Origin of the sequence: Perlucidibaca aquatica, from assembly GCF_001676655.1 — a bacterium.
Taxonomy (GTDB): domain Bacteria; phylum Pseudomonadota; class Gammaproteobacteria; order Pseudomonadales; family Moraxellaceae; genus Perlucidibaca; species Perlucidibaca aquatica.
Genome location: NZ_LZDB01000001.1, coordinates 57334 through 282523, shown reverse-complemented (window position 1 = coordinate 282523; position 225190 = coordinate 57334). Strand labels below are relative to the sequence as shown.

Annotated in this window: 222 protein-coding genes, 3 tRNA genes, 2 other RNA genes and 2 pseudogenes (2 of these 229 running past the window's edge); 132 read left to right on the top strand and 97 right to left on the bottom strand. The window is 56.7% G+C overall.

Annotated features, from left to right (window positions below; all coding sequences use genetic code 11):
- The 3 genes in view from A8710_RS01405 to A8710_RS01395 are tightly spaced (at most 26 nt apart) and all read right to left on the bottom strand, a layout consistent with a single transcriptional unit that may run on beyond the window.
- Positions 1–374: the 5' portion of an SDR family oxidoreductase gene (locus A8710_RS01405; protein WP_068857646.1), read on the bottom strand. 469 nt of this gene lie to the left of the window's left edge; the window shows 374 of its 843 coding nt (coding positions 1–374); it begins with the start codon at positions 372–374; the stop codon falls past the left edge of the window.
- A gap of 26 nt (positions 375–400) precedes the next feature.
- Positions 401–1750: a cytochrome P450 gene (locus A8710_RS01400; RefSeq protein WP_068857645.1), complete on the bottom strand. Its 1350-nt coding sequence runs from the start codon at positions 1748–1750 to the stop codon at positions 401–403.
- A complete protein-coding gene (locus A8710_RS01395) occupies positions 1747–2982 on the bottom strand; it encodes an oxygenase MpaB family protein (protein WP_068857644.1) in 1236 nt (411 codons plus the stop codon). The genes A8710_RS01400 and A8710_RS01395 overlap by 4 nt, the downstream gene beginning before the upstream one ends.
- 87 nt (positions 2983–3069) lie before the next feature.
- Here A8710_RS01395 and A8710_RS01390 point away from each other — a divergent pair, with 87 nt between their 5' ends.
- From A8710_RS01390 to rep, 3 genes are all read left to right on the top strand, one after another.
- Positions 3070–3681, top strand: a complete 612-nt coding sequence (locus A8710_RS01390; RefSeq protein WP_068857643.1) for a TetR/AcrR family transcriptional regulator — start codon at positions 3070–3072, stop codon at positions 3679–3681.
- Between the two features lie 72 nt (positions 3682–3753).
- The gene (locus A8710_RS01385; protein ID WP_068857642.1) at positions 3754–4584 is read left to right on the top strand and encodes a metal-dependent hydrolase; all 831 of its coding nucleotides are present in this window, start codon (positions 3754–3756) and stop codon (positions 4582–4584) included.
- 93 nt (positions 4585–4677) lie between these two features.
- Positions 4678–6687 (top strand): DNA helicase Rep, encoded by a 2010-nt coding sequence (gene rep, locus A8710_RS01380; RefSeq protein WP_082968581.1) that lies wholly within the window; start codon positions 4678–4680, stop codon positions 6685–6687.
- 155 nt (positions 6688–6842) lie between these two features.
- Here rep and A8710_RS01375 read toward each other — a convergent pair whose 3' ends face one another.
- Positions 6843–7304: a c-type cytochrome gene (locus tag A8710_RS01375; protein WP_198341585.1), complete on the bottom strand. Its 462-nt coding sequence runs from the start codon at positions 7302–7304 to the stop codon at positions 6843–6845.
- Positions 7305–7558: 254 nt separating this feature from the next.
- On the opposite strand from A8710_RS01375, the gene A8710_RS12160 reads away from it, so the two are divergent.
- The 5 genes from A8710_RS12160 (at position 7559) to A8710_RS01355 (ending at position 11157) form a co-directional block, all read left to right on the top strand.
- Positions 7559–7732 (top strand): hypothetical protein, encoded by a 174-nt coding sequence (locus A8710_RS12160; protein WP_157686235.1) that lies wholly within the window; start codon positions 7559–7561, stop codon positions 7730–7732.
- 81 nt (positions 7733–7813) lie between these two features.
- Positions 7814–8632, top strand: coding sequence for a phosphate ABC transporter substrate-binding protein (locus tag A8710_RS01370; RefSeq protein WP_068857639.1), 819 nt, complete (start codon positions 7814–7816; stop codon positions 8630–8632).
- Entirely contained in the window at positions 8613–9458 is an 846-nt protein-coding gene (gene pstC, locus A8710_RS01365) for a phosphate ABC transporter permease subunit PstC (protein WP_068857638.1), read from the top strand. Before A8710_RS01370 ends, pstC begins: the two co-directional genes overlap by 20 nt.
- Entirely contained in the window at positions 9455–10321 is an 867-nt protein-coding gene (gene pstA, locus A8710_RS01360; RefSeq protein ID WP_068857637.1) for a phosphate ABC transporter permease PstA, read from the top strand. The genes pstC and pstA overlap by 4 nt, the downstream gene beginning before the upstream one ends.
- A complete protein-coding gene (locus tag A8710_RS01355) occupies positions 10318–11157 on the top strand; it encodes a phosphate ABC transporter ATP-binding protein (protein ID WP_082968579.1) in 840 nt (279 codons plus the stop codon). The genes pstA and A8710_RS01355 overlap by 4 nt, the downstream gene beginning before the upstream one ends.
- Before the next feature lie 36 nt (positions 11158–11193).
- Here the strand turns inward: A8710_RS01355 and A8710_RS01350 are convergent, their stop codons facing one another.
- Positions 11194–11835 (bottom strand): peroxiredoxin, encoded by a 642-nt coding sequence (locus A8710_RS01350; protein ID WP_068857636.1) that lies wholly within the window; start codon positions 11833–11835, stop codon positions 11194–11196.
- A 103-nt stretch (positions 11836–11938) separates the two neighbouring features.
- Positions 11939–12475 (bottom strand): peptide-methionine (S)-S-oxide reductase MsrA, encoded by a 537-nt coding sequence (msrA, locus tag A8710_RS01345; protein WP_068857635.1) that lies wholly within the window; start codon positions 12473–12475, stop codon positions 11939–11941.
- 86 nt (positions 12476–12561) lie between these two features.
- Between msrA and A8710_RS01340 the strand changes: the two genes are divergently transcribed.
- Positions 12562–13293, top strand: a complete 732-nt coding sequence (locus tag A8710_RS01340; protein ID WP_068857634.1) for a lipase family alpha/beta hydrolase — start codon at positions 12562–12564, stop codon at positions 13291–13293.
- Here A8710_RS01340 and A8710_RS01335 read toward each other — a convergent pair.
- From A8710_RS01335 to argH, 3 genes are read right to left on the bottom strand one after another with little or no spacing between them, the layout of a single operon-like run.
- A complete protein-coding gene (locus A8710_RS01335; protein WP_068857633.1) occupies positions 13290–15716 on the bottom strand; it encodes a YgiQ family radical SAM protein in 2427 nt (808 codons plus the stop codon). The two genes, A8710_RS01340 and A8710_RS01335, sit on opposite strands and share 4 nt — an antisense overlap.
- A gap of 24 nt (positions 15717–15740) precedes the next feature.
- Entirely contained in the window at positions 15741–16259 is a 519-nt protein-coding gene (locus A8710_RS01330) for a hypothetical protein (RefSeq protein WP_068857632.1), read from the bottom strand.
- Between the two features lie 14 nt (positions 16260–16273).
- Positions 16274–17659, bottom strand: a complete 1386-nt coding sequence (gene argH, locus A8710_RS01325; protein ID WP_068858119.1) for an argininosuccinate lyase — start codon at positions 17657–17659, stop codon at positions 16274–16276.
- 114 nt (positions 17660–17773) lie between these two features.
- Between argH and A8710_RS01320 the strand changes: the two genes are divergently transcribed.
- The 8 genes from A8710_RS01320 to A8710_RS01285 all read left to right on the top strand — a co-directional run bounded on the left by A8710_RS01320 (position 17774) and on the right by A8710_RS01285 (position 24121).
- Positions 17774–18883, top strand: coding sequence for a sensor histidine kinase (locus tag A8710_RS01320; RefSeq protein ID WP_068857631.1), 1110 nt, complete (start codon positions 17774–17776; stop codon positions 18881–18883).
- A 41-nt stretch (positions 18884–18924) separates the two neighbouring features.
- Positions 18925–19677, top strand: coding sequence for a LytR/AlgR family response regulator transcription factor (locus A8710_RS01315; RefSeq protein WP_068857630.1), 753 nt, complete (start codon positions 18925–18927; stop codon positions 19675–19677).
- 69 nt (positions 19678–19746) lie between these two features.
- Positions 19747–20718, top strand: coding sequence for a hydroxymethylbilane synthase (hemC, locus tag A8710_RS01310; protein WP_068857629.1), 972 nt, complete (start codon positions 19747–19749; stop codon positions 20716–20718).
- Entirely contained in the window at positions 20705–21499 is a 795-nt protein-coding gene (locus A8710_RS01305; RefSeq protein ID WP_068857628.1) for a uroporphyrinogen-III synthase, read from the top strand. The genes hemC and A8710_RS01305 overlap by 14 nt, the downstream gene beginning before the upstream one ends.
- 30 nt (positions 21500–21529) lie before the next feature.
- Complete coding sequence (locus tag A8710_RS01300; RefSeq protein WP_157686233.1) at positions 21530–22519, top strand: uroporphyrinogen-III C-methyltransferase; 990 nt, start codon at positions 21530–21532, stop codon at positions 22517–22519.
- Positions 22516–22815, top strand: coding sequence for a hypothetical protein (locus A8710_RS01295; protein ID WP_068857626.1), 300 nt, complete (start codon positions 22516–22518; stop codon positions 22813–22815). Before A8710_RS01300 ends, A8710_RS01295 begins: the two co-directional genes overlap by 4 nt.
- A gap of 38 nt (positions 22816–22853) precedes the next feature.
- Positions 22854–22929, top strand: a tRNA-Phe gene (locus A8710_RS01290).
- 133 nt (positions 22930–23062) lie between these two features.
- Positions 23063–24121 (top strand): AraC family transcriptional regulator, encoded by a 1059-nt coding sequence (locus A8710_RS01285; RefSeq protein WP_068857625.1) that lies wholly within the window; start codon positions 23063–23065, stop codon positions 24119–24121.
- On the opposite strand, the gene A8710_RS01280 is transcribed toward A8710_RS01285, so the two are convergent.
- Positions 24046–25332 (bottom strand): MFS transporter, encoded by a 1287-nt coding sequence (locus A8710_RS01280; protein ID WP_068857624.1) that lies wholly within the window; start codon positions 25330–25332, stop codon positions 24046–24048. The genes A8710_RS01285 and A8710_RS01280 overlap by 76 nt on opposite strands.
- Positions 25333–25383: 51 nt before the next feature.
- Here A8710_RS01280 and A8710_RS01275 point away from each other — a divergent pair, with 51 nt between their 5' ends.
- Entirely contained in the window at positions 25384–26301 is a 918-nt protein-coding gene (locus A8710_RS01275) for a DMT family transporter (protein WP_082968629.1), read from the top strand.
- Positions 26302–26361: 60 nt separating this feature from the next.
- Here the strand turns inward: A8710_RS01275 and efp are convergent, their stop codons facing one another.
- From efp to lgt, 5 genes are read right to left on the bottom strand one after another with little or no spacing between them, the layout of a single operon-like run.
- Positions 26362–26928, bottom strand: a complete 567-nt coding sequence (efp, locus tag A8710_RS01270; RefSeq protein ID WP_068857623.1) for an elongation factor P — start codon at positions 26926–26928, stop codon at positions 26362–26364.
- Positions 26929–26959: 31 nt separating this feature from the next.
- On the bottom strand, positions 26960–28105 hold the full coding sequence (gene earP, locus A8710_RS01265) for an elongation factor P maturation arginine rhamnosyltransferase EarP (protein ID WP_068857622.1): 1146 nt from the start codon (positions 28103–28105) through the stop codon (positions 26960–26962).
- Between the two features lie 33 nt (positions 28106–28138).
- Positions 28139–28714 (bottom strand): dihydrofolate reductase, encoded by a 576-nt coding sequence (locus tag A8710_RS01260; RefSeq protein WP_198341584.1) that lies wholly within the window; start codon positions 28712–28714, stop codon positions 28139–28141.
- Positions 28711–29526: a thymidylate synthase gene (locus A8710_RS01255; RefSeq protein WP_068857621.1), complete on the bottom strand. Its 816-nt coding sequence runs from the start codon at positions 29524–29526 to the stop codon at positions 28711–28713. The genes A8710_RS01260 and A8710_RS01255 overlap by 4 nt, the downstream gene beginning before the upstream one ends.
- Position 29527: 1 nt before the next feature.
- Entirely contained in the window at positions 29528–30322 is a 795-nt protein-coding gene (gene lgt / locus A8710_RS01250; protein WP_068857620.1) for a prolipoprotein diacylglyceryl transferase, read from the bottom strand.
- A gap of 94 nt (positions 30323–30416) precedes the next feature.
- Between lgt and A8710_RS01245 the strand changes: the two genes are divergently transcribed.
- A complete protein-coding gene (locus A8710_RS01245; protein ID WP_068857619.1) occupies positions 30417–31166 on the top strand; it encodes an NRDE family protein in 750 nt (249 codons plus the stop codon).
- Here A8710_RS01245 and ptsP read toward each other — a convergent pair.
- Entirely contained in the window at positions 31159–33441 is a 2283-nt protein-coding gene (ptsP, locus tag A8710_RS01240) for a phosphoenolpyruvate--protein phosphotransferase (protein WP_068857618.1), read from the bottom strand. The genes A8710_RS01245 and ptsP overlap by 8 nt on opposite strands.
- A 28-nt stretch (positions 33442–33469) precedes the next feature.
- Positions 33470–33967 carry an RNA pyrophosphohydrolase gene (gene rppH / locus A8710_RS01235; protein WP_068857617.1) on the bottom strand — a complete coding sequence of 166 codons (498 nt, stop codon included), beginning with the start codon at positions 33965–33967 and terminating at the stop codon, positions 33470–33472.
- A 137-nt stretch (positions 33968–34104) separates the two neighbouring features.
- Between rppH and A8710_RS01230 the strand changes: the two genes are divergently transcribed.
- Entirely contained in the window at positions 34105–34764 is a 660-nt protein-coding gene (locus A8710_RS01230; protein ID WP_068857616.1) for a histidinol-phosphatase, read from the top strand.
- Here the strand turns inward: A8710_RS01230 and A8710_RS01225 are convergent.
- The 8 genes from A8710_RS01225 to A8710_RS01190 all read right to left on the bottom strand — a co-directional run bounded on the left by A8710_RS01225 (position 34748) and on the right by A8710_RS01190 (position 41279).
- On the bottom strand, positions 34748–35554 hold the full coding sequence (locus tag A8710_RS01225) for an SDR family NAD(P)-dependent oxidoreductase (RefSeq protein ID WP_068857615.1): 807 nt from the start codon (positions 35552–35554) through the stop codon (positions 34748–34750). The genes A8710_RS01230 and A8710_RS01225 overlap by 17 nt on opposite strands.
- 15 nt (positions 35555–35569) lie before the next feature.
- Positions 35570–37846, bottom strand: a complete 2277-nt coding sequence (locus A8710_RS01220; protein WP_068857614.1) for a DUF3604 domain-containing protein — start codon at positions 37844–37846, stop codon at positions 35570–35572.
- The gene (locus A8710_RS01215) at positions 37843–38883 is read right to left on the bottom strand and encodes a HupE/UreJ family protein (protein ID WP_082968577.1); all 1041 of its coding nucleotides are present in this window, start codon (positions 38881–38883) and stop codon (positions 37843–37845) included. Before A8710_RS01215 ends, A8710_RS01220 begins: the two co-directional genes overlap by 4 nt.
- Entirely contained in the window at positions 38880–39734 is an 855-nt protein-coding gene (locus A8710_RS01210) for a peptidyl-prolyl cis-trans isomerase (RefSeq protein WP_068857612.1), read from the bottom strand. The genes A8710_RS01215 and A8710_RS01210 overlap by 4 nt, the downstream gene beginning before the upstream one ends.
- Before the next feature lie 126 nt (positions 39735–39860).
- Positions 39861–40466 (bottom strand): 5-formyltetrahydrofolate cyclo-ligase, encoded by a 606-nt coding sequence (locus A8710_RS01205; protein WP_068857611.1) that lies wholly within the window; start codon positions 40464–40466, stop codon positions 39861–39863.
- Between the two features lie 6 nt (positions 40467–40472).
- Positions 40473–40655, bottom strand: a non-coding RNA gene (ssrS, locus tag A8710_RS01200) — 6S RNA.
- A 62-nt stretch (positions 40656–40717) separates the two neighbouring features.
- Positions 40718–41032 (bottom strand): cell division protein ZapA, encoded by a 315-nt coding sequence (locus tag A8710_RS01195; protein WP_068857610.1) that lies wholly within the window; start codon positions 41030–41032, stop codon positions 40718–40720.
- A 37-nt stretch (positions 41033–41069) separates the two neighbouring features.
- The gene (locus tag A8710_RS01190; RefSeq protein WP_068857609.1) at positions 41070–41279 is read right to left on the bottom strand and encodes a TIGR02449 family protein; all 210 of its coding nucleotides are present in this window, start codon (positions 41277–41279) and stop codon (positions 41070–41072) included.
- A gap of 72 nt (positions 41280–41351) precedes the next feature.
- On the opposite strand from A8710_RS01190, the gene A8710_RS01185 reads away from it, so the two are divergent.
- From A8710_RS01185 to A8710_RS01090, 20 genes are all read left to right on the top strand, one after another.
- Entirely contained in the window at positions 41352–41939 is a 588-nt protein-coding gene (locus A8710_RS01185) for a UPF0149 family protein (RefSeq protein WP_068857608.1), read from the top strand.
- A gap of 3 nt (positions 41940–41942) precedes the next feature.
- Entirely contained in the window at positions 41943–43277 is a 1335-nt protein-coding gene (pepP, locus tag A8710_RS01180; RefSeq protein ID WP_068857607.1) for a Xaa-Pro aminopeptidase, read from the top strand.
- Positions 43274–44524 (top strand): 2-octaprenyl-6-methoxyphenyl hydroxylase, encoded by a 1251-nt coding sequence (gene ubiH / locus A8710_RS01175; RefSeq protein ID WP_068857606.1) that lies wholly within the window; start codon positions 43274–43276, stop codon positions 44522–44524. The genes pepP and ubiH overlap by 4 nt, the downstream gene beginning before the upstream one ends.
- Complete coding sequence (locus tag A8710_RS01170; RefSeq protein WP_068857605.1) at positions 44517–45713, top strand: FAD-dependent monooxygenase; 1197 nt, start codon at positions 44517–44519, stop codon at positions 45711–45713. Before ubiH ends, A8710_RS01170 begins: the two co-directional genes overlap by 8 nt.
- Positions 45714–45737: 24 nt before the next feature.
- Positions 45738–47132, top strand: coding sequence for a WS/DGAT/MGAT family O-acyltransferase (locus A8710_RS01165; protein WP_068857604.1), 1395 nt, complete (start codon positions 45738–45740; stop codon positions 47130–47132).
- Between the two features lie 131 nt (positions 47133–47263).
- The gene (gene ndhC / locus A8710_RS01160) at positions 47264–47692 is read left to right on the top strand and encodes an NADH-quinone oxidoreductase subunit A (protein ID WP_068857603.1); all 429 of its coding nucleotides are present in this window, start codon (positions 47264–47266) and stop codon (positions 47690–47692) included.
- An 11-nt stretch (positions 47693–47703) separates the two neighbouring features.
- Positions 47704–48381, top strand: coding sequence for a NuoB/complex I 20 kDa subunit family protein (locus A8710_RS01155; RefSeq protein ID WP_068857602.1), 678 nt, complete (start codon positions 47704–47706; stop codon positions 48379–48381).
- 63 nt (positions 48382–48444) lie between these two features.
- Positions 48445–50223 (top strand): NADH-quinone oxidoreductase subunit C/D, encoded by a 1779-nt coding sequence (nuoC, locus tag A8710_RS01150; protein WP_068857601.1) that lies wholly within the window; start codon positions 48445–48447, stop codon positions 50221–50223.
- The gene (nuoE, locus tag A8710_RS01145) at positions 50210–50743 is read left to right on the top strand and encodes an NADH-quinone oxidoreductase subunit NuoE (protein ID WP_227512975.1); all 534 of its coding nucleotides are present in this window, start codon (positions 50210–50212) and stop codon (positions 50741–50743) included. Before nuoC ends, nuoE begins: the two co-directional genes overlap by 14 nt.
- On the top strand, positions 50740–52071 hold the full coding sequence (nuoF, locus tag A8710_RS01140; RefSeq protein WP_068857600.1) for an NADH-quinone oxidoreductase subunit NuoF: 1332 nt from the start codon (positions 50740–50742) through the stop codon (positions 52069–52071). Before nuoE ends, nuoF begins: the two co-directional genes overlap by 4 nt.
- Before the next feature lie 35 nt (positions 52072–52106).
- A complete protein-coding gene (gene nuoG / locus A8710_RS01135) occupies positions 52107–54830 on the top strand; it encodes an NADH-quinone oxidoreductase subunit NuoG (protein WP_068857599.1) in 2724 nt (907 codons plus the stop codon).
- 8 nt (positions 54831–54838) lie between these two features.
- Positions 54839–55840, top strand: a complete 1002-nt coding sequence (nuoH, locus tag A8710_RS01130; protein ID WP_068858115.1) for an NADH-quinone oxidoreductase subunit NuoH — start codon at positions 54839–54841, stop codon at positions 55838–55840.
- 10 nt (positions 55841–55850) lie between these two features.
- The gene (gene nuoI, locus A8710_RS01125) at positions 55851–56393 is read left to right on the top strand and encodes an NADH-quinone oxidoreductase subunit NuoI (RefSeq protein WP_068857598.1); all 543 of its coding nucleotides are present in this window, start codon (positions 55851–55853) and stop codon (positions 56391–56393) included.
- Positions 56394–56429: 36 nt separating this feature from the next.
- Positions 56430–56945, top strand: a complete 516-nt coding sequence (nuoJ, locus tag A8710_RS01120; protein WP_406609577.1) for an NADH-quinone oxidoreductase subunit J — start codon at positions 56430–56432, stop codon at positions 56943–56945.
- 36 nt (positions 56946–56981) lie between these two features.
- Positions 56982–57290 carry an NADH-quinone oxidoreductase subunit NuoK gene (gene nuoK / locus A8710_RS01115; RefSeq protein ID WP_068857597.1) on the top strand — a complete coding sequence of 103 codons (309 nt, stop codon included), beginning with the start codon at positions 56982–56984 and terminating at the stop codon, positions 57288–57290.
- Positions 57287–59137 (top strand): NADH-quinone oxidoreductase subunit L, encoded by a 1851-nt coding sequence (gene nuoL, locus A8710_RS01110; RefSeq protein WP_068857596.1) that lies wholly within the window; start codon positions 57287–57289, stop codon positions 59135–59137. Before nuoK ends, nuoL begins: the two co-directional genes overlap by 4 nt.
- A gap of 3 nt (positions 59138–59140) precedes the next feature.
- Positions 59141–60697, top strand: a complete 1557-nt coding sequence (gene nuoM, locus A8710_RS01105; protein ID WP_068857595.1) for an NADH-quinone oxidoreductase subunit M — start codon at positions 59141–59143, stop codon at positions 60695–60697.
- Positions 60698–60703: 6 nt separating this feature from the next.
- Entirely contained in the window at positions 60704–62161 is a 1458-nt protein-coding gene (gene nuoN, locus A8710_RS01100) for an NADH-quinone oxidoreductase subunit NuoN (protein WP_068857594.1), read from the top strand.
- A 169-nt stretch (positions 62162–62330) separates the two neighbouring features.
- Positions 62331–63716 carry an OmpP1/FadL family transporter gene (locus A8710_RS01095; protein WP_068857593.1) on the top strand — a complete coding sequence of 462 codons (1386 nt, stop codon included), beginning with the start codon at positions 62331–62333 and terminating at the stop codon, positions 63714–63716.
- A gap of 11 nt (positions 63717–63727) precedes the next feature.
- Positions 63728–67216, top strand: a complete 3489-nt coding sequence (locus A8710_RS01090) for an Ig-like domain-containing protein (RefSeq protein WP_068857592.1) — start codon at positions 63728–63730, stop codon at positions 67214–67216.
- A 72-nt stretch (positions 67217–67288) separates the two neighbouring features.
- Here A8710_RS01090 and A8710_RS01085 read toward each other — a convergent pair whose 3' ends face one another.
- The gene (locus tag A8710_RS01085) at positions 67289–69124 is read right to left on the bottom strand and encodes a phosphoenolpyruvate carboxykinase (GTP) (protein WP_068857591.1); all 1836 of its coding nucleotides are present in this window, start codon (positions 69122–69124) and stop codon (positions 67289–67291) included.
- 217 nt (positions 69125–69341) lie between these two features.
- Between A8710_RS01085 and gcvT the strand changes: the two genes are divergently transcribed.
- From gcvT to A8710_RS01040, 9 genes are all read left to right on the top strand, one after another.
- The gene (gene gcvT / locus A8710_RS01080; protein ID WP_068858113.1) at positions 69342–70427 is read left to right on the top strand and encodes a glycine cleavage system aminomethyltransferase GcvT; all 1086 of its coding nucleotides are present in this window, start codon (positions 69342–69344) and stop codon (positions 70425–70427) included.
- 41 nt (positions 70428–70468) lie between these two features.
- A complete protein-coding gene (gene gcvH, locus A8710_RS01075) occupies positions 70469–70849 on the top strand; it encodes a glycine cleavage system protein GcvH (protein ID WP_068857590.1) in 381 nt (126 codons plus the stop codon).
- 61 nt (positions 70850–70910) lie between these two features.
- Complete coding sequence (gene gcvPA, locus A8710_RS12295; protein WP_068857589.1) at positions 70911–72287, top strand: aminomethyl-transferring glycine dehydrogenase subunit GcvPA; 1377 nt, start codon at positions 70911–70913, stop codon at positions 72285–72287.
- A 3-nt stretch (positions 72288–72290) separates the two neighbouring features.
- Positions 72291–73748 (top strand): aminomethyl-transferring glycine dehydrogenase subunit GcvPB, encoded by a 1458-nt coding sequence (gene gcvPB / locus A8710_RS12290; protein ID WP_068857588.1) that lies wholly within the window; start codon positions 72291–72293, stop codon positions 73746–73748.
- 80 nt (positions 73749–73828) lie between these two features.
- Positions 73829–74089: a DUF4160 domain-containing protein gene (locus A8710_RS01060; protein WP_068857587.1), complete on the top strand. Its 261-nt coding sequence runs from the start codon at positions 73829–73831 to the stop codon at positions 74087–74089.
- A 15-nt stretch (positions 74090–74104) separates the two neighbouring features.
- Positions 74105–74398 (top strand): DUF2442 domain-containing protein, encoded by a 294-nt coding sequence (locus A8710_RS01055; protein WP_068857586.1) that lies wholly within the window; start codon positions 74105–74107, stop codon positions 74396–74398.
- Positions 74399–74484: 86 nt separating this feature from the next.
- Positions 74485–75681, top strand: a complete 1197-nt coding sequence (locus A8710_RS01050; RefSeq protein ID WP_068858112.1) for a class I SAM-dependent rRNA methyltransferase — start codon at positions 74485–74487, stop codon at positions 75679–75681.
- A gap of 66 nt (positions 75682–75747) precedes the next feature.
- Positions 75748–77040, top strand: coding sequence for a sensor histidine kinase (locus tag A8710_RS12505; protein ID WP_068857585.1), 1293 nt, complete (start codon positions 75748–75750; stop codon positions 77038–77040).
- Positions 77037–78221, top strand: a complete 1185-nt coding sequence (locus A8710_RS01040) for a response regulator (protein WP_068857584.1) — start codon at positions 77037–77039, stop codon at positions 78219–78221. The genes A8710_RS12505 and A8710_RS01040 overlap by 4 nt, the downstream gene beginning before the upstream one ends.
- Before the next feature lie 15 nt (positions 78222–78236).
- Here the strand turns inward: A8710_RS01040 and A8710_RS01035 are convergent, their stop codons facing one another.
- On the bottom strand, positions 78237–79244 hold the full coding sequence (locus A8710_RS01035; protein WP_068857583.1) for a hypothetical protein: 1008 nt from the start codon (positions 79242–79244) through the stop codon (positions 78237–78239).
- Positions 79245–79253: 9 nt separating this feature from the next.
- The gene (gene ilvA, locus A8710_RS01030; protein WP_068857582.1) at positions 79254–80780 is read right to left on the bottom strand and encodes a threonine ammonia-lyase, biosynthetic; all 1527 of its coding nucleotides are present in this window, start codon (positions 80778–80780) and stop codon (positions 79254–79256) included.
- Between the two features lie 105 nt (positions 80781–80885).
- On the opposite strand from ilvA, the gene rpiA reads away from it, so the two are divergent.
- Positions 80886–81557: a ribose-5-phosphate isomerase RpiA gene (gene rpiA, locus A8710_RS01025; RefSeq protein ID WP_068857581.1), complete on the top strand. Its 672-nt coding sequence runs from the start codon at positions 80886–80888 to the stop codon at positions 81555–81557.
- Between the two features lie 12 nt (positions 81558–81569).
- Here rpiA and A8710_RS01020 read toward each other — a convergent pair whose 3' ends face one another.
- Both A8710_RS01020 and A8710_RS01015 read right to left on the bottom strand, forming a co-directional pair.
- Positions 81570–82079 (bottom strand): acyl-CoA thioesterase, encoded by a 510-nt coding sequence (locus A8710_RS01020; RefSeq protein ID WP_068857580.1) that lies wholly within the window; start codon positions 82077–82079, stop codon positions 81570–81572.
- Positions 82080–82082: 3 nt separating this feature from the next.
- Positions 82083–82352: a metal-sensitive transcriptional regulator gene (locus A8710_RS01015; protein ID WP_068857579.1), complete on the bottom strand. Its 270-nt coding sequence runs from the start codon at positions 82350–82352 to the stop codon at positions 82083–82085.
- A gap of 112 nt (positions 82353–82464) precedes the next feature.
- Here A8710_RS01015 and A8710_RS01010 point away from each other — a divergent pair, with 112 nt between their 5' ends.
- The 5 genes from A8710_RS01010 to A8710_RS00990 are packed head-to-tail and all read left to right on the top strand — an operon-like array spanning position 82465 to position 85274.
- Positions 82465–82893 (top strand): YeeE/YedE family protein, encoded by a 429-nt coding sequence (locus A8710_RS01010; protein WP_068857578.1) that lies wholly within the window; start codon positions 82465–82467, stop codon positions 82891–82893.
- A gap of 1 nt (position 82894) precedes the next feature.
- A complete protein-coding gene (locus tag A8710_RS01005; RefSeq protein WP_068857577.1) occupies positions 82895–83308 on the top strand; it encodes a DUF6691 family protein in 414 nt (137 codons plus the stop codon).
- Between the two features lie 15 nt (positions 83309–83323).
- Entirely contained in the window at positions 83324–84019 is a 696-nt protein-coding gene (locus A8710_RS01000) for an MBL fold metallo-hydrolase (RefSeq protein WP_068857576.1), read from the top strand.
- A gap of 3 nt (positions 84020–84022) precedes the next feature.
- Complete coding sequence (locus A8710_RS00995) at positions 84023–84811, top strand: sulfite exporter TauE/SafE family protein (protein ID WP_068857575.1); 789 nt, start codon at positions 84023–84025, stop codon at positions 84809–84811.
- A 28-nt stretch (positions 84812–84839) separates the two neighbouring features.
- On the top strand, positions 84840–85274 hold the full coding sequence (locus A8710_RS00990; protein ID WP_157686231.1) for a beta-lactamase hydrolase domain-containing protein: 435 nt from the start codon (positions 84840–84842) through the stop codon (positions 85272–85274).
- On the opposite strand, the gene A8710_RS00985 is transcribed toward A8710_RS00990, so the two are convergent.
- The 5 genes from A8710_RS00985 to trxA all read right to left on the bottom strand — a co-directional run bounded on the left by A8710_RS00985 (position 85263) and on the right by trxA (position 90568).
- The gene (locus A8710_RS00985) at positions 85263–86168 is read right to left on the bottom strand and encodes a hypothetical protein (RefSeq protein ID WP_068857573.1); all 906 of its coding nucleotides are present in this window, start codon (positions 86166–86168) and stop codon (positions 85263–85265) included. The genes A8710_RS00990 and A8710_RS00985 overlap by 12 nt on opposite strands.
- Positions 86168–88480, bottom strand: coding sequence for a galactose oxidase early set domain-containing protein (locus A8710_RS00980; RefSeq protein WP_157686229.1), 2313 nt, complete (start codon positions 88478–88480; stop codon positions 86168–86170). Before A8710_RS00980 ends, A8710_RS00985 begins: the two co-directional genes overlap by 1 nt.
- Before the next feature lie 129 nt (positions 88481–88609).
- Positions 88610–88686, bottom strand: a tRNA-Arg gene (locus tag A8710_RS00975).
- A gap of 100 nt (positions 88687–88786) precedes the next feature.
- On the bottom strand, positions 88787–90046 hold the full coding sequence (gene rho, locus A8710_RS00970) for a transcription termination factor Rho (protein WP_068857571.1): 1260 nt from the start codon (positions 90044–90046) through the stop codon (positions 88787–88789).
- Between the two features lie 192 nt (positions 90047–90238).
- Positions 90239–90568: a thioredoxin TrxA gene (gene trxA / locus A8710_RS00965; protein WP_068857570.1), complete on the bottom strand. Its 330-nt coding sequence runs from the start codon at positions 90566–90568 to the stop codon at positions 90239–90241.
- 144 nt (positions 90569–90712) lie between these two features.
- On the opposite strand from trxA, the gene ppx reads away from it, so the two are divergent.
- Complete coding sequence (ppx, locus tag A8710_RS00960; RefSeq protein ID WP_068857569.1) at positions 90713–92218, top strand: exopolyphosphatase; 1506 nt, start codon at positions 90713–90715, stop codon at positions 92216–92218.
- A gap of 32 nt (positions 92219–92250) precedes the next feature.
- On the opposite strand, the gene ppk1 is transcribed toward ppx, so the two are convergent.
- Together ppk1 and hemB are read right to left on the bottom strand one after the other, a co-directional pair.
- On the bottom strand, positions 92251–94341 hold the full coding sequence (gene ppk1 / locus A8710_RS00955; RefSeq protein WP_406609576.1) for a polyphosphate kinase 1: 2091 nt from the start codon (positions 94339–94341) through the stop codon (positions 92251–92253).
- A 41-nt stretch (positions 94342–94382) separates the two neighbouring features.
- On the bottom strand, positions 94383–95405 hold the full coding sequence (gene hemB, locus A8710_RS00950; RefSeq protein WP_198341609.1) for a porphobilinogen synthase: 1023 nt from the start codon (positions 95403–95405) through the stop codon (positions 94383–94385).
- 131 nt (positions 95406–95536) lie between these two features.
- Here hemB and A8710_RS00945 point away from each other — a divergent pair, with 131 nt between their 5' ends.
- Positions 95537–96031: a thioesterase family protein gene (locus A8710_RS00945; RefSeq protein ID WP_068857567.1), complete on the top strand. Its 495-nt coding sequence runs from the start codon at positions 95537–95539 to the stop codon at positions 96029–96031.
- A 3-nt stretch (positions 96032–96034) separates the two neighbouring features.
- On the opposite strand, the gene A8710_RS00940 is transcribed toward A8710_RS00945, so the two are convergent.
- Positions 96035–97960 (bottom strand): ATP-binding cassette domain-containing protein, encoded by a 1926-nt coding sequence (locus A8710_RS00940; RefSeq protein ID WP_068857566.1) that lies wholly within the window; start codon positions 97958–97960, stop codon positions 96035–96037.
- Between the two features lie 84 nt (positions 97961–98044).
- Positions 98045–98932 carry a PT domain-containing protein gene (locus A8710_RS12150; RefSeq protein ID WP_068857565.1) on the bottom strand — a complete coding sequence of 296 codons (888 nt, stop codon included), beginning with the start codon at positions 98930–98932 and terminating at the stop codon, positions 98045–98047.
- 179 nt (positions 98933–99111) lie between these two features.
- Here A8710_RS12150 and A8710_RS00930 point away from each other — a divergent pair, with 179 nt between their 5' ends.
- Entirely contained in the window at positions 99112–99885 is a 774-nt protein-coding gene (locus A8710_RS00930; RefSeq protein ID WP_082968572.1) for an FKBP-type peptidyl-prolyl cis-trans isomerase, read from the top strand.
- A 58-nt stretch (positions 99886–99943) separates the two neighbouring features.
- Here A8710_RS00930 and A8710_RS00925 read toward each other — a convergent pair whose 3' ends face one another.
- Positions 99944–100204, bottom strand: coding sequence for an accessory factor UbiK family protein (locus A8710_RS00925; RefSeq protein WP_068857564.1), 261 nt, complete (start codon positions 100202–100204; stop codon positions 99944–99946).
- 398 nt (positions 100205–100602) lie between these two features.
- Here A8710_RS00925 and A8710_RS00920 point away from each other — a divergent pair, with 398 nt between their 5' ends.
- The 5 genes from A8710_RS00920 to A8710_RS00900 all read left to right on the top strand — a co-directional run bounded on the left by A8710_RS00920 (position 100603) and on the right by A8710_RS00900 (position 104605).
- Positions 100603–101334, top strand: coding sequence for a TorF family putative porin (locus A8710_RS00920; protein ID WP_068857563.1), 732 nt, complete (start codon positions 100603–100605; stop codon positions 101332–101334).
- A gap of 66 nt (positions 101335–101400) precedes the next feature.
- Complete coding sequence (glnK, locus tag A8710_RS00915; RefSeq protein WP_068857562.1) at positions 101401–101739, top strand: P-II family nitrogen regulator; 339 nt, start codon at positions 101401–101403, stop codon at positions 101737–101739.
- Positions 101740–101988: 249 nt separating this feature from the next.
- The gene (locus tag A8710_RS00910) at positions 101989–103263 is read left to right on the top strand and encodes an ammonium transporter (RefSeq protein WP_406609584.1); all 1275 of its coding nucleotides are present in this window, start codon (positions 101989–101991) and stop codon (positions 103261–103263) included.
- A 183-nt stretch (positions 103264–103446) separates the two neighbouring features.
- Positions 103447–103704: a hypothetical protein gene (locus A8710_RS00905; RefSeq protein ID WP_068857561.1), complete on the top strand. Its 258-nt coding sequence runs from the start codon at positions 103447–103449 to the stop codon at positions 103702–103704.
- 40 nt (positions 103705–103744) lie between these two features.
- Entirely contained in the window at positions 103745–104605 is an 861-nt protein-coding gene (locus A8710_RS00900) for a cation diffusion facilitator family transporter (protein WP_082968626.1), read from the top strand.
- On the opposite strand, the gene A8710_RS00895 is transcribed toward A8710_RS00900, so the two are convergent.
- The 6 genes from A8710_RS00895 to lptM form a co-directional block, all read right to left on the bottom strand.
- Complete coding sequence (locus tag A8710_RS00895; RefSeq protein ID WP_068857560.1) at positions 104596–105345, bottom strand: HAD family hydrolase; 750 nt, start codon at positions 105343–105345, stop codon at positions 104596–104598. The genes A8710_RS00900 and A8710_RS00895 overlap by 10 nt on opposite strands.
- On the bottom strand, positions 105342–106268 hold the full coding sequence (locus A8710_RS00890) for a tyrosine recombinase XerC (protein WP_068857559.1): 927 nt from the start codon (positions 106266–106268) through the stop codon (positions 105342–105344). The genes A8710_RS00895 and A8710_RS00890 overlap by 4 nt, the downstream gene beginning before the upstream one ends.
- Positions 106265–106954 (bottom strand): DUF484 family protein, encoded by a 690-nt coding sequence (locus A8710_RS00885; RefSeq protein WP_157686227.1) that lies wholly within the window; start codon positions 106952–106954, stop codon positions 106265–106267. Before A8710_RS00885 ends, A8710_RS00890 begins: the two co-directional genes overlap by 4 nt.
- Complete coding sequence (dapF, locus tag A8710_RS00880) at positions 106947–107795, bottom strand: diaminopimelate epimerase (protein ID WP_068857557.1); 849 nt, start codon at positions 107793–107795, stop codon at positions 106947–106949. The genes A8710_RS00885 and dapF overlap by 8 nt, the downstream gene beginning before the upstream one ends.
- A 77-nt stretch (positions 107796–107872) precedes the next feature.
- Positions 107873–109123 carry a diaminopimelate decarboxylase gene (lysA, locus tag A8710_RS00875; RefSeq protein ID WP_068857556.1) on the bottom strand — a complete coding sequence of 417 codons (1251 nt, stop codon included), beginning with the start codon at positions 109121–109123 and terminating at the stop codon, positions 107873–107875.
- Between the two features lie 44 nt (positions 109124–109167).
- A complete protein-coding gene (gene lptM / locus A8710_RS12550) occupies positions 109168–109308 on the bottom strand; it encodes an LPS translocon maturation chaperone LptM (RefSeq protein WP_227512974.1) in 141 nt (46 codons plus the stop codon).
- A gap of 66 nt (positions 109309–109374) precedes the next feature.
- Between lptM and cyaY the strand changes: the two genes are divergently transcribed.
- A complete protein-coding gene (cyaY, locus tag A8710_RS00870; RefSeq protein WP_068857555.1) occupies positions 109375–109689 on the top strand; it encodes an iron donor protein CyaY in 315 nt (104 codons plus the stop codon).
- Here cyaY and A8710_RS00865 read toward each other — a convergent pair.
- Positions 109673–110575: a LysR family transcriptional regulator gene (locus A8710_RS00865; protein ID WP_068857554.1), complete on the bottom strand. Its 903-nt coding sequence runs from the start codon at positions 110573–110575 to the stop codon at positions 109673–109675. The two genes, cyaY and A8710_RS00865, sit on opposite strands and share 17 nt — an antisense overlap.
- Positions 110576–110667: 92 nt before the next feature.
- Here A8710_RS00865 and A8710_RS00860 point away from each other — a divergent pair, with 92 nt between their 5' ends.
- Positions 110668–111633, top strand: a complete 966-nt coding sequence (locus tag A8710_RS00860) for a sodium-dependent bicarbonate transport family permease (RefSeq protein ID WP_068857553.1) — start codon at positions 110668–110670, stop codon at positions 111631–111633.
- A gap of 14 nt (positions 111634–111647) precedes the next feature.
- Positions 111648–112553, top strand: a complete 906-nt coding sequence (gene cysD, locus A8710_RS00855) for a sulfate adenylyltransferase subunit CysD (protein ID WP_406609583.1) — start codon at positions 111648–111650, stop codon at positions 112551–112553.
- A gap of 78 nt (positions 112554–112631) precedes the next feature.
- Here the strand turns inward: cysD and rimO are convergent, their stop codons facing one another.
- Entirely contained in the window at positions 112632–113972 is a 1341-nt protein-coding gene (gene rimO / locus A8710_RS00850; RefSeq protein WP_068858107.1) for a 30S ribosomal protein S12 methylthiotransferase RimO, read from the bottom strand.
- Between the two features lie 259 nt (positions 113973–114231).
- Between rimO and glnL the strand changes: the two genes are divergently transcribed.
- On the top strand, positions 114232–115308 hold the full coding sequence (gene glnL / locus A8710_RS00845) for a nitrogen regulation protein NR(II) (RefSeq protein WP_068858106.1): 1077 nt from the start codon (positions 114232–114234) through the stop codon (positions 115306–115308).
- Positions 115305–116741: a nitrogen regulation protein NR(I) gene (gene glnG / locus A8710_RS00840; RefSeq protein ID WP_068857551.1), complete on the top strand. Its 1437-nt coding sequence runs from the start codon at positions 115305–115307 to the stop codon at positions 116739–116741. The genes glnL and glnG overlap by 4 nt, the downstream gene beginning before the upstream one ends.
- Before the next feature lie 37 nt (positions 116742–116778).
- Here the strand turns inward: glnG and A8710_RS00835 are convergent, their stop codons facing one another.
- The 3 genes from A8710_RS00835 to A8710_RS00825 are packed head-to-tail and all read right to left on the bottom strand — an operon-like array spanning position 116779 to position 118035.
- A complete protein-coding gene (locus tag A8710_RS00835) occupies positions 116779–117144 on the bottom strand; it encodes a DUF3106 domain-containing protein (RefSeq protein WP_068857550.1) in 366 nt (121 codons plus the stop codon).
- Positions 117131–117469, bottom strand: coding sequence for a hypothetical protein (locus A8710_RS00830; RefSeq protein ID WP_068857549.1), 339 nt, complete (start codon positions 117467–117469; stop codon positions 117131–117133). The genes A8710_RS00835 and A8710_RS00830 overlap by 14 nt, the downstream gene beginning before the upstream one ends.
- The gene (locus tag A8710_RS00825; protein ID WP_068858105.1) at positions 117466–118035 is read right to left on the bottom strand and encodes an RNA polymerase sigma factor; all 570 of its coding nucleotides are present in this window, start codon (positions 118033–118035) and stop codon (positions 117466–117468) included. Before A8710_RS00825 ends, A8710_RS00830 begins: the two co-directional genes overlap by 4 nt.
- A 169-nt stretch (positions 118036–118204) precedes the next feature.
- Between A8710_RS00825 and trmL the strand changes: the two genes are divergently transcribed.
- Positions 118205–118669: a tRNA (uridine(34)/cytosine(34)/5-carboxymethylaminomethyluridine(34)-2'-O)-methyltransferase TrmL gene (trmL, locus tag A8710_RS00820; RefSeq protein WP_068857548.1), complete on the top strand. Its 465-nt coding sequence runs from the start codon at positions 118205–118207 to the stop codon at positions 118667–118669.
- Between the two features lie 18 nt (positions 118670–118687).
- On the opposite strand, the gene secB is transcribed toward trmL, so the two are convergent.
- From secB to rsgA, 4 genes are read right to left on the bottom strand one after another with little or no spacing between them, the layout of a single operon-like run.
- On the bottom strand, positions 118688–119149 hold the full coding sequence (gene secB / locus A8710_RS00815; protein WP_068857547.1) for a protein-export chaperone SecB: 462 nt from the start codon (positions 119147–119149) through the stop codon (positions 118688–118690).
- 25 nt (positions 119150–119174) lie between these two features.
- Positions 119175–119429: a glutaredoxin 3 gene (gene grxC / locus A8710_RS00810; RefSeq protein ID WP_068857546.1), complete on the bottom strand. Its 255-nt coding sequence runs from the start codon at positions 119427–119429 to the stop codon at positions 119175–119177.
- Between the two features lie 25 nt (positions 119430–119454).
- Entirely contained in the window at positions 119455–119865 is a 411-nt protein-coding gene (locus A8710_RS00805; protein ID WP_068857545.1) for a rhodanese-like domain-containing protein, read from the bottom strand.
- A gap of 48 nt (positions 119866–119913) precedes the next feature.
- On the bottom strand, positions 119914–120936 hold the full coding sequence (gene rsgA / locus A8710_RS00800) for a small ribosomal subunit biogenesis GTPase RsgA (RefSeq protein WP_068857544.1): 1023 nt from the start codon (positions 120934–120936) through the stop codon (positions 119914–119916).
- Between the two features lie 81 nt (positions 120937–121017).
- On the opposite strand from rsgA, the gene orn reads away from it, so the two are divergent.
- The gene (gene orn, locus A8710_RS00795) at positions 121018–121584 is read left to right on the top strand and encodes an oligoribonuclease (RefSeq protein WP_068857543.1); all 567 of its coding nucleotides are present in this window, start codon (positions 121018–121020) and stop codon (positions 121582–121584) included.
- Here orn and queG read toward each other — a convergent pair.
- Complete coding sequence (gene queG / locus A8710_RS00790) at positions 121571–122674, bottom strand: tRNA epoxyqueuosine(34) reductase QueG (protein ID WP_068858104.1); 1104 nt, start codon at positions 122672–122674, stop codon at positions 121571–121573. The two genes, orn and queG, sit on opposite strands and share 14 nt — an antisense overlap.
- A 26-nt stretch (positions 122675–122700) precedes the next feature.
- On the opposite strand from queG, the gene A8710_RS00785 reads away from it, so the two are divergent.
- From A8710_RS00785 to A8710_RS00725, 13 genes are all read left to right on the top strand, one after another.
- A complete protein-coding gene (locus A8710_RS00785) occupies positions 122701–123552 on the top strand; it encodes an NAD(P)H-hydrate dehydratase (protein ID WP_068857542.1) in 852 nt (283 codons plus the stop codon).
- Between the two features lie 13 nt (positions 123553–123565).
- Positions 123566–124033: a tRNA (adenosine(37)-N6)-threonylcarbamoyltransferase complex ATPase subunit type 1 TsaE gene (gene tsaE, locus A8710_RS00780; RefSeq protein ID WP_068857541.1), complete on the top strand. Its 468-nt coding sequence runs from the start codon at positions 123566–123568 to the stop codon at positions 124031–124033.
- Positions 124030–125280: an N-acetylmuramoyl-L-alanine amidase gene (locus tag A8710_RS00775; protein WP_068857540.1), complete on the top strand. Its 1251-nt coding sequence runs from the start codon at positions 124030–124032 to the stop codon at positions 125278–125280. The genes tsaE and A8710_RS00775 overlap by 4 nt, the downstream gene beginning before the upstream one ends.
- 9 nt (positions 125281–125289) lie before the next feature.
- Entirely contained in the window at positions 125290–127101 is a 1812-nt protein-coding gene (mutL, locus tag A8710_RS00770) for a DNA mismatch repair endonuclease MutL (protein WP_068857539.1), read from the top strand.
- A complete protein-coding gene (gene miaA / locus A8710_RS00765) occupies positions 127101–128057 on the top strand; it encodes a tRNA (adenosine(37)-N6)-dimethylallyltransferase MiaA (RefSeq protein WP_068857538.1) in 957 nt (318 codons plus the stop codon). The genes mutL and miaA overlap by 1 nt, the downstream gene beginning before the upstream one ends.
- A 134-nt stretch (positions 128058–128191) precedes the next feature.
- Complete coding sequence (gene hfq / locus A8710_RS00760; RefSeq protein WP_264753517.1) at positions 128192–128509, top strand: RNA chaperone Hfq; 318 nt, start codon at positions 128192–128194, stop codon at positions 128507–128509.
- A gap of 8 nt (positions 128510–128517) precedes the next feature.
- Positions 128518–129825 carry a ribosome rescue GTPase HflX gene (hflX, locus tag A8710_RS00755; RefSeq protein WP_068857537.1) on the top strand — a complete coding sequence of 436 codons (1308 nt, stop codon included), beginning with the start codon at positions 128518–128520 and terminating at the stop codon, positions 129823–129825.
- Positions 129826–129838: 13 nt separating this feature from the next.
- The gene (gene hflK / locus A8710_RS00750; RefSeq protein WP_068857536.1) at positions 129839–130966 is read left to right on the top strand and encodes an FtsH protease activity modulator HflK; all 1128 of its coding nucleotides are present in this window, start codon (positions 129839–129841) and stop codon (positions 130964–130966) included.
- Positions 130966–131838, top strand: a complete 873-nt coding sequence (gene hflC / locus A8710_RS00745) for a protease modulator HflC (protein ID WP_068857535.1) — start codon at positions 130966–130968, stop codon at positions 131836–131838. The genes hflK and hflC overlap by 1 nt, the downstream gene beginning before the upstream one ends.
- A gap of 195 nt (positions 131839–132033) precedes the next feature.
- Positions 132034–133221, top strand: a complete 1188-nt coding sequence (locus A8710_RS00740; protein WP_068858103.1) for an ATP phosphoribosyltransferase regulatory subunit — start codon at positions 132034–132036, stop codon at positions 133219–133221.
- Between the two features lie 24 nt (positions 133222–133245).
- Positions 133246–134541 carry an adenylosuccinate synthase gene (locus A8710_RS00735; RefSeq protein ID WP_068857534.1) on the top strand — a complete coding sequence of 432 codons (1296 nt, stop codon included), beginning with the start codon at positions 133246–133248 and terminating at the stop codon, positions 134539–134541.
- A 27-nt stretch (positions 134542–134568) separates the two neighbouring features.
- Positions 134569–135069 (top strand): DUF2505 domain-containing protein, encoded by a 501-nt coding sequence (locus A8710_RS00730; protein ID WP_068857533.1) that lies wholly within the window; start codon positions 134569–134571, stop codon positions 135067–135069.
- Positions 135070–135176: 107 nt separating this feature from the next.
- On the top strand, positions 135177–136400 hold the full coding sequence (locus A8710_RS00725; protein WP_068857532.1) for a DUF445 domain-containing protein: 1224 nt from the start codon (positions 135177–135179) through the stop codon (positions 136398–136400).
- Between the two features lie 56 nt (positions 136401–136456).
- On the opposite strand, the gene A8710_RS00720 is transcribed toward A8710_RS00725, so the two are convergent.
- Positions 136457–136543, bottom strand: a tRNA-Leu gene (locus tag A8710_RS00720).
- Between the two features lie 85 nt (positions 136544–136628).
- Between A8710_RS00720 and rnr the strand changes: the two genes are divergently transcribed.
- The 9 genes from rnr to radA all read left to right on the top strand — a co-directional run bounded on the left by rnr (position 136629) and on the right by radA (position 145773).
- Positions 136629–139052: a ribonuclease R gene (gene rnr / locus A8710_RS00715; RefSeq protein WP_068857531.1), complete on the top strand. Its 2424-nt coding sequence runs from the start codon at positions 136629–136631 to the stop codon at positions 139050–139052.
- A 19-nt stretch (positions 139053–139071) separates the two neighbouring features.
- Positions 139072–139818 carry a 23S rRNA (guanosine(2251)-2'-O)-methyltransferase RlmB gene (gene rlmB, locus A8710_RS00710; RefSeq protein WP_068857530.1) on the top strand — a complete coding sequence of 249 codons (747 nt, stop codon included), beginning with the start codon at positions 139072–139074 and terminating at the stop codon, positions 139816–139818.
- 511 nt (positions 139819–140329) lie between these two features.
- Entirely contained in the window at positions 140330–140716 is a 387-nt protein-coding gene (gene rpsF / locus A8710_RS00705) for a 30S ribosomal protein S6 (RefSeq protein WP_068857529.1), read from the top strand.
- Between the two features lie 14 nt (positions 140717–140730).
- Positions 140731–141033 carry a primosomal replication protein N gene (gene priB / locus A8710_RS00700; protein ID WP_068857528.1) on the top strand — a complete coding sequence of 101 codons (303 nt, stop codon included), beginning with the start codon at positions 140731–140733 and terminating at the stop codon, positions 141031–141033.
- A gap of 12 nt (positions 141034–141045) precedes the next feature.
- Positions 141046–141273, top strand: coding sequence for a 30S ribosomal protein S18 (gene rpsR, locus A8710_RS00695; RefSeq protein WP_068857527.1), 228 nt, complete (start codon positions 141046–141048; stop codon positions 141271–141273).
- 14 nt (positions 141274–141287) lie between these two features.
- Positions 141288–141734: a 50S ribosomal protein L9 gene (rplI, locus tag A8710_RS00690; RefSeq protein WP_068857526.1), complete on the top strand. Its 447-nt coding sequence runs from the start codon at positions 141288–141290 to the stop codon at positions 141732–141734.
- A gap of 118 nt (positions 141735–141852) precedes the next feature.
- Entirely contained in the window at positions 141853–143247 is a 1395-nt protein-coding gene (gene dnaB, locus A8710_RS00685) for a replicative DNA helicase (protein ID WP_068857525.1), read from the top strand.
- A 53-nt stretch (positions 143248–143300) separates the two neighbouring features.
- Positions 143301–144413, top strand: a complete 1113-nt coding sequence (alr, locus tag A8710_RS00680; protein WP_068857524.1) for an alanine racemase — start codon at positions 143301–143303, stop codon at positions 144411–144413.
- Positions 144406–145773 (top strand): DNA repair protein RadA, encoded by a 1368-nt coding sequence (gene radA / locus A8710_RS00675; protein ID WP_068857523.1) that lies wholly within the window; start codon positions 144406–144408, stop codon positions 145771–145773. The genes alr and radA overlap by 8 nt, the downstream gene beginning before the upstream one ends.
- A gap of 23 nt (positions 145774–145796) precedes the next feature.
- On the opposite strand, the gene A8710_RS00670 is transcribed toward radA, so the two are convergent.
- Both A8710_RS00670 and A8710_RS00665 read right to left on the bottom strand, forming a co-directional pair.
- Complete coding sequence (locus A8710_RS00670) at positions 145797–146570, bottom strand: hydroxypyruvate isomerase family protein (protein ID WP_068857522.1); 774 nt, start codon at positions 146568–146570, stop codon at positions 145797–145799.
- 5 nt (positions 146571–146575) lie between these two features.
- Positions 146576–147463, bottom strand: coding sequence for an NAD(P)-dependent oxidoreductase (locus A8710_RS00665; protein ID WP_068857521.1), 888 nt, complete (start codon positions 147461–147463; stop codon positions 146576–146578).
- A 134-nt stretch (positions 147464–147597) separates the two neighbouring features.
- On the opposite strand from A8710_RS00665, the gene A8710_RS00660 reads away from it, so the two are divergent.
- From A8710_RS00660 to minE, 4 genes are all read left to right on the top strand, one after another.
- On the top strand, positions 147598–147852 hold the full coding sequence (locus A8710_RS00660; RefSeq protein WP_068857520.1) for an acyl-CoA-binding protein: 255 nt from the start codon (positions 147598–147600) through the stop codon (positions 147850–147852).
- Between the two features lie 79 nt (positions 147853–147931).
- Complete coding sequence (gene minC / locus A8710_RS00655; RefSeq protein WP_227512973.1) at positions 147932–148669, top strand: septum site-determining protein MinC; 738 nt, start codon at positions 147932–147934, stop codon at positions 148667–148669.
- Positions 148670–148751: 82 nt separating this feature from the next.
- Positions 148752–149561 (top strand): septum site-determining protein MinD, encoded by an 810-nt coding sequence (gene minD, locus A8710_RS00650; protein WP_068857518.1) that lies wholly within the window; start codon positions 148752–148754, stop codon positions 149559–149561.
- A gap of 3 nt (positions 149562–149564) precedes the next feature.
- Entirely contained in the window at positions 149565–149819 is a 255-nt protein-coding gene (minE, locus tag A8710_RS00645) for a cell division topological specificity factor MinE (protein WP_068857517.1), read from the top strand.
- 83 nt (positions 149820–149902) lie between these two features.
- Here minE and A8710_RS00640 read toward each other — a convergent pair whose 3' ends face one another.
- Both A8710_RS00640 and ettA read right to left on the bottom strand, forming a co-directional pair.
- Entirely contained in the window at positions 149903–150463 is a 561-nt protein-coding gene (locus tag A8710_RS00640; RefSeq protein ID WP_068857516.1) for an outer membrane lipoprotein, read from the bottom strand.
- Positions 150464–150539: 76 nt separating this feature from the next.
- The gene (ettA, locus tag A8710_RS00635; protein ID WP_068857515.1) at positions 150540–152198 is read right to left on the bottom strand and encodes an energy-dependent translational throttle protein EttA; all 1659 of its coding nucleotides are present in this window, start codon (positions 152196–152198) and stop codon (positions 150540–150542) included.
- Positions 152199–152292: 94 nt separating this feature from the next.
- Here ettA and nhaA point away from each other — a divergent pair, with 94 nt between their 5' ends.
- Entirely contained in the window at positions 152293–153444 is a 1152-nt protein-coding gene (gene nhaA, locus A8710_RS00630; RefSeq protein WP_068857514.1) for a Na+/H+ antiporter NhaA, read from the top strand.
- A 1-nt stretch (position 153445) separates the two neighbouring features.
- On the opposite strand, the gene A8710_RS00625 is transcribed toward nhaA, so the two are convergent.
- The gene (locus tag A8710_RS00625) at positions 153446–154384 is read right to left on the bottom strand and encodes a metal-dependent hydrolase (protein WP_068857513.1); all 939 of its coding nucleotides are present in this window, start codon (positions 154382–154384) and stop codon (positions 153446–153448) included.
- A gap of 50 nt (positions 154385–154434) precedes the next feature.
- Entirely contained in the window at positions 154435–155379 is a 945-nt protein-coding gene (locus A8710_RS00620) for an alpha/beta fold hydrolase (RefSeq protein WP_068857512.1), read from the bottom strand.
- Positions 155380–155590: 211 nt separating this feature from the next.
- Between A8710_RS00620 and glyA the strand changes: the two genes are divergently transcribed.
- The 11 genes from glyA (at position 155591) to A8710_RS00565 (ending at position 163754) form a co-directional block, all read left to right on the top strand.
- On the top strand, positions 155591–156862 hold the full coding sequence (gene glyA / locus A8710_RS00615) for a serine hydroxymethyltransferase (RefSeq protein ID WP_068857511.1): 1272 nt from the start codon (positions 155591–155593) through the stop codon (positions 156860–156862).
- Between the two features lie 167 nt (positions 156863–157029).
- Positions 157030–157500 (top strand): transcriptional regulator NrdR, encoded by a 471-nt coding sequence (gene nrdR, locus A8710_RS00610; RefSeq protein ID WP_068857510.1) that lies wholly within the window; start codon positions 157030–157032, stop codon positions 157498–157500.
- Entirely contained in the window at positions 157500–158639 is a 1140-nt protein-coding gene (gene ribD, locus A8710_RS00605) for a bifunctional diaminohydroxyphosphoribosylaminopyrimidine deaminase/5-amino-6-(5-phosphoribosylamino)uracil reductase RibD (protein WP_082968566.1), read from the top strand. Before nrdR ends, ribD begins: the two co-directional genes overlap by 1 nt.
- 3 nt (positions 158640–158642) lie before the next feature.
- Positions 158643–159314, top strand: coding sequence for a riboflavin synthase (locus tag A8710_RS00600; protein WP_068857509.1), 672 nt, complete (start codon positions 158643–158645; stop codon positions 159312–159314).
- A complete protein-coding gene (locus A8710_RS00595) occupies positions 159307–159660 on the top strand; it encodes a hypothetical protein (protein WP_198341583.1) in 354 nt (117 codons plus the stop codon). The genes A8710_RS00600 and A8710_RS00595 overlap by 8 nt, the downstream gene beginning before the upstream one ends.
- A gap of 36 nt (positions 159661–159696) precedes the next feature.
- Complete coding sequence (gene ribBA, locus A8710_RS00590) at positions 159697–160800, top strand: bifunctional 3,4-dihydroxy-2-butanone-4-phosphate synthase/GTP cyclohydrolase II (protein WP_068857507.1); 1104 nt, start codon at positions 159697–159699, stop codon at positions 160798–160800.
- A gap of 30 nt (positions 160801–160830) precedes the next feature.
- Complete coding sequence (gene ribH, locus A8710_RS00585; protein ID WP_068857506.1) at positions 160831–161304, top strand: 6,7-dimethyl-8-ribityllumazine synthase; 474 nt, start codon at positions 160831–160833, stop codon at positions 161302–161304.
- Positions 161305–161307: 3 nt separating this feature from the next.
- Positions 161308–161748 (top strand): transcription antitermination factor NusB, encoded by a 441-nt coding sequence (nusB, locus tag A8710_RS00580; RefSeq protein WP_068857505.1) that lies wholly within the window; start codon positions 161308–161310, stop codon positions 161746–161748.
- Between the two features lie 36 nt (positions 161749–161784).
- Positions 161785–162789 (top strand): thiamine-phosphate kinase, encoded by a 1005-nt coding sequence (thiL, locus tag A8710_RS00575; RefSeq protein ID WP_068857504.1) that lies wholly within the window; start codon positions 161785–161787, stop codon positions 162787–162789.
- A gap of 334 nt (positions 162790–163123) precedes the next feature.
- Positions 163124–163297: a type II toxin-antitoxin system HicA family toxin gene (locus A8710_RS00570; protein WP_068857503.1), complete on the top strand. Its 174-nt coding sequence runs from the start codon at positions 163124–163126 to the stop codon at positions 163295–163297.
- Positions 163298–163340: 43 nt separating this feature from the next.
- Positions 163341–163754, top strand: a complete 414-nt coding sequence (locus A8710_RS00565; protein ID WP_068857502.1) for a type II toxin-antitoxin system HicB family antitoxin — start codon at positions 163341–163343, stop codon at positions 163752–163754.
- Positions 163755–163771: 17 nt separating this feature from the next.
- On the opposite strand, the gene A8710_RS00560 is transcribed toward A8710_RS00565, so the two are convergent.
- From A8710_RS00560 to A8710_RS00540, 5 genes are read right to left on the bottom strand one after another with little or no spacing between them, the layout of a single operon-like run.
- Positions 163772–164821 carry a putative solute-binding protein gene (locus A8710_RS00560; RefSeq protein WP_264753516.1) on the bottom strand — a complete coding sequence of 350 codons (1050 nt, stop codon included), beginning with the start codon at positions 164819–164821 and terminating at the stop codon, positions 163772–163774.
- Between the two features lie 20 nt (positions 164822–164841).
- Positions 164842–165549, bottom strand: coding sequence for a hypothetical protein (locus A8710_RS00555; RefSeq protein ID WP_068857501.1), 708 nt, complete (start codon positions 165547–165549; stop codon positions 164842–164844).
- Positions 165549–167063 carry a flavin-containing monooxygenase gene (locus A8710_RS00550; protein ID WP_082968565.1) on the bottom strand — a complete coding sequence of 505 codons (1515 nt, stop codon included), beginning with the start codon at positions 167061–167063 and terminating at the stop codon, positions 165549–165551. Before A8710_RS00550 ends, A8710_RS00555 begins: the two co-directional genes overlap by 1 nt.
- Positions 167064–167089: 26 nt before the next feature.
- Positions 167090–168016, bottom strand: coding sequence for a reductase (locus A8710_RS00545; protein WP_068857500.1), 927 nt, complete (start codon positions 168014–168016; stop codon positions 167090–167092).
- An 18-nt stretch (positions 168017–168034) separates the two neighbouring features.
- Positions 168035–168862, bottom strand: coding sequence for an SDR family NAD(P)-dependent oxidoreductase (locus A8710_RS00540; RefSeq protein ID WP_068857499.1), 828 nt, complete (start codon positions 168860–168862; stop codon positions 168035–168037).
- 75 nt (positions 168863–168937) lie between these two features.
- On the opposite strand from A8710_RS00540, the gene A8710_RS00535 reads away from it, so the two are divergent.
- From A8710_RS00535 to ribA, 3 genes are all read left to right on the top strand, one after another.
- On the top strand, positions 168938–169996 hold the full coding sequence (locus tag A8710_RS00535; RefSeq protein ID WP_068857498.1) for a helix-turn-helix transcriptional regulator: 1059 nt from the start codon (positions 168938–168940) through the stop codon (positions 169994–169996).
- Between the two features lie 46 nt (positions 169997–170042).
- The gene (locus tag A8710_RS00530; protein ID WP_068857497.1) at positions 170043–170549 is read left to right on the top strand and encodes a phosphatidylglycerophosphatase A family protein; all 507 of its coding nucleotides are present in this window, start codon (positions 170043–170045) and stop codon (positions 170547–170549) included.
- Between the two features lie 81 nt (positions 170550–170630).
- Positions 170631–171230, top strand: a complete 600-nt coding sequence (gene ribA / locus A8710_RS00525; protein WP_068858099.1) for a GTP cyclohydrolase II — start codon at positions 170631–170633, stop codon at positions 171228–171230.
- Positions 171231–171240: 10 nt separating this feature from the next.
- On the opposite strand, the gene A8710_RS00520 is transcribed toward ribA, so the two are convergent.
- The 5 genes from A8710_RS00520 to A8710_RS00500 form a co-directional block, all read right to left on the bottom strand.
- Complete coding sequence (locus tag A8710_RS00520) at positions 171241–171654, bottom strand: CBS domain-containing protein (RefSeq protein WP_068857496.1); 414 nt, start codon at positions 171652–171654, stop codon at positions 171241–171243.
- Between the two features lie 124 nt (positions 171655–171778).
- A complete protein-coding gene (dxs, locus tag A8710_RS00515) occupies positions 171779–173692 on the bottom strand; it encodes a 1-deoxy-D-xylulose-5-phosphate synthase (protein ID WP_068857495.1) in 1914 nt (637 codons plus the stop codon).
- Between the two features lie 44 nt (positions 173693–173736).
- Positions 173737–174606 (bottom strand): polyprenyl synthetase family protein, encoded by an 870-nt coding sequence (locus A8710_RS00510; protein ID WP_082968625.1) that lies wholly within the window; start codon positions 174604–174606, stop codon positions 173737–173739.
- Between the two features lie 28 nt (positions 174607–174634).
- Complete coding sequence (locus A8710_RS00505) at positions 174635–174886, bottom strand: exodeoxyribonuclease VII small subunit (RefSeq protein WP_068857493.1); 252 nt, start codon at positions 174884–174886, stop codon at positions 174635–174637.
- 87 nt (positions 174887–174973) lie between these two features.
- Complete coding sequence (locus A8710_RS00500; protein WP_068857492.1) at positions 174974–176989, bottom strand: TonB-dependent receptor; 2016 nt, start codon at positions 176987–176989, stop codon at positions 174974–174976.
- Positions 176990–177109: 120 nt separating this feature from the next.
- Here A8710_RS00500 and A8710_RS00495 point away from each other — a divergent pair, with 120 nt between their 5' ends.
- Entirely contained in the window at positions 177110–177595 is a 486-nt protein-coding gene (locus A8710_RS00495; RefSeq protein ID WP_227512972.1) for a hypothetical protein, read from the top strand.
- A gap of 36 nt (positions 177596–177631) precedes the next feature.
- Positions 177632–178330, top strand: a complete 699-nt coding sequence (locus A8710_RS00490; protein ID WP_082968564.1) for a TetR/AcrR family transcriptional regulator — start codon at positions 177632–177634, stop codon at positions 178328–178330.
- Here A8710_RS00490 and mtgA read toward each other — a convergent pair.
- Positions 178290–178979, bottom strand: a complete 690-nt coding sequence (gene mtgA / locus A8710_RS00485) for a monofunctional biosynthetic peptidoglycan transglycosylase (RefSeq protein WP_068857490.1) — start codon at positions 178977–178979, stop codon at positions 178290–178292. The two genes, A8710_RS00490 and mtgA, sit on opposite strands and share 41 nt — an antisense overlap.
- Positions 178980–178986: 7 nt before the next feature.
- The gene (locus tag A8710_RS00480) at positions 178987–179973 is read right to left on the bottom strand and encodes a class 1 fructose-bisphosphatase (protein WP_068858097.1); all 987 of its coding nucleotides are present in this window, start codon (positions 179971–179973) and stop codon (positions 178987–178989) included.
- Between the two features lie 150 nt (positions 179974–180123).
- On the opposite strand from A8710_RS00480, the gene mscL reads away from it, so the two are divergent.
- The 5 genes from mscL (at position 180124) to A8710_RS00455 (ending at position 185605) form a co-directional block, all read left to right on the top strand.
- Positions 180124–180540: a large-conductance mechanosensitive channel protein MscL gene (gene mscL / locus A8710_RS00475; protein WP_068857489.1), complete on the top strand. Its 417-nt coding sequence runs from the start codon at positions 180124–180126 to the stop codon at positions 180538–180540.
- 5 nt (positions 180541–180545) lie between these two features.
- The gene (locus A8710_RS00470) at positions 180546–181982 is read left to right on the top strand and encodes a patatin-like phospholipase family protein (RefSeq protein WP_068857488.1); all 1437 of its coding nucleotides are present in this window, start codon (positions 180546–180548) and stop codon (positions 181980–181982) included.
- Positions 181983–182111: 129 nt separating this feature from the next.
- Positions 182112–183206, top strand: coding sequence for a ferredoxin reductase (locus A8710_RS00465; protein WP_068857487.1), 1095 nt, complete (start codon positions 182112–182114; stop codon positions 183204–183206).
- Positions 183207–183236: 30 nt separating this feature from the next.
- Positions 183237–184355, top strand: coding sequence for a fatty acid desaturase family protein (locus A8710_RS00460; protein ID WP_068857486.1), 1119 nt, complete (start codon positions 183237–183239; stop codon positions 184353–184355).
- A gap of 23 nt (positions 184356–184378) precedes the next feature.
- Positions 184379–185605, top strand: a complete 1227-nt coding sequence (locus tag A8710_RS00455) for an esterase/lipase family protein (protein WP_157686222.1) — start codon at positions 184379–184381, stop codon at positions 185603–185605.
- On the opposite strand, the gene A8710_RS00450 is transcribed toward A8710_RS00455, so the two are convergent.
- Genes A8710_RS00450 through A8710_RS00440 form a run of 3 tightly spaced genes read right to left on the bottom strand, consistent with a single transcriptional unit; the run spans position 185602 to position 187161 of the window.
- Complete coding sequence (locus A8710_RS00450; protein WP_198341582.1) at positions 185602–186315, bottom strand: MIP/aquaporin family protein; 714 nt, start codon at positions 186313–186315, stop codon at positions 185602–185604. The genes A8710_RS00455 and A8710_RS00450 overlap by 4 nt on opposite strands.
- 3 nt (positions 186316–186318) lie before the next feature.
- Positions 186319–186798 (bottom strand): arsenate reductase ArsC, encoded by a 480-nt coding sequence (locus A8710_RS00445; RefSeq protein ID WP_068857485.1) that lies wholly within the window; start codon positions 186796–186798, stop codon positions 186319–186321.
- A 12-nt stretch (positions 186799–186810) separates the two neighbouring features.
- The gene (locus A8710_RS00440) at positions 186811–187161 is read right to left on the bottom strand and encodes an ArsR/SmtB family transcription factor (RefSeq protein WP_068857484.1); all 351 of its coding nucleotides are present in this window, start codon (positions 187159–187161) and stop codon (positions 186811–186813) included.
- 41 nt (positions 187162–187202) lie between these two features.
- Here A8710_RS00440 and A8710_RS00435 point away from each other — a divergent pair, with 41 nt between their 5' ends.
- The 3 genes from A8710_RS00435 to A8710_RS00425 all read left to right on the top strand — a co-directional run bounded on the left by A8710_RS00435 (position 187203) and on the right by A8710_RS00425 (position 190565).
- Complete coding sequence (locus tag A8710_RS00435) at positions 187203–187832, top strand: DNA-3-methyladenine glycosylase I (RefSeq protein ID WP_068857483.1); 630 nt, start codon at positions 187203–187205, stop codon at positions 187830–187832.
- Positions 187833–187896: 64 nt separating this feature from the next.
- Positions 187897–189210, top strand: a complete 1314-nt coding sequence (locus A8710_RS00430) for an alkaline phosphatase PhoX (RefSeq protein WP_068857482.1) — start codon at positions 187897–187899, stop codon at positions 189208–189210.
- Positions 189211–189302: 92 nt separating this feature from the next.
- On the top strand, positions 189303–190565 hold the full coding sequence (locus A8710_RS00425; protein WP_068857481.1) for a hypothetical protein: 1263 nt from the start codon (positions 189303–189305) through the stop codon (positions 190563–190565).
- Here A8710_RS00425 and A8710_RS00420 read toward each other — a convergent pair.
- The 6 genes and pseudogenes from A8710_RS00420 to A8710_RS00400 form a co-directional block, all read right to left on the bottom strand.
- Positions 190534–191487 (bottom strand): transglutaminase family protein, encoded by a 954-nt coding sequence (locus tag A8710_RS00420; protein ID WP_068857480.1) that lies wholly within the window; start codon positions 191485–191487, stop codon positions 190534–190536. The two genes, A8710_RS00425 and A8710_RS00420, sit on opposite strands and share 32 nt — an antisense overlap.
- Positions 191484–193958: a circularly permuted type 2 ATP-grasp protein gene (locus A8710_RS00415; RefSeq protein ID WP_068857479.1), complete on the bottom strand. Its 2475-nt coding sequence runs from the start codon at positions 193956–193958 to the stop codon at positions 191484–191486. Before A8710_RS00415 ends, A8710_RS00420 begins: the two co-directional genes overlap by 4 nt.
- Before the next feature lie 38 nt (positions 193959–193996).
- Positions 193997–196921, bottom strand: a pseudogene (locus tag A8710_RS00410) (transglutaminase family protein); the annotation flags it as partial.
- 234 nt (positions 196922–197155) lie between these two features.
- Positions 197156–197347 (bottom strand): annotated as a pseudogene (locus tag A8710_RS12545) (transglutaminase N-terminal domain-containing protein); the annotation flags it as partial.
- Between the two features lie 92 nt (positions 197348–197439).
- On the bottom strand, positions 197440–198984 hold the full coding sequence (locus A8710_RS00405; RefSeq protein WP_198341580.1) for an inorganic phosphate transporter: 1545 nt from the start codon (positions 198982–198984) through the stop codon (positions 197440–197442).
- 93 nt (positions 198985–199077) lie between these two features.
- Complete coding sequence (locus A8710_RS00400; protein WP_068857476.1) at positions 199078–199485, bottom strand: OsmC family protein; 408 nt, start codon at positions 199483–199485, stop codon at positions 199078–199080.
- Between the two features lie 90 nt (positions 199486–199575).
- Here A8710_RS00400 and A8710_RS00395 point away from each other — a divergent pair, with 90 nt between their 5' ends.
- On the top strand, positions 199576–200454 hold the full coding sequence (locus A8710_RS00395) for a crotonase/enoyl-CoA hydratase family protein (protein ID WP_068857475.1): 879 nt from the start codon (positions 199576–199578) through the stop codon (positions 200452–200454).
- 1 nt (position 200455) lies between these two features.
- Here A8710_RS00395 and A8710_RS00390 read toward each other — a convergent pair whose 3' ends face one another.
- From A8710_RS00390 to A8710_RS00380, 3 genes are all read right to left on the bottom strand, one after another.
- Positions 200456–201847: a DEAD/DEAH box helicase gene (locus tag A8710_RS00390; RefSeq protein ID WP_068857474.1), complete on the bottom strand. Its 1392-nt coding sequence runs from the start codon at positions 201845–201847 to the stop codon at positions 200456–200458.
- A 54-nt stretch (positions 201848–201901) separates the two neighbouring features.
- Positions 201902–203056 (bottom strand): PAS domain-containing sensor histidine kinase, encoded by a 1155-nt coding sequence (locus tag A8710_RS00385; protein ID WP_082968562.1) that lies wholly within the window; start codon positions 203054–203056, stop codon positions 201902–201904.
- A 110-nt stretch (positions 203057–203166) separates the two neighbouring features.
- Complete coding sequence (locus tag A8710_RS00380; protein WP_082968561.1) at positions 203167–204081, bottom strand: dienelactone hydrolase family protein; 915 nt, start codon at positions 204079–204081, stop codon at positions 203167–203169.
- Between the two features lie 150 nt (positions 204082–204231).
- On the opposite strand from A8710_RS00380, the gene A8710_RS00375 reads away from it, so the two are divergent.
- Entirely contained in the window at positions 204232–204618 is a 387-nt protein-coding gene (locus tag A8710_RS00375) for a hypothetical protein (RefSeq protein WP_068857472.1), read from the top strand.
- Between the two features lie 30 nt (positions 204619–204648).
- Here the strand turns inward: A8710_RS00375 and A8710_RS00370 are convergent, their stop codons facing one another.
- Entirely contained in the window at positions 204649–205197 is a 549-nt protein-coding gene (locus A8710_RS00370; RefSeq protein WP_068857471.1) for a cytochrome b, read from the bottom strand.
- 97 nt (positions 205198–205294) lie between these two features.
- A complete protein-coding gene (locus A8710_RS00365; protein WP_082968560.1) occupies positions 205295–207292 on the bottom strand; it encodes an alkyl/aryl-sulfatase in 1998 nt (665 codons plus the stop codon).
- Positions 207293–207884: 592 nt separating this feature from the next.
- Here A8710_RS00365 and A8710_RS00360 point away from each other — a divergent pair.
- Together A8710_RS00360 and A8710_RS00355 are read left to right on the top strand one after the other, a co-directional pair.
- Positions 207885–208637, top strand: a complete 753-nt coding sequence (locus A8710_RS00360; protein WP_068857469.1) for a TIGR04255 family protein — start codon at positions 207885–207887, stop codon at positions 208635–208637.
- Between the two features lie 40 nt (positions 208638–208677).
- Entirely contained in the window at positions 208678–209181 is a 504-nt protein-coding gene (locus A8710_RS00355) for a hypothetical protein (protein WP_068857468.1), read from the top strand.
- Between the two features lie 570 nt (positions 209182–209751).
- Here A8710_RS00355 and A8710_RS00345 read toward each other — a convergent pair.
- The gene (locus A8710_RS00345) at positions 209752–210390 is read right to left on the bottom strand and encodes a recombinase family protein (protein WP_068857466.1); all 639 of its coding nucleotides are present in this window, start codon (positions 210388–210390) and stop codon (positions 209752–209754) included.
- A 673-nt stretch (positions 210391–211063) separates the two neighbouring features.
- Entirely contained in the window at positions 211064–211528 is a 465-nt protein-coding gene (locus A8710_RS00340) for a hypothetical protein (protein ID WP_157686220.1), read from the bottom strand.
- Positions 211529–211643: 115 nt separating this feature from the next.
- Here A8710_RS00340 and A8710_RS00335 point away from each other — a divergent pair, with 115 nt between their 5' ends.
- Positions 211644–211886 carry a helix-turn-helix domain-containing protein gene (locus tag A8710_RS00335; RefSeq protein ID WP_068857464.1) on the top strand — a complete coding sequence of 81 codons (243 nt, stop codon included), beginning with the start codon at positions 211644–211646 and terminating at the stop codon, positions 211884–211886.
- Positions 211887–212151: 265 nt separating this feature from the next.
- On the opposite strand, the gene A8710_RS00330 is transcribed toward A8710_RS00335, so the two are convergent.
- Positions 212152–212904, bottom strand: a complete 753-nt coding sequence (locus A8710_RS00330; RefSeq protein WP_068857463.1) for a ParB/RepB/Spo0J family partition protein — start codon at positions 212902–212904, stop codon at positions 212152–212154.
- Between the two features lie 458 nt (positions 212905–213362).
- On the opposite strand from A8710_RS00330, the gene A8710_RS00325 reads away from it, so the two are divergent.
- Positions 213363–214079: a hypothetical protein gene (locus A8710_RS00325; protein ID WP_068857462.1), complete on the top strand. Its 717-nt coding sequence runs from the start codon at positions 213363–213365 to the stop codon at positions 214077–214079.
- 137 nt (positions 214080–214216) lie between these two features.
- On the opposite strand, the gene A8710_RS00320 is transcribed toward A8710_RS00325, so the two are convergent.
- Positions 214217–215902, bottom strand: coding sequence for a site-specific integrase (locus A8710_RS00320; protein ID WP_157686218.1), 1686 nt, complete (start codon positions 215900–215902; stop codon positions 214217–214219).
- Positions 215903–216018: 116 nt separating this feature from the next.
- Positions 216019–216373, bottom strand: a transfer-messenger RNA (tmRNA) gene (ssrA, locus tag A8710_RS00315).
- A 105-nt stretch (positions 216374–216478) separates the two neighbouring features.
- Here ssrA and A8710_RS00310 point away from each other — a divergent pair.
- Positions 216479–218998, top strand: coding sequence for a penicillin acylase family protein (locus A8710_RS00310; RefSeq protein WP_068857460.1), 2520 nt, complete (start codon positions 216479–216481; stop codon positions 218996–218998).
- A gap of 14 nt (positions 218999–219012) precedes the next feature.
- Complete coding sequence (locus A8710_RS00305; RefSeq protein WP_068857459.1) at positions 219013–220404, top strand: aldehyde dehydrogenase family protein; 1392 nt, start codon at positions 219013–219015, stop codon at positions 220402–220404.
- Between the two features lie 56 nt (positions 220405–220460).
- Here the strand turns inward: A8710_RS00305 and smpB are convergent, their stop codons facing one another.
- Positions 220461–220931: an SsrA-binding protein SmpB gene (gene smpB / locus A8710_RS00300; protein ID WP_068857458.1), complete on the bottom strand. Its 471-nt coding sequence runs from the start codon at positions 220929–220931 to the stop codon at positions 220461–220463.
- A gap of 89 nt (positions 220932–221020) precedes the next feature.
- Here smpB and A8710_RS00295 point away from each other — a divergent pair, with 89 nt between their 5' ends.
- Positions 221021–222169, top strand: a complete 1149-nt coding sequence (locus A8710_RS00295; protein ID WP_068857457.1) for a hypothetical protein — start codon at positions 221021–221023, stop codon at positions 222167–222169.
- Positions 222169–222474 (top strand): RnfH family protein, encoded by a 306-nt coding sequence (locus tag A8710_RS00290; RefSeq protein ID WP_068857456.1) that lies wholly within the window; start codon positions 222169–222171, stop codon positions 222472–222474. Before A8710_RS00295 ends, A8710_RS00290 begins: the two co-directional genes overlap by 1 nt.
- On the opposite strand, the gene A8710_RS00285 is transcribed toward A8710_RS00290, so the two are convergent.
- Positions 222471–223007, bottom strand: a complete 537-nt coding sequence (locus A8710_RS00285) for an outer membrane protein assembly factor BamE (protein ID WP_068857455.1) — start codon at positions 223005–223007, stop codon at positions 222471–222473. The genes A8710_RS00290 and A8710_RS00285 overlap by 4 nt on opposite strands.
- Positions 223008–223141: 134 nt before the next feature.
- Between A8710_RS00285 and fur the strand changes: the two genes are divergently transcribed.
- The gene (fur, locus tag A8710_RS00280; RefSeq protein WP_068857454.1) at positions 223142–223576 is read left to right on the top strand and encodes a ferric iron uptake transcriptional regulator; all 435 of its coding nucleotides are present in this window, start codon (positions 223142–223144) and stop codon (positions 223574–223576) included.
- Positions 223577–223601: 25 nt separating this feature from the next.
- On the opposite strand, the gene recN is transcribed toward fur, so the two are convergent.
- A protein-coding gene (recN, locus tag A8710_RS00275; protein WP_068857453.1) for a DNA repair protein RecN crosses the window boundary here: on the bottom strand, positions 223602–225190 show its 3' portion. The gene runs 67 nt beyond the window's last position; 1589 of the gene's 1656 nt are visible here — the last part of the coding sequence; the start codon falls outside the window, past its right edge; its stop codon occupies positions 223602–223604.

Sequence of the window (225190 nt, the reverse complement as noted above, 5' to 3'; positions counted from 1 at the left end):
TTGAGGGCGTGCATGAGGTCGTAGTGCTTGGTGCTGGTGACAGCAACTGGCGTGACGCCGAGAAAGCCGGCGTTGTTGATCAGCACATCAATGCCGCCAAAGTGGGCTACCGTTTCTTCAATGGCGCGAGTGAGTTGCGCTTCGTCTCTGGCATCGCAGGCAATCGGCAACGCTTGGCCGCCGGCAGCGCGTATTTCCTCGGCAACGGAGTGAATAGTGCCGGGTAGGCGCGGGTTAGGCTGATCCGATTTTGCTGCGATAACAATGTTGGCGCCTTCATGTGCAAAGCGTAGGGCAATTTCGCGGCCTATGCCTCGGCTCCCGCCGGTAATGAATAGCGTACGGTTTTGCCAGCGCTTAGAAGTGTCGGTCATGAAGGCGTCCTTAATGTGGGATCTATTTAGAGTGCGTGGAGCTTAACGGGCAGATGATCCCGAGGAGTAGGTAGTGAGGTGAAATTTATTGGCATGACATAGTCGTCGGGCACGCACCAACGGAGCTTTAGTAACAGCTGATAGAGAATGGCTTTAATTTCCAGCTCAGCAAAGTGCAGCCCAATGCACATATGCGCGCCACCACCAAAAGGCAGGTATTGATAGGCGTGCTGCTTGTGTTCCCGGCGTTCGGGGCCGAAGCGCTCAGGGTCGAACTGAGTCGGTGCTGTCCAGTATTGCGGTAAATGGTGCGTCACAATCGGGCTGATAATCACATAAGTGTTAGCGGGAATCCGATAGCCTGCAAACTCCACTGGCTTGACTGTTTTTCGCGGTAAAACGTGAACCGGCGATAACAAGCGCAACGATTCCTTCAGCACTAACTCCATTAAAGGAAGCTGGCTCAGGTCGTCGTGGACCAACGAGGATTTACCCAGCGCGAGCGCCTCTGCACGTAAACGCCGCTGCCAATCCGGGTGCTTGCCCAGCTGGTACATCATGCTGGTGAGGGTAATGGTGCTGGTGTCGTGCGCGGCCATGAGCAAGAAGATCATGTGGTTAACCACGTCGTCGTCACTAAAGCGATTGCCCTGCTCATCTTCAGCAATGCACAGACGACTAAAGAGGTCTGAGCCCGGTTGTTGGCGTTTAGCGGTAATGCGCGAGCGGAAAAAAGCTTCCAAGGTGGCACGTCCGCGTACCCCTTTGTGCCAGCGGCTGCCGGGTACGGGGTAGCGAATTAATGCGGTTCCGGCCCTGACGCAATCCACGAAAGCTTCATTGATGGCGTCGGCCTCTTTGCCCAGCGGTTCGCCCATGAATACTTCTGTCGCGATATCTAGCGTGAGTCGTTTCAGCTCGGGGTAAACCATAAAGTCGGCTTTGCGCAGACGCTTAGCCTGTTTTTGCCAGCGCGTTAAGCCATGCCCGATCACCGGCTGCATCCGATGCAAGTAGTCCGTCAGCGCCGGCTTTTTAAAGGCAGCCTGCAATATGCCGCGATGAAACTTATGTTCATCAAAGTCCAGCAACATGAGCCCGCGATGGAAAAATCGCTCAATAAAATAGGCCCAGCCTTGATGGTTGGAAAACGCTTGATCGGCGTTGCGTAATACCAGTTCAACGGCATCCGGGCCGCTCAAGGCCACGGATTTGAGGCCAAAGGCATCGCCTCGAATGACGGGCCCAAAACGCTCATACAGGTTTAGACCACTACTCAGGGGTTGAAACAAAAAGTTGAACGTGTGGCTCAGGACTGGAATGCCGCCCGCTACTGGAATTTCTGAAAAATCACGAACTCGGACGCTGCTGGTCATGCCGAAGCTCCTGGTGCTACTGGCGTAAGTTGATGGGGCTTTTTGCCAAACACAGCACCAACAGCTGCGCGTTGCGCTGCGCGACCGCGTGAAACTTGGCTTTGATGCCAGCGGGGCAGTAGGCGTTGAGCGGTATAGGTGAATGCGCGCGGCGCCAGTGTTAGCCAGGGATACCAAGCACTGATATGGGTGGGTAAGCCCAGCTGGTCAAATTGCTCCGGAGTAAGAAAGTAGCGACTTACGCTGAGATGCTGGTGATAAACAAACTTTCGCATGGGCTGCTCTAAACCATATTTGGCGAATGCGGGAAAGCGCCTCACCAGCGGCTCTTCCGACAAGGCTTTGCCCAAGGCCTTGCTGGTCCAGTCGGCCCGGCTTTGTGTCATGAGGGCGGTATTAAGCAAAATCACGCCATCGGTTTCGCTGAAGCGTAACCACTTCTCGTCCACGCCCATCAACCAACAGGCATAGCTCCACAGTTGCATCACGCCACGCGCTTCTTGGGGTGTGGCTTGAATGCCGAGTTTACGCAGGCCGCCGAGCATCACCACACTGAAGCCCAGATACGTTGCGGCCATATCAATTTGGTTGAGTGGCAGGGCCCACTGCGCATGGTCCCAGTCCTCTCGTTGATTGAGCTGGCGGCGCACGATGGCATGCACAAGTCGGACATGCAGGGTTGATTGCGTGCCGGCGCCAAAGCGGTCAAGGCCGCCCCTTTCGGTGCAATCCATCCACCATTTGCCGGTCTCGGCGACGCGCTGTGATGTACCGTTGGTGAGCGCACCGGTCATCACCAGTGCTTGATTAAAACCAGAGAGTAAATAGCCGCCCATTAGGGCCAGGTCGCGCATGACCTGAAGTGCAGTTAGGCCGCTGGCGTGAATAAAACTTATGCCTTCGTCCATTAGCTGGCGATCTACCCAGGCGGGCACTCGATCGACCTCCGCAAACAAGGCCTGAAGTTCGGGCGGGCAGTCGCTGAGACTTTCCACGCCCTGTGTGAGCGCTTGTTGGAACATGCCGCGATGGGCTTTGGGCGACTGCATGAGCCAGTCAGCAACGGGATCCATCAGCGTATCGCCAACATTGAGGCCAGCAACTGCTTCATCATATTCCCGACGAGTTGGCGCTAACGGACGACCCAAAATGACCTTAAGCAGCGCAGGGGTGGCTTGCTGAGTCTTCTCGAAGGGGCGAACGCGAGTAGGAATCGGGCGGGATTCAATCATGAAATGTGCTCAGGTCATTGCGAGAGCTCGACCATAATGTGAATATCTATTCGTATTCAATTCGCATTTGTTTTGAGGAGATGATGGATGCGCAAACTGCCGCAACAGGAGCGATCCCGTCAGATGGTGTCAACATTGATTGAGGCCACGGCTCGCTGTATCGCAGAGCGGGGGCTGGATAACACCAGTACGCCAATGATTGCGGAGCGTGCCGGCGTCAGTGTGGGCTCGCTGTATCAGTATTTCAGCAGCAAAGATGCCCTGATCGAGGCAATGGTCGCACAGCTGGCGAATGATATCGGCACCGGCTTGTCGCGGCTTCCGATAGCACCGGAAGCCAGCCTGCGAGACTTGGTCAGCGTGGCGATTCGATTTGGCTTTGCTACCCTGCATTCGCAGGACGGCTTGTATTTGGAGCTGGTGCGGAATTGGCATCGCCTGCCCACGCAGAAGGTGGCGGATGTTTTACAGCAGCACTTCTTAGAGCTTGCGCGCCTGTATTTCCTCAAGCATTACCGTGAATACCCCATTGCCGATTTGCAGGTCAGGCTCTTCATTATTACCAACAGCACCTTGTTTACATTAGTCAGGCAAGTCGGTCAGCAGAGTGCTTGGGTTACGGAAGATGCCGTGGCGGAGGGTTTAATCGACATGATTACAGGTTACTTGCTCGCGCCATCGCTAAAGCCCGCAGATTAATTTGACAGAACGAATTGTCACTCAACAACTAATGTGCTTAATTACTAGTCAGTACATTTTGGGAGCACCCTCATGACGGTCGTTAATTCCGCGCTCAGTAAATTTAATCGCCCACAGCCGCGCCGCATGGATTTTGTTTTCGATGACAGCATTCCCATGGATTGGTTTGGCGGTGATCCTTTCAAGACCATGGTACTAACCGCGCTATCGGCGACGTTCCCTGAAGGCGAGCGGTTCTTTGTCGACTCCGTGCGCCACTATCAAAAGAACGTCTCGCCAGAGCTGGCCGCGCAAGTCAGTGGTTTTATTGGTCAAGAAGCCCATCACGGCCGCGAGCACGATGCCTTCAACCAGTTCATGCAGCGCAAAGGCTTGCCCATGAAGCGCATTGAGCAGTTTGTAGAGGGTGGACTGAAGTTTATGCGTAAGCGCCTGTCGCCGGAGCGACAGCTGGCCATGACCTGTGCACTGGAGCATTTCACGGCGATCTTGGCGGAAATGGCGCTGGAAAATCCGGATTTCTTTGGCCCAATGGATGAGCGCGTGAAGGCGCTTTGGTATTGGCATGCCATTGAAGAAAGTGAGCACAAGGCGGTGGCCTTTGATGTCTTTCAGGATCAGGTTGGCAGCTACTGGATTCGCAGCTCGCAAATGGCGTTGAACACGCTGGAGTTTGCTTTCTTCACCACCCTGCACACTTATTCCTTATTTAAGGCGCGAGGTATTCAGCGGGACTGGCGCATGCACCTAAAAGGTCTCAATGAAATGCTCGGCAATAACCCGGGTTGGTTGCGCAAAATGGGCAAGGCTTACTGGTCTTACTATAAGCCCAGCTTTCACCCCTGGCAGCGCGACACCAATCAAGCCATGAATCACTGGAAGCAGGTGTACGGCATCGTTTAACAACGATTGCTAATCATCGTGAGGGAGTGCTGGCCTCACTGAGGCCAGCTCACTACAATCACCGGCCTGCTGAACTGCTCGCCGGATGCCGCTGTGAACAACCTAAACCCCCGTCAACACGAAGCTGTACTGGCCATTACCGGCCCGGTATTGGTGTTGGCCGGCGCGGGCTCGGGTAAGACCTCGGTCATCACCCGCAAGATCGCCTACCTCATTCAGGACTGTGGCGTGCCGGCGCACAAGATTCTCGCCGTGACCTTCACCAACAAAGCCGCGCGCGAAATGAAAGAGCGTGCCGCCAAGCTGGTGCATGGCCCGGAAGCACGCGGCCTCATGGTGTCGACCTTTCACACGCTGGGTCTGACTATGCTCAAGCGGCATCCGGAAACGTTTGGCCTGAAAAAGAACTTTTCCATTTTTGATGCTGAAGATTCGCGCACGCTGCTCGGTGAGCTGCTGCACAAAGAAAATGCTAGCGACAAGGTCGACCTCGTTCGGAATCTCATCTCCGGCTATAAGAATGAGTTGTTGCTGCCCGCCGAAGCGATGAGCCGCGCCGAAACCGAAGTTGATGTTTTCGCGGCGACGGTCTATGAGCAATACGAGCGCCATCTGCGCGCGTATAACGCCGTGGACTTCGATGATCTGATTGTGCGGCCGACGCTGGCGCTGCAAAACGATGCCGCCTTGCGTGAGCATTGGCAGAATCGCGTGCATTACCTGCTCGTGGACGAATACCAAGACACCAACGCCGCCCAGTATTCGATGGTGAAAAACTTGGTCGGCGCACGAGCCACCTTCACCGCCGTGGGTGACGATGACCAGTCGATCTACGCCTGGCGCGGTGCGCGACCCGAGAACATGGCGCAGCTGGCGGTGGATTATCCGCAACTCAAGCTGATCAAGCTGGAGCAGAACTATCGCTCCACCAGCCGCATTCTCAAGGCCGCCAACGCGGTCATCGCCAACAACCCGCATGTGTTCGAGAAGCAGCTCTGGAGCCAGCACGGCATGGGCGAGCCGATTCGCGTCATTCAGTGCGGCAGCGAAGACTCGGAGGCAGAAAAGGTCGCCACCGAGATACTCAATCACAAGCTCATGCAGCGCACCGAGTTCCGCGATTACGCCGTGCTTTATCGCGGCAATTTCCAGGCGCGTGTGCTCGAAACCAAGCTACGCGAGTTGCAGATTCCGTACAAAATTTCCGGCGGCCAGTCGTTCTTTGCCCGTTCGGAAATTAAAGATGTCATGGCTTACTTGCGCCTTGTCATCAACCCGGAAGACGACAACGCCTTCCTGCGCATCATTAATACGCCTAAGCGTGAGATTGGCCCGGCAACCCTGGAAAAGTTGGGCGGTTACGCTCAGCAACGCGAGTGCGCCATGCTCTTGGCCTGCGACGAGATGGGCTTGGGACTTCATGTTGGCGAGCGTGCTCATGGCCGTTTGCAGGATTTCGCGCAATGGCTTCAGGACACGGCACGCGCCATCATCGATGGTGATGATCCACTCGCCGCGATTAAGCAGATGCTTTCCGACATTCAATATCAGGACTACCTGCTCGACTCGTCACCCACGCCGCAGGCAGCTGAGCGTCGTATGGAGTCGGTAAACAGTTTCCTCGCCTCGGTGCAGCGTCTCTGGGACAAGGTCGAAGATGAAGAAGATCGCGACATTGAAGCGGTGATTCGTAAACTGGTCTTGCTAGACCTGCTCGAACAACAAGCCGAAGAAGATAACAGCGACAAAGTCCAGCTCATGACGCTGCATGCCGCCAAGGGTTTGGAGTTCCCACATGTGACCATGATGGGGTTAGAGGAAGACCTGCTGCCGCATCGCAACAGCATCGAGTCAGGCACGATCGAAGAAGAGCGCCGTCTCATGTATGTCGGCATCACTCGCGCCAAGCAGACGCTAACCCTGACCTATTCGTCTAAACGCAAGTTCGGCGGTGAATCCATGCCGACCACGCCCAGCCGATTCTTAGAAGAACTACCGGCAGATGAATTGGAGTGGGAAGGCCGCAGCAGCGGCCGCAGCGTCGAGCAAAAGCAAGCGCTCGGCAACGCCCATCTCTCGAACCTGAAAAATCTCTTCGGCTGACTAGATTTCAAGCCAGCAAGGCACACACGAAAGCGCCGAGGCCGGGCTTAGTCTGCAAACCGTCACGAGCCAAGGATGGCGAGTGTAGCCTCCAGGGAGGGATACACGGCGTGGTTTGCAGACTAAGCCCGGCCTCGGCGCTTAGGAGCAGTTACTTACTTGGCTTTTGCGACCATCACGTCAACAGCAGCTTTAATTTCATCATCCGAGCAAGTGCCACAGCCACCCTTGGCTGGCATGCCGCGAATACCGCCGATCGCATGGGTATAGAGCGTGGACTTGCCTTGAGCAATACGTGGACCCCATTGGCCCTTGTTGCCGATGACCGGAGCGCCCATGACGCCAGCCCCGTGACAGCCGCCACACACAGCCGAAACAATTTCATCACCGGAGCGAGGTGCGCCACCGGCAGCAGGCGCGGCAGCTACAGCGGCGGCACATGGCTCGCCTTCTAGGCAAACACTACCGGCCATGGTGATGCGTTCAATGATGGCGCGTTGCGAAAAAAGTGAGCGCTCACCCAGCGGGCGATCAGAAATTTCTTGAGTGGACTTCGCCACGACCGGAGTGGCCAATACAAAACCGACAGCAGCCAACAACATTGCAATCTTTTTCACGATAACCTCACTCAAAAACCGGAGAGATCGTAGGTGTATCCCACGTTTGCGCGAAGTATAGACGCATTCGTGCAGGCTAAAAAGACTGCCTTGGCGGACAAAGCACAAACATTCCGAACCGTTAGCGGCGCAAGGATACAATTTTCACTGGCGAAACAGCCAAGGACGTTCATACTTGATAGGGTTCAGAGGCTATGTATTACACTGGCGCTCGTTCCTTTTGCTGTTTAATCCTGAGTACGCGTTAGCCTGTGATGAATTTAGAAGACCTAACACTGGAAGAGCTCGAGGCGCTGGTTGCTGAAGCCAAATCCTTGTTGAATCAGCATAAAGACAAAGTGCAAAAAAGCCTGCAAAGCGATTTTGCCAAGCTTGCTCGTGCTGCGGGCCTGAGCGCGGAGGAATGGCGACTATTGGTCGGCGAATAGATCGTCTGATCATTTTTCAGCTGTAACAAACCCTTCGTCACTGCGTCTATGCTTTGTTAGCAAATAATAAAGGTTAGTCGCATGCGCGTATCTTCTGTGCTGATTGCACTCTGTTTGTCTTTGCCACTCATTTCTGTATCCGCAACCGCCGCTGACGCGAATAAGCTCACGCTCACGGGCTCCAGTACGGTCGCGCCATTGGCGCTGGATTTGGGAAAACGCTTTGAAAAGCTAAATCCCGGTATTCGTGTAGATGTTCAAGCGGGTGGTTCATCACGGGGGCTAGCAGATGCGCGCGCGGGCTTGGCTGACATGGGCATGGTGTCGCGTGCACTGAAGCCCGAAGAGGCGGATCTTTCCAGCTATGTCTTAGCGCTAGATGGCATCACCATCATTTTGCATAAAAGTAATCCGGTAAAAGCATTGAGCAATGAGCAGATTGTTGCGATTTATACCGGCCAAATTTCCAACTGGAAAACAGTCGGCGGAAAAGACCTGCCCATCACCGTCGTCAATAAGGCCGAAGGGCGTTCAACCTTGGAGCTGTTCCTGCAGTACTTCAAGCTGAAGTCTCCGGATGTTAAAGCGCAGGTGGTGATTGGCGACAATCAGCAGGGCATTAAAACCGTTTCCGGAAACCCGGGGGCGATAGGCTATGTCTCAATCGGTGCGGCGGAGTTCGAAGAAGAGGACGGCACGCCCATTAAACTGTTGCCAATTAATGGCGTGGCTGCAACGGTTGCCAATGTTCGCAATCGTAGCTTTCCCTTGTCGCGACCGCTCGTTCTTGTCACGCGTGAGCCGGCCACTGGGTTAACTAAGCGCTTCATTGGCTTCGCGCAGAGCCGTGAAGTGTATGACCTGATTCAGGATCAGTTCTTTGTCCCCGTCGCACACTGAAGCCTGGCTATCTCGGTCGCTCTGGCTGCTGGCCAGCAGTGCGGTGGCATTGCTGCTGTTGATATTCCTGTTTTTGATCAATGAGTCGCGATTAGCCGTGGTTGATGGCCATTGGCTGCGCTTCTTTGATTCCTCGGGTTGGTTCCCCAGTGCCGGGCAATTCAATCTTTGGCCCATGTTACTGGCGACCGTGCTAGCCACGGTGGGCGCTCTGGCTTTAGCCGTGCCGATGGGCCTAGCTGCCGCACTCTTTGTGAACTTCTTCGCGCCCGCACCCTTAGCCACCACTTTTCGTCGATTGTTGATGTTGTTGGCGGGTATCCCGTCGGTGGTCTATGGCTTGTGGGGCCTGACCGTATTAGTCCCGTTAATTACGCGTGTAGCGCCGCCTGGCGCTAGCTTGCTTGCGGCCATGTTGATTTTAGCGGTGATGATTTTGCCCACGGTGGCGTTGACCAGTGAGGCGGCGCTACGAACCGTGCCGGTGAATTATTGGCGCGGCGGGCAAGCGTTGGGGCTGTCGGAGCAAGCCATCTTGCTCAAAATTGCCCTGCCAGCGGCTCGAACCGGCATAGTGGCCGGCGTGTTATTAGCGACTACGCGAGCCCTGGGTGAAACCATGGCGGTGCTGATGGTCGCGGGTAATGTGGTGCAGGTGCCGGGTAGCATCTTCGATTCCGTACGTGTGTTGACGGCCAATATTGCCTTGGAAATGGCCTATGCCACCGACGCCCATCGTGCCAGTTTGTATGTCAGCAGCTTGATGCTGACACTGGTTGTGGTGGCCATTGTGCTCCTGGGTCAGCGCTTGGAGGCTAAGCAATGACGGCGCGGCGGAGTTTGGCTTCTCGACGCTACAGTGATCATGTATTGGGCGCTTTGGTGTGGCTAAGCGCCGCCATTATTGCGGGCTTTTTTGTGTGGCTATTGGCCGATATGGCCAGCCAAGGCCTTGAGCGTGTGAGCTGGGACTTTCTCACCACGGAGCCGGAGCGATCGGGCCGGCGTGGCGGCATCGCACCGATGTTGGTGTCGTCGCTGGTCGTGCTGGCCATTACGTTCGTGGTGGCCGTACCGTTGGGTTTGGCAACGGCCATTTGGCTGAGCGAATTTACGCGAGCGAATAGCCCCAGCGCAGCGGCTATTCGCTTTAGCCTAGATGTACTGGCTGGAGTGCCCTCCATTGTTTATGGCCTGTTTGGCAGCGCCTTCTTCTGTATCTGGTTAGGGCTGGGCTACTCCTTGCTGGCAGGCGGCCTGACGCTGGCCTGCATGGTTCTGCCCATTCTGATCCGGACCAGCGAAGCGGGTTTGGCCGCGGTACCGGATGACTGGCGTCAGGGCGCTGCCGCGTTGGGATTAACACGCTGGGCCGCTTTACGGTATTTGCTATTGCCGGCGGCGGCTCCGGCGCTGACCGCCGGATTGATGTTGGGCATAGGCCGCGCGCTGGCAGAAACGGCCGTGTTGCTCTTCACCAGTGGCTATGTCGATCGGATGCCCTCGTCGTGGCTGGATTCTGGTCGCGTGTTGGCCGTGCATATTTTTGACTTATCGATGAATGTGACCGGAGGCGACCAAGCGGCCTACGGTACGGCGCTGGTGTTGCTGGCGTTGCTGCTGGTGGTGAATGGCCTGGCCATCGCCCTGTCTGATCGTTGGCTTGCCCGGAGAATAACGCACGCATGAACACGCCTCTTGATAGCGCCACCAGTTATACCGTTAGCGAGCTTCGTCAGCAGGCGGCGTGCTGCGTGCCACAAGCCCATCTGGCGATTCACAATCTGAGTGTTCGTTATGGCACGAAAACTGTTCTAAACGGCGTGTCGTTGGCGATTCAGCGAGGCTGTATCACGGCGCTGATTGGCCCTTCGGGCTGTGGCAAGACGAGCTTTTTGTCGAGCTTGAACCGGTTGGTGGACATGGTGCCGGGCTGTGCCGTGAGCGGCAGTATTCTGCTCGATGGCGAAGAGATCCTGACACCGAAAACCGATGTGCTGATGCTGCGTCGCCGCATCGGCATGATTTTCCAGCGACCTAATCCCTTTCCCTTATCGATACGCCGAAATCTCGACATGCCGCTGCAAGAGCACGGCTTTAAGGATAAGGCGGATCGCGAACGTCGCATCGAGCAAGCCTTGCGCGATGTGGGACTTTGGCAAGAGGTGTCTGACCGTTTGGATGCGCCAGCTTTGGGGCTGTCCGGCGGGCAGCAGCAGCGGCTTTGTATTGCGCGGGCATTGGTGTTGGAGCCAGAGATTCTGCTGATGGATGAGCCCTGCAGTGCGCTCGATCCGATCTCGTCGGGTGTGGTTGAAGATCTGATTTTGCGTTTGGGCGGGCGTTACACCGTGGTCATCGTGACGCACAATTTGGCTCAGGCGCGCCGCATCGCCAATTACACTGCATTTTTCTGGACGCAAAATCACGTTGGCCAACTCATTGAGTTCGGTGCGTGTGAGCAGCTTTTTGAAGCGCCTGTGGATGCCCTAACTGCTGCTTACATTAATGGCATTCGGGGCTAAGCCGGCGCTGCTAGCGCAGCAGTGCCGGCCCACAATTTAGCGTTTATCTGGCTGCGGTGTGAGACGCAGGTAAGGCTTTATCACGGTGTGCCCTTTTGGAAAGCGGCGCGCAATCTCTTCCGGGTCCTGCAGTGAAGGCACAATCACCACATCGTCACCGGCCTGCCAGTTACCTGGCGTGGCTACCTTGTGATATTCGGTGAGCTGCAGCGAGTCGATGACGCGCAGCACTTCGTTGAAGTTACGCCCGGTACTGGCCGGATAAGTAATGATCAGCCGCACCTTCTTGGCCGGATCGATGATGAACAGCGAGCGCACGGTGAGCGTCGCATTCGCGTTCGGGTGGATCATGTCGTAGAGCTCGCTGACCTTGCGATCGGCATCGGCCAAGATGGGAAAGTTCACCACCGTGTGCTGCGTCTCGTTAATGTCTTTGATCCACTCATGATGCGAATCCAGCGGGTCCACTGAGAGCGCGATGGCCTTGACGTTGCGCGCGGCAAATTCATCCTTGAGCTTGGCGGTCAGGCCGAGCTCGGTGGTGCATACCGGGGTGAAATCGGCAGGATGCGAAAACAGCACGCCCCAGCTTTCACCCAGCCAAGCGTGGAAATGAATCGTGCCTGCCGATGATTCTTGTACAAAATCGGGGGCGGTATCGCCAAGTCGTAATGTCATGATGAGTTCCTTGCTGAGAAGATGCCCTGACAGTAACGCTTAGCCCCGGCCTCGGGAAAGACCGTTTTGTGCTGAGCTTATGCGCGGGCGTCATAAGCCCGCGTTAGCGATCGGCACCGGGCCCAAATAGCTTGCGGTACTTGGCTACTTTCGGACTCACCACCATGTGGCAATACCCTTGCCCTGGATTACGGCGGAAGTAGTCTTGGTGATACTCCTCGGCGTCATAAAATGGCACAGCAGGGCTGACTTCAGTCACGATGGGGTTGTCAAACAGCTGAGCGTGTTTGAGCTGCTCAATAAAGGCTTCCACGGCTACGCGCTGGGCATCATCGCCACAAAAAATCACCGAGCGATATTGCGTACCGGTATCGGCACCTTGGCGATTTAACGTGGTTGGGTCGTGGATGGTGAAGAAAATCTCAAGCAGTCGTTCAAGGCTGGTTTGATCGGCATCGAAGCGTAATTTCACCACTTCGGCATGGCCGGTGGCTCCGCTGCATATTTGCTCATAACTGGGATTAGGTCGGGCGCCGCCCGCATAGCCCGAGGTGCATTCGAGCACGCCGGGTACTTCACGATAAACCGCATCCAGACACCAGAAGCAGCCGCCGCCAAGTATGAGTTGAGCTTCTTTCATGATCTTGCCCTTGCTTGCACATCGTCAGTAGAGTCTGCATTCTGCGCTGACTGAATTCTGTTGCCCAGCGCACAAACGAGCTTGCTATGACCTATTTGCCTCATCTGCCAGAAGACCTGCCCGAGCATCCACCCGGTTGGCGAGAGGTGGTGGCAGAAAGCCGATTTGCCCTGGAGTGGTTGCGCGCTAAGCGCTTGGGCGATCGCGTGCTTCAAGGCCTTGAGCGCGGAGATGGCCAGTCGCTGATGTTATTGCCCGGCTATGGCGCGGATGAGAAAGCCATGAACAGTCTAGCGACGCGACTGCGCCAGCTTGGCTATGCGGTGAGCCATTGGGGGCAGGGCAAAAACAACGGCGCTGTGCATAAGCTATTACCCAAGCTTAAGCAGAAGATTCAAGACCATGTTCAACACAGTGGTCAGCCCATCACGCTCATCGGCTGGAGTTTGGGGGGATACATTGCGCGTGAGCTGGCGCGAGATCTGCCTGAGCACATCGCGGGTGTTATTACGCTGGGCTCGCCGGCGGTTGGCGGCCCTAAATACACCATCACCGCAGCGGCTTATCGTAAGAAAGGCTTTAATTTGGATGTGATTGAAAGCGAAATGGCGAAGCGCGATAGCATTCCGATTCTCTGCCCCTTAACTGTGCTGTTCAGTAAGGTCGATGGCATTGTGAGCTGGCCCGCCACGCTCGACCGCCTCACTCCACAGGCACGTCATGTTGAGGTGCACAGCTCGCACATTGGGCTGGTGCACGATGCCGAGGTGTTTCGCACCATCGCGAAAGTGCTGGCGGATCAGCGCACTAAGCCTTAACGGCTTGCGCGCGGAGCCGACGGGCGTTGACGACTTGGCCGGCTGCCATCATCTCGTGGGGGTAGGCCGGTGTGCTGGGTCTGGATGCTGCCTTTACGAGGAGCCTCTTTGCGAGGCGCGCTCTTGTCAGAAGCGCTCGTTTTGACCTTCACCGACACGCCTTCCACGACACTCGAATTTTTCTTACGCGGACTGACGTACTCGCCCTCGTTCTTCGGCTGCCAGGTCGGAATCAGGTGCTGCTTACTGTTGCCGATGAGATCGGCACGGCCCATCTCCTTCAGCGCTTCACGCAGCAGCGGCCAGTTGTTAGCGTCGTGATAACGCAGGAAGGCCTTGTGCAGGCGGCGACGGCGATCGCCCTTCACGATATCCACATCTTCCGAATCGCGGGTGACCTTGCGCAGCGGGTTCTTACCGCTGTGATACATCGCGGTCGCGGTCGCCATTGGTGACGGGTAGAAGGTCTGCACTTGGTCGGCGCGGAAGCCGTTCTTCTTCAGCCAGATCGCCAAGTTCATCATGTCTTCATCGGTCGTGCCGGGGTGGGCGGCGATGAAGTAAGGGATCAGATACTGTTCCTTGCCCGCCTCTTTCGAGAACTTCTCGAACAACTGCTTGAACTGGTCGTAGCTGCCGATGCCCGGCTTCATCATCATCGACAATGGGCCGCCTTCGGTGTGCTCGGGCGCGATCTTGAGATAGCCGCCGACGTGGTGCGTGACCAGTTCCTTCACATATTCCGGCGAGCGCACGGCGAGGTCGTAGCGCAAACCCGAGCCGATCAGGATTTTCTTCACGCCCTTGAGCTCGCGGGCGCGGCGGTAGAGCTTGATCAGGTGCGAGTGGTCAGTATTCAGGTTCTCGCAGATGCCCGGATACACGCAGGACGGCTTGCGGCAGGCGGCCTCGATTTCCGGCGTTTTGCAGGCCAGGCGATACATGTTCGCGGTCGGGCCGCCGAGGTCGGAGACGATGCCGGTGAAGCCCGGCACATCACGCATCTTTTCCACTTCGCGGATGATCGAATCTTCCGAGCGATTCTGGATGATGCGGCCCTCGTGCTCGGTGATTGAGCAGAAGGTGCAGCCGCCGAAGCAGCCGCGCATGATGTTGACCGAGAAGCGGATCATCTCATAGGCCGGAATGCGCGCGTCGCCATAAGCCGGATGCGGCACGCGGGCGTATTCGAGGTCGAAGACGTAATCCATTTCTTCTGTGGTTAGCGGAATGGGTGGCGGGTTCAGCCAAACATCGCTGTCGCCGTGACGCTGCACCAAGGCGCGTGCGTTGCCCGGATTCGTCTCCAAATGCAGCACGCGGTTGGCGTGGGCATAGAGTACGGGGTCGGCTTTGACCTTCTCGAAGGACGGCAGGCGGATCACGGTTTTGTCGCGTGGCGGCATTTTGAACTTGGCCGGCTGCAGCGTGACCACGGTGGTGTCTGCTGGCAGCGCGGTCAGTTCGCCCCAAGCGCCGGGCGTGACTTCAATCGGCGCGCCGATGTCTTTCGCGGCGGGCATGGTCAGCCCTGTGCTGCTGCCATCCGAGAAACTGGCGCCGGCAAAGCTGGCCCCGCCGACATACTCCGTCGGGCCTTTCTTCTGCTCAATTTCGCAGGCGTCGAGGTCGGCCGTGTTCACATACGGATTGAGGATGCGGTCGACCTTGCCCGGCGCATCCACACGCGTCGAATCCAGCTCGAACATGCCCTCGGGCGTGTCGCGACGCAGAAAGACGGTGCCACGCACATCGGTGATGTCGCGAATCAGCTCGCCACGCGCCAGACGGTGCGCGATCTCAACGATGGCGCGCTCGGCATTGCCGTAGAGCAGGATGTCGGACTTGGCATCGAGCAGGATGGAGCGACGCACCTTGTCCTGCCAGTAGTCGTAGTGTGCGATGCGTCGCAGTGACGCTTCGATGCCGCCCAGAACCTGCGGCACATCGGGGAAGGCTTCGCGCGCGCGCTGGGCATAGACCAGACTGGCGCGGTCGGGGCGACGGCCGCCTTCGTCGTTGGGCGAATAGGCATCGTCGGAGCGAATCTTGCGATCCGCTGTGTAGCGGTTGATCATCGAATCCATGTTGCCAGCGGCGATGCCGAAAAACAGATTCGGTTTCCCCAGCGCCTTAAACGGTTCGGCGGATTGCCAGTCAGGCTGCGCGATGATGCCTACACGAAAGCCTTGGGCTTCGAGCAGACGACCGATGATGGCCATGCCAAAACTTGGGTGGTCTACGTAGGCATCGCCGGTGATGATGATGATGTCGCAGCTGTCCCAGCCGAGCTGGTCCATTTCATCGCGCGACATCGGCAAAAACGGAGCTGTGCCATAGCACTCCGCCCAGTAACGGTCGAAGCCGAACAGCAGGGGCGCTTCCTGCGTGCCGACGGTGACTTTTTCTGAAGGCAGACTCATGGCATTTCTCCGGGGTTGCTTGGCTTACAGGCCTAGCAGGGGCATCAGTGCCAGAACAACGTCGGTACTCATGCCCGTACGGCTGCCGATGCTGGCGGCCAGACCTGTTTTCAGGCTGGCCAGGGAGTTATTGCGCAGCACGGTGGCTGATTTCACGGCGGCTTGATCGGCTGCCGTGAGTTTTTTGCCAAGGCTGCTTTCAATTTTGGCCACAGCCGCATGTTCACTTAAGGGCTTACCAGCTTCTGGGAAAAGTGCTGCAAGCACCGCACCATTGAGGCCAACTTGAGCGCCCACTTTGTTGAGGAAGTTGCTCTGAACATTATTCAGGCCGACCTTGGCGGTGCCTGTTAGGCCTTGGACCTGCACGCGCTCAGCCAGCGTTAATGCGCTGCCGCGCTTAGCTTCTAAGGAAGCCAAAAACGATTGCGTTTGAGTGGGCGTGGCAGTGTTGCTAGCCGCGGGTGCTGAGCCATTACCGGCAGGTGCTGTTGCGCAAGCAGCCAGCACAAGGGTCAAGGTCAGTATCGATAAAACACGCATGTACAACTCCAGAATCAAATGAGGCGAGCGCGGGCGCGCTCAACGGCGGCACGAACTTGAGCTGGTGCAGTGCCGCCAAAATGGTTGCGGGCGCTGACCGAGCCTTCCAGTGTCAGCACCGCAAATACATCATCGGCAATGATGGACGAGAACTGCTGCAGCTCGGCCAGCGTCATTTCCGCTAAGTCCTTGCCGGTCTGCACGCCATACCCCACGGCTTTGCCGACGACTTCATGGGCATCACGGAAGGCCACGCCGCGCTTGACCAGGTAATCGGCTAGGTCGGTGGCGGTGGCGAAGCCGCGTCGAGCCGCTTCACGCATGATGTCGCGACGCGGTTGCAGTGCCGGCACCATGTCGGCAAAGGCGCGCAGCGAGCCACGCACGGTATCGATGGCGTCGAACAGCGGCTCTTTGTCTTCTTGGTTGTCTTTGTTGTAGGCCAAAGGCTGGCCTTTCATGAGCGTCAGCAGCGCCATGAGATGGCCGAAGACACGACCGGCTTTGCCGCGAACCAGTTCAGGCACATCCGGGTTTTTCTTTTGCGGCATGATGGAAGAGCCGGTGCAGAAGCGATCTGGCAGATCAACAAACTGAAACTGTGCCGACGCCCACAGCACCAGCTCTTCGCTGAAGCGCGACAGATGCATCATGATTAGTGCGGCGGCGGCGCTGAACTCAATCGCGAAGTCTCGGTCCGACACGGCGTCCAGCGAGTTTTCGCAGACGGCATCAAAGCCCAGCAGCTCGGCAGTGTAGTGACGATCAATCGGGTAAGTCGTGCCGGCCAGGGCAGCAGCGCCCAACGGCAGGCGATTCACGCGCTGGCGCAGATCCACGAGGCGCTCGTCGTCACGCTTGAGGTTTTCGAACCAGGCCAGCAGGTGATGGCCAAACGTCACCGGCTGCGCCGTCTGCAAATGCGTGAAGCCGGGCATGATGGTGTCGGCTTCGCGCTCGGCGAGGTCGATCAGACCGGTCAGCAGGCGCTTGAGTTCGGCGCGGATGGCATCAATTTCATCGCGCACATACAAACGAATGTCGGTGGCGACCTGGTCATTGCGGCTGCGGCCGGTATGTAGGCGCTTGCCAGCAATGCCAATGCGCTCGGTGAGCCGATGTTCGATGTTCATGTGCACATCTTCAAGATCGACACGCCATTCAAATTGTCCGGCTTCAATTTCGCCGAGAATCTGTTCGAGACCCGCAATGATCAGATCACGGTCGGCCACGCTGAGTACGCCGACTTTGGCGAGCATGGTGGCGTGTGCGATAGAGCCGCGAATATCTTGGCGATACATGCGCTGGTCAAAGCGCACAGAGGCCGTAAATTCGGCGACAAACTGGTCGGTGGCCTCAGAAAAACGGCCGCCCCACATGGATGAGGATGTATTGCTCATGAAATAACCCGATGTTTCGCTAGCCTGCGGTTCAGCTAGCGGGTCAAAAAGTGCGCGCATTATAGCAGCTCGACAAGGCTTGCCGCGCTGCTCGTGTCCGTGCAGACTCGCGATATGTCAATAAAAACAACAAACCCACCCGTCGCAGCGACCAGCAGCGGACAAAAGAGTGACGAACTAAACGATTTTTGGCTGCCCGACTTTTGCTCGACGGCAGCGGCGCGTCGTTTAGCCAGTTTGGCCATCCTTATTGCACTCATTCTGTTAGTGGCTCAGGCGCCGAGTCTCTGGCCTCTCCCGCTGTGGGACTTTTTTCTGCTAGCAACGCTCTCGGGCGCGGTCATTGCCATTAGTTTTGCTCTGATTTGTCGTTGGCGCGTGGCTATGGCGTCTTGGCCGCACTTGACCATTGGTGTGGCGTCCGTCGCGCTCATTATGTTCAATTTGGTGTGGCTGAGTGTGTTGGGGATTTATCTGCTGGACTGGCTGCAGCTGCCCCTGATGTCGTTTGTCAGTAACGAATACAGCACGCTGGCCCGGCATTTAATTATTGTCGCGCTGTTTGCCAGTTTATTTTTGCGCTACTTAGCCCTGCAGGCACAACTCAGAATACGTGAGAAAACGGCATTGCAAGCGCGATTGGAAGCGTTGCAGGCGCGTATTCAGCCGCACTTTTTATTCAACTCGATGAATATTATCGCCAGCTTAATTGCGGTTGACCCCGACAAGGCGGAGCAGGCAGTAGAGGACCTAGCTACGCTGTTTCGCGCCAGTTTGCGCGATACCGTCGATGTCAGTTTGGCAGAAGAAATTGCCTTATGCCGCCGATATGCCAATATCGAAGAACTGCGCTTGGGTGATAGATTGGCGATTGATTGGCAGGTGGGCGCGGGCGTGGAGTCATTACGAATCCCCCACCTTTCTTTACAGCCGCTTTTAGAAAATGCGATTAGACATGGTGTTGAACTTTCCGCCGTTCGCTGCGACATTACGCTAAAGGTAGTTTGTGGCCCTGAATGGGTTGATATTGAACTGACCAATCCAGTGGCTCAGGGTGCAACGCGCAGTGGCAATCAAATGTCATTGCGTAATGTGACGGAGCGGTTGAAAGCGCGTTTCGGTGAGCAGGCTAGTCTGCAAGCCAGCGCGAGTAACGGGATGTTTGTAACGCGTTTGCGTTATCCGCACGGACAAAGTCCGGCACAACAAAAGAGCCGACGATAGGAAATCATCGGACATAAAAAGAAAAACAGAGGGTAAGGCAGATGAAACCAAGAGTCATTATTTGTGACGATGAACGTTTAGCCCGCGAACGTTTAGTGCGGCTACTGGAAGACATCGGTGGCTATGAACTCGTGGGGTTGGCTGAGCACGGCGAAGCTGCCTTGAAGCTCGTACAAGACTATCAGCCAGACATTATCCTGATGGATATGCGTATGCCGGTGATGGACGGCCTGACCTGCGCCCGTCAACTCGGACTGATGGACGCCCCGCCCGCCATTATTTTCTGCACGGCTTTCGATGAGCACGCACTGGAGGCTTTCTCCGTGCAAGCCTCGGGTTATGTGTTAAAGCCCGTGAGTCGTGAAAGTCTGCGCGAAGCACTGGCCCGAGCCTGCCGTGTAAACCAGCTGCAATTGGAAAGCATGCGCCAACAGCCGGTGGCAGCCGAGCAAGCAGCTTCGTGTCGCAGCCACATTACGGCGCGAACGCATCGCGGCATTGAATTGATTCCAATCGATGAAATTCGTTATTTCCTTGCGGATCACAAGTACGTCACGGTGCGTCATGAGCATGGTGAGGTCTTGATTGATGAAACGCTGAAAGAGCTCGAAGAAGAGTTTGGCGATCGTTTCATTCGTATTCACCGCAATGCCTTGCTGTCGCTTACCTATCTCGAAGGTTTAGAGCTGATTGCCACGGGCCAGTATCGCGTGCGTATTCGCGGCTTGGACGAGCGCCTCGTGGTGAGCCGCCGGCATTTGCCCGAATTGCGTGAGACGCTGCATCGCGTTTGATGCGCTTCTCGCGTTACACAAACCTCAGGGCTGGTTACACTGCGCGCAGTGGCCGGCCCTGAGGTTTTTATGACATCTTCTGCTTCTTCCCTTCCCGATCTTGGCACCCTGCGAATTGCCACACGACAAAGCCCTTTAGCGCTTTGGCAGGCGCATTACGTGGCAGATGCCTTGCGTGCACATCATCCTGGCCTGAACGTCGAACTACTCACCATGGTGACTCGTGGCGATAAAATTCTCGACACCCCTTTAGCGAAAATTGGCGGCAAAGGCCTCTTCGTTAAAGAGCTGGAAGTGGCCATGCTCGAAGGCCGCGCGGACCTTGCAGTTCACTCCATGAAGGACGTGCCCATGGCCTTTCCCGAGGGCCTAGGCCTAACGGCCATCTGTGTGCGGGAAGATCCACGCGATGCTTTTGTCAGTAATCATTTTGCCAGTTTGGATGACTTGCCTCAGGGTGCCGTGGTCGGTACTTCCAGTTTGCGTCGCCAATGTCAGCTCCGCCGCCATCGCCCGGACTTAGTCATTAAAGATTTGCGCGGCAACGTGAACACGCGTTTGGCGAAATTAGACAACGGTGAGTACGACGCGCTGATTTTGGCGAGCGCCGGGTTGATACGACTGGGCATGCCTGAACGCATTCGTGCTGCGCTTGAAGAGGCCGTGTTGTTGCCAGCGGTTGGCCAGGGTGCTGTTGGTATCGAGTGCCGCCTCGATGATGCTCGCACGCGCGCCTTGCTGGCACCCTTAAATGATGCCGATACCGCGCTGTGTGTGACCGCTGAGCGCGCCATGAATACGCGATTGCAGGGTGGCTGTCAGGTGCCTATCGCAGGTTTTGCCACCTTAAGTCAGGGGCAGTTATACCTGCAGGGTCGCGTCGGTAGTCTCGATGGCAGTCAGTTACTGGAAGCCAGCAGTGTCGCTCCGATTGGCGAGGCCGTCGCTCTAGGTGAGCGGGTTGCTGAGCAATTATTGGCGGCCGGCGCAGCCGATATTCTGGCCGCCGTGTATGGTGAGCATGGGCATGTCACTCCCTAAGCCAGCACCGAGTCTATCGGGGGTTTGTGTGCTGAACCCACGGCCCGCTCGTCAGGCAGCGGCGCTGTCGCAGGCGCTCATCAGTGCCGGCGCGAACGTCTTAGCGCTGCCTTTATTGGAAATTGTACCGCTGGCGTTAGACGCCACCGCTAAGCACTGTTTAATGGATCTGGATCGTTATCAAACGGTCGTGTTTGTGAGTGCCAATGCCGCGCGATTAGGTTTGGAAGCGGTCGCCGATTACTGGCCGCAGTGGCCAGTGGGTGTATCGGTCGTTGCCGTGGGGCCCGCCACGCAATCGTTGCTGAATGACGCCGGTTTGAATGCCATTGCGCCGGAACAAGAAGACAGTGAAGGTATGCTTGCGTTGCCCGCATTAAGCCACGTCGCAGGCCATCGCGTGTTATTGTTTCGGGGCGATGCAGGACGAGAATTGTTGTCTGATACGCTGCGTGCACGGGGCGCTCACGTGGATGTGTTGCCGCTCTATACGCGCAGGCTGCCTGAAGCCACCGATGCCATCTGGCGAAACCAAAGCCAGCGACCAGATGTGGTGCTGCTCTCCAGTTCACTGATATGGCAGCATTGGCAACAAGTAGCGGGTGACTTTGCCATTAAGCCCGTGTTAATTGCCGTTAGTCAGCGTTTGGCATCACATGTGCGTGCGGCCGGTGCAACTCGGGTGTTATGTAGTCACGGGGCTACGCCAGACGCATGGTTGCAGGCATTGCAGCAATGGCAGAATACAGCGGTGGAATTCAGGGCGTCATCTGAGTGTTAGGGCGTTTAGTAGCCAACATAGGGAATGCACATGGTGGGTAGCAACAGTCGGCAATCGTTAGTGACGGCGGTGTCTATTAAGCGACCGTTAACGCCGGGCTTTAAGGTATTGCTCAGCATCGTAGCGATTTTGGCGATTGCAGCCGCAGCGGTGGCCTGGCATAGCGAAAAACAACACCGCCGCGCCAAGCAGGCGGTAAAAGTGCTGAGCGCCGAGCATGGCGAGCTGAGTAAGCAAATGTCGGTGTTGCGGACCGAGGCCGGGCTTAATAAAGAAATGCTCAAGCTCCAACAAGCGCGTTTGGATAGCCTGTTGGCACAGGGCCCGCAAGTACGTCAGCGCTGGCTCACCAGTCGCGTAGCAGACAGTGTTGCAGTGGCCGAACAGGCGCTGCTCATTAATCATGATGCGGCACAGGCCCAACAAGCCTTGTTAGCAGCGGATCGACTCCTGGCGGGTCAAGCAGACGTTTCATTGATGCCGTTACGACGCGCCTTACAGCAAGACTTGAGCGTGCTCTCCGGACTACCGCGTGTGGATGTGGCCGGTATTTATCTACGTCTGCAAAACTTGGATCGCCGCGTCACCACACTGGCGCTGCCTCGCGAGGCTGGGCGCCAAGTGCCGCAAGTAGTGAATGCTCAAGATAAAATGGAAAATCTGTGGCAGCAGGGCTTAGCCAAGTTTCGTGCCCTGATTGTGATTCGCCAGTATGACGAGCCCTTGCAGCCGCTTTTGGACGCCTCGCGACTCCAGCTGCTGCGCGATCAACTGAGCCTGCTGATCAATCAAGCCGAACTGGCTCTGCTGCGTGGCGATGGCGTGGTTTATCGCGCCGCCTTAGAAACGTTGAGTTTGCGTGTGCAGCAACAACTTTCGGCACTACCCAGCGCGACCCTCGTGCCACTCCTCGATGAGCTGGCCGCCTTACAGGCGCTGCAAGTGCAACTGTCGTTGCCCTCGCTGAGTACACGCGCCGCGCTAGATGTGCTCATGCAAACAGCGGAGACGCGACTGTGAGCCGGCATTTGGGTGCGCTCTTCAGTATCTCGGTGCTGCTGATCTTAGTGGCAGTCGCACTGCGACAAGATCCCGGTTATGTCTTAGTCAGTTGGGGCACGACCTCGGTTGAGCTGAGTCTCACGCTGGCGGCTTTATGCTGGTTTGCCAGTCTGTGGTTTGTTGTGCAGTTAGTGCTCATTGAGCGCTGGTTGCTTCGCCTGTGGCGGCGTAATTGGCCAGGTTTCCCCGGCGCCTCTGCCTTAAAGAAGGTAAAAACTTCAGAAAAACCTACGCAACCCTCCACCAAGGCTTGACGCATCCACTTTGCCCCGCTTTAATACGCCCCTCCCGTGGCCGGGTAGCTCAGTTGGTAGAGCAGCGGATTGAAAATCCGCGTGTCGGCGGTTCGATTCCGCCCCCGGCCACCATTTATTTTTGTGCATAGAGCCTCAGCGAAAGCTGTGGCTTTTTGCATTCTGGGCAGGATGAATTTCAGCGCTGGGCTTCGGCCGTTTTGCAGGGTATATTTTCCGCGAAATCGGTCATTGGAGGCCAGTGGCAATGACCACGGCGCGCAGGTTAACGGAAGAAACACTGTCGGCCCACTATCTCTTGCTGCTGTGTCAGCATTTGCACACGCGCGGTATTAGTTCTGAGCAGGTCTTGGCAGGTACGGAGCTAGGCTTAGCGGAGTTGGAGCAGCCTAATCGTCAAGTGCCTTTAGCGCTTTGCCTAAAGGTCTTTGCCAATACTCAGCGACTGCTGCCCGACCCCGGACTCGGGCTGCACCTGGGGCAGTTGTTAAATATTCGCAGTCACGGCTTTTTAGGCTATGCCGTGTTGTCCAGTCGCACCATCGGTGAGGCGACCGATCTCGCGGTGCGTTACTTCCGCACACGCACTAGCTTGTTAGAAATTCGGCTGTTTCGCGAGGGCGAAATGGCGGTCATTCAGCTGGATGAGCGGGTGCCCTTAGGGTCCATCAAAGTCATGGTCCTCGATGCGCTTATTAGTCTGTTTATGGTGTGCGGACAGCAAGTGACTGGTCGAAAGTTCAATGCGGAAATTCGCTTGAGCTACCCAGAGCAAGCTCATCACGCCGAGTTACGTGCCCAGTTGGGTGATCGCCTGAGTTTCGACTGTGCGTTCACTCAGGTGCGATTTCCCCGTGCTGGTTTGCAGATGCCCTTGGGCCTGCCGGATCCCCAATTGCTGGCGATGGCGAAGGTGCAGTGCGAGGCAGAGTTACAGCGTCTCCATGATGAAGGCGGCCTGCTGCCGGATGTTCGCCGTATCACCAAGCTGCGTTTAGCTGAAACCGCTACGCTGGAGTCTGTGGCAAATGATCTGCACCTGTCGCCGCGCACCTTACGCAGACGCTTGGCTGAGTTAGGCACCAGTTTTCAAATGATTCTGGAGCAGTTACGGCGAGGCCGCGCCGTCGAGCTGTTGCTGCACAGCGGTTTGTCGGTCGATCAGATAGCCACGGAGTTGGGCTATCTCGATCCATCCAATTTTGGACGTGCCTTTCGCCGCTGGACGGGTCAGTCGCCGCGCGCGTACCGCACTGCGCGACTGTTAAGCCCCAGCAACCCCAAGGCACCCGCCAGGGCGATATAAGCGCCAACAGCCATCAGCCCCCAATGGGTAGCCAGCCATGTGGCGGTAAAGGGGGCAATGGATGCGCCCAGAATACCCGCGAGATTGAAGGCCAGTGACGAGCCGGTGTAACGCACATGGGTAGGAAATAAATCGCTGAGCAGAGTGCCCAAGGGGCCGTAGGTAAGGCCCATGCAGGTGAAGCCTAAGGCTAGAGTGGCGAGCACGCCGGCGATATGGCCCGATCCAAAGAGCACCGAGAAGCTGGCACCAAAGAGAATGATGATGATGGCGACCCAGCGCATGGTCACGGGCCAGCCAAAACGGTCGGCACAATACGCAGAAACCGGAATGGCTAGGGCAAAGAACACCACGCCAAAGAGCTGAAATTTTAGAAATTCCTCGCGGCTGTAACCGAGCTGACTGGTTCCCCAGCTCAGCGTAAACACCGTCATCAGGTAGAAAATCACAAAGGCGCTAATGGCGATAAGCGTGCCAGCGAGCATGGCAGCTTTGTGATCTTTGAACACCTTGACCAAGGGCACGCCCACGGCCTCTTGCTTCTCTTTTGCCGCCAGAAAGGCTGGCGTTTCGGTGATGCGTAAGCGCACATAGAGACCGACCAAGACCAGCAAGCTACTGGCAAGGAAAGGAATGCGCCAACCCCACGACATAAAGTCCTCGCTACTGAGCAGGCTAGTCAGCAGTAGGAACAGGCTGGTCGAGAGAATAAATCCAATGGGCGCGCCGAGCTGGGGAAACATGCCATACCAAGCGCGTTGGCCGGGTGGTGCGTTTTCGGTGGCCAGCAGAACGGCGCCGCCCCACTCCCCGCCGAGGCCGAGGCCTTGCCCAAAACGGCACAGGGCCAGCAGTAATGGTGCCCAGACCCCTATCAGTGCATAGGTGGGCAAGAGACCAATGGCAACGGTAGATAGGCCCATGGTTAACAGCGCAACCACGAGAGTGGCTTTACGGCCTAACTTGTCGCCGTAATGACCAAAGACGGCAGACCCTAATGGGCGAGCAAAAAAGGCGATGGCAAACGTGGCCAGCGACTGTAGCGTCGCCGCCGCAGGGTCATCGGCCGGGAAAAATAAAATGGGAAAAACCAGAACGGCGGCCGTGGCATAAATGTAGAAATCAAAAAACTCGATGGTGGTGCCAATCAAGCTGGCAAAAAGCACCCGATTTTTTGGGGTAACTTCTTGTGTTGATGGAAGCGTTTGCATGATGACCTGCCGTAAACTGTTCGTTCTGCATTATGGCATTTGGGGTTTCTTGTGGCGCTATCGAACGCACGAAAGGCCGATATCTTATTGATCTTGGTGACACTACTCGCGGCCATGAGTTGGCTGTTCTCGAAAGAAGCTATTGGACTGATGCCGCCCTTTTTATTTATGGCCGTGCGCTTCTTATTGGCGGGGCTGTTTCTAGCACTTTGGGGCTTACCGCAGCTGCGTCGATTGAATGCCTTGCAGTGGCGCCGGAGTTTGCGCGTCGGCTTGTGCTTTGCTGCGGGGATGAGCGTGTGGATTTTGGGCTTGTTTCACGGCACGCATGTGGGGGAAGGCGCATTCCTGACCAGCTTAGGGGTAGTGCTGGTGCCCGTCATTGGCCGCTGGGTGTTTGCTGAGCAGGTGCCGGTGAGTACCTGGGTCGCCTTGCCTATTGCGGCCGCAGGCCTTGCTTTGCTGTCCTTGCACGATGGCTTCACGCTGGCTTCGGGGCAGTGGTATTTCGTGCTGGCAGCGGCGCTCTTTGCGCTCTATTACACCCTCAACACGCGCGCGGCCAATCATCGAGCGAGTCATGCGGAGGGTGCAGTGACTAAGGTGCCAGCCTTAGCTTTGACCACCATTGTCATGCTCACGGTGGGTGTGGTGACCACCGTATTATCAGCAGTTTATGAACCTTGGCTGCCAACGCTAAACACGGTGAGTGGCACGTTGGTGATGTGGGTACTGGCCAGTGCTTTGCTAGGCTCGGCTGCCCGCTTCTTAATTCAAACCTACGCGCAAAGCCTGTCCTCACACAGTCATGGCGTGGTCATCATGATTGTAGAGCCGGTCTGGACGGCGTCGCTGGCGGCAATCTGGTTAGGTGAGCGCATGACATCGCAGCAGCTCGCCGGTTGCGTCGTCATCTTGCTGGCCTTGTTAGTGAGCCGTGCGTGGCCATCGGCCTCGGCATCTGCATAAACGAAAAAACCGGCACAAAGGCCGGTTCTTTCGAGTCTTGCAAAGCTGCTTAGGGCGGCATTAGCCCTTGGCGCGGCACTTGAAAGTGGCATCGCGCGTATCAATTTCGATGCGCTCGCCAGATTCGATGAAGGCGGCAACCTGCAGCTCGAAACCGTTGTTCAGCTTGGCCATTTTCATGACCTTGCCGGACGTGTCGCCACGAGCAGACGGCTCGGTGTAGGCCACTTCACGGACGATGGTGGTGGGCAGTTCTACGGAAATGGCCTTGCCCTGATAGAGCACAACTTCGCAAACATCATCCATGCCTTCTTCGATGAAGTTGATGGTGTCGCCTAGGTTTTCTTTTTCCACTTCGTACTGTTCGAACTCTTCGTCCATGAACACATACATGGGGTCAGCGAAGTAGGAGTAGGTAGCCTTCTTCTGTTCCAAGATGATCTGATCGAACTTGTCGTCAGCCTTATAGACCGATTCCTGCGCTTGGGCAGTAAGCAGGTTCTTCATTTTCATCTTAACGACAGCGGCGTTACGACCGGACTTGTTGTACTCGGTCTTGATGACGATCATGGGCTGGCCATTGATGTCGATCACGTTGCCGGCGCGGAATTCCATTGCGGTTTTCATCGTGTGCTTCCGAAAATAGTGGAGTGCGGGATTATTTTGGCCGCGATTCTACCCGATCTGCATAAAAACGCATCAGTTGCGTAGCGAGATCGGGTTGCGTCAATAAATGGTCTCGCCAGTTTCGCATGGCGTTACGGATGGCGGGTAAGTCGGCCAGCAACTGTGCCCAGTGATTTTCGGGTGGAGCGCTAGCGGTCTCGGCGTGGCAATTCCATGCCGCTAACGCCTGTGACCAACTGGGCGGCAGTGGCGTGCCGGACGCTGCAGCGATGCGCTCTACCCGTGCTTGCCAGGCAGCCAGTTTGATTAAATGCGCTTCATCTTCCTGCGGATAAATATGCCAAAGCATGGGCGCACCCGCCCACTGGGCGCGCACAAAGGAATCCTCACCGCGCACCAAATTTAAGTCGCTGCGTGCCAGGAGGTGATCGTAATCGGCATGATCGAGCAGGGGTAAAACATGGATGCTGAGCGCGCCGCGCTGGGCGGTATCGCCAATGGCGAGCGGCTGGCCTAGCCAGGCGCTGACGTCGGTCAGTGCGCGGCCGGAGAACACAGAGAGCGTGGTTGCAATGGAGTCGCTAGCCAGCGCCGTTAATAGCCCGGCAATAGCTTGGTTCTCATAGCTAAATAATGAAATATGCCGACCGATTTTTGGCTGCTCATGAACCTTAGCGAACAGATGCATTTCAGACGGACTACGCAGCAGCCCGCCGGTTGCTGGCGAAAACCCCGGGAACCAGAAAACCTTTTCCATCCCCGTTTGCGGATGCGTAGACGCCATGCCATGACAGCCTTCGACCCAGTCTTCCGCGCTGAGATATTCCAGATTGATCCAGACGGGTGGCGGCGAACACGCTGCCATGGCGAGGATGTAGCTCTCCGGCAAGTGACAGGCAAAGCCCTCAATGACGAGGTCGGCCGGCGCAGCTGCGGGAAAATCCGAAGACCAATGCTGGATGGTGATATCGCCCAAGCGTTGCACTGGCCGCTTGGGGTCAAGCGCGGGTGCGAGGTGTTGAAAGCTGCTTAGGTCATCGACGAAGAGTGTCACGGCCACAGCGTGCGCATGCGCTAAGTGCCGCGCTAAGCGCCAGCAAACACCGAGGTCACCATAGTTGTCGATGACGGTGCAAAAGATATGGCAGCGTAAGGGCTGGCCGCTGACCGTAGTCACACGCTTTCAGCTCGATGACCGTGTGGACTGCAGTTAATCGCGCTCATAAACCACAAAGCTAAACCAGAGATCACTGGCTTCATCGTGATGCCGTTCGCGGCTGGTTTCGCGCCATTGGCCACGGTCAAACTCGGGGAAAAAGGCATCGCCGTCTACCGTCGTTTCCACTTCCGTGATGTACATGCGCGAGACCTGGCTCAGCGTTTGCGCGTAGATTTCCGCGCCGCCGATGATCAGTGCTTCGTCTTGGGCGTTCACCACCGCCACAGCCTCGGCCAGCGCCAGTGCAGCTTCCAGAGAGTGCACCAGGCGGATGCCAATGGGGCCGTCCCACGTGGGGTTGCGTGTGACCACGATATTGGTGCGATTCGGCAGCGGTCGCCCCAGCGAGTCATAGGTGGTGCGACCCATAACAATGGCTTTGCCACTGGTGATGCGCTTGAAATATTGCAGATCGGCGGGTAAGCGCCAGGGCAAATTATTGCCTACCCCAATGCAGCGATTTTCAGCCATGGCAACGATGAGCGCGAGTCGCACCGTATCGTCCGGTAGCGTGGCGTAATCATCTCCGGCGGTGCCGGTCAGCATGTGATCACTAGGCTGGCTCATACGGCCACCTTGGCAGCAATGTGTGGTTGGGGGTCATAACCTTCCAGCGTGAAGTCCTCAAAACGGAAAGCAAACAAGTCGGTGACCTCAGGGTTAATGCGCATGACCGGCAAGGAGCCGGGCTGGCGTGTGAGCTGTAAATCGGCTTGTTCGACATGGTTGCTATAGAGGTGGCAGTCGCCGCCGGTCCAAACAAAATCACCGGGTTGTAAGCCGCAGACTTGCGCCACCATGAGGGTTAAGAGCGCGTAGGAGGCGATATTGAAGGGTACGCCCAGGAAAATATCGGCACTGCGCTGGTAAAGCTGGCAGCTGAGCTTGCCAGGCTCGCCCGGCACGGCGGAAGGAGCAACATAGAATTGAAACAGGGCATGGCAGGGAGGTAGCGCCATTTCATCGACCAAGGCCGGATTCCACGCACTGACTATGAGTCGGCGGGAGTCGGGGGTGCGTTTAATCATGTCCACGACGTTGGCGATTTGATCAATATGGCGGCCATCCGGTGCTGGCCAGGAGCGCCACTGGTAGCCATAGACGGGGCCTAAGTTGCCCTGCTCGTCGGCCCATTCATCCCAAATACGTACGCCGTTTTCTTTTAGGTAACGGATGTTGGTGTCACCGCTCAAGAACCACAGCAGCTCATGGACGATGGATTTCAGATGCAGCTTTTTGGTGGTCAGCATGGGAAAGCCGTCAGCCAAATTGAAGCGCATCTGATGGCCAAATACGGAGTAAGTGCCGGTGCCCGTTCGGTCGGTTTTAAAGCTGCCTTCATGGCGCGCGCGCGCCAAAAGATCGAGATACTCTTGCATCTTATTTCACCATCGCCGTTTTGCGATAAGCCAGTAGCATGAGCACAACACCCGCCACAATCATGGGCGCGGTGAGCATTTGCCCCTTGGTCATCCAATCAAATAAGACAAAGCCTTGGTTGGCATCGGGCTCGCGGAAGAATTCAACCGTAAACCGCGCGCAGCCATAGCCAATGAGGAAGAGCGCTGAGGCTGCCATGCGGGGTCGTGGCTTCAGCGTAAACCATACCATCAGGATAAACAGGACTAAGCCTTCCAAGACGGCCTCGTAGAGCTGTGAGGGATGACGTGCCAGCGCATCAACATGGGGAAATACCATGCCCCAAGCGAAGTCGGGGTCGGTGACGGGGCGACCCCAAAGTTCGCCGCCGATAAAATTGCCGATACGACCAAAAAATAGTCCAGGTGGCGTAATCACCGCCAGCAAATCGGTGATTTCTAACCAAGGCGTTTTGTACTGACGAGCAAACACAACGCCAGCAACCAGAACGCCCAAGAAGCCGCCGTGGAAGCTCATGCCGCCTTCCCAAATACGGAATAGCCAGAGCGGATCGTTGAGGAAGCGATCAAAGCCGTAGAAAAATACGTAGCCGATGCGGCCGCCAAGAATCACGCCCATGGCGCCGTAAAAAATCAGGTCGGCGACTTGGTCCTGCGACCAGCCCATGCGTTTGGCGCGCCACAGGGCTAGGCCGTAGGCCGACGCAAAACCGAACAGGTACATGAGGCCGTACCAATGGATTTTTAGAGGCCCTAAGGCGAGAGCAACGGGGTCAATGTGGGGGTAGATCAACATAGTAGGCTCATAGATTCAGCATCACGAAGTTGAAAAGCGCTGACGCATCATAGCTGTGTCGGGCATGATCAGCGAGCCTCTTGGGAGATGACACATGTGCCTTTTAGCCTTTCATTGGCAACCACAATCCGACCTGCCGCTTCAGGTATGGGCTAATCGCGACGAATTTTTAGCGCGCCCAGCGCAGGCAACGCACCTCTGGCCTGAGGCGCAGACCGTGCTGGCTGGGCGTGATTTACAAGGCGGCGGTACGTGGATGGGCGTCACGCTGCACGGCCGATTTGCGGCGCTGACGAATGTGCGCGATCCAAGCATGCCGGCGGCTGCGCGCTCGCGGGGCGAGTTGGCGGCAGCGTATCTGTGTGGCGACCTGACTGCAGCTGCGTTCGCACAGCAGGTTCACGCCGAGCGTGAGCGCTACGGCGGATTTAACCTGTTATTGGCAGATGCCGATACGCTGTGGTGCGTCGGCAGCCATCAGCCCGAGCCAACGGAAGTCGCCGTCGGTTGGCATGGGCTGTCCAATGCCACGCTCGATGCCCCTTGGCCGAAACTGATGCGCCTGTTGGACGGCGCGCAGGCGCTCACCGAGCGGCAAGTGAATGTGCCGGAAGCCCACCTCGCCCTGCTAGCGGATACAACGCCCGCGCCGGACACCGAGCTACCGAACACCGGCGTGGGGTTAGCGATGGAGCGCGTGTTATCGCCCATTTGTATTCGTACGCCCGCCTATGGCACGCGCAATTCCACTTGGCTGCGGATTGCGCGCGACGGCGTGTATTGGCACGAACAGGACTATAACGAAGGGCGGCATCATCGGTTCGAGCTGACGCGCCTTAGTTAGTGCGCGCCCCTTGCGGCCGAATCAAATCGATCAGTCCCAGCGCGGTTAACTTCGCTTCAACGGTGGCCCGAATCTGCGCGGGGTTGTCGTAGGCCAGCACTTCATCGAGCAGTAATTTGGCCTCGGTGAGAGGTGTCATGCACACAGTTTTGCGGACTTTCAGCAGATTGCTGGCGCTCATCGACAGCGAATCAAAGCCCATGGCCATGAGCAAAATCGCCGTGCCCGGATCACCTGCCATTTCGCCGCAGATGCTCACCGTCTTTCCCACGCGATGCACTTCGTTAACGACATAACGCACGGCGCGTAGCACGGAGGGGTGATACGGCGAGTACAGGTCGGCCACGCGCGTGTTGTTACGATCCACCGCCAGCAAGTATTGGGTTAAGTCGTTAGAGCCAATGCTGACGAAATCGGCGCGCTGAGCCAGGTCGGCAATTTGAATCACCGTGGCAGGCACCTCAACCATCACGCCGATGCGTGGCAGCGACACCTCGAATTCGCCCTCTTCTTTCAGCTCATGCACGGCACGATGAATCAGTGCCACGGCATCGTCGACCTCGCCCACCGTGGTGACCATGGGCAATAGAATTTGCAGGTTATTTAGGCCGGAAGCCGCTTTCAGCATGGCGCGAACCTGCACCATGAAAATTTCCGGGTGGTCGAGCGTGATGCGAATGCCACGCCAGCCCAGCGCGGGGTTGTCTTCCTCAATGGGGAAGTAGGGCAAATCTTTGTCGCCACCGATGTCCAATGTGCGCATGGTGACGGGTTTGGGCGCAAAGGCTTCGAGCTGCTGACGGTAAATCTTCCGTTGCTCCTCCTCGCCAGGAAAGCGTTCGCGCAGCATGAACGGAATTTCCGAGCGATACAGGCCAACCCCTTCAGCGCCACGATCTTTCGCGCGCGCCACGTCGGCCATCAGGCCCGTGTTCACACAGAGCGCCATGGCATGGCCATCGGGGGTGACGGCTTCGCGCTGTTTGTAGGCATCGAGGCCGGCAACGAGCTGTTGCTCTTCGCGGATGATTTCCTTGTAGCGCTTACGCAACACGCGTGAAGGGCGGACAAAGACGCGGCCAAGGTAGGCGTCGACAATCATCTCGGCGTCATCCAGCGAAGTGACCGGAATGTCGCTAACGCCAACCACGGTCGGAATGCCCAACGCACGCGCTACGATGACCATGTGCGAGTTCGCCGCACCGGTGGCGGAGATTACGCCGCAGACTTTATCTAACGGGGCTTCCAGCAACATGGCCGTGGAAATGTCTTCACCGACCAAGATGCTATTTTCTGGGAATTCGCGGGTCTCTTCGGACTCTTGGTCCTGCAGTTGCGCCAGCAGGCGCAGGCCGAGATCGCGCACATCTGACATGCGCTCACGCAGATAGGGATCTTCCATGGCCGAGAAGCTTTGCATGTGCTCATCGATGACTTCTCGCAAAGCACCTTGAGCCCAATTGCCGGCTTCGATACGTTCGGCAATCTCGCCTCCCAACGCGTTGTCGTCGAGCATGCGCAGATAGACATCAAACAGTGCGCGCTCTTCTGGCATGAGCGTGCCTGCCATGCGCAGGTCCAGCGTCCTCACTTCCTCACGGACCGCTTCTAGCGCCTTCTCAAGCAGGGCCAATTCGCTATCAATGTCATCCACCGCGCGATCAGGCACCTGTTCTAGATCGGCTTTCGGGTAGAGCACGACGGCACGCCCGAGCGTGACGCCCGTGGCGCCGGTAATGCCCTGATAAATCTGCGTGGGCGTGGCGCGGGAGCCACGCACCACTTCCAGTTGACCCATGACTTTGGCATGCGCCACTACGCCGGAGAGCTGAGCAGACAAGGTCACCAAAAACGCGACTTCACCTTCGTCAAAGCGGCGGTTTTCCAACTGCTGCACCACGAGAACGCCCAAGACCTTACGGCGATTCATGATGGGCACGCCGAGGAAGGCGTTGTAGCGCTCCTCGCCGGTTTCCGGGAAATACACATAGCTCGGATGCGTGGCGGCATCCTGCAAGTTGATGGGCTCTTCGCGGGTGGCGCAGAGGCCGACCAAACCTTCGCTGAAACCGAGACTGACCACGCCGATAGACGCTGGATTAAAGCCTTCGTTGGCCATCAGCACTAAGCGTTCGGTGCGGTCGTCGAGCAAATAGACGGAGCACACTTCGGTGTCGGTGGCTTCGCGCACGGACGCGACCAGCACATCGAGAGCGGCCTGAAAGCTGGGCGCGTTGTCCACTTCTTGGACGATGCGACGCAGGACTTCCAGCATGCTCGGTTCGGTCGGCGTTATGGGCATATCAACCTACCAACGCAGAACTGTTTTGAACGGGCAGGCGCGGTAGCAGTTCCTTAAGTGCGCGACGATAGACTTCGCGTTTGAAAGACACCACCTGATCCAGCGGATACCAATAGCTCACCCAGCGCCAGCGGTCGAATTCGGCCGGCTTCTGGCAATCCAGCTTCACATGCGACTCCGGCCCCACCAGTTGCAGCAAGAACCAACGCTGCTTCTGGCCGATGCAGATCGGCGGCTTGTCGTGGCGAATAAAGCGGCGCGGCAGGCGGTAGCGCAGCCAGCCGCGCGACTGCGCCAGGATTTTCACATCCTGCGGTTGCAAGCCAATTTCTTCGTGTAATTCGCGGTACATCGCCTGCTCCGGCGACTCGCCATCGGCGATGCCGCCCTGGGGAAATTGCCACGCGTCGTGGCCGTAGCGCCGTGCCCACAGAACTTGTCCGGCGGCATTGGCTACGATGATGCCGACATTGGGTCGGAAGCCATCCTCGTCAATCACGGTGATTCCTTAAAAAACAATTTGTTATTGCTGCCATTACTACCTGACGCCCCGAAGCGGGGCAAGCTAGACGGCGGATTTTTTCGTTATCTGTGGGTATCATCGCCATTTTCCGCCCCCCCTTGGAGCATCTCGCGATGACGCTGGCCCTATTTGATCTTGATAACACCTTGCTGGGCGGCGATTCCGATCATGCGTGGGGGGAGTTCTTGGTGTCACGCGGGCATGTCGATGCCGAGGCCTATCGCCTGGCAAACGATGGTTTTTATGCCGACTACCGTGCTGGCACACTCGATATTCGGGCTTTCTGTGAGTTTGTTTTCGCGGTGCTGGCTCGAAATGAGCCGGCAACGTTGAGGCAATGGCGCGATGAGTTCATGGCCGAGTGCATCACACCCCTGTTATTGCCGAAAGCATTTGACCTGCTGGCGAAGCATCGCGACATGGGCCACACGCTGGTCATCATTACCGCGACAAATCATTTCGTCACTGAATTGATTGCAGAGCGCTTAGGCGTTGAGCACCTGATTGCAACCACGCCAGAGCAAACGCCAGATGGCCGTTTCACTGGCAAGCTCGCCGGCACGCCCTGCTTCCAAGCCGGCAAGATCACGCGTTTGCAGGCGTGGATGGACGAGCGCGGCGAATCGCTGGACGGTGCGTGGTTTTATTCCGACTCGCGCAACGATTTACCGCTGTTGGAGGTGGTGGCGCATCCGGTGGCGGTGGATGCGGATGAGACCCTCACCCGCATCGCACAGGAGCGTGGCTGGCCCTGTATCAGCCTGCGCGCATAAAGCGTTCGAGCACGGCCGGCGCCCAACGCTTCAGGGCACCAACCAGCACAGCTTCTTTGCCTATGCCGGCCACGGCCTCATTGCGCAGAATTGCCTGCAGCGTACGCTGAGCCACTTGCTCGGGTGTCAGCGACGTCTTCTCGAAGTCTTTGGCGACGCGCGCCCGCGCTTTCTCACTGCTTAGGCTGCCGACCATCTTCACTTTGGTTTGAATTGGCGTATTCACGAAGCCGGGGCAGATCACGCTGACGCCAATCTTGTGGCGATGCAGCTCCAGCCGTAATGATTCCGACAGGCCAACGACCGCGAACTTGCTGGCACTGTAGGTGCTCATGCCGGGTGCGCCGAAAAAGCCGGACACCGACGCCATGTTGACGACATGACCACCTTGGCCGCGCTCGATCATCTTCGGCACAAAGGCGCGAATGCCATAGACCACGCCCATCACATTGATGTCATGCAGACGCTTCCAGTCCGAGGGTTCAACTTCCCAGGTAAAGCCGCCCATGACCACACCGGCGTTATTCACCAAGATGTCGATGGCGGGAAATTGCGCATGTACCGCATCCGCTAGCGCTTGCATCTGCGCCTCATCACTGACTTCGGCAACATAGACCCAGGCCTTGCCCCCGGCGCCGATGCATTTCAGGCGCACGGCGTCGAGCTTGTCCTGATCACGCGCAGTCAGAATGACGGTTGCACCGGCACTGGCCAGCGCAATGGCAATGGCTTCACCAATCCCGCTGCTGGCACCCGTTACTAAGGCCACTTTGTTCTTAAAATTTTTCACGGTATTGCCTCGCTGTTATTTCAGTTTTTGTTCGTACCAGATGGGCGATGCCCAGGCACGCTCTTCGATGGTGTTAAAGGTGTTGCGGCCCTTAAAGCTGCCGGTAGTGCCGGTGGTTGCGCAGCAGCCTTCATAGCCGCTGAAGCCTGTGCTGGCCGGAAACATGCCATTGACCGGATTGAGCAGACTGCAATCAACCTTCTTATCGACATTGCACATGTACGACGACCAGCGGCAGGAAGGGACTTCGAGCGCACGGGCATAGTAATAGGCGTCTTGAGATGCATTGAACTCGGGGTCTTTCCAGATCGCGCAGAGCTGTTCGGGGTGATTGCCAATTTCAACGCTGCAGTCAGTCATTGACGGACGCTTCACCGTCTCTTTGGTGCGCGCCACATTCTCAAATACTTTGACACGGGGTTTGCCACTGGCATCGACATAGCCTTTAACGATGTCGATGCGCTGCAGGGGATAGTTCTCCGGATCCTGTTGTGCCCACACGGCGATCTGCGGTGCGCCTATCGCTGGTAAGGGCAGGTCGCCACCCATAAGCGCGCCCGGTGTTTCACCGAGGTCAACTGGGTTTTGCCCCGCGGCTAAGCGATCACAGGTATTGGCGGGGAGTTTCCAACCCCCAATCGAACGGATTTTGATGCGTGGCCCAGAAGTGCCCCAAGACTCACCCCGATGAATCGCATCCCAAATCTCGTTACGCTTGTTTTGGGTTGCCCAGACGCCGGTGAGTCCGCCTGGATTGAGGCTGCGGGCAAAGTCTTGAAACTTGCGCCCTACACACTTCGTGGGGTCGGCAGGATCACCGCCGCCGGTGCAATTCCAAAAGCCCAGCAACTCCTTGGGTTCATCGTCGAGAACACCGCCATGACCGACAAAGCCGCGCTCACCGACATTGCCGGAAATGCCGTTATGCGTGTCGGAGGCCGCCACAATATTGGCTTTGTAGGGGTTAATGCCCAAGGTTTTGCGAATAGCCAAGCCTTCGGCCATGGCGTTGCGGTAAAAGTCCAAAGCGCTAGTGCAATTGCCAGTGCCTGTAGCCGTCGGGTCACGGGACGGACGCGAGCGGCCATCGGGGCCCGGATTCAGGCAGGTATCAACAATGTTGTCGCCCAGGCTGCGGTGGTTACAGAAATTCGGGTCGGTGAGTGGGTCGCCTTTGCAAAATGTCGTGCAGGTTGCAGGATCATCCGGCCGCCCATGACAGACCGTTTTAAAGTTCTCGAACGTGCAGGCGGTCTCCTCGCCTTGTAGGTAGGGCCCTTCCACACCAACTGCGCATTCGGACTGACCCTTATGCTGTGTCATTTCAACCGCCACATCCATGCTGCGGCGCAAGCTGGCATCGGCCGCAGTCATTGGCAGATAAATATCGGTGGAATCAATTTTGCGACCCAGCGGAACGCCATTGGCCTCCATGGGAAGCCACATTCGGCCGTCCGACAAGTTCCCGTTGTGCGGGATGGTCAGCACGTCGCAGCCAGGAATGGATTTGCAGACGATCTTCAAATGATCGAAAAGATCCCAGTCATCATTGCCATTTTGCGGGTTGAGCGCCGTGTCTGGCCGTACCGCTGGAAATACGATGAGCGGAATGCGCGCGGTGTCGCCCTTAAAAATGACGTTTCGGTGGAACATCTGTGAGTTTTCATTCGAGGTGAATTCGTAGGCATGTAAGGTGGTGAACTTACAGGGGACGTACTCGTCATCGTTGATTTGTTTGGTGTTTTGCCAAGCAGAAATACTCGTAGGTGCAAACGCTACTAATGACTGCAGTAATTGCTGCTGAAGCGAGGTATTACCCGCCGCAATGTTGATCACATCATCGCGAATGCCTTTACCGATGCGCTCGTCACATTGCTTTTGCAGCATGCTGTTTCGTCCGCAGGTGTTCGAAAAGCCCCCCAAGAACTCGGCATGATCGGTGACGGCGTTGAAGTCCAGTGGGCGACCGATATTGACGGCGCGCGCCGGGGTATAGGGGTCGTCGCTGCCAAGGGCCGGTAAGTGGCCATCCTTCCCTTGAGCAAACTCATGGGCTGCGCGGGGGTCATTGGTGGCATTAAAGAAATACGCGTCGAGTGAAAATGCGGTGTGCGTATGCAAATCGCCAAAGTAGGCTTGCTTGCGGTTGCCACTGGCGCCAACACAGGGTTTGTCGTCGTTGGCCACGGGGGTATTCGGTGGATTGCTCACGCGAGGTTTTGAGGGCTGATCCTGACCGCAGGCACTCACCATCAACGTTAGCAGCACGAAGAGTAGGACTTGAGGTTTCATTGCAGGCCTCCCAGCGACAGGTATTGGTAGTGGGTGATTAGCCAGTCTGACGTGCGGTCAAGAAGCCAATAACACGCGATGCCACCCAAGGCGATGGCGGCCCCAGGTGAGAATGGATGGGTGTTGCCCCAACGAAAGCGCTTCATGCATTGCCAAAGCACCAGCACGAACGCGAGTTGACCTATTTCGACGCCGAGATTGAAGTAGAGCAAGGCCCAGGCCTTGGACTCTGCTGGTAGGCCGACTTCGCTCAGGGCGCCGGCAAAGCCAAAGCCATGGAGCAAGCCAAAGCCAAAGGCAACCCGCCACGGTTGGCGAAAACTGATGGAAGGCTGTGCGGGATCGTGAGTGAGTAGCTCATAGGCTAGTAACAGAATGCTGCCAGCGATGAGTATTTCTACCGGCTTGGGCGGCAAGCCCCAAACGCCAAATAAGGCCAGTGCCAGGGTTAGGCTATGAGCTAGGGTAAATGCCGTGATGGCGGCAATCAGCGTGGCTGCGCCTCGGCGTTGAGCGGCAATAATCAGCATCAGGCCAAAGACAAATAACAGGTGGTCCGGGCCTAGCAAAATATGACTAATGCCAATCAGCACGTAGCGGCTGAGCGATTGATCGGCGTGATGCTCGCCGTTGCCTAGGCGCCGTACCGGGTCATGGCGATCCATGGCCAGGGTTTCTTGGGCACCACTGGCAAAGTTGGCAATAACTAAGGCTTCCGGCATGCGCGGATCAAGGCCATGCAATTGTATGCGGGTGTTGGCTAGGCCGGACTGACAGTTCAATCGCCAGCGCCGCTCGATGGTTCCGCTGTCGCGCCGGGTATCAGCTAGACCCTGAATCTCGCAGCGATCATCAAATTGCGGCACTACCGAATGCGGAGTTTCTTCGCCCATTTGCGGTACGCGCAGCGTAGCGTCTGTCACGCCTTGAGCGAACTCATCGAAGCGCAGCGTGACCGTTTTCAACTCATGCGCTTGGCTAGCGAGACTGAGCAAAACTCCACTAAGTAGGCAAAGCGTTCGCGCTAACCGGCTCATGATTCGACCGTATCGAAATGAACCCGGTAACGCGCCTTGATCTCGTTCAAAGCTTTTTGCAGAGCAAGTCGTTCTTGCTCCTGCCGGTAGTCCGTCAGGACTTGCTCGCGAACGTCATCTAATTGCACCGGTTGAAAGGCGGAGCGGCCAATGACGCGAACAAAATGCAGGCCAAGATTAGAGGCGATGGGGCCTTGCCAGCCCGCCTCGGTGATAGCAAAAACCGCTTGAGCAAAGTCTCGACCAAAGTCATTTCGTAAGCTGACTAAGCTGGCGTGATGAAAACTTAAGCCACTGACAAAAGGGTCGCTTAATCGTTGCCAATCGGTTGGGTGTGCCAACAGTTCAGCGTGGATTTTGCCCGCTACCGCTGGTAACGCCTGCCCCTGTTTGCCACGACTCAAAAAGACTTGCTCGAAATCTATGGCTGCAGGCGTGCCATAGCGTTGCGGGTGCTTATCCAGCCACTGTTGCAGGTCTTCGTTAGAAACAGATGTGGTTGCTGTGCGCTGGGTTAACAGCAGGCGCATTTTTTGTGCGAGCTGGCGACGAACAATGGTGTCAGAACGATCCAGATTAAGTGCCATGGCTTCGCGATAGAGCATTTGCTCATCTAGCCAGAAGGCCAGTTTAGCCTGTAGCTCTTCCGGGCTGGGTGGGCGGCCATGCTCAGCCTGGAACGCCTGGCTAAGCGCCAGTTGTTGGGCGCTGGAGACATGAATGGTGTACTGATCGTCTGCGTAAGGCTCGGAGATGCCTTGGATTAATCGATCGATGCCGAATAGCACAAGGCCAAGCACGATGAATATCGTCAGCGGAGAGCGACGTGCGTGTAGAAGTAAAGCGTGCATGGATTCAAGCCCAGTGGAGCACGAGAACTCACCGTCATGGCGGGAGTGTTTTTATTAGAGTGCTTTGAGGCTAACAGTCCGAAATCGCAGAAACAACCGCTGTCAGATATTCATAAAAGCGCGGGCTTACACCACGATGAGCGCATCTACTGCGCGGTCCCAGCTTGCTTTAGGCAGGCTGGCGACGTGTTGGCAGGCATGGGCAAGGCCCATCGTGTGCGGACGGCGAGGTGATTGGCTGAGCTTGGCAAGTAGCCTGTCGTAATAGCCTCCGCCCATGCCTAAGCGATTGCCCTGAGCGTCAAACCCAACCAAGGGCATCAATACGATATCTAAAGCCTTGGCGGAGCGGGACTGACGTGAGATGGGCTCGGCAATACCATAGGCGTTCCGACGCCAGCCCCGTCGTGCATGCATCGCAGGGGCTTTAACAAAGCGCAAGCCGCCGCGATGCAATGAATGTGTGGGGGTGACGACCGGCAGCCAGAGGGTTTTCCCGTGGCGTTGGGCCCAACGCATAAAGCGAAGCGGATTTATCTCGCCATCGCTCGCAACATAGGCGGCAATGTGTTTTGCCTGTTGAATGCGGGGATTTTTTTGTAACGAGAGGCATAGCGTGCGCGCGGCAAGAGCTTGTTTTTGTGGGCCCAGTGCACGGCGTTGTTGCCGGAGTTGGCGTCTAAGCTGTTGTCGCTGTTGCTGAGTCGCGACGGATAGGGTGTCGCCTATCATCAGGAAGAGTTCTCCGAAGGTGCCGCTGTCCATCGTCACCCTTGAACCCAGCGGGTTCAAGGGGGATGCGGCGCAATCATTTAAGGCTTTCCGACGGGCGGACATGCACACCACGAAAGACGAACGCATCCCAAAGGATGTAGCATCGGCTCAGGGGCTCTGAAAGACTGGCGAACACCCCAGAGAGGCGATCAGTATAAAACAGCTAGGCGTAAATTGAACTGAACAATCTGTTATCAAGCGTCGTTCGCTTAGCGTATTTCTGTCTCAGAAGTTTCCGCAAGACCTGCTTCCATACGTTGCAATAACAGCGCTATATCGGCAGGACTCACCGCTTCACCCGAGGTTTGTTGGCGTAAGCTCAGCAATTCATGCGCAATGTTCAGGGCGGCAATGACGGCAATGCGCTCTAAGCCCAAGACTTTGCCAGAGCCGCGAATTTCGCGCATTTTGCGATCGAGGTATTGCGCGGCACGACGCAAATTGTCTTGCTCGGCCAAAGGGCTGGCAATTTTGTAGGCTTTGTCCAGGATGAAGACATCGAGGGTGCTGACTTCGGGATTCATGGCATCGCCTGTGAAAATAAATTAACGCGGGATTCGATTAAGACTGAGCTTCAAGCGCACGCAAGCGCAGAATAATGGCTTCAACACGGGCACGTGCCAGCTCATTTTTTCGCTGCAGCTCATCACGTTCGGCAAACAGATTCGATTGTTGCTGTTTGAGGTGCTGATTTTCGGCATGCAATGCACGCAGCTGTTTGAGCAGGGCATCTACTTGGCGAGAAATCGCGTGGAAGTCCTGTTCAAGCATGTCCGGTTCGCCGTGAAGTTGTCGAGCAGCTAATATAGGGCGATGCCCCCGCGATGCCAACAGGAGATTCCTATGCAAGCTGTAATTGTACCTACCCACGATACCTTGAGTTTGGCGCTGGATCAGGTGCAAGCAGACTGCTCGGCAGCCGAGCTGCATGGCGTGATGGTAGGTATGCTGGCGGGCGGTGCGCGAATGAATCGCAGTGCACTAATGAAGTCGTTGGAGGCTCATGCCGATGTAAGCACAGCCTTTGCTGACGAAATGATCGCCTCGCTTTGGCAGCTGCAATTGAAAACCCTAGAAGACTTGGGGGCAGATGACCTGCTTTTTCAGCCGCTGCTGCCAGACGATGACGACGACTTGAATTTGCGTGTGATGGCGCTGGCGGATTTTGCACGCGGGTTGCTGGCTGGCTTTGGTTTGGCGGTGCAAGCGAATAACCCTGCGCTGGCCGGTGAGATTGTGCGTGAGACGCTGCAAGATATCGTCAATATTTCTCAGCTCGACAGTGTGGATGAGCCCGATGAAGAGAGCGAATTGGCGTATGCCGAACTGCATGAGTTTGTTCGGCTCGGAGTGATTCACTTGTTTGAAGAGTTGGCTCCGCGCGAAGAGCATGGTCATGATGCGGTAGATCTCCCGCCAACGGTGCACTAAGCCATGACCGCGACACTGAAGTCCTTAATTTCCGCTACGGAGTTCGCGCACCGTCGTGCCCAGCTGATGAGCAAGATGGGGAGTGATGCTGTCGCGGTGGTGCCTGCGGCACTGCACTACCGACGCAATCGCGATACCGAATACCGTTTTCGACAAGACTCTGATTTTTACTACCTCAGTGGGTTTGCTGAGCCGGAAGCGCTATTGGTGCTTTTGCCCGGCAGAGCAGAGGGCGAGTTCGTGCTTTTTTGTCGGCCTCGTGATCGCGAAATGGAAATTTGGAATGGCTACCGCGCCGGACCCGAAGGCGCAGAAAAGGATTTTGGCGCGCAGCAAGCATTTCCTATCGCGGAGCTGGATGAGCGCCTGCCGGCGTTGTTGGCGGGGCGCGATCGTGTCTATGCGCCCATGGGTGTTCAGCCCGATTTTGATCAGCGCCTGTCGGGCTGGCTGAGCGCTGTCCGCGCCAAAACGCGCGCCGGTGTTCGAGCCCCCAGTGCCTTGCATCTCTTGGATGCCGTGCTGCATCCCCTGCGCTTGATTAAGTCCGATGCTGAGATTGCCATCATGCAGCGGGCGGCGGATATCAGTGCCGAGGGCCATCGTCGTGCCATGGCTTGGGCGCGGCCCGGACGCTACGAATATGAGCTCGAGGCTGAGCTGCTGCATGCGTTTACCCGGCAGGGTTGCGCTGCCCCAGCCTACGGCAGCATTGTGGGCTCCGGCGCTAACGCCTGCACTTTGCATTACGGTGAAAATGACCGACGCATGCAGGATGGCGACTTGGTACTGATCGATGCGGGCGGAGAGTTAGATCATTACGCTGCCGATATCACGCGCAGCTTCCCGGTGAATGGCCGCTTCAGTGCCCCGCAAAAAGCCCTTTATGACGTCGTGTTGGCTGCGCAATTGGCCGCGATTGCCACCGTGCGGCCGGGAGCCAGTTGGCAGGCGCCTCACGATGCTGCCGTGCGCGTGCTTACACAGGGCTTGGTCGAGCACGGTTTATTGCAAGGCAGTGTAGATGACCTGATTCAAAGCAACGCGTTCCGCCGTTTCTATATGCACCGAACCGGGCATTGGCTGGGCATGGACGTGCATGATGTGGGTGATTATCAAGTGGATGGTCAGTGGCGTCCGTTGATGCCGGGCATGGTGCTCACGGTTGAGCCCGGTCTTTATGTCGCGCCCGACGATGAAACGGTGGCTGAACATTGGCGGGGCATCGGCATTCGTATTGAAGATGATGTGGTGGTCACGGCTCAGGGTCATCATGTGTTGAGTGCGAATGCGCCCAAGACCATTGCGGAAATTGAAGCACTGGTGGGTACGGCATGACGGCGCTCCCGACGCAGGCGGACATCGCCATTATTGGTGGCGGCATGGTCGGCGTTACTTTAGCGCTGATGCTGGCTCGTGAGCTGCCGCAGTTGCAGGTGGTGTTAATTGAGGGGCAACGTTTTCCGGCGCTTGATCTGAGCCAGCCCCTGCCCTACACCGCAGGCTTTGACGCGCGTAATACCGCGTTATCTCGCCGGACGGTTCAAGCATTTACCGACTTGGGTTTATGGCAGCAGCTACAGCCGCATGCCACACCCATCCATCAAATTCATATTTCCGATCGGGGCCATTTCGGTTTGTCGCGCCTGCGTGCCGACGAAGAGCACGTCGAGAGCTTTGGTCAGGTCATGGAGAATGCCTGGCTGGGTGTTGTTCTCCTGGCTGCACTGAAGGCCTGCCCCTCGGTGACCTTGTGTGACGGCGTGGCAGTCACGGCGCTGGCAACATCGGCTGAGTCAGCGACGCTGACGCTGCAGCGCGGCGATGATGAGCCCACGACTTTACGTGTGCCGCTGGTGGTGGCTGCGGATGGCACGCAGTCACGCAGTCGTGAGTGGCTGGGTCTGGGCGCGCGCTGGCACGATTACGGCCAAACGGCCTTGGTCACCACCATCGCCACCTCCTTGCCCCATGAACATATTGCCTTTGAGCGCTTTACGGCGGACGGGCCTATTGCGTTGCTGCCGCTGCCGGATGCCCGTGATCAGCCTGCTCAAACGCGACGGTCCTTGGTGTGGGCCTTAAAAACCGAAGCAGCACAACGCGTGCTGGCGCTATCTGATGCAGCGTTTTTAGCGGAGTTTCAGCAAGCTTTTGGTCGTCGTGCAGGACGCTTTACCCGCGTGGGTCAGCGTCATGCTTATCCCTTGCAACTCATGGTCGCGCATCAACAAACCGTGCCGCGTGCGGTGATTTTGGGCAATGCTGCGCATAGCCTGCATCCCGTGGCGGGCCAAGGCTTTAACCTGTGCTTGCGCGATGTGCTGGTGCTCGTTGAAAGCCTGAGGGAGGCGACGCTTGCAGGGGCCGACTTAGGAAACGCCCAGCACTTGCAGGCGTATGAAGCAAAGCGCACGGCAGATCAGCAGCAAATTATCCGCTTCTCAGACAGCCTCGTTCGTGGCTTTTCCAATGCCAACCCGCTGTTGCAGCTGGCGCGCAATATCGGCTTATTAGGGTTTGATTTATTGCCCGGTGCCAAGCCGCTAGTCGCTCGATACGCCATGGGGTTAAGTCATGTCTGAACGTGTCGATGTGTTAGTTGTGGGTGGCGGAATGGTGGGCAGTGCCTTTGCGCTGCTGCTGAAACAGGGTAGTCCTGCGCTTAATGTGGTCGTCGTAGATGCAGAGCGCAGTGAAATGCCGGCGCCGGAAGCGAATTTTGGTTTGCGGGTATCCGCGCTGAATCAAAGCAGCGAAGCGGTTATAGCTCAGGCAGGTTGTGCGCAAGGCTATGCTCAGTTGCGTCAGTGCCGCTTCCAGCATATGCAGGTCTGGGATGCTGATGGCACCGGCCAGGTGCGCTTTAGTGCGGCGGATATTCAAACGACGCATCTGGGCACATTGGTCGAGAATGCCGCCGTTCAGGCGCTGCTCATGCAAGCGTTGGGCGATAACTTGCGGGTCGCCCGAGTGCAGTCGATACAGCGTCTGCAGCAAGGTTGGCAGGTGACTTTAGATGATGGCAGCGTCATAGAGCCTGCGCTCTTGGTCGGTGCCGACGGAGCACTATCGCGCGTTCGCGAAGCGGCCGGCATCAGTACGAGCGTGCAAGACTATGGACAGCACGGCTTGGTTTGCACGGTACGTACAGAAAAGCCCCACGACGCCACCGCATGGCAGCGCTTTCTCCCTGAGGGGCCCTTGGCTTTCCTGCCCCTCGCCGACGCACATCAATGCTCTATTGTGTGGACGCTGCCAACTACTCAGGCTGAAGCCATGCTGGCCGCGTCACCCAGTGACTTCGAGCAAGCCTTGGCAAAAGCCTTTGAAAACACCCTGGGCGCGGTCGAGTTGGTCGGCCCGCGTGCGGCGTTTCCTCTGGTAGCTAGGCATGCGGAGCGTTACTGCGAGCCGGGCTTGGTGCTCATTGGTGATGCCGCCCACAGCATTCATCCTTTGGCGGGTCAGGGGGTGAATTTGGGTTTCCTCGATGCGGCATCGTTAGCACAAGAATTACTGGCTGCGCTTCAGGCGGGGCTGCCTATTGGCCATACACGGGCATTGCGTAAATACAGTCGCCAGCGGCGTGGCCATAACGCGTTGCTGCTCAATAGCATGACCGGTTTTGAATGGTTGTTTGCTCAGCAATCACCGGCGTGGCGGGTCTTACGCAATCTGGGGATGCGTCATTTTGACAATAACCGTTTGCTAAAACAGGCAGTTATGAGCGTGGCGATGAAACCGGCAGGGGTGCATACTTCCCTCCAATAAAAATAACAATGGATGGGTTGGGTCATGGCTAATCGCCTTAATTTAGCGGATGCATTTTTTCTTAACGCGGAATCTCGCGATGCCTATATGCATGTGGCCATGCTGCATCGTTACGAAATTCCCCGTGATGGCGGCGAAAGCTGGGTCAGTGAGCAGCTAGAGCGGATGCGCCAATTCGCCGTCGATCAGCCCCCCTTTAATTTGCGTTTGAAGCCCGGTTTAGTCGGTAAGGTGGTTCCCGCTTGGGAGGTCGATCACGACATCGATATTGACTACCACCTGCGTCATGCGGCGCTGCCCAAGCCGGGTGGTGAGCGTGAGCTGGGTATTTTGGTGTCACGTCTGCACAGTCAGCCCTTGGATAAGAATCGTCCGCTCTGGGAGTGCACGCTCATTGAGGGCCTGAATGACGGCACGTTTGCGCTCTATTTTAAAATTCACCACGCGCTCATGGATGGCATGTCGGGTTCGCGCACCATGAGTCGCTGCTTAAGCCCTAATCCGGATGAGCGCGGCATGCCGGCGTTTTGGGCCATGCCCCCCTTGCCGCGCAGCAGCACTGGCATTCCGAAAGCAATCATCGAGTCGGCGCAGGCGTTAGCGCGACCCACTGTACTCAATGTGCTGAGTCAGGCTTTTTCGGCTTGGATGAGGATGTTACGGGCATCGCCAGCCAGTGGATTGATTGGCCCTTATCGCACACCGGCCTGCGCATTGAATGCCAGCATCAGCCCGCAACGCCGTTTTGCTACGCAGAGCTTATCTATTGAGCGCATGAAGCGAGTCGCTGAAAAAGCGAATGGCACGCTCAACGATATCGTCTTGGCGACATGCTCTGCCGCCTTGCGCCGCTACCTGCTGGAAATTAACGGCCTGCCGAAAAAGCCCTTGCTGGCGTCTATCCCGGTGTCATTGCGCACGCGTGAAGAGGCGGGAGAAGGCAACGGCATTAGCTTGGCGCTGTCATCGCTGGCTAGTCATATTGAGGATCCGAAAGCTCGATTGGAGGTAATCAAGGCCTCCATGCAGGCCAATAAGAACTTATTAGCCACGCTCTCCAAGCCCGCCATGACGCTCTATACCAATCTGCTGATGGCGCCCTTCTTGATTGGCCAGATGACCGGTTTGGGTGCCCGAGCTCGCCGCCCGATGTACAACACCATGGTGTCGAATGTGCCGGGGCCATCCGAGGTGCTGTATATGAATGGCGCGCGCTTGGTCAGTGCCTACCCGGTGTCGCTGATTTTTAATGGCCAGGCACTCAATATCACGATCTTGTCCTACGATGGCCAAATGCATTTTGGCTTCACGGCTTGTAGAGTCGCCTTGCCGAGCGTGCAAAAACTCGCCGTGTATTTAGGGGATGCGCTGGACGAACTCGAGCAGGTCTACGGCGTGACAAGCGAGTTGAAAAGTTGACGCCAGACGCATAGGCCGCATTTGGAGTGTGGAAATTAGGCGCTTCAACGAGTATCCTGCGCCCCATTCATTGGGTGAGTCGGCTCTTTTGGGTCTGGCACTCCGCCGCGACGTATTAATAGGAGTTCGCCATGACAACGGGCGTTACTGAGGTTGCCAGCTATTGGGCCTTTGGTGCCTTCTTGGTCGGCATCGTGGGCATATGCTGCTTCATGCTGTTTGTGCCTTGGTTGCTGGGTGGTCGCGATTGGGGCCGTGCTAAAAACGAGCCTTTCGAATCAGGCATCGTCTCTCGTGGCGGTGCACGCCTGCGCGTGTCGGCTAAGTTTTATTTAGTGGCGATGTTCTTCGTGATCTTCGACGTTGAAGCGTTGTATCTCTACGCCTATGCCATTTCGGTAAAAGAAGTGGGTTGGGTCGGCTTCTTTGAAGTTAGCTTCTTTGTTTTTGTCTTGCTTGTCGGCTTGTTCTACCTCTGGCGCATTGGCGCATTGGATTGGGCGCCGGAAGCTCGTCGACGTCGCGCTGCGCGCCGTGCGGCCGAACCTTCTGATCACTGAGGCTGTGGTTCATGAAATATACCCTGACACGCATTGACCCCAACGCCGCCAACGACAGCTACCCGATTCAGCAAACTGAAACGGGTGTGATGGATCCGGTAGAAGATCAAACCAACAAGAATATTTACCTGGGTCGTCTCGAAGACATGATTCATGGTGCGGTGAACTGGGGCCGCAAAAACTCGCTGTGGCCGTACAACTTTGGTCTGTCCTGCTGCTATGTGGAAATGGCCACCGCCTTCACCGCGCCGCATGACGTCGCCCGTTTCGGTGCCGAAGTGATTCGCGCGTCGCCGCGTCAGGCCGATGTCATGGTCGTGGCCGGCACCTGCTTCATGAAAATGGCTCCCGTGGTGCAGCGTCTATACGAACAGATGCTGGAGCCGAAATGGGTTATTTCCATGGGCGCTTGTGCGAACTCCGGCGGCATGTATGACATTTACTCTGTGGTTCAAGGTGTGGATAAGTTCCTGCCGGTCGATGTGTATATTCCCGGCTGCCCGCCGCGACCGGAAGCCTTCCTGCAGGCGCTCATGCTCTTGCAGGAGCAAGTGGGCAAGGAGCGTCGCCCGCTGTCTTGGACGGTCGGTGATCAGGGTGTGTACAAACCAGAATTGGAACCGATGCGCGAGCGTAAACACGACGAACGCATTCAGGTCGTCAATCTGCGTACGCCAGACCAGGTCTGATAATTTTCTGTTGAGCGCTTCGCGCTCAACGCAAGCATTCACTTTTTGCTGACGACGAGACTGATGGCTGACGACGTCCTTGCACAACAAACGACCCCCGGCGCTGAGTTCACGGTAGTACGCGAACTTGGCGAGCGTTTTGGCGCGGAAAATCTGATTTTCCAAGCCACGCTCGACAAGGTGCCGACACTCTGGGTTAAGCGCGAACAGATTTTGGATGTGCTGCGTTTTCTGAAGCAGCTGCCCAAGCCTTATTCCATGCTGTACGACCTGTCGGCCGTGGACGAGCGTCTGCGTAAGCACCGTTACGGCCTGCCCGCGGCAGATTACTCGGTGTTTTATCACCTGATTTCGATTGATCGAAATTCGGATGTGCGCATCAAAGTCGCGCTCTCCGAAAGTGACCTGAATCTGCCTACCTCGATTCCTGTTTTCGCCAATGCGAACTGGTACGAGCGTGAAGTGCTGGATCTGTTCGGCATTAATTTTGCCGGCCATCCGCAGCCGTTCCGCTTGCTCATGCCGCGTACGTGGGTGGGTCATCCGCTGCGTAAGGACTATCCGGCGCGCGCCACCGAATTCGATCCCTTCCATCTGACCGCCTTGCGCCAAGATGCCGAGCAAGAAGCCTTGCGCTTTAACCCGGAAGAGTGGGGCATGAAAAAGCAGTCGGACGATTCCGACTTTATGTTCCTTAACCTTGGCCCTAACCATCCGTCCGCGCACGGTGCTTTCCGCATCGTTTTGCAGCTCGATGGCGAAGAGATTCTCGATTGCGTGCCCGACATCGGCTACCACCATCGTGGTGCCGAAAAGATGGGCGAGCGACAGACATGGCACAGCTTCATCCCCTACACCGATCGTATTGATTACCTCGGTGGCGTGATGAATAACATGCCCTATGTGCTGGCGGTTGAGCAGCTGGCGGGCATTCAGGTGCCAGCGCGTGTCGAAACTATTCGCGTGATGCTGTCCGAGTTCTTCCGCATCACCTCGCACCTGTTGTTCCTCGGCACTTACATTCAGGATTTCGGCGGCATGACGCCGATCTTCTTCATGTTCTCTGACCGTAAGCGCGCCTACGATGTCATCGAGGCCATCACCGGCTTCCGTATGCATCCGGCCTGGTTCCGTATCGGCGGCGTGGCGCATGACCTGCCCAAGGGCTGGGAGCGACTGGTGCGCGAATTCCTCGACTGGATGCCATCGCGTCTGAAGGAATACGAGAAGGCTGCGATGCGCAACAGCGTGCTGAAGGCGCGTGCCATCGGTGTGGCGCAGTACAACAGCGCCGAAGCCATCGAGTGGGGCGTTACTGGCGCTGGTTTGCGTGCCACCGGTGTCGACTTCGACCTGCGCAAGGCGCGTCCGTATTCCGGCTACGAGAACTACGAGTTCGATGTGCCGCTGGCCGTCAACGGCGATGCCTATGACCGTGCCGTGGTGCGTATCGAGGAGATGCGCCAGTCGCTGCGCATCATCGAGCAGTGCCTGAAGAACATGCCGAGCGGCCCGTACAAGGCCGATCATCCGCTCAGTGTGCCGCCACCGAAAGAGCGCACGCTGCAGGATATCGAAACGCTAATTCACCACTTCACCAGCGTGTCGTGGGGTCCGGTGATGCCGGCTGGCGAGGCCAGTTTCATGGTCGAAGCCACCAAGGGCATCAACAGCTACTACCTGACCTCGGACAAGAACACGATGAGCTATCGCACGCGTATCCGTACGCCGTCGTTCGCGCATTTGCAGCAGATTCCTTCGGTGATTCGCGGATCCATGATCCCGGACCTGATTGCCTATCTAGCTTCCATTGACTTTGTGATGGCCGATGTTGACCGATAACATGACTACAGCGAACCCGACATCGAGCGCCCAGCTCATCGCGACCAGCAAATTTCAGCTGTCGCACCAGGAGCGACATGACATCGAGCATGCCATGTCGCATTACCCGGACGCGCGCGCGGCCAGCATCGACGCGCTTAAGATCGTCCAGGCCAACTATCGCTATGTGCCTGATGGCGCGATCCCGGCCATTGCCGAGGTGCTCGGCATCCCGGCACCGGATGTGGAAGGCGTGGCGACGTTCTACAGCCAGATCTTCCGTGTTCCGGTCGGCCGTCATGTGGTGCGTCTTTGCGACAGCATGACCTGCTACATCAACGGTCACGAGCAGGTGCTGGAAAAGCTCAGCGCCGAACTCGGCTGCGGCCTTGGCCAGACCAGTGCCGATGACCGCTTCACGCTGCTGCCCGTGTGCTGCTTGGGCAATTGCGATAAGGGTTCGACGATGATGATCGATGACGATACTTACGGCGGCCTCACGCCCGATCAAATCCCGGCCTTGCTGGAGAAATACAAATGATCCTGTCTTCATTCGGCCCGGCTAACACCATTGCCCGCAGCGCCGAGACACATCCGCTGACGTGGCGTTTGCGTGATGACGGTGCCACGGTAGGTCTGGCTGAGTATCAGTCCAAGGCCGGTTATGCCGGTCTGCGCAAAGCGCTGAAGGATCTCAGCCCTGCCGAAATCGTTGAGCAAGTGAAAGACTCTGGTCTGAAAGGTCGTGGCGGCGCAGGCTTTCCCACCGGCGTGAAGTGGGGCCTGATGCCGCCTAGCGACGGCAAGTCACCGCGCTATCTGCTCTGCAACGCCGATGAGATGGAGCCGAACACCTGGAAGGACCGCCTGCTCATGGAGCAGCTGCCGCATTTGCTGATCGAAGGTATGGTCATCAGTGCGCGTGCCTTGGCAGCGACCACCGGCTACATCTTCCTGCGTGGCGAATACGTGGATGCGGCGCGCATTCTCAATGCCGCGCTGGATGAAGCTCGCGCTGCAGGCTTTATTGGCAAAAACATCCTCGGCTCCGGTTTTGATTTTGAGCTTTATGTTCACACCGGCGCCGGTCGCTATATCTGTGGCGAAGAAACCGCGCTGATCAATTCGCTCGAAGGCCGTCGCGCCAATCCGCGCGCCAAGCCACCATTCCCGGCTGCTGTCGGTGTCTGGGGCATGCCGACCTGCGTCAACAACGTGGAAACGCTGTCCAATGTCTCGGCCATCGTGGCCAATGGTGTGGACTGGTTCAAGTCGCTGGCGCGTCCCGGCAGCGAAGATCACGGCACGAAAATGATGGGCTTCTCTGGCAAGGTGAAGAACCCCGGTGTCTGGGAACTACCGTTCGGTATCAGCGCCCGTGAATTATTTGAAGACTATGCGGGCGGCATGCGCGACGGTTACACGCTGAAGGCGTGGCAGCCTGGCGGTGCCGGCACCGGTTTCCTGCTACCAGAACACCTTGACGCGCAAATGTACGCTGCCGGTATCGGTAAGGTCGGTACGCGTATGGGTACCGGTTTGGCGCTGGCAATTGACGACAGCATCAGCATGGTATCGCTGCTTCGCAACATGGAAGAGTTCTTTGCGCGCGAGTCCTGTGGCTGGTGTACGCCCTGCCGTGATGGCCTGCCTTGGAGCGTGAAGATCCTGCGCGCACTGGAGCGTGGCGAAGGTCAGGCTGGCGATGTTGAGACGTTATTGCAGCTGGTTGGTCACTTGGGTCCGGGTAAGACGTTCTGTGCGCATGCGCCAGGTGCGGTCGAACCGTTGGGCAGTGCCATCAAGTATTTCCGCAGCGAGTTCGACGCCGGTGTCGTCTCGCAGCCCGCTCAAGCCTTGACGGCCTGAGCGCTCTCATTTCGCGAATTTGAAGACGGTCTGAAATGGCAACGATCCATGTAGATGGCAAGCAGTACGATGTAGACGGTAGCGACAACCTGTTGCGCGCCTGTCTTTCGCTCGGCCTCGATATTCCCTATTTCTGCTGGCATCCGGCGCTGGGTTCTGTCGGCGCCTGTCGCCAGTGCGCGGTCAAGCAGTACGCCAACGCCGATGACAAGCGCGGTCGTTTGGTGATGTCGTGCATGACGCCGTCCACCGACAACACCTTCATCTCCATTGATGATGCTGAAGCCAAGGAATTTCGCGCTTCGGTGGTCGAGTGGTTGATGACCAACCACCCGCACGACTGTCCGGTGTGTGAGGAAGGCGGCCACTGTCATTTGCAGGACATGACGGTGATGACGGGCCATAACACTCGTCGCTATCGCTTCCAGAAGCGTACGCACCAGAATCAAGATCTCGGTCCGTTTATCGGACACGAAATGAACCGCTGCATCGCCTGCTACCGCTGTGTGCGTTTTTACAACGACTACGCCGGCGGCCAGGATCTCGGCGTTTTCGGTGCGCACGACAACGTCTATTTTGGTCGTGTTGAAGACGGCACGCTGGAAAGCGAATTCTCCGGCAACCTCGCCGAGGTCTGCCCGACCGGTGTGTTCACCGATAAAACCCACAGCGAGCGTTATAACCGTAAGTGGGACATGCAGTTCGCGCCTAGCATCTGCCAAGGCTGCGCGGCCGGTTGCAACATCAGCCCGGGCGAGCGTTATGGCGAGCTGCGCCGTATCGAAAACCGCTTCAACGGCGCCGTGAACCAGTATTTCCTGTGTGACCGTGGTCGCTTCGGTTACGGCTTCGTCAATCGCGAAGATCGCCCACGCCAGCCCTTGCAGCGCACGGCTGCCGGTCTTGAAAAGCGTGGCATGGATGCGGCATTGGATGGCATTGCCGCCGCCGTCAAAGCCGCTAAACGCACCATTGGTATTGGCTCGCCGCGCGCCAGCCTCGAAGCCAATTTCGCGCTGCGCGAGCTGGTCGGCGCCGACAATTTCTTTGCCGGTGTTAATGCTGCGGATCAAGCCCTCGATCAACTCGCGGTGAGCATTTTGCAAAGCCACGCAGAGCGCGTACTGGGCATGCGTGATGTTGAGGCCTGCGATGCCGTTTTCGTACTCGGTGAAGATGTGACGCAAACCTCTGCGCGTCTCGCGCTGGCACTGCGTCAGTCTGTCAAGAACAAGCCGGTGCAGATGAGTGCGGACAAGCGCATCCAAGATTGGAATGCCCTTGGGGTGCGTGACATTGGCCAGCGCGCCTTGTCGCCGCTGTTTATTGCCAGCGTAAGCGCGACGCGTTTGGATGATGTGGCACTGACGACCCATCGTGCCGCGCCTGAAGACATTGCGCGCTTAGGCTTTGCCGTGGCGCACGCCATTGATGCCACGGCGCCTGCGGTCAGTGGCCTGGATGCGGCTACGCAGACACTGGCACAGGCCATCGCGAATGAATTGTTAGCAGCTAAGAAGCCTTTGGTTGTGTCCGGTGTGGGCGCTGGCGATGCCGCCGTGCTGCAGGCGGCGGCCAACATCACTCAGGCGCTTCTCAAGCGTGAGAAAGACGCTGGCATCGTGCTCGCACTCAGTGAAGTGAACTCGGTGGGTGGCACGTTAATCGGCGGCGAATCGCTGGACGAGGCGCTCAGTTTGCTCGCCAGTGGCGCGGCAGACACGGTGGTGGTGCTCGAAAATGACCTTTACCGTCGTGCCGACACGGCCGTGGTGGATGCCGCGCTGAATGCCGCAAGCACCGTGATTGTTGTGGACCATCAGCAGACCGCCACTACCGATAAGGCACACTGGGTGTTATCGGCGGCGACCTTTGCCGAAGGCGATGGCACTGTGATCAGCCAAGAAGGGCGCGCACAGCGCTACTTCCAGGCATTTGATGCCAGCTATTACGACGCAGCCGTACTGGTTAAAGAGTCATGGCGCTGGCTACATGCCCTGCACAGCACGCTGTTAGACAAAGACGTGCAGTGGACCTTGCTCGATGATGCCGTAGCTGCAACAGCCGCCGGTATCCCTGCATTGTCCAGCATTGTCGCGGCAGCACCGAATGCAAACTTCCGTATTCACGGCCTGAAAATTGCCCGTGAGCCGCGTCGTTACTCCGGCCGCACCTCCATGCGTGCCAATATTTCCGTGCATGAGCCACGCGCCTCGCAAGATCCAGACTCGGCCTTGGCGTTCTCCATGGAAGGCTATGCCGGTCCGAATGAGTCGTCGCCCATCGTGCCGTTTGCTTCGGCACCAGGTTGGAACTCGCCATCTGCATGGAATAAATTCCAAGATGAAGTTGGTGGCAGCCTGAAGGCAGGTGACCAAGGTGTTCGCGTCTTCACGGCAGGTCAGGCCATGGGCTACTTTGGTGATGTGCCCGCAGCCTTTGCTGTACGTACCAATGAGCTACGTGTGTTGCCGATTTACCACCTCTTTGGTAGCGACGAAATGGCCGCAAAAGCGCCTGTCACCGAGTCGCGTAATGCAACCGCGTATGTTGCGTTGAGCAGTGCCACTGCCGCGCAGCTAACCGTGGGTGCAGATGCCATGGTCCTAGTCCGTGCGGGTGCGGGCGCTGCCAAACTGCCTATCCGCATTGATGACAGCCTGCCTGTGGGTACGCTCGGTCTGCCTGTGGGCTTGGCCGATCAGCCGCTGGTGGCGCGTCAGGGTTGGGCCACGATTGCCTTGCAGGGAGGCCTCTGAGCATGAACATGGCTTGGCTAACACCTGATCTCGCCGAGATCCTCATTGCGGTCATGAAAGCGCTGGTCATTTTGCTTGCGGTCGTGCTCGCCGGGGCCTTCCTGAGCTTCGTCGAGCGTCGCTTGCTGGCGCTCTGGCAGGATCGCTACGGTCCCAACCGTGTCGGCCCATTCGGCCTGTTCCAGCTCGCCGCCGACATGTTGAAAATGTTCTTTAAGGAAGACTGGACGCCCCCGTTTGCCGACAAGTTCATTTTCTGGTTAGCCCCCGCGATTGCGTTTTCATCTCTGCTGGCAGTGATGGCCGTCATCCCCATCACCCCAACCTGGGGTGTGTTTGACCTCAATGTCGGTATCTTGTTCTTCCTCGCCATGGCCGGACTGGCGGTCTATGCCGTGTTGTTTGCCGGCTGGTCGAGCAACAACAAGTACGCCTTGCTCGGGGCCATGCGCGCCTCTGCTCAAACACTGTCATACGAAGTGTTCATGGGCATCGCGCTCATGGGCGTGGTCATTCAGGCCGACTCGTTCAGTCTGCGCGACATCGTGCTGGCACAGCAGGACATGTGGTTTATCGTGCCGCAGTTTTTTGCCTTCTGCACCTTCCTGATCGCCGGCATCGCGGTGACTCACCGTCATCCCTTTGACCAGCCGGAAGCCGAGCAGGAACTGGCCGATGGTTATCACATCGAATACTCGGGCCTGAAGTGGGGCATGTTCTTCGTGGGTGAATACGTTGCGGTGGTGGTCATTTCGGCCCTGCTCGCCACACTGTTCCTCGGTGGCTGGCTGCCGCTGCCAATTCCTTATTTGGAAAACATTCCACCGTTCTTCTGGTTCGCCGCCAAGACGGGCTTTTTCATCATGATCTTTGTGCTCGTGCGCGGTGCGCTCATGCGTCCACGCTACGACCGCGTGATGACCTTTGGCTGGATGGTGTGCCTGCCACTGTGTTTGTTGAATATGTTGGTGACGGCTGCGGTTGTCTTGCTAAACGCCCCGGCCGCCTGAGGAACTGAAGATGACATTGACTGGAATTATCGTCGGCGCGTTCACCCAGATCCGCAGCATGGTGATGGTGTTCTCGCACTCGTTCCGCAAGCGCGACACGCTCATGTATCCGGAAGTGCCGATCTACGTGCCGCCGCGTTATCGTGGTCGTATCGTGCTGACTCGCGATCCGGACGGTGAAGAGCGTTGTGTGGCTTGCAACCTCTGTGCAGTGGCCTGCCCCGTAGGCTGCATCTCGCTGCAAAAAGCTGAAACGGACGATGGCCGCTGGTACCCCGAGTTTTTCCGTATCAATTTTTCGCGCTGCATTTTCTGCGGCATGTGCGAAGAGGCCTGCCCAACCACGGCAATTCAGCTCACGCCGGATTTTGAAATGGCGGAGTTTAAGCGTCAGGATCTGGTCTACGAAAAGGAAGATCTGCTGATTTCTGGCCCAGGCAAAAACCCGGATTACAACTTCTACCGTGTCGCCGGTATGTCTATTGCTGGCAAGCCGAAAGGCGCGGCGCAGCATGAAGCTGAGCCGGTCAGCGTTAAGGGTCTGATGCCGTAATCGGCGGATAACAACGGCGCCGGCTTCGGTTGGCGCATGAAGAGAGTGAATGCCGTGCTATATGCCTTCTACATTGCTGCTGCTGTTGCCATCCTGGCTACGCTGCGCGTGATCACGCACACCAATCCGGTGCATGCGTTGCTCAACCTCATCGTGTCTTTACTGGCGGTGGCGGTGATTTTCTTTGCCCTCGGCGCGCCATTTGCTGGCATGTTGGAAATCATCGTGTATGCCGGTGCCATCATGGTGCTGTTTGTGTTCGTCATCATGATGCTGAACATGGACGATGCCGCCATGGCCCAGGAAAAGGCTTGGATGACACCGCGTGTGTGGCTGCTGCCCTCCTTGCTGGCCTTGGCTTTGCTAGGCACCTTGGGCTATGTATTGAGTGGCATGGGTCAGCACCCGGCTGGCTTGACGCCAGTGTCCGCGAAGGAAGTGGGCGTGGCCTTATATGGCCCCTACTTGCTCGCGGTAGAGCTGGCCTCTTTCTTATTGTTAGGCGCTATGGTGGCGGCATACCACCTAGGCCGTTCGGATGATCAGCCGTAATTGGCTGCTACAGGTTTTGACGGGATGGACAGTGTAATGACCGGAATACCCATGGAGCATGGCTTGGCACTTGCCGCCATTTTGTTTGTACTCGGCCTGACCGGCTTGCTGGTGCGCCGCAATATTTTGTTTGTGCTGATGTCACTGGAAGTCATGATGAATGCCACGGCACTGGCCTTCGTTGTGGCGGGTGCGCGCTGGGCGCAGGCAGATGGCCAGGTCATGTTCATTTTTGTCATCACCTTGGCCGCCGCTGAGGCCTCGGTAGGCCTGGCCATTGTGTTGCAGTTGTATCGTCGCTTTAAAACCCTCGACATTGATGCTGCCAGTGAGATGCGCGGATGAACCTGCTCTTCCTGACCATTGTATTTCCCCTCTTGGGCTACATTCTGCTGTCGCTTTCGCGTGAGCGTATTTCAGAAAATGTGGCGGCACTCATTGGCGTGGGTTCGCTCGGTCTGTCGGCGGCCACCACGGCATGGGTCGGCTACGACTTCCTGACCCATACACCGGAAAGCGGCGCATTCACCCAAGTGCTGTGGACGTGGCTGGCGGTGGATGGCCTGAATGCCGAGTTCGCTCTGCGCTTAGACGGCCTGTCTCTGACCATGATGGGCGTTATCACCGGGGTTGGCTTTCTGATTCATATCTTCGCGTCGTGGTATATGCGCGGAGAGGACGGCTACGAGCGTTTCTTCTCGTACATGAACCTGTTTGTTGCCTCCATGATTTTCCTGGTACTGGGCGATAACTTGTTATTCCTGTACTTCGGTTGGGAAGGTGTGGGCCTTTGCTCCTACTTGCTCATCGGCTTCTATTACAAAGATGCGGCCAACGGTCTGGCCGCACGCAAGGCCTTCATCGTCACCCGCGTCGGCGACACCTTCCTTGCCATCGGCATGATGATTTTGTTCCGTGAACTCGGCACGTTGAACATTCAGGAACTGATGGTGCTGGCACCGCAACACTTTGCTAGCGGCTCGTTCTGGATCAACATGGCGACGCTGATGTTGCTCGGCGGTGCTGTCGGCAAATCCGCACAGCTACCGCTGCAAACGTGGTTGGCGGATGCGATGGCAGGTCCAACTCCCGTCTCCGCCCTCATTCACGCCGCTACCATGGTTACTGCCGGTGTGTACTTGATTGCCCGTACGCACGGACTATTCGAGTTAGCACCCGATGTACTGGCACTGGTGGGCATCATTGGCGCGATTACGCTGGTGCTGTCGGGCTTTGCAGCGCTGGTTCAAACCGATATCAAGCGCATTCTGGCCTATTCGACCATGAGCCAAATTGGCTATATGTTTCTGGCCCTGGGTGTCAGCGCGTGGTCGGCCGCTATTTTTCACTTGATGACGCATGCCTTCTTTAAGGCGCTGCTCTTCCTCTCGGCGGGTGCGGTCATCATCGCTGTGCATCACGAGCAGAACATCTTCAAGATGGGTGGCCTGCGCAAGAAAATCCCGTTCGTGTACGCCTGCTTCCTGATCGGTGGCGGTGCGCTGGCGGCCTTGCCATTCGTGACCTCTGGCTTCTTCTCTAAAGACGAAATTCTTTTCGAGGCTTATGCCGGCGGCCACTCGAACTTGCTGCTCGCAGGCTTGCTAGGTGCCTTCCTGACCTCGATCTATACCTTCCGCCTGATCTTTATCGTGTTTCATGGTGAAGAAAAGACCCATGCGCATGCCCTTAAGGGTGTGACGTACTGGCTGCCCTTGGCCATCCTGCTGGTACTGTCTACGGGTGTTGGCGCGCTGATTCAACAGCCACTGGCCGATGTACTGCCAGCCATGCCATCGGCCACAGCGGGTGAGCACGGTAAGCATGAGCTCGAAATGGTTTCCGGCGGTATTGCGATTCTCGGCATCATCATTGCGGCCTTTTTGTTCCTGGGCGAGCGCCGTTTCGTTACCGCGTTGGGCGAGCTCGCACCGGCACGTGCCCTTAGCAAACTTTGGTACAACGCCTGGGGCTTTGATTGGCTCTACGACCGAGTTTTCGTGAAGCCATTCATGTTCTTGGTGCATGTGCTGCGACACGATCCGGCGGATCAGGGCATAGGTCTATTGCCGCGCCTGACCCGATTGGGTAACCGCCTCTTGGTGCCGACTGAAAACGGTCAGATTCGTTGGTATGCCGCGTCATTTGCTGTGGCTGCCTTGATCATTCTTTCTTTGCTTGTGTTGGTGTAAGCCATGATCACGTTTGATTCATCCATATTGCTCTGGCTACTGCTGATTCCTTTTGCGGGCGGTTTGCTGGCTTGGCAGGCCGAGCGTCTCAGCCCCAACACGCCGCGCTGGATTGCCTTAGTCACCATGGTGGCGTTCTTTGCGCTGACTGTGCTGGTGTGGTTGCAGGGTGACTATCACGGTGAGGCGTTATCCACCGCCATCAGCGGAAGCCCGCAGTGGCAGCTGGAGTTCCAACGTGACTGGATTCCCCGCTTTGGTATTAGCTTCCACCTCGCCTTAGATGGCCTGTCGATGTTGATGCTGTTGCTCACCGGTTTCCTGGGTGCACTGGCCGTTGCCTGCTCGTGGCGCGAAATTGAAAACCATGTTGGCTTCTTCTACCTGAACCTGCTGTGGAACTTGGGCGGTGTAGTGGGTGTCTTCCTCGCCGTAGACCTGTTCCTGTATTTCTTCTTCTGGGAAATGATGCTGGTCCCGATGTTCTTCTTGATCGCCCTCTGGGGTCACAAGGGGGCTAACGGCCGCAGCCGCATCAGTGCCGCTACGAAGTTCTTTATTTACACCCAGGCCAGTGGTTTGCTGCTCTTGCTCGCTATCATTGGCCTCGTGTTGGTTCACGCACAAAATACCGGCGTACTTACGTTTAGCTACGATGATCTGCTGGGAACCAGCATGGCGCCGGCCGTTGAAATGGTACTGATGCTGGGCTTCTTCATCGCCTTTGCCGTGAAGCTGCCCGTTGTGCCATTTCACTCGTGGTTGCCTGATGCTCATGCGCAAGCGCCCACTGCCGGCTCGGTCGATCTCGCCGGTGTGCTGCTGAAAACCGCAGGCTACGGTCTGCTGCGTTTTGGCGTACCGCTGTTCCCCAATGCCTCTATTGAATTTGCACCCATCGCCATGTGGCTCGGTGTCTTCGGCATTTTCTATGGCGCTATTTTGGCCTGTGCCCAGACCGACATTAAGCGCCTCATTGCCTATACCTCGGTATCGCACATGGGCTTCGTCCTGGTCGGTATCTACTCCGGCAATATGGTGGCCTTGCAGGGCGTTGTTGTGCAGATGTTGGCGCATGGTATTTCGGCCGGCGCACTGTTCATTCTTTGCGGCGAGCTTTACGAGCGGCTGCATACCCGCGATTTACGCGAGATGGGTGGTCTCTGGTCGCGCATGCGCTTCTTGCCACCCATCATGTTGTTCTTTGCGGCCGCTTCGCTGGGCTTGCCGGGCATGGGCAATTTCGTCGGCGAAATCATGATTCTGCTCGGCAGCTTCAAGGCAAACGCCGTGGTTGCTACCGTGACGGCGGGCGGTCTGATTCTGGCCGCTATTTACGGCCTGCTGATGATGCAAAAGGCCTTCTACGGCCCGGCGAAATCGGATCACGCGTTGGCTGACCTTAATGTTCGCGAAAAGCTCATCATGCTAAGCCTGATTATTACTCTGCTCTGGCTCGGTCTATACCCACAGCCAGTGTTCGACACCTCGGTGGTGAGCATGCAGAACCTTCATTTCTTGTTCACACAGGCTGCTCTGCCTGTGCAACCGGCCTTGTAATCCGCCATGACGATCACGACTCCAATGATTCTCGCAATGCTGCCCCTGCTCATCACAGGAGCCACGGCAATTTTGGTGATGCTGTCTATCGCCATTCGTCGTCAGCATGACCTTAATGCCACGCTAACTGTAATTGGCCTGAACTTGGCGCTGTTCTCCGTGCCTTTCGCCCACGCCGTGGGTCCTCAGCTCATTACGCCTCTGTTGCAAATGGATGGTCATGCCAGCTTTTTTATTGGCTTAGTGCTGTTTGCCACACTGGCCTGTAGCACGCTGATGCATGCTTATTTAAAGGGCTACAACGGCAATCGCGAAGAAATGTATTTGCTGCTGGTGCTGTCGGCATTGGGTGCGATTGTACTGATCATGTCGCGTCACTTGGCCTCGCTCTTTATTGGTTTGGAGTTGATGTCGATTCCTGTATATGGCTTGGTGGCCTACACCTTCCGTAATCGACGCTCACTCGAAGGCGGCATTAAATACCTCATACTGTCAGCGGCTGCCTCTGCATTCATGTTGTTTGGTATGGCGCTGCTCTATGCCGAATCCGGCGCACTGAATTTCGGCGGTCTGGGTGCTCAACTAGCCTCCGCAGGCATTATTAGCCCGTTCGCGCTGGCTGGCTTTGCAATGATTTTGATGGCCTTGGCTTTCAAGCTGTCCATGGCCCCATTCCACCTGTGGACGCCCGACGTATACGAGGGGGCGCCAGCGCCAGTGGGCGCTTACCTGGCCACGGTCAGCAAGGTGGCCGTGTTTGCGGTGCTGTTGAGATTGTTTGTGGAAGTCCCCGTGGCTCACACAGGAATTTGGGTCAACCTCCTAACCGTACTGGCTTTCTTGTCCATCGCGTTAGGTAACTTGCTGGCGCTGAATCAGAGCAACCTTAAACGATTGCTGGGTTACTCTTCCATCGCGCATTTTGGTTACATTCTGGTGGCGATTATTGCCGGTGGCGCGCTGTCGCTTGAAGCCATCAATATGTACCTGCTGACTTATGTAGTGACTACGATTGGTGCGTTTGGAGTGGTGGCGCTGACCTCCAGTCCCTATAACGGTAAAGATGCCGATGCGATCTTCGACTACCGTGGCCTGTTCTGGCGTCGCCCTTATTTAACAGCGGTATTGACGGTCATGATGCTGTCCTTAGCCGGTATTCCATTCACCGCTGGCTTTATTGGTAAGTTCTATATCGCCGCAATTGGCGTGGATGCCAAGCTTTGGTGGCTGCTGGGTGCTCTGGTCATTGGTAGTGCGATTGGTCTGTTTTATTACCTGCGCGTGGTGGTGGCATTGTTTATGCCAACGCCGGGTATGCGTCGCATGGAAGCGGATACCTTCTGGGGTGTACGTTTGGGCGGCATCATGGTCATTGCCATGGCGGTGCTAATGTTTGCACTCGGCGTGTATCCAGAGCCAGCGATTGAGTTAGTGCAAATCGCCAGTGTGGCCGTGTTCCGATAAGGGTGATTTAGCGTGAAAAGACCTCCTTCGGGAGGTTTTTTTATGGGCAATTTACAAAAACGGTACAAGCGTTAGCTGGCAAGATGACTCCAAGGTCGAGTAACTTCGCAGCAACATAAAAATACACGTCGATCACGAATCGATAGCATAAAAATATGAGGGTGGATTCATGAAGCAGCTCACGGTTCGTCTTAGCCTCGGCTCCCTGTTGTTACTGAGTGCCTCAGTTGCGCAGGCCAGCCTGGGCCATATTGGCTCTAATTTCGGTCTATTACCGAATGATGTAGCCTCGGCGCAGTCTTTGTCATTGTTCTCAAACCAGCCCTCAGCGGTGTATTACAACCCGGCGTATCTGGCTCGCGACCGAAAAGGGGCGATGAGCGCAGGCATGTTGTTCACCGATCAAACGCTAACGGCGAAAGGCTGGAATACCCCCGATGACGTTGTTCAAGACGACGTGATTGAGGACAATTCCAATTACAACATCTTGCTCGGCTTCAAAACTGATCTGAGCAAAATGCTCAAAGATGATCGTGCCATTGTGCTGGGCTTTATGTTGGGTGCCGAGCGGACGGGCACAAACTTGCTGGCGTTCAGCTCCACATCGGATCAAACCGCCCAGTCCCTGAAATACGGTCAGCAGTCCTTATTCCTGAGCTTAGGCGCGGGCTTAAACCTGTTTAAAGGCGTGGATGTGGGCGCTTCGACGCGCATCACCCTGAATGCCAGTGCAAACTTGGGCGCGCAAGCTCAAGTCAGTGGGCAGACCGGTTTTGAAAGTCTGCAAGTCTCCGCGGCGCCCTCTATTCAGCCCATTCTCTCGGCCAACTTAAATTGGGGCGATATTCTTTGCCCAGATCAAAAGTTTTGCTGGGCCAAGGGCTTAGAAACAGCCGCCAGCTGGCGCTATGAGTCTAAGTACAACACCAAAGTGAACGCGAATGCCGTTGTGCCTAACCTCATTACACAGCTGCCTTTGATTGTGAACACCTTAGATAACTATCAGCCAGAAACCTTCACGGCCGGCATTCAATACAATATGCATAAGTTGCGCTTGGGCGCCTCCATGGACTATGCGCTCTGGTCCGGCGCAAATGACCAGTTCAAAAATGACACGATTAAAGACATCGGCCAGCTCAAATTTAAAGATGTGCTTATTCCGCGTGCGGGCTTCGAATACCGTCTAAATCGTGAATTCAGTGTGCTGGGGGGCGTGAGCTACGAACAGTCACCACTGGAGAGCACCGAATCGCTCAATGTGAACTACGTTGATAATGACAAAGTGGTCATGGGGCTGGGCTTTTCTTACTTAATTGAGAAGGCCTTGTTCTTGTCACAACCCGTACGACTGGACTTCGCCTACCAATACCATCTGCTCGAAGACCGAGATTTCTTAATCAGTACCACTGCGCCTGCGGGCAATCAGAACAACCCCAACTGCCCGCGTCCACCGGTTAAAGATAACTCCGGTAACGATGTAAAAGTTCGTTGTGAAGGCGCAACCGCAGGCGGTGATGTCAGCGTGCTTAACGCCGCAATTCACCTCACCTTCTGATGAGCGCCGACATGAAAAAGTTAATTGCGTGTAGTTTGGTCGTTTTGCTCAGTGCGTGCAGCGGCGGTAGTGGTCGTCAGCAAACGCCTGTTGTGCCCACTATGCCGGGGCCATCGGCCAATATCACAGATCAAGAGCGTAGTTTGGTCTATGCCTACCCCATGTTGGGGCAGACAGATGTGGTGCCTTCAGCGCCCATCGTGCTGCGCTTTTCGCACCCTTTGAAACTGGCGACAAATCAAACCTTAAAGTCGCTTTTCGCGATTAGGCCCGCTGGAAGCACGGTGAGTGAGGATTTTGATGTGGTTGCGGTGCCGGATGGAAAAGGGGTGGTGATCACGCCGATAAAGCCGCTTCAGCCGAAAACGCAGTACACCATTGTCGGCCAAACCATTCCGCTCACCAGCGGCAATGTGGCATTGCAGCCACCTTCCTACCCGCCGCTAACCTTTACCACGCGCGCTGCGTTTGAAGGCCCCACCGATCTGCAATCGCTCACGCCCGACTTCCAAGTGGCACAACTCACGCCGGCGCCCACGAATTTCCTGATTGGTAACAAGCCACTGGGCCTGATCGATTTTTCCACGATACGCTTGTTGATGACCCAGCCCATCGACAGCAAGACCGTGCAATACGGCACGTCCATTCGTCTGTTGCAAGGTACAACGCTCGTGCCGGCACGCGTGTTAGTGCAGGGCAATCACCTGAGCATTGATCCTGAGGCTGACTTAAATCCCAACCTCAGCTACACGCTGTCGTTAACTAATTCGCTGAAAAGCACGCTGAATAAAGCCTTAGTGCCGGGTCAGTTTGCTGCGTATAGCTTCATGCCGCTGAATTCAGGGATTAACACTGATCCTGATTTGAATAAGGCTTCACGGATTGAGGTGCAGGTGTTGACCTCGGAGCCAACGGGTAACACCTGCAATGTTAAGTCGCTATTGACCGATGCCTGTATTAACCAGGTACCAGTGGCCTCTCCCTTATTGGGGCAGAAAGAGCGAGCGCCGAAACCACAAGCTGAAGGTAAGCTGTTTGCAGATCTAGCCTTGCCAGCAAATTTTTCACAATTCACAGGCATCACGCCATTGCGTGTGCCTCGCGGCAATATTCTGAAAGCAGGCAACCTGTCCGTAAAGCTAGATGGTCTTGTGCCTGCGGGACTCGATACGGGTGATTTGACCATTACGCTAATTTCCGATGCCAATGGCCTGCTGCTGCCGAACCGTTACAGCACTTCGCTGGCGGCGCCAGCAATGGTGACGCTGGAAATGGACATCAACGTGTCGGCACAAAACGGCACATCCAATGGCGCATTTACCCAAGATATTTCGCATGTTCAGGTGGTCGGTCTAGCAACACTGGATCAGCAAACACAAGTGCTCACCATCGAAGCTGTAGGCACGATTGAGCTCAAGATTCTCGGTGTGGATAACGCCGTTGGCGTGCTGGCATTGAAGCTAAAAACGGACCTGAAGCGCCCGGCTGGCAATGCCGTTACCGATATCGTGCCTCCCGAAGTGCAGTCTTGGGTTCCAGGCGAAACCGTGAATGGTTTGCCCGGCGGTGAGTTCATTCGACCCGGTGACCCACTGTTGGTGAACTTCAATAAAGCCATGGACATTAAGTCCTTTCAGCCAACGGGCGTTATCTCGCTGCTGAAGAACAATGTGCCCGAGCCATTTACGTGGCGGCTAGATGGCGTGTCGTTAATTGTCACGCCAAATACGCCGTGGGAGCATGGAAAGAACTACCGTTTAGCCTTAGCGCCCAGCGTGAAAGACTTTGCTGGCAACGCCTTGAAGGGCGGCCTGCTGCAAAATTTTGATTTCAAAATCCCTGGCTTAGACCCCACAAAGATTCGCCCTCCCATCGTGCTCTCCAACTACCCCGGCTTCCCCTGTCCGATTGCAGCAGGAACCCGCAATGTGGCGGCGGGTATCCAGGGGAAGTGTGCGGGCGGACGCTTAGGCGCCAATGGCGATGGCCCTGCAGATGATGACTTACCCCTGCCGTTAATTGAGCCTAATCGTGTTATTGAGGCGAATTTCTCGCAGTCGATTCACCCAAATAGTGTGACCCGGGCCGTGCTGTGTAATGGCATTGGTAGCGTGAGGGTAGAGCGTGTCGATGCTTCCGGTAATTGTCTGGGGGTAGTGCCAGGAACACTTAAGGTGCAGCCACGCGCTTTGCAATTTGTGCCTGCCCAGCCTTGGGTTGTGGGGCAACTTTACCGTTATGTCCTGCATTCGAATAATGACCTGACCAGCTCGGCGGCTAACTGCACCGGGTCGCAAGCGATTTGTGGCATAAATGGCCTGCCTTTACAGACGCAGCTCATTGCGCAAACGCTGGCAGACGCACGCAATCCGCAACGGGGCGGTCCACCGTTAGAAGTGTTTTTCCGGGGTGGCCCTGAAGAGGGCGGTAGCACGATTGGCTTGCGTGTGTTGCCGGTTTTGGATGTGAATGCCAACTTCCGTCTCGACCCGAGTGAGCGACGTTCCGCCAAATTTAGTGAGCCAGGCCTGTGTAACTCAGGGCGGGATGATGGTGTGGCAACGCCAGGCCGCTGTTTGGCGTCAAATGGCGCGCTACTGCAACCAGATCGCATTACCACCGGGAAGTCATTCTCCGGTGCGGCCACAAAGTTCCGTCTGGGTTGTGAGAATGGCATCGGCTCCGAAGATGAAGGCTCCGTGAACGTGGGGCGTGATTGCCAAGGCAACCAATTCCTCCTGATCTCAGCAGCACTTAATGCGCGTTTGAATGGCAATGTAGAAGATCTGCGCGCGGGAAATATTCCGAAAAAGGCGATCCGCGTACAGGTTAGCCCGTCCATTGTGGTGACATCGGGCGCGTACATTTACGCTGACTTAGGGCTTACACCAGACGCCAGCCCACTCACGGCGGCACTATTTGGCGCGCTCGGTGCTATTCCTGGTCTGGGCGGACCCCTGTCGGCATTAATTGATACCGGCGCTGGACTGGTGGATGGATTGCTGCCTATTGGTGCTAAAGACGCGACGAATACGGAGTTGCAGGAAGGCCTGCTCTACACAGGGCCTTTGGTTTTCCGTATGCGCTATCCCGAAGACAAAGGCCCCATTGAGGGACGCATCTTTTCGATCACTGATGCGAATGGCGTAAGCAAGCTCATGCTAGAGGCTAAGCTGGATTTGTATACCGACATCCCAGAAATCAATGCGCAGGCCAGTATTCTGGGGGTAGGCTTGATTCCCATTGAGCACAAAGTCAGAAGTAATGATGACTTAACCTCAACGGCCAACCTCAGCAATGGTTCGGGCTCCATCGTGGCGCAAGGGGAAGTTAAGTTCCTGCCTGATGGTCGCCTAACGGTGCAGCTGTCCAATAAAGACCCCGTGCGACTAACGGCTAAATTGGGTGCTTTGGGTGGGTTGTTGGCGGGTGATTTAAAGGTTCGCGTACCTGCTGGCCGATTCATCATTGACGCTTCCTTAGCGCCGCTTAAGCGCTAAGGGCGAGCGGCAATTTTAGGGCATAAAAAAACGGGCTAAGCCCGTTTTTTTATGCGTCAACGTTGAGCGAACTTACGATGCCAAGCGCTCAGCCAACGCCGCCTTAGCTGTGGTCAGCTCGGTGGGCAGGTTGTGCGCTAGTTTCTCGAACAGCTCATCGTGCAGCTTCAGCTCTTCGGCCCAGTCGGCGGCATTGATGTCGCTGACCAGATCGAACTGCTCGCGGCTGAAGTCCAGTCCATTCCAGCGAATGTCTTCGTAGCGCGGGCTGATACCGACAGCGTGCTCGACGCCTTGGGCTTCGTTTTCGATACGGTCAATCATCCACTTCAGGATGCGCGTGTTCTCGCCAAAGCCTGGCCAAATGAACTTGCCGTTGGCATCTTTACGGAACCAGTTGGTTTTGTAGATGCGTGGCAGTTTTGCGCCAGCGGCTTGCAGCTTGGCGCCGAGGTTCAGCCAATGCTGGAAGTAGTCGCTCATGTTGTAGCCGGCGAACGGCAGCATGGCGAAGGGGTCACGACGAACCACACCCTGCGCGCCGAAGGCAGCAGCGGTGGTTTCGGAACCCATGGTCGCTGCCATGTAGACGCCTTCCACCCAGTTGCGAGCTTCAGTCACAAGTGGCACGGTGTTGGAGCGACGGCCGCCGAAGATAAAGGCATCGATGACCACGCCTTCCGGGTTGTCCCATTCGCTGTCTAGGGCTGGGTTGTTTGTGGCGGACACGGTGAAGCGCGAGTTCGGGTGTGCAGCCTTGCGGCCAGCCTTACCGTCTTCGGGTGTCCAGTCCTTGCCCTGCCAGTCGATGAGATGCGCAGGCGCATCGCCCAAGCCTTCCCACCAGACATCGCCGTCATCGGTGAGTGCGACGTTGGTGAAGATGACGTCTTTGTTCAGAGACAACATGCAGTTGGGGTTGGTCTGCATGTTGGTGCCAGGCGCAACGCCGAAGTAACCGGCTTCTGGGTTGATGGCGCGCAGGTTGCCTTGGGCATCCGGCTTGATCCACGCAATGTCGTCGCCAATGGTGGTGACGCCCCAGCCGGGCATGCCAACGGGCGGAATGAGCATGGCGAAGTTGGTCTTGCCGCAGGCCGACGGGAAGGCGGCCGCGACGTGGTACTTCTTGCCCTGCGGGTTAGTCACGCCGAGGATGAGCATGTGTTCGGCCAGCCAGCCTTCGTCGCGACCCATTGTGGATGCGATACGAAGGGCGAAACACTTCTTGCCAAGCAGGGCGTTGCCGCCGTAACCGGAGCCGTAAGACCAGATTTCACGGGTTTCTGGGTAATGCACGATGTACTTAACGGTAGGGTTGCAAGGCCAAGCCACGTCTTTCTGGCCAGCGGCTAAGGGCGCGCCAACCGTGTGCATGCAGGGAACAAATTCGCCATCGGTGCCGAGTACGTCGTATACGGCTTGGCCCATACGGGTCATGTGCTTCATGTTGACGGCGACATAAGCGCTATCGGAAAGCTCTACGCCAATGTGGGCAATCGGCGAACCCAGTGGGCCCATAGAGAACGGCACAACATACATCGTGCGGCCAGCCATGCAACCATCGAACAGTGGGTTCAACGTGGTGCGCATTGCCGCCGGGTCCATCCAGTTATTGGTGGGGCCAGCGTCTTCTTTCTTCTCAGAGCAAATGTAGGTGCGATCTTCTACGCGCGCGACGTCGGAAGGGTCGGTCCATGCTAAATAGGAGTTAGGACGTTTTGCCGGATTCAGCTTTTTGAATGAGCCGGCGTCCACCAACAGTTGGCAAAGACGGTCGTATTCGGCCTCTGAGCCATCACACCAATGAATGGCTGCGGGCTTACACAGGGCGGCCATTTCGGCTACCCAAGCAATCAGACGTGGGTGTTTGACAAAGGCGGGAGCTTGCACTGCAGCGTGGGTCATGACAACTCTCTATAGGTGAAATAGGGTATTGCTAGCCGGCACGTAAATAAAAGCCATTAATAGAATCAGGCACTTACGGTGGGCTTGGTGAGCAATTTGCGGGCATTATATGTCAAATTATGTCGAAAATCGACCGCAAGCTGTCGCTCGCCATGAGTGGTCATGCCCATGTAAAATGCGCGTCAATTTTGCTCAGCCAACCCCCTTTGGAGCCGACATGGGTCTGCGTACGTCGCTATACAATGAGCATGTCGCGCTGAATGCGCGGTTGGTCGATTTTGGCGGCTGGGATATGCCTGTTCAGTACGCCTCGGTCTTGGAGGAGCATCACGCCGTGCGGCGCGGTGTGGGCATGTTTGATGTATCCCACATGACGCTGCTCGAATTAACTGGCCCCGATGCGGTGATGTATTTGCAGCGCTTGTTAGCCAATGATGTGGCCAAACTAACACTGCCCGGCAAGGCGCTTTATTCCGTGATGTTGAACGAGCGCGGTGGGGTCATAGATGACCTGATTGTTTACGCGCCAACGCCTGAACAGCCCGAACTGTGGCGTGTCATTGTCAATTGCGGCACGCATGACAAAGACTTGGCTTGGATGCAGGCGCACGCTGCAAGCTTCCGAGTGGCGCTCATCGAACGAACCGATTTGGCCATGGTGGCAGTGCAAGGGCCTCAGGCGCGCGCCGTTGTCCATGCCGTTCTGCCTGAGCATGCCGAGATGTTGCAAACGCTAGCGGTATTTCAGGGTGCTGAAGTGGCGCAGGACTGGTTTGTTGCGCGCACCGGTTACACCGGCGAAGCGGGCTATGAAGTGATTTTGCCTGCCGAGCACGCGGCCACGTTTTGGCAGAATTTATTGGCCGCTGGCGTGACACCCTGCGGTCTGGGCGCGCGCGATACCTTGCGCTTAGAAGCCGGTATGCCGCTCTACGGCAATGATATGAACGATGACACGTCGCCGTTGACCTCTAACCTCGGGTGGAGCATCGCCTGGGAGCACGACTTTATCGGCAAGGCCGCCCTGTTAGCAGAGCGTGAGGCCGGGGTCAGTCATCAGCTGGTCGGCTTGGTACTGGAGGGACGTGGTGTCCTGCGTTCGCACATGCGCGTGGTGATTGATGGTGTGGCTGATGGCGAAACGACATCGGGTACTTTCTCACCCACGCTAGAAAAGGCGATTGCCTTTGCGCGAGTGCCGGTCACAAATGCAACCCACGCGATGGTGGATATTCGCGGCAAGCTCCTGCCGGCTCAAATTGTAAAACCTGTCTTTGCTCGAAATGGCAAAGCACTCATTTAACGTTAAACCTGTGAGCGGTTTTGGCCGCCTGAGTAATCACCATGAGCAACACACCAGAAGAATTGAAGTACGCCAGCAGCCACGAATGGGCGCGTCTTGACGGCGATATCGTGACCGTGGGTATTTCAGACCATGCCCAGGAAGCCTTGGGCGACCTCGTCTATGTTGAGCTGCCCAGCGTTGGCGACAGCGTGCAAGCGGGCGATGAAGCCGGTGTGGTGGAGTCCGTGAAAGCGGCTTCCGACATTTATGCACCCGTGTCCGGTGAGATTGTTGAAATTAACGAAGCGCTCGCAGACACACCTGAAATCGTAAACAGCGCGCCGTACACCGAAGGTTGGCTGTACCGTATCCGCATCAGCGATGTCAGCGAGCTCGACAAGCTGCTGTCGGCGGATGAATACGCTGCACAAGCCCATTGATTTGCACGTGATCGGCCTGCCAGTGCCGATCACGCTAATGCCCTTTTGAGCTGAGCCTGATATGCCTTTTATCCCTCATACGCGCGGTGATGTCCGCCGCATGCTCGACACCCTCAACGATGGTGCCGGCGCTGATTCGCTCGATACGCTGTTCGACGAAATTCCGGCGGCGATCCGTTGCCAGCCACTGACCGGCGTGCCGGATGGTCTGTCCGAAATGGATGTGACACGACTGATGCGCGAGCGTAGTGAGCAGGATGCAGGCGCACTCTGCTTTATTGGTGCCGGTGCCTACGAGCACCATATTCCGGCCGCGGTATGGGATCTGGCATCGCGTGGCGAGTTCCTCACCGCCTACACGCCCTATCAGGCTGAGGCCTCGCAAGGGACCTTGCAGGTCATCTACGAGTTTCAGTCCATGATGGCGCACCTGACCGCCATGGATGCTAGCAATGCGTCGGTTTACGACGGTGCTTCGGGCTTGTCGGAAGCCGTACTCATGGCGATTCGCGCCAACAAGAAGTCGAAGTCGCGCCGCATTCTCATGCCCCGCACCGTGTCGCCTTTATACCGCGCCGCGGTGAAGGCCATCGTGGAAGGTCAGGATATCGAATTGGTCGAGCTGGACTATCACCGTCAGGGCGGTCATATCGACCCGGCCAGCCTGAAAGCCTATGAGGGCGAAGACTTTGCTGCTTTGGTGATTCCGCAACCGAACTTCTTCGGCGTGCTGGAAGAGGTGGATCTGCTGACTGACTGGGCGCACGCACAGGGTATTTTGGTGATTGGCTGCGTGAACCCGTTGGCACTGACGCTGTTTGCGCCACCCGGCGACTGGGGCACAACCGGTGCCGACATCGTGGTCGGTGAGGCCCAGCCTTTCGGTATTCCGCTGTCCTCGGGCGGGCCTTATTGCGGCTTTATGTGCTGCAAAATGGAGTTCATTCGCCAAATGCCGGGTCGCATCATTGGTCGCACTGTTGACCTTGAAGGCAAGCCCGGTTTTGCACTGACCTTGCAGGCGCGTGAGCAGCATATTCGCCGTGCTAAGGCGACATCGAACATCTGCACCAACCAGGGCTTGGCAATGACGGCATCGACCATCTACCTGAGTTTGCTCGGGGCGGAAGGTTTGGAGCGCGTCGCGTTGGCCAGCCACAAAAACATCCGCGAATTAGCGCAGGCAACGAGCAAAAGCGGCAGTGTGTCGCGTCTTTTTAACCGCCCGGTATTTCATGAAAAGGTGCTGGGCTTGCCCGTGCCCGTTGCGCCCGTGTTGGCACGCATGGCGACTCAAGGCGTGTTGGGTGGCTTTGATCTGAGTGCGGATTACCCCGAGCTGGGCAATGCCCTTTTGGTGTGCACAACAGAAACCAAAAACGCTCACGATATTCAGCGCTATGCCGATGCGCTCGCCCACGCTTTGCGTTCGGAGTAAGACATGACTCTCATTTTTGATCGTTCGGAAAGTGGTCGTCGCGCGACCTCGCAGGCCCCGGCCGTACGCCAGGACTTAAGCGATATTCCAGAGGCTTTTTTGCGTAAGAAACGCGCATTGCTGCCGGAAGTATCTGAGCTGCAGGTGGTACGTCACTACACCAACCTGTCGCGCAAGAACTTCGCGATTGATACGCAGTTCTACCCGCTTGGCTCTTGCACCATGAAATACAACCCGCGTGGCGCGCATCGTGCCGCTATGCTGCCGGGCTTTTTGAATCGCCATCCGTTGGCGCCGGAATCGCATTCGCAGGGCTATCTCGCCTGCATTTACGATCTTCAGCAAACACTGATGGAAGTCACCGGCATGAAGGGCGTGTCGCTGACGCCAATGGCCGGCGCGCAGGGCGAGTTTGCTGGCGTTGCCATGATTCGTGCCTATCACGAAGGTCGTCAGGATTTCGAGCGCACCGAGATGCTGATTCCGTCAGCTGCTCATGGAACCAATCCAGCCACCGCTGTGATGTGTGGTTACAAGGTGCGTGAAGTGCCAACGCTGGCCAATGGCGATGTCGATTTGGAGGCGTTGAAGGCCTCGGTCGGCCCGCAAACAGCCGGTCTGATGATGACCAACCCCTCGACCTGCGGCGTGTTTGAACAGCAGATCAAAGAGATTGCCGAGACCGTGCATCAAGCGGGCGGCTTGCTCTATTACGATGGCGCCAACCTCAATGCCATCCTCGGCAAAGTGCGTCCCGGCGACATGGGTTTCGACGTGCTGCACATGAATTTGCACAAGACCTTCGCCACGCCGCACGGCGGTGGTGGCCCTGGTGCTGGCCCCGTGGGTGTGGGTGAGCGTCTGCTGCCCTATCTGCCGACGCCGATTGCCGGCCGAGATGCCGATGGCAGCTATCGCTGGCTGACCGAGAAAGACATTCCGAAAACCATCGGCCGCTTGTCTGCCTACATGGGTAATGCCGGCGTGCTCTTGCGCGCGGCGTACTACGCCTATGCCCTGGGTCGCGAAGGTCTGCACCGTGTTGGCGAGTATTCGACGCTGAACGCGAACTACCTGATGCAGCGTCTGGTTAAGGAGGGCTTCCAGCTCGCCTACCCGGAGCGTCGTGCCTCGCACGAATTCATCATCACCTTCGCCAAAGAGGCCAAGGAGCTGGGCGTGAGCGCGATGGACATCGCCAAGCGTCTGCTCGACTACGGCTACCACGCGCCAACGACCTACTTCCCGCTGCTGGTGCCGGAATGCTTCTTGATCGAGCCGACCGAAACCGAATCGCCGGACGAACTCGACGGCTTTGCCGATGCGCTGGTGAAGATTCTCGAAGAAGCCCGCACGCAGCCCGAGCTGGTCAAGGGCGCACCGCACACCATGCCGGTGCGTCGCTTGGATGATGTTCGCGCTGCGCGTGAGCTGGACTTGGTTTGGAAGCCGTCGGCGTAATTTATTGCTGAGTCGGGGTCGCGAAACCGCGAATCTGTGTCCATAGTTAAGGCATGTTTTCAGGTCAAGGAGCGACCGACATGCCGGAGATATCGCGGTTTCTCGGTATCGTGATTTTCATGTATTTCCGAGAGCACAATCCGCCGCATTTTCATGCCGAATACGGCGAGCAAAGCGCATCGATTGATATTGCTCGTCTGTGTTTGATGGAGGGTCGCTTGGCTCCGCGTATTTTGAGTCTGGTGATTGAATGGGCCGCGCTGCATCAGGACGAGTTGCTGAAAAACTGGCACTGGATGCAAACTAGCGGTGAATTCAGGCGCATTGCGCCGCTCACCTAAGTGTTTCGAGCTCATATGCTAACCGTCAAAGAAGCCACCTACCTCGGTGACTTGCGATTTGAACTGATGTTCAGCAACGGTCGTCGCGGCAATATAAGTGCGCGGCCTTTGCTGAGCTATGCGCAGGGCCTATTTTCGGGGCTCGCCAATGAAAGTTTTGCCTGCCAGTACAAGCTGGCGCACGGCTCTTTGAGCTGGCCCGGCGAGTTGGATGTAGCACCGGAGTATTTGTACTTTTTGGCTTTTGCCGATGACCCTGCCGAGCAGCAGCGTTTTCAGGATTGGGGCTACCTGACTGAAGCGCGTTGACGGCAGCCAGGTCGTCAACGATGATCGCGCCCTAAAATCCGCCCATGAATTGCATTGCAGTTCCCGCCTTTGAAAATGAGATTGCCATGACCGACCTGCCCCGCCTGCGCCTAAAGGCCAATGAAGAACGCCGTCTGCGCGAGGGCCATGTTTGGGTCTTCTCCAATGAAGTGGATATTGCCGCGACGCCGCTGAAGGGCTTCGAGCCGGGCCAGCAGGTCGTGGTCGAAGACAGCAAGGGCAAGGGTCTGGGGCTGGCCATCGTCAACCCGAATACACTGATCTGCGCGCGTCTGTTCAATCGTGACATTGCTCATCCGCTCAGCACTTCGCTGTTCGTACACCGCCTGCAGATTGCCCTCAGCGTGCGCGAGACCTGGTATCCCGAGCCGTTCTACCGCCTCGTCTACGGCGACAGCGACGGCTTGCCCGGTCTGGTGGTGGATCGTTTCGGCGACCACCTCGTGGTGCAGATTTCCACCGCCGGTATTGAGCGTGAAAAAGCCGCGCTGATCGATGCCCTGGTCAAGGTGCTGAAGCCGCAAGGTATTCTGCTCAAGAACGACGGCAAGATGCGTCAGGTCGAAGGTCTGGATTCCTATGTTGAAGTCGCTTACGGCGAAGTGCCCGAGCGTCTGGCGCTGACCGAGAATGGCGTGCGCTTTGAAACGCTGGTGCGCGATGGCCAAAAGACGGGCTGGTTCTACGACCATCGCGAGGCTCGCGCCAAGCTCAAGGGTCTGGTCACCGGCAAGCGCGTGCTCGACGTGTTCTCCTACATCGGCGGCTGGGGTGTGCAGGCTGCGGCCTTTGGTGCCGCCGAAGTGCATTGTGTGGATGGCTCGGAGAAGGCGCTTGATCAGGTCATGCGTAATGCCAAGCTGAACGGTGTGGAAAGTAAAGTGCAGACTTTGCAGGGCGATGCCTTCGATGCGCTCACCGCACTCAAGCAGGACGGCGAGCGTTTTGATGTCATCGTGCTCGATCCGCCCGCCTTCATCACCCGCCGCAAGGATCACAAGGCTGGCCTGCAGGCCTACCGCCGGGCCAACGAGCTGGCCATGCGCCTGCTCACCCGTGACGGCCTGTTGGTGTCAGCCTCTTGCTCGATGCATCTCGCCCGCGAAGAACTGGTCGATGTGATTCGTGCCAGCTCGCGCCACATTGACCGTCAGGCGCAGATTCTGCACCACGGCCATCAGGGCGCGGACCACCCGATTCATCCAGCCATTCCAGAAACGGAATACTTGAAGGCGGTGTTTGCGCGGGTTTTGCCGATCTGATTCCGCTCAAGAAATCGGTAGCCGGGGCGATATAAGGGAGAGATTCCTTCGTTCCCGGGTACCGTGATGGCCGACCTGTCCGCTGCGCCTGTCCTTTCCGAGGATGAGCACGCCCAGGCGCTCCTGCAACAGCAGGTGGCGCTTTTTGAGCATGCGCTGGCTGCCCAGCCGGAGCAGGATGCGCAGCAGACGCAGGCGCTGAATCAAGCCTATGCCCGCATCAGCGGTTTGCGCAGCCCAGTGCCTGGTCTTTGGCTGGTGGTCGATGCGCGTCAGCAGGTGCGTCATGCCAACGAGCAAGCCGGGCGTCTGCTGGGTATCCAGTGTCGTGCCCTGCCGGGCAGACCGCTGGCCGAGCTGCTGCCGGATGCGGCTGAGCTGCTGCGTCAGGTTGAGGCACATTCTGACGGGGCCATCAATGTGGAGACCCGCTTCCGGCATTACGATGGCGAATGGGTGCCGGTGCTGCTGTCGATGGCGCTGGAGCAGAACAGCGACGGCAAGACCGAGTATGTGCTGGTCGGCATCGATCTGCGCGAGCGCCGGCAGATGGAGCTGCAATTGCGTCAGGCCCAGAAGCTGGAAGCGATGGGCAGTCTGGCGGCTGGCATGGCACACGAGATCAACACCCCGCTGCAATTCCTTTCCGACAACCTCGGCTTCATTGATGACAGCTGTGGCGAACTGCTCACGGTCCTAGCGCTGGCCTGCCGCGAGGCGGTGCCGAATGGTGCCTTGGCGCAAGCGCTAGCACGGCTTGATGGCGACTTTATGCAAGCGCAGCTGCCACAGGCGTTACGACGCAGCCACGATGGCGTGCGCCGGGTGCGTGACATCGTTAACAGCCTGCGCAGCTTTGCCCATCCCGGCGAAGTCGCGGTGCCCGAGGATCTGGCACAGCTGATGGATCAGGCGGTGACCATGACTGCGCATGACCTGCGCCAAGTGGCCGAGGTGGTGCAGGTGTTGGAGTCAGTGCCGCTGGTGAGATGTCGCCGCGACCTCATCCTACAGGTGCTGATCAACCTGCTGACCAATGCCGCGCATGCAATCGCCGAACGCCAGCGCCAGCGGCCGGGTCAGGGGCATGTCACGCTGTCGCTGCGGTTGCACGGGGACGGACAACAGGTTCGTCTGAGTGTCAGCGATGATGGCTGCGGTATCGACGAGGCCATCCGGCACCGGGTTTTTGACCCGTTCTTTACCACCAAGGCGGTGGGCCAGGGCACCGGGCAGGGGCTGGCCATCAGCCGGTCATTGATCGTCGAACAGCATGGTGGCGCGCTCTGGTGGGAACCTGTTGCGGATGGCGGCACGACCTTTGTCATTGAACTACCGGTATCGGAAGATGCCTCATGAGCCTGCCCTCTGCGCCGTCTGCCGTGCAGATTCTCTGCATCGACGATGATGAGGATGTGCTAGCGGGGCTGCAGCTGTCTTTGCGTCAGCTCGGCGAGGTCCATATTGCTACGGGTGGCGAGGCGGCGCTGGCGCTACTGCCATCCTTGCCGAAGCTGGCGGTAGTCCTGTGTGACATGCGTATGCCCGGCATGTCCGGTGATGTCGTGCTGGCACAGTGCCGGCAGCACTGCCCGAACGCAGCGCGCATCCTGCTCACTGGTTACAGCGACATTGAGGCGGCCATGCGCGCGGTGAATCAGGGCCGCATCTTCCGCTTCCTGGCCAAGCCCTGCCCGCGTGACGAGCTGCAACAGGCGGTGCGAGACGGTATCGAGCAGCATCGTCTGCTTCATGCCGAGCGCGAGCTGCTTGAGCAAACCATCAAGGGCTGCATGCAGGCGTTAATCGATGCCCTAGCCATGGCCAGTCCGGCCAGTTTCGGTCAGGCGCAACGCATGGTCGATCTGGTGCAGCGTGTCAGCAGTCAATGTCGCCATGACGCAGGGTGGGCGGCGACCATGGCGACCATGCTCGCCAATCTCGGGCTGGTCAGTCTGGCACCGGAGGTTCAGGAGAAGGTCCTGTTTGGCCTGATGCTGAGCCAGCAGGAACAGCATGATGTGGCGCGGGCCCAAGAGCGAACCTGGCGGCTGCTGGCCTCGGTGCCGCGCATCGAGCCGGTACGACAGCTGCTCAGCCGTATCGAGCCGGCACTGGCCGGGTATCAGGATGAGTCATCAGCGCCTGAGCTGGTAGAGCAGGCGCGCCTGATTCGCATGGTGCGTCGCTATGTGCGTCTGGAGGCGGCTGGCCTGCCGGTGCTGGCGGCGCTTGAACAGCTGGAGGCTCTGCCCGAAACAACATCCGAGCTGATTTCTGCTCTTCGCGATGTGCTCGGGCCGCAGGCGGACCTGTCACGGCAGGTGCAGCTGGTGATGGCGTTGCTGCGGCCTGGCATGGTGCTCATGCAGCCGGTGCATACCCGGGGCGGCCAGCTACTGGCACCGGCCGGCTACCAGATCAATGACAGTTTCGTGGAGCGCTTGCTGGCAGCCTGCCCCGAGTTGCGCCATGAGCGGCTGTCGGTGCTGATCCCTTCGGAGCTGTCAGGGTTGCCCAATCCTAAGCTGCTGACCTGATTAAGCAGTCATGCGCTAGTGCCAGCGCGCCATCACCTTCTTCTGCAAATTAAGCACCGCCGGAGCTTGCCCGGCTAAGGGTCGGCCTTTTTCGACGACCCAGCCGCTGGCCTTGCGCCATAAGCTGCCAAGGGCATCGTGCGGCAGGCCCAGTGTGTCGGCGGTGAGGGGGTCGAGCAGGCTGCGCGCCAGCGCCAAGGTGCGGCGTTCAGCAGCAGGCAGGGTGTCGGCCGATGCCACCATGCGTAACCACGGCAGTACCAGCGGTGCGCCTAGCGAGGATGACGGCTGCAACAATACATGCCTAAGCGCATGAGCCTCCTCTTCGTTGCTGGCCAACCACAGCGCCTCCACCCCTAGTCCCTGACCGAAGCCAATGGCCCAGTGCCGCAAGCCAGCGCGCTGTGCACTATTAAGGCCAACGCCCAGCGCATCGAGGCTGCGCATCATTTCTTCTGACAAACAAATGACTAGCGTCGCTAAATCGCTTTGCGCGAGCACTACACCGAGATGATTTTTGCCAATGTCGGCTTCGGCATCGCGACGCAAAATCGCCAGCTCTAAACGCATTAATCGCAGGGTGTCTGGCGTGGGCAGATGTTCGCAGAGCAAAGCGTCATCTAAGTGCTGCATAAAGCGTTGCAACGGGCTCAGTGGCCCAGGCCAGGCACCGGCCCAGCGCGCTTGGCTGAGCAGACGCAGGCCCCCACCAGCTTGCCAAGCCAGTCGTACTGCTAATGGGAATTGCTGCACATAGGCTTGCCAGGCGGCGAGCTCGGCTTGAAAGCGAGGTTCCTGCCAACGAGAAACGGCGTTCTCTTGAGACAGAAACTGCAGGCATAGCGGCTGCTCCTGCTCGGCTTCGTACTCGATGAGCTTGAGCAAGGTTTCGGCATCGCCAATGGGGTAGATCGTGGAGAGCAAGTCGGCCAGCGGGTCGCCTACATGCTGCCAGTAGTCCAACGGTTGCGCTTGAATGCGCTTGAGCACAGCGGCATTGGGCTTGGGCAGGCGCGGCAACATGGATTTATCTCAGCGCAAAAAGAGTTGATAAGCTGGGTTGCTGCTCTCGTCGGAGTAGGGATAGCCCACTGCATCGAGTGACGACTTCAATTCCTTGAGGCTACGCGAACCCAACTGCAAGCCCACCAGCACGCGACCATAAGCGGCACCATGGTTGCGGTAATGGAACAAGGAGATGTTCCACTGGGTGCCAAGCTGGGTTAGAAAGGCCATGAGTGCGCCTGGCCGTTCGGGGAATTCAAAGCGGAAGAGGCGCTCATCGGCCAATCCGGCATGACCGCCAACGAGATGGCGCGTGTGCAGTTTCGCCATTTCATCATCGGATAGGTCGAGCACGGCGTAGCCTTTGCGTTGCAAACCTGCGACCAGTTCAGCGCGTTCTTCAGCGCCATTGCGCACGGTCAAGCCGACAAAGACATGGGCCTCGCTGCTGTCACTGAAGCGATAGTTGAACTCGGTGACATTGCGTTTACCAATGGCCTGACAGAAGGCTTTAAATGCGCCAGCCTGTTCCGGAATAGTCACCGCTAAAACCGCTTCGCGACCCTCGCCCACTTCCGTGCGCTCGGCGATGTGACGCAGGCGATCGAAATTCATGTTCGCGCCGGAGTTGATGGCGATCAGGGTCTGGCCCTGCACGCCGTCGCGCTGAACGTACTTCTTTAGGCCGGCGAGAGACAGCGCGCCAGCGGGCTCACTGATGCAACGGCATTCATCGAAGATGTCCTTGATGGCGGCACACATTTCATCGGTCGAGCAGGTGATGACTTCATCGATGCAGACCTTGGCGATGTCGAAGGTGTGCTTGCCAATCTGCTTCACGGCAACGCCATCCGCAAACAGGCCCACTTGGTCCAGCGTGACGCGCTTACCGGCTTTCATTGCGGCTGCGAGGCAGGCCGAGTCCTCGGCTTCCACGGCGATGACGCGCACCGATGGCCGCACATATTTGATGTAGGCCGCCACGCCCGCCATCAGGCCGCCGCCGCCGACCGGCACAAAAATCGCATCGATGGCGCCTTGATGCTGCCGCAAAATCTCGACCGCGACTGTGCCTTGGCCGGCGATGATCTCGGGGTCATCGAAAGGATGCACGAAGGTATAGCCCTTCTCGCTCATCAGCGTTTGCGCGTGCGCGAAAGCGTCGTCGTAGCTGTCGCCGTGAAGCACGACTTGACCACCGAGGGCACGCACGGCATTGACCTTAATGTCGGGCGTGGTTTGCGGCATCACAATCACGCCTTTGATGCCCAGCGTTTTTGCCGCCAGCGCCACGCCTTGGGCATGATTGCCGGCAGAGGCGCAGATCACGCCCTTGGCACGGTCATTGTCACTGAGCTTGACGATTTTATTGAAGGCGCCGCGCAGCTTGAAGGAAAACACCGGTTGCAGGTCTTCGCGCTTAATCAGAACCGTGTTTTTTAAGCGGCGTGAAAGCAGGCGAGCAGGTTCGAGCGGGCTTTCGATGGCGACATCATAGACACGAGCTTGAAGTATGCGTTTTACAATTGCATCAAGTGCGAGGACATCGGGCATGGCGGACTGCTTCCGGACTATTGGCTGCGAGTATACTACGCGTCCCGAAGGTGGCGTGCCGCCTGTCAGACGATCGTCCCCATTCTTGAGCTACTGGAGCCCACTATGTCCACTGTACTTTCTGCCGATGCCCTGAAGCGCGCGGTTGCCGAAGCGGCGCTCGCCCATGTGCGCGATGGCGAAGTGCTTGGTGTGGGTACGGGCTCTACAGCGAATTTCTTCATTGATGGCCTCAAGCCGATTCGTCACAAAGTAAAGGCAGCGGTTGCCAGTAGCGAAGCCACCAAGCTGCGACTGGAAGCCATCGGTATTGAGGTTGTCAGCCTTAATGATGTGGATCACATCGGCGTCTATGTGGATGGCGCAGATGAGATCAATGCGGCCTTAGAAATGATTAAGGGCGGCGGCGGTGCGCTTACCCGCGAGAAAATCGTGGCGGCGCTGGCAGACACGTTTGTATGCATCGCCGACGACAGCAAATGGGTGAGTCAACTTGGCACATTTCCACTGCCCATTGAGGTCATTCCCATGGCCCGCTCAATGATTGCCCGCGAGCTAGTGAAGTTGGGTGGTAGCCCGGTCTATCGCAATGGCTTTGTGACCGACAACGGCAACGTCATTCTCGACACCTACGGTCTGGATATTCGCAACCCGGTGGAGCTGGAGACACACTTAAATAATCTCGTGGGTGTGGTCTGCAATGGGCTGTTTGCGCGGCGACCAGCCGATGTTTTGTTGCTTGGCGGCAGTGCTGGTGTGAGAACCATTACCCGCTGACTTACTGCATGCTTACTGCTGTTGTTGCTGCGCCTGCACGCGGAACGCTTTCAGCTCTTCGGCGTGGCGCAGGCGCTGGCTACGGCGCAAATCGGCTTCCCCTGCGCGTCGAGTCTCCTCGCTGGTTTGGGTGATGAGCCCTGGCACAGGGCTGGGTTTGTTGGCCTCATCTACCGAGACAAAGGTCAGATACGCCGAAAGAATATGTCTGCGCTCTCCATTGATGGCCTGTGCATCAACGCGGCAGCCCACTTCGAGGGATGAGCGCCAGACCTGATTCACCGCAGCGGCAAAAATCAACACATCGCCCCGCTTTGCCGGCGCCAGAAAGTGCACGGCATCGACGCTGGCCGTGACACAAATCCGATCACTATGGCGGCACGCCACCACCGCACAAAGCCTGTCCATTTGCGCCATGATCATGCCGCCAAAAACGGTGTCATTCGCGTTTAAGTCGTTGGGGAATACCCAATAGACCTGATCGGTGACGGCGCTGGCGGAAACGGGTTTGGCGAGGCTCATGGCTTATCCATATTTGCGTAGCAGAGAGGTCATGTGAGCTGTTGCAGCAGCAATGTGTTCACGGTCTGGGTTGGCCGCAATTTCCATTTGCAAATGACAGGCGACCATCTCGTGAAAGGTCTTGTCCAAGGCTTTGCGGGCAGCCGAGAGCTGCTGCGCGATGCGGTCACAATTGTCGCCGTTTTCCATCATGGCTTGGATACCACGAATTTGACCCTCTACTCGGCGAAGTCTGAGGATGAGTGCGCGTTGATGCTGCTCTCTGGGCGACATGGTTTTTCCGTCATCACTATTCCAGATTCATGCTACGACAAGCGACCTGGCTTGTGTACCTAATATACTGGGGGTAGTATAAAAATCATCTCTTCATTATGAGCTAAATCCTATGTCTGAATTTCCTATGGCTTGGCAGGCCGGCTTACAGGGTGGGTTACTGATTGGTTTTGCCGCGGCGTTGCTGTTTGCCCTTACCGGTAAAATTGCCGGCATAAGTGGTTTGGTAGCCACGGCATGGCAGCGGCAAGATAGCGCGGCAGGTTTAGCACGAGCATTTATTTTGGGTATGTTGGTTGCAGGCCTGTTCGCGACCTATGTTCTGGGAATTGCGCCTCCCATGCTGCCGAATATTGGTTTGCCTACCCTGATCGCGGCTGGGCTGCTGGTGGGCTTCGGCACGCGCTTAGGCAATGGTTGCACCTCCGGGCATGGGGTTTGTGGGATCAGCCGGTTGTCGTGGCGATCTCTTGCGGCAACGCTTACGTTTATGGCGTCCGGCATAGTGACGGTAGCTGTGCTGCGTGCGGGAGGAGCCTAATATGAAAGTTCTTTCAGGCTTTATCTGCGGTCTACTTTTCGGCTTGGGCTTGGTGTTGTCGGGTATGACCGACCCCGTCAAAGTGCAGGGCTTTCTAGATGTGACAGGGCAATGGGACGTGACCTTGGCATTTGTCATGGTCGGTGCCATTGCGGTGGCCATGCCCGCATTTATTTGGCTGCGCCGCCGCGCGCAACCGGTCTTTGCGCCGAGCTTTCAATGGCCACAGGCTACGCAAATAGATGGCCGATTGTTACTCGGCGCAGCGCTCTTCGGAGTCGGCTGGGGTCTGTCTGGGCTTTGCCCCGGGCCGGCCTTAGTGAACATCGTTCAGGGCGGACAAGACATCGTGGCATTTGTGGTCTCCCTGCTGCTGGGTAGCTGGGTGCATGACCGATTTTTCCGTTCGGCCTAGTACGGAGTACTTCCGATGATTTTTCGCCAGCTCTTTGATAAAGCATCCAGTACTTACACCTATTTACTGGCGTGTGAGCAGAACGCTAAGGCGTTACTCATTGATCCGGTAAAGGAGCAGCTACCCCAGTACTTGCAATTACTCCGCGAGCTGAACGTAACGCTGTTGTATGCAGCAGATACGCATACTCATGCCGATCACATCACTGCTCTGGGTGCATTACGTGATGCCACAGGTTGCGTGACCTTAATGGGGGAGTTCACTCGTGCGAGCTGCGTATCGCGCAACCTTAAAGACGGTGAAGTGTTCGCCGTGGGTTCGCTTTCGATACAAGCCCTGTATACACCGGGGCACACGGATGAATCGTTTAGCTTTGTGCTTAATCCAGCGCATCCCGAGGCGGTTTTTACCGGTGATGCGCTACTAATTCGGGGCACCGGTCGAACGGACTTTCAGGGCGGCAGTGCACAGAAATCTTGGCACTCGATTACGCAAAAGCTTTTTCAACTACCTGACGATACGTGCGTATATCCAGGTCATGACTATAAGGGCTGGACGGTGTCGACGATTGCGGAAGAGAAGCGCTTTAACCCGCGCCTAGCTGGACGCAGCGAAGCGGAATATGTCGCCATCATGGCCGCACTTAATCTGCCTGATCCGGCGATGATGGATATTGCCATCCCCGCTAATCTCGCCTGTGGGCAAGGCTAGTTCATGCTGGTTATTCTGGGACTCATGGTTGGGCTCGTGCTTGGCCTAACCGGCGCTGGAGGTGGCATGCTGGCTGTGCCAGCACTCATGTTTGGTTTGCAATGGAGCGTGACTCAGGCCGCCCCCGTGGCATTAATGACGGTTGCTCTCAGTGCCAGTGTGGGCGCTTTGGATGGCCTGCGTAAGGGCTTGGCTCGGTATCGTGCTGCCTTGCTCATGGCTGCAGTAGCACTGCCCATGAGCGCGCTGGGTTTGATGCTGGCGCATCGCCTGCCTGCATCGGTATTAACCCTGCTTTTTATGGTTGTCATGGTGTTGGCTGCGCTACGTTTGCTGTCCTCAAACGCCACCAACGAGTCTGCAGAATTATTAATTATCCCGGTTAATCCGAACTCCGGCCGTTTTGTGTGGACCCCCAAGCGTGTGCTTGCGATGTCTACGTTCGGTGCATTTTCTGGTTTGCTGACAGGCTTACTGGGTGTCGGCGGCGGATTCATTATTGTGCCGGTCTTACGATTTTTTACCGATCTCAGCATGGCGGCTATCGTGGCTACATCGCTGATGGTGGTCGCGTTGGTGAGTAGCTTGAGCGTGCTGATGGTTATCGGAAAGCTTAGCTTGACCAGCCTTATGCCCGCGTTGCCGTTTATCTTTGCAGTCGTGGTGGGCTTGGTTTTTGGGCGCCTCATAGCCCCTAGAATGCCTGCACAGCGTGTACAGCAGAGCTTTGCTATTTTGATGCTGATCGTTGCGACTGCACTCGGAATTCAGGAGTTCAGCATGCTAGGCTAAAAGCATGAACTACTGCCCCGAGACTGCTATGTCCTTGCCCATTCCCAATCTGTTGTTTATTGAACCTAACCACTACGCTGGCGGTTATGTCAGCCCAGAAGCTCTTGCCGAAGTAAAGGCGGCCGGTATCACGCATGTGATCGATATGCTGCCCGAGCATGAACATGGAGGCTTTGATGAGGCGGCTTTGGCGGCTGAGCTGGGCCTCTACTACGCGCACTTGCCCATTGTCGGCGGCCATGACTTAAATCGCGCTAATGCTGAGGCACTGCATAGCCTATTGGCGGCTAGCGGCGAGTCGCCGGTCTTGGTGCATTGCATGAGTGGCAATCGCGTTGGTGCGCTATTCGCACTGCGAGCGTTTTGGTTGCAGGGTATGTCGGCGGTAGAGGCCCTAGCGGTGGGTCGTCGCTACGGCCTCACCAAACTAGAGCCTCTGGTTGTGCAAATTTTAGCGCTTTGACAGCCAGCGGCTTTCGCCTTTTAGCGTAACCAACTGCGTATCCACCCGCAGTTGGATTTGCCAGGACAGCGGCTTCTTCGTGCCTTGCTTGCCACGCGTTCTGGGCTCAATCCAGGTGTAGCGCGGCGCTGTTGATACTAACTGCCAATGCTTTTCTTTCTGCTCACCTTGGCGCAGTCCTTGCTGTGCGGCAGTGTCACGCCACAGGGCACTTTTTAGGGAAGCCTCCGTGCCGATTTTGGACAGGCGGATAAAGGGCTGACCATCCTGGTCCAGTACCGTGACGACCGCCTGAGATGCGTTGCTCAGCATGATGCCGTAGGGCTGCCCCGGAATAAGCGCGACACGAATGCCATTGGGCAGTACCGGTTTGGCTTGCCAGTTGGCCTGCCAATAGCCACTTTGCTGGGCCGGCGTGAAACGACCTGAAATCACGCTGGGTTTGTCGCCGACCAGTACCGGAACTTGCCAAACCGAATCAGCGCTTACCGATGAAGGCTTTAGGCGGCTATCAAACCAGCCCCAGCTATTGCTGGCTTTCACCTGTTTCCAGAGAGGTGCGTTGCCGGCCTCCGGTTTGCGGCCAGGTAGCCCGCCAGGAAGATAGGTCTTTAACCAGTCGGGATGTCGCGTATTGGCTTCAACGCGATCGCGACTGATTCTGAGAAAAGGCTGCTGGTTCTGACCCAAAATGGTGATGACTGACGCACTGCGGTTCTCCAGCAATAGCTGAGGCGCTAGCGTGTCGGTGAGCTGCACTGAAATGCTGTCAAGCTCCTTAGGTAGCGTATCCAGCACGGGTCTGTAGCTTTCGCCATGATTGACGTGCGCATGGGCCGACAGGCTCAGCATGACGAGCATGCTGAGCCAGAAGGGACGAAGCTGCACCCACATCAGCGTTTCGCCACGCGTGCCGCAGGTGCGTTGCAGCCAATCGCACGATTGTCTGCGCCCTCAATGGTCAGGGGTACCGAAACCGAGGGTAGGCGCTTGCCTGATGCGTCCTCAGAGACGACAAAGAGCATGTAGGATCCTGGGGGTAACGCACCTTTTTGGGTTGGCAGGCGGACTTGTAAGTTATTGGTGCCGGTGTGCGGTAAGACCACCGTACGCTGATCGCCATCAATAATGTGGGTCAGCGTGGTGCGCTTAACCAACAAGACCTCCTTGATATTGCTGCCTTCGGTGTTTACCGAAATCGTAGCGCCATGGCTGGCAGAGTTCGGTGCCGAAGTAATGCGCGGACGATTAGCCGCATACATATAGGGCGGGCTGTAAATCTCGAAGCTGGGGTCGCGACCTTGGTTGGGGGATAAGCCTAATGCGCTCAAATCCAACGAAAAGAGATAGCCCGTGTTAATGGGCGAATGACCACCCACCAAGACGCGACCATCCGGCAGCAGCATGGCGGTATTGTGATAGGTGCGGGGATTGTGTTGGCGGGCCATCACGCGCCAAGTCTCCGTTTTCGGGTCGAAAATTTCAGTCTCTAAAATGGCTGCACCGGTGCCTGGCAGCAGCACTTCGTCTCTATCTGCACCCGAGAACACCATCACTTCCCCTGTGGGCAGTAATACCCCGGTGCCGTACCAGCGCGGCTTAATTAGGCTGCCCGTGATGCGGGATTCGTAGGCCATGGTGTCATCGTTTGCAATGTTAATGCGGTCGATACGAGACAGATTGGTGGTGATATATGACCCGGGGCTGTTAGCCGTGATGGCGCCGAGTACGCCGCCAGCGGTAAGGAACTCAGCATGGTCGTAGCGCCCTTGTGCGTTGGGTCGCAGGGGCATTTGAATCGAGAAAGTAGAGCCGCGGAAGCCAGAACCAATGGCGCTCATGAGTGTGCCTTCTGGGTCCTTCGTAACGCTATCCAGTATCGGCATAATCAGGCCAGCAGGATCTTCTGTGACCGTACCCAGTAAGCCCGTGAGCGTCTTTTGGATGTCCGTTGCTATTTCCGTGTTGGTCGGGTTCAGTGCGGACCCCAAGCGATCCAGTCCAATCTCGTTGAGTTTTAAGGGAAGACCAGCATAGCCGAGGTCGGTCCAGAGTTTTTTATCCGGATCGTAAGCGGCAATGATGTTCCAGAGCGCTTGATCATAAGACTGGCCAAAGGGGTTAAAAGCTTGCCCGCCAGCGTTGTAGAGCACATGGCCATTCGGCAGCATATGCTGACGTGGGTAAAGCGGCAGTGAACGCTCGGCGAGTGGGCCGTTTTCAGTCCAAGTGCCGCAGCCTAGGTCGTAAGTTTCGGTTTGTGTGACGTTGCGACCAGAGGTCTCAGGGCGCTCGGGGTAAATCGGTTTAATCAGTTTGGTGACACCTGAGGAAACCAAAATATCGCCGTTAGACAGAGTGGTTAGTGAGGGGTACCAGCGACCATAGGTCATATCCCCGGTTTTCTTCCAGCTGTTATCGCGGTAGTCAAAAATACGGGCGTTGCGAACACCTTCCAATTCCGAAACGCCAATAGCAATGGGCTTTTGAATGCCGGGCTCGAAGTAGTAGTCCGTGCCACCTACGGCCATCACACGCCCGTCAGCGAGCATTTCTAAGTCGGCGCAAAAGAGCGCGCCATCGTTGTTCGTACTGGCATCGGTATTGTCGATTAAGCCTTTGGGTAGCAGCAGGGTGGCTTCGTAGCCATCAGGATTTGCCCCGCCATCCACGGGGCTAGGCTGCATCCAGCCCGCTGTTTTGCCACTCAGGGACATCACGCGTGTTTGGTCGTTAGTCACCACCGTGCCGGCCTCAAAGAAAATAGAGAACTCAGCATCCTCTGTGCCTTCAAGCGCATTGAAGTACAGCACGCGATCATCTGGCAGGAGTGCAATGGAGCCCGCAGCGGGCTTGCACTCGGTGGGTCGGCCGTCGGCCATGCGCAGGCATCGATCATCTTGCGGTAATTGTCGCAGCGGATTTTTCAGGTTGCCCTTGGGCGTGAGCAGGCTGGCGAAGGGTGAGTCGTCTGCAGCCGGCTGCTCCGCCATGGCTTTCATGGCGCTGGGTCCCCAGGGTTCAACAAAGGGTTCGGTGAAGCAGCCAACCGTATTGCGCAGTTCCGGCGCGCAGGCGTCTTCCGGAATTTCAGCGCTGCCCGTGATGCGTGCGCTGCTGGAAGAAGAGGAGTCGTTGCTGCCAAGGCAGGCAACTAGCGAGAGTGTCGTTCCAATAAGGAACAAGGGCTTTAGTGTGTTTTTCATGATGTCCACCTTTTGCAAGTTGGGGCAATCCTGAATCAGTGCAGTTGAGATGCAAGGAACAAACTTAGTGATCCGACGAATGTCGTTTTTGTGTGAATGAACGGTTAAGTATGTGTAACACAATTTGGATGGTGCGCCAGGCGGGATTCGAACCCACGACCCCTGCCTTCGGAGGGCAGTACTCTATCCAGCTGAGCTACTGGCGCATTGTGGTGGCTTGATGCCGTGTTGCGAGGGTGTTGCGGGGCGCATGGTACTGGGCTGGCGATCAGAACGCCAGCCCAGTACCTCATGCGGATGGAGCGCTTATTTGCGCTTCATCATGTCGAAGAATTCTTCGTTGGTCTTGGCGTCCTTGAGCTTATCGAGCAGGAATTCAATGGCCGCAATTTCGTCCATGGAATGCAGCAGCTTGCGCAGAATCCAGACCTTCTTCAATTCATCGTCACCCATCAAGCGTTCTTCGCGACGCGTGCCAGACTTCTTGATGTTGATCGCCGGGAAGACGCGCTTTTCAGCGATGCGACGATCCAGGTTGACCTCGTGGTTACCCGTGCCCTTGAACTCTTCAAAGATCACTTCGTCCATCTTCGAGCCGGTTTCGATCAGCGCCGTGGCGATGATGGTCAGCGAGCCGCCCTCTTCGATGTTACGTGCTGCACCGAAGAAACGCTTTGGACGTTCCAGAGCATGAGCATCAACACCGCCGGTGAGCACTTTGCCGGAGCTTGGAATCACCGTGTTGTAGGCGCGCGCTAAACGCGTGATGGAGTCGAGCAAGATGACCACATCTTTTTTGTGCTCGACCAAGCGCTTGGCTTTTTCCAACACCATTTCGGCAACCTGAACGTGACGCGCAGGCGGTTCGTCGAAGGTCGAGGCCACCACTTCGCCACGCACCGTGCGCTGCATTTCGGTAACTTCTTCTGGGCGCTCATCGATCAGCAGCACGATCAGGTAAGAGTCCGGATTGTTGCGTGCGATGGACTGTGCCAGCGTCTGCAAGAGCATGGTTTTACCGGCTTTCGGCGGTGCCACGATAAGCGAGCGCTGACCCTTGCCGAACGGCGCAATCAGATCGATGGTGCGTGCCGTGACATCTTCTGTGGAGCCGTTACCCAGCTCCATGAACATGCGCACGGTCGGGAACAATGGCGTCAGGTTTTCAAACAGGATCTTGTTACGGGCGCTTTCTGGCGAGTCCAGGTTGATCTGGTTGACCTTAAGCAGGGCAAAGTAACGCTCAGTTTCCTTGGGCGGGCGAATCGTGCCGGTGATGGTGTCGCCAGTACGCAAATTGAAGCGACGAATTTGCGATGGGCTGACATAAATGTCATCCGGGCCGGCCAGGTAGGAACCTTCAGAGGAACGCAGAAAGCCGAAGCCGTCAGACAAGATTTCCAGAACGCCATCACCATAAATCTCTTCGCCGTTTTTAGCGTGAGTTTTAAGAATGGCAAAAATGATGTCTTGTTTGCGGTTGCGGGCCATGCTTTCCAGGCCCATCGTTTCGGCGATCTTGATAAGTTCGCCAATCGGCATTTTCTTTAGTTCGGTGAGGTTCATACCGTGGTTTCAATTAGAAATAAAAGGATTAAGCACATCTAAGCTGAGCCTGAAAGGCTAAGTCGTTCGGCAAGGGACCACTGGCGTTGGTAGGTGCTAACGGGTTACAGGGCGCAGAGATCGAAGAGAACGGATGCAACGAAGATGGCGTGTTGAGAACGGTGACGCCCGAATGAGCGTCACCGACATGACTTATATAGTGGAGTCGATGAACGCTGTCAACTGGGACTTGGACAACGCGCCGACTTTCGTTGCTGCAATCGCGCCGCCTTTGAAGAGGGTCAGCGTTGGAATGCCACGAACACCGAACTTGGCGGCTGTTGCGCCGTTGTCGTCAACATTGACCTTAACGATCTTGATACGGCCGGCATATTCGCCTGCAATTTCATCCAAAACCGGTGCGATCATTTTGCACGGGCCACACCAAGGGGCCCAGTAGTCCACCAAAACGGGGACATCAGACTGCAAAACATCGGCTTCAAAATTGGCGTCATTGGTGTTGACGATCAGTTCGCTGCTCATCGCGGCACTCCGCATGTGGGGTCAAGTGGTTGTTGATAATAGCACCGTCTATTGCAAAAGCATGCAAGACAGATGCAATCAACGCTGGGTAAACTCCAGCTAGTATTAAAACTTATCGAGTCAATGCAAAGGAGCGCGCTGCGCATGACCAGACCGCTGCGCTTAGATGATGGCCTAATGGCCGCTGTCGATTTAGGTTCAAACAGTTTTCATTTGGCGATTGCGCGCTTAGATCATGGGGTCATTCGCGTAACCGAAAGCTTGTCTGAAAAAGTGCAACTTGCCGCTGGTTTGGATGCAGATGGCAACCTCGATGAGGCCGCTCAGGAACGTGGACTGGCGTGTTTGTCCCGCTTTGCACAGCAGTTGCATGGTGTTGAGCCGAAGCGGCTACGCATCGTGGCCACCAACGCGTTGCGGGTGGCTAAAAATGCCCGCGAGTTTGTTCGCAAAGCTGAACTTATTTTGAATCACCCGATTGAAATTATTGCGGGTCGTGAAGAGGCGCGTCTGATTTATGTCGGCGTGTCGCAAACGCTGGCCAGTGAAGGCAAGCGGTTAGTCGTGGATATTGGCGGTGGCTCGACCGAGTTCATTATCGGTACGGGTGTGGAGCCGATACTGACCGAGTCCCTGCACATGGGCTGTGTCAGTTTTACGCAGCGCTTTTTCCCTGATGGCGCACTGAGTGCGAAAGCACTGGATCGCGCTATTACGGCTGCTAAACAAGAGATTGCGGGCATTCAGTCGGCCTATGAGGACCTAGGTTGGGACAGTGCTGTCGGTTCTTCAGGCACCATCAAAGCCGTTCGAACCGTGGTGCAGCAGTTGGGCTGGGCTTCTACCGATGGCCGCATCACCTCCGACAGCATGGCTAAATTGCGAGAGCGAATCCTGGAAGCTCGCGATGTGCGGGATATCGATTTGCCCGGTCTAAAAGAAGATCGCCGCCTCATCATGCCGGCGGGCTTCGCGATTGTTTCTGCGATTTTTGAAGCCTTTCATCTCGACACCTTGGATTACTCCGACGGTGCCTTACGCGAAGGCGTGCTACATGATTTGTTGGGCCGCTTTCAGCAAGGCGATATTCGCGATAACACGGTGAGTTCCTTGCAGGCACGGTATAGCGTAGACCCCGCACTCGGTGAGCGTGTCTCGGATACTGCGTGGCAACTCTTCCAGCAAACCGAAGGTGCTCTGTGTTTGCGTGAAGAAGATGCTGCCGTGTTAATTCGCGCCGCCCGTTTGCATGAAATTGGTAAGGCGATTTCCCACTCGGGCTATCACAAGCACGGTGCTTACCTGCTCCAGCACTCCGATATGGCGGGGTTTTCGCGGCCTGAACAAGAGTCAATGGCGCAGCTCGTGGCCTGCCATCGCCGTCGCCTTCGCCCTGAACATTACACCGCGCTATTGAGTATTGGTGGCCTGCCGCTATTCCGACTGTGCTTGCTGTTGCGATTAGCGGTGCTGCTGCACCACAGCCGCAGCCGTGAGCCTTTGCCTGCGATTAAATTGCATACCGATGGACAGACTTTTGAGGTGCGCTTTCCGCGGGGTTGGTTGGCGAGCCACCCGCTGACGCAAGCGGACCTTAATGAGGAGAAAGGCTATTTTGAGGCCATCGGGCTGGCGCTGGATTATGCCTAAGGCATGATCCAGCGCTGCCTGAGCGTCTAGCGTTAGGTCAGTTTTTTCAGCAGCACTTGCTGGGCAATATGGGGAGGCTCCTCACCCGCATCGGCACGCAACCACTCACCACTCGGCTGTAACAACCAAGCTTGCGTGTTGTCCAACAAATACGTGTTAAGGCCTTCCTCGATGACCCGGTCCCTCAATATCGGGTCGAGAATGGGAAAGCAAGTCTCTACGCGTTGAAACAGGTTGCGATCCATCCAGTCCGCACTCGAGCAAAAGACTTTGGGGTCGCCGCCGTTCTCAAAATAAAACACACGCGTGTGTTCAAGAAAGCGCCCAACAATAGAGCGTACGGTGATGTTTTCTGAAATGCCGGGGATGCCCGGGCGCAGGCAACACACAGAGCGCACAATTAAATCAATGCGAACCCCCGCCTGCGAGGCCTTAATCAGGGCCTGCATAATATGCTTCTCGGTCAGCGAATTGATTTTCACAATGATGCGACCAGGAATGCCGGAGGCTGCGTTTTGCGCTTCTTGCTCAATCATATGCAGCAGTTGCGGGTGCAGTGTGAACGGCGCGTGCAGCAATTGCTTCAGGCGTAATACGCGCCCCATGCCGGTGAGCTCTTGGAAGAGTTTGTGCACATCTTCGGCCATTTCCGGATTGGCGGTGAGCAGGCCATAGTCAGTGTATAGGCGCGCATTACCAGCATGATAGTTGCCCGTGCCTAAGTGCACGTAGCGCATTAGCTTTCGGCCTTCGCGCCGCACGACCAGAATCATTTTTGCGTGGGTTTTATAGCCGACAATGCCATACACCACGATGGCGCCGGCTTGTTGCAGCTTATTCGCTACTTCAATGTTGGATTCTTCATCGAACCGAGCGCGCAGCTCGATGACCGCGGTAACTTCTTTTCCGTTACGCGCCGCCTCGGCCAGCACATTGACGATTTCTGAGTCGGGCCCGGAGCGATACAGTGTTTGCTTGATCGCCAATACATTCGGGTCGCGCGCGGCTTGACGCAGGAAATCAATAACAGGGGCAAACGACTCAAAGGGGTGCATAAGCAAAATATCTTGCTGTTGCATGGCCTCAAAAATGTTGTCGGCCTTTTGCAAAACGCTCGGGATGCGCGGGCGGAATGGCGGGAATTTTAAGTTGGGGCGATCAAAATTAGACAGCATGCGCGCCAAATTCACCGGGCCATTACATTGGTACAACGCCTCATCCGGGAGACCAAATTGCTTTAATAAATAATCGATGATGCTGCGTGGGCAATTGTCGGCCACCTCTAAACGCACCGCCGCGCCATAACGGCGAGACAGTAATTCGCCTTTCAGCGCCAAAGCCAAGTCTTCGGCGTCTTCGTCCACGTTCATGTCGGCATTTCGGGTAACGCGAAATTGGTAGCATCCGTTCGCGGTCATGCCGGGAAATAGCTCGGAGACATGTTCGTGAATAATGGAAGACAACATCACGTGCTGATCACCGCCGTCACTGATCTCATCCGGAAGACGAATGACGCGAGGTAGGGAGCGCGGTGCAGGAACGACGGCGAGCGACATCTGCCGACCGAAGGCATCTTTGCCATCCAGCGAGACAATAAAGTTCAGCGACTTGTTCACGAGTCGCGGAAACGGGTGAGCAGGATCAAGGCCAATGGGCGTGAGCACCGGCAGAACTTGCTCCTTAAAGTACTTCCGTACCCAAACGGATTGTTTGTCGTTCCATTCTTCGCGCCGTAAAAAGCGGATATTTTCAGCGGCCAGTGCAGGTAGCAGCTCTTCATTCAAAATCCGGTACTGCCGATCCACCGCTGCATGACAAATCTGTGAGATTTGCTTTAGCACATCGTGTGGCATTAGGCCGTCCGGGCCGGGCGCACTGCGTCCAAAAGAAACTAATTGCAGCAGCCCAGCCACGCGAATTTCAAAAAACTCATCCAAATTACGCGAGAAAATGAGCAGGAAAATCAGTCGCTCTATGAGCGGGTGGCGCGCATCAGTTGCCTGCTCAAGTACGCGTAAATTGAAGTCGAGAATGCTGAGTTCGCGATTCAAATACAGTGCAGGGTTTTGCAAATCAATGGTGTCCAACGAGGCCGTCATGTAACGCATCCGTTTAGCTTTCATGACATTAGATCTCAGTTTAATGACAGGCGTATTGCACTGTCTTAGCGACTGCCGGTAATTTCTCTTTCACGCAACAGGCGCGCGGCCTCGGGCGCAAAGTAGGTCAGAATGCCATCGGCTCCTGCCCGCTTGAAGGCCAGCAAGGACTCTAAAATCACGGCTTCGCGATTTAGCCAGCCTTGTTGAAACGCCGCCACATGCATCGCGTATTCGCCACTGACTTGATAGGCAAAAGTAGGCACTGCAAATTGATCCTTCACCGCCTTCACGATATCGAGGTAGGGCATGCCAGGCTTCACCATGACCATATCAGCACCTTCGGCGATATCCATAGCGACCTCGTGCAGCGCTTCATCTCCGTTGGCAGGGTCCATTTGGTAGCTGAATTTATTGCCACCTTTTAAATTCCCCGCGGAGCCGACGGCATCGCGGAAGGGGCCGTAGTAACTGGAGGCATACTTGGCGGCATAAGACAGGATACTGACGTTGACGTGTCCGGCAGCTTCTAGGGCCTCACGAATCGCCCCAATGCGGCCGTCCATCATGTCAGAGGGTGCCACAATATCGGCGCCGGCATCTGCCTGCGATACCGCCTGTTTCACCAGTGCTGCAACCGTGACATCGTTAAGCACATAGCCGGCTTCATCGAGAATGCCGTCTTGCCCATGTACGGTGAAGGGGTCTAGGGCTACATCGGTAATGATGCCCAGATCAGGGTATGCCGCTTTCAATGCACGGGTGGCTCGTTGCGCCAAACCCTGAGGGTTCCATGCCTCCTCCGCCAATAGTGACTTAGCTTCTGGTGGTGTGACGGGAAACAAGGCCAGTGCAGGAATGCCCAGTGCGACCCATTCGGCACAGGCGCTTACGAGGCGGTCAATGGATAAGCGTTCAACGCCAGGCATGGAGGCCACAGGCTCGCACCGATTCTCGCCTTCCAGCACAAAGACCGGGTAGATCAAATCGTTGGCGCTCAGACTATGCTCGCGCACCAAGCGCCGGGCCCACGCATTAGCACGTAAGCGGCGCAGGCGAGTGGCGGGGTAAGGGGCGCGTAAGGGCATAGCGTGGGGCATGTCATTTCTCAGCGTGGTCAGTCAGTGACTCAAGCTTAGCGTAATGCTCTCTTCTAGACACGATGGCAGCTCGCCTTACGCATGATAGAGTCGGCCATATTTTTAGGGACTCATCAGTCATGACTCAAGACGTCACCGATGTTGCAGCACTTCAAGCCAAGCAGGAGCGCCTGCAAGCGCTGCAAATGCAATTAATGAACGGCTTTAATCTCACGCCGTTTAATCAGCATATTGGCGCTCGTATTGTCTCGGTCACGGAAACGGAAGTGCGTGCTGAAATTGCTATGCAGCCCTGTTTAGTGGGCAATGTCTTTAAGCAAATCCTGCACGGCGGAGTGATTGCGACCTTGCTCGACAATGTGGGTGGCGTTGCTGCGATGACAGCGGCGTATGCGCGCTTGAAAGGCGAGCCGCGTGAAGAAAAAATGCGTCGTATGGGGCAGTTGGGCACGATCGATATGCGGATTGACTACCTGCGTCCGGGGCGCGGCGAGCAGTTCACAGCGATAGGCCGAGTGGTGCGCGTGGGCAGCAAGATCTGTGCAACGCAAATGGAATTGCGCAATGAGCAAGATGTGCTCATTGCGACCGGCAATGCGGTATTCCACTTTTAAGCCTTACTGCGTTAGCGCTTCCAGCTCATCGTTTTTACTGAGCCAGTCAGACTCTGCGTTGGCGAGTGCAGTTTGGGTCTCCGACTGCTTGGCTAGGGTCTGCTTGAGCTGCGCGGCATTCGCGGTTTCATAAATTGTCGATGCACTAAGGGCTTTCGCGCAGGCCTCGAGCGTCACTTGATGTTCAGCCATTGCAGCCTCGAGTTTTACCAGTTGCTGCTGAAGCGAACGAATATCCGCAGAGCGCACGACTTTTTTCGACGATGCGCTAGTGTCAGTTTTGGGCTCAGTAGCAGCTGCTTTAGGTTGCGCTTTGGCCGTGGCCTGGGCAGCAGCCGTTACGGCCGCGCGTGCAGTTTCTGCTCGCCACTTTCTCAGCCACTGTGTGTAATCGTCTAGGTCGCCATCGAAACGCTCGACGCGACCATTGCAGACTAGCCAGAGCTCATCGCAAATCACCGACACCATGTTGCGATCATGCGAAACCAATACCACGGCGCCTTCAAAGGCTTGGACGGCGACGAGCAGGGCATGTCGCAAAGAGAGGTCCAAATGGTTGGTGGGCTCATCGAGTAGCAAGACGTTAGGCCGTTGCCAAATAATCAGCGCGAGGGCGAGTCGTGCTTTCTCGCCGCCTGAAAATGGCGCGATGATCGAGGTGACACGTTCTCCACCAAAGCCGAAGCCGCCCAGAAAATTACGTAAGCTCAGCTCATCTGTTTTCGGGCTAATGCGCTGCAACATCAGTAAGGGCGTTGCCTTTACGTCGAGATGGTCAACCTGGTGCTGGGCGAAATAACCAATGCGCGTGTGCTCACTGATGAGTCGAGTCCCATTCAGCAGCGGGAGCTCCCCCACCATCGCTTTCACTAGAGTCGACTTGCCTGCGCCATTGGGCCCGAGTAGGCCAATGCGGGCGCCGGGGTATAGGCCCACATCAACACCGGTTAACCACGGGGTTTTGTCGTAGCCAATATTCGCTTCATCGAGGCGCATGAGTGGGCTGGCTAATCGCTCCGGCGACCTAAAGCGAATATCTAATCCCGAGTCCACTTGTGACGGCGCCGTGAGTGTCATGCGCTCCAAGGCTTTTAAACGACTCTGTGCTTGGCGCGCTTTTGTGGCTTTGGCGCGAAAGCGCTCCACAAAGGAAGTGAGATGAGCCACTTGTTGCTGCTGCTTTTCGAAAGCCTGCTGTTGCTGTGCTAGGCGTTCCGCGCGGGTGCGTTCGAACGTGGAGTAATTGCCGCGATAATGCGTGAGTACGCCGTGTTCGATGTGTAGGGTGTGCTCAATCACTGCATCTAAAAAATCACGGTCATGCGACACCACGAGTAGCGTGCCCGGGTATGCGCGTAGCCAATCTTCTAGCCAAATAATGGCATCCAGGTCGAGATGGTTGGTGGGCTCATCGAGCAGTAGTAGATCGGATCGGCACATCAGTGTTTGCGCCAGATTGATACGCATGCGCCAGCCGCCGGAAAACTCAGCAACGGGTCGTTGTTGATCGCCCTCTGCAAAACCTAAACCGGCCAACAGTTGCGCAGCCCGCGAACGGGCGGTGTAGCCGTCTATGCTTTCGTAGCGAGCAAAGAGATTGCCCATTTCGGTGCCATCAATACCGTCAAGATCATTCAGGCGTAAATCGAGTTCGCGCCACTCGGCGTCACCGTCGAGAACATATTCAATGGCCGGTTGATCCAGTGCCTCGACTTCCTGCGCCATATGCGCAACCACCCAACCTGCCGGTCGCGTTAGGGTGCCTGCGTCGGCTTGCAGTTCGCGTCGCAAAAGTGCAAAGAGCGAGCTCTTGCCGCAACCATTATTGCCCGTAAGCCCGACTTTCCAGCCTGGGTGCAAGGTGAAACTGGCTTTTTCAAAGAGGGGGCGGCCGCTACGAAGCAGGCTTAGGTTCTCGGCAAAAATCATGGTGAGCTCGCAGCAATCAGGTCTTCAGTCGCAGAAAAAACAACGGGCCCGAAGGCCCGTTGACTGATGCAGAGTTTACCGGACTTAAGTGGCCGATGGTGCATCCTTTGCGGGCGCAGTAGCAGCGGGTGCTGCAGCTGCAGCGGCTGGTTTCGCAGCAGCCGGCTTAGCCACGGGCTTCGCCACCGGTTTAGCGGTTGGCTTGGCTGTAGGTTTAGCGGTTGGCTTAGCGGTTGGTTTAGCAGCTGGCTTAGCAGCAGGAACGGCTGCAGGCTTAGCAGGCGCTGGCTTGGCGACTGCTGGTTTCGCTGCGGCGGGTTTGGCAGCTGGCTTGGCAGCCGCAGGCTTGACGGCAGCAGGCTTAGCAGCAGGCTTAGCAGCGACTGGTTTAGCCGCAGCTGGCTTGGCAGCGGCTGGTTTTGCGGCGGGCTTAGCAGCAGCAGGCTTAGCGGGCGCAGGTTTTGCAGCGGGCTTAACAGCTGGTTTAGCGGGTGCTTTTGGAGCGGCGGCCTTTTTGGCTGCAAGCGCTTCGCCTTTTAGCTTGGCTTGCACGTAGGCTTTAAGTTCACTTTTTTGTTGAAGCAAAGTGATGGCCTTGCGTGCTTGCTCATAGTCTTTCTTGGCGGCCGAAACGGCAGCTTTAGCTTCCGTCTGGGCTTGCTTGGTACGGTCATTGATGAGCTTGACCAGTTCTTTATCGCCAGAGGCTTTTACTTTGGTAAGTTGTTGTTGCAGCTTGGTTTGAACATCTTTGTAGCTGGATTCTGCTTTGTCGACGAGCTTACGTGCAGCCTCGACATATTGCTCAGCTTCATGCTGAGCGCGCTCAACAACTTTTTGGATTTGATCGCGAACCTTGGCGGCTTGCTTCTCAACATCGGCTCTCATTTTATCCACTTGGGTCTCAACAGCACTCGCTGCTTGAGCAGCTTTGGCCTTGACCGGCGAGGCTTTCTTTTTTGCAGCGGGCATGGAGATTTCCTCTCTTGGTTTATGCATGAGTGAAGTTATCTGATGACTTTTAAAAAAGCGAGAACAAGCGCAATAGATTTAACGCATTTTGTCGGTCTGTAGCGAAATGCGGGGTGGTATTCGTAGATAAGTTAACCGTATGCTCAGATATAGGTTTATCTAATCGTTTGGAGTTGAACATGCGTCGCCTTGCTTTCACCTTAGCCGTTACTGGCACACTGCTTTTCACCAGCGTGAATACATGGGCAGCGGAGCCAACGGCCTCTGCTGCTGCCGCACCAACCCTAGCGCCGAATAATGGTAAGAAACCGGTGGTTGACCGAGAGCAATTTGCCTACAGCATTGGCTATCTGAATGGTCAGGGCAGCGGTGAGCAAATCCCAGATCTCGACATTGAAACGTTTATGCGTGGTTTCCGTGACGCATTCGCTAAGAAAGAAAGTCTATTGACGCCACAAGAGCGCACGGCGGCCATCAGTCGCTATAAAGAGCAGCGCTTAGCGGCCCTGCAAGCAGACATGGAAAAGCTGGGCAAAGAGAATGCGGATGCCGGCGCTGCTTTTCTGGAGCAAAACAGCAAGGCTGACGGCGTCGTCAGCACAGCGTCTGGCTTGCAGTATCGCCTGCTGAAGACAGGCACTGGCGCCAAACCTAAAGCTAAAGACACGATTAAAGTGCACTACGAAGGTAGCTTCTTAGACGGTACTGTTTTCGACAGCTCATACAACCGTGGCGAGCCAGCGACATTTCAGTTGGACCAAGTGATCCCTGGTTGGACCGAGGCCTTACAGCTATTCCCTATGGGTACCACGGCTGAGCTTTTTGTGCCGTCGAAGTTGGGCTATGGCGAGGCAGGCGCTGGTCCTATCCCACCAAACGCATTGCTGAAATTTAAGATTGAGTTGCTGGGCATTGAAAAGCCAGCAGTCAAGGCAAAAGGCAAGAAGAAGTAAGGGCATTCCCACCATAAAAAACCGGAGCTGAGTCTCCGGTTTTTTTATGGCGTAAGGGTCAGTGTGATGCAGCGCTATTTAACTGTGCCTCCAGCGTGCGCAGCTGCTGCTCGAGTTGATCAACCTTGGCGCGCGTTTTAGCCAGCAAGGTTTGTTGAATGTCGAATTCATCTCGCGTTAACAGGTCCATGCGAGAAAGTGCATCGCGCAGGATGACTTTCAGATGATCTTCAAGCTCATGACGCGCACTGCTTAAGGAGCTGGGCAAACGGTCACTGAATTGCTGCCCCAGACGGTTAATCAACTGCTCTATAGCCATGCTGCACTCCTGATTAGTTAAATGATGATACCTGAGAGCCATCGGGCTGTGCAGTCGCTATTAAGTTGGGCTGCTCTAGGGCTTGATGCCCCACAAAGGTGCGCATGCAATTTTTCAGTGCCATCGGAGATGCGGTTGCCCTGAAATGGGGCGAATGCTTTGTATGTGTGCGCTTAAGGCTTGAGGGGAGATGGTTCAGTTAAAAATTTTGGGGGGTGGGCAGGCTGTCTCGGTCGCTTTGCGCCGCCCTTACACAATAAAAAAGTCTCCGCTAGTCGGAGAAAAGCACCGTGTATCGAGAGGCTTTCAAGAAGTTGGCACGACATCTGCTAATACCTTGATGTAGTCCGCGGCGATGATCGCGGCAATAACCCCAATAAGAAACTGGAGCGGTAACCATGAAGCTGTCCAAACTGTCCTACGCTGTTGTTGTTGCCTCGTTGATGGCTGCCGGTGTTGCTCAGGCCGCTGTTACAAGTGCTGGCTCTGTTGCGCTGACTAGCGATTACTTATTCCGTGGTATCTCTCAATCCGATGAAGGAATGGCAGTTCAGGGTAGCGTGACCTTGAACCATGACTCGGGTGTTTATTTCACCGCATGGGCTTCGAGCATTGCAGAAGAAGCAACAACAGAGCCAGAACAAGCCGGCTTGGAAGTTGATACCCTGCTGGGCTATGCATTTAAATCTGGCGAAGTTACCTACGATGTAGGTGTTATGCGCTACAACTATCCTGGTGCAGACAACAAAACCAATGATACACGTTACAGCTATAACGAAGTTTATGCTTCTGCAGCTGTAGCGGGCGCTAAAGTGGGTGTTGCTGTTTCCGATGATTATTTCGGCGAAACTGGTAAGTTCCTGTATGTGTATGCAGATTATGGCGTAGCCCTGAATGATAAAGTTAACCTGACTACTCACGTGGGTTGGAACAAGTTTGATAATGACGGTACCAATAATTTCCTCGGCGGAAATAGCGATGCCTACTTCGATTACAAGCTTGGCTTAAATACCACAGTGGCAGGTTTAACTGTTGAAGCAGCCTATATTGGAGCCGATTCAATCGCTGAAGCCACGTATGCTGATTTGGCTGATGGCCGCGCCGTCTTCACGGTTTCCAAGTCCTTCTAACTAACTGTTTTAAATAAAAACTGAGCCGCCTTTCGGGGCGGCTCACCCCACCCCAGGAGTACCCAAATGAAACTGGTAACTGCCGTTATCAAGCCATTCAAGCTTGATGATGTAAGAGAGGCGCTGTCGGATATCGGGGTGCAGGGCATCACCGTAACCGAAGTAAAGGGTTTTGGCCGTCAAAAAGGACATACCGAATTATATCGCGGTGCAGAATATGTCGTTGATTTTCTGCCCAAGGTAAAAATCGATATTGCCATTAGTGATGAGCAACTCGATCAAGTGATCGAAGCCATTACTAAAGCAGCTAATACCGGCAAGATCGGTGATGGCAAAATTTTTGTGACGGCGCTGGAACAGGCTATTCGTATTCGCACCGGTGAATCCGGCGTGGATGCTATTTAAGTCATCTCAATTCGCTGAAACGGGAGTATGACCGTGAAGAAATTATTAATGGCGCTCGCCTTGAGCACCTCTATGCTGGGCGTCGCCCCAGTATTTGCAGAAGAAGCTGCTCCGGCAGCCGTTGTTGCCGAAACGGTTACGGAGGCAGTGGCGGTTGAGCAAGTCGCTGCGCCAGTTGCAGAGGCTGTAGCTGTCGCAGAGGCAGCACCTGTTGCCGCCCCTGTTCCTGATAAAGGCGACACGACGTGGATGTTAGTTGCCACGGTACTGGTCATCTTTATGTCGCTGCCAGGCTTAGCGCTGTTCTACGGCGGCTTGGTGCGTAGCAAGAACATGCTGTCGGTATTGATGCAGGTGTTTAGCATCTTCGCAATGGTTTCGGTGCTTTGGGTGTTGTATGGCTACTCCTTAGCCTTTACCAGCAACCCGAATGCGGCACTTGATCCCTTCATTGGTGGCTTCTCGAAAGTCTTCATGAGCGGTGTTGGTGTGGGTGCCGTGGTTGAAACCTTCAGCAAGGGCGTTGTGATTCCCGAGCTGCTGTTCGCGATGTTCCAGCTCACTTTCGCCGCCATCACCTGTGCGCTGATCGTGGGTGGTGTTGCCGAGCGTATGAAATTCAGTGCGGTCATGATTTTCACCGCCCTGTGGTTCACTTTCGCTTACCTGCCTATGGCTCACATGGTTTGGTACTGGGGTGGTCCTAGCGCTTTCGATGCACCAACAGGTTATCTGTTTGGTAAAGGCGCAATCGACTTCGCCGGTGGCACTGTGGTTCACATCAATGCCGGTGTTGCCGCTCTTGTTGCTGCCATCATGGTTGGTAAGCGTAACGGCTACGGCAAAGTCTCCATGGCGCCTCACAGCCTGACGATGACGCTCATTGGCGCCGCCATGCTGTGGGTGGGCTGGTTCGGTTTCAACGCCGGCTCCAACCTCGAAGCCAACGACTATGCTGTGCTGGCATTCGCTAACACCTTGTTCGCCACCGCTGTTGCTGCCTTAACGTGGACCGCCATTGAGTGGGCGATCAAAGGCAAAGCTTCGCTGCTCGGTTCGATCTCGGGTGCTATCGCTGGCTTGGTGGGTATTACGCCAGCCTGTGGCTTCGTGGGTCTGGGTGGTGCGCTGGTCATTGGTGCCTCGTCGGCTGCCGTTTGCTTGTTCGCCGTCATGTGGCTGAAATCCAAACTGGGCTATGACGACTCCTTGGATGCCTTCGGTATTCACGGCGTGGGCGGTATCGTTGGTGCTCTGCTGACAGGTGTGTTTGTTAACCCAGCTCTGGGTGGCGCCGGTGTCGTTGATTACTCGACGGATCCGGCAGGCACAGCGGCTTACGATTTGATGGCGCAGATGACCAGCCAGCTGACGGGTGTCCTTGTGGCTGTGGTGTGGTCCGCCGTGGTGACCTTCATCATCCTGAAAGCGTTGGATATGGTGATGGGCATCCGTGTATCGGAAGATGCTGAACGTGAAGGCCTTGATCTGGCTGAGCACGGTGAGCGCGCTTACAACAGCTAATCGCTGAGGTAACGCAAACACATAAAAAAGGGGCTCGTAAGAGCCTCTTTTTTTGTTTGTGGACTGGGCTAACATAGTCTTAAAGCAAAATACTAGGCTGTTCAAACTGGGCTAAGCTGTCGACAATGGATGCGTAGCCCGCAGGCTTATTTAATTGCGCTAATGCAGGTGTGGAGAGAGCAAATGGCAGAAAACGATTACGACTATGAAGGCCCTGAGGATGATGCCGAAGAGGCTGAGAGCGTAGAGCCTGAAGTTGAGGTAGACGTTGATCCGGAGGTTGCTGCTAAGGCACGCAGTGAGGTGGCTGAAGCTGAAACTTTGAGCCCCTCGGCGAAGGAGTCGCTACGTCGTCAGTTAGAGGAAGAGATGGAGCGTTTCCTCGCCTCGGGTGGACGTATTCAAGAAGTGCCGCCCGATCCCGACGCCGAATCTTTGTGAGTTTTATCGGGTGCTAAGCCGCTTCTCGCGACTGCAGCGCATGGCGCTGCTGTCCGTTGCCACCGCGCTGGCGACCATGGCGTTGAAGTTTTGGTCTTGGCATATCAGCGGCTCTGTGAGCTTGCTGTCCGATGCCATTGAGTCCTTCGTGAACCTGGGGGCGGCTTTATTGGCGTTTACGGTGCTGACCATCGCGGCTCAGCCCGCAGACCAAGACCACCCTTTTGGGCATGACAAAGCAGAGTACTTTTCCTCGGCGGCAGAAGGCTTGCTCATTCTGATCGCGGCTGCGGGCATCGCATTTGCGGCTTGGGAGCGCTTGTGGTCTCCAGAGTCACTCCATGCCCTGAGTTGGGGCTTAGTGATTGCGGCGGTCGCAGCGGTGCTTAATGGACTGACCGCTTGGAAGCTCTTTGCGGTCGCTAAAGAGGAAGACAGTTTAACCCTGCGAGCCGACGCGGCGCATTTGCTGTCGGATGTCTGGACGTCGGTGGCGGTGATTGGTGGGCTCATGGCGCTTTGGGTATGGCCCACTCAGACGTGGATAGATCCAGCTATTGCCCTGCTGGTTGCCCTGCACTTAGTGATCACGGGAATTAAGTTGCTGGCGCCTTCCTTAGCCGGCCTGATGGATGAGGCACTTCCCGATGTGGAGTTGCAAGCGTTACGTCAGGCGGCACTGCCGCTTATGCCAGCAGAGGTAGAACTCAGCCCGTTACGCACCCGTAAATCAGGCCATCGTCGCTTTGTCGACGGTAGCCTCTTGGTGCCGGGAACGCTGTCTGTTGCAGAGGCTCATGCCCTTTGCGATGACATTGAAGATGCCATGCGGGCCACGCTCAAGGCCTGTGATATCACGCTACACGTGGCGCCCTTGGATGAGCGTCACCGTCACCTGTGAAGTAAGCGCTTTAGGTAGCAGCTGGCGCTGGTTTCGGGATCGGCAATGAGTAAGTCGAGTGCTGCAGGAAGCTCACTGAAGTGGCGAATTTCTGCATCAGGGCGGCGTGAGAGCGGCCATTCCTGCTGACTGAAATTGACCCATACGGAGCGCAGCCCTACCGCTTGAGCAGCAGCAATATCCTCGGCTGGATGATCGCCTACATGGACAGCTTGTTGAGCACTGACACCGGCCTCGGCCAGTGCTTGTTCGAACATGCGGGGATGCGGTTTGGCGTGCCCTACCTTCGCAGCCGAAAAATGCCCTTTAAACCATGCGCCAATGCCCGCGCGATGAATGTCGGCATTGCCATTGCTCAAGGCAAATAAAGGAAAGCGTTGCGATAGCGCGCTCAGGGTGTCGGCCACGCCATCAAATAAAACCACGCGATTGCGACCGGTATAAAACACGTCAAACGCGCTTGCCGCGCCCGCTCGTGCCTGCTCTTGGTCATAGCCTGTTGCCAGCAACAATTGCTCCAGCATCGTCAGGCGCATGGCGCTAAAGTCGTGGGCAATATCGCGACGTTCTGCAATGACTTGTTGGCGGATGGCTTGGAAGCCGCTGACCCCTAGTGCTTGTGAGGCAGGGTAGTGCTGCCCCAGCCAGACATGCATGTCTTCGTCAGCTTTCACGATGATGCTCTCGACATCCCAAAGGGTGTTATCGAGATCGAGTGTGAGTAGTGAAATAGCGCTCATGAAGTCTCGTCCTTGCGCTGCTTTGCGCGGGGATGTGCTTGGTCATAGACCGTGGCTAAATGTTGAAAATCGAGATGAGTATAAATCTGCGTAGCACGAATATCGCTATGGCCAAGGAGCTCTTGTACCGCACGTAAATCATGGCTGGATTCCAGCAAATGCGAGGCAAATGAGTGTCGCAACAAATGCGGATAGAGTCGCCGATCAAGTCCGATACGTTCTGCCTGATGCACTAAGCGCATCTGAATGCTGCGCTCACTTAAGCGCGTGCCGCGTTGGTTTAGAAAAAGCCAAGTCTCCGATGGCGCGCGAACAAATTGCGGGCGAATGCTAAGCCAATCGGTGATCGCTGTGCGTGCCATTTTGCCCACCGGCAGAACGCGTGTTTTGCGCCCTTTGCCGAGCACAGTAATGAGGCCGCCGCTTAAATCAAGATCCATCAGCTTCAGCTGAGCCAGCTCTGCCAAACGCAGTCCGGAGGAATAGAACAATTCTAGAATGGCTTTGTCGCGACGCCACAAGAGAGCTTCTTTTTCTGCCTTGGGTGCCGGCGCATCGAGTAACTGCTGCATGAGGTCGACATCCAGCACCTGTGGCAAATCTTGGCGTATGCGCTTGAGTTGGTAACCATGAGTGGGGTGCGCGCCGGCTTCATCGAAGCGTCCCAGCCAGTCATAAAAACGGCGCACGGCAGACAGTTGTCGTTGAATGCTGCGTATCGACAAGCCGGCATCGCGACTGTCTGCTATCCAGCCCTCCAGCTGGGGGCGCTGAAAGTCTGCCCAGGTTGGCACGTCGCAACCCTCTAAATAGCTAGCAAGGCGGCTGATGTCTTGCCGATAAGCCGTGAGCGTATGCGGTGAGCAGAGTCGTTGGCTGGCGAGGTAGCTGAGGAACTGTTCCAGACGCTCGCGATTTATCATGCGCTATGGGTGGCGCCACGATCGAGGCGGGCGATTAAGCGCGCGATGATATCGCCGAGGTGGGTAATGAAGAGCGTGTCCATGCTGCTACGGAAGTGGCTGGCTTCGGTACTACCAAGGGCAATAACGCCTACGGCTTGATCACCTTTTAAAAGGGGGATGAGTGCAGCCGAACTGAGTTGTAGGCCGTCATCTCCAAACAAATAGCGCAGTTCGTCACGACGCCACTTGCCGGCCAGTGCGTGATGGTGGCGCAGCAGCCCGGGCAGGCGTTGCTCAAACTCTGTTTGCACGCAGCTTCGCCAGGGAGACTCACACTCTTCTCGGAATAACAGGAGCGCCAGTTGCTCGCAGCCAAACGGCTCGCGCAGCGCACTGTATAGACGAGTGCCCAGCTGTGCTGCGCTTTCGGCGTCGAGCACGCCCAGCATGACTTCGCGTAATTGGCCAAACAAGCGATCGTTGTCACTGGCGATGGCAATTAACTGATTGAGACGCTCCTCAAGCTCTTCATTACGACGTCGCAACTGCGCCACTTGGCGCTCAATCAATGATGCGGCATTGGTGTCGTGACTGAGGTGCAGCTGGGTGAGCAGTGCCGGGTAGTCGTCGAAAAAGTGCGGATGTTTGCGCAGCCATGCCGCGACGTGTTCCGCACTGAGGGTGACGAGATCGGGACTAGTCATCATTCACGTCATTGACCCGCAGCGTGCCGTCAAAAACGCGTGCAGTAGGGCCAGTCATGAGCACGCTGGCGTTGTCATGGCTCCAGCGGATACGCAGTGGGCCGCCGGGTAGGTGAACCTTAATGTCACGGTCAACCAAGCCCCAGCGCATGGCTGCAACAGCAGCCGCGCACGCGCCCGTACCGCAAGCTAAGGTTTCGCCCGTGCCGCGCTCATACACACGCAGTTTAATTTCCTGACGATTAATCACCTGCATAAAGCCGACATTGACGCGCTCAGGGAAGCGCGGGTGTGACTCCAAACGGGGGCCCAATGTGGCTACGGGTGCACTATCCACATCGTCTACGCGCAAAACGGCGTGCGGGTTGCCCATGCTGACGGCGGCAATCTGGTAGAGCTCACCGTCAACTTCAATGCGGTAGTCCAGCGCAGCGTTGTCAGCCACAAAGGGGATGGCGCTGGGCTCGAGTCGGGGCGGGCCCATGTCGACCGTAACCCAACCCTGGCTATCAATTTGCAGCGTAATGATGCCGCTGGCAGTTTCTACCCGCAGCGTATCTTTTCGGGTGAGGCGACGATCGCGAACAAAGCGCGCAAAGCAGCGAGCTCCGTTGCCGCACTGGGAAACTTCAGAGCCATCGGCATTGAAAATGCGATAGCGGAAATCGACATCGGGTTGATGGGGCGGCTCAACGACCAACAGTTGATCAAAGCCTACGCCGAAGTGACGATCGGATAGGCGACGGATCAAGGCTTCGTCCAAGCGAACGCGTTGCGTGACCAAATCGAGCATCAAGAAATCGTTGCCGAGGCCGTGCATCTTGGTGAATTCCAGACGCATGAACGGTCTCCTGAAAAACGGGTGATGCTGCTAATGCCCCGTTGGCATTAGCCAGCTAAGTTAAGGCTATTCTGGGTTCAGGGCAGTAGCGATTCAAGAGCCAACAGATCAGCGACCGTTTCACGGCGACGCACCTGCCATGCTTGGTCGCCATCGACCATGATTTCGGCTGCTCGGCCACGGGTGTTGTAGTTCGAGCTCATGACAAAGCCATAGGCGCCGGCACCCGTCACCGCGAGTAAATCGCCAGCAGCTAGGCGCAGATCGCGATTTTTCCCGAGGAAATCACCGGTCTCGCAGACGGGCCCAACGATGTCATAGCACTGGCTTTCAGTGTCTTCACCGCGTGGGGTGACTGGCACGATGTCCATCCACGCACTGTAAAGGGCGGGGCGAATCAGGTCATTCATGGCGGCATCGATCACGGCAAAATGCTTGTGCTCTGTCGGCTTGAGGAACTCTACGCGCGTCAGTAATACGCCTGCGGTGGCGGCAATAGCACGGCCTGGCTCCATATAAACCTTGAGTCCGCGTGCTTTCAGGCGCGGCAGTAAAACGGCCGCATATTCAGCGGGCGTTGGCGGTGTTTCATCGCGATAGCAAACGCCCAAGCCGCCGCCAATATCAATGTGACTGAGCGTGGTGCCTTCAGCTGCAAGCTGATCAATCATGGCCAGCACACGATCCAGCGCATCGGAGAATGGCGCTGTACTGGTGAGCTGCGAGCCGATGTGGCAGTCAATGCCAACGGCCTTTAGGTTCGCTAGTGACTGAATTTGGCGATAGACCCAAGGCGCACGCTCAATGGCAACGCCAAACTTATTTTCTTTCAGGCCCGTGGAAATGTACGGGTGTGTTTGCGCATCCACATCGGGATTGACGCGCAAGCTCACCGGCGCGATCACCCCCAGTTCAGCAGCGACCGCATTTAAGCGAATCAGTTCGGCCTCCGACTCCACATTAAAACAGGCGATGCCAACGGCTAAGGCGCGACGCATTTCATCGGCTGTTTTGCCCAGTCCCGAAAAGACAGTCTTGGCCGGATCGCCGCCGGCGGCGAGCACACGCTCCAGTTCGCCAGCAGAAACAATGTCAAAGCCCGCACCTAGGCGCGCCAAAACATTGAGCACGGCCAAATTCGAGTTGGCTTTTACGGCAAAGCAGACTTGGTGATCAATGTCGGCGAAGGCGTGATCGAAGGCCAGATAATTCGCTTCGAGTGTGGCGCGCGAATACACATAAAGTGGCGTGCCGAAGCGTTCAGCGAGTGAAGTCAGCGAGGTATTTTCGAGGTGCAACTGGCCGTGACGCAAATTCAAAGTCGACATGAAATCTATCCTGTTAAGCAGGTGCGTATGATGCCTTGAACTGATCAGGAGGGCGAGTCAAAGGTCTTTTTTGGCTGGACAAGATTGCCCGATTGCCCGCAGGCAGTGAGCAACACGGTGCTTGCGAGCAAGCTAACAATGACCACACGGGAGAGTATTAATACTCGGGAAAAGTGCTTCTTCATGGCAAACTATCCTGCAATAGGGGCATAGCCCAGCTTACGACCTAAGTGAATGGAGTTGCACTTCACATGAACGAAAATGAGTACTTGGATCTTGTGGACGCAACACTGCTTGATATCGAAACCCGCATCGAAAATTTCGATGAAGATATCGATCTAGAAGCAGGCTCCGGCATGCTAACCGTCACGTTATTGAATGGCAGCAAAGTCATCATTAATCGTCAACGTCCCACGCAAGAAATCTGGGTGGCGGCACGCTCCGGAGGCTATCACTGCGGCTGGCGTGACGGCCAGTGGGTTTGCAATACCACGCAAGAAACGCTGGCGGCGCTGCTGACTCGCGTCATCAGTGAGCAAGAAGGTGGCGTTATCCATTTTCGCTGAGCTGTTGTGCAGCCAGCAGTAAGTGATCTTTAAAAGCCTGCGCCACGGGTGACAAGCGTTTGCTGGCGGGATGCACAAGATGCCATGCCGCCGGTAAGGGAAAGCCGGGCAGCGACAGCACCACTACATTGTCTGAGGGAGTCAGGGGCGAAATGGCATGGCGAGACACAATGCCGAGGCCCAAGCCACCCGCGACGGACTCCTTAATCGCTTCATTACTCCCTAGCTCCAACCGTATTCGCGGAATCAAGCCGGCGTTTGCTAGGCAGCGATCCACGGCCATGCGGGTGCCAGAGCCGGGTTCGCGCAAGATCAGTTGATGCTGCAACAGCGCGGCTAAATCGTTGGGAAGTTGGTCGCTGGGCAAGTCAGCGGGTGCGATGACCTCAATGGGGTTGGGCAAGAAAACAGAGTCTTCCAGCGGAATGTCCATCGGGGGCTGAGACATGATGTAGAGGTCGTCGCGATTCTCACGCAGACGTGTCACCACGCCGTCTCGGTTCAAAATTTCCAACGATAAATCTATGCCGGGATGTGTTCTGCAGAACTGCCCGATTAATCTCGGCATAAAGTATTTTGCCGTACTGACCACCGCCACGCGGAGTCGCCCTCGAGACAGTCCACGCCAGGCATCTGCCTGTTGCGTAAAGTCCTCCCAGCTCTGCTGCATGTTTCGCGCAGTTTCCACCAGTGCCTGACCGGCTTCGGTGAGGTGCACGCGCTTTCCGATGACCTCATGTAGCGGTAATCCCACCACTTCCGACAGCGCCTTTAGCTGCATGGATGCCGTGGGCTGCGTGACATGAAGTAAGCGCGCAGCAGCACTGATGCTGCCGCTGTCTGCTAGCGCGACGAGAAGGCGCAGTTGCTTCAGGGATACATCCATAGAGAATTCTTATGGCTAGTCATTTAAATATCGATTTTACACGAAGTATCGGTAGCAAGGACAATACCTGCCATCTCTGGAGATGAACCTTGATGAATACCTTGCTGGACCCAGCCATTCTCTTTTTTGTGTTCGGGGTGCTTGCCGGTTTGATGGGCAGTAACCTCGAAATCCCTAAACCTATTTCACACTTTCTATCCCTTTACCTGCTCATGGCGCTGGGCTTGAAAGGCGGTTTTGCCTTGGCCGAGACCGGGCTGGACTTCAATGTGGCGAAAAGTTTGGGGGTTGCGCTCCTCCTGGCCTGGCTGATTCCGATCGGTGCTTACGCGTTTCTTCGCCGCCATGCCGCACCGCTGGATGCGATCGCGATTGCGGCAGCCTACGGATCGGTCAGCGCCGTCACGTTTGTCACCGCCATTCAGTTCCTTGACGGTCAGGGCTTGCAGCCTGGCGGACATATGGCCGCCGCCTTGGTCATCATGGAGTCGCCTGCTGTTATTTTTGCCGTGAGTATGGCGAATCGACTACGTCGTCAGTCAGTGGCTGGAAATGCGATGGCGCAATCAGGTGCGGGTCATCATTTACGTGAGTCGCTGACGCAGGGCGCGCAATTGCTCCTGTTGGGCGGCATGGCGATTGGTTGGATTACCGGCGATGCCGGTCGCGAAGTCATGCAGCCGTTCTCGATTGATTTGTTCAAAGGCATGCTGGCCTTCTTCCTGCTGGACATGGGCCTGCAAGTGGCGCGCAACGTAAAGGATGTGCGTGCGGCCTCGCCTATGCTGGTGCTCTTTGCGCTGATTGCACCACCCTTGCATGCACTATTCGCGCTAGGGATTTGTATGCTGGCTTCCATCTCCCTGCCCGACACCATCCTGCTGATGGTGCTTGCGGCCAGTGCGTCTTATATCGTGGTGCCTGCGGTGCTGCGTCATGCCATTCCAGAGGCTCGCCCGGCGCTTTATTTCGGCATGAGCTTAGTGGTGACGTTCCCACTGAATTTGATCTTCGGTATTCCGCTTTACACCTTCTTGGCCCAACAGGTGATGTTATGAGTCCGGTCAACACCATGTCTCACTTACGGCAACTGGAAGCTGAGGCGATCTATATTATGCGCGAGGTGGTGGCTGAGTTTGAGCGCCCGTGCATGTTCTATTCGATTGGCAAAGACTCTACCGTGATGCTGCATTTGGCGCGCAAAGCCTTTGCGCCCGGGCGAATTCCCTTTCCCTTGCTCCATGTGGATACGACCTGGGAGTTCCACGAGATGGCCAGCTTCCGAGATCGTATCGCTGAGCAATACGACCTTGATATTCGCGTGCACGTGAATCGGGAGGCGTTGGCGGCGGGTGTTGATCCCTTCACCTCTGGCTCTGTGAAATATACGGACCAGATGAAAACTGTCGCGCTCAAGCAGGCCCTCGACCAGTATGGTTTCGATGCCTGCTTTGGGGGTGGTCGTCGCGATGAGGAGAAGTCACGGGCCAAGGAGCGCGTGTTTTCATTCCGTGATCGTCAGCATCAATGGGACCCTAAGAATCAGCGTCCTGAGCTATGGCAGACCTACAACGGCCGCATTAATAAAGGGGAAAGCATTCGCGTTTTCCCCTTATCGAATTGGACCGAGCTGGATATCTGGCAGTACATCTGGCTGGAGAAAATCGACATTGTGCCGCTTTACTTCGCGGCTCCCCGTCCGGTGGTGGATATGGATGGCGCGCTGATTTGTATCGATGATGAACGCATACTCAAGCATCTGACAGCCGACGAGCGGGCCAGCATCAGCACCCGTTCAGTGAGATTCCGGACACTGGGCTGCTACCCGTCAACGGGTGCGGTGGAGAGTACGGCGACCACCGTGCCAGACATCATCGCTGAGATGCTGGTGACGCGCACCAGTGAGCGCCAAGGCCGCTTGATTGACAGCGACCAAAGCGGCTCTATGGAGAAAAAGAAGCGTGAAGGCTATTTCTGAGCGCTGAAAGCTACTGAATTAAGACGGACCCGCCTACAGGCCGCTAAGCCCGAGGCGGTTCAATTCAAGCGGCTCGGGTCAGGCAGTGACGATCTCAGCATAGAGATCGTAGTCATCCGCTTCAGTGATGCGCACTTGCACCTTTTGGCCCGGCTTCAGGTTAGCGGCGCCAGTGCCTTCGATAAAGACGTTACCGTCAATCTCAGGCGCGTCCGCATAGGAGCGGGCGATAGCAACGCCCTCTTCGTCGTCGATCTCATCCACTAGCACCGTCTCGACGCGGCCTACGCGACGCTGCAGGCGCTCCGCTGAAATCTCGGCGGCGAGTTTCATAAAGCGCTCGTGGCGCTCGAGCTTAACGTCCTCGGGCACGGCCTCGGCGACATCATTGGCCACGGCGCCCTCAACGGGCGAGTAAGGGAAGCAGCCGACGCGATCAAGCTGTGCTTCCTTGAGCCAATCCATCAGCTCTTGGAATTCTGCCTCAGTCTCGCCGGGGAAGCCGACGATAAACGTGGAGCGGATAATGAGATCGGGGCAGATTTCGCGCCAGGTGCGAATGCGTTCCAGCGTATTTTCGGCATGCGCCGGACGCTTCATGCGCTTGAGCACGCTCGGGCTGCCGTGCTGGAAGGGAATGTCTAAGTAAGGCAGGATCTTGCCCTCTGCCATCAGCGGAATCACGTTGTCCACATGCGGGTACGGGTAAACGTAATGCAGGCGCACCCAGACACCCATGGTGCCCAGCGCTTCACACAGCTCCAGCATGCGGGTTTTCACTGGCTGGCCGCCCCAGAAATCGAGCTTGTACTTGAGGTCGACGCCGTAGGCGCTGGTGTCTTGCGAGACCACGAGGATCTCCTGCACGCCGGCCTTGACCAGATTCTCGGCCTCGGTCAGCACCGAACCGATCGGGCGCGAGACCAGATCGCCACGCAGCGACGGAATAATGCAGAAAGTGCAACGATGGTTGCAGCCTTCGGAAATCTTCAGGTAGGCGTAGTGCTTGGGCGTGAGTTTGATGCCCTGTGCAGGCACGAGATTAATGTACGGGTTGTGGTCGGCCTTGGGCGGCAAATGCAGATGCACCGCGCTCATCACTTCTTCGTAGGCGTGCGGGCCGGTAACGCTAAGCACACTGGGATGTACATCGCGAATCACATCCGCTTTCTTGCCGAGGCAGCCGGTAACAATCACCTTGCCATTTTCTGCCAGCGCTTCGCCGATGGCATCCAGCGATTCCTGCACGGCTGAGTCAATAAAGCCGCAGGTGTTAACCACGACTAAATCGGCACCATCGTAGCTGGGCGAAATTTCATAACCCTCGGTGCGCAGCTGAGTGAGGATGCGTTCGGAGTCAACCAGCGCCTTGGGGCAGCCGAGGCTCACGAAACCGACTTTGGGATTGGCAGCAGACATGGGGCGATACCGCAGGTAGTAACTTTGGCGCGTATTGTAGCGCAAATGCTGAGCAGCACGGATTGAGCTGTCGTGGCGCATACACGAAATGTGTTGCACTATATTGGTGCGGACTGAGTGAGCCATGCGCTTCCATGCTGCTTATGTGTGACTCAGCATGGGGCGTGATGCTGCTGAGACATCAATTCCAGCAATTTGCGCTGAATGGGTGCAATTTTTGCAGGCAATCACCATTACGTTGTCTATTCCTGAGACCTTCATGCACCAAGCCCGAATCGCCAAACGCTTGCTCGATAATCTCAGTACAGCGGTGCTGTTATGCGACACACAGCTTCGCCTGCGCTATTTAAATCCGGCAGCCGAAAGCTTGCTGGCGGTGAGTCATACCCGTGCCATTGGTGCAGCCTTGTCGGATGTATTGGTTGAAACGCATCAAAACACCGACGAAGCCCTTCAGGAAACCTTGCACAGCGGGCATCCGTTTACCAAGCGTGAGGCGGCGCTGCGCGTAGGTCTGCGCGATATCGTGGTGGACTACTCGGTGTCGCTGATGCAATCGCCGGAGGAAGAGACGCAGCTGTTAATTGAGGTGCAGCCGCGCGACCGATTGCTTCGTATCGCTCGTGAAGAGGCCATGCTGGCCAGTCATCGCGCCACGCGGACGCTGGTTCGCGGGGTTGCCCATGAAATTAAAAACCCGTTGGGTGGCATTCGAGGCGCGGCCCAGTTGTTGGAGCGTGAACTGCCCTCGGCGGATTTGAAGGAATACACGCGCATCATCATTGAAGAGGCTGATCGCTTGCGTTCACTGGCGGACCGTATGTTAGGCCCACGGCGGTTGCCCACTATCCGTAGTATGAATGTGCATGAGTGCTTGGAGCGTGTGGCGGGTTTGCTGGCTGCCGAGGCTGATGGTCGCATTCAGCTGATTCGCGACTATGACCCGTCATTGCCCGATATCGTGGCGGACCCGGATCAAATCATTCAGGCCATGCTCAACATCGGCGGCAACGCCTTACAAGCCTTGCTCGAGAACCCCAGTGATCGCGAACCCACGTTGACCCTGCGGACACGTCCGGTGCGGCAATTCACCATTGGTGCGACACGTCATCGCTTGGTACTCCGAGTGGATATTCGTGACAACGGCCCCGGAATTCCTTCGGATCTCTTGGAGTCAATGTTCTACCCCATGGTGAGTGGTCGTGCTGGCGGCTCCGGACTTGGCCTGTCGATTGCACAGGACATCATTCATCAATACCACGGTCTGATCGAGTGTGAGTCGAAGCCGGGTGATACCACTTTTAGTATTTTTCTGCCTTTGGATGCCAAAAAATGATGACGAAACAGGTATGGGTTATCGATGATGACCGCGCCATTCGCTGGGTGCTAGAGCGCGCCCTGACTCAGGCAGGTTTAAAGGCAACGTGTTTTGAAGATGCCGGCAGCGCGCTGGACCAGCTCGATGACGAGCAGCCGGCAGTGATTGTGACGGATATCCGTATGCCGGGCATGGATGGACTAAGTTTTCTTGCCAAGGTGCGCGATCGATTCCCTGATGTGCCGGTCATCATCATGACCGCGCACTCGGACTTAAGTTCAGCGGTAGCGTCCTACCAAGGTGGGGCCTTTGAGTATCTGCCCAAGCCCTTTGATGTGGACGAGGCCGTTGCCCTCGTGAAGCGCGCAATTGCTCACCATGAAGAGCAGCAGATCGAAGCGGTGCCAGACCTTACCGAGACGGCACGCAGCACCGGTATTATTGGCGAGTCTCCGGCGATGCAGGAGGTCTTTCGTGCCATTGGCCGTTTAAGCAACTCCAATATCACCGTCTTGATTAATGGCGAATCGGGCACCGGCAAAGAGCTGGTTGCCGGTGCGCTTCATCAGCATTCACCGCGTGCGCGTAAGCCCTTTATTGCGTTGAATATGGCGGCAATTCCCAAGGAGCTCATGGAGTCGGAGCTCTTTGGTCATGAGAAAGGTGCGTTCACCGGCGCAAGTACCCAGCGCGTCGGACGCTTTGAGCAAGCCAACGGTGGCTCGCTCTTTCTCGATGAGATTGGCGATATGCCCATCGATACCCAAACCCGATTACTGCGCGTGCTGGCCGACAATGAGTTCTATCGCGTGGGCGGGCATGTGCCGGTCCGTGTCGATGTTCGAATCATTGCGGCAACGCATCAAAACCTGGAGAAGTTGGTGGCAGAGGGCAAGTTCCGTGAGGACTTGTTTCATCGACTCAATGTTATTCGGGTGCACATCCCGCGCTTGCGGGATCGCAGCGAAGATATCCCTCGTCTGGCCGCATTCTTTATGACGCGCGCTGCGCGTGAGCTACAAGTTGAGCCCAAATCACTGACACCTGAAGCGTCCAGCTATTTGCAGCAGCTGCCTTGGCCCGGCAATGTCCGTCAGTTAGAAAACACCTGCCGATGGCTCACCGTGATGGCCTCGAGTCGCGAAGTGCTGATCTCGGATCTGCCGCCGGAGTTGCAGCCGGGTGGCGAGCAAGAGCCGCAGTTAGTCTCTACGGGTTGGGAGCAATCGCTGGCGCAATGGGCAAAACGGGCATTACAGAACTCTCCGACCATGCCTTTGTTGGATGCGGCGGGTCCTGCATTTGAGCGCGTGTTGATTCTTGAGGCCTTGCAGCACACCGGGGGACGCCGTCGCGATGCCGCCGTAGTTTTAGGCTGGGGGCGTAATACGCTGACGCGGAAAATTAAAGAGTTGGGTTTAACCGTGGCGGGTGACGACGACGAGGAGTGAAGCTGCCGGCGATCCCTGCCAGCAGCCAAGGTGGGCGTTAGTTAGCTTTTGGGCAGCGTGCTTTATGCGGGCTGTTTTGCATGGCCTCACGACGCTGCACGGGCGTCATGCCCTGCCAGCGCTCACGCAATGTGCTGCGAACCTCAGGTGGAAGTTCACGCAGCTCACGCCACCGGTTTTGCAGAGCCTCTCGGCAATCCGGGGATAATTGCTGCCAATTATCCGCACGCTGTAAGAGTTTTTCGCGACGTTCACTGGGCAAGGTCTCCCAAGTCGATTGGAAGTCACTTAAGACCTCCTGGTGCTCAGGTGTCAGGCGATCCCAGTCAGGGGCATCCGCTGCCGCGAAGTTACTCAGCAGGCCACAAACGGCTAGGCAAAGGAGCGTATTAACGACCTTCACTTGCAGCTTCCTCCATGGCCATCAGCCAATCAATTTCTTCTAGCATTTGCCCTTCAACACCGGCGGAAACGGCAGGTTGAGAGCTGCTGCTGGCCTTCATGAGCCAACTGCCCGGCATGGCCAACATAAAGGTCACACTGGCTGCCAAGGCGAGGCCGCCAGACCATTGCAGGCGATGCGAGCGGGCGGGCGGCTTAATGCGACCAGCGGCGATATCGGCGACGCGGGCTTCCCATGCGGCATCCGCTTCGCTGGCAGCTTTGGTTAGTGTGGCGGCAACACGCGCGGCGAGGCGTGCGTCATCCAACGTGAGTTCGTTGCTCATGTCATATCCTCAGCAGTGGTGCCAATAGCACCCAGCTTGGCCCGAATGTTGTTTAGCGCGCGGAAGTAATGCGTTTTCACACTACCTTCGGCGCAACCCATAATTTCAGCAGTTTGCGCGGTGTCATAACCTTCCCAGGCGCGCAGCAAAAAGGCTTGCTGTTGGCGCATGGGCAGCTCTTTCACTGCATCTAAAACGACATCCATGTTGTCGGCACGCTGCAGCAGCGTGACGGGGTTGTGATCCACGGTTTCCGGAATCTGTTGCCATGGATCTTCCATGCCTTCTTCATCAGGGGATTCCAAAAACGTGAACCATTTTCGTCGCCGTGTTTCGCGGCGGAAGTGATCCATTAATCGGCTGTGTAAAATACGGTGGAATAATGGCCCCCAGCTGGCGGGGTCGTGTTGTCCGTACTTGGAAACGAGGGTCAGCATCGCTTCTTGCACAATATCTTGCGCGACATCGCGATCGCGCGTGGCAAACTCAGCCGTCATACGGGCGCGTCGACTCACATCGCGTAAAAATACGTCGATGGAGTTCGGGGCGGGGCGGCGTGCAGTCATAACTTTGGGTGTCGAACTTAAAGAACGCACACCATAGGCGAGAGCGCTGTTCGCGACAAGATCCATAATCGATATGCTCATCTAATCATCACGCTTTAATCAACGGGCGTTCATGGGATAGGTTGACGCTAGATGAGTCGTTTTTTGTTCAATTTGAGTGAGTAAGGCAATGTGGAATGTGGTTCTGTTTGAGCCGGAGATCCCCGGAAACACCGGCAATATCATTCGCTTGTGTGCTAACACGGGGGCTAGCCTGCACCTAGTGAAGCCACTGGGCTTTGAGCTGGACGATAGCAAGCTAAAGCGTGCTGGTCTGGATTACCACGAATGGGCTCAGATCAAAATTCACGATGACTGGTCGGCGCTACGGCTGGCCTTAAGTGAGCAGCGCTGGTTTGCCATCACCACCAAAGGCTCAAGCTCCGCCTTTGAGACGAGCTTCCAGGCCGGTGATGTGTTGGTGTTTGGGCCGGAGACGCGAGGCTTGCCAGCCCATTACTTGGCTGAATTTGATTCAGCACACAGGCTGAGACTGCCCATGCAGGCAGATAGTCGCAGTTTGAACTTATCAAACAGTGTGGCTGTTATGGTCTATGAGGCATGGCGCCAAGCGGGCTTCGTGAATGGCCGCTGAGCTTGGCGCCAGAAGTACTTAGTGAGCGGTGGAGGCAGCGGCCTCTTCAGCTTCGTGACGCTGACGCTCAGCGTAAACGGCATCGAAGTTGATGGGCTGCAGTAATAGCTGAGGGAAGCTGCCCTTGCCAACAATGTCGGAAATCGCTTCACGCGCATAAGGGAAGAGCAAGTTCGGGCAGTATGCGTTCAGCAAGGGGCCGAGTTCCGCTTCGGCAAAGCCTTGAGCTTGGAAAATCCCGGCTTGCTTTACTTCAACCAAAAAGGCGACCTGGCCTTCATTTTTGGCGGTAACGGTCAGGCCGAGTGTGACTTCATAGTGGCTGCCATCTTCAAGACGCTCGTGCGCGGTGGAGAGCTCGATGCTGACTTCTGGGCTCCAGGTCTGCAAAAACACGCGGGGCGCGCCTGGCACTTCAAATGAACTGTCTTTTAAGTAAATGCGTTGCAGAGCAAATTGCGGCTGTACGGCGTCGGACATGATTATTCTCTTTAGGGGGTTCGCGTTAAGTATTCAGTAGGGTGTCGAGCTGGCCATTGCGCTCTAGCGCATACAAGTCATCACAGCCGCCGATATGTTGATCGTTAATAAAAATTTGTGGCACGGTGCGCTGCTTAGTACGAGCCACCAAAGCCATGCGCTCGGCCTGATCGAAGCTCACATCGACTTCGCGATAGGTCAGGCCTTTACGCTGAAACAGTTGTTTTGCGCGCACGCAGTAAGGGCAAACCTGCGTGGTATAGATGACGATATCGTTCATGTTTGCTCTCAGCGATCACGCAGAATTAACGGACGAGGGGCAGGCCTTGTTGGCGCCAGCCTGAGATGCCATCACCCAGGAAGCTAATGTCGGTCGCGCCGGCGAGTTTCAGCGTTTTAGCTGCCGTACTGGCGACTTGACCCAAGGCGCAGACCACAATAATGGGCTTGCCGAGCTTGACCAGTTCCGCTGCTTTTTCACTGACCTGGCTGTAGGGAACATTCATGCTGCCGGTGATATGGCCTTCACGAAACTCCTGAACATTGCGGATATCAATGACGCGCGCATCGTGTTGATTCACTAAACGTGATAGCTCATTGCCGGAAATGCGACGGCCGCCACGTTGCGATTCAGTGACAACAAAGGCAATGAGCAGCGCGATAAAGCTGCTGACCAGCATGGGGTGGTTACCCATAAACTCAAAAACGCGATCCATGATTTACTCAATAAGCGGTGGCGGAAAGGGCCGGAGTATACCCTGCGCTTAGCGTGCTTCCAATTCACTGATCAGGCGTTGAAAGCTGGCGAGACGGCGTGCCTGAATATGACCGTCTTCAACGGCCTGCAAGAGCGCGCAACCGGGCTCCCGCGCATGTTTGCAGTTGCGGAAACGACACTGCCCGAGGTGATCGTGGAACTCAATAAAGCCCGATAAAAGCTGCTCACGATCCATGTGCCAGACGCCGAATTCACGGATGCCGGGTGAGTCGATGAGCGCGCCACCCGCCGGAAGGTCGAACCAGATCGCCGTGGTAGTGGTGTGCTGACCCAGCTTGGAGCCTGTGGAAAGCTGATGCACTTTCTGATTCACATCGGGCAGCAGCGCATTGATCAAGGACGATTTACCCACGCCAGACTGACCCACAAAAACAACCGTGCGCTGTGCGACGAGGGCGTTGAGATCGCCCATGTCGCCGTGCGCGGAAAGCGTGCGGGTTTCGTAACCCAGTGCCGCAAAGCTCTCAAGCAGAGCGCCAAGCCCTTTAGCCTGTGCTGGCGTCATCACGTCGGCTTTATTTAACACAATGACCGGACGGATGCCGGTGGTCTCGCAGGCAATGAGGTAGCGGTCAATCAACTCAGGTGAGGGCGTAGGCTCGGGGGCAATCACCAACAGAATGCGATCAATGTTGGCTGCAACCGGCTTGAGCTTGTTGTAAGGGTCGGGGCGAACGAGCACCGAGTGTCGGGGCATGAGCGCAGTAATGACGCCCGTGAGTCCATCGGCAGCGGGTTGCCAAATCACGTGATCACCGGTGACCAAGGCATCGATATTGCTGCGTCGATGGCAGCGAAAACGCTGGCCCTGAAGGTCGCCTTCCAGCGCCTCAATGGCGAGTTGCACACCATAATGAGCGATAACGCGGCCGCGTTGCTCAGCGCCCAGCTCACCACCTGCAAGCAAGGCATCGGCCTTGGCCTCACGTTTTTCGGCGCGCGCGATACGCTCCGATTGAATGCGATCAATTCGAAAACCTTGTTGGCGACTTATACGGCGTTGGCTCATGCAATTCCTATCGGGCTGGGCTGTCGCGGTCTGCTATGCTTGCGACCATTGTGCCACTGATGGCGAGTGCTGGGAGTGTTCATGAGTATTAACAAAGCGAGCAATCTGGTCTGGATTGACTTGGAGATGACCGGGCTCAACCCCGACACCGATCGTATTATCGAGATTGCCACCATCGTCACCGATGCGCATCTCAACATCTTGGCGGAAGGCCCAGTGCTGGCCATTCACCAAAAAGACATCGTGTTAAACGCCATGGACGAGTGGAATACCACGCAACACGGCAACTCAGGCCTGATCTCTCGCGTGCGACGCAGCACCATTTCAGAAGCCGATGCTGAAGCGCAGACGCTGGAGTTTTTGAGTCGTTTTGTGGACCCAAAAAAGTCGCCAATTTGCGGCAACTCTATTTGCCAAGATCGCCGCTTCTTGTATCGCAGCATGCCCAAGCTCGAGTCATTCTTTCACTACCGCAATTTAGATGTGAGCACGGTTAAAGAGTTGGCGCGTCGCTGGTATCCCGATTTGTTGCAGCGATTCACCAAGAAGAGCTCGCATCTGGCCTTGGATGACGTGAAGGACTCCATTGAAGAATTGCGCTACTACCGTCAGTACTTCTTCAAGCTGCCTGGCTTTAGCGAAGAGTAAGTTGTTGCTGGCAGATCGCCCAGTCTAGGTGCTCGGCCAGCACGTCATCGAGTTGCCCGCTGTCTGCGAGCGACTGCTTGCGCGCCTGAAGTGCTGTCAAAATCGCTGCAGACTGGGGCGCGTTGCCCAAGGCGATCGAGAGATTCCTCAGCCAACTGGGATAGTTCATGCGGCGCAGGGGCATGCCTTCGGTTTGCTTTAGCCAGGTGGCTTCATCCCAAGCCCAAAGATCGAGCAGGGGTGGGCCATCAAAGGCGTGGCGGGGCGTGAAGGCGGCCTCCTGACTGGCTTGAGCGTAGCGATTCCACGGGCAAACCAGTTGGCAATCATCGCAACCAAAAATGCGGTTACCGATAGCTCGCCTTAATTCCACAGGAATGACGCCGCGGTATTCAATCGTTAAATAGCTAATGCATTTGCCGGCATCAAGTGTGTACGGTGCGACGATGGCTTTTGTGGGGCAAACATCGATACAGGCTTGGCAGCTGCCGCAATGATTCGTGACGGGCGTATCCACGGGTAGCGGTAAGTCGGTAAATAATTCCCCCAGGAAAAAGTAGGAGCCAGCGCTGCGGTTCAAAATGACCGTGTGCTTGCCCATCCAGCCGAGGCCCGCTTTACTGGCCAGCGCTTTTTCCAGCACGGGGGCGGAGTCGACAAAGGCGCGATAACCAAATGGTCCGACCGCTGCAACAATGCGGTCCGCCAGGTGTTGTAGGCGTTTGCGAATAATTTTGTGGTAGTCGCGGCCAAGGGCATAACGCGCCAAGTAAGCTCGGTTACCGTCATTCAGAATTTCATGGATGCGTGGTTCGGCCGGCAAATAGTCCATGCGCAAACTAATGATGCGTTTCGTGCCTGGAATTAATGCTTCCGGGTCGACACGTTTGGGCTCGCGCAACCACTCCATATTGGCTTGAAAGCCCTTGTCCAGCCAGTTCGCCAGATGCTCAGGGTGCTCGCCGAGGTCGGTGTCGGTAATGCCGACTTGTTGAAAGCCGAGTTCTCGCCCCCAGCGCTTAATGTCGGTGGCGAGTTCGTTAAAATTAAGCGTATTGCTGGCTTCTTGCTGTACAGGGAGTCGCCTCATGGCGCGCATTCTGCCATTCTTAGGGGATGACCACCAAGACCAACCCCATCCTGATCACAGATGCGCTGCATGCTGACTTAGCGCAGTGCTGGCTGAAGCCCCGTGCGCGTGATGCCCATAAAGGGCAGTTCGGACCCACGCTTTTGGTGGGCGGTGATGTCGGCTATAGCGGGGCTATTTTGCTGGCGGCAGAAACGGCATTACGGTGTGGCGCAGGCGTTACGCAGGTGGCTTGCGCTCCGCTAACAGCGGCTACGTTATGGCTGCACCGGCCTGAGCTAATGGCGAAATCGGTGGCTCAGCGCAGCGATTTGCAGCCCTTGCTGAGCGGGGCGCGAGTGGTGGTGGTTGGTCCTGGACTGGGGCTGGGGGCATGGGCGCAGCAGCTCTGGCCTACGTTGGCCGAGGCCGGAGAAAAACAAGTATTAGACGCAGATGGTTTGAGCTGGCTGGCACAAAATCCGCAGCCCCATCCTGAGCGTGTGCTGACGCCGCATCCGGGTGAGGCGGCGCGCTTGTTGAACTGTTCAGTGCAAGCGGTTCAGCAGGATCGAGTGTCGGCAGTTAAGGCGTTGCAGTCGCGGTATGGCGGGGTCGTCATCCTTAAAGGTGCGGGCTCGTTAATTAGCGACGATAAGCAATGTTGGCAATGCCCTGCGGGCAATCCGGGCATGGCCACGGCGGGAATGGGCGATATTTTGGCGGGCGTGGTTGCGGCGTTGTTGGCACAGCATGTGCCTGTATTTGAGGCGGCGGCGCTGGCGGTGAGTTTGCATGCCCGTGCCGGTGATATAGCCGCTGAACAGGGGCAGCGAGGAATGCTGGCCTCCGATTTATGGCAGCCTTTGCGCCACTTATTGAACCCTAAGATGCTTTAAAGTGAGTTTGTTGATGTCATCTCAAACATTTAATTTAGCCGACGCTGAAGCGACAGTTGCTCTAGGGCAAACGCTGGGCAAGTTATTTTCAGGCTCAGGCGTGGTCTATTTGCAGGGTGATTTAGGGGCTGGAAAGACAACGCTGACGCGCGGAATTTTGCAGGCGTATGGGCATACAGGCCCAGTCAAAAGCCCGACCTATACCTTGGTCGAGCCTTATGAGCTGCCGGACACCACGATTTATCACTTTGATTTGTACCGATTAATCGATCCGGAAGAGCTGGAGCTCATGGGCTTTAGAGATTACTTTCACCCTCAGGCCTTGGCGCTAGTGGAGTGGCCAGTTCGTGGCGAACCGTTGCTGCCGTCACCGGATTGGTTGATAGCCCTAGATGTTGCTGAGAGTGGTTCTGGGCGAGTTGCGCGTCTGACGGCTGTATCTCGTGCGGCTAACGATATTTATATGAGAACTTTTGCATGAAGCAGGCGTTAGGTTGGGGGCGTTGGCTTTTCGTATCGGCATTCTGTTTATGGTCTGCGAGCACCTTAGCGGCGCAAATCGTCGGAGTTCGCTCTTGGAGCGGCGAGGACAGTACCCGTTTAGTTTTAGAGCTGGATAAAGCAACCGAGTTTCGTGTCAGCGAAGACAGCACGCCGGGCCGCATTATTATTTTGCTGCCTGGGGCCAATACCACAATAGAAGGGCCGCGCTGGCCCGCTCAAGTGGGTGCTCTCGAGGCGATGCGTCTGGATACGAGCTCGCGTACGCCGCGACTGATCCTGGATTTAAAGCAAGAAGCAGAGGCCAAAGTATTTGCGCTTAGCCCAAGCGCGCAATACCAGCATCGCCTCGTTATTGATCTCTTGCCTCGAAATACCAATACCGTCATTGAGGTAGTGCCTCCCGCGAAGGCTAAAGCCGCGGTTCGCGCCGAACCTAAACTGCCTGAAGTTAAGTTGCCGGAAAAACCCTCGCGTGGGTTGTCCGGCCTGTTTAAATCCAGTGGACGTAAGATCGTCGTTTCAATTGATCCTGGTCATGGTGGGGAAGATCCCGGCGCGATTGGCAGTATGGGTACGCATGAAAAGCGGGTGACCCTAGCGATTTCCCGTGAGCTGGCGAACTATCTCAATGATCAAGACGGAATTAAGGCTGAGTTAACGCGCGATGGCGACTTTTTTATACCGTTGCAGCAGCGTCGCAAAATTGGCCGTGAAGAGCACCGAGCCGATATTTTTGTCTCGATTCACGCCGATTCAGCGCCCAATCGTAAAGCGCATGGTGCTTCAGTATTCGCCTTGTCACTAAAGGGTGCCAATAGCGCAACCTCCCGATTTGCCCAGCAGTTAGCGGAGCAAGAAAATAAATCGGATTTGATCGGCGGCGCGGTGGCCGTGAGCGATGATATTTCCGGTGTTTTAGCCGGCATGTTGATTGAAGGCACGCTCAAGCACAGCTTGGAAATGGGCCGGATGATCTTGGGAGAAATGCAGCCGTTAGTGGGTAAATTGCACAGCCCACGAGTGGAGCAGGCCGGCTTTGCTGTTTTAAAAGAGCCGGGCATGGTGTCGCTACTGGTTGAGACGGGGTTTATTTCGAATCCAGATGAAGAGCAGCGCTTAGCCGATAGTGACTATCAGCGCGAATTGGCAGTAAAGATTGGCAACGGAATTCTCAATTTCTGTCGTCAGTATCCGGTGCCTGGCACCTATTTCGATCAAAACTGAGGTTGCCGCGTGGCCCGAATTCATTTGCTTGATGCCCGCCTGGCTAACCAGATAGCCGCGGGGGAAGTCGTTGAGCGACCCGCCTCGGTAGCGAAAGAGCTGATTGAAAACGCCATTGATGCCGGCGCACGCGCCATTGATGTTCAAGTCGAGCAGGGTGGTATAGCCGGGCTGCGTATTCGCGATGATGGCGACGGCATTGCTAGGGAAGACTTGCCGTTAGCCTTGGCGCGTCATGCCACCAGCAAAATCCATCATTTAGACGATCTAGAAGCCGTGGCCACCTTAGGGTTTCGTGGAGAAGCCTTGGCTTCGATTGCGTCGGTGTCTCGCCTCACACTCACTTCTAGCCAAGTGGAAGAGGGTGTGGGCTGGGCCGTGCGCTCAGAAGGGCGTGATATGTCGGCGGTGGTCGAGCCCTCGCGTCATCCACGCGGAACGACGGTTGATGTGCGCGATTTGTTTTTTAATACGCCCGCCCGCCGGAAGTTTTTGCGCAGTGAAACCACCGAATTCGGTCATTTAGAGGAAACCGTGCGCCGACTGGCCTTGGTGGCGCCGCAGGTCAGTTTTAGCCTGAGTCATAACCAACGCCAGCTCTGGCAGCTCAAGCCCGCACACGATGAGCTGTCCTTAAAGCGACGCTTGAGTCAGGTCTGTGGCCCGGCCTTTGTCGCGGCAGCGCAGCCAGTGTCCATTGAGTCGGCAGGAATTCATTTACACGGATGGATTGCCTTGCCAACGTTCTCGCGTGCACAAGCCGATCTCCAGTATTTTTTTGTCAATGGTCGCCATGTTCGCGATAAAACCGTCTCGCATGCGGTGCGTCAGGCCTATGCGGATGTCTTATTCCATGGGCGTCATCCGGCATTTGTGCTGTATCTTGATATAGATCCGGCGGCGGTCGATGTGAATGTGCATCCGACAAAGCACGAAGTGCGCTTTCGCGAGCAACGCAGTGTTCACGACATTATTTACCGGGGTTTGCATCGTGCGTTGGCGAGTGTGCGCCCGCAGGATGCCGCGCCCGTGCATCATGAGACAGCGGGGGCCTGGCTGGACGCATCGGGTTCGGTGAGCCCAGCGCTGGCAGGCGAGATGCCTCAATATGCCGCGCCCACTCACCAGGCCGGGTTGGACTGGAGTGCCGGCGGGTCAGCGCGAGAAGCCTTTGCAGAATATCTGCGTGTCCCCGCGACCGCGCCAGCGATGGCTATGTCGGATGATCAGGCAGGGCCGCCGCCCTTGGGTTATGCCTTGGGGCAGCTGCATGGCGTCTATATTTTGGCGCAAAATGCCGAGGGGTTGATTCTGGTGGACATGCATGCGGCGCACGAGCGCATCGTTTATGAGCGTTTGAAGCGAGCTCAGGGTGGTGAAGGCATTGTGGCGCAGCCGCTGCTGGTGCCCATTAGTCTGGCGGTTAGCCAGCGTGAAGCCGATCTAGCGGAAACCAGTGAAGCAGCGCTCACGGAAATGGGCATTGCCCTGCAGCGCGTAGGTCCAGAGACCTTGTTAATTCGGGCTGTACCGTCCTTGTTGGCGCAGGCAGGCGCAGAAGCTTTAGTGCGTGATGTGCTGTCGGACCTGCTCACCCATGGTCAAACGCGGCGGGTAGAAGAGCAGCGCAATGAGTTGATGGCCACGATGGCCTGCCACGGTGCCGTTCGTGCCAATCGTCAATTAAGTCTGACCGAAATGAATGCGCTTCTGCGTGATATGGAAGCCACGGAGCGCAGCGGCCAATGCAACCATGGCCGCCCGACGTGGACGCGCCTGACTATGGCGGATCTCGATCGGCTTTTTATGCGGGGTCGCTAATGTCCGCTCTGACACAGGCGCCCGCCACGTTGCCTCCCGCCTTATGTTTGATGGGCCCCACTGCGGCCGGAAAAACTGCCTTAGCCATGGCGTTAGTGGCGCAGGGCGTCGGTGAAATTATCTCGGTGGATTCCGGCATGATTTACCGGGGCATGGATATTGGTACGGCCAAGCCATCAGCGGACGAGCTGGCGTTGGCACCGCATCGCCTCATCGACATTCTAGATCCTGCACAGGCGTATTCGGCCGCCGAGTTTCGTCGCGATGCCTTGCAAGCCATGCACGAAATTACGTCAGCAGGGCGTGTGCCGATTTTAGTGGGCGGCACCATGATGTATTTCAAGGTGCTGCGAGATGGCCTGGCGCAGTTGCCAGAGGCCAATGCCGAATTGCGTGCCGAACTCGATGCTGATGCCGCTCGTGAAGGCTGGCCGGCATTGCATGCGCGCTTGCAGGCCGTGGATCCGGTCGCAGCCGCTCGTATTCCGCCACATGATAGCCAGCGCTTACAGCGCGCCTTGGAGGTCTGGCTGTTGACGGGCAAAACCTTGACTGCCTGGCATGCGGAGCAATCGCCTGTGGAGGCGCTGCCGTGGCAGATGCATTGGTTGGCGATTTCGCCCCCAGACCGAGCGGTATTGCACCAGCGGATTGCGCTGCGCTTCGATCAGATGCTGTCGCAGGGCTTGATTGAGGAAGTGCAAGCATTGCGTCAGCGCGGCGACCTGCATCTAGGCTTGCCGTCGATGCGCTCTGTTGGCTATCGCCAAGTTTGGCAATATTTGGATGGCGAATTTGATGCCAAGGAATTGCGCGAACGCGGTGTGGCCGCTACGCGTCAGCTCGCAAAGCGCCAGCTTACCTGGTTGCGAAGCTTTCCTCATGTCACCTGGTTAGACCCTCAGCGTGACGACTTAGTCGCACATGTCTCTGCACTTCTGTCGGCGTCCGCTTGAAATAAATCGCAACTGCCCCCACAGTGATTATCAAGTTGCCCTGTTTTTGGGGTGGCCATTTCTGCTTTGCAGAGAGCCGGCGCTAGGCTGGTCCATTTGGATCGACTCATTTTGAGTCATTTGAGGAAGTTTTTATGTCTAAGGGACAAACATTGCAGGATCCATTCCTGAACGCACTGCGCAAAGAGCGTATTCCCGTTTCTATTTTCTTGGTTAATGGCATCAAGCTGCAGGGCCAAATTGAGTCTTTCGACCAATACGTGGTGCTGCTGAAAAATACCGTTAGCCAAATGGTCTATAAGCACGCAATTTCTACGGTGGTTCCAGCGCGTAATCCGCGCACCAGCTTGCCAGGTAGCACCGTGCCGATTGGCGGTGCAGTGGCCGGTACGGCCTCCAGCCTTGAAGATTTCGATGACGAGGATGATGAAGATCAGCCAAGCTTCACCTGAGGTCTGGCATGGAGTACTTTGAGCGGCCAGCGGGTGGTGAGCGCGCCATTTTGGTTCATCTTGAGCTAAAGCAGCACGGCCAAGATGAAGACCTGCATGAGTTTGAGCTGCTAGCGGCTTCGGCTGATGTGCAGGTGCTCACTATCGTCACGGGCTCTCGTCAGCGACCCGACGCACGGCTTTATGCCGGCAGCGGCAAGGTCGCTGAAATCGCGGCCTTGGTCGCTGAGCTGAACGCTGAGGTCGTGCTGTTTAATCACGCCTTATCGCCTGCTCAAGAGCGCAATCTGGAAAGTGTCCTGAAGTGCCGTGTGTTGGATCGCACCGGGCTGATTTTGGATATTTTCGCGCAACGTGCGCGTACCCATGAAGGCAAGCTGCAAGTAGAGCTAGCCCAGCTCGATCATTTATCGTCACGATTGGTGCGGGGCTGGACTCACTTGGAGCGTCAAAAGGGCGGCATTGGCTTGCGCGGCCCCGGTGAAACGCAGCTCGAAACGGACCGCCGCCTCCTGCGTATTCGGATTGAAAACCTGAAAGAGCGTTTGGAGAAAGTGCGTCAAACGCGCGCACAAGGGCGAGCGGCTCGGCAAAAAGCAGGCATGCCCACGGTCTCGTTGGTGGGCTACACCAACGCGGGAAAATCAACACTCTTTAACCGATTAGCTGGCGCTGATGTCTACGCAGATGATCGCTTGTTTGCTACTCTCGACCCTACCTTGCGGCGCCTCAACTTAGATGGCATCGGCCCCATGGTGCTGGCCGATACGGTGGGTTTTGTGCGCCATTTGCCGCATCAGTTGGTGGATGCTTTTCGCGCTACGCTAGAAGAAACCGCGCAAGCGGATTTGCTTTTGCATGTCGTCGATGCGGCGAGTGCAGATCGAGATATTCATTTGCGGGCCGTTCAGGCGGTGCTGCAAGAAGTGGGTGCGACAGCGCCGGTATTGTTGGTTTACAACAAAATTGACGCACTGGCCGATCGCGAGCCGAGCATTGATTGCGATGATCAAGGCCGCCCGCAAGCGGTATGGATTTCTGCCCGTGATAACTCAGGCATGAATGAGTTGTTGCTGGCCATGCAGGCGTGCCTGGCAACACCTTGGGAATGGTTGTGGCTTGAGTTGCCGCCCCAGCTTGCGCGTTTGCGCTCTCGGCTATACAGCTTGGGTGTGGTGGAAGAAGAAGTGACAAATGAGGCGGGCGGTTGTCGCCTGCATGTAAGAATTCAAACCCCTGATTTGGCGCAATGGCTAGTGCGCGAAGGGCTTACGCGAGCTGATGTGGTGGTTGATCTCGACCCTGCAGCAGCCTAATGGGAGTTTAGTGATGGCGTGGAATCAACCAGGTTCTGGGCAAAAGCCTGAAGGCGAGAAGCCGGATCCGTGGGGGCGAAAGCCAGCGGCGGGCGGGCCTAAAGGGCCTTCGATGGCCGAAAAGTTGGGCGGCCTGTTTGATGGCTCAGATCCATCCGGTGAAAAACAGCTGTCACGCTTATTGCTGCTCGGTGCCTTTGCGCTTTGGGTGGTGTTTGGCTTCTATCGCGTTGAGCAGGCCGAGCGCGCTGTGCTTTTTCGCTTTGGTGCCTATCAGAGCATCCAAACAGCGGGTTTGCATTGGCATCCGCCTTTAATGGACTCGGTAAAAAAAGTAAATGTTGAGCGTACGGAGCAGATGCCGCTCAATGCCAGCATGATTACCGAAGATGAGAACATTGTTGATATCTCACTGTCGGTTCAATACCGAATTGCTGATGCACGTCTTTATGCCTTGTCGGTTGCTAGCCCAGAGTCCACGTTGGCGCATGCGACCGAATCAGCCCTGCGTCATGTCGTGGGTAATGGCACGATGACGCAGATCCTCAACGAGGGCCGCGCGCGCGTGGCGCAAGATATTCAGCCGCGCCTGCAATCGTATTTAGATCGTTACAAGACCGGCCTAAGCGTGCGTAACGTGAACATTTTGGAAGCATTGCCGCCGAAAGACGTGAAGTCTGCATTTGATGATGTGATTCGCGCCAAGGAAGATAAAGAGCGTCTGAAAAACCAAGCTGAGACCTATGCGAATGGCATCGTGCCGGAAGCGCGAGGTCAGGCAGCGCGCTTGGTGGCCGATGCTACTGGCTACAAGCAAGAAGTGGTTGATCGCGCTCAAGGTGATGCCTCCCGCTTTAGAGGCTTGCTGGCAGAGTACCGCTTGAATCCGGGGGTCATGCGCTCGCGTATGTACCTCGACATGATGAATGACGTCATGAGCAAAACCAGCAAAGTGGTGGTTGAGCCCAAGGGTGCGGCCCCGTTGCTCTATTTGCCGATGGATAAACTGGGCTTGCCTGCGGTCACGGTGCCTGCGGCGCCTGCACCCGCAGCAGGAGCGGGTCCTATCATTGAGCCGGCAGCGACTTCAGCAGCTCGGGATTTCGTTCGTAGTGGCCGGAACTTGGAAGGAGCACGCTAATGGGCTCGCGTAATGTATCGGCGTTGACCGTCGTTCTTTTTATCCTGTTTATTGTGAACAGTGCTTTCTTCACGGTCAGTGCTACTGAGCGTGCGGTGATGTTGCGTTTTGGTGAGGTTGTGGAGGCTGATCTAAAGCCCGGTCTGCACTTTAAGATCCCGATGGTGCATGAGGTGCGTCGTTTTGATGCGCGTCTGCAGGTTAGTGATGCTGAGCGCACCGAATTCTTGACCAAAGAAAGCAAGTTTTTGATTATCGATGCCTACGTAATGTGGCGTGTGGATGATGTGAAGCGCTTCTTTACGGCCACGGGCGGTGATTTCAAGCAGGCTGAGTCTCGCCTCTTGCCCCTGGTTCGTGATGGTCTGAAAAATCGCGTGTCTGAACGCACCGTTAAAGAGGTGGTTTCAGGTCAGCGTGAGCAGCTCATGATTGATCTAACCAAGGCGGCTAACGCAGTGGCTAGCCGTGAATTCGGTATTCAGGTCGTTGATGTTCGCGTCAAACGCGTTGATTTCCCGAATTCCACGCTGGAGTCGATCTATAACCGTATGCGTACCGAGCGTGAGCGTGAGGCGCGTGAGCATCGTTCGCAAGGTACGGAAATGTCGGATCGCATTAAGTCGGAGGCGGAACGTCAGCAGCGGGTGATTCTGGCGGAAGCCTATCGCCAAGCAGAAACCCTGCGCGGTGAGGGTGATGCGCTGGCAGCATCTATCTCACGCAAAGCGTTCGGGCAAGATGCTGAGTTTTATAGGTTCTACCGTTCTATGCAGGTCTATCGCAACACCTTCAATAAGCCCAGTGATGTTATGGTCTTGAAGGGGGATAGTGAGTTCCTCCGCTATATGCAGCGCTCGGGTAAGCAGTGACCACCAAGACCGTCAGCCGTGAAGGGCTGGCGGTCTTGGGCAATACGCTAAATCCTGTGTTAAACTGCGCCGAACCGAGTATTGACTCGGTTTTTTTGTGGCCTGCCATCCATGGCGGCCACCCTCCGGGCCGTCGCTAGCGCGACGTCAAAACTGTCTCCCGGATATTTTTTGTGGCTGAATTTGCGAGAAATCATGGTCAAACCGGTCGATGCCTGGTTGCTGCCCGATGGGGTGGCGGATGTGCTACCTGCTGAGGCAGCTCGTCTGGAGTCGTTGCGACGCCGTTTGCTGGATCGATTCTCCAGTTGGGGTTACGCACTCGTTTTTCCGCCATTAATGGAATATCTGGATTCTCTACTGACCGGCTCCGGCAGTGATCTGGATGATCTGACCTTCAAAATTACGGATCAACTCAGTGGTCGCATGATGGGTGTACGCGCCGACATGACGACGCAAGTTGCTCGCTTAGACGCGCACTGTTTGCCGGTGCAAGGCCCGGCACGCTACTGCTACGCCGGCACTATTTTGCAAGCACGCCCCACGGGTCTGTCTGCGTCGCGCTGCCCTGTGCAGATTGGCGCCGAGCTCTATGGTCACGCGGGTGTAGAAAGTGACATTGAAGTCATCAGACTCATGCTCGACGGGCTGCTGCTAGCGGGCGCCAAAAACATCACCTTGGATCTAGGGCACGTTGGTATCTTCCGTACCTTTGTGCAGGCTGCGTCGGTGTCTTCGTTAGCGGAGTGCCAGCTTCAAGCCATTCTTTCGCGTAAGTCACTGCCTGAATGGCGCGAGCAACTGGCGGCACTGGTTCCGCAGACAGATATTGCTCAGGCGTTAATGCCACTGCCGAGCTTGTCGGGCGATGTTTCGGTGTTGTCGCGTGCCGCGCGTGCGTGGCCGAGCGCACCCCAGGCGGTCGCCGATGCGCTGGCCGATATGCAAGCCGTGGTTTCGGCGCTGCACCTGTCACACCCGCAAGTGAATATTTATGTGGATCTTGGTGAATTGCGTGGCTACCACTATCACACCGGATTAGTGTTTGCAGCCTATGTCGCTGGACAGCGTAGCGAAGTCGCCAAAGGAGGCCGTTACGACCATGTCGGCGAAGCCTTCGGTCGCGCCCGCCCCGCCACGGGATTTAGTGCTGACCTTAAGCAGTGGCTGGATTTTGATCATCAGCCGGCCGTAGCGCGCGGCATCTTGGCACCTGCTGGCGAGGCTGCCGCACTATTACAAGCAATTACCGATGCGCGAGCCGATGGTCAGCGTGTTGTGCAGCAACTTCCGGGTGCGCCGGTGTCGGCGGCGGAAGTGGGTTGTGATCGAGAATTTCTTTTTGAAGATGGGCGCTGGCAAGTGCGCACTATCGTTTCCTGAATCCTGCAAATTAGAGACTGAGTCATGGGCAAGCATGTAGTGGTTTTGGGTACCCAATGGGGTGATGAAGGCAAAGGCAAGATCGTTGATTTATTAACCGATAACGCCCAGGCCGTAGTGCGCTTTCAGGGTGGCCACAACGCCGGCCATACACTCGTTGTAGATGGTGAAAAGACTGTTCTGCACCTCATTCCATCGGGCATTTTGCGTGCTGGGGTTCAGTGTTTAATTGGGAATGGTGTGGTCTTGGCTCCCGATGCACTGCTGAAAGAAATGGCTTACTTAGAAGCCAAAGGCGTGCCAGTTCGTGAGCGCCTTAAGGTGTCTGCTGCCTGCCCATTGATTCTGCCCTACCACGTAGCCCTGGATAAGGCGCGTGAAGCCGCTCGCGGTAAATCAGCTATTGGCACTACCGGTCGTGGCATCGGGCCTGCCTATGAAGACAAGGTGGCGCGTCGCGGTTTGCGTCTGGCGGACTTGTATCGTCGTGAAACCTTGGCGGCCAAGCTCGGCGAAATCATTGCCTACCATAACTTCCAGTTGGTGAATTACTACAAGGTCGACCCGATCGACTTCCAAGAAGTGCTAGATCTGGCGCTGGCTTGGGGCGAACAGCTGCGTGACCTCGTGGCCGATGTGCCAGGCATTTTGCATGACTTCCGTCGTGCCGGTGCGCGCATCATGTTTGAAGGCGCACAAGGATCGTTGTTGGACATCGACCACGGCACCTACCCGTATGTGACGTCATCGAATACCACGGCTGGTGGCACATCTACCGGCTCCGGCTTTGGCCCGCTCTACCTCGACTATGTGCTGGGTATTACCAAGGCTTACACCACGCGTGTCGGTGGCGGTCCTTTCCCCACCGAACTGTTTGATGAAACCGGTGCACATCTGGCCAAAGTGGGTCATGAGTTTGGCTCTACAACGGGTCGTGCGCGTCGCTGCGGTTGGTTTGATTCCGTGGTGCTGCGTCGTGCCGTTGAGCTCAATTCCATCTCTGGCATTTGCTTAACCAAGCTCGATGTACTGGATGGCCTGGCCTCAGTGAAAATTTGCACCGGTTATGAGTCACGTGAGCCCGGCTGCATTGAAGGCATGATGTCCGATGCCGTGGCCTACGAATCGGTCGTGCCCGTCTACGAAGAACTGCCGGGTTGGACAGAGTCCACCGTGGGCGTGCAATCGCTAGATAAACTGCCGGAAAATGCGCGCGCCTACATCAAGCGTATTGAAGAGCTGGTCGGTTGCCCGATTGATATCATTTCGACCGGTCCTGACCGCGAAGAAACGATTGTGTTGCGCCATCCTTTCCAATAAAAACACCTATCAAGGCGGGGCAAGAGCATGAAGTTTGAAACAACGTTAACGTGGGATGCCCCGCTGTCTCGTGTTCTGGTCATGCTGACCTCGCCTGAATATGTGGTGCGTAAAGCTGAGTTGGCGAATCACGATAGCTTTGCTGTCGTGGCGCAATCCGATGATGGGCGTTTTTTCTCCATCACCTCGCATATCCAAGGCAAGCCCAGCATCAAGCTGCCCGCTATCGCGCAGAAGTTTGTCAAATCCGATCAGAAGATTGAGATTGATCAAACAGACCGCTGGGATCGGGAGACGGCTACCGGTGCGTTGCTGATTGTGAATCAGTCGGTAAAGGCGGTGAGTATTTCGGCCACAATGCAGTTGCGCGAGCAAGACGGCATCACCACGAATACGCTGAGCTGGGATGTTAGCTGTGACATCCCGTTGATCGGGGGTAAGCTGGCCGCTTTGCTGGCAGAAGATATTCAACAGAAAGCGGCACTAAACGCAGATGTCAGTCGTCAGATTTTGTCTAAATTTTATTAATTCATGTGGGTGGGGCTAGGTCATTAGCCGAGAAGTCGGCATGATTAGCGCAAAGGAAGCGCAGCTTCCACAAAAATAATAAGCTCGATTACTCAAGGATTGGTGTCATGTTTGAACATTTCATTGCTGAATTCAAAGCGGATATGTGGCTCTACATATCCATTCCCTTTATTAGCGGCATTATTGGCTATGTCACCAAGGTGGTGGCGATTCAAATGATGTTCTCGCCCATGGAGTTCGTGGGCATTAAACCGTTTCTAGGCTGGCAGGGGATTGTTCCGCGCAAAGCGGAAAAGATGGCCATGATTTCTGTGGATCTCATGACCTCCAAGCTGATTAAACCTTCCGAGATTTTTGCGCGCTTAGACCCGCAACGCATCGCCAAAGAAATAGAAGTGCCCATGATGGCCGCCGCAGAAGATATTGTTCGCGATGTCGCGCAGCAGTATCAGCCCGGTCTATGGGAGGGCATGCCAGAGTTTGCTCGCCAGAAAATCATTAATCGCGTGAAGGCGGAGTCGCCGGCGGTGGTCGCGGCCATCATGCAGGAAGTGAAGAACAATACAGACAAGTACTTTGACATCAAGCATATGGTGCTGACCAACTTGATGAAAGATAAGGCCTTGTTGAATGACATCTTTAAGAAGGTGGGTAAGCAAGAGTTCCGCTTTTTCAGTAATGCCGGCTTCTATTTTGGCTTCGGCATTGGTTTGATTCAGATGGTTTGCTGGCTGGTGTTCAAGCAGCCGTGGATGCTGCCGGCCTTTGGCGGCTTTGTTGGCTTCTTTAGCGACTGGATCGCTTTGCAGATGATGTTCCGTCCGCAACTCCCAACAAAATTCATGGGCATAACGTTCCAAGGCCTATTCCTGAGGCGCCAAAAAGAAGTGGCTGCAGATTACGCGGCACTGATTTCAAAGCAGTTGCTGACGCCCGCCAACATGATGGAAGAGCTATTCCGTGGTGCTTTCTCGGATCGCATCATGGAGTTGGTGCACAAGAACGTGAAGCGCTTGGTTGACGAGCAGGCCGGTGTGGCGCGCCCACTGGTGGTCTATGCCGTGGGCAGCCAGCGTTATATTGAAATGAAGAATGTGGTGGCTGAACGTATCCTGCAGAAAATGCCGGAAACCATGAAATATGTTGAGGCCTATGCTGAAGACGCAATGGATGTTCGCAACACACTGGTTAACCGTATGCAGGATCTTACGCCGCAAGAGTTTGAAGGCATGCTGCGCCCAGCGTTCAAGGAAGACGAGTGGTCGCTGATTGCAGTGGGTGCGATTTTGGGCTTCTTAGTGGGCGAGATGCAGATTCAGTTCATGCTGTAAGCATGTTCGTGCTGCAGAAAAGCAAAAAGGCCGATCAATGATCGGCCTTTTTAATTTGGTGCCCAGAAGAGGACTTGAACCTCCACCCCCTTGCGAGGACCAGCACCTGAAGCTGGCGTGTCTACCAATTTCACCATCTGGGCAGATGAGGCCGCGAAATATAGAGAGGCGAAACGAGGCTGTCAACCATCTTCCGTGTAGAATGAGGAAAATTTAACGAGATGGCGCATGAGTCGCAACAGCATACCCCCTATTCAAGATCCGCACGCCCAGCGTGAGGCAGAAAAGTACGAAAATCCGGTGCCCAGCCGAGAGATGATCCTGGCCACGCTCGATGAGCTGGCCAAGCCCCTGACCCATCCGCAACTTGCCCATCACTACGGCATTTTTGAGCCCGAGCGGGAAGAGGCGCTGCGCCGACGTTTGATCGCCATGAGTCGCGACGGCCAACTGCGCTCTGATCGACGCGGAGCCTACACGCCGTTGCATGATGATGAGCTGATTCGTGGGCGAGTACAGGGCCATAAAGATGGCTTCGGCTTTCTCACGCCAGACGAGGGCGGCCAGGATTTGATCCTGCCTTCGCGTCAGATGCGCTTGTTGTTTGATGGCGATATTGCCTGCGTGCGCGTCGCGGGATACGACCACAAGGGGCGTCGTGAAGCCATTGTGATGCGCGTTGAAGAGCGTCGTTATAAATACTTAGTGGGGCGTTATCGCGAAGAAGACGGCGTGGCCTATGTCATGCCGGATAACCCGCGCATTACTCAAGAAATTCTGGTGGTTGATGGCGGCGTGCCTGCCGAACCGGATCAGTTTGTCAGCATTGAACTAGTGGATTACCCCAGCCATCGCGGCCTCGCGACAGGCCGGATCGTTGAAGTGTTGGGCGACTTTATGGCGCCGGGCATGGAAATTGACATCGCGCTGCGTAACTACGATATCCCCCACGCGTGGCCTTCGGACGTTGAGAGTGAAGTCGCGACGCTTTCACCTGAAGTGGACGAAGACGCCAAAATCGAGCCAGGCCGTGTTGATTTGCGTGACCTGCCGCTGATGACGATTGATGGCGAAGATGCCAAAGACTTCGACGATGCCGTCTATGCCGAAAAGCGTAAAGGCGGCGGCTACCGCCTGGTCGTAGCAATTGCCGACGTGTCGCACTATGTGCGCCCCGGCACGGCGCTGGATGACGAAGCCAAGGCGCGCGGTAACTCCGTGTACTTCCCCGGCTTTGTCGTGCCCATGTTGCCGGAAATTCTGTCGAACGGCCTGTGCTCGCTGAATCCGCATGTGGATCGCTTGTGCATGGTCTGCGACATGACCATCTCAGCCGCTGGGCGTATGACCAGCAGCAAATTTTACCCAGCGGTGATGCATTCGCAGGCACGCACCACGTACACCCAGGTCAGCCAGTTCCTAGAGACGCCCAGCAGCCGTGAAGCGGACGCATTGCGTAAGCGTTGGCCTGAGTCGGTGCAATCCTCGCTGCACACGCTATACGATCTCTTTAAGCTGTTCCGCACCGTGCGCGAAACGCGTGGTGCCCTGGACTTTGACAGTGGCGAAACCCGCATTCTGTTTGGTGCAGACCGCAAGATCGAACGCATCATTCCTGTGGTGCGTAACCAAGCGCACATGCTGATTGAAGAAATGATGTTGGCGGCTAACGTGGCCTCGGCGTCCTATGTGCTGAAAGCTAAAATGCCTGCGTTGTTCCGTAACCACGAAGGTCCGAAGAACGAAAAGCTGAACAAGCTGCGTGGCTTCCTGCAGGCGCTGGGTCTCCGTTTTACGGCGACAGCCCAGCCTAAGCCCGCTGACTTCTTGGCCGTGATCCAGCAGATTCAGGATCGCCCAGACAAGCACATCATTGAAACGATGTTGCTGCGCTCCTTGTCACAGGCGGTGTACTCGCCAGACAACATTGGCCACTTCGGCTTGGCTTACGAGGCGTATTCGCACTTCACCTCGCCGATTCGTCGCTACCCCGATTTGCTGTTACACCGTGCCATTCGCAACATTCTGGCAGGTGATCACGAGACCACGCCGATGCAGCGCGTGAGTCGTGCCATTAAGGGTGCGCTGGGCGCAAAGGTTGAGCCGCTGCCGGGTCAGGTTCAGATGGTATCGCTCGGCGAACACTGCTCCATGACGGAGCGTCGTGCTGATGAAGCCACGCGCGATGTGATGGCCTGGCTCAAGTGTGAGTACATGCAAGATCGCGTCGGCGAAGAGTTCGACGGCGTGATTTCCGCCGTGACCTCGTTTGGTTTCTTTGTTGAGCTGAAAGAAGTCTATGTGGAAGGCTTGGTGCACATCAGCCAGTTGCGTGACGACTACTACAGCTATGACGCCACCTTCCATCGCCTGCAGGGCGAGCGCACACAGCGCCGCTTTGGTATTGGCGAACCGGTACGAATTAAAGTTGCAGCGGTCAATCTCGACGAGCGCAAGATGGACTTCGAGCTGCTCTCTGGCGGCGGCACCGGCAAGCGTTCGCTGCGCGAGCGTTTAAAAGAAGGTGAGATTCCCGGTGTGAGTGAAGGTCGTGCCCGTAAGGCCGCCCGCACGGGTGCAGCTCCTGCTAGCGATGCCTCGGGCGGTAAGCCCGCCGGCAAGCGCACGCAGCCCCGTACCCGCAAGCGCTGATTGCCAAGGAACTGTTTAAATGTCGAAGATGTCGTGGATATACGGTCTGCACACCGTGGAAGCGTTGCTCAACACGGAGCCTGAACGCGTCCTTGAGCTGCAAGCAATGGACACGCGCGAAGATGCGCGTCTGAATCCGTTGGTTAAGCAGGCGCGCCAACTCGGCCTGCCGGTCAGCTTCCGGGATCGCAACGCGCTCGATCAACTCGCTGAAGGTGGTCGCCATCAGGGTATTGTGGCGCGCATTCGTGAGCGTCAGGCGGGCGATGACAATGACCTGCAGGAGCTGCTCGATGGCCTGAGCGTGCCGCCGTTGCTGCTGATTCTCGATGCAGTCACTGACCCGCACAATCTCGGCGCCTGCCTGCGCACGGCTGAAGCGGCCGGCGTGCATGCTGTTGTTTGTCCGCGCGATAAGGCTGTCGGCCTGACGCCGGTCGTGCGCAAAGTCGCCTGTGGCGCCGCCGAACTGATCCCGTTCATGCAGATCACCAACCTGGCGCGCACTATCAAGCAATTGCAGGAGCGTGGTGTCTGGGTCGTCGGCACCAGTCTCGGCGACGGCGCCAAGCCGTTCTACGATGTCAATCTGAAAGGCCCGCTGGCGATTGTCATGGGTGCGGAAGGTACTGGTCTGCGGCGTCTCACGGCTGAGCTTTGCGATCATCTTGCTTATATACCGATGGCGGGGCAGATCGAAAGCCTCAATGTTAGCGTGGCTACTGGGGTGGCTCTTTTCGAGGCTGTTCGGCAGCGCTCCCGTTAAGACGCTATTGCTGCGGGATGAATACCACTGTGAAACCCGCCGCGAGTACATCCCTGTAGGCTCTCACGCGCCATCCATGGCGCGTGACGGTTTCTCAGTGGTATTCATCCCGCAGCAACCGCTCTTGCAGTGCGCGCCGTACTCGACCTCAAGGCTCGTGCTAGGTTGGTGGTTTCGGCGCTCCGTTGGTGGGCACGAATTTCCACGAGTGGTTGGGTTGGGAGCATGCTGTTGGTGGTGGGAGTTAAGCAGGGTGGCCGCCGTCACGCGCCATGGATCGCGCGTGAGAGCCTACATGGATGTACTAGCGGCGTGCGGCAGCCCTGCTTAACTCCCACCACCAGCTGACCCGCTTGAAAAACCACCAAATTCCTGTATAGTCGCGCGTCCTCCGCATGGTCTTCACCGACTGTCCGGGGTCGCGAGCGCCTAATTCTGAAGAACAAAGCCTCGTACTCCTTGCTCCGCCGCTGTCCGGCGGGGCTGTTCAATCCGTAAGGAGCACAATCCGATGCGTCATTATGAAGTCGTGTTCCTGGTGCACCCCGATCAAAGCGAGCAAGTTCCCGCGATGGTCGAGCGTTACACCGGGATGGTAAAAGATTCGGGCGGTTCCGTTCACCGCTACGAAGATTGGGGCCGCCGCCAGTTGGCTTACCCAATCAACAAAGTTCACAAGGCTCACTACATCCTGCTCAACATTGAATGCGCTGATAGCGTTCGTGCTGAACTGGAAGAAGCGTTCCGTTATAACGATGCCGTGATCCGCAGCCTGATCATCCGTCGTGACGAAGCCATTACCGAAGAATCCATCCTGGCCAAGGGCGCTGAAGAAAAACGCGCTCGTAAGGCGGCTCGCGCCGACGAAGGTCAGGAGTATTCGGCTTCCGCTGAATAACTCAGATCGTTAGCGTGGAGCAAAACACGCTGCAGATCACTGGGATACTGGAAAAGCAGTATCCGCCCCGGGTCAGTCCCGCCGGCGTCGCGCATCAGGATTTTCTGTTGCAGCACCGGTCCCGGCAACGGGAAGCTGGCTCGGCACGCGAGGCTCGCCTCGTGCTCACGGTACATTGTGCCGGTGAGTTAGTGCAGCAGTTGCAAGCTTTGCAGCTGGGTGATCGGGTAGTGGTGACGGGATTTCTGGCGTTGGCTAGTTATCGCGACACCGAAAAAGTGGTTTTGCACGCGCAAACGTTAGACAGACAAGATTAAGGAGAGGAAACCATGGCGCGTTTCTATCGTCGTCGTAAGTTCTGCCGTTTCACGGCTGAAAAGGTCACCTACATCGACTACAAAGATGTTGAGACCCTGAAGCAATTCATCACCGAGAACGGCAAGATCGTCCCGAGCCGTATTACCGGTACCAAGGCACGCTACCAGCGTCAGCTGACCCTCGCTATTAAGCAGGCCCGCTACCTGGCAATCATGCCGTATACCGATAACCACATTTAAGGTTGGGGTGCGTGATGCAAGTTATTCTGTTAGAAAAAATCAAAGGCCTCGGCGCTCTCGGCACCAAGGTTGACGTGAAGCCAGGCTACGGCCGCAACTTCCTGATCCCACAGGGCAAAGCACTGCCAGCTACGGCTCGCAACTTGGCCGATTTCGAAGTGCGTCGTGCTGAGCTGGAGCGTCAGGAAGCTGCTGTTCTGGCGGCTGCTGAAGCCCGCGCTGCTGCATTGGCTGAACTGAGCCTGACCATCGCCTCCAAGGCCGGTGACGAAGGTAAGCTGTTCGGTTCGATCGGCAACCGTGACATCGCTGAAGCGGCTACCGCTGCTGGCGTTGCTGTGGACAAGAGCGAAGTTCGTCTGCCGACGGGCCCGCTGCGTCACACCGGCGAGTACGACATTGCTGTTCAGGTTCATAGCGACCTGTTGGCATCGGTTAAGGTGGTTATCGTTGCTGAGTAAGCAATGTTGACCCGCTGATGTCGTATCAGTAAAAAACAGGGCGCTTGGGGCAACTCAAGCGCCCTGTTTGTTTTGGGCTTTTGCGCTAAGCTTGCAGCCTTGTTGGAAGAGAATATCTATGTCGCAATCTACCTCTGTCGCCTCGGAAAACACGCTGGCGAACCTGAAATTGCCACCGCATTCGCTGGAGGCTGAACAGGCCGTGCTCGGTGGCCTGATGCTGGACGACCAAGCCTGGGACAGGGTTTCAGATCGCGTCAAAGAGGAAGACTTCTACCGGCGTGATCATCGCCTGATATTTCAAGCCATCGCTCTCTTGGCAAACGCGGGCGATCCGCGTGATGCCCTAACAGTGTCGGAAACGCTGACCCGTCTCGGGGAATTGGACAATGCCGGTGGCTTGGCCTACCTCGGTGAGCTAGTGCGTAACACCTCATCGGCCACGAATATTGCTGCCTATGGCGACATCGTGCGTGAACGCTCGGTGCTGCGTCAGCTCATTCGCATCAGCAATGAGGTGTCAGACACCGCGTTTCAGCCGCAGGGCGCTACCGCACAAGACATTCTCGATCAGGCTGAGCGCAAGATTTTTGCGATTGCCGAGCAGCAGCAAAAAGGTGGCGGGCCACAAGCTCTGCGACCTCTGCTGCAAAAGGCTTTGGATCGAATTGATAAGCTCTTTCAGTCCACTGAATCCATTACCGGCCTGAGTACCGGATTTGCCGATCTCGATGACCGAACCTCGGGCCTGCAGGGTGGCGACTTGGTGATTGTGGCGGCACGTCCGTCCATGGGTAAAACCACGTTTGCCATGAACCTCGTTGAAAATGCCATGTTGCGCTCGGGCAAGCCGGTGCTGGTGTTCTCCATGGAAATGCCCGCCGAGCAGTTGGTCATGCGTATGTTGTCGTCGCTGGGGCGTATTGATCAGGGTCGTGTGCGTTCGGGCAAGCTCGAAGAGGAAGATTGGCCGCGCCTCACCTCAACCATGACCATGCTGTCGGAGCAGAAGTTATTGATTGATGATTCGGCGTCGTTAAGCCCTAACGATGTTCGTACGCGTGCTCGCCGCGTGGCACGTGAGCAGGGCGGCTTAGGTCTGATCATGGTCGACTACTTGCAGCTCATGCGGGTGCCTGGCCTGGAAAGCAACCGCGTGAACGAAATTTCGGAAATCTCGCGCTCGCTGAAGGCGCTGGCGAAAGAAATGGAATGCCCGGTGATTGCGCTATCGCAGCTCAACCGCTCGCTGGAGCAACGACCGAATAAGCGCCCGGTGATGTCGGACTTGCGTGAATCTGGCGCTATCGAACAGGACGCGGACGTGATCATGTTTATCTATCGCGATGAGGTCTATAACCCCGAATCACCAGACAAGGGCACGGCCGAAATCATTATTGGTAAGCAGCGTAACGGCCCGATTGGTGCGTTGCGCTTGGCCTTCCACGGTAAGTACACCCGATTCGAGGATCTGGCGCCCGAGCACTATCGCAACATGGAAAGTGACTACTAATACGAATACCGTGCGTAATTCGAACATCGAACGACTGGAGCGCGAGACAACGCATGCGTGATACCTGGCTGACGCTGAACCCTCATGCGCTGACGCAAAATCTCGCGGTGTTGCGTGCGCATCATCCGCAATCCAAGCTGCTGGCCATGGTTAAAGCCGATGCCTACGGGCACGGTGTGGCGCAGGTGGCGCCGCTATTAGCAACGCAGGTCGATGCATTTGGTGTGGCATTTCTCGAAGAAGCCTTGGCGCTAAGAGCACAAGGCATCAACACGCCTATTGCCGTGCTGGAAGGTGTGTTCACTGCCGCTGAATTGGCTGCAGCACGCACAGCACAGCTGTCCTTGGCCGTGCACAGCCCGGAGCAAGTGGCGCTCTTGCAGGCTGCGCCAGCAGGTGAGCCGCTAACCGTGTGGCTCAAACTCAACACTGGCATGAATCGTCTTGGCTTTCGTCCAGCTGACGCGCTCAAGGTCTGGCATCAGCTGCACCGACTGCCTCTGGTGAACTCGATTCATGTCATGACGCACTTTGCCCGAGCCGATGAATTGACCTGCCCGCAGACCGAGTTGCAGTGGGGTCGTTTTTGCGCGGTACGCGATGCCATTGCGCTGGCGCAGCGTGAGCCGGTCATTACCAGCGTTGCCAACTCGGCCGCTATTTTGGCGTGGCCACAAACGCAAACCGAGTGGATGCGTCCCGGTATTGCCCTGTACGGCAGCTCCCCATTTGCCGATCAATGCGCTGAACATTTTGGCTTACAAGCTGTCATGACCCTGCACTCGCGAATTATTGCTGTGCATGAGTTGAGTGCGGGCGATGAGGTGGGTTATGGCGCAACCTGGGTGGCTGACGCCGCCACGCGTATAGCCGTGGTCGCCATTGGCTATGGCGATGGCTATCCCCGCCATGCGCGTAATGGCACGCCGGTGTTGGTGAATGGCCACCGCTGTGCGCTGGTCGGTCGAGTGTCTATGGATATGATTACGGTGGATCTTGGCGCAGTGGCGGCAAAACCCAGCGACGAGGTCGTGCTATGGGGCGAGGGCTTGCCTGCTGATGAAGTCGCGCAAGCCGCCGGCACCATCAGCTATGAGCTATTTTGCCGACTAACGCCCCGCGTGCGTCGCGTGCCACCGAGCCTGTCGAGTCCGTCTCATGTCTAAGCTACGCAGTGTCTATGTCTGTGCCGACTGTGGCAGTGAGGCGAGCAAGTGGTCGGGCCAATGCGGTGACTGCGGCGCTTGGAACACGATGGCTGAGATGCAGCGAGAGCCTGCAGTGACGGGCAAGGGCGCGCGCGCTAGACCCGGAGGTTATGCGGGTCAGGCTGCAACGGTCACGGCGCTGCGCGATGTGCAAATTGATGCTCAAGAGCGGCGCACCCAAACGGGCTTGTCTGAGCTAGATCGCGTGTTGGGTGGCGGGCTGGTGGATGGCTCGGTAGTGCTCATTGGCGGCGATCCTGGCATTGGTAAATCGACCATTCTGCTGCAAACGCTGACGCATCTGGCGGCGACACAGACGGCACTTTATGTGACGGGCGAGGAATCGTTGGCGCAGGTGGCCCTGCGAGCACGCCGCTTGGAATTGCCGGTGGAGCATCTGCGCTTGATGGCGGAAACCAGCGTGGAGCGCATTCTGGCGACGGCACAAATCGAACAGCCAAAAATCATGGTGATTGATTCGATTCAGACCCTGTATACCGAAGCCTTGAATTCAGCGCCGGGTGGTGTGTCGCAGATTCGGGAGTCCGCAGCGCTGCTTACCCGTTATGCCAAACAAAGCGGTTGCGCCTTGTTTCTCGTGGGGCATGTCACTAAAGATGGCACGCTGGCTGGCCCGCGCGTGCTTGAGCACATGGTGGATTGCGTCTTGTATTTTGAGGGCGAAGCCGACTCCCGCTTCCGCCTAATTCGTGCCGCGAAGAATCGTTTTGGCGCGGTCAATGAGCTGGGCGTGTTCGCCATGACCGACCGTGGATTGCGCGAGGTGTCGAACCCGTCAGCGATTTTCTTGTCACGCTACGATCAGCCCATTCCTGGCTCGGTGGTTATGGTCACGCGTGAAGGCACGCGACCCTTGCTGGTGGAAGTGCAGGCCTTGGTGGACGATGCATTCAGCAACCCGCGCCGCGTGGCTGTGGGTTTGGATCAGAATCGTCTAGCCATGCTGCTGGCGGTTTTGCATCGTCATGGCGGCATCGCCAGTGTTGGACAGGATGTGTTTGTGAACGTGGTGGGTGGCGTGAAAGTGCTGGAGACCGGTTCTGATTTGGCTGTGGTCTTGGCCGTCACATCGAGCCTGCGCGGTCAGCCGTTGGATAGCGACCTCGTGGTCTTTGGCGAGATCGGCTTGAGCGGTGAAATCCGCCCCGTGCCCAATGGTCAAGAGCGTCTGCGTGAAGCCGCCAAGCATGGCTTTAAGCGTGCCATCGTGCCTCGCGGCAACGTGCCCAAGCAGGGTATCGATGGTATGCAAGTGATCGGCGTGGGGCGTCTGGCCGAGGCCATCGAAGCGCTTTAGCCGATGCGCTTTAACTCAGCGTCTTAACGGGGAAGCCAGCCCAAACTGGCTTCCGTGCCTGCGGGTCCCGGTCGATACTCCGCCCCACACCAGCCCGCATAGGGCAGCTCGTCAATCACCGCGAATACAGATTTGAAGTCGATGGTGCCGGTGCCGGGCGCGCCGCGACCCGGATTATCGGCGAATTGAATATGGCCAATTAGCGGCCAGTTCTCGACTAAGCTGCTGATTAAGTCCTCGCCCATGCGTGCTAAGTGATAGCAATCAAATTGCATCTTCAGGGTGGGGTGATCGGCAGCCTCCAAAATCTCCTGCATCTGCGCGATGTTATGGATGAGGAAGCGAGGCATATCGTCTGTGTTAATGGCCTCCAGCGTGGTGGTGACGCCCACGCTGTGAAAGGCTTCGGCGGCATAGCGAGCATTTGCGGTGAGGGTATGCAGGCAGTGCAGCAAATCGCCTTCTTCGGGCAGGCGTCCTGCCAACACATTGACGCAGCGCACGCCCAGCTCTTCGGCATAAGGCAATGCCTGAAGCACGGCGCGGCGGAACTCCTGCTCGCGCCCCGGTACGCTGGCAATGCCATCGCCGCCCTGCATTAAGTTGCCTGCCGGTATATTGATCAGCACCAGCTCCAGATCATGCGCATCCAATTCGGTGCGGATGGCTTTCGGGCTGAGCTCATAGGGGAATTGAACTTCAACCGCCTCAAAGCCTGCGGCCTTGGCTGCCGCAAAGCGCTCAATCAGTGGGTATTCCGTAAAGAGCAGCGACAGGTTGGCACAATAGCGAAGCATAGAAATTAGTCCTGTTCTGCAGCAGATGGGCGGGCATGTAAGAGCACCGTCGAGCTCAGGTCGTCACGCGTGAAACCGTGGTCGGCATGCCGCTGCATAAGTGTATGCGCTGCCGTGGCAAGAGGCAGTGGGCTGTCTACGGTTTGACCAAGTGAAACCGCATTGCCCAAGTCTTTGAGCAAAGTTTGTACTTTCCATTGCACGGGCTCAAAACGCCGCTCCGCCATGCGTGGCGCCAAAATTTGGAAAGGTAGGGAGTCGGCAAAGCCGCCGGCTAAGGCGGGGGCGAGCAGACGGGCATCGACTCCCGCCTGCTCTGCCAAAGCCACCGTTTCGGCAATGAGCAAGCTGTTGGCCGCCACAATCAACTGATTGCAAATTTTCGTGACTTGGCCGGCGCCCACATCGCCCATACGGGTAATGCGCTGTGCGTAGTGTGAAAGCACGGGAGTCACACGGGATATGGCGTCGGCATCGCCGCCGGCCATGATGACCAAACGCCCTTGCTCCGCACCCACCACGCCGCCGGATACCGGCGCATCGACCCACGTTGCGCTACATTGCTTATGCAGTTCAGCGGCTAATTGTCGCGTTAGTTCGGCGGTGATGGAGGAGTGGTCAACCACAATCAGTCCGGCATGCGCCCCAGCTAAGATGCCGTGTTTAGCATGCATAACATCGGCGACAGCCGCTGAGTCTGAAACACAGAGTAAGAGCACATCAACATGGGCTGCCATGGCTGCGGGAGAGTCGGCGGGTATGGCACCAGCAGCTATCAATGCATCGATTTTGCCTGCGCTCCGGTTCCATACCTGCAGCGAGATGCCAGCATTTAGCAGCCGATGGCACAGCGGTAAGCCCATTAGCCCAATGCCGATAAATCCCACACGCATATGTATTTCCTGGTCATATAAAGCGCACATTGTGCCTTGAACGTTTCGTCACCAAAAGTGTTCAGAACGCTGGGGTTTTTAGCTCGGCGCTGTTACTGTCTAGCGGCATAAAAACAATTAGGAGGAGCTCAGCCATGAGCGCTTTTGAACAAGCTCAACGCGATGTGAAAACCCTGACACAGCGCCCATCCAACGAAGACATGCTGTCTTTGTATGCCCACTTCAAACAAGCCAGTGCCGGTGATGTTTCCGGCAGCCGTCCTGGCATGTTCGATATGATTAATCGCGCGAAATATGATGCATGGGCCGCGTTAAAGGGCATGAGTAAGGCTGCGGCCGAACAAGCCTACATTGATAAAGTGAACGGCCTGCTTAAAACGCACGCTTAATGCCGCGTTTGCTGTGAAAAAACGAGACGGTGCTTGCGTGTCAGCGCCGCCTCGTTTCCAATACGCGCAATTATTCTAGATGACCGCTGTTATGGTTAACCCGTCTTCTGCCTTGCACGATGCCAGCCCTGCGTTTCAGCTAAAGGGCGGCTCTTTCACAGGCACAGTGCTTGAATTGCACAGTACTGACCTTGAGCAGGTCGCCGCACAACTAAAGGCACGTCTTAACGATGCGGCTGCTTGGCTGCAGGAAGCGCCTGTAATTTTAAATGTTGAAAAGGTGGCGAATGCCCCTGTGGATTGGCCCACCTTAGTGACACTGCTACGTGCCCATTCGGTCAGTCTGGTTGCTATTCGCGCCCCACAATCTTTGCACGCCAGCTTAGCGGTGCTCGACGTGCCGGTATTGCAAGGCCTTAAGCGTAAGGGTGCTGAAGTTGAAGTCGCCGCGCCTGCGGTGACAGTTGCCGCTGTTGCGCCAGCCCCTCGAGCGGCTACCCGCATCGTGACGCAACCGGTGCGTGGCGGTCAGCAGATTTATGCCGAAGGGGATTTAATCGTGTTGGCCCCGGTGAGTGCCGGCGCTGAAGTATTAGCGGATGGCAATATCCATATCTATGCACCGCTGCGTGGCCGTGCGCTGGCGGGTGTTCAAGGCAATAGCGAAGCGCGAATTTTTTGCCAATCACTGGAAGCGGAACTGGTTTCCGTGGCGGGGCGTTACCGCGTCGCAGAAGACCTGAGGAAGACGCCGCAGTGGGGTAAGGCGATTCAAGTGCTGCTCGATCAAGATCAGTTGAACCTGCTGGATCTTTAAACAATACTGGCGCGAATTTTGTATTCGCTGATGATGAAATAAGCGTGTTAGTGCGAACACTGATCGCAAAGAGGATGACATTTTGGCAAAGATTATTGTGGTGACATCGGGCAAGGGCGGTGTCGGTAAAACCACCACCAGCGCAGCCATCGGAACGGGCTTAGCCATGCGCGGCCACCGTACGGTCGTGGTCGATTTTGACGTGGGTCTGCGTAACCTCGACCTCATCATGGGGTGTGAGCGCCGCGTGGTGTATGACTTCATTAACGTCATTCAGGGCGATGCATCGCTGAATCAAGCCCTGATTAAAGACAAGCGCCTAGACAACCTCTTTGTCTTGGCAGCCAGCCAGACACGCGACAAAGATGCGCTGTCGGAAGATGGTGTGGCACGCGTCATGGACGAGTTGGCCGCACAGTTTGATTTCGTCATCTGTGATTCGCCAGCGGGCATCGAGAAAGGCGCACACATGGCGATGTACTTCGCCGATGAAGCCATTGTGGTGACCAACCCCGAGGTGTCGTCGGTACGTGACTCCGATCGCATGCTTGGTCTGCTGTCGAGCAAGTCCAAGCGGGCTGAAGAAAATCGCGACCCTATTAAAGAGTTCCTGCTGTTAACTCGCTACAACCCGATTCGCGTGGAAAGCGGTGAAATGTTGTCGGTGGCGGACGTCGAAGAAATTTTGTCGATTAAGTTACTGGGCGTGATTCCGGAATCACAAGCCGTACTCAAGGCATCTAACCAAGGCGTGCCGGTTATTTTCGATGTCGAGTCGGATGCGGGTCAGGCTTATAGTGATGCGGTAGAGCGTTTACTCGGTGCTGATGTGCCGCACCGCTTTTTGGATGTCCAGAAGAAGGGCATTCTTCAGCGACTGTTTGGAGGCTAAGCGATGAGCTTCATGGATTTTTTCCGCGCCCAAAAGAAGCCAACCACGGCTTCCATGGCCAAAGAACGACTGCAGATTATTGTTGCGCATGAGCGTGGCCAGCGTAGTCAGCCTGACTATCTGCCGCAGTTACATCGCGACATTCTCGATGTGATTCGCAAGTATGTGCCGATTCGTGAGGATCAAGTGCAAGTTGAGCTGGATAGCCAAGGCACCTGCTCGGTGCTGGAGCTGAACATCACGCTGCCGGATCGTTAAGCATTCTATTGACGTAATCATCGTGCATAAAAAACCGCCAGATCATCGGCGGTTTTTTTATGCGTGAAACGGCGCGGTGTGGCTTAGCGCACAACCAGCTCGCCATTGCGAACACGAACGGCGGTGCCAACACTGAGATTGGGCGCCTGCGCGTAGCTGAAGCTATCACGACGGCCATCTTCGAAACGCACACGAACGCGATAGCTCGTGGTAGTGCGGGATTTGCTTTCAATGGCATTGCCCGCATAGGCACCGCCCACGACACCGGCTGCTGTGGCAACTTTTTGACCAGAACCGCCGCCGACCTGATGGCCGAGAGCGCCGCCCACAACAGCACCCGCGACCGCGCCTAAGCCAGAGGGCGCTGCAGCTTGGGTAATTGGGGTGATTTCAGTGACGACGCCACAGGAAGCGCAAGTCTCTTTCTGTGCGCTGGCGGCTACTTTTTCGGTGGTTTTTGCATTGTCTTCACGCTGGGCAGCGGCCTCGGGAGTAGCAGAGGTTTCGCTCTCGGCGATGGCATCTACCGCGTTGCTGGTGGGCAGCCAATCCATCATTTTAGCCACGCCGACGGCAGAAAAAAGAATGACTGCGATGGCGGCGCAAATGATCAGCACGTTAGGACGCGTAGTAGGGGTTGTCATGATGTTTGCCTCAGAAAGTGTGAGGCAGTGTAACGGTTCGCGCGCGATTCAGTTGACCTGAACCGCGCGCTAGCGATTAGCTCATCTTTTTGTACTTAACGCGCTTAGGCCGTGCTTCGTTGCCCAGCTTCTTACGGCGGTACTCCTCGTACTCGGTGTAGTTGCCGTCGTACCATTCCACTTCGTCACCTTCAAAGGCGAGGATGTGCGTCGCGATACGGTCCAAGAACCAGCGATCGTGGGAGACCACCATGGACACGCCGGGGAAGGTCAGCAGCGCTTCTTCCACCGCGCGCAGGGTTTCTACGTCGAGGTCGTTGGAGGGTTCGTCGAGCAGCAGGCAGTTCGCGCCCGCTTGTAGAATCTTGGCGAGCTGGAGACGGTTGCGTTCACCGCCGGAGAGCTCACCGACGCGCTTCTGCTGGTCCTGGCCCTTGAAGTTGAAGCGGCCGATGTAGGCGCGTGACGGGATCTCGTAATCGCCGACCTTCATGATGTCGAGGCCGCCGGAGACTTCTTCCCAGACCGTCTTGCTGTCGTCCAGCGAGTCACGAATCTGACCGATGTAGGCGACCTTGATGCTCTGGCCGACGATAACTTCGCCGGCATCCGGCTTCTGTTCGCCGGTGATCATGCGGAACAGGGTGGTTTTACCGGCACCGTTGGGGCCGACGATGCCGACGATGGCAGCCTTGGGCACGGTGAAGCTCAGGTTTTCATAGAGCAGGCGGTCGCCGAAGGATTTGGCGATGCCCTTCACTTCGATGACCTGATCGCCCATACGCTCGCCTGGCGGAATGTAGATTTCCTGCGTCTCGGCGCGCTTCTGGAACTCTTTGCTGGACAGCTCTTCAAACGCCTGCATACGCGACTTGGACTTGGCCTGACGCGCCTTGGGGTTGCTGCGCACCCATTCCAGTTCGCGCTTGAGCGCCTTGGTGTGAGCCTCTTCCTGGCGATCTTCCATCTCCAAGCGCGCGCTCTTCTGCTCCAGCCAGCCGGTGTAGTTGCCCTGGTAGGGGATGCCGCGGCCACGGTCTAGCTCGAGAATCCACTCGGCGACGTTTTCCAAGAAGTAGCGATCGTGGGTGATGGCCACGATGGTGCCGGGGAAGTTCTTCAGGAACTGTTCCAGCCAGCCTACCGATTCGGCATCGAGATGGTTGGTCGGTTCGTCGAGCAGCAGCATGTCGGGTTTGGAAAGCAGCAGACGGCAGAGCGCGACGCGGCGGCGCTCACCACCAGACAGCGTGCTGATCTCGGCATCCCAGGCCGGCAGGCGCAGCGCATCGGCGGCTTGCTCAAGCTGGTTGTCGAGGTTGTGACCATCCCAAGCCTGAATGATGGATTCGAGCTTTTCCTGCTCGGCGGCGAGCTTGTCGAAATCGGCATCTTCCATGGCGTATTCGCCGAAGACTTCATCGAGACGCGCCATGGCGTCGAGGCATTCACGCACGCCATCTTCCACATTGCCGCGCACATTTTTCGAGGGATCCAAGTGCGGTTCCTGCTCGAGGTAGCCGATTTTTGTACCGGCCGCGGCGCGTGCTTCACCACTAAAATCTTTGTCCACGCCGGCCATGATTTTCAGCAAGGTAGACTTACCCGAGCCGTTCAGACCGAGCACGCCGATTTTGGCGCCCGGAAAAAACGACAGCGAAATATCTTTGAGAATTTCGCGCTTAGGCGGAACCAATTTCGATACACGATTCATCGTGTAGATATACTGAGCCATGAAACAGACCTTTGTTGCAGCTAGGAAAGGTCGCGATTATACCGAAGCCGACGCATGATGTACGGCTAAACACAGTTGTCAGGGGAAAGAGCGAATGACGCGTTGGAATCAACTCACAGGCGAGGTTCAGTCTGGGCTGCTACTGCTAACGGCCACCGCACTGGCGCTGATATTGGCGAATAGCGCTGGGGTTGGGCTCTATCAGGAGCTGTTGTCGATTCCGGTACAGGTACGTGTGGGCGCTTTAGACATTGATAAGTCGCTGCTGCTTTGGATCAATGACGGCCTCATGGCCATGTTCTTTCTCATGGTTGGCCTCGAGATTAAACGCGAAGTCGTGCATGGCCACTTGAGCAGTCTGCGAAAGCTGGCCTTGCCCGGCTTTGCAGCCATTGGCGGCATGCTGGTTCCCGCTTTAATTTATGCCTCATTGAACTGGCATGACCCCGTGTTATTGCAGGGCTGGGCAATTCCTTCGGCCACGGATATTGCCTTTGCGCTGGGCGTGCTGGCCATGCTCGGCTCGCGCGTACCGCCCGCCTTGAAAGCCTTTGTGCTGGCACTGGCGGTGATGGACGACCTCGGGGCTGTCATCATCATTGCGCTGTTCTATACCAGCCAGCTTTCGGTGCTTTCGCTGAGTGTGGCCGCCGCCGCCACGTCGGTACTGGTGCTATTAAATGTGCTCGGCGTGCGCCGCATTGCCATCTACATGGTGGTGGGCGTGGTGCTTTGGATCAGCGTGCTGAAGTCGGGCGTGCATGCCACATTGGCAGGTGTCGTCATTGCCTTGGCAATGCCGGTACGCCACGACGCCGACGGTCACTCGCCAGCAGAAAGCCTGGAGCATGCGTTACACCCTTGGGTCGCGTTTTTTATTGTGCCCGTCTTTGCTTTTGCCAATGCTGGTGTGAGCTTGCAGGGCGTAGGCGCGGAAGTGTTCAGCAACAGTGTTTTCCAGGGTATTTTTCTGGGGTTGGTGCTGGGCAAGCAGTTGGGTATTTTCGCCTTCTCTTGGCTCTGTATTCGCCTTGGCTGGGCGACGCTGCCCGAAAACACATCCTATCGTCAGCTCTATGGCGCAGCCGTGCTGTGCGGCATCGGCTTCACCATGAGTCTGTTTATTAGCTCGCTGGCGTTCCAGCATTCCGGCAGCAGTGTGGAGCTGGTAGACCGCTTGGCGGTACTGATGGCATCCATACTGTCGGCCTGCTGGGGTTACGCGGTGCTGAGCCGCCGCAGCTAATTTATTGAGCTGCTGCCAGTGCCGCGGCCTGCGCCGCCGGCGAGCGCGCCAGATAGCTGAGTGCTTGCTCGGTATTGCCCTCGTGAATCGGATGGAACGAGGGTGAGATCCAGCGCTTGGTGGCCGACACGAGGAAGCTGAACTGAGGGATATTCTGAGTCAGCGTACCCACGCGCTCGACTTCGCGCAGCAGCGTCCAGAACGGTTTGCGCGCCAGGCGTTGGCCGGCCGGGTCGCTGGCATCCTGACGCGCCATGTTGCGATAGCCTTCCAGCAAGAAGTGAATAAACAACGGGAAAATCACCGCCATTAAGGCCTGACGGGTCAGGTAGAAGGCGGGCTCGTTCTTGCACAGGTGCTCGTACACATCAAAGGCCACGGTGCGATGCTCAACCTCTTCGGCCAGATGCCAGCGGAAGACATCCGCCATGATGGGGTCGCCAGCATCCCAGCTTTTGTTGTCCATGGCCCATTGCCCCAGCACACCGGTGAAATGCTCGATGGCAGCAATAATGCCGACGCGCATGATCAGCCAATGCTTATCGATGCGGGGGCCGCTGAGCCCGGAAAGTCCCAGGGGTTTGTCGCCCAGTACCTTACCAAATAGTCCATCGACGCGACCGAGGAACTTGTCAGTCTCGATGCCGTGGCGCGTCAGGTACTTCTGCGCTTCCTTGTGCACGCGGGCATGCATGCCTTCTTGGCGGATGAAACCTTGCATTTCTTCGCGCAGTATCGGGTCGGTGACTAAGGGCAGTGCCTTGTTATAAACGCGGCAGAACCACAGCTCGCCGGCGGGCAGCAGCAAGTGAATACCGTTGATCATGTGGCTGGAGAAATTGTCGTCAGGCAGCCAGTGCAGCGGGGTGCTGTCGAGGTTGAATTGCACGCGGCGGGTCGGCAGTGCTGTGGCTTTACGAGCAGTGGCTTCACGAGTCATGTCGGTCTCCCTGTTTTTCAGGCAAATAGTCAGGAAAAGTTAGGTCGTCATTAGGCGGCTTCGCTGGGGTTGGCGCGCAAGTGAGCAAACAAGCTGTCTTGCTGGTCGAGCTCACAGGCCGAGACAAACTCGGTGATCCACTGTGCAATCAGCTCGTGATGACTAAGCACAACCCAATGTGTGGCGTCGATGTCGCGGCGATACAGCTCTGGGACCCACTGCGACAGGTCGCTGTAGAGGTTGTGGCTGGCGTAGTTGTCGAAGCGCGGCACGATGAGTTGTACCGGGCAGCTGGCATAACGCTGCTCGGGGTTAGCTAGCTTGGGCAGGAAGTTGGCGCGATAGAGCTGTACGCCTTCTTTGCCATCTTCGACCTGGGTTGGGTTCGGCGTGCTTTCGATCACACCTTCGCGATGCTGCAAATACTTCGGCCAGAGCTTGCCCAATCCGGCTTGCCAGAGCGTGGGTGCCAGTACCGGCAACTGGAACATGACCACATACCAGGAGCTGCCGAACTGCTTCACGGCTTTCAGTCGTTCATTGAGCGGCAGGCTGCTGGTGGGTGATAGACGTGTACGCATCCAGTGCGCGGCGTGATCCAGCGATGGGCCGGAAATAGTGGTGTAGCTGGCGATGCGGTCGCGCAGTTTCTCCGTTGTGACGGACTCCCAGCTCTGAATGGAGCCCCAGTCGTGACCCACGAGGTGGAAGCGGCGGCCGGGAATGACGGCATCGACCACACTCATTAGATCTTTCGAAAGCTGGTCCAGCGAGTAATCGCTGACTCGGCGGCCAGACTCGCTTTGTCCAGCGCCGCGCACATCATAGGCAATCACAAAGAACTGATAGGCCAGCAGCTCCGCTACCGGTAGCCAGACTTGGTGGTTATCGGGGTAACCGTGCACCAGCACAATGGGCGTGTTGCTGGCGTCGCCTAGGGTGGCGACGTGAAGTTTCAGCCCATCGCTGCTGTTGATGAATTGATGAGTAGGCATTCCGTAAACCCTCGATGAAACTTAATGGCGTTCAGTTGGTCGGATGATTACATTGAACGATGTTACATTCAATAGGGTGATTTGCAGCAAGGTGAGCGGCATTCATGTTCTCTGTCTAATCAGTTCACCTGTTATTTATGGGACTTTCCGGTAGAATCTGCCGCCTCTTTGATCAATCCGCCCTGACCAGTCCTTTCTGACGGAGTTGCCCATGTTCAGCCCAGACCAGACCCTTGCTACTTTCGATCCGGAATTGGCTAAAGCCATCAGCCAAGAAGACGCGCGCCAAGAAGCGCACATTGAGCTGATTGCGTCGGAAAACTATTGCTCGCCAGCCGTCATGGAAGCGCAGGGCTCGAAGCTGACCAACAAGTACGCCGAAGGCTATCCCGGCAAGCGCTACTACGGTGGCTGCGAATACGTCGATGTGATTGAGCAGCTGGCGATTGATCGCGCCAAGCAGTTGTTCGGTGCCGACTACGCTAACGTGCAGCCGCATGCCGGTTCGCAGGCCAACAGCGCCGTCTTCCTGGCGCTGCTCAGCGCCGGCGATACCGTGCTCGGCATGTCGCTGGCCCACGGTGGTCACCTGACTCACGGTGCCAAGGTCAACTTCTCCGGCAAGAACTACAACGCTGTTCAGTACGGCCTCGACACCGCCACTGGCCTGATTGATTACGACGAAGTCGAGCGCTTAGCCGTTGAGCACAAGCCGAAAATGATCATCGCCGGCTTCTCCGCTTATTCGCAGGTGTTGGATTTCCCGCGCTTCCGCGCCATTGCAGATAAAGTCGGTGCGTACCTGTTTGTGGACATGGCGCACGTGGCGGGTCTGGTTGCTGCCGGTGTTTACCCGAACCCCGTGCCATTTGCGGATGTCGTGACCACCACCACGCACAAGACGCTGCGAGGCCCACGTTCGGGTCTGATCTTGGCGCGCGCCAACGAAGAAATTGAAAAGAAGCTGAACTCTGCCGTATTCCCAGGCAACCAAGGCGGCCCGTTGATGCACGCGATCGCGGCGAAAGCCGTGTGCTTCAAAGAAGCCATGTCACCGGATTTCGTGACCTATCAGAAGCAGGTCGTGAAGAATGCTCAGAACATGGCCAAGGTCTTTATGGCGCGTGGTTTTGATGTGGTCTCCGGTGGCACAGAAAACCATCTCTTCCTGCTCTCACTGATCAAGCAAGACATCACCGGCAAAGATGCCGATGCTGCGCTCGGCCGTGTTGGCATTACCGTGAATAAGAATGCCGTACCGAATGACCCGCGCTCACCCTTCGTGACCTCTGGTATTCGTATTGGTACGCCAGCGGTCACCACGCGTGGCTTCAGCGAAGCGGAGTGTGGCGAACTGGCCGGTTGGATTGCAGACGTGATTGAAGGCCTGAAAGGCAACCCAGCGGGTGATGCGGCTGTTGAAGCGACTGTGGCCGCTAAGGTCAAAGCGATTTGCGCCAAGTATCCCGTCTACGCCGCCTGATCTGAGCCTGCCCTGAGTGGGGGCCACCCTGTCTAAAAGCGTTAGCTCCATGTGCTTTTAGACAGGGTGGCTCCCACTCAGGATGTCGCTCCGCTCGTCGGGGCTTGCTTTGGTGGTTGGCTGCGTCATATTCACTGTTGTTGACGAAACACAGGGTGGTTCTTTTTATGCATTGTCCTTTCTGCAAAGCGGAAGACACGAAAGTCATTGACTCACGGCTCGTGGCCGAGGGTGATCAGATTCGTCGTCGCCGTGAGTGCACCTCCTGTAACGAGCGTTTCACCACGTTCGAGACTGCTGAACTCGTGATCCCCCGCGTCATCAAATCCGATGGCCGTCGCCAACCGTTTGATGAAAGCAAGCTCCGCCACGGCATGTTGCATGCGCTGCAAAAGCGTAATGTCAGCATTGATCGGGTGGATGCGGCGTTAAACCATATCCTGCATAAATTGCGCGCCACCGGCGAGCGCGAAGTGAAGTCGCGCCTCATTGGTGAGCTGGTGATGGCCGAGCTGAAGCAGCTCGACTCCGTGGCGTATGTGCGCTTTGCGTCGGTCTATCGCGACTTCAAAGACATTGATGCCTTCCGTGCCGAGATTGATAGCCTGAATACGGCTAACGGCATCGAGCCCACCTAATGACACTCTCTGCGCAAGATCACTCGGCCATGGCTGAGGCCCTGCGTCTCGCCGAGCGCGGTCTTAACACCACGGCGCCGAACCCGCGTGTGGGTTGCGTTATCGTGCGTGATGGCGAGGTGGTCGGGCGTGGATGGCATGTGCGTGCGGGCGAGCCACATGCTGAAGTCTTTGCCTTGCGCGAGGCCGGTGAGCGAGCCCACGGCGCAACGGCCTATGTCACGTTAGAGCCTTGCGCGCATACCGGCCGTACGCCGCCCTGCGCGGATGCATTAATCGCGGCGGGTCTGTCTCGTGTAGTGATCGCGGTGGCTGACAGTAACCCGCTGGTGGCAGGCCAAGGCGCGCAGCGTTTGCGGGCAGCCGGTATTGCCGTAGACGTTGGGCTCATGGAAGTGCCGGCACGCACGCTCAATGCCGGATTCTTGCGCCGTATTTCGGGGGGGCTGCCTTGGTTGCGCATGAAAACGGCCAGCAGTCTTGACGGCCGCACGGCCATGGCGTCGGGCGAGTCGCAATGGATCACGGGTGATGCGGCGCGAGCCGATGTCCAATGTTGGCGCGCCCGCAGCAGTGCCATCATCACAGGCATAGCATCGGTGCTGGCCGATGACTCGCGCTTAAGCGTGAGGTTGCCGGATACAGAGCGTCAGCCCTTGCGCGTGGTGCTGGACTCGCAATTGCGGCTATCACCGCAGGCCAAGCTGCTGAAAGAGCCGGGTGAGACCTTGGTGCTTACGCGCGCAGACAGCTTGAGTACGGGCGGGCAGCGCTTGCAGTTATTGCAGCGCGCCGGTGCCGAGGTGAAAGCCGTGGCAACGAATAATCACGGTCGTCTTTGCCCACGCGCGGTGATGCGTGAGCTGGCGCAGCGCCAGTGCAATGAGGTTTTACTGGAAGCGGGCGCTACACTCAATGCCGCTTTCTTGCAGGCCGGGGTAGTGGATGAGTGGCTGCTTTATCAAGCCCCGACGCTGCTGGGTGCATCAGCGCGACCCTTGGTAGACTGGTCGCTCACACAAATGGCGCAACAACAGCGCTGGCAGCTACAAGACTGTCGTCAAATTGGCGATGATATGCGCATGACCTTGATACCCATCGCTACTGCGACGGCTCATCTTGTTAAGTTAGGGGAGTAGGGCATGTTCACCGGAATCATTGAAGCCATCGGCACGGTGCGTCGCCTGGAGCCACGCGGCGGCGACCTGCGACTGACCGTTGCCACCGGCAAGCTCGATTTGCGCGATGTCAAACTCGGCGATTCGATTGCCACCAATGGCGTCTGCCTGACCGTGGTCGAGCAGGGCAGTGACTACTATGTGGCCGATGTTTCCGGCGAGACCGTGCGACGCTCGACGCTGGCCAGCTTTCGCGTGGGTCAGCGCGTGAACTTAGAAAAAGCCCTCACACCCACCACGCGCTTAGGCGGCCATCTGGTCAGCGGCCATGTGGATGGCATCGGTGAGGTTATCTCCATGCAGCCCGATGCCCGTTCAATTCGCTATCGTGTCAAAGCGCCAGATGAACTGGCGAAATACATTGCCGAGAAGGGCTCGATCACCACCGATGGCATCAGCCTGACCGTGAATGCCATTGATGGCGCGATTTTTGATCTCAACATCGTGCCGCACACGGTAGGCGAAACCAATATCGCCGACTGGGCGCCGGGCGTGCGTCTGAATCTGGAAGTCGATATTCTCGCCCGCTACTTGGAGCGATTGCTGCTGGGTGATCGTGCGGCTCAGTCTCAAGCGGCATCCGCTGGCGGCATTACCTTGTCGTTTCTCGCGGAGAATGGCTATGGTCATGGCTAAGCCTTTTGGGTCTGTGCTTGCGCTACTCCTGAGTATGGGTGTGAGTGGCCCCGCTTGGGCGGCGAAAGACTTTGCGCGTGAGCGTGAAGTGCGCTTTATGCAAGCGTGCCTGAGTGACGCCACCGTCGCGGCAGGTCAGCGTCAAGCCTTGTGTGCGTGTGTGCGAGATGCCTTCGCTTATGGCGGCCAAACCACGTTTGGACTGACTGATGTGCTGACCCTAGAGGACAGCGATTGGGAAGCTCCGGACCGTCGTCTGCCGCGCAACAGCTTGGGCCAAGAAGTCCGCGTGATCCGTCAGTCTTGTATAAATACCTTGAGTCCAGCGCGCCCCGTGGCCCGCTGATTTCACCTTGATGCACCTTGTAGAGTAGTGATTGGCATGAAATTGAATAGCGTTGAGGAACTGATCGAAGACATCCGCGCCGGCAAAATGGTGGTGTTAATGGATGACGAAGATCGCGAAAACGAAGGCGATATTGTCATGGCCGCCGAGCATTGCCGAGCCGAAGACATTAACTTTATGGCTCGCCATGCGCGTGGCTTGATCTGCATGCCGATGACACGGGAGCGTTGCCAGCAGCTCGATCTGCCGCTGATGGTGCAGGCCAACAACTCCGGTTATGGCACCAAGTTCACGGTCTCCATTGAAGCTGCGACCGGCGTCACCACCGGCATCTCCGCCGCCGACCGCGCGCGTACTGTGCAGGTCGCTGCGATGCGCGAGGCCAAGGCCAGCGATATCGTTCAGCCCGGCCATATTTTCCCGCTCATGGCAGAACCCGGTGGTGTGCTGCACCGCGCTGGTCATACCGAAGCGGCCTGCGACCTGCCGCGTTTGGCGGGTTTGGAACCGGCCGGTGTGATCTGCGAAATCATGAACGACGATGGCACCATGGCGCGCCGCCCCGATCTGGAAAAGTTCGCCGAGTTGCACGGCCTCAAAATTGGCACCATCGCGGACCTGATCCATTACCGTGTGGTCAATGAAAAGACCGTGAACTGCGAATCACGTAAGACCCTGCCTACTGAGTTTGGTGACCTGCAACTGCACGTCTACCGCGAGGCCGGTAACAACGGTGTACACGTTGCCTTAGTGAAGGGCGAATTGGCGGCGGGTGTGGTGCCGACTGTGCGTGTGCATGCGCTAAACCCGCTGCGAGATTTGCTGCATGCCCGTTATAAGGGTCGCTTAGGCTGGAACTTGCAGAAGAGCTTGCAGGCCATTAGCAGTGCCGAAGCCGGCGTGCTGGTGTTGCTCGGTCAGGACTACAAAGCGCAGAACATGGTCGAGCACATTGAAGACTTTTTTGCGCCCAATGCCCGTGCGGCTGAGAGCGCAGGGATGTATCGCACCATCGGCGTGGGCTCGCAGATCTTGCGTGATCTGGGCGTAACGCAAATGCGTTTGCTTAGCTCCCCGCTCAAATTTAATGCGCTCTCTGGCTTTGGCCTCGAGATCGTCGAATACGTCACCACGGAATAACTTACTTTTAACTGTTTAGAGGATTCATCCATGAGCCACATTAAGACCCTGGAAGGTAACTTCAGCAACGCCGATGCCCGCTACGCCATTGCCGTTGGCCGCTTCAATAGCTTCGTTGTGGAATCGCTGCTGTCGGGTGCGCTCGATGCCCTGAAGCGTCACGGTGTGAGCGACAGCAACATCACCATCATCCGTGTGCCAGGTGCTTGGGAGCTGCCGCTGATCGCTAAGAAGCTGGTCGCTACCGGCAACTACGACGCCATCATTGCGCTCGGTGCGGTGATTCGTGGCGGCACGCCGCACTTCGATTTTGTTGCGGGCGAATGTGCCAAAGGCCTGGGCGTGGTCTCGCTGGATTCCGGTCTGCCCATCAGCTTTGGCGTACTCACCGTAGACAGCATTGAGCAAGCCATTGAGCGTTCCGGCACCAAGGCCGGTAACAAAGGCGCCGATGCGGCCATGGTCGCCATTGAAATGATTTCCGTGATGAAGGCAGTAGGCTGAGTCGTGACCCAAGCTAATGGTTTGAACCCCTCGGCGCGTCGCAAAGCGCGCCGATTTGCCTTGCAGGGGCTGTACGAGTGGCAGCTGTCGGGCAACCCGTCGTATGAGATTGAGGCGCGCTATCGCGTCGAAAATGCCATGCACAAGGTTGACCTCGACTACTTCCACGAGTTGCTATCGCGTATTCCTACGCTGACCGAGACGCTGGATGCGCTGTTCGAGCCGTTTCTCGATCGCGCCTTCGAGACGCTGGACCCGGTCGAGCTGGCGACGCTACGCATTGGCACCTACGAGCTCAAGCACCGACTCGATGTGCCGTATCGCGTGGTGATTAATGAAGGTATTGAGTTGGCCAAGACCTTCGGCGCCTCGGAATCGCATAAGTACATCAATGGTGTGCTGGATCAGCTGGCCGCCACGTTGCGGCCACACGAGCGCGACTAGGCTCACCTCACACGGTATCGCTGCCGGGAGTCTGAAATGGCGCTGGATGAGTTTGGCCTGATCCGGCGCTATTTCACCCGCGCCGACCGACCGTTGCCCGCTAGCGTGCGCCTCGGTATTGGTGACGATGCGGCGTTGCTCGACTTGCCGCCTGGCGAGTCACTGGCCGTGACCACAGATACGCTGGTCGCTGGCCGCCACTTTCCCGCTGATGCCTTGCCGTTCGATATCGGCTGGAAAGCGCTGGCCGTCAATCTCTCCGATCTTGCCGCTATGTCGGCTACGCCCGTCGGCGTCACTCTGGCGCTTACACTGCCAGCGGCCGATGAAGCGTGGTTGGCCGCTTTCGCCGAAGGCTTCTTTACCCTGGCGGATGCCCACGGCGTGCCCTTGATCGGCGGTGATACCACGCGCGGCCCGCTCAGCATCACCGTCACCGCGCTGGGCAGCGTACCGCCCGCACAAGCCTTGCGACGCGATGGTGCGCAGCTTGGTGATCTCATTTATGTCAGCGGCACCTTGGGCGATGGCGGCTTAGGCCTGGCGCTCACACAAGACCGTCTGCATGACGTGCATTTGCCGCCCTCACATCAAGCCCATGCCCTTGCGCGATTGCATAGACCCACGCCCCGACTGGCGCTGGGGCTGGCCTTGCGCGGCATGGCCACGGCTGCCATGGATGTATCGGATGGCCTGCTGCAAGACCTCGGGCACTTGCTCAAAGCCTCGGGTGGTATGCGCGCGCTGGGTGCGACGCTAAACCTGGAACAGCTGCCGCTGTCGCCGGCCATGCAGTATCTGGCGGGTGAGGGTGAGGCATTGCAGCAGCAGGTGCTGGATTGGGCGCTGGCGGCTGGTGATGACTATGAGCTGCTGTTTACTGTGCCGGCGTCGCGACAGCAGCAAGTGGAGGCATTGGCGCATGCACTGGAATTGCCGCTGACGCAGATTGGGGTGGTTAGTGCAGCTGCCGGGCTCAATTTGACATTGAAATCAGAGTCTTATAAGTATGATTTGAAAGCGGGCTATCGGCATTTCTGAGTGGCTGGTCGTTCGGTAAAGTAGGGGATTGTAGTTTTCCGGGGTGAGAGAGGGAACTACAACCATGGCGACGGCGACACAAGGATTGTTATGCTGGCCATCATCTGGAATCAAAGCGCACTCGATGATTTGGCAGAAATTGTCTTCTACAGCAAATTACATTGTCGTTTATCAGGCTCTGATCCAGACCATTGAAGTCATAAGAATCTATCACGCAAGTTAGCAGTGCCCGAAATCATCAAAAACTTAAAATAAACAAAATTGTTTGTAATTTATCGCAAAAAATAAAACAATTTTGTTTACTATGCACATCTCTCCAAGGAATGGAGGACTCATGAAAACAAGCGAGTTCAAGCGTTGGTTGGCAGATCAGGGCGCGACTTTCGAGGAAGGCGCTAAGCACACCAAGGTGTATCTGAATGGCCGACAAACCACGCTGCCCCGTCATGCCAAAGAATTGGGAGATGGCCTGCGACGGGCGATTCTGAAGCAATTAGGTATGAAGTGAAGTCGGTAAGTTCACTTGCCCAAAATCGAAATGTGAGAGAAAAATGCGATACCCACTAACGATTGAACCTGATACGACGGGCTACCTGGTGACCTTTGTGGATATTCCAGAGGCCATCACTGCTGGGGAAACACTGCAAGAAGCTTTAGACATGGCACACGATGCCTTATTCACCGCACTCGAGTTTTACTTCAACGATAAACGCCCGGTTCCGCTGCCAAGTAGGCCGTTAAAGGGGCAGGACTTTGTTGAGCTGCCTGCCAGCTTGACGGCCAAGGTCTTGTTGTTGAACACCATGTTGGAACAAAACCTGCGACCCGTGGATCTGGCTAGGCTGCTAAATACGACGCCGCAAAGCGTGAATCGTCTAACGGATTTGCGTCATACCACCCGAATCGACAGCATGGCAGAAGCCTTGAGTGCGATGGGTAAGCGCTTAGAAGTCGTGCTTCGTTAGCGCTCGCCTTTCCGATCTCACTCATCCTTCAGCGAACACTCCGCCGCACCCGGATTCTTCGCGCAACGCACCCGCTTCAGCAAACTCATCATGCGCGGGTCGTAGTCGCCTTCAGCAGTCATCTGGATACGTGCCTGGCGCATCATTTCAACGTATTTCACTTTCTCGTGGGCGGGAATATCTAACCAGTATTTTTCCGGAATCCCTTTCTCTTCTTTCTCCACAAAGGCATAGGCTTTGTCGATTTGTGTGTACACAAACTCGCGCAATTTTTGGCCAACATCCGGTGGGAAACGGTCATGGCGAATGATCAGCGCGGCGCTAAGCATGACCAGTGGGAAGCGGTAGATGGCGCCTTTCTCACCCAGCCCACGATAGATTTCGAGTGGTTTGAACGCTAACGCCGGAGCGGCAATGATGTCGACTTGGCCGTTATTGAACTTGCCGACAAAGTTGATCACATCCGAAGCCACCGGCTGCGCGCCCATGCGCTGAACCATTTTGGCCTGTGACTTGTCCCACTCCATGACGGCGACTTTCTTGCCAGCAGCTTTTTCAATGGAGTTAATGGCACGATCGTTGACCATCACAAAGGCGGCACCGAGCGGAATGTTACCGACCACCTCGAAATGGCCACTGCGCATGAGGGGGGCCATGCGCGGCGAGGAGAGGGTTTTCAGCACCATGTCCATGTGCGCGTTATCGGGAATGCCGCCGACGGCATCGAGGCTGCCCACAAACTTATTGAACTGTTTGGCACGCAAGGTAGTGATCGCTGCTGCATCGCATTGGCCGGCTTTCAAGTCTTCCGCAGCCACGCGCTCGTCGGTATAGGCCTTGATGTCGGCGTTCACGCCCCATTTTTTGGCCTCCAGCATGTAGTCCTTGGCATAGCCAACAGCAGGGCCGTTGGCACCGATGGGGTCAAAAATACAGATACGTACCTTTTTGCCCTCCATGGTTTTCAGCGCTGCCAGCTGTGCGTTGTCCGGCGCTGGCAGGGCGTGCGCGAGGCCACTGAGCAGCACGGAGGCGATGAGGGTTAACTTAGGTAGCCGGAGATTCATGAAGGTCACTCTGTTAGTTTTTATTGGACGGGCGATTGGTCGTGAAAAAAGTGCTCGAGATGATCGAGAAAAACCGGCAGATGAGCAACCGGCAGACGCTCGCCTAGTGCCCGCAGTTGCCGGAACGCCAAGCCCTTGATCATGTAGATGGCACCATCCAGGGTCTTGTCGACGATGAGGTTGAAGCGCATCAGCCGTTTCGGCTCGTTAACGAAGTCGACGAGCACAGCATCGACAATGCTGATCAGCACCTCGATGCCGGCGCGGACATCCACCGACTCACCGGAGCGCAGCGCCGCAATGGTCTGACGGGCATGCGCCGCCAGCGCCGGCTCGATACCGACGGCAAGAAATTCGCGCTGAGGCTGGCCGGCCACCAGCGGCTGAATCATCTCCAGATACTTGCCGGCGACCACCGTCATGCGCTCGTTGGACAAGAATCGCGTGAGCCAGCCGAGGTAGTGCTGCACCTTGCCCTGAATGTCTTCGACGACCGTCAGCGCATCCCGATACAGCTTGTGCTCAGGATGCGCGGCGGCCAGCTCGCGCAGGAGCTGGGCGAGAAAGGCATCGACCAGTGTATTGATCGCCAGCCCCAGCGTTTCGGCTGCTGCCGACGCCTGTGATTCGCGGCTGCCGGCTTTCAGCTTCTGGTGGATTTCGCGCGTGCGGGTCGGAATGACCGGGTCCAGCTCGCAGCACACATAGGGCAGGGTGACGGCGCTCATCAGACCGTCTCCGTCCGGTAGTGCTGGGCATTGAACGAGCCCATCTGCGCCGCGTACTGGGTGGCAAAGCCGGGGTACATGGTGGCGTTGTAGCCGTCTTCGGTCAGGTACCAGCTCTTGCAGCCAGAGTTCCAGTTGGTGCGTCCCAAGCGCTTCTGGATCTCGCGGTTGTACTGCGCCTGCACCTCGGGTTTGACATCGAGCAGTTTCAGGCCCTGTTCGCGCAGGCGGCAGATATTGCCGACGATGTAGCCGATCTGCGACTCCATGTAGACCAGCGCCGAGTTGTGACCCGGCCCTGAGTTCGGCCCGAGAATGAACGACAGGTTGGGATAGCCGGAGACATTGACGCTCTTGTAGGCCTGCGAGCCGCGCGCCCACTCTTCTGCGAGCACACGCCCTTGCAAGCCGCGAATGGTGAACGGCGTGCCGGCCTTGCAAATCTCGAAGCCGGTGGCAAAGACAATGCAATCGACCTGGTGCTCGACGCCCTCGGCGGTACGAATGCCCTTCGGCGAAATGGTCGCAATCGGCCAGGTGATGAGCTTGCAGTTCGGCTTTTGCAGCGCCGGGTAGTATTCGCTGGACATCAGCACGCGCTTGCAGCCGATTCGGAAGTCCGGTGTGAGCTGACGGCGCATCCACGGGTCGCTGACCTGATGCTTGAGGAAGGCCGCGCTGATGCGCTCGACCACCCGCGTCATCGGCGTGCTCCAGATGAAGCTGAAGGCCATCGTTTCATGGCCCCAGAACAGGGCTTTGCGCAACACACTTTGGGTTGCTGGCACGGCACGGAACAGCGTCTTGCTCCACTCCGGTGAGCGATAGTCCATGCGCGGCATGACCCAGCCCGGCGTGCGCTGGAACACCGTGACTTTTTCGGCGACCTTGACCAGCTCGGGAATGATCTGGATGGCGCTGGCGCCCGTGCCGATCACGGCCACGCGCTTGCCCTTGAGATCATAGTCATGATCCCAGCGCGCGCTGTGGATGCGCTTGCCTTCGAAGCTGTCGATGCCGGGAATCTTCGGCAGGCTGGGGTTGGCGAGGCCGCCCGAGGCCATCACCAGTGAACGCCCGCGAAAGACTTCGCCTGCGCTGGTGGTCACCACCCAATGCCCTTCGATTTCGTCGAAGGCGGCATCAGTGACGGTGCGACCGAAGCGAATCAGCTGTCTTAGGCCATTGCTGTCGGCTAGGTGGCGGGCATAGTTGAGAATTTCGCCGCTGCCGGAGTAGGCACGCGACCAGTCCGGGTTCGGCGCAAACGAGTACGAGTACAGATTGGACGGAATATCGCAGGCCGCGCCGGGGTAGCTGTTGTCGCGCCAGGTGCCGCCGACCTCGTTGGCACGCTCGAGAATGACGATGTCGGTAATGCCTTTCTGGCTCAGGCGGATGGCCGTGCCCAGCCCGCCGAAGCCGGCACCGATGATCAGCACTTCACTGACCGTCACATCAGCGGCCTTTTTCTTGCGGACACGCGGCGCCGGAATTTTCACTTCTGCATTCATGATTCAGTTCTCGTTCAAGGCAGGTGTCAGGCGGCCGGCTTCCAGGTCAGTTCCTTGACCCAGCTTGGAATCGGCGGCATCACGCGTTTCGGGATGAAGTCGGTGGCGCGCACCAAGGCATCTACCGGAATGTGGTAGAGGCGGTTCTGGCGGTTGGTGACCCAGCCACCATGACGGCTGATGACCTGATACCAGGGGTTGCGTCGGCCCTGCTCGGTGCGGCCGCCGATCTTGCGAAACTTGTTCATGGCGGCGTACAGGCTTTCTTCTTTCAAGCCAAGATTGACGATGTTGTCGCGCATGCGGTTGAGCAGCGGCACATACGCCAGAACACCCAGAATCAGGCGCGGATCGGCCCAGGTGGCGACCATCTTCAGCGTGTTCTGATAGAGCTTGCCGTGGCCCTGCATCTCCAGCACATGGAAGCCGACACCGAGGTGGCGCGACTCGTCATCGTTGATGTGCGCGAAGGCCTGATGGCAAACCGGGTCGGCCACCGTGTCGAGTAGGAACTTGCAGAGCGCGCCATCGAGCGCAATTTCCAGCATGGGGATAACCGAGCCCAGGGCCTCCAGCGGCATGTCGTCGCTGTAGCGATCCAGCCACTCGATGACCAAGCGCAGGTTGATGTTGGGCTCGGGAATCTCGTCGCCATCGAGCATGCCCCAGCGCTTCATCAGCGCCATTTCGGCATTGGCATGACGCTGCTCTTCGGCATGGAAATACACATAGATTTCCTTCAGCGTGTCGTTCGGGGCCTTCTTCGCCATCGCCGCAAAGCCGCGCGCGCCGACATGTTCGATCCACATCAGATCGGCCATGAACTCCTTCAGCTTCGGCCACTGCTCCGGCGTGATCAGCTCGGCACCGGGGGCATCCCAGTCGATGTCGGCGAGCGCCCACTGACTGCTCTTGATCTTGGCCAGCATGTTTTCCAGATTGATTGTTGCCATGATGTTGTTCCTGAAGAATTAGAGACTGCTGCCGGCATAACGGTTGATGAGGCCGGCACCACGGGCATAGAGCGCTGGGGCGAGGCGTTTGCTGCGCCAGATCATGCGAGCGTCGAATTGCGGCAGCACATAGAGCTGGTTCTTGTCGAGGGCATCGAGCGTGGTTTTGGCCACGCGCTCGGGCGCAAAGCCGACCAGATCCATGATTTTTGCGGCCAGACGCGACGAACCTTCGCTGATACGGCCATCGCGGGCGATATTAGTTTTCACGAAGGTCGGGCAGAGCGCGGTCACCGCAATGCCAGTGCCGGCCATCTCGGCGGACAGCGTTTCCGACAGCGCCAATGCAGCGGCTTTACTCACGTTGTAGGCACCCATGCGCGGGGCGGCGGCGAAGCTGGCGGTGGAGCAGACATTGATGATGCCGCCGCGACCGAGCGTGCGCAGGCGTGGCGCAAATACATGGCAGCCGTGAATCACGCCCCAGAGATTGATGCCCAGCGCCCACTGCCAGTCGGCCATCGGCATCTCGCCCACGACCTGGCCGCCGGCACCGACGCCGGCGTTGTTGATGACCAGATCCACCGGGCCGCACAGCCAGGCCTCAGCCTGCTCGACCAGCGATTCGACATCGGCGAGCTGGCTGACATCGCAGCGAATCGCATGGGCTTGACCACCTTGGGCGATAATCATCGCGACAGTTTCTTCTGCCGTGGCCAAATTGATGTCGGCGCAAATCACGCGGCCACCGCGAGCCGCCAGCTCCTGCGCAAAGGCTCGACCAATGCCGCTGCCGGCACCGGTGACCACGGCGGATGCTTGGGCTGAAATCTGCTGCTTGGCCATGAATCCACTCCTTCAATGTCGTTCAATAATGTGACAGTAAAGAATGTTACTTGTTGGTCGCCGTGGTGAAAGGCTATGCTCGGACAGGTTTTTGTCATTAGCGGACGAATTATGGCGGTTGCCCTACAGGCATCAGAAGGCGTGCTGGTCGCGCGTTATCTGCAATTCATGCTCGACTTTATGCAAAAGCGTGGTGTTTCAAGCCAGCGCTTGCTGGCTGATACGGGCCTGCACGCCGATGAGCTGCGAAATCACCCGGATTTCTTGGTGTCGTTACCCGCTTTACTGCGCACGATAGAGAATTTGCACCGTCTGGACACCTCGCCGACGCTATCGCTGGAGCTCGGCGCGACCCTGACAATTGGCAGTCACGGCTTCCTCGGCTATGCCGTGCAGGCCAGCCCGAATTTGGCCGAGGCCTTGCTGCTGGTTAATCGCTATGCCTTGACCCGTACGCAGCTCATGCAAATCAGTTTTCTCCCTGCCGGCGATAGCGTGACCCTCGAGATTACCGATCACGGTCTGCTCGGTCCGTGGTTCCCGCACGTGATCGAGGCCATGCTGGGCTCGTTCCACGCCATTACCGGCGAGCTGTTCCCAGACTTCACGCACGAAGGTTTGAGCATGCAGTTCAGCTTTCCCGAAGCTCCGCAACATGTGTTGCTGCGCATGCTGGTGCAGGACCGCGTTCAGTTTGACTGTGCCGTGACCCGCATTCAGTTCCCTTTGGCGTTGCTGGCCCGCCCGTTACCTCGCTCCGATGCCCAGCTGGCAGCACTTGCTGCGGCGCGTTGCGCGGAAGAGCTGCAGCGCGCCGAGGCCCGGGCGGATTTTCTGACGCGTCTGCGCCGGCTGATACAGCAACATCTTGCTGATGCCAACGCTCAGGAGCAGGTGGCAGCCAGCTTGAGCATGACGGCGCGCACCCTGCATCGACGTTTGCTGCAAGAAGGATTGAGCTTTAAGCAATTGCTCGATGACATGCGGCGTAATGCAGCCACGAGTTTACTGCGTCATGAGTCCATGACCATCGGCGATATTTCAGCGAGGTTAGGCTATCAAGATCAGGCAAATTTTGTCCGCGCCTTCAAGCGTTGGACGGGAATCACGCCTAGCCAGTTTAGAAAGCACTGACGACTCGGTTATGCTGCACCCATAGTCGTATCCAAGGAACATTGAGATGTCTGATCATTTGCCGCTATCACAACTGCCCAAATTACCTTGGTGGCTGGCTTTGCCCGCCTTTGGCCTGGGCTCCGGCTACAGCCCGAAAGCACCGGGCACCATGGGCTCGCTAGTGGCGTTGGTGCTATTCGCCGGCCTCGCAACCTTGCCTTTGCCCGCCTACCTGATCCTGATTTTGGTCAGCTCCGTTGCCGGTATTGCCATTTGCGATGCCGCCGCGACGCGCATGGGTGTTCACGACCACTCCGGTATTGTCTGGGATGAGTTCGTCGGTCAGTGGATTGCGTTGTTGCCCTTAGTGCCGGTAGCGGCTTGGGATATGCGCACGTTGCTGGCCGTGGCGGCGGGTTTTGCCCTGTTTCGTCTCTTTGATATTTGGAAGCCGTGGCCGGTTCGTTGGGCCGATCGCCACGTGGAAGGTGGCTTCGGCATCATGCTTGATGATGTCATTGCCGGTGTGATGGCTGCGTTAGTGCTGACGCTCTTGCTGCGACAGGTCTGATACAAGCCGTGCGGCGGTCGTACCGCTCGGCGGCATCAGTTGCTACAATCGCGACCCTTGATGATTTCCGGAGCTAGCCTGGTGGCCTTTGTGTTTGTTGCCTCCTCCCGTTTGCCCACGCGTCACGGCGAATTCAGCATCCATGCCTTTGAAGATGTCGACACCGGCAAAGAGCATGTCGCCTTGAGTATGGGCGACCTCAGCAATGGCCAGCCCGCCTTAGCGCGTCTGCATTCTGAATGCCTCACCGGAGATGGCTTTGGTAGCCTGCGTTGCGATTGCGGCCCACAGTTGGAAGCCGCGATGCGTCAAGTCGCCGAGGCGGGTCATGGCGTGATTTTGTACCTGCGCCAAGAAGGCCGTGGCATAGGCTTGGTGAATAAAATCCGTGCCTATGCCTTGCAAGATGCGGGGGCCGATACCGTGGAAGCCAATGAGCAATTGGGCTTTGGTGCAGACCTTCGTGAATACGCCATGTGTGGCGATATGCTGCGTCACTTAGGCGTTACCCACGTCCGCTTGATGACCAATAATCCGAAGAAAGTGGCTGCAGTAGAAGCGAATGGCGTGACCGTCGTTGAGCGTGTGCCGCTAATTTCTGGGCTGAATCCGCACAACGAAGGTTATATGCAGACCAAGACCGACAAGATGGGGCATTTGCTGCCCGACGAGTCGGCCTGAGCGCTTTTCGCTAATGGCTGTGGTTTTGGTGGGTCAGCGAGTCAATCGCGCGTAACACATCGTGACGACTGATTTGCCCCACCAAAGTGCCTTGATCATCCACCACCGGCAAGCGGCGGCGATTATGGCGGTGAAACACTTCGGCAGCGCTCAAAATGCTGTCATCGGCATGAATCGTTTGCGGTTTGGACGACATCACGTCACCGACTAAGCCTGAGCTCATCTCGTAATACCCAGACTGCACAATGTCCTCCAGGCAGTCAGCCTCCGAAAACATGCCCACAAGCTCGCCCTGACTGACTACGGGTGCACCGGAGATATTGTGCGTGAGCAGGGTTTTGATGGCTAAGTCGATGGTCATTTCGGGGCTCAGCGTTATCAGCCGTTGAGCCATGTAATCGGCGACACGTAGCGAATGCAACATGGTGCGCTTCCTGATCGAGAAATCCCATTCATCTATCCGGTGCTTTGGTGTTGAGGTCAAGCAGCAAGCGCCGAGCGGCGGTAATTACCGGCTCAGCGCAGCACGAGGGGGGCTTGAGTCAGACTTAACGCAGGCGAGTGCGAATGGCGGCGGCGATGCCGGCAGCGTCTAAGCCGCAATCAGCCAGCATTTCTGCCGGGCTGCCATGCTCGATGTAGGCATCCCGAATACCGAGCAAGAGCATGGCGTTGCGCAGGCCTTCTTGATGTAGGAACTCAGACACGGCGGAGCCCGCGCCACCCGCGATGGCATGTTCTTCAATCGTCACTAGCAGCTCATGGCTTGCTGCTAACTCGCGAATCAGCGCGGCATCCAGCGGTTTGACCCAGCGCATATCGACGACGGTGGCGTTGACCACACCTTGTTCTGACAACTGCTCGGCTGCGCTCAGCGCATCCTGCAGACGCGCCCCAAAGTTGAGGATGGCGACGCGCTCGCCCTGGCGACGGATCACGCCGCGACCAATCGGTAGCACCTGGGTCTGGCGCTCGATGACGCTGCCGGGGCCGGTGCCACGCGGGTAGCGCACGGCGGCCGGGCCGGGATGCTGCCAGCAGGTTTCCAGTAGCTGGCGGCATTCGTTCTCGTCGCTGGGCGCGGCGATGATGAGGTTGGGTAGGCAGCGCATGAAGGCGAGGTCGTAGGCACCGGCATGGGTCGGGCCATCTTCACCGACGAGGCCGGCGCGGTCGATGCCGAAGGTGACATCGAGATTCTGCAGCGTGACATCGTGAATGAGCTGGTCGTAGCCGCGTTGCAGGAAGGTCGAATAGATCGCCACCACCGGCTTCAGGCCCTCGCAGGCGAGGCCAGCAGCAAAGGTCACGGCATGCTGCTCGGCAATCGCAACATCGTGGTAGCGCTCGGGATACTCGGCAGCGAAACGCACCATGCCCGAGCCTTCGCACATGGCCGGGGTGATGGCGATCAGGCGCAGATCCTTGGCGGCGGCATCGCAGAGCCAGTCACCGAAGACATCCGAGTATTTCTTTTTCGGCGCTGCAGTGGGCGCAACAACGACCTGCGCTACGCGCTCGCTGACCGGCGCAATCTTGGTGATGGCGTGATAGCCGATGGGGTCGGCCTCGGCCGGCGCGAAGCCCTTGCCCTTGGTGGTGAACACATGCAGCAGCTGCGGGCCCTTGGCTTCGCGCAGATTGCCGATGGTCTCCACCAGCTCTTCCAGATTGTGGCCGTCGATGGGCCCGACATAGTTGAAGCCGATGGACTCAAAGAGCGCGCCGGGCGAGTCGGTGACCAGCGTCTTCAGGCTTTCTTCGCTGCGTCGGGCAAAGTTCATCGCGGTGGGCATGGATTGCAGCACGCGCTTGCCGCCTTCGCGCATGGCGATGTAACTCTTGCTGGCCCAGATGCGCGAGAAGTAGTTGGACAGGCCGCCCACGGCTTTCGAGATCGACATCTGGTTATCGTTGAGGATGACCAGCATGTCGGTGCCCTGATGGGCAGCGTCGTTCAGCGCTTCGAAGGCCATGCCGGCGGTCATCGCGCCATCACCAATGACCGCGACTACCTTGCGATTGTTGCCGGTGAGCTGCGCTCCACGCGCCATGCCAAGTGCCGCCGAAATGGAGGTGGACGAGTGACCGACGCCAAAGGTGTCGTACTCCGACTCCTCACGACGCGGGAATGCCGCCAAGCCGTCCTTGTGACGGATGCTGAGCATGGCGTCTTTGCGGCCAGTGAGAATTTTATGTGGATAGGCCTGATGACCCACATCCCAGACCAGCCGATCGGATGGCGTGTTGTAAACATAGTGCAGGGCGATGGTGAGTTCGACGACGCCGAGGCCGGCACCAAAATGGCCGCCGGTCTGGCTGGTAGACCAGAGCAGGTACTCGCGCAGCTCTGAGGCGAGCGCGGGCAGGGCATCTTCCGGTAGTTCGCGCAGCTTGTCCGGCGTCGGCACCTGGTCGAGGAGCGGCGTGTGCGGGCGGCTGAGCGGAATCTCGTGGAACATCAATCAATCATCCTGACGCAAAGTGCGGGAATTATACCTGCGGATCAATGGTCGCGGGCGAGCAGAAAACGGGCCAGCTCACGTAAAGGGTTGGCGCTCACGCCCAAGGGCAAAAGGGCATCCAAGGCTTCTTGCGTGAGCTGAGAGGCCAGAGCCTGAGCCGCGTCTAGACCGAGCAAGGCGGGGTAGGTCGATTTTTCATGGCGCTGGTCGGCACCTGCCGTTTTGCCCAGCACGGCGGTGTCGCCAATGACATCGAGAATATCGTCATGGACTTGAAAGGCGAGGCCGAGGCGGTCGGCGTAGCGATCCAGTGCGGCGAGTTGCTCGGTGTTGGCTTGCCCGGCATGAGCACCAAGGGCAACCGCACTGCGAATCAACGCACCTGTTTTATGACGATGCACGGTTTCTAAAGGTTGCAACGCGAGGCGCTGGCCCTCAGCGGCGAGGTCGAGCTGCTGGCCCACCACCATGTCAAAGGCTGCGGTGGCCAAGAGGGCTGTTTGTGCTGCTTTGGTGTGCGCCGACAGCTCCGTGTTCGCTAGCGCGCGAAAGGCCAAGGCCTGCAGGGCATCACCGGCTAATAAGGCGGTGGCTTCATCAAATTGGCGATGGCAGGTGGGTTGGCCGCGACGCAGGTCATCGTCGTCCATGCAGGGCAGGTCGTCGTGCACGAGTGAGTAACCATGTATGCATTCGACGGCCAGTGCCGCGCTATCAGCCTGCGGCCAATCGCCGCCGACGGCTAAGCAAGCGCCCCAGGCCAGCGCCGGACGAACCCGTTTACCACCATTTTGCATGGCGTAATGAATGGCCGCGATGAGGCGTTCGTCCAAGGCATTTTGTTGTGCCAGGAATAGGCCAAATTGGTCGGCAAAGCGTGCCTGAGAGGCGCGAAGTAAAGCAGGGAGCACGGTCATGGCGGCACTCGTGGCGTTGCGCTTAGGTGTCGTCACGCAGAGGAGCGAAATCGCTCAACTCAATACTGCCATCCGCTTTTGCGAGCAGCATATTCACCTTTTGCTCGGCTTGATCGAGGGCTTGCTGGCATTCACGCGTCAGCTTGACGCCGGACTCAAAGGCTTGCAGTGCGGCTTCTAAGGAAAGCTCGCCAGACTCCAGCTGATGAACCTGTTGTTCAAGTTCAGCCAACGCTTTTTCAAAGTCGATAGCAGCAGTGGGGGCGGTAGACATGGCAGCACTCCGTGAGTCAGACCGCGAACGGTAGCGACTGCCTGCCTGCGGGTCAATGACTCACGCAGGCAGGGCTGACCTTGCGCCTTAGAAGTTGATACGAACACCCATAACAGCGCCACGGCCTGGCGCGGGCGCTACGTCCTTAATGAACGATGTGGAGCGACGCACGTCGTCATTGAGCAAGTTGGTCCCGCGCAGGAACAGCGTGGGCTTGCCAAGGCCTACGCGGGTCGCCAAGGTGTAGCTGATATCCGCGTTAAGCAGGTTGTGACTGCCGGTATCGGTTTCATTAGCACCGCTATTGCGCGTCTGACGATCGGCGTGGGTGAGGCTGATATTGCCCGACAGTGGGCCTTGGTGACCATGCAGACTGACACCCACACGGTAGGGTGGCATACGGGGCACGGCTTGGTTGTCGGCCAGTTCACCGCGCACGGCATCGGCAAAAATGCGCGCGTCGATCTTTTTGGCTTTGGTGTCGACCAATGACCAGGTAACAGCGCCTTCAACGCCATGGAAGTTGGCGTTTTGCTGTTGGTAGTTCAGGTCTGCGAAAGCCTCGCCGTCTACATCAGTGGTGGTGCCCACATCCTGACCGTAAATGTAGTTACGTACACGCTTGTGGAAGGCGTTGGCCTCAAAGGTCAGCGAGCCGACGTGATGGTCAAAACCGACATCGATATTGAGTGCGCGCTCTTTCTTTAGGTTCGCATTTCCGGTCTCAAACGTGCCGGTGGCAATGTGTGGGCCATTGGCATAGAGCTCTTCCGTTGCGGGCGCGCGCTCAGCATGCGTCAACGAGGCTTTAAGGTGCGTATGTTCGTTAAAGGCATACACCGTACCTGCCGAGAAACTCACGGGTGTGAATTGGCGTGCAGGTCCGCCTGCGTCTGGCTTGTGGCGGACTTGATCGATGCGCGCACCGAGTTCCAGTTTGCCAATGGCAGTTTGGCGTTCTTCAATAATAAAGAGCCCACCCTGGCGCGTGACAACATTGGGCACATAGGCTTCGTCACCAATCGCAGAGAAGTCACGATGGCCGAACTGCACGCCTACGACCCCGCGAAAACCAGCAACGGCTTGGTGAACGGCCTCTACTCGGGCTTGATACTCATCATTTTTAAAGCGCGTGCCGGGCTCGCCGGGCGCTTCAAACTCAATGTGGTCATAACGCGCCGAGCCGGCACGAAACTTTAAGGACTCAAGACCTTTGACCGGATTACGCAGCACAACTTGGCTATCAAATCGTTGCTGTTTCATGTCGATAAAAGCCTCTTCCTCATTGGGCAGGCCATAGCGGTTTTCATAGCGCGACAGGGCGACGCCCGCGCTGTTGCCGTTGTCGTCGACGTGGTTGTAAGCCACTGCGCCGTTGCGAAGTTCGGTGTCGCTATTGAGCAAGCGTTTCTCGTTGCCCGAACCATCAACATGGCTGTTGCCCGGAATGCGATAATCGTCACTGCGTGCTTGCGTAACATCTATATGCAGTTGGTGCGGACCCTTGCCGTAGTTAATGTCTGCAGAGGCTTGGTTTTCGCGAGCGACAGTCCCTACGCTCGCTTCCACGGCACCGCTCCAGCCCGGTGTGATCTCAGTCACTAGGCGGCTGTCGCTGACGTTAACGACGCCGCCAATCGCGCCATTGCCATAGAGCAAGGTAGCAGGGCCCTTCAGTACTTCAATTTGACGTGCAATTAAGGGGTTAATGGCGACAGCATGATCGGGGCTCAGGTTAGACACATCCATCGCGCCCACGGCATTGCTCAGTACGTCGACGCGTGGGCCTGCTTGGCCACGAATCACAGGTCGACCTGCGCCTTGGCCAAAATCTGAGTTAGCCACGCCGAGCTCCTGGCTCAGGGTTTGGCCAATGGTTGCTTGGCGTTTGTTGTCTAGCGTTTCGCCACTGAGCAGCAAGGTGGGCTGCACCATTTCATCGGAGGTGCGACCAAAAGGGCTGGCGGTAATGGTGATTTCCATGAGCTGATGACTTTCGCTCAGTGCGGCCTCGTTCGCGTGTGCAGACAGGCTGATCGCGAGTGCAGTGGCGATAGGGAAAGCGGTCATGATGGGCTTTAGCGAGGAGGGAAAACGTGTCATGGCGTGGCTCAGTGGGTTGAATCGAATTGTTATAATATAACTTATCCGCGTTGACCAGCAAGCTGCGTTTCAGTCGGCACGTGACCACGCTATGATGGCGCTCAGTGAGAGGGGATGGAGATGGGTGTGATTGCGGATAATCGAGCGCTAAACGAATTAAAAGCCATTCGTACGGAGTGTCAGCGTCGCGTCAAAAAAACGGCCTGGACGTCTGCGGGCGCAGCGGTGATTCCTGTGCCCTTGTTGGACGTGGTGGTGGATGTTGGCTTATTAATGAAGCTCATCCCTGAAATTAATCGGGCGTTTGGTTTGGAGCCTGAGCAAATTCAGGCGATGTCAGACGAGAGTCGTTTAAAGGTGTGGAAACGCCGAGCCGAGCGAGGCAGCGAACTCATTGGCATGGTGGTGACGCGTGAGCTGATTAAGCGCAGTGTGCAGGGCTTGGGGACGCGCTTAGTGGCCAAGCAAGTGACTAAATTTATTCCATTGGGCGGCCAGATTGTTGCGGCAACCATTGGTTATTGGGTGATGCGCCGCATGGCCATGACGCATGTGGATGACTGCTTTGAAGTGGCGTGCGCGGCACGGGGTATTAGCGAGCGTTAAGGCGGCTTTTGATTATTGTTGAGGAGTGCGGAAGGCATGAAAGACCCGGAAACCCTGTTGAAAGCAAGCAGCTCGGCGTCGGGACGTCGCTACCGTGGGGTCAGCGAAGAGGTTCGGCGTTCAGAGCGTCGGCAACGCTTTATTGAAGCGGGTCTCGATGTGTTTGGTGGCCGCGGCTATCACAGCTCTACGGTGCGCAGCATTTGTGCGTCGGCGGGTTTGACCGAGCGTTACTTCTACGAGTCCTTTGAGAACAGTGAAGACCTGCTCTGTGCGGTCTATAACGCCTGCGTTCAGCGTCTGCGTGAGCATATTTTGGCGGCGCTAGTGGAAGCGCCTCAGGAGCCAGAAGTCATGGCTCGAATTGCTCTTCATCAAGTCTTTGAATGTGTGCGTGAAGATCCCCGTTTGGCACGCATCCTGTTTATTGAAGTATTGGGCGTGAGTGAGCGCGTGGACATGATGTATCGCCTCACCGTGGAGAATTTCACAGCCTTAATGGTGCGACTGATGAAGTCCCTATTTGGTGATGGCAAATTGCCGCCGCCGCTCGAAGCCGAAATTATGGCGAATGCCTTAATTGGCTCGATTGTGGCCACGGCTGGGCGTTGGTTGTTGTTGGGCTTCTCAACACCCGTGGATGCCGTAGTAGAAAACCTGCATACGATTTTCAAGGGCGTGATTCGTCAGCTCACTAGCGTGGCGGCCGAACATAATTCATCCGTCGTTGAATGATGCGCGTTCGCCTTTCAAGGTAGCGCGTACTGCGGTGTTTGTCGTAATAACGCGGGTTTGGCACCATAGCCGCCAATCTCGCTGCTTCGTGGGGCGTGAGCGCAGAGGCGGGCTTGCGGTAGTAATGACGGGCTGCGGCCTCCGCACCAAATACACCATCGCCCCACTCAATGACGTTCAGATAAATTTCAAAGATGCGGCGCTTCGTCATCATCTGCTCCAGCATGAAGGTGATGATGGCCTCTTCGCCTTTGCGCCACGGCGTGCGTTTACCAGATAAAAACAGGTTTTTGGCCAGTTGCTGAGAGATCGTCGATCCGCCAGCAACAATGCGACCTTTCTTCAGGTTTTTCTCCCAAGCGGTTTGCATGCCTTCCCAGTCAAAGCCTTCGTGCTGAAGAAACTTCGCATCTTCAGAAGCCATTACTGCGCGTTTTAAGTTGCGCGAGATCCGCTCGTAGGGAACCCAGCGATGATGCAGCTCGGCTTCGGGGTCGTCTTCTCTCATGTCGGCGAGACGCGCGCTCATAAAGGCCGAACGTGATGGGTTGTGTTCTATCCACCAGCACACATGCGCAAACAGCCAGCCTTGGTAGAGCAGCACCAAGGCTAGTGTCAGCAGGATGAGGCGCTTCGCCAGTTTCATCATGGCCGATTTAGGCGTGATAGCTCGTGGCGCGCTCGACCTCGGTTCGCGCACCGAGAATGACCGGGACGCGTTGGTGCAGGCCAGTGGGGGCAATATCCAGGATGCGAACAAGACCCGTGGTGGCGGAGCCACCCGCTTGCTCCACCAGCCAGGCCATGGGATTGGCCTCATACATGAGGCGCAGCTTGCCGCCCTTGCTGGCGGTTTTGCTGTCGAGCGGGTAAAGGAATACGCCGCCACGGGTCAGGATGCGATGCACATCGGCGACCATGGCCGCGACCCAGCGCATGTTGAAGTCCTTGCCACGGACGCCGGCCTTGCCCTCAAGCAGTTCGCCCACATAGCGTTGCACGGGAGCTTCCCAGTGACGCTGATTAGACATGTTGATGGCGAATTCTTGTGTTTCCTCGGGGATTTTCATGCCCGAAGTGGTGAGCAAAAATTCGCCGCTGTCTGGATCGAGCGTGAAGGCGTCCACGCCATGACCCACGGTGATAATGAGCTGAGTCGCCGGGCCATAGATGGCATAGCCGGCGGCGACTTGAGCGGTGCCTGGCTGGAGAAACGGCGTGACTTCCGCGGTGTTGCTGCCTGGTGTCGTTTCTAATACCGAAAAAATTGTGCCGACGGGCGCATTGATGTCGATATTGGAGGACCCATCGAGTGGGTCAAACAGCAGTAGGTAGCGGCTGTTTGCGTGTGTGGTCACCGGGAAAGGATCGTCCATTTCCTCAGAGGCCATGCCAGCCAGGTGGCCGCCCTGAGCGTGCGCGGCCAAGAGCATGTCGTTAGAAATAACGTCGAGTTTTTTCTGGTCTTCGCCTTGAATATTCTCACTGCCAGCTTGGCCGAGCATGCCAGTCAGTGCGCCACGGGCAATGGCCGCACTAATGTCGCGGCAGCAGTCGGCTGTGATCTGCAAGGTCTGAATTAAGTCTTGGGGAAGTGGCACAGGGGATTGCTGCAACCAGCGAGTAAACGTCAGGCGGGACATAGGGGCTCCGGCAATAGGCAGTGGCGGTATTAGCGCCTGATTTGCCGCAAAGTATAACAGTGCCTTGCGCTTAACAATGGCTAGACAGTTCGACATCGGCTGCTCAGAATCTGACGCGGTAGTTTCGTGATGACTTAATGGAGTAAGACGATGAGCCTAGTAAAAGAATTTCGCGAGTTTGCCATGCGTGGCAATGTCATTGATCTCGCGGTGGGTGTGATTATCGGCGCTGCCTTTGGCAAAATTGTTTCATCCTTTGTGGGCGATATTGTGATGCCGCCTTTGGGTGTCTTGGTCGGTGGCGTGAACTTCTCTGACCTCGCGGTAACGCTGCAAGCGGCGGCGGGTGACAAGCCTGCGGTCATGCTGGCCTACGGTAAATTTATTCAAACCATTTTTGATTTCGTCATTATTGCCTTCGCCGTGATGATGGGCGTGAAGGCCATTAACAGTCTGAAACGACCTGAGCCCGCAGCGGCCCCAGCGGAGCCTGTCGCCCCAGCACCCAGTGCTGAGCAAGCATTACTGGCTGAAATTCGCGACCTTCTCAAACAGCAGTCGACGTAAACATCATGGCGCTGAGTCATGAGCGGGCGTTGCTGCGTCTGAAGCGAATGGAGGCTGCACTTATCCGCAGCCACCTCGCTCAGCCCGATGTGTTGTCGCAAGCCGACTATGAGTTGCTGCGTTATGCCCTCGTGCTGGGTCGGCTTCAGGCGTTTGTGCCGGGTGTCGCGGGCATCGCGCAGGGCACAGCGTCTGTGACGCGCGCGGAGGTGGTGGTTAGCCCCGAGCCAATTCAGGCCTTACGAGAACTGCTGTTAGCGCAGTTGTATGAACCCCTGCGCGAACAGCGGAGTGTGGTTCTGCGGCTGTCACAGTTGCGACAGCGGGTCAGTGCGGTCCATCAGGCCTGCAAGCTTGCGCGTGATCACGTGCTGGCCCATCACAGCAGCGACTTTTCCGCCGCTGAATTGGACGCTGAGCTTTGCCATAAGGTCTTGGTGTTGGCGCCGGGTGGCGGCGGTGGTTCGGGTTTTGTCTATATCGGTCTGGTCGCTCGCTTTCAGGCGGCGGGCATTCGGCCCAGTTATATCGTCGGGGCATCCATTGGCGCTTTGCTGGGTGGCTTAATGGCACGTGATCAGTCGCCGGATGTCGATGCCCTGATGGCGTGGGGTAAAGGCCTGAAGGTTCGACATATTTTTTCACGACCGAAACTGGGCGCTGCCTTGAGCTTGCCGGGCTTGGTGCGTCTGCATCTGCGTGGCATGGATAAGATGTTACGCAATCCGGATGGGTCGCCCTTGCGTATCAAGGATCTGGCCATCCCATACGACGCCATGATTGCTGGCGTGCGTATGTCTGCTTATAAAAGCTTGCCGCAAATCCCTGAGCGTCGGCCCCATTTACTCGGTATTCCGATGTTGATTGCCGAGCGCATGCTGCAGCTCATTAGCTATTTTAGTCCGCAAGTCGCTAAGGAAATTGTCTTGGGGCGTGATGAGCGTACGCGGGAATTGCGGGTGGTAGACGCGATTGGCCTGTCTTCAGCCATTCCCGGAGTTCTGCAGTATGCGCCGTACCAAGAGGACGCCGAAAGTTTGGCAATTTTGCGCGAACTGCGCGAACAGCATGGCTTGATGGCCTTTATGGATGGCGGCACGGTGGCTAATGTGCCGGCTCGTGCTGCTTGGGAGGGTGTGGAGGCTGGCCGTATTGGTACGCGTAATGCCTACTATTTGGCGCTGGACTGCTTTCATCCCCAGTGGAGTGCGGGCCATGCCTGGCTCATTCCTGTCACGCAGGCGATTCAGGCGCAATTGCCGGCCCAGCGGCCTTACTACGATTGGCTAGTGCGCTTCCAGCCCACGCCGTCGCCAGTGAATTTGCTGCCTTCGGATGAGGTATTCGACAAAGCGTTCCAGTGGGGATGGAAGCAGGCCGATGCCATTTTGCCGCAAATCCAAGAGGCTTTGAGGCTGTTGGCCGTGCCTAACTTCCAGTGATTCCGTGCGGAAACGACGATCTTCATGACTTGCCGGTCGTCGTTTCCTGGGGATTTTAGTGAACGAGTGTTGACTTAAAAAAGTTACATGCGTACTCTGAGTGTGTAGTCGTTCACTTGGAGACGCAAAATGTCGTCACAGTTCAAATTACCTTCTTTTATCAGCCGCACTGTACAAGCGGTTGTTACGCCCGCCGTCCTCGATTTCTGGGCCGCCGAACTCGGCTTTGATGCCCGTATCGAGCGCACCATGAGCCGCGTCGTTGCACGCTGGATGGAAACACCCGACACCGTCACGCTGGTGCTCAAGCCCAACAAGAATTTTCGCGGCTTCAGTGCCGGTCAACACGTCAACCTCACCGTTGAGATTGATGGCGTTCGCCACACCCGCTCTTACAGCTTCAGCGAAGCCCCGGCCGCTACTGGTCTCGTCGCCATCACCATCAAGAAAGTGCCGAACGGCCGCGTCAGCAGCCATCTGGTCGATAAGGTCGTGGTTGGTGACACGATTGAGCTCGGTCAGGCCTTTGGCGACATGACCTTCAGCGCCGGTGCACCTGAGAAGATGCTTTTCCTCGCCGCCGGCAGTGGCGTCACGCCGCTGATGAGCTTGCTGCGTCAGCTCGTAGCCGAGGGCATGAACCGCGATGTCGTGTTCATGTACTGGGTGCGTACGCGTCAGGATCTGATCTTCGGCAAAGAGCTGAAGGCGCTGGCTGAACAGTACCCGAACTTCCGCCTGCAGCCGGTTTACGAGCTGGAGCCTGAGCTGGAAGCCGGCGAATTGTCCGGTCGCCCGAGCCGCGAACAGCTCGGCAGCGTGGTCCAGGATCTGTGCAAACGCTCGGTGTATGTCTGTGGCCCGACCGGCTTCATGAATGCCGTGCAAGCACTGGTAGCCGATGATGCGCTGGCCTTCCACGCCGAAGCGTTCTCGCCGCCCGTGTTTGTGCCTAGCACCAGCACCGGCATTGCCAAACTGTTCCTGAGCAAGTCCAACCGCACGCTGGAAGTACCAGAAGGCATGCCGCTGCTCGACGCGCTGGAAGCCCAGGGCATCAAGCCACAGTCTGGCTGCCGCATGGGCATCTGCAATACCTGTGCGTGTGGCAAGGCCAGCGGTGTGACCCGCAACCTGCTGAACAACGAATTGTCTGTGGATGCCAACGCCAGTTTGCGCATCTGCGTGAATGCCGCCATCGGCGACATCACCCTCGATCTGTAAGACCTCTTAAAAAGAGTCTGGAGAAATATCATGAGCAAGAGCCGTACCCTGACCGCCGCTGAAATCGAAGCCTTTGGTGCTGAAGTTGATGCCATTAAGAAACGTCATCTGGCCGATGTGGGTGAGAAAGACGCCACTTACATCCGCAAGGTCGAGAAGGCTGTGCGTTACACCGAGATCGCCGGTCGTGGCCTGCTGATGGCCGGCATTTTCCCGCCCGCGTTTATTGCCGGTACTGCACTGCTCGGCGTGTCGAAAATTCTCGACAACATGGAGCTGGGCCACAACGTCATGCACGGTCAGTACGACTTCATGCAGGACCCGCGCTTCAGCGGCCAGACCTTCGAGTGGGACACCTGGTGTACTGCTGACAACTGGCGCTACAGCCATAACTTCATGCACCACACCTACACCAATGTGCTGGGTAAAGACCACGACATCGGATACGGCGTGCTGCGTATCTTCCCGGAGCAGAAGTGGGAGCCGCGCTTCCTCGCCAACCCGGTACTCGCCGTAATTCTTGCTGTGTTCTTCGAGAACCTGCTGGCCCTGCAAACGCTGGAACTGGAAAAACTCGCCACCGGTGAGAAGTCCTGGAAGGAAATTCGCGAACAGGCCAAGCCGACCGTGAAGAAGGGTTTCCGTCAGGTGGTGAAGGACTATGTGTTCTTCCCGCTGCTCGCCGGTCCGTTCTTCCTGCCGGTGCTGGCAGGTAACTTCCTCGCCAACATCATGCGTAACCTGTGGACCTTCACCATCATTTTCTGCGGTCACTTCACCGAAGATTCAGAAGTGTTCGCGCTGGAAACGCTGGATAACGAAACTCGCGGCCAGTGGTATGTGCGCCAGATGCGCGGCTCTGCCAACCTCACCGGCGGCAAGCTGTTCCACATCATGAGCGGCAACCTCAGCCACCAGATCGAACACCACCTGTTCCCGGAAGTGCCAGCGCATCGCTACGCTGAAATGTCGGTAGAGATGCAGGAAATTGCGCAGCGCTACGGCCAGAACTACAACAAGGCCTCCTTGTTCAAGCAGTTCGGCACGGTGGTCGGTCGCATCCTGCGTCACTCCTTACCGAGCTCGCCAAAGAAAGCACCGGTGGTACTGGCTAAATTAGATTCAGCTACGCTGGCCAAAGCGGCCTAAGTGTTTGCGTGCAGGAGATGACCATGAGTCTGCATCCCGTGATGATTGATCGTGGTCGTCAGCTTCAGCAAGTTTTGAAGCAGACCGATTGGCGTGCGGTGGTTTGGGGTGTTCATGGAGTGAGTCATCTTGCCCTGCACAGTGCTGCCGAGCTCACCGATTTGGTGACCGAGATGGATGGCACCATTCGCCAAGCCCCGATGCCACTGGGTCGTGTGAATGAGCCCCCGCGTGAGCGTGCGCCGTGGCCCTATCGGCTGGTTGCGCATGTCTTTCGCACCGCAGCAGGTCTTTTGCAGCGCTTGCCGTTGCAGGCCGATATCCGTCAGTCGCATGCCTTGGCGTTGCCCTTGCTCAGTGCCGTTAATGGCGTGCTCGGCGATAAGCTTGAGCGCTGGGACAGTCCGTTGGCACTGGGTATGACCCTTCGTGCCGAAGACAGTGAGGTGTTGGCCTGGTCGCAACTGGCCACCTCTTCAAAGGCCCGCGTCGCGTTGTTCATTCACGGTCTGTGCTGGAGTGAGCGGGAGTGGCAGACGCCGGCTCAAAAACAGTTCCAAGCCTTGCTGGAAAACAAGGGTTGGACCTCCGGCTGGCTGCGTTACAACAGTGGTCGCCCTATCTGGCGTAATGGCGCGGACTTGTCTGATTGGCTGGAAGCCGCGCTGGAAGCTCATCCTGTAAAAGAGCTGGTGCTGGTTGGGCATAGTCAGGGCGGGTTATTGATTCGCAGTGCCTTTGCTCACGCTCAGGCGGCAGGCTATGACTGGCCCCAACGCGTGACCCGGGCGGCCTATCTGGCCACGCCACATCAAGGCGCTCCGCTCGAGCGCGCCGGCCGGTGGGCCAACGCCTTGCTACTACATTCCCCCTACACGCAACCGTTAATGCGCCTTGGCAATATTCGTAGTGCCGCCATTAAAGACCTGCGTTATGGCGTGATTACTGAGGCTGAAGCACAGGGCTTGCGTGACGACTTGAAAGCAGATCCGCGCCAACAGGCTGTACCTTTGCCTGACCATGTGCGCCATCTGCTGCTGGCTGGCAGCCTTAGTCCAGAGGCCGCTGAGAATTGGCTGGGTGATGGTTTGGTACCAGTACACAGCGGGCTTGGCCTGCACCGTCGCGAAGCATTGACGCTGACGGCGCCGGACCTCAGCCGCGTTGAGTTGGATCGCATGGATCACATGAACATGCTGGGCGATGTACGGGTGTGGGACGCGCTGGCTGATTGGTGGTGGAAACGCTAAGACTTTTGCTTAATGTCAGTTACTAAAGGGGCTGTGAGCCAGCCAATAAGGCTAACAGCCGCCAATGCCCCCACGAACTGCGCCACAATAAAGCCCGCAACATCGGCGGGATGAATACCGGCAAAGGTATCGCTGGCGGCTCGCGCCAGGGTGACCGCTGGATTAGCAAACGATGTCGAAGCCGTAAACCAATAGGCTGCGGTGATGAATGCGGCCACAGCAAATGGTGTGATCGTCGGTCGGCTACGTTGGCAGCTGATGATGACCGCAATTAAGCCAAAACTCGCCACACACTCACTGAGCTGTTGAGCTGCGCCAGCACGCTCATGCGTTGAGGCCGTAAAGTCCGTTTGCGTTAACAGTTCTTGCGGCAGCAAGGCGCCGCTAAACATGGCGTGTGCCAATGCAACACCGGCAAATCCCCCCAGAATTTGAGCGACGCTGTAACTTAGGCCATCGCGCCAATTCAGTTTGCCCAACAAGACCTCGCTGAGGCTCACAATCGGATTGAAGTGTGCGCCCGAAATCGGTCCAAACGTCAGAATCAATGCAACTAACCCAGCACCCGTGGCGATGGTGTTGGCGAGCAGGGCCAACGCGGTCAGCTCGCCGCTGAGGCGCTCGGCCATGATCCCGGAACCGACCACGGTCGCCAGCAGCAATGCGGTGCCCAGCGCTTCGGCGGTGAGGCGTCGTGACAAGGACAACATGCCTCAGGCACCGATGCCGGCGATGCGGTCCATCTCGGCTTTCAGTGCCGCGCCATCGAGCTTCAGCGATTCCAGCGGCAACGCCAGAAAAGCCTCGATGCGGGTGCGCAGGATGCGGTAGGCAGTCATGAACGCGGCATCGATTTCCGCGTCGGTACCGATGGCATGCGCGGGATCATCCACGCCCCAATGCGAGCGCAGGACGGGGCCGAGATACGCCGGGCAGACTTCGTTGGCGGCATTGCCGCAGACTGAAATCACAATATCGGGCGTGACCGGCAGATCATCCCAAGATTTGCTGAAGTAGCCATCGGTGGCGATACCTTCGCGCTTCAGCAACGCCAGTGAGCGTGGATGCACATAACCGGCTGGTTTGCTGCCGGCACTGAGTGCTCGCCAGCCATCAGGAGCGAGGTGGTTAAAGGTCGCTTCGGCGAGAATCGAGCGGCAGGAGTTACCGGTACAGAGCATCAACACATTCATTTCAACATTCCTTCAGAGAGAGTTACATGAGGTTGGCGTGCAATCTGGCGTGAGCGCCACTGCGCCACAAAGCTCCGGGTGGCCAGCACAGCAGTCATCGGTGAGATACGCGATGAGCTCGACCATGACGCCAACCTTGGCGCGATAACGCAGAAATCGACCTTCCGCTTCGGCCGCAATGAGCCCTGCTTGCGTCAGTGCCTTCAAATGAAACGAGGCATTATTCGCCGCTAGGCCCAGCTCGCTGGCAATATGGCCGGCCACGAGGCCGCTGGGCCCAGCCTTGACCAACAGGCGATAGATGGCCAGTCTCACGGGTGAAGACAAGGATTCAAAGACGAGTACGGCGGTTTCTGAGTTCATAATTCAACATTACAAGAACTATTGAAATAAAGGAAGTGGCCATGAGTTGGGACCTCACCCGATGTGATGATGGCGTGCTGCGTTGTGGCTGGTGTACTGCCACGCCGATGTATCAGCAGTATCACGATCAGGAATGGGGCAGGCCGGTCGCAGATGATCGCCGCTTGTTCGAAAAGCTCTGTTTAGAGAGCTTCCAAGCGGGGCTAAGCTGGCGCACGATTTTGGAAAAACGCAGTAACTTCCGAGCAGCGTTTCATCAATTCGATTGGGCTGCCATGGCGGCCATGGGCCCGCAGGATGTTGAGCGCCTGTTGCAGAATGCGGGCATTATTCGGCATCGCGGCAAGATTGAAGCAGTGATTCATAATGCCCAACGCATGCCGGAATTGTTGGCAGAGTTTGGTTCCCTGGCGGCCTTTGTATGGTCGTTTGAAGGTCTGATGCCGGCACAGCCGGAGTTGATTACACTGGAGCATATTCGCAAGCACACAACCAGTCCGGCATCTGATGCCATGGCCAACGCCCTAAAAAAACGTGGCTGGAAGTTTCTTGGCAGCACCACTCTGCATGCGTTTATGCAGTCGATGGGCTTAGTGAATGATCATCTCAGCGGCTGCGCATCGCGGGATGTTGTGTTGCAAATGCGTGACGACTTCATCATTCCGTCATAAGAACGGTTGAAAATAATACGTCTAAAAATAGATTTCGTTTGTGGGAGAGTGTGCCGTGAGTGTGATGTTGCCTGTGGATCGTCGCGCCTTTTTGCGCCAGTTATTTTTGCTGGCTGGCGCGGCCAGCATGCCTGCTCTGCTGACGGCGTGTGGCACTGACAGCGGCACATCGACGCCCGCCAGTCGCATACAAGGGCCGCGTCCAGCGGGGCGCTTCGCCAATCTTGGTCCACTCGGCGAACCTAATGCCTTTGGCGTGCGCCTGCCTGCTGGGTATGACATGCGCGTCGTTGCGGAAGCCTTAAAGCCCGTAGGTGACAGTGGCTATCCCTGGCACATCTTCCCCGATGGCGGTGGTGTGATGGCGAAGCCAGATGGCGGCTGGTTCTATATTTCCAATAGCGAAGTGCCAGGCTTCGGCACACTGGGTTTCACGGTGCCGCAACTGGCGCCACTGGCGAATCCGTTAGAGCGACTGGTGCCCGGCTTAGGTGGCGCCAGCGCCATCGAGTTCGATCGGGATGGCAATATTGTGGATGCCTTCCAGATTCTCTCCGGCACCACCTTCAATTGTGCGGGCTGTGTCACGCCGTGGCAGACCTGGCTGTCATGTGAAGAGATTCCTGAAGGACTCGTCTGGGAGTGTGATCCCGTGGGTCGCAGTGCCGCAGTTTCTCGCCCAACGCTGGGCTTGTTTTCGCATGAAGCAGTGGCCATTGATAGCAATCGTCGCGTGATCTACATGACCGAAGATATGCCCGACGGTCGCCTCTATCGCTGGCTGCCAGCCGCAGGTGATTGGCCATCCGGTAGCCGTCCAGCGCTCGCCAATGGCCGCCTGCAAGTTATGGATGTACCCACCAGTGTTGAAAAGGCGTTATTGGAGCCGCAGCGAGTCGTTTGGCGTGATGCCCTAGAGCCAACCAAGGCTCAGAATGAGCACCGTCGGGCGGACTCAGCCGCCTTCAATGGTGGTGAAGGTATTTGGCTCTTTGATGACTTCATCTTCTTTGCGACCAAGGGCGACAACCGTATTTGGGTCTATGACATTCGGGGCGAAACCTTGGAAGTGCTTTATGACCTAGCGACCGACAGCAATCCCATTCTCTCCGGCGTCGATAACATCACCGTCACCGATCGTGGCGACGTGCTGGTGGCCGAGGATGGCGGCGATATGCAGGTTGTGGTGATTTTGCCGGATGGCCAGCTCAAGCCCTTGCTGCAGATTGTGGGTCAGGACCAGTCGGAAGTTGCTGGTATTGCCTTCTCGCCCGATGGCCGTCGTCTCTATTTCACCAGTGATCGCGGCAGCAATCAGAGCGTGGGAGGCCAGCGGGTGGGGCTGGGCGTCACCTATGAATTGATGCTGCCCAACTGACTCGCCGTCCATCCGATGCTGCCGAGTTACACCACGGTAGCATCGTGAAAACCCGCTATGCTCCGCAAAAATAAGCCTATTCGGAGTGTTTCATGTCGGTCTTGCCATCGGTTGCATCCAGTTACCAAGAGGCCTTACGAGTAGCGCTGACGCGACAGGATTACCCCAGTGTCATTACGTTGATTCGACAGGCGGTGCAGGCCGATCGACGCGCCCTGACCGACCCACTCATCAAGTCTTGGCTGGCCCTGCGCTGGCAGAACCTATTCCTGCAATTGGCGGCACAAGATCGTGCGGCCGTGAAAGTGGCGCGGGGTGTGCGCGGTTATCTTGGCGATAAACGTGAGGCCATGCAGGTATTGGCTGAACGCTTCTTAGTCAAGGCGGACCCGGCGAGCTGGCAGCCCAACTTACCCCCTGTCGTCTTGCCGCAAAAACTCAATGCCACGCTGATTTTCTGTCCGGGTTTTATTAATGGTCTGCTGCCAGTCCATGCGTTCGAGCACGAGTTTGACGCGCTAGAACAGCAGCTCGGCCTGCGTGCCTTTTGTGCCGATGCACATCCCGTTCGCAGCTGCGAGGCCAATGTCAGCGACCTGCAGGCGGCCATCGAAGCGGGGGAGGGTTTCAAGGCGCTGAAAGGCGGCGCAAGTGAGCCCGTTAAGGGGCCCGATCCGGGTGATGTGGTGCTGATGGGCTACAGTAAGGGCAGTGCAGATATTCTCGCGCTGTTAGCTCAGCATCCGGGACTAAAGGACCGTATCAAGGCGGTCTATACCTGGGCAGGGGCTATTGGCGGATCGCATACGGCAGACACGATTTACCAACTGATTGCTGACCTGCCGCTGGATGCTGCCGCTCAACGCTTACATGACTTTCTTGCCATGCTGATGCCGGGCGTGACACGCCAGGGAACGTTGCGGCGCTTGGATGAGTACGACATTCTGGGTGCGGTACGCAGCCTAACCACGACCGAGCGCGAGGCCTTCCTCGCGCATCACGGCGCAGCGATTGATGCACTCAATGTGCCGTTTTTTAACGTTACTGGTTCGACCAAATTGCTTGAAGTGCCGACGTTTCAAATGCTGGATTATCAGAAGCTAAGCAAGTTTGATCCCGACAACGATATGCAGGTGACGCAGGCGCAGGCCACGTTGGCATTGCCCATGAGCACGCATGTGGCGACCCTGCATGGGCATCACTGGGATATCGCTTATCCGCCCTTTCCGCGCAAAATGCGCATGACCACGCCGAATCTGGACCATCCTTTCCCACGTAAGGCCGGCATCATGGCTAATCTGATGCTGGTGGCCGAGCTGGGGCTTATTGGCTCTGGCTCTGGCCCGGCCTGCTAGGCGACACCGGCATCACCGTCACCGACACATCTAAGGTGTGCTCGCCGCCGCCGATGATGACCCCGCGCAGAGGAGACACATCGCTGAAGTCACGCCCCCAGGCCAGCGTGATGTGCTGCTGATCGGGCAACACACCGTTGGTTGGGTCGAAATCGACCCAACCAAAATGCGGGCACCACACCGATACCCAAGCATGTGAGGCATCGGCCCCAATGAGGCGCGGTTGACCTTCAGGCGGCTCGGTTAATAGGTAGCCACTGACGTAGCGTGCGGGCAGGCCCAGCGAGCGTAAGCAGGCAATCATGAGATGGGCAAAGTCTTGGCAAACGCCACGCCGCTGTTCCAGCACGGTGAGCAAGGGCGTGCCGACATCGGTGGCCTCGCTGTCGAACTCAAACTCGTTATACATCTTCAGCGTCAGTGCATAAACGCCGGTCAGCAGCGTGTCATCCGCGCCGAAGCAGGGCAAAGCAAAGCGGGCAAAGTCGTGTTTGATGCGCACATACGGTGACTCCTGACGATACGCCAGCGCGTCCAGTTGTTCTGGGTGCGAAAGTGCCACGCCACGGAATCGGCAGCGTTCCACCACATCCTGCCAAGGTGGGCTGAGCAAGAAGTTCGGCATGGCTCGCGGAAGTACAGAGATGTCTAGCTCTGCACTGAGCAGCAACTCCTGGTGAGGCTGGCGGATGTCTAACCACAGGGCTGGATTGCCAAAGGCATCGGGGGCGGACGTGCGCTGTTGGGGCTCTGGCGTGCAGTGAATTTGAGCCGAATGAATGTGTTGCCAGGGCAGTGTCCGGGGCTGCAAATGCAGAAGCTGCTGTGACAAAGACACGGGCAGTTGATAGTTGTATTGCGTGTGGTGACTAATGCGATAGTGCGTCGCTACACCTGCTTCTGCACGTTTGATGGCGCTCATGTCGATACCATCGATTGGCTCTGTCGCTCGATGTGTGCGAAGTACTGCAGACTGATTTTGTCGGCTAAATCCCACGTGGCTTGCTGCAATGCGGCGAGTAGTTTCGCCAGCGTTGCCAAAGAATGTGGCAGTCGCTGCGGAGAGGCTAAGTCACTTTCAATCACCGCCAAGTCGAGGCTTAGCAGCTGGGTTTCGAGCTGGCTCATGGTGCGATGTTCAGCGCTGCCAACAGCACTTAATAGTTGCACGATTTGCCGCAGCTGGAAGGCGACGCTGTGGGGGTTGCCGGGATCGAGCAAGAGCAAATCAAGCACGGGAATAAGCTGTGCTGAGGACAGGTAGCGGCTGCGATAGGTGATGCGGCTATCGGCAATATCGAGTAGCCAGTCGAGCGCGGCCTGGCTGTGGCCGTGAGGTAGCGGCAAGGTATTACAAAGTAGAGCACAGAGCTTTTGCAGGCGTTCAATGCGACGACCGAGCATGAGAAAGCGCCAGCTCTGATCTTGCGTCATGTCATCGAGCGCAAAGCCGGCCAGCGCCGACAAACTCATCAGCAAACGATCCAGAAAGCCGACAGCGGCACCCGCTTCTTGGGTAGGGTCCAGACTCACAGCTTCCTGTTCCAGCTCGACAATAGCGATCCAGTTTTCATGCGACAGTCGGCTGCGAACCTCGGCCGCTGCGCCGATTAAGGCGCGCAAGGTTGACACCACGGACTGGCTTTGATGCGCACCGCCGATGCTGGCGAGCAGTTGCACATCCAGCGCGTCATCTCCATTGAGTAGCCCGAGCTTTTGTCCGTGGTTCAGCGCCAAAATTAGGCCGAGGCCTTGTCTGGGGTCCGCTTCTAAATAACGGCTGAGGGCCGAGCGAATCAGTCGCGCATGATGGTCTGTGCGTTCTGCGTAGCGGCCCAGCCAAAAGAGATTTTCGGCCAGTCGCGAGGGCAGGTAAGGGTCTTGTCGCTGCAAGTCACGGACGCCCAGCGTTCGCAAACGCGGGAACTCAGTCGCAGCCTGCTCACTGAAGCAGACCCAGGTATCTTTACTGGTGCCGCCGCGTTGCATGGATACCACTTCTTCGTCACGACGCCCCGCCACTCGGCTCAGGGCCCCCGGCATCACTTCATAACCCTCAGCGCTAGCGACGGCATAAACGCGCATGCCAGTGGCGTGATTTTCAAAGCCTTTCGCCTCGCCCTGCCAGACAGGTGTTTGTGCCATCGCCACGGTTTCCTGCGCCAGATACGCATAGGGGCGTTCGCGGATGCGCTTGCGCAAGGCGGCGAGGCCTTGAGCATCGAGGTCGCGGCCAAACACGGGTGCAAAATGCTGCGAGGGGAATGCGCCTTTGATGACCAGTTCAGGTAAACGTGCCAGTGCTTCTTCCATCACCGGCGGTTCGCCGCACCACCAGGTCGCCACAGAGGGTATTTCTAGCTTTTCACCCAGCAGGTGCTCGCAGGCCTTGGGTAAAAAGCTCAGCAAACCCTGCGATTCCAGCACGCCACTGCCAAGGGCGTTGGCGATCAGCACATGGCCAGCGCGTGCAACCGCGAGCAGGCCGGGTACGCCCAGCGCCGAGTCACCGCGTAGCTCTAACGGATCACAATAGTCATCATCGAGGCGCCGAAAAATGGCATGCACACGCTTCAGCCCGCTCAGCGTTTTCAGGTAGACATAGGGTTGACGCACGCTCAGATCGTGGCCCTCCACCAGCGGAATGCCAAGGTGGCGGGCGAGGTAGACGTGTTCAAAGTAGGTTTCGTTGTAGCGGCCGGGTGTGAGCAAAACGATTAAGGGCGGCTCACCATCGGTGCGTGCTTGCTGACGCAGGGTACGCATCAAACCTTGAAAATAGCCGGTGAGTGCCTCAACGCCGAGTTCGCGATACAGGGCCGGAAACGCGCGCGCGACCACTTGCCGATTTTCCATGGCATAGCCAGCGCCTGACGGGGCTTGCGTACGATCCGCCATGACCCACCACTGGCCATCGGCAGAACGAGCAAGATCTACCCCAACGACATGCAGCCAGGTGTCATTGGCAGGTCGCATGCCGTGGCAGGGCCACAGATAATTGTGATGACCAAAAATCAGTTCGCTGGGCAAAATGCCCTGAGCAATCAGTGTTTGCGGGCCGTAAAGATCAACGAGCAGGGCATTGAGCAGGCGCGCGCGCTGCGCCACACCACTGGCAATGCCTTGCCACTGATCCTGCGTAATCAATTGTGGAATCGGCCCCACACGCCAGCTGCGGTCCTGCCCTTGGCTATCACCGTATAAATTATAGGTGACACCGTTTTCCTGCACTTGGCGATTGACCAAGTCATAGCGCTGCTGCATTTGTGCGGGGCTTAAGCGATTAAGCGCCTCGGCAAATTGCGCCCAATGCGGATGCACCTGCCCGTCGCTAGCGAAAATCTCATGGTAGCGATGGGCCGAGGGGCGCAACGTGCCTAGCAAATTGGTCATAGCATCCCGAGTGATTTACAGCGCTGCGTTTGGATTCATCATGGTCGGCGCAAATCTAACATGAAGGGATGCTCAAGGTTGCTGACACGTGCTTGGGGCGTGATCCAACCCGGCGTGTGCCCCATGCGGATAAAGCGTGCTTGGCGCCGTGCTTCAGCTGCGTAGGCATTGATCGGGTGGTCATCACTGTTACTGCCGCCGGGGTGCATAACATGGTGCTGGAAGCCGCCCAGTGAGCGTTTCATCCACGTGTCGTAGAGGTCAAAGGTCAGTGGGGCATGCACGCCAATCGTGGGGTGTAAGCAGGATGGCGGCTGCCAGGCGCGAAAGCGCACGCCGCCAATGAACTCACCGGTCTGTCCGGTCGGCTGCATGGGCAAGGTCACGCCATTGCAGGTCAGTGCATAGCGTTCGCCGGCCATGCCGGTGACCTTGACTTGCACGCGTTCCAGCGACGAATCGACATAGCGCACCGTGCCCGCTGAGCTGCCTTCTTCGCCCATGACATGCCAAGGTTCGAGTGCGTGACGCAGCTCCACGTGCATGCCCTTGAGATCAATGTCGCCCAGTTTCGGGAAGCGAAACTCCAAATGGGGTCGGAACCATTCCAGATCAAAGCCATAGCCCGCACGCCGCATATCGGTCATGACATCGGCAAAGTCCTGCTCCACGAAATGCGGCAGCATGAAGCGATCGTGCAGCTCCGTGCCCCAGCGCGTCAGGCGCTCAGGGGCATAGGGCGTCTGCCAGAATCGCGCGACCAGACCACGCAGCAATAACTGTTGTGCTAGCGACATCTCGGCATGAGGCGGCATCTCGAAAGCGCGCAGTTCGAGTAGACCAAGGCGGCCACTGCTGCTGTCTGGCGAGTACAGTTTGTCGATGCAGAACTCGGCGCGATGCGTGTTACCGGTGACATCGGTGAGCAGATTGCGCAGCAGGCGGTCGATCAGCCACGGGGCGGTGGTTTCGCCCACGGGCGGGAACTGCCGAAAGGCCGTCTCCAGTTCGTAGAGCGAGTCGTTGCGGGCCTCGTCAATGCGTGGTGCCTGCGAGGTCGGGCCGATGAACAGGCCGGAGAACAGGTAGGACAGCGACGGGTGGTTATGCCAGTAGCTGATGAGGCTGCGCAGCAGGTCCGGTCGGCGCAGGAACGGCGAGTCGGCTGGCGTGGCGCCACCCATGACGAAATGGTTGCCGCCGCCAGTGCCGGTGTGACGGCCATCGACCATGAACTTTTCACTGGTCAGGCGCGTGGCATGAGCAGCTTCATAGAGATGCTTGGTGCGACTGACCAGCTCGCCCCAGGTCGCCGACGGATGAATATTGACCTCGATCACGCCCGGATCTGGCGTGACCCGGAAGTTGGCCAGGCGCGGGTCCTGCGGCGGCTCGTAGCCTTCTATAAGCACCGGCTGCTGCATGACTCTGGCGGTCGCTTCAATGGCGCAGACCAGCGCCAGATAGTCGTCGAGCTGGGTTAGCGGCGGCATGAACAGGTAAAGATGCCCGTCGCGGGCCTGAGCGCTGAGGCTGGTCCGGGTCAGATGCTTGGCGGACTTATGCAGCGCCGGCGGCTGTGCGGTCAGCGTCTGCGCCTCGTGAAACTGCGCCTTTTTCTGGCTGGCGTTGGTGAACGGCAGCTGCTCAATCAGGCGCGTTACGATGTCGGGCGGCTGGCGCAAAAGCTGGGTGTAAGCCGGCAGCGGTGGCAGCGCCACACTGGCGTCTTGCGGATGCACATACGGGAATTCGCTGTCGCGAACCCAGGGCTGCGAGTCCAGCGGCAGGCGATAGCCGATCGGCGAATCGCCGGGCACCAGATAGCAAGTCTCGTCACGCAGGAACCATGGCCCTGTCTGCCAATGTTCGCCATCGGCAGTACGGCTTAATGGCAGTACATGCCCAATCACAGCATCCAAGCCTTGCCCAAAGACCTTGGCAAGGCGAGCCCGCTCCAGCGGATCTTTCAGGCGAGAATCCTCGGGCGTGACATTGCTCGGTAGCTGGCGCTCGCGCCAGAGATAATAGAGCGCGTCCTCGTAGGCCGGAAATACGGTTTTGTTGGTGAGGCCGAGCGCGGTGGTGAGTTTGTCGAGAAATTCAGCAGCCGTTTTTTCCGTGGCCTTGCCGGGCTTGGACTCATCAGCAATGAGTGCCGCATCGCGCCAAATCGGCTGACCGTCTCTGCGCCAAAAGCAATTCAGTGACCAGCGCGGAAGCTGCTCGCCGGGGTACCACTTGCCCTGGCCGAAATGCACGAGACTGTTCGGCGCATGCTCCAGACGCAGGCGATGAAATAGCTCGGCGGCTCGAATGCGCTTGGTCGGGCCCAATGCGGCGGTATTCCATTCCTCGCCATCGGGATCATCGACTGAGACGAAAGTCGGTTCACCGCCCAGCGTCAGGCGAACATCTAAACGCTGTAAATCCGAGTCAATAACATGGCCGAGCGCGTCAATATCGGCCCACTGCTCCTCACTGTAGGGCTTGGTGACGCGCGCCGTTTCATGGCTGCGGGTGACCTGCATGTGGTGCTCGAACACGCACTCGGCTTCTTCCAGCAGACCCGATATCGGCGCGGCCGATGATGGCTCAGGGCTGCACGCCAGCGGAATATGGCCCTCGCCGGCAAAAAGCCCGGAGGTGGGATCGAGGCCGATCCAGCCCGCTCCCGGTAAATACACCTCGCACCACGCATGCAGATCGGTAAAGTCTTTTTCCGGGCCGGATGGGCCGTCCAACGATTTCACATCGGCAGTGAGCTGAATCAGATAGCCGGAGGCAAAGCGCGCGGCGAGGCCGAGATGCCGTAGCGCCTGAACCATCAGCCAGGCCGAATCGCGGCAGGAGCCGGAGCCCTTGGTCAGCGTTTCCTCGGGGCTCTGCACACCTGGCTCCAAGCGGATCAGGTAACTGATATCGGTGTAGATGCGCTGGTTTAGCTCAACCAGAAAGTCGATGGTCTTACGCTGCTGCCGAGGGACTTGGTCCACAAAGGCTTTGAGTCGCTCGCCCATCGGCAGTGTGACCCGATAAGGTGCAAGCTCTCGCACCAGACTGGGGTCCTCATAACTGAATGGCCACTGCTCTGCCTCTGGCTCAAGAAAAAAATCGAACGGGTTAATGACGGTCATTTCCGCAACAAGATCGACTTCAACCCGAAAATGTTGAGTTTTCTCAGGAAAGACCACGCGAGCTAAATAGTTAGCCTGTGGGTCTTGCTGCCAGTTAATAAAGTGCTCGCCGGGCGTGACGTTCAGGCTGTAACTGAGGATGCGAGTGCGGCAATGCGGGGCTGGGCGCAAGCGAATGACTTGTGGGCCGAGGGTAATGGCACGGTCATAGCGGTAATCAGTGACGTGGTTTAGCGCGATCTGGATGGGCACGAAGCACGACCTAAGCAGTTGAGGTTAGCAAAGCTAGAGCAAAGGTCGTGCCAGTCTGCATCCACGTGCAGACTGGCAGCGAAGTGACGTGCTTAGGTCATGATCCCGGTAATCAGAAAGTAAATGACTGCGGCCATGAGTGCCGTTGCTGGAACGGTAATGACCCACGCGGCTGCAATTCGGAATAGCTGCGAGCGCTTAACTAACTCTTTGCGATAGACCTTGCGCAGACCTTTGCGCTCTAACTTGGAGAAATGTGCCGGATCTTGATCGACTTTCGCGCGTGCTTTCAGATCACGGATCATGGAGCCTTTCTGATGAATATCCGCTGCAGTGAACTCGGCAATGAACAGATCAATGGCGACCTGATCACCTTCGGGGTGGTGCGCTTTAATGTCACTCACCATGCGATCGAAATTATGCTTTAGGTATTCACGCAGAAAGCCCACACCAAAAACACCGCCAACCGCGATATGCGTGGAGCTGACCGGCATGCCGAGTTGGCTAGCGATGATGACGGTTAGCGTCGCAGCCATGGCAATACAAAATGCCCGCATTTGGTCTAGCTCGGTGATTTCGGAGCCAATGGTGCGAATCACCTTCGGGCCGTATAGCGCCAAACCCACGGCGATACCGATGGCTCCGATGAGCATGACCCACAATGGAATTGGCGCATCGCTATGAATTTCACGGGCGCTGGAGCTATACACATCAACAATGGCCGCCAACGGCCCAATGGCATTAGCCACATCGTTAGAGCCATGTGCAAAGCTGAGCAAGGCGGCTGCAAAAATCAACGGCACATTGAATAGGCTATTCACGCCCGACTTGCCTTGGCGATCATCTTGCTGCTCATTGCGCAAACGCCATTTCAAAATCAGTAACGTCACGACTGCCACAGCGAAGCCAATCGAGGCAGCTTCACTTAGAGAGATGGTGATGAGCTTGCTCGCGCCTTTTAGCAGCAGATAGGTGGTGAAGGTCCAAGCCATGGCGGCAACCAGCCAAGGCACCACGCGCCGTGCGGCGGTCATCATGTCGCTTTGGTAGGTAATGCTGCGTTTAATGATGTAGAGAAATAATGCAGCTACTAAAGCGCCCATGAGCGGGGACACAATCCAGCTCATGGCAATGCTGCCCATTTTCCCCCAATTAACGATGTCCATCCCTGCGGCGGCAATGCCTGCGCCGAGAACGGCACCGACGATCGAGTGCGTGGTAGACACGGGAGCGCCGGTGGCGGTTGCAATATTGAGCCAGAGTGCGCCAGCCATGAGTGCTGCCAACATGAGGCGAACAAAGGCATCGGTATCGGGAATCATGGCGGGATCAATAATGCCGTTACGAATGGTGCCAACGACCTCGCCGCCCGCAATGATGGCGCCTGCTGCTTCGAAGATGGCGGCAATCATCAAGGCTGTGCCGAGGTGCATGGCTTTGGAGCCCACCGCAGGCCCCACATTATTAGCAACATCATTGGCGCCGATGTTCATGGCCATATAGGCGCCGACCATCGCCGCGATGACCATGGTCATGCTGACATTGCCGTCATTGAGGCTGGCGGTGTAGAGCATAACGCTCAACACAAAGAGCAGTCCCAATCCAAAGCGCACTTGTTCTAAACGACCTTTTCTCATTGCGCGCTCCAGTTTTTGCACATGTTCAATTTCCATCTTTCAATTCCGTTACAGATTTGTGTGGGAATTATGACAGAGCGAGCGCGAGTGCGTTTATTGAATTGCGTTGGTATGAACTTGAATGGGTTGTGTCAGGAGTTTGTGCACCGGGCAGGCATTGGCGATTTGCAAAAGGCGGCTGCGCATATCGTCGTCCAGTGGGCCTTTCAGGGTAATTTGGCGGGTGATCAGGTTGCCCGTTTCGCCAGTGCCTGGCGAGCCCAAGGACAGTTCAACGTATACGCCCTCCAGCGGCCACACTTTGCGCTTGGCGTACATGCACAAGGTAATGGCCGTGCACGCGCCCAGGCCTGATAGCACCAAAGCGATGGGATTAGGCCCGTTGTCACCACCGCCCAGTGACGCAGGTTCGTCGGCTAGCCATTGGTGTAGGCCATCGTTGAGCAAGACTTGGTAAGGTGTGTTGCCGCTAGTGGCAGAAATTATTTTTGCTTCAGACATGGCGTATCTCATCCGCTGAGTGGTTGTGTCGCTAAGCATCCTCGCGTACAAACAAGCGCAAACTGCAATGGCTTAGCTTAGGAGTCAACGATGTATAACACCCTCGACTATCGTGTTGAAGACCGCATTCTTACGCTAACACTGAACCGCCCCGAGCAACTCAATGCCTTTACGGTCGAAATGGCCGATGAACTGGTCGCGGCATTTGAGCGAGCCAGTGAGGATGATGACGTTGCTGTGATCGTCGTAACGGGAAGTGGTCGTGCCTTCTGTGCCGGTATGGATCTGTCGGTACCGGGCAATGTCTTCGGCTTGGATGAGACGCAGCAACCCACGCTGGCGGACATGCACGAACGTCTGCATGACGAGGCCATTCATCGTGGTGTGCGCGACACCGGTGGTCGTGTCACGCTGGCCATCTACGAATGCAAGAAGCCGGTGATTGGCGCCATCAATGGCGCGGCTGTTGGCATCGGTGCCACCATGACGCTGGCGATGGATATTCGCCTGGCTTCAGAGAAGGCACGTATCGGCTTTGTTTTCGGCAAAATTGGCGTAGTTCCCGAAGCCTGTTCGAGCTGGTTTCTGCCGCGCATCGTTGGCATTCAGCAGGCCTTGGAGTGGGTCTATACGGGTGACATCTTGACGGCTGAACAGGCACTCACCGGCAAGTTGGTGCGCTCAGTTCATGCGCCAGAAGAGTTGCTGCCAGCGGCCTATGAGTTGGCGAGAAAGTTCAGCCAGAACAAGTCGCCCGTGGCGGTCGCCTTTGCGCGTCAGATGCTGTATCGCAACGCCGCTCAGCCGCACCCCATTGAAGCGCATCGTATTGATACGCTGGCCATGTTCTACACCAGTCTGGAAGATGGCAAAGAAGGCGTGAGCTCATTCCTAGAGAAACGCGACCCGGCATACGCCAGCAAGGCCAGTGCCATGCCAGCGTTTTATCCGTGGTGGAAACAGGCCTGATTTAGAGTCCTGCACGCGGCGGTCGGCGATTGCCCCCGCCCGTGTTGCCACCACCGCCATTGCTGGTGTTGCCACCCGCTGGACGCGGCCCACTCGGGCGCTGACCTGCAGGGCGGCCGGATCCGGCGGGCTTACCAGCACCCGCCGGTTTGTTGCCTGCTGGCTTGCCACCGGCGCCGCCACGGGGCGCTGAGTCGCGGCGCGGCGGACGAGCCTGCTGCGGTTTGCGCAGCGGCTCTGGCTTGGCGTTTGGATCGGGTTCAAAGCCGGGCACAATCACACGTTCAATTTTCTGGCGGATAGTGCGTTCAATATCGGCCAGCAGCTTGTGCTCATCCACGCACACTAACGACACTGCTTCACCGCCGGCTCCGGCGCGACCGGTACGGCCAATACGATGTACATAGTCTTCGGGTACATTCGGCAGCTCGTAATTCACCACATGCGGCAGGGCATCAATATCGATGCCGCGCGCGGCAATGTCGGTGGCGACCAATACGCGCAGGCGATTGGCCTTGAACTCGCCGAGTGCTTTTTCACGAGCGCCTTGGCTCTTGTTGCCATGAATCGCCATCGCTGGAATGCCGTCTTTGGCCAAGCCTTCAGCGAGACGATTAGCGCCGTGCTTGGTGCGGGTAAAGACCAGCACCTGCGACCACTGACCATCCAGAATGAGTTTTTCCAGCAAGGCTTTTTTCGAGTCCCGATCGACGGGATAGATTTTCTGCGTGACGCGCTCAGCCGTTGTGGTCTGCGGCGCGACTTCAATGCGCTCTGGATTATTCAGCAGCGAACTCGCAAAGCTACGAATTTCCGGCGCGAAAGTGGCCGAGAACAACAGGTTCTGGCGCTGTTTCGGCAGCAGCGCCAGAATGCGCTTGATGTCGCGAATGAAGCCCATGTCGAGCATGCGGTCGGCTTCATCAAGCACCAGAATCTCGACGCCGCCAAGATCCAGCGAACCCTGACCTACGTGATCGAGCAGACGACCCGGTGTGGCTACCAGAATGTCCAGACGCTTGCGTAGGCGATCGCGTTGCGGATTGGCATTGACGCCACCGAACATCACCATCGAGCTTAAGTTCAGGTCTTGGCCATACTGGCGAACACTTTCTTCCACCTGTGAGGCCAGCTCACGCGTGGGCGTGAGCACCAAAGCACGGATGCGATGCTTGGGTGATGGGTGCAGCACCGGCGTCGAGCTGAGGCGCTGGAGTAGTGGCAGCGTGAAGCCGGCGGTTTTGCCGGTACCGGTCTGAGCCGCAGCGAGTAAGTCACGGCCGGACAGCACGACAGGGATAGCCTGCTGCTGAATGGGAGTGGGTGTGGTGTAGCCGACGGCGTTAAGCGCGCTCAGCAACTCGGGCATGAGACCGAGATCAGCAAAAGACATGGAATATCCGGGGGGAGCAAGGAAGGACGCTATGGTACTCGAAATCGCATGGCTTTAGCGTTGCTCAGCCGCAGCCAGCAAGAGGTCGATATAAAACGTGCTGCCTTTGGGTGAGGAGCTCAAAATGCCGATGCAGCCTTGCATTTGCTGCATGAAGCCGTGGGAGATGGGCAAACTAAGCCCCATGCCCCCTCTAAGTGCGGATGAGTCCTCATAGGAACTGGCAAATTGTTTAAAAATAGTCGCCTGTAAATCGTTAGAAATGCCGGAGCCATAATCGCGAATTAATAGCCGTAATTTGGTTGAGTCGAGTAGCGATACTGTCAGGTCAATTCGGCTGCCACGAGGCGAATAACGAATTGCGTTATCTAAAACCGAGGTGATTACCCGCTTCAGGCGGAAGTTGTCTGCCCAGACCCAGTGTCCGTAGCCCCCTTGAGCTGAAGGTAGCTGCACAGCAGACAAAGTCGCCTGCTGGTGTAGCTCCTCAAGGGCTTGTTGAATAATCGGCCCCAGTTCATGACTGGCCAGAGGGATATCAATAGCTCTGTTGGTCAAGTGTTCGGCATCGAGCAGCTGTTGCGTGAGCTTTTGAAGGCGAATGCTGTGGCGAAGCGCCATATTCACAAACTCCAGCGCTTGATCGGACAGTCTCACCAGCTCTGGTGTTTTCAACATAGATAACGCGCCAATGATGGCGGTTAGCGGCGTGCGGAGTTCGTGACTCATCACCGAAACCAGAGATTGGCGTAAATGGTCTAGCTTCTTTTGCTGTGTAATATCGCGAATCACACCGACATATTGGCTTGTGGAGCCTGGTGGCAAAATCGAAATAGCCATGCCGATGTCGAAGCAGCTGCCGTCCTTACGCTCACCTTGAAGCTCTAGTACAGGCCCGAACAGGTCGGGTCGGGTTTGACCCGACTTCCGCGCCAGAATGCTGTCATGACGAGAGCGATAAGGCTCCGGCATCAACATAGAGACATTTTGGCCAATAACCTCCTGACTCTCATAGCCAAACATGGTGAGGGCGGCCGAATTCGCGCGTTGAATAATACCCACACTATTTATGCTGATAATGCCATCGGCGATGGTGGATAGAATGGTGTCTAAGTAGTGATCAATATCTGTGGTCGTGAGCGCCGACGCAGCGGACTGCACGGGCGCCGGATGCGGAAATGGACATTGAGACGAGAGCAAGTTGTTCATGACCCTAGTAATACAGCACTTGGCCACGGTTTGTGTTTTTGAGTTGTAGTAGGACAGCTATCTTTTTGTCAGAAACCGGGCTGTATTGCCCGGTTTTAGTTTGACAAAACTTATACGCCCCGCGCCTTTAGCCAGTCACCGGCGAGCTTCCAAGCGTAGTCGGCCGCTGCCTTATCGTAGGTGGGGCGATAGTCCGCATTAAAACCGTGGTTCAGGCCAGGGAACACCACAATTTCTGAGCCGGAACTGGACTTCTGAAGCTGGGCCCGCATTTGGTCCACCATGGCATCGGGAATGAAGCTGTCGCTGCCGGCATAAAGCCCCAGAGTGGGCACGTTCAGGGTGGCAGCAATATCAATAGGGTCATTGGCTTTGATGTCAGACTTCAAGCCGCTGAGCAGGCCGTAATAGGCAATACCCGCTTTCACGCGAGGGTTGTGTTGGTTGTATAACCAGACCATGCGGCCGCCATAGCAAAAGCCCATTGTGCCCAGTTTTTTGGTGTCGGCGTGGCCCGAAGCTTTAGCAAAAGCAATGCTGGCATCGATGTCTGCAAAGACTTGTGCGTCGGGCACTTTGGCGACGACCTGCGACAAAATCTCGCCAATGTCGGTCATTTTTGAAACATCACCTTGCCGGGCAAACAATTCGGGTGCGATGGCGTAATAGCCCATTTTCGCCAAGCGTCGGCAAATATCTTTAATGTGCTCATGTACGCCAAAAATTTCCTGAATCACCACGATGGTCGGATGCTTTCCCGGTTTGGCTGGCATGGCACGGTAGGCTGGAATATGACCCCCAGCGGCCGGAACACTGACCTCGCCCGCGACTAAGCCGCGCGTGCTGGTGGTGATGGCCTGTGCCATGAGGGGCGTGGAGGCCAGGGCAAAGCCGGTCGCCAGCGAGGTCACTAAAAAGCCGCGACGACTGAGTTGATTGGGCTCAGAAACGACCGTGTTGGTGGCTTGTTGGGCATTCGTTGCTTGAAAGTCTAAGGGCTTTAAACCGTAGTGATTGAGCTTCATGAGAGCGTCCATTAAGAGTCATAAAGTAGTGCTGGCAACTTAGGACTAAGCCTCCACAAAAACAACTACACGAATAGCGTAAAGCGGGTGGCTTGCTTGCGGCGTTTGTTTTGCTAGAGTCGCCGCATCGTCAATAGAAGAAAAAATCCCATGCTCATTCGCTTAGCTGTTTTCCTTATGGTCGCCGTGCTCATGTTGTCTGGCTTATGGTGGTTTTGGCCAAAGCCGGAACAAGCGGTTGCCGCTGCCGATACGCCCATGGCGGCTCCGGGTCTGGTGATTCAATGGCAGGTGGCTCAAGGCCAGCGCGTCACCGGCCCGGCAAAATTTGCGGTGCGCGTAGGGGAAACCATCACGCTGGAAGTCGGCTCAGACCGTAATGACACACTGCATATTCATGGTGATGACCTCACACTGCCGCTGCTGGCGGGCAAAAACATGCGCTTAGAGTGGACGCCCAAGCACAGCGGCCGCTTCGAGATTGAGCTGCACCACAGCGATGCCGTGCTGACGCAAGTAGATGTCTTGCCAAAATAAGGGGGCTGCTCAACTCCCCAGAAAATTAACTTATGGGCTTTTTTTCTTGGGCAGCATGCGTTGCAGCGTGTTGTCCTTTTTAACGTAATGGTGCCAAAGCGCTGCACCTGCATGAAGGCCAACCAAGACCAGCAGAATCTCGCCGAGCTCCTCATGCCATTCCTTCAGCTCCTTTGCGAATGGCATGTCCAGGGCGGCGACGGAAGGCACTTCAAACAAGAAAAACCAATTAATAGGTTTGCCTGCCGCACTGCTCATCCACCAACCTAGGAATGGAATGGCGATGAGTAGTCCGTAAAACGCCCAGTGCACAGATTGCGCGACGATGCGAAGAGCGCGAGGGCCTGGCGCAGCGGCGGGGCGCACGATAGTAAGCGTCATCATGATGCGCAGCACCATGATAAAAAGCACACTGATGCCAATGCTTTTATGCAGGGTGATGAGTGTGCCTTTCAGTGACTTATCGCCTAACTCCTCTGCAACAAACACCAGCGCAAACGCGGCTAAAACAAGGGCGGCCACTAACCAATGAAAGCCAATGATCAATGAAGGGTAATGCGTGGGTCTGGTCGAGGCCATGTTGCTGGTCCAAGTGATTTAGTAGGGCAAATTTAGCATGCCAGTTATTGCACCAATCTGTCGAGATGATGTAGGTCTGTACAGCTTGGTGCTCCACTTAGGGCGTGACGATATTGAAGCTGCCATTGGGCTGATGAAACAGTGCGAAAAAGCGCACCAGATCCACTCGGCTGCCTTCAACTTGAAGGTCGTCGGAGAGCAAGGTGTCGTTGAGGCCGGCTTTGCCCATGATCATTTTTAAGTAAATGTCGCGCGTCAGCTTCAGCGTAGCCGTGGCATTGGCATCAGTGCCCGATCGGTGATGCAGCACCGCATTTTTGACCTGCAGCGCATAGCTCTCGCCACTGTCGGTAAAGACAAAGTTCACCTTCAGCGCCTTGCCCTCGGCTTTGTCCGCTTTCAAACGGGCTGCCATGGCCTCGAGAAAACGCGGGATTGGCGTATTGCGCAGCAGCTCTTGCGTGCTGCTCATATCCAGAACCTTTTCCGGTTTGCCGTGGCGCAGCTCATACGCCCCCGTCAAATAGGCATCGCGCCAAGGTGCCGACTCCGATTGATAGCCCAGTTGGTCGTAGGTATGCGCGAGCAGAGCCTTGGCTTTGGCGTGACCGGGCTCGGCAAACACTAAGTGATTCAGCACTTCAGCGGCCCAGCGGTACTCGCCGGCATCCACACTCTGCTGCGCTTTCTTCAGCACCTCATCGGCGCCCCCCATGAATTCCACGTATTTTTTGGCGGCACTTTCGGGCGGCAGGGGGTTGAGGTTGGCAGGATTGGCGTCGTACCAACCGAAATAGAATTGATAGACGGCCTTGGTGTTGTGCGCCACGGTGCCGTAATAACCTCGGCTGGAGAACACGCTATTGAGGCTGGCGGGTAGCTTTACCTCCTCAGCGATCTCACGCGGGGTATAGCCCTGCAGGGCAAGGTGTAAAGTCTGGTCGTGAATGAACTTAAACGTGTCGCGCTGAGTTTCCAGCAAGGCTTGTACCCGCTCTTTTCCCCACACCGGCCATTGGTGCCCGCCGATATAGACCTCGGCATCGCTAAACAGTGTGAGCGCCTCTTCCAAATAGTCACTCCACTTAAGGGCGTCACGCACTTTGGCACCGCGAAGGGTGTAGAGGTTATGCAGGGTGTGAGATGCCAGCTCAGCGCCGAAGAACGCCTTCATGTCGGGTGAATAAAAGGTCATTTCAGCAGGGGCTTCGGATGCCGGCGTATTCTGAAAAATAAAGCGCAGGCCATCGATCGTCAGCTCTTGCCCCGTATGGGTAATCAGCTCAGTGGGCGCCAAAATACCAATCGTGCCATAGGCCGTGCCTTTGCCAAGACCAGTGTCGATGTGGCCACGCGGCGTATGCGCCAGATTCTTGCCATACATGTACATGGAGCGGCGCAGCATGGTGACGCCCGCCAGCACGTTTTCGCTGGTGGCCTCTTCCATAAAGCCCGTTGGCGCGATCACCCGTAATTTCTTCTGACGGGCTTGCTCTGCAGTGACAATCCCCAGCACGCCACCGAAGTGATCAACATGGCTATGGGTGAAAATCACCGCAACGATCGGTTTAGTTCCTAAGTGTTGGCGAGCGAAAGCGATGGCACGGGCGGCCGTTTCTTTGGCCGTGAGAGGATCCACAATGATCCAACCTGTGCGCCCTTCAATAATCGTCATGTTGGAAATGTCATAGCCGCGCAGCTGATACACACCGTCGCGGACCTTGAACAAGCCATGAATATTATTGAGCTGCGCTTGTCGCCACAGGCTGGGGTTCACTGAGTCGGGAGCGGGCCCTTTAATGAAGTCATAGCTGGGCATGTCCCACACGATGCTGCTGCCCTCTTCAGTGGTGCGCAGCACCCTCAGCAGCGGATCGCGGGCAATGAGGCCGCGTTTAGCATCTGCAAAATCCTGCTGGTCGGTGAAGTCGAGTTGCTTGAGCACACTGGCGTTGGCCTCGCGAGTGGCGGCCGTCGCTGGCGTGTGGCCTTGGGCATCGGCATCAGATGCCAGGGGCACGTTGTCGCAGGCGGTAAGCGTGAGGGTCAGCAAAAGGGCGTAGCAGCCCCGAGACATGCGTCGTATGTGATTCATGATTTTTCTCGTGTGTAGACGTAGCGGCTTAGATGGCTGCTCGCCTTTTCTTTTTATAGTGGCCGACTGAGACTAACCGCTTGTGGGCTAGCGGCCAAGAAAAAACCCGCCGAGCGTTCGCTGGGCGGGTTTTAGGTCTTGCATTTGGTGGAGATGGCGGGGAACCGACATTCAACGACAAAACCCAGTATCTATGCGGCTTCCAGCGGCATGTGGACGGCCAATGTATCCAGCGATGTATCCATAATCTGGTACTTTATTATGCTACTGCGGTATTCCCGCTGAGCACAATACAGATACCGAAGCGCTTGCATTGGTCGTATGCCTTCAATGCTTTCTTTAGTTCGCCAGTGAACTAGAACAGGCCTTCCACTGTTTCCATGGGCTGGTGAGCCCCCACATCTCCAGCTTGAAAAGACCCACTTTGGATTCTTGCTTGGGAGGGTGGCACACCGGCTTGCGATGGGGGCAATACGTTTACCTTACTTTTTAAAGACGCTATGCAGGCTCACCTTGAGCACTCAACAGTGCACGAATAAATTTGTGTTACTCTTCGAAAAAGCAAATTAAGGGATGCGCGCCGCGCGAGCACATGTCAAAACTTTTACCGGTTCGGCTCGAAAAAGAGCCTCTTATCGAGGCGGTATGTGAACTTCGTGTTCTGAGCAATGTGGCTCTGAATACATACTTCCCGGGCATACTCCTTGCGAAGCATCCGATGGACGTCACAGACCTTCGGCAGTTGCCTGCGATGATGATTCCTGAGCAAGTGAGAGCGGCCCAAGCAGAGATGGCTTTTGCGCCGCTTGTACAGCTGCGATTTAAAGGCATTTTGGTCATGGTTGGGGAGCGATCGCTTGTTGTGGCTAACCCTGCTCCTTACTTGGGCTGGGCTGCATTTAGAGCGCTTATAGTAGAGGTATTCACTGTTTTGCTCGATGCAAACCTTGTCATAATGATCGAGCGATATTCGATCAAATATACGAATGTATTCAAGGAAAATGAAGTGCCGGAGCCGCGCTCAGCACTAGCATGGAAATTTGAAATCGCCGACCTCGATCTTAAAGTAAACACCACAACTTTGCGCACAGAGACAATAGTCGACGGCTTTCTGACAATTATTACTATGAGTGGCGGTGTCACTGCTCAAGCCGAGGGCGTAGCCCCTATGCAGGGCGCATTAATAGACATCGATACGATTTCCCAAGCTCAGCCGCAGGGCCCTAGCGACTTTGCTAGCTCGATGTCAGTCGCCCTAGACCAAGTTCGTTTAGCCAATAAGACTGTATTCTTTAAATGTCTGACTGACGAGGCAGTTGATGCACTCAAACCTATCTATAAGTAATAGAGGCGCTTTCAGTACGCTTGGTAGCTCGATAGTAGCTATGGCGAGCTTTTTAGCCGTTCCGTCTGCTTCGGCAGCGCCACAATATATCGACCTGCAGAATCCTGTATTCACAGAATATGCTACCTCTGATACTTGGCAGTCATCAGTGGTCAAGCCCGGGCCTGTCTCGATGCTTTTAAGCGACGCTGCAAAAAGGGTCATAGGTGAGGCTGGGCTAATGCGCCTGAGAGATTTCATTCAACTGCAGGCTGGTTGGGATGGGAGGGCGAGCAGGCCCCTGAATCTGAGCTCGGTTACAGCGTTTTCTGCTTTCTTCGATAAAACCCGGTTTTTCCCAGCCAAGATGGGTATCTTTATGTCTGCTCAGGGCAATGTCGTTGTTAATTGGCCTGATGCGGCGGGCAAGCTTGTGGAGTTAGAGTTTAACTCTTTGAGAGTTGACTACTTTATCGAGAGTAGTGGTGTGGAAGAGTCCGTCGCCATGGGCGCTAGTGGGTTCAACCAAATACTGGACGAGATTAAGAGGCACGAAGCAGCTTAATGGCGAATGGCGACTTGCTTGACGGTAGTGAGGAGGTCATTCGTGCTGCTATGCATCCATATTGGGATGCGAATCTAGGGCGAGCAACGCCATCTGCATTCACCTCAACCGAGGTGTCCGTAAGCAGGCTTGCCATCCTTGATCTTGATCAAATCGTCTCGATTCTCAAGAGAGACTTTAATAACAGAATGCACTCTGATGGTGAGTCCAAGGAGATACGGTCTCTGGGGCGAGCGCGAGTATCTGACATCATTCAGGTGGTCGACATTCCGTCAGAAGAGCCTAACGGGAGCTTGCCTACCGTAGTCCTGACCGTGGTGGAGGACAGCATCGAAAACGAAAATGATATCCCTGATAATCCTTCGCATGCGCTAATTTGCAGTTGGGACCGTGCGGAGCCTACTAGGCCTAGAAAAATCCCTCGTGGAATAGCTAATCGTCTGCTTGCCCTATTTACGTGGGAAACCTTATCTAGCGAGCCCGTAGGTATCTCCCGTGGTGGCGATGCGGTCCCTAGTTAATTATGTAGATGTATCTTTCCTTAGTGACGACTTGGCTCGAAATTTGCGCTCACTTCCCCCATGTCGCCAGTGCCTTCTCAGCAGCGATATAATCATCCTTGATGCGATAAATAGTTGAGCGAGATAGCCCGGTTTGCTTTGCCAGCTCCATGGCCCTCATCCCATGACCAAGGCCGTCGCGAACGGTAGCAAGTTGTGCGCGGTTGTATGCAGGCTTTCTGCCTTTGTACTTAGCCTCTCCCTCGAAGGCCTTGGCGTGCTCTATGCCAGCCCTCTGGGCGATCTTGGTGGCTTCCCCTTGGGCCTGTGCCATGGCAGACATGAACGCTACTAGCGCGTCCCTGACGGCCTTCTGCATGGGGTCAGTGGTGCTGCCGTCGAAGACCATGCCGTTGATGATCGTCTTGATGATGACGCCACGCTCCAGCAGTTCTCTAATGTTGCTTGTTACATCCTCATAGTTGCGGCCTAGGCGGTCAATCCAGCGGACGACGAGGCTGTCCCCGGCCCGGAGATAGCCCATCATTTCTTTGCCAGCGGGTCTGTCGGCCAGCTTCTTATTGATGCCAGACTCCCCGTCATCCATGAAAACACGGTCAAACCTATGGCCCGCATCCTCAGCCTGCCTCTGCTGATGCTCAATAGTCTGGTCGGTAGTAGAGACGCGAGCGTAGAAGACGGTTTGCATGATGATGTCCTTTAGGGTGCTTCCCGTAGACTATCCGTGTCCTTTGATGCGGTCAACCCTTGTGGGACGTATTTGAAGCGCCGATGCGTGTTCCGCACGGGTATACCCTAGGGGACATTGCTGCCATAACTCCTACCCGAATTGGCAACCAAAGCGCTGTGCTGCTCAGTCTGCGCTGAACTCGATACCGTTGGATACCTTTGCAAAAGAGCCTCCGCAGCGGGGGCAACGCATTCCCTTAAACCATGCCACTAGCGGCGTGCTGAAATGGGTTTTACAAACGAACCGGCGGCGCTGGTAGACATCCAAGGAGCGGGGCAGCAGGCAGGTGCCCTCTTCCAGTAATGGGGCATCAAAATCCTCACAGTGGACGCAGTAGCCCGTGCGTGTAGCCCCAGCTCTGATGGCGGAGTCGCCCGGACTAATCGTTGACCGCAGCCCGCAGTCCCCACAGAGGTGTTCAGAGAGTGTCGCCACGGTGTCGCTCCTGTTGCCCAATATTACTCACTGACTGTTATCCCTTCCTGACGCAGGATGCTGTCCAACTTGGTGTAAGCGGCATCCATCGAGTCTGAGTAACCTACTCCTCGGGCTAGCTTTTTTGATGGTCTTCGCGGAGTAGCGTGGATGTAGCCCTCTGCTTTGCTGAGCACGCCGGCTCCCAATAGAAAACCTATCTTAGGTTGAACCCCATTTTGTAGTAGTCAATGCCTTCGTCAATCATGGTGACATCCAAGATTGTGTGCGCCATGTCCCGGGATTTTTCATGGCCAAAACGCTTAGCCAACTGCTCCTCGAACTCCTCGCGTAAGTGCATGGAGATAGTGTCCATCATGTGTTGCAGCTCCTCTTTTTCTCTAATGTCTGGGACATTGTCCCGGAGCCATGTTGCAGCAACGACTGCCGCTGCATATGGCCCTAGCCCTCTTGCCCTGAGCCGAGATAGGAGCTCCTGCCAATCCCTCGCGACATGCACCGTAGCGCACGTATAGGGGGTTGCTAGGCGGCTCCCGAAGCGTTCAGTGCCCATGCGAGTAATGTAGAGCCGTACCTGTGTCCCGTAGCTTGGTGCCTTGAACACTAGAAACATTATGTAGGCTGCTGCGAGCACACCGAATAGGCTGAAGAATGACGACATGAAGGGTAGCTCCGTGCTTGGTTGGATGGTCATGGTCTCATAGTAAAATCCTATTTTGGGTTAAATCCTGTAGTGGGATTATTAACGGAGTCGTTCTATTAGCTGGCGACTCATCTTGACCTCAATTTATGCAGACTCTTACAAGCAGATGCTTCTTTTACTAAAGCACGCAAGGAAGGCTGCGGGCTTCAGCCAAGCCCAGCTCGCGGAGCGATTAGGAAAGCCGCAGTCGTATGTGTCCAAGTCAGAAAATGGTGAGCGGCGGCTAGATGTGATCGAGTTTCTGGATGTGTGCCGTCAGCTTGGCCTTGACCCTTACGTGTTGCTCCGAGAAGTCGAAGCTGCGAAACCTAGGTGAATGCACAGGAGACCCCGGTACGGGGGGAATTTGCGCCTTGAGTCAGTCGAGGTGGGCTTTCACACTTTAAGTAAAAAACTTTTCCTGTCGTGAAGTACGCTGAAAGCCGCTCTATTCAAGGCTCTGCGCACGCCGTTGTTCACAGCGGGTGTTCAGAATGAACAGCGCGGCTTGTAATGCTGATGCTGCAAGGGTTTCAGCAGCATGACCTCCTTTACAGGGCTGCTTGCAGAGTATGCAGCAGACCACCCCCACAAATAATGGCTTAGAGCTTAGAGGAGCAATGCTCCAGTGACTTCATATCTGTAAGCACTCCCTCAAGAGCTTGGATAATGTCATAGCGTTTATAGGGGTCACGCTCAAGACGTGCTAGATGCGCGATGTTGCTAATGTCGAGCATCAGCTCCCTTGTGCTCCTCTTGGGTAGGTAGGCTCTAGGCTCCGCACTTCCGCAACCACTGCTATCACCTCCCATTAATTTGTGAATGCTTGGAAAGTCCTTTGCCATCCATTGCCTGATTGTGGTGTGCCCGTTAGTGCCCCCGAGGGTGGCTGCCAAAGCCCTATAGCTCATTATTTTTCGCTTAGGTAGCCGGTGGCCCCCACCTTTAATGAAAGCTTTGAAGGCTTTTCTTTTTTCCGTTTGGCTAAGGGGTTTGCCGTGAGCTGAATTTGCCAGTGCAGCAGCCTGTAGTGCCTCTCCATGGGTCATGGGGGTAATGATGGCCTCAATATCATTTAAGTGGGCTCTTGCAGTAGCTGCGTGCCGGTGCCAACCATCCACCAGTATGTACTGACCATCTACCAAGGCGATCTTTATTGGAGGGAAGGTAGCGCCATTGCTGATGGCTTTGGCGTATTTCTGGACTAGTGCGTTATCAACCTTATTTCTCATCTGGAAGTCTGGATGAGTAGTGATGTCACTGAGGCTGATTATCTTGGGGGATACATGGGGCCCGGAGGTTGCTCTATGAATTGCATCATCGAGCCTTGTGGTGCGGTTATTTGCATTCATCATGGGAGTTCTCATAGGCAGCTGCCATCGCCATAGCCACTATTAGTGGACTTGGTACGGGGGGAGCTGGTGGGTTACGGAATGTGGACAAAGGGGACTTATTGCAGCCTTCTTATCCTATGGAGGGACTCCGTAGCCCTAACTTGCCTTTGAGGTGAGCACGAGTAATGAAAATTAATGGGCAAGAAGAAAATGGTATCTCGTGCTCCAATGGGGGGACTTTCTGGGGTTGCGCTAGGTTGTGCCTGCGAGTAATTTCTCAAATCATCACACGGCCAGTGACTCCCGTATCGTCATCCGCAACATAACGGCTCTGATTACCATGCTGAATGGCGCGCCGATGAGAAAGCTCATTGGTAGGTCTGGCGTCTCATTTTCTGTCAAAGAGCCCTCTTGCTTGCCAAGCCACCCCAGTTATGGAAAATTAGATAAAACCCCTGCCCAATAAGAAGAGATTTTTCATGATTCCTCGCGCGCCATGGATTGCAGCCGCTCTCGTCCTAGCCCTCACAGCATGCAGCAGTCCCCACGATGTGGTTGTTCCAACGGATATTGCTAAATGGGAAACCGAGCTAAAGCCAGCTATTGAGGACATGTCGGAGGAAGAAAAGAACCTCCTTGCTGCCTACTTGATGCGCATAAAAATGGCTGAGGCGTTTGGGGCGGGCTCCATGAAAGAAGGCCTGACCGTAGGCGAAGCCCTCAAGCAGCAGAAGGCTTGGGTGGAGGAGCAGAAAGCCAAGGAAGCTGAAGCCCGGGCCCTGAAGGAGCGTGTTGAGGCAGAACGCGCGGCGCTTAAGAAGCTTGTTGACCAGACGCTTACAGTCGCTGTTGTGGGCCTTGAGCTGCGTGGTGCTGATTACAGTTCTGGCACCTATAGCGACTCACAGATCATAAAGCTGGCTCTTCAGAACAAAGGCAAAAAGGACATTCGCGGCGTTAAAGGCGAGATGAAGTTCATCGACATCTTCGACAAGGAGGTCGGCTCCATCACCTTTGGATACGACGACGGAATCCCGGCTGGCCAGACCCGCAGCTGGACGGGCTCCCGTGACTATAATCAGTTCATGGATGAGCACAAGGCCATCGCCAATCTCGAAGAAGGCAAATACACCACCCGCTTCGAGCCTGAGGTCATTCTCTTTGTTGATGGCACAAAGCTGAGGACTCCTGAATAGCCAACCGTGGCACCAAGAGGCTCTTGATGGGCGCTGTTGCGCAATGCCCCCACTGAGCGCTGCCCCCAGCCACTGTTAGTGGACACTTTGCGGGGTAGGGGACTTTATGGCGTTTGGTGAAGCCTGTTCTCTGCCTGCTACGCTATGGGGCTTAAGTTCAGCTCGAAGGTGATGCGGTTAAGTAGCTCTTCCTTATTTGCCAGCTCCAGTGTCCCTTGGTATCCCCTGACAACGGCTGACTCAGGCCCGGCATGACCGGTGATGTCATTAATGGAGCCGACCCTTAGATTCTTTGCACGGGTTTCGATGGTGTGCCTGAAGGCGTGGAAGCCAGTGAGTGTTTTGCCCGGTGTTTCGTCGCGGAGCCCTGTTACCTTCAATAAGTCGCGGAACCACTCTTCAGCCCTCCCTGCTGCCCTACGATTCTTTGGCTTAAATGTCGGAAACAAAAGCTGCGCTCCTTCACCGCGCACACGCTCAAAGTAGCTCAGGAACCCCTGCTTCAGCAGTTCGGCGTGCAGCGGCACATCCCGCCTAGACACCTTGTTCTTGATGGATTTAGTCACGCGTGCGTCTGCATCGCCCTCGCTAGAGATGTTGAAATACCAAATACCCGCCTCATCTTGCAGGACATCTGTCTGTGGGTTAATTTGGCATATCTCATTAATTCTCGCCCCCGTTAGAAGCCCTACAAGGGGGAGCCAGAAATGCGCTTCGGTCTGCGGGTTGTGCCTAGCATTCTGAAGCTCTTCCCCCTCAAATAGTCTCTTCAGCTCCGAGGCAGTAAATGCACGTTGTTTCCTTTCAGACTCGCCTCTGCTGCCCTTGTACGCTTCATTCTCGACTGACAGATACTCAGGGAAGCCTTGACCTCTAAAGCTGCGCTGGGAGCTGTTCAGGTAGGCTCTGACAGCAGCCTTGTAGGTGTTCTCAAAGGTGCCCGGTGCAATGCACTGTTGTGAGGGCTCTGCCAGCATTAAGTCACGCGGGTGCTTGTCTGTGTCAGCGGCTACTTTCGCCCATTGTGCGGGCAGCCGGCAGATATCTTGGCAGTACCTCTCAAGATCAACTTGGTGTAGCTCATGTATGGGTTTGTCGCCCAGCATCTGCAACAGCAGCCTAGTCCCCACATCGTACTTCCGGTACATGGGTTTCGTTTTGTCTTGGCGGGCAAGGAAGTGCTGAATGGTTCCCGAGAGTGTTAGAGAGCTATCCCCTGCGGGGACTTTAGGGGGTGCCGGCAGGATTGTGGAGGGCGGAGGAGGGGTATCAACGGGATTTCCTTCATCGCGCTCTCTGATAGCTTTTGTGGCCCTTGCTTGGGCTTTCATGAAGGCCAAACTAAAGCGTTTGCGGTCAGGCAAGTCTTGCGGGAGGTCATAGCCGTTAGAGATCAGCCAGTCTTCAACCACTGCACTCGCGTGGTCATCTAGCATTCCTCTTGAAATGGCTGACTTTCCCGACTCATCAACTTCCTTTGTCCACTCTTGCATCTTTGCCCACATAAAGTCATCTAAACCGTCGCTTCTGATGCTTTCGTCGGCAGCTAGTCGTGAGTGGATGGCCATCTCGACGAGGTGTTGAATCTCGGCATCACTGATGGAGGTCTTACGGGGCTCTTCAGGGGTGCGGAGTTTCTGCCAATGTGCAAGTAGCTCAGCATTCTCTTGAGCACAGAGACGCTTCGCTTCTTGGAGGTCGCGAGTACCGAGGCTTTTCTTAATGAGTTGTACGGGGTAGTGAGAGAGGAGGTCAACCGGCACCCGCATTTGAAATGCATAGATGCCGGAAGCTCCTTTAACGAGCCCAGTTTGTTTTGCCAATTTCTCAGTCATCCTAGGACAATAGCAGGAAAGTATCCTGAAATGTATCCACTCAGACCGCTTGAAAGTCGCGTAAACACTGGGCTTTCTGTTGCAACAACAACTTACAGCTTATTTGGTGGAGATGGCGGGGATCGAACCCGCGTCCGCCAGCACTCTACCCTCGGATCTACATGCTTAGTCTTCTCTATTGATTTAGCCCGACACGGCCCGAGAGACAGGGCATGGAAGGCGATCCTCTAGGGTTTTAGCGACGTAACACGAGGCGGGTTACGAGGCGATCCGGTATTTTTTGCGCTGACCGCCCCCGCATACCGGCATGCAAGTTTGGTCATAAGCCGGGATTAGGCGGCTAGTGCGTAGTTTTCGTCGTTTGCGACTATTTTTTTGGAGCGTTGATTTAGGAGAGACATTCCACTCTCCGCATGCACCTGCGGGCTTCATAACCAGCGTCGAAGCCATGTCATCCCCAGAGCGAGCATAGTGTGCGCTCACCGCTGGCTAATGTCACTAGCCTTGCCGCCGACCGCCGGGTCATTTACTGTTCGTGCTCTTAAAATAAGAAGAGATGCCACGATGCGTCCATCACGTTTCCTCCCATTTTCCGCCCTGAGCGCCGTATTCGCGCTGACCGCCTGCGGTTTTGGCGACGACAGTTCATCCGGCGGCGCCGCGCCGCGCACCGGCAGCTACGATGCGCGCATCGTACGTACGCAAATGGGCATCCCGCATATCACCGCGAATGACTTTGGCAGCCTTGGCTATGGCCAGGCCTATGCGTTTGCGGAAGATAACCTCTGCGTCATGATGGAAGACTTCGTCACCAGCCGTGGCGAGCGCGCCCGCTATTTTGGGGCCGATGGCAGTTATCGTATCGAGCCTAATGGCTCCGTTGCAGACAATGTCTCCAGCGATTTCTTCTGGAAATTCATGCTCGACGATACCGCTTGGCAGCGCACGCGCAACAAGACTGAGCCGCAGTTTCGCGAGCTGGTTACCGGCTATGTGGCGGGCTTCAATCGCTATATCGCCGAGCTGAAAGCGGGGCAGCATCCCGGTCGTCATGTGGCCTGCGCCAAGGGCGACTGGTTGCAGCCCATTGTTGATGCGGACCTGTACCGGCGCTTCGTGCGTCTGTCGATGCTGGCCAGTAGCTCGGTCTTTGTGAGTGAAATTGCCAATGCTCAGCCGCCGGCCATTCCGCCGCGTGTTGGTGCTGCCCGCAAAGGCGCTAAATCCACTGCGCGCCTAGCGTCTCTGCAAAACAAAAAGCGCGCCTTAGCGCAGTCGCCAGGGCCATTTGCTGAACTTCAGCAGAAAGACCATTTCGGCAGCAACATGTATGCGATTGGCAAAAATGGCAGCGCCACTGGTCAGCCAATAGTCTTTGGTAACCCGCACTTTCCGTGGCGTGGTACCGAGCGGCTTTATATTTCGCACAACACCATTCCGGGCAAAATCGACATCATGGGCTCGTCACTTTATGGCGTGCCAGCCGTACTGATTGGCTTCAATGACAAACTGGCTTGGACGCATACCGTGTCTTCTGCTTACCGCTTCACACTCTATGAACTGAAGGTGAATCCGGCGAATCCAACGCAATACCTTTACGAAGGCGGTCTGCGAGACATGACCGCCGTGCCACTGAAGGTGCAGGTCAAACAGGCAGATGGCAGCCTCAAAGAAATGACCCGCACCCTCTACAAGAGCCACTTCGGCCCAATGATTACCTTGTCGGCAGCCGGTGTGCCTATCCTGCCGTGGGCCAACGGCCTGGCGTATACCCTGCGCGATGCCAACTACGAGAATGACCGTCTGATCAATCAGTTTGGTCGTTGGAACATGGCGAAAAGCCTCGACGAATTTATTGGCTTGCACAAATCCATTCTCGGCGTGCCCTGGGTCAATACGGTGGCCAGCGGCCCGAACGGTCGCGCTTACTATGGGGATGTCACGGTCGTGCCGCATGTTACCGATGAGCAGGTCTCCAGTTGCAGTACATCGCCGTTGGGTCCCGTTATTGGTCAAGTCGCGCCAGGTTTGCCTTTGCTCGATGGCTCGCGCGCAGCCTGTGAGTGGGGCACGGATGCCGATGCGCCAGCGCCCGGTATTTTTGGTGGTAAGAACCTGCCCACACTGGTGCGCGATGACTATGTGCACAATTGCAACGACAGCTACTGGCTGACTAATCCAAAGGCACCTATCACGGGTTTCAATCGCATTATTGGCGATGAGGGCACGGAGCGGTCCTTGCGCACGCGTCTGTGCATTTTGCAGGCCGAACGTCGACTCGCTGGCAGCGATGGTCGCGCCGGTAAAACGTTCACTATTCCGGTGCTTCAAGACATTGTTTTATCCAGCCAAATCTATTCGGTTGAGCTGGCTCGTAAGCAAGTGCTGGAAGGTTTGTGCACGCAGCCCTTGGTGCTGGGCAGTGCTGGCCCGCTGGCGGCAGCCGATCAACGTGCGGCTTGTGCGGTGTTAACGGCCTGGGATGGTAAAGATAATTTGAACTCGGTCGGCAGCCATGTCTGGCGCGAATTTTTCCGTCGTGCGGCGGGCAATCTTGGCGGACTGCCCGTCGGGCTACCCGCCACGCCGCTCACGGCCATTTGGCAGACGGCGTTCTCTGCCAGCGATCCCGTGAACACGCCTAACACGCTAAACGCCAATAACCTGCAGGTGCAAATGGCCTTTGCTGATGGCATCGCAGCCGTCAAAGCAAGCGGCATCCCGTTCGATAGGCCGCTGGGTCAAATCCAATATTCCGGCGTGCATAAAAATTCGCGTATTCCGATATTCGGGGGTGAGGGTGGTGTCGGCGCGTTTACCATTGTCTCAACGCAAGGCGAAAACCTAACTAAGGAGGGTTATGGCATTGTGTACGGCAACAGTTATATTCAGACCGTCACCTGGGATGACAAGGGTCAGCCGCAGGCTGAGGGCTTTATTACTTACTCGCAGTCCACGGACCCCGCCAACCCACACTATGATGACTTTACTAAGGCCTATAGCCAAAAGCAGTGGCAGAAGCTGCCCTTTAATGCGGCAGACATTAGCAAGCAAAAAATTTCCGAGCTGCGTTTGCAGCAATAACCTGAGTACTTGATATGACCACGATCCAGCAAGCCTTTGATGCCCAGCGCGACACCGCCCTGCGGCTACGCCAATCTACCCTGGCCGAGCGCAAGGCGAAAATCCTGAAACTGCGCGATGCCATGCTCAAGTATCAGGAAGAAATTGTGCAGGCGGGCTGGGCCGACTTCCGTAAGCCAGCGGCTGAAGTGGACCTCACGGAGGTGCTGCCGGTCGTGGCCGAGGCTAATGATGCACTGCGTAATCTCAAGTCTTGGATGAAGCCTAAAGGCGTGTGGCCATCGCGCATGATGATGGGCACTAAGGGCTATATGCAGTACGAACCCAAGGGTCGCTGTCTGATTGTTTCGCCCTGGAACTACCCCGTGAATCTCAGTCTGGGGCCGCTGGTTTCTGCTATTGCTGCCGGCAACACCGCCATTATCAAGCCGTCTGAAATGACACCGCATGCGTCGGCCATCATCAGCAAAATCGTGCGGGAAGTATTTGATCCCAGCGAAGTGACCGTCATCGAGGGTGAAGCGCCGGTGGCGCAGGCCTTGCTTGAACTGCCCTTCGATCACATCTTCTTCACCGGTTCGCCGGCCATCGGCAAGGTGGTTATGGCGGCAGCGGCCAAGCACCTGACCAGCGTCACGCTGGAGCTGGGCGGCAAGTCACCGACCATCGTGGATGAAACGGCGGATATCGAGCTGGCGGCGAAAAACATCCTCTGGGCCAAGTTCACCAACAACGGCCAGACCTGTATCGCCCCCGATCATATTTATGTGCACGATAAAGTTCGTGGCGCATTCGTGGACGCCTGCGCCCGTGCGCTGAAGGATGTTTACGGTGCTAACCCGCAGGCCAGCGATTCATTGGCCCGCGTCGTTAACTCGCGTCATACCGGCCGTATTGGTGCTTTGCTGGAAGATGCCGTGGCGCGTGGCGCGAAAGTGCTGGCCGGTGGTCAGACAGACATGGGCGACAGCTATATTGCTCCCACACTGCTCGGTGACATTCCGGCCGATGCCCTGATCATGCGCGAAGAAATTTTCGGCCCACTGTTGCCCATCATTTCGTTTAGCAGCTTGGATTCCGTGATTGCGCGCATTAACGCCGACCCTAAGCCGTTGGCGCTATATATGTGGAGTCGCAACGAAAGCAACATCAAGCAAATCATGCAAGAAACCACCTCGGGTGGCGCCTGCATCAACCATTGCGTGGTGCAGTTCCTGCACGGCAACCTGCCGTTCGGCGGCGTTAACAACTCCGGCATCGGCAGCGCGCATGGTCATCACGGCTTCAAAACCTTTTCGCATGAGCGCGCGGTCGTTCGTACCCGCATCATGTTGGCGAAAATGTTCTTCCCACCCTACACGCCGTTCACGCGCAAGCTGATCTCGATCTTCCTGAAGACGGTCTGAACACTGGCCCACCCACCCCGCGAGCATCTTAGCGAGCGGGGCGGGTATGGTGTCACTTAACCTTTGTCTCTCATGATGCGGCCTTTTTCACGAGCCCAGTCTCGATTCTTTTCGGCATCACGCTTGTCATGCAGCTGCTTGCCTTTCACTACGGCGATTTCGAGCTTGGCACGGCCGCCACTCCAATACATCGACAGCGGCACGCAGGTGTGGCCTTTCTGCTGGATATCGCCAATGAGGTTGTTAATTTCGCGGCGATTGAGCAGCAGTTTACGCGTCCGTGTTGGGTCAGCAACCACATGGGTCGAGGCCGCCAACAGCGGTGTAATGTGAATGCCAATGACCCATGCTTCGTTATTCTTCAGCAGAATGTAGGCATCGGTGAGGTTGCACTTGCCCGCGCGAAGTGACTTCACTTCCCAGCCGAGCAGACACAGCCCCGCCTCGAACTTTTCTTCAATAAAAAACTCGTGACGGGCACGTCGATTTTGCGCGATGGTCGCAGGGGATGTTTTAGGCTTACTCATGGCGCAGGATTATAGGCGCATTGACGCGCTTGTATACGCGTCAAGCAGTGCCGACAATAGCGATCATTTCATTTTCAGGATTAACCGGAATGCGTGCGACGAATGAATCGCCAGCTTGGCAGCGTAGTGGGCAATTAGTAGCGCTGATGCTGGCCTTGAGTATTGTGTTTGTGCCACTGCAGGGCGCTTCGTGGCTCTTAGTCTTGGTTGGTTTTTTGCTGGCGGGTCTGCCCTTGCTGCTCGCCGAGCAGGCACTGGCGGTGCGTGCCAAGCAAGCCTCCATTGCCGGCATGCAGATACTCACTCGCGAGTCGGATGCGCCGCGCTACTGGCGCGCCTTAGCCTATAACAACCTCGCACTCAGCGTGGCCCTGAGTGCGTTATTGGCAGTGGCCAGTGGCTTATTAGCCACACAGGCCATTCAGACGCTTTGGCAGCCCGTGACGGCGACCTTGGGTCTGGCCTCTTCGGCGGTGCCAGCGGGTGGCGCACTGTGGCAGGTGATGACTTTAGTGTCTGTTCTCATCGCCTTGGGCCGCAGTTTCCGTACCGTGCCCATGGTGCTCTGGCTGGTGGTTTTTGCCGCACTGATCGCTTTGTTGCTGGCGCAAATGCTGCAACACCAAACCTTGCCGCTCACCACGGACTTGCCCATGTTGATGGGTTTGACGCAAGCAGAAGGCACGCGTGCCAGTCTCCTCGCGGGTGCACTGATGGGCGCGGCTGGTATGGGTGCCGCTGCTGCGTTGCGCGCGCAGTACGGCGAAATGAACTCTATTGCCGCACGCTGGGGATTTGGGCTGGTCTTGGTCTTGGGTTTTCTGGCGCTTCATCACGGTAACTGGTGTGCCGTGGCAGCCCTGCTCGGCGTCACTGTCACGCAATTAGCGTTAAGTGCGAGTCTTGCGCCTGCATTTGCTGAAGCCAATGCCCGTCAGTTGCCGGCACTGGCTGCACCCGTGCTGGTGATTATTCCCGTGACCTTGTTGGCGGAGTCCATTTGGTTGTTTGGTCGTGGCGATACGCTGGCCGTACTCAGTCAGTATTTGGCCTATGCCGTGGCGTTCAATCTGTTGGTGTTGTCGCTCTACACGGGCTGGGTCATGAAGATGAGCCATCTGCGTAAGGCGGTGAATTTGCCGTCCGAGTTGCTCTACAACGTGTTGCGAATTGCCTTGCGTTGGTTGGCGCCCATTACGCTGCTGCTGGCCGTAGCCTACGCACAGGCTTGGCTTTAATGCGCATTGAAGTCGCTTACGCCCGCCCGGATCGTCAGTTTCTGCTCGAACTGGAGCTGCCGGAAGGTGCCACGCTGAGTGATGCGGTGACGGCAGCCAAGTTACATGAGCAATGCCCTGAGCTATCAACAGATGGGCTAACGGTAGGTGTGTGGGGGCAAATCGAGAAGTCGCCTGAAAGCCGGAAATTGAAGGCGGGGGATCGCGTAGAAATTTATCGCGCGCTGACCATCGACCCCATGGCTGCGCGTAAGGCGCGTGCTGACAAAGTGCGTCAGCAGCGCGCCAAAGCCGGCAGTATTTAGGGCTGGATTTCTGGTGGCAGTGTAGCGTCCGAGCCTGGCTTAACGGTGGTCTCTGCAGGGCGAGTATCGGCTGGCGTGATCTTGTTCTGCTCTTGGCTGGCTTGCTCGCGAACCGTCGTGTCGTTCGCACGCACGGCGCTATCTTGGCTGCCAGGGAGTGAGGTGTTTTTCACAGGCAAGTCGCCCGCAAGCTCCGTGCGTAACACCACGCCAGCGGCAAAAAATACGCTGAAGCGACGGTGCGGCACGGGGCTCAGCTTGCTTTCTTTGGCATAGGTGCCAGGAATGAAGCGATAGGTGTAATCCCACCGGCTGGGATTAAGGGTGTCGGTAATCAGCGGCGTGCCGAGAACATAGCGAACCTGCGCAGGCGTCATGCCCGCCTTAATCTGATCGGCCTGTTCTTTGGTGACGGTTTGACCTTGCACGATGTCGATACGGTAGGCGGTAAACAGATTTTTGCAGCCGCTGGTGGCGAGTGTTGTGGTGACAACAGTCGCCAGCATTACGGCAGTCATTAGCTTTCGTTGCATGGGCCGACGGCTCCTTAGTCAAATTCGGTGTCAATGTTCGGTCAGAATCGATCTGAAATACCGGAGGCGAGTGGTAATGCCATCATCGGTCGCGTCGCGCTATCATACGGCATCACCCGCTCAGAGATGAATCCATGTCGATCAGCAATAACGAATTGCGCAAAGCAGGTCTCAAGATCACCTTGCCCCGTGTGCGAATCCTTGAATTGCTCGAGAGTTCGCCCGTTCATCACCTCAGTGCTGAAGATGTTTATAAGGCTTTACTCGCTGCAGGCGAGGATGTGGGCTTGGCCACGGTCTATCGTGTCCTAACGCAGTTTGAGGCGGCGGGAATTGTGGAGCGCCACCATTTTGAAGGCGGTCACTCGGTCTTTGAATTGAAAGATGATGAGCACCATGACCACATTGTCTGCACCGACTGCGGTCGTGTCTGTGAGTTCCACGACGATGTGATTGAGGCTAGGCAAATCGCCGTGGCGGAGTCGCTGGGTTTTAGTTTGACAGGGCACTCCTTGCATCTTTATGGCAGCTGCTTAAAAGACGGCTGCTCGGGCAAGGCCGGCGATTAAGCTGCCAGCCCACCGTTCTGCGCGTCTAGGCCTCCAGCATGGTGGCCGCGTGTCGGCGAGTTTCATCGGTAATGGTGATGCCACCTGACATACGCGCAATTTCTTCGATGCGTTGCTCATGCGAAAGCGCCACGACGGTGCTGTGGGTGTTGCCGTCGCTGACGCGTTTCTCTACCCGCAAATGCTGATGCCCTCGGGCCGCGACTTGAGGTTGATGCGTAATGCTAAAAACCTGAGCGTGCTCACCCAACGCGCGTAGTAATCGACCGACCACTTCTGCAATACCCCCGCCAATCCCCACATCGACCTCGTCAAAGACCATGACCGGGACGGGCGAGTGGCGTGCGTGCACGACTTGAATGGCGAGCGAAAGTCGCGATAACTCACCGCCTGAGGCCACCTTTGCCAATGGCCTAAGCGGCTGGCCCGGATTGGCACTGAACAGAAACTCAATGTCATCAAGCCCATGCAGATTGGGCTTTGCTAGCGCGGTCAGTGTTAATTCGAGGCGTGCATTGCCAAGGCCGAGACCATGAAGGAAGGCTTGAATCTCGTCACAAAAAGCCACGGCAGCCGTTTGACGCTGCTGACGCAAGGCGGAGGCATTTTGCATAAACGCCTGTTCGGCTTCGCGGGCGTCTTGCGCCAGCTGCGCTAAATCCTGCGCCTCGCGTAGTGACTGGCACTCTTCGTGGAGTTGCGCGGCCACATGCACAAGCTCGTGCGGCGTGACACGATGCTTGCGTGCCAGCTGATGGCAATGACTCAGGCGCTGCTCCAGCTGTTCGAGCTCACCGGGGCTGGCGTCCAAGTCGTCGAGAAAGTGACGCAAGCCAGGGCTGGCTTCCTCTAACTGAATCAGTGCCCCTTGTAAAAGCTCGACTGCGCTGCCGAGCGCGGGCGCACGATGGGTGTGGCTTTCCAGGGTTTTAATGGCGCGTTGCAAGAGTCGCGCAGCCGTGTCGCCATCGCCTTCGGTCATGAGTGTGAGGGCCAATTCGCCGTCTTGCTGAAGGCTGCCGACATGCGCCAGGGTGTCATGCCGCTGTTCGATGCTTTCGTATTCGCCCGCGCTGAGACCGAGCTGATCCAGCTCCTTTAATAGGTGCTCAACAATCTCCAGGCGCGCACTTTGGGCTGCACCAGCATTCTCGGCTTGTTTCAGCTTGTCGCTAGCCGTTTGCCAGTGCCGGAACTGCGCTGCCGTTTCCTTCGCCAGAGCGGCGAGGTTGGCGTAGCTATCGAGCATGTGGCGATGGCTGTCTTTGCGAAGCAGAGTCTGGTGTTCGTGCTGGCTGTGGATATCAATGAGTAGTTCGCCGATGTCGCGCAGATCGCCGAGCGTGGCGGGGCGGCCATTAATATAGGCGCGTGAGCGACCGTCTCGGGTAAAAGTTCGACGCAGCGTGCATTCTTCGCCTTCATCCAGCTCGCGAGAAATCAGCCATGACATGGCGGCGGGCAGGTGGCCGACGATAAAGAGCGCGCTGACATCGGCGCGTTCAGCGCCGCTACGCACAACTCCGCCATCGGCGCGATCGCCTAAGCAGAGACCTAGCGCATCCATGAGAATGGATTTGCCTGCACCGGTTTCACCCGTAATCACCGAAAAGC

Excerpts from the sequence above, each read along its gene's own strand:
- gcvPA (WP_068857589.1), top strand. The coding sequence starts at position 70,911 with ATGCCTTTTATCCCTCATACGCGCGGTGATGTCCGCCGCATGCTCGAC.
- A8710_RS01305 (WP_068857628.1), top strand. The coding sequence starts at position 20,705 with ATGTCACTCCCTAAGCCAGCACCGAGTCTATCGGGGGTTTGTGTGCTG.
- nhaA (WP_068857514.1), top strand. The coding sequence starts at position 152,293 with ATGACGCGTTGGAATCAACTCACAGGCGAGGTTCAGTCTGGGCTGCTA.
- A8710_RS01220 (WP_068857614.1), bottom strand. The coding sequence starts at position 37,846 with ATGAAACCTCAAGTCCTACTCTTCGTGCTGCTAACGTTGATGGTGAGT.
- A8710_RS01005 (WP_068857577.1), top strand. The coding sequence starts at position 82,895 with ATGAAAGTTCTTTCAGGCTTTATCTGCGGTCTACTTTTCGGCTTGGGC.
- A8710_RS01355 (WP_082968579.1), top strand. The coding sequence starts at position 10,318 with ATGAACACGCCTCTTGATAGCGCCACCAGTTATACCGTTAGCGAGCTT.
- A8710_RS00450 (WP_198341582.1), bottom strand. The coding sequence starts at position 186,315 with ATGTTGTCCTTGTCACGACGCCTCACCGCCGAAGCGCTGGGCACCGCA.
- ribD (WP_082968566.1), top strand. The coding sequence starts at position 157,500 with ATGACACTCTCTGCGCAAGATCACTCGGCCATGGCTGAGGCCCTGCGT.
- A8710_RS00735 (WP_068857534.1), top strand. The coding sequence starts at position 133,246 with ATGGGCAAGCATGTAGTGGTTTTGGGTACCCAATGGGGTGATGAAGGC.
- hflK (WP_068857536.1), top strand. The coding sequence starts at position 129,839 with ATGGCGTGGAATCAACCAGGTTCTGGGCAAAAGCCTGAAGGCGAGAAG.
- A8710_RS01255 (WP_068857621.1), bottom strand. The coding sequence starts at position 29,526 with ATGCAAGAGTATCTCGATCTTTTGGCGCGCGCGCGCCATGAAGGCAGC.
- A8710_RS00535 (WP_068857498.1), top strand. The coding sequence starts at position 168,938 with ATGCTCGGACAGGTTTTTGTCATTAGCGGACGAATTATGGCGGTTGCC.
- A8710_RS00295 (WP_068857457.1), top strand. The coding sequence starts at position 221,021 with ATGCGTGCGACGAATGAATCGCCAGCTTGGCAGCGTAGTGGGCAATTA.
- A8710_RS00435 (WP_068857483.1), top strand. The coding sequence starts at position 187,203 with ATGAGTTGGGACCTCACCCGATGTGATGATGGCGTGCTGCGTTGTGGC.
- A8710_RS00355 (WP_068857468.1), top strand. The coding sequence starts at position 208,678 with ATGGCGAGCTTTTTAGCCGTTCCGTCTGCTTCGGCAGCGCCACAATAT.
- A8710_RS00995 (WP_068857575.1), top strand. The coding sequence starts at position 84,023 with ATGCTGGTTATTCTGGGACTCATGGTTGGGCTCGTGCTTGGCCTAACC.
- A8710_RS00920 (WP_068857563.1), top strand. The coding sequence starts at position 100,603 with ATGAAGCTGTCCAAACTGTCCTACGCTGTTGTTGTTGCCTCGTTGATG.
- A8710_RS00415 (WP_068857479.1), bottom strand. The coding sequence starts at position 193,958 with ATGACCAATTTGCTAGGCACGTTGCGCCCCTCGGCCCATCGCTACCAT.
- A8710_RS00305 (WP_068857459.1), top strand. The coding sequence starts at position 219,013 with ATGACCACGATCCAGCAAGCCTTTGATGCCCAGCGCGACACCGCCCTG.
- A8710_RS01190 (WP_068857609.1), bottom strand. The coding sequence starts at position 41,279 with ATGCTTGAACAGGACTTCCACGCGATTTCTCGCCAAGTAGATGCCCTG.
- A8710_RS00785 (WP_068857542.1), top strand. The coding sequence starts at position 122,701 with ATGACCACCAAGACCAACCCCATCCTGATCACAGATGCGCTGCATGCT.
- A8710_RS01330 (WP_068857632.1), bottom strand. The coding sequence starts at position 16,259 with ATGCGTGTTTTATCGATACTGACCTTGACCCTTGTGCTGGCTGCTTGC.
- A8710_RS00670 (WP_068857522.1), bottom strand. The coding sequence starts at position 146,570 with ATGCTTCGCTATTGTGCCAACCTGTCGCTGCTCTTTACGGAATACCCA.
- A8710_RS00395 (WP_068857475.1), top strand. The coding sequence starts at position 199,576 with ATGTATAACACCCTCGACTATCGTGTTGAAGACCGCATTCTTACGCTA.
- lptM (WP_227512974.1), bottom strand. The coding sequence starts at position 109,308 with ATGAAGAAGCACTTTTCCCGAGTATTAATACTCTCCCGTGTGGTCATT.
- trmL (WP_068857548.1), top strand. The coding sequence starts at position 118,205 with ATGTGGAATGTGGTTCTGTTTGAGCCGGAGATCCCCGGAAACACCGGC.
- A8710_RS00470 (WP_068857488.1), top strand. The coding sequence starts at position 180,546 with ATGGCGCTGAGTCATGAGCGGGCGTTGCTGCGTCTGAAGCGAATGGAG.
- A8710_RS01395 (WP_068857644.1), bottom strand. The coding sequence starts at position 2,982 with ATGATTGAATCCCGCCCGATTCCTACTCGCGTTCGCCCCTTCGAGAAG.
- A8710_RS00465 (WP_068857487.1), top strand. The coding sequence starts at position 182,112 with ATGTCGTCACAGTTCAAATTACCTTCTTTTATCAGCCGCACTGTACAA.
- hemC (WP_068857629.1), top strand. The coding sequence starts at position 19,747 with ATGACATCTTCTGCTTCTTCCCTTCCCGATCTTGGCACCCTGCGAATT.
- radA (WP_068857523.1), top strand. The coding sequence starts at position 144,406 with ATGTCTAAGCTACGCAGTGTCTATGTCTGTGCCGACTGTGGCAGTGAG.
- dapF (WP_068857557.1), bottom strand. The coding sequence starts at position 107,795 with ATGCGTCTGGAATTCACCAAGATGCACGGCCTCGGCAACGATTTCTTG.
- A8710_RS00565 (WP_068857502.1), top strand. The coding sequence starts at position 163,341 with ATGCGATACCCACTAACGATTGAACCTGATACGACGGGCTACCTGGTG.
- A8710_RS01015 (WP_068857579.1), bottom strand. The coding sequence starts at position 82,352 with ATGTCGCCCAGAGAGCAGCATCAACGCGCACTCATCCTCAGACTTCGC.
- hemB (WP_198341609.1), bottom strand. The coding sequence starts at position 95,405 with ATGCCCTTACGCGCCCCTTACCCCGCCACTCGCCTGCGCCGCTTACGT.
- A8710_RS00660 (WP_068857520.1), top strand. The coding sequence starts at position 147,598 with ATGAGCGCTTTTGAACAAGCTCAACGCGATGTGAAAACCCTGACACAG.
- dnaB (WP_068857525.1), top strand. The coding sequence starts at position 141,853 with ATGTCGCAATCTACCTCTGTCGCCTCGGAAAACACGCTGGCGAACCTG.
- A8710_RS01370 (WP_068857639.1), top strand. The coding sequence starts at position 7,814 with ATGCGCGTATCTTCTGTGCTGATTGCACTCTGTTTGTCTTTGCCACTC.
- A8710_RS01340 (WP_068857634.1), top strand. The coding sequence starts at position 12,562 with ATGACCTATTTGCCTCATCTGCCAGAAGACCTGCCCGAGCATCCACCC.
- nuoM (WP_068857595.1), top strand. The coding sequence starts at position 59,141 with ATGATCACGTTTGATTCATCCATATTGCTCTGGCTACTGCTGATTCCT.
- A8710_RS00990 (WP_157686231.1), top strand. The coding sequence starts at position 84,840 with ATGTCCTTGCCCATTCCCAATCTGTTGTTTATTGAACCTAACCACTAC.
- A8710_RS00480 (WP_068858097.1), bottom strand. The coding sequence starts at position 179,973 with ATGTCCCGCCTGACGTTTACTCGCTGGTTGCAGCAATCCCCTGTGCCA.
- A8710_RS00885 (WP_157686227.1), bottom strand. The coding sequence starts at position 106,954 with ATGACTAGTCCCGATCTCGTCACCCTCAGTGCGGAACACGTCGCGGCA.
- A8710_RS00400 (WP_068857476.1), bottom strand. The coding sequence starts at position 199,485 with ATGTCTGAAGCAAAAATAATTTCTGCCACTAGCGGCAACACACCTTAC.
- tsaE (WP_068857541.1), top strand. The coding sequence starts at position 123,566 with ATGTCATCTCAAACATTTAATTTAGCCGACGCTGAAGCGACAGTTGCT.
- A8710_RS01010 (WP_068857578.1), top strand. The coding sequence starts at position 82,465 with ATGTCTGAATTTCCTATGGCTTGGCAGGCCGGCTTACAGGGTGGGTTA.
- A8710_RS00285 (WP_068857455.1), bottom strand. The coding sequence starts at position 223,007 with ATGCAACGAAAGCTAATGACTGCCGTAATGCTGGCGACTGTTGTCACC.
- alr (WP_068857524.1), top strand. The coding sequence starts at position 143,301 with ATGCGTGATACCTGGCTGACGCTGAACCCTCATGCGCTGACGCAAAAT.
- rimO (WP_068858107.1), bottom strand. The coding sequence starts at position 113,972 with ATGTCTGCTGCCAATCCCAAAGTCGGTTTCGTGAGCCTCGGCTGCCCC.
- ubiH (WP_068857606.1), top strand. The coding sequence starts at position 43,274 with ATGACGGCGCTCCCGACGCAGGCGGACATCGCCATTATTGGTGGCGGC.
- efp (WP_068857623.1), bottom strand. The coding sequence starts at position 26,928 with ATGAAAACCGCAATGGAATTCCGCGCCGGCAACGTGATCGACATCAAT.
- A8710_RS01335 (WP_068857633.1), bottom strand. The coding sequence starts at position 15,716 with ATGAGTCTGCCTTCAGAAAAAGTCACCGTCGGCACGCAGGAAGCGCCC.
- A8710_RS01260 (WP_198341584.1), bottom strand. The coding sequence starts at position 28,714 with ATGAGCCAGCCTAGTGATCACATGCTGACCGGCACCGCCGGAGATGAT.
- nuoE (WP_227512975.1), top strand. The coding sequence starts at position 50,210 with ATGTTGACCGATAACATGACTACAGCGAACCCGACATCGAGCGCCCAG.
- mtgA (WP_068857490.1), bottom strand. The coding sequence starts at position 178,979 with ATGATGAAACTGGCGAAGCGCCTCATCCTGCTGACACTAGCCTTGGTG.
- A8710_RS00620 (WP_068857512.1), bottom strand. The coding sequence starts at position 155,379 with ATGCCTACTCATCAATTCATCAACAGCAGCGATGGGCTGAAACTTCAC.
- A8710_RS00405 (WP_198341580.1), bottom strand. The coding sequence starts at position 198,984 with ATGAGAAAAGGTCGTTTAGAACAAGTGCGCTTTGGATTGGGACTGCTC.
- A8710_RS00625 (WP_068857513.1), bottom strand. The coding sequence starts at position 154,384 with ATGACTCGTGAAGCCACTGCTCGTAAAGCCACAGCACTGCCGACCCGC.
- A8710_RS00730 (WP_068857533.1), top strand. The coding sequence starts at position 134,569 with ATGAAGTTTGAAACAACGTTAACGTGGGATGCCCCGCTGTCTCGTGTT.
- A8710_RS01060 (WP_068857587.1), top strand. The coding sequence starts at position 73,829 with ATGCCGGAGATATCGCGGTTTCTCGGTATCGTGATTTTCATGTATTTC.
- A8710_RS01320 (WP_068857631.1), top strand. The coding sequence starts at position 17,774 with ATGTCAATAAAAACAACAAACCCACCCGTCGCAGCGACCAGCAGCGGA.
- glnL (WP_068858106.1), top strand. The coding sequence starts at position 114,232 with ATGCACCAAGCCCGAATCGCCAAACGCTTGCTCGATAATCTCAGTACA.
- cyaY (WP_068857555.1), top strand. The coding sequence starts at position 109,375 with ATGAACGAAAATGAGTACTTGGATCTTGTGGACGCAACACTGCTTGAT.
- nuoJ (WP_406609577.1), top strand. The coding sequence starts at position 56,430 with ATGAAGAGAGTGAATGCCGTGCTATATGCCTTCTACATTGCTGCTGCT.
- A8710_RS00310 (WP_068857460.1), top strand. The coding sequence starts at position 216,479 with ATGCGTCCATCACGTTTCCTCCCATTTTCCGCCCTGAGCGCCGTATTC.
- rlmB (WP_068857530.1), top strand. The coding sequence starts at position 139,072 with ATGTCGAAGATGTCGTGGATATACGGTCTGCACACCGTGGAAGCGTTG.
- A8710_RS00600 (WP_068857509.1), top strand. The coding sequence starts at position 158,643 with ATGTTCACCGGAATCATTGAAGCCATCGGCACGGTGCGTCGCCTGGAG.
- A8710_RS00560 (WP_264753516.1), bottom strand. The coding sequence starts at position 164,821 with ATGAATCTCCGGCTACCTAAGTTAACCCTCATCGCCTCCGTGCTGCTC.
- A8710_RS00520 (WP_068857496.1), bottom strand. The coding sequence starts at position 171,654 with ATGTTGCATTCGCTACGTGTCGCCGATTACATGGCTCAACGGCTGATA.
- glnG (WP_068857551.1), top strand. The coding sequence starts at position 115,305 with ATGATGACGAAACAGGTATGGGTTATCGATGATGACCGCGCCATTCGC.
- A8710_RS00370 (WP_068857471.1), bottom strand. The coding sequence starts at position 205,197 with ATGGCCTCGACCAGACCCACGCATTACCCTTCATTGATCATTGGCTTT.
- ppx (WP_068857569.1), top strand. The coding sequence starts at position 90,713 with ATGACCAGACCGCTGCGCTTAGATGATGGCCTAATGGCCGCTGTCGAT.
- A8710_RS00550 (WP_082968565.1), bottom strand. The coding sequence starts at position 167,063 with ATGAATGCAGAAGTGAAAATTCCGGCGCCGCGTGTCCGCAAGAAAAAG.
- A8710_RS00380 (WP_082968561.1), bottom strand. The coding sequence starts at position 204,081 with ATGAAGCTCAATCACTACGGTTTAAAGCCCTTAGACTTTCAAGCAACG.
- grxC (WP_068857546.1), bottom strand. The coding sequence starts at position 119,429 with ATGAACGATATCGTCATCTATACCACGCAGGTTTGCCCTTACTGCGTG.
- A8710_RS00340 (WP_157686220.1), bottom strand. The coding sequence starts at position 211,528 with ATGTCGTCATTCTTCAGCCTATTCGGTGTGCTCGCAGCAGCCTACATA.
- A8710_RS00865 (WP_068857554.1), bottom strand. The coding sequence starts at position 110,575 with ATGGATGTATCCCTGAAGCAACTGCGCCTTCTCGTCGCGCTAGCAGAC.
- A8710_RS00895 (WP_068857560.1), bottom strand. The coding sequence starts at position 105,345 with ATGAGCGCTATTTCACTACTCACACTCGATCTCGATAACACCCTTTGG.
- argH (WP_068858119.1), bottom strand. The coding sequence starts at position 17,659 with ATGAGCAATACATCCTCATCCATGTGGGGCGGCCGTTTTTCTGAGGCC.
- rpsF (WP_068857529.1), top strand. The coding sequence starts at position 140,330 with ATGCGTCATTATGAAGTCGTGTTCCTGGTGCACCCCGATCAAAGCGAG.
- A8710_RS00490 (WP_082968564.1), top strand. The coding sequence starts at position 177,632 with ATGAAAGACCCGGAAACCCTGTTGAAAGCAAGCAGCTCGGCGTCGGGA.
- ettA (WP_068857515.1), bottom strand. The coding sequence starts at position 152,198 with ATGGCTCAGTATATCTACACGATGAATCGTGTATCGAAATTGGTTCCG.
- A8710_RS00385 (WP_082968562.1), bottom strand. The coding sequence starts at position 203,056 with ATGAACAACTTGCTCTCGTCTCAATGTCCATTTCCGCATCCGGCGCCC.
- msrA (WP_068857635.1), bottom strand. The coding sequence starts at position 12,475 with ATGAAAGAAGCTCAACTCATACTTGGCGGCGGCTGCTTCTGGTGTCTG.
- A8710_RS01055 (WP_068857586.1), top strand. The coding sequence starts at position 74,105 with ATGCTAACCGTCAAAGAAGCCACCTACCTCGGTGACTTGCGATTTGAA.
- ndhC (WP_068857603.1), top strand. The coding sequence starts at position 47,264 with ATGACAACGGGCGTTACTGAGGTTGCCAGCTATTGGGCCTTTGGTGCC.
- gcvT (WP_068858113.1), top strand. The coding sequence starts at position 69,342 with ATGGGTCTGCGTACGTCGCTATACAATGAGCATGTCGCGCTGAATGCG.
- A8710_RS00365 (WP_082968560.1), bottom strand. The coding sequence starts at position 207,292 with ATGAATCACATACGACGCATGTCTCGGGGCTGCTACGCCCTTTTGCTG.
- cysD (WP_406609583.1), top strand. The coding sequence starts at position 111,648 with ATGTCTCACTTACGGCAACTGGAAGCTGAGGCGATCTATATTATGCGC.
- A8710_RS01400 (WP_068857645.1), bottom strand. The coding sequence starts at position 1,750 with ATGACCAGCAGCGTCCGAGTTCGTGATTTTTCAGAAATTCCAGTAGCG.
- nuoH (WP_068858115.1), top strand. The coding sequence starts at position 54,839 with ATGGCTTGGCTAACACCTGATCTCGCCGAGATCCTCATTGCGGTCATG.
- ilvA (WP_068857582.1), bottom strand. The coding sequence starts at position 80,780 with ATGCCCGATGTCCTCGCACTTGATGCAATTGTAAAACGCATACTTCAA.
- A8710_RS12160 (WP_157686235.1), top strand. The coding sequence starts at position 7,559 with ATGAATTTAGAAGACCTAACACTGGAAGAGCTCGAGGCGCTGGTTGCT.
- glyA (WP_068857511.1), top strand. The coding sequence starts at position 155,591 with ATGTTCAGCCCAGACCAGACCCTTGCTACTTTCGATCCGGAATTGGCT.
- orn (WP_068857543.1), top strand. The coding sequence starts at position 121,018 with ATGAGTATTAACAAAGCGAGCAATCTGGTCTGGATTGACTTGGAGATG.
- A8710_RS00900 (WP_082968626.1), top strand. The coding sequence starts at position 103,745 with ATGGCGCTGCTGTCCGTTGCCACCGCGCTGGCGACCATGGCGTTGAAG.
- trxA (WP_068857570.1), bottom strand. The coding sequence starts at position 90,568 with ATGAGCAGCGAACTGATCGTCAACACCAATGACGCCAATTTTGAAGCC.
- thiL (WP_068857504.1), top strand. The coding sequence starts at position 161,785 with ATGGCGCTGGATGAGTTTGGCCTGATCCGGCGCTATTTCACCCGCGCC.
- nuoC (WP_068857601.1), top strand. The coding sequence starts at position 48,445 with ATGGCTGACGACGTCCTTGCACAACAAACGACCCCCGGCGCTGAGTTC.
- A8710_RS01020 (WP_068857580.1), bottom strand. The coding sequence starts at position 82,079 with ATGAGCCTCGCCAAACCCGTTTCCGCCAGCGCCGTCACCGATCAGGTC.
- nuoK (WP_068857597.1), top strand. The coding sequence starts at position 56,982 with ATGACCGGAATACCCATGGAGCATGGCTTGGCACTTGCCGCCATTTTG.
- A8710_RS01155 (WP_068857602.1), top strand. The coding sequence starts at position 47,704 with ATGAAATATACCCTGACACGCATTGACCCCAACGCCGCCAACGACAGC.
- A8710_RS01300 (WP_157686233.1), top strand. The coding sequence starts at position 21,530 with ATGGTGGGTAGCAACAGTCGGCAATCGTTAGTGACGGCGGTGTCTATT.
- ribBA (WP_068857507.1), top strand. The coding sequence starts at position 159,697 with ATGAAATTGAATAGCGTTGAGGAACTGATCGAAGACATCCGCGCCGGC.
- A8710_RS00425 (WP_068857481.1), top strand. The coding sequence starts at position 189,303 with ATGTCGGTCTTGCCATCGGTTGCATCCAGTTACCAAGAGGCCTTACGA.
- A8710_RS00545 (WP_068857500.1), bottom strand. The coding sequence starts at position 168,016 with ATGGCAACAATCAATCTGGAAAACATGCTGGCCAAGATCAAGAGCAGT.
- smpB (WP_068857458.1), bottom strand. The coding sequence starts at position 220,931 with ATGAGTAAGCCTAAAACATCCCCTGCGACCATCGCGCAAAATCGACGT.
- queG (WP_068858104.1), bottom strand. The coding sequence starts at position 122,674 with ATGAGGCGACTCCCTGTACAGCAAGAAGCCAGCAATACGCTTAATTTT.
- A8710_RS00925 (WP_068857564.1), bottom strand. The coding sequence starts at position 100,204 with ATGGCTATAGAGCAGTTGATTAACCGTCTGGGGCAGCAATTCAGTGAC.
- A8710_RS00805 (WP_068857545.1), bottom strand. The coding sequence starts at position 119,865 with ATGGATCGCGTTTTTGAGTTTATGGGTAACCACCCCATGCTGGTCAGC.
- A8710_RS00890 (WP_068857559.1), bottom strand. The coding sequence starts at position 106,268 with ATGATAAATCGCGAGCGTCTGGAACAGTTCCTCAGCTACCTCGCCAGC.
- minE (WP_068857517.1), top strand. The coding sequence starts at position 149,565 with ATGAGCTTCATGGATTTTTTCCGCGCCCAAAAGAAGCCAACCACGGCT.
- A8710_RS00640 (WP_068857516.1), bottom strand. The coding sequence starts at position 150,463 with ATGACAACCCCTACTACGCGTCCTAACGTGCTGATCATTTGCGCCGCC.
- A8710_RS00725 (WP_068857532.1), top strand. The coding sequence starts at position 135,177 with ATGTTTGAACATTTCATTGCTGAATTCAAAGCGGATATGTGGCTCTAC.
- ribH (WP_068857506.1), top strand. The coding sequence starts at position 160,831 with ATGAGCCACATTAAGACCCTGGAAGGTAACTTCAGCAACGCCGATGCC.
- A8710_RS01095 (WP_068857593.1), top strand. The coding sequence starts at position 62,331 with ATGAAGCAGCTCACGGTTCGTCTTAGCCTCGGCTCCCTGTTGTTACTG.
- A8710_RS00530 (WP_068857497.1), top strand. The coding sequence starts at position 170,043 with ATGTCTGATCATTTGCCGCTATCACAACTGCCCAAATTACCTTGGTGG.
- A8710_RS00985 (WP_068857573.1), bottom strand. The coding sequence starts at position 86,168 with ATGTGGGTGCAGCTTCGTCCCTTCTGGCTCAGCATGCTCGTCATGCTG.
- A8710_RS01350 (WP_068857636.1), bottom strand. The coding sequence starts at position 11,835 with ATGACATTACGACTTGGCGATACCGCCCCCGATTTTGTACAAGAATCA.
- A8710_RS01195 (WP_068857610.1), bottom strand. The coding sequence starts at position 41,032 with ATGAATCCCGAAGTCAGCACCCTCGATGTCTTCATCCTGGACAAAGCC.
- A8710_RS01050 (WP_068858112.1), top strand. The coding sequence starts at position 74,485 with ATGACCGACCTGCCCCGCCTGCGCCTAAAGGCCAATGAAGAACGCCGT.
- A8710_RS00345 (WP_068857466.1), bottom strand. The coding sequence starts at position 210,390 with ATGCAAACCGTCTTCTACGCTCGCGTCTCTACTACCGACCAGACTATT.
- hfq (WP_264753517.1), top strand. The coding sequence starts at position 128,192 with ATGTCTAAGGGACAAACATTGCAGGATCCATTCCTGAACGCACTGCGC.
- A8710_RS01040 (WP_068857584.1), top strand. The coding sequence starts at position 77,037 with ATGAGCCTGCCCTCTGCGCCGTCTGCCGTGCAGATTCTCTGCATCGAC.
- A8710_RS00570 (WP_068857503.1), top strand. The coding sequence starts at position 163,124 with ATGAAAACAAGCGAGTTCAAGCGTTGGTTGGCAGATCAGGGCGCGACT.
- lysA (WP_068857556.1), bottom strand. The coding sequence starts at position 109,123 with ATGTCGACTTTGAATTTGCGTCACGGCCAGTTGCACCTCGAAAATACC.
- A8710_RS00980 (WP_157686229.1), bottom strand. The coding sequence starts at position 88,480 with ATGAAAAACACACTAAAGCCCTTGTTCCTTATTGGAACGACACTCTCG.
- A8710_RS12150 (WP_068857565.1), bottom strand. The coding sequence starts at position 98,932 with ATGCCCGCTGCAAAAAAGAAAGCCTCGCCGGTCAAGGCCAAAGCTGCT.
- A8710_RS00290 (WP_068857456.1), top strand. The coding sequence starts at position 222,169 with ATGCGCATTGAAGTCGCTTACGCCCGCCCGGATCGTCAGTTTCTGCTC.
- lgt (WP_068857620.1), bottom strand. The coding sequence starts at position 30,322 with ATGTTGATCTACCCCCACATTGACCCCGTTGCTCTCGCCTTAGGGCCT.
- A8710_RS01315 (WP_068857630.1), top strand. The coding sequence starts at position 18,925 with ATGAAACCAAGAGTCATTATTTGTGACGATGAACGTTTAGCCCGCGAA.
- A8710_RS00555 (WP_068857501.1), bottom strand. The coding sequence starts at position 165,549 with ATGAGCGCCGTCACCCTGCCCTATGTGTGCTGCGAGCTGGACCCGGTC.
- A8710_RS00830 (WP_068857549.1), bottom strand. The coding sequence starts at position 117,469 with ATGAGCAACGAACTCACGTTGGATGACGCACGCCTCGCCGCGCGTGTT.
- nuoN (WP_068857594.1), top strand. The coding sequence starts at position 60,704 with ATGACGATCACGACTCCAATGATTCTCGCAATGCTGCCCCTGCTCATC.
- rpsR (WP_068857527.1), top strand. The coding sequence starts at position 141,046 with ATGGCGCGTTTCTATCGTCGTCGTAAGTTCTGCCGTTTCACGGCTGAA.
- A8710_RS01215 (WP_082968577.1), bottom strand. The coding sequence starts at position 38,883 with ATGAGCCGGTTAGCGCGAACGCTTTGCCTACTTAGTGGAGTTTTGCTC.
- ppk1 (WP_406609576.1), bottom strand. The coding sequence starts at position 94,341 with ATGAAAGCTAAACGGATGCGTTACATGACGGCCTCGTTGGACACCATT.
- A8710_RS01205 (WP_068857611.1), bottom strand. The coding sequence starts at position 40,466 with ATGATAGGCGACACCCTATCCGTCGCGACTCAGCAACAGCGACAACAG.
- A8710_RS00330 (WP_068857463.1), bottom strand. The coding sequence starts at position 212,904 with ATGATGAATGCAAATAACCGCACCACAAGGCTCGATGATGCAATTCAT.
- nuoL (WP_068857596.1), top strand. The coding sequence starts at position 57,287 with ATGAACCTGCTCTTCCTGACCATTGTATTTCCCCTCTTGGGCTACATT.
- A8710_RS12505 (WP_068857585.1), top strand. The coding sequence starts at position 75,748 with ATGGCCGACCTGTCCGCTGCGCCTGTCCTTTCCGAGGATGAGCACGCC.
- dxs (WP_068857495.1), bottom strand. The coding sequence starts at position 173,692 with ATGTTCCACGAGATTCCGCTCAGCCGCCCGCACACGCCGCTCCTCGAC.
- A8710_RS01170 (WP_068857605.1), top strand. The coding sequence starts at position 44,517 with ATGTCTGAACGTGTCGATGTGTTAGTTGTGGGTGGCGGAATGGTGGGC.
- A8710_RS01085 (WP_068857591.1), bottom strand. The coding sequence starts at position 69,124 with ATGACCCACGCTGCAGTGCAAGCTCCCGCCTTTGTCAAACACCCACGT.
- nuoG (WP_068857599.1), top strand. The coding sequence starts at position 52,107 with ATGGCAACGATCCATGTAGATGGCAAGCAGTACGATGTAGACGGTAGC.
- A8710_RS01245 (WP_068857619.1), top strand. The coding sequence starts at position 30,417 with ATGTGCCTTTTAGCCTTTCATTGGCAACCACAATCCGACCTGCCGCTT.
- A8710_RS01035 (WP_068857583.1), bottom strand. The coding sequence starts at position 79,244 with ATGTTGCCGCGCCTGCCCAAGCCCAATGCCGCTGTGCTCAAGCGCATT.
- A8710_RS00860 (WP_068857553.1), top strand. The coding sequence starts at position 110,668 with ATGAATACCTTGCTGGACCCAGCCATTCTCTTTTTTGTGTTCGGGGTG.
- A8710_RS01285 (WP_068857625.1), top strand. The coding sequence starts at position 23,063 with ATGACCACGGCGCGCAGGTTAACGGAAGAAACACTGTCGGCCCACTAT.
- mscL (WP_068857489.1), top strand. The coding sequence starts at position 180,124 with ATGAGCCTAGTAAAAGAATTTCGCGAGTTTGCCATGCGTGGCAATGTC.
- A8710_RS00390 (WP_068857474.1), bottom strand. The coding sequence starts at position 201,847 with ATGTCTTTTGCTGATCTCGGTCTCATGCCCGAGTTGCTGAGCGCGCTT.
- A8710_RS01090 (WP_068857592.1), top strand. The coding sequence starts at position 63,728 with ATGAAAAAGTTAATTGCGTGTAGTTTGGTCGTTTTGCTCAGTGCGTGC.
- ptsP (WP_068857618.1), bottom strand. The coding sequence starts at position 33,441 with ATGCTGGAAGTCCTGCGTCGCATCGTCCAAGAAGTGGACAACGCGCCC.
- rnr (WP_068857531.1), top strand. The coding sequence starts at position 136,629 with ATGAGTCGCAACAGCATACCCCCTATTCAAGATCCGCACGCCCAGCGT.
- A8710_RS01210 (WP_068857612.1), bottom strand. The coding sequence starts at position 39,734 with ATGCACGCTTTACTTCTACACGCACGTCGCTCTCCGCTGACGATATTC.
- A8710_RS00360 (WP_068857469.1), top strand. The coding sequence starts at position 207,885 with ATGTCAAAACTTTTACCGGTTCGGCTCGAAAAAGAGCCTCTTATCGAG.
- A8710_RS01165 (WP_068857604.1), top strand. The coding sequence starts at position 45,738 with ATGGCTAATCGCCTTAATTTAGCGGATGCATTTTTTCTTAACGCGGAA.
- A8710_RS00455 (WP_157686222.1), top strand. The coding sequence starts at position 184,379 with ATGAGTCTGCATCCCGTGATGATTGATCGTGGTCGTCAGCTTCAGCAA.
- miaA (WP_068857538.1), top strand. The coding sequence starts at position 127,101 with ATGTCCGCTCTGACACAGGCGCCCGCCACGTTGCCTCCCGCCTTATGT.
- A8710_RS00375 (WP_068857472.1), top strand. The coding sequence starts at position 204,232 with ATGCTCATTCGCTTAGCTGTTTTCCTTATGGTCGCCGTGCTCATGTTG.
- rplI (WP_068857526.1), top strand. The coding sequence starts at position 141,288 with ATGCAAGTTATTCTGTTAGAAAAAATCAAAGGCCTCGGCGCTCTCGGC.
- fur (WP_068857454.1), top strand. The coding sequence starts at position 223,142 with ATGTCGATCAGCAATAACGAATTGCGCAAAGCAGGTCTCAAGATCACC.
- A8710_RS00595 (WP_198341583.1), top strand. The coding sequence starts at position 159,307 with ATGGCTAAGCCTTTTGGGTCTGTGCTTGCGCTACTCCTGAGTATGGGT.
- rsgA (WP_068857544.1), bottom strand. The coding sequence starts at position 120,936 with ATGAGCCAACGCCGTATAAGTCGCCAACAAGGTTTTCGAATTGATCGC.
- A8710_RS00445 (WP_068857485.1), bottom strand. The coding sequence starts at position 186,798 with ATGAATGTGTTGATGCTCTGTACCGGTAACTCCTGCCGCTCGATTCTC.
- A8710_RS00505 (WP_068857493.1), bottom strand. The coding sequence starts at position 174,886 with ATGTCTACCGCCCCCACTGCTGCTATCGACTTTGAAAAAGCGTTGGCT.
- A8710_RS01390 (WP_068857643.1), top strand. The coding sequence starts at position 3,070 with ATGCGCAAACTGCCGCAACAGGAGCGATCCCGTCAGATGGTGTCAACA.
- pstA (WP_068857637.1), top strand. The coding sequence starts at position 9,455 with ATGACGGCGCGGCGGAGTTTGGCTTCTCGACGCTACAGTGATCATGTA.
- rho (WP_068857571.1), bottom strand. The coding sequence starts at position 90,046 with ATGAACCTCACCGAACTAAAGAAAATGCCGATTGGCGAACTTATCAAG.
- A8710_RS00930 (WP_082968572.1), top strand. The coding sequence starts at position 99,112 with ATGCGTCGCCTTGCTTTCACCTTAGCCGTTACTGGCACACTGCTTTTC.
- rpiA (WP_068857581.1), top strand. The coding sequence starts at position 80,886 with ATGTCCACTGTACTTTCTGCCGATGCCCTGAAGCGCGCGGTTGCCGAA.
- A8710_RS01385 (WP_068857642.1), top strand. The coding sequence starts at position 3,754 with ATGACGGTCGTTAATTCCGCGCTCAGTAAATTTAATCGCCCACAGCCG.
- gcvH (WP_068857590.1), top strand. The coding sequence starts at position 70,469 with ATGAGCAACACACCAGAAGAATTGAAGTACGCCAGCAGCCACGAATGG.
- A8710_RS00825 (WP_068858105.1), bottom strand. The coding sequence starts at position 118,035 with ATGACTGCACGCCGCCCCGCCCCGAACTCCATCGACGTATTTTTACGC.
- A8710_RS00740 (WP_068858103.1), top strand. The coding sequence starts at position 132,034 with ATGGTCAAACCGGTCGATGCCTGGTTGCTGCCCGATGGGGTGGCGGAT.
- nuoI (WP_068857598.1), top strand. The coding sequence starts at position 55,851 with ATGACATTGACTGGAATTATCGTCGGCGCGTTCACCCAGATCCGCAGC.
- A8710_RS00495 (WP_227512972.1), top strand. The coding sequence starts at position 177,110 with ATGGGTGTGATTGCGGATAATCGAGCGCTAAACGAATTAAAAGCCATT.
- A8710_RS00430 (WP_068857482.1), top strand. The coding sequence starts at position 187,897 with ATGTTGCCTGTGGATCGTCGCGCCTTTTTGCGCCAGTTATTTTTGCTG.
- A8710_RS01280 (WP_068857624.1), bottom strand. The coding sequence starts at position 25,332 with ATGCAAACGCTTCCATCAACACAAGAAGTTACCCCAAAAAATCGGGTG.
- A8710_RS00440 (WP_068857484.1), bottom strand. The coding sequence starts at position 187,161 with ATGAACTCAGAAACCGCCGTACTCGTCTTTGAATCCTTGTCTTCACCC.
- pepP (WP_068857607.1), top strand. The coding sequence starts at position 41,943 with ATGACCGCGACACTGAAGTCCTTAATTTCCGCTACGGAGTTCGCGCAC.
- nrdR (WP_068857510.1), top strand. The coding sequence starts at position 157,030 with ATGCATTGTCCTTTCTGCAAAGCGGAAGACACGAAAGTCATTGACTCA.
- secB (WP_068857547.1), bottom strand. The coding sequence starts at position 119,149 with ATGTCCGACGCCGTACAGCCGCAATTTGCTCTGCAACGCATTTACTTA.
- nuoF (WP_068857600.1), top strand. The coding sequence starts at position 50,740 with ATGATCCTGTCTTCATTCGGCCCGGCTAACACCATTGCCCGCAGCGCC.
- A8710_RS00540 (WP_068857499.1), bottom strand. The coding sequence starts at position 168,862 with ATGGCCAAGCAGCAGATTTCAGCCCAAGCATCCGCCGTGGTCACCGGT.
- A8710_RS00940 (WP_068857566.1), bottom strand. The coding sequence starts at position 97,960 with ATGATTTTTGCCGAGAACCTAAGCCTGCTTCGTAGCGGCCGCCCCCTC.
- minC (WP_227512973.1), top strand. The coding sequence starts at position 147,932 with ATGACCGCTGTTATGGTTAACCCGTCTTCTGCCTTGCACGATGCCAGC.
- A8710_RS00775 (WP_068857540.1), top strand. The coding sequence starts at position 124,030 with ATGAAGCAGGCGTTAGGTTGGGGGCGTTGGCTTTTCGTATCGGCATTC.
- A8710_RS01185 (WP_068857608.1), top strand. The coding sequence starts at position 41,352 with ATGCAAGCTGTAATTGTACCTACCCACGATACCTTGAGTTTGGCGCTG.
- A8710_RS00420 (WP_068857480.1), bottom strand. The coding sequence starts at position 191,487 with ATGAGCGCCATCAAACGTGCAGAAGCAGGTGTAGCGACGCACTATCGC.
- A8710_RS00500 (WP_068857492.1), bottom strand. The coding sequence starts at position 176,989 with ATGACACGTTTTCCCTCCTCGCTAAAGCCCATCATGACCGCTTTCCCT.
- hflX (WP_068857537.1), top strand. The coding sequence starts at position 128,518 with ATGGAGTACTTTGAGCGGCCAGCGGGTGGTGAGCGCGCCATTTTGGTT.
- glnK (WP_068857562.1), top strand. The coding sequence starts at position 101,401 with ATGAAACTGGTAACTGCCGTTATCAAGCCATTCAAGCTTGATGATGTA.
- hflC (WP_068857535.1), top strand. The coding sequence starts at position 130,966 with ATGGGCTCGCGTAATGTATCGGCGTTGACCGTCGTTCTTTTTATCCTG.
- gcvPB (WP_068857588.1), top strand. The coding sequence starts at position 72,291 with ATGACTCTCATTTTTGATCGTTCGGAAAGTGGTCGTCGCGCGACCTCG.
- A8710_RS00460 (WP_068857486.1), top strand. The coding sequence starts at position 183,237 with ATGAGCAAGAGCCGTACCCTGACCGCCGCTGAAATCGAAGCCTTTGGT.
- A8710_RS01000 (WP_068857576.1), top strand. The coding sequence starts at position 83,324 with ATGATTTTTCGCCAGCTCTTTGATAAAGCATCCAGTACTTACACCTAT.
- A8710_RS00325 (WP_068857462.1), top strand. The coding sequence starts at position 213,363 with ATGATTCCTCGCGCGCCATGGATTGCAGCCGCTCTCGTCCTAGCCCTC.
- A8710_RS01230 (WP_068857616.1), top strand. The coding sequence starts at position 34,105 with ATGACGCTGGCCCTATTTGATCTTGATAACACCTTGCTGGGCGGCGAT.
- A8710_RS00910 (WP_406609584.1), top strand. The coding sequence starts at position 101,989 with ATGTTAGTTGCCACGGTACTGGTCATCTTTATGTCGCTGCCAGGCTTA.
- A8710_RS00665 (WP_068857521.1), bottom strand. The coding sequence starts at position 147,463 with ATGCGTGTGGGATTTATCGGCATTGGGCTAATGGGCTTACCGCTGTGC.
- A8710_RS00945 (WP_068857567.1), top strand. The coding sequence starts at position 95,537 with ATGACTCAAGACGTCACCGATGTTGCAGCACTTCAAGCCAAGCAGGAG.
- A8710_RS00905 (WP_068857561.1), top strand. The coding sequence starts at position 103,447 with ATGGCAGAAAACGATTACGACTATGAAGGCCCTGAGGATGATGCCGAA.